Annotated in this window: 168 protein-coding genes, 23 tRNA genes, 6 rRNA genes, 1 other RNA gene, 1 riboswitch and 2 other annotated features; of the genes, 108 read left to right on the top strand and 90 right to left on the bottom strand. The window is 30.0% G+C overall.

From position 1 onward, the window contains the following. Nucleotides 1–526: 526 nt before the first annotated feature. The 5 genes from FNZ64_RS05210 to FNZ64_RS14620 all read right to left on the bottom strand — a co-directional run bounded on the left by FNZ64_RS05210 (nt 527) and on the right by FNZ64_RS14620 (nt 3,803). A complete protein-coding gene (locus tag FNZ64_RS05210; RefSeq protein WP_243129187.1) occupies nt 527–1,483 on the bottom strand; it encodes a GNAT family N-acetyltransferase in 957 nt (318 codons plus the stop codon). Nucleotides 1,484–1,502: 19 nt separating this feature from the next. Beyond that, the gene (locus FNZ64_RS05205; RefSeq protein WP_185903677.1) at nt 1,503–2,675 is read right to left on the bottom strand and encodes an MFS transporter; all 1,173 of its coding nucleotides are present in this window, start codon (nt 2,673–2,675) and stop codon (nt 1,503–1,505) included. Between the two features lie 273 nt (nt 2,676–2,948). Next, nucleotides 2,949–3,143 carry a hypothetical protein gene (locus FNZ64_RS05200; protein ID WP_142413755.1) on the bottom strand — a complete coding sequence of 65 codons (195 nt, stop codon included), beginning with the start codon at nt 3,141–3,143 and terminating at the stop codon, nt 2,949–2,951. 119 nt (nt 3,144–3,262) lie between these two features. Continuing rightward, entirely contained in the window at nt 3,263–3,445 is a 183-nt protein-coding gene (locus FNZ64_RS05195) for a hypothetical protein (RefSeq protein ID WP_142413754.1), read from the bottom strand. A gap of 184 nt (nt 3,446–3,629) precedes the next feature. Continuing rightward, the gene (locus FNZ64_RS14620; protein WP_185903676.1) at nt 3,630–3,803 is read right to left on the bottom strand and encodes a hypothetical protein; all 174 of its coding nucleotides are present in this window, start codon (nt 3,801–3,803) and stop codon (nt 3,630–3,632) included. A gap of 194 nt (nt 3,804–3,997) precedes the next feature. Here FNZ64_RS14620 and FNZ64_RS05190 point away from each other — a divergent pair, with 194 nt between their 5' ends. Then, the gene (locus FNZ64_RS05190; protein ID WP_142413753.1) at nt 3,998–5,272 is read left to right on the top strand and encodes a DUF1576 domain-containing protein; all 1,275 of its coding nucleotides are present in this window, start codon (nt 3,998–4,000) and stop codon (nt 5,270–5,272) included. 161 nt (nt 5,273–5,433) lie between these two features. Then, nucleotides 5,434–5,799 (top strand): hypothetical protein, encoded by a 366-nt coding sequence (locus FNZ64_RS05185; RefSeq protein ID WP_142413752.1) that lies wholly within the window; start codon nt 5,434–5,436, stop codon nt 5,797–5,799. A 101-nt stretch (nt 5,800–5,900) separates the two neighbouring features. Here FNZ64_RS05185 and FNZ64_RS05180 read toward each other — a convergent pair whose 3' ends face one another. The 8 genes from FNZ64_RS05180 to FNZ64_RS05150 form a co-directional block, all read right to left on the bottom strand. Next, entirely contained in the window at nt 5,901–6,398 is a 498-nt protein-coding gene (locus tag FNZ64_RS05180) for an NAD(+) diphosphatase (RefSeq protein ID WP_142413751.1), read from the bottom strand. A gap of 14 nt (nt 6,399–6,412) precedes the next feature. After that, nucleotides 6,413–7,111, bottom strand: coding sequence for a DNA/RNA nuclease SfsA (sfsA, locus tag FNZ64_RS05175; protein ID WP_142413750.1), 699 nt, complete (start codon nt 7,109–7,111; stop codon nt 6,413–6,415). Nucleotides 7,112–7,683: 572 nt separating this feature from the next. Then, a 5S ribosomal RNA gene (rrf, locus tag FNZ64_RS05170) occupies nt 7,684–7,800 on the bottom strand. A 263-nt stretch (nt 7,801–8,063) separates the two neighbouring features. Continuing rightward, nucleotides 8,064–10,970: ribosomal RNA gene (locus FNZ64_RS05165) — 23S ribosomal RNA — on the bottom strand. Between the two features lie 242 nt (nt 10,971–11,212). After that, nucleotides 11,213–12,727: ribosomal RNA gene (locus FNZ64_RS05160) — 16S ribosomal RNA — on the bottom strand. The 16S, 23S and 5S rRNA genes sit together here, the layout of an rRNA operon. Before the next feature lie 33 nt (nt 12,728–12,760). Beyond that, nucleotides 12,761–12,919 (bottom strand): hypothetical protein, encoded by a 159-nt coding sequence (locus tag FNZ64_RS14615; RefSeq protein ID WP_185903666.1) that lies wholly within the window; start codon nt 12,917–12,919, stop codon nt 12,761–12,763. Between the two features lie 574 nt (nt 12,920–13,493). Next, a complete protein-coding gene (locus tag FNZ64_RS05155; protein WP_142413749.1) occupies nt 13,494–13,748 on the bottom strand; it encodes a pro-sigmaK processing inhibitor BofA family protein in 255 nt (84 codons plus the stop codon). Nucleotides 13,749–13,903: 155 nt separating this feature from the next. Beyond that, a complete protein-coding gene (locus FNZ64_RS05150; RefSeq protein WP_142413748.1) occupies nt 13,904–14,161 on the bottom strand; it encodes a DUF2508 family protein in 258 nt (85 codons plus the stop codon). A gap of 279 nt (nt 14,162–14,440) precedes the next feature. Here FNZ64_RS05150 and FNZ64_RS05145 point away from each other — a divergent pair, with 279 nt between their 5' ends. The 3 genes from FNZ64_RS05145 (at nt 14,441) to FNZ64_RS05135 (ending at nt 17,136) form a co-directional block, all read left to right on the top strand. Further along, nucleotides 14,441–15,685: an HlyC/CorC family transporter gene (locus FNZ64_RS05145; protein ID WP_142413747.1), complete on the top strand. Its 1,245-nt coding sequence runs from the start codon at nt 14,441–14,443 to the stop codon at nt 15,683–15,685. Nucleotides 15,686–15,983: 298 nt separating this feature from the next. Then, nucleotides 15,984–16,685, top strand: coding sequence for a DUF1538 domain-containing protein (locus FNZ64_RS05140; protein WP_142413746.1), 702 nt, complete (start codon nt 15,984–15,986; stop codon nt 16,683–16,685). A 139-nt stretch (nt 16,686–16,824) separates the two neighbouring features. Continuing rightward, a complete protein-coding gene (locus FNZ64_RS05135) occupies nt 16,825–17,136 on the top strand; it encodes a P-II family nitrogen regulator (RefSeq protein WP_142413745.1) in 312 nt (103 codons plus the stop codon). A 75-nt stretch (nt 17,137–17,211) separates the two neighbouring features. Here FNZ64_RS05135 and recR read toward each other — a convergent pair whose 3' ends face one another. The 11 genes from recR to FNZ64_RS05080 all read right to left on the bottom strand — a co-directional run bounded on the left by recR (nt 17,212) and on the right by FNZ64_RS05080 (nt 27,429). After that, a complete protein-coding gene (gene recR, locus FNZ64_RS05130) occupies nt 17,212–17,808 on the bottom strand; it encodes a recombination mediator RecR (protein ID WP_142413744.1) in 597 nt (198 codons plus the stop codon). 171 nt (nt 17,809–17,979) lie between these two features. Then, nucleotides 17,980–18,321, bottom strand: coding sequence for a YbaB/EbfC family nucleoid-associated protein (locus tag FNZ64_RS05125; protein WP_142413743.1), 342 nt, complete (start codon nt 18,319–18,321; stop codon nt 17,980–17,982). Between the two features lie 24 nt (nt 18,322–18,345). Beyond that, on the bottom strand, nt 18,346–19,974 hold the full coding sequence (gene dnaX, locus FNZ64_RS05120; protein ID WP_142413742.1) for a DNA polymerase III subunit gamma/tau: 1,629 nt from the start codon (nt 19,972–19,974) through the stop codon (nt 18,346–18,348). A 227-nt stretch (nt 19,975–20,201) separates the two neighbouring features. Then, nucleotides 20,202–20,467: signal recognition particle sRNA large type (ffs, locus tag FNZ64_RS05115), an RNA gene on the bottom strand. A 3-nt stretch (nt 20,468–20,470) separates the two neighbouring features. Next, nucleotides 20,471–20,560, bottom strand: a tRNA-Ser gene (locus FNZ64_RS05110). Between the two features lie 536 nt (nt 20,561–21,096). Beyond that, nucleotides 21,097–22,791 (bottom strand): M3 family oligoendopeptidase, encoded by a 1,695-nt coding sequence (locus tag FNZ64_RS05105; RefSeq protein WP_142413741.1) that lies wholly within the window; start codon nt 22,789–22,791, stop codon nt 21,097–21,099. A 231-nt stretch (nt 22,792–23,022) separates the two neighbouring features. Beyond that, on the bottom strand, nt 23,023–25,566 hold the full coding sequence (locus FNZ64_RS05100; protein WP_142413740.1) for a DsrE/DsrF/DrsH-like family protein: 2,544 nt from the start codon (nt 25,564–25,566) through the stop codon (nt 23,023–23,025). A gap of 40 nt (nt 25,567–25,606) precedes the next feature. Beyond that, complete coding sequence (locus tag FNZ64_RS05095) at nt 25,607–25,894, bottom strand: ArsR/SmtB family transcription factor (RefSeq protein ID WP_142413739.1); 288 nt, start codon at nt 25,892–25,894, stop codon at nt 25,607–25,609. Between the two features lie 391 nt (nt 25,895–26,285). Continuing rightward, on the bottom strand, nt 26,286–26,507 hold the full coding sequence (locus tag FNZ64_RS05090) for a (2Fe-2S)-binding protein (protein ID WP_423244927.1): 222 nt from the start codon (nt 26,505–26,507) through the stop codon (nt 26,286–26,288). A gap of 4 nt (nt 26,508–26,511) precedes the next feature. Further along, a complete protein-coding gene (gene tadA / locus FNZ64_RS05085) occupies nt 26,512–26,976 on the bottom strand; it encodes a tRNA adenosine(34) deaminase TadA (protein ID WP_142413737.1) in 465 nt (154 codons plus the stop codon). A gap of 376 nt (nt 26,977–27,352) precedes the next feature. Then, a tRNA-Arg gene (locus tag FNZ64_RS05080) sits at nt 27,353–27,429 on the bottom strand. 180 nt (nt 27,430–27,609) lie between these two features. On the opposite strand from FNZ64_RS05080, the gene FNZ64_RS05075 reads away from it, so the two are divergent. Both FNZ64_RS05075 and FNZ64_RS05070 read left to right on the top strand, forming a co-directional pair. After that, entirely contained in the window at nt 27,610–29,217 is a 1,608-nt protein-coding gene (locus tag FNZ64_RS05075) for an ABC1 kinase family protein (RefSeq protein ID WP_185903685.1), read from the top strand. Between the two features lie 213 nt (nt 29,218–29,430). Further along, nucleotides 29,431–30,336: a phosphatidylserine decarboxylase gene (locus FNZ64_RS05070; protein ID WP_142413735.1), complete on the top strand. Its 906-nt coding sequence runs from the start codon at nt 29,431–29,433 to the stop codon at nt 30,334–30,336. Nucleotides 30,337–30,554: 218 nt separating this feature from the next. On the opposite strand, the gene FNZ64_RS05065 is transcribed toward FNZ64_RS05070, so the two are convergent. From FNZ64_RS05065 to FNZ64_RS05030, 8 genes are all read right to left on the bottom strand, one after another. Next, nucleotides 30,555–33,173 carry a methyl-accepting chemotaxis protein gene (locus FNZ64_RS05065; RefSeq protein ID WP_142413734.1) on the bottom strand — a complete coding sequence of 873 codons (2,619 nt, stop codon included), beginning with the start codon at nt 33,171–33,173 and terminating at the stop codon, nt 30,555–30,557. 273 nt (nt 33,174–33,446) lie between these two features. Beyond that, nucleotides 33,447–35,942, bottom strand: a complete 2,496-nt coding sequence (locus tag FNZ64_RS05060; protein ID WP_142413733.1) for a transglutaminase-like domain-containing protein — start codon at nt 35,940–35,942, stop codon at nt 33,447–33,449. Beyond that, nucleotides 35,929–36,996 (bottom strand): DUF58 domain-containing protein, encoded by a 1,068-nt coding sequence (locus tag FNZ64_RS05055; protein WP_142413732.1) that lies wholly within the window; start codon nt 36,994–36,996, stop codon nt 35,929–35,931. The genes FNZ64_RS05060 and FNZ64_RS05055 overlap by 14 nt, the downstream gene beginning before the upstream one ends. Nucleotide 36,997: 1 nt before the next feature. Continuing rightward, nucleotides 36,998–37,936, bottom strand: a complete 939-nt coding sequence (locus FNZ64_RS05050) for an AAA family ATPase (RefSeq protein WP_142413731.1) — start codon at nt 37,934–37,936, stop codon at nt 36,998–37,000. 491 nt (nt 37,937–38,427) lie between these two features. Beyond that, complete coding sequence (locus FNZ64_RS05045; RefSeq protein ID WP_142413730.1) at nt 38,428–39,039, bottom strand: hypothetical protein; 612 nt, start codon at nt 39,037–39,039, stop codon at nt 38,428–38,430. A 175-nt stretch (nt 39,040–39,214) separates the two neighbouring features. Further along, nucleotides 39,215–39,291: transfer RNA gene (locus FNZ64_RS05040), tRNA-Arg, on the bottom strand. Between the two features lie 54 nt (nt 39,292–39,345). Beyond that, nucleotides 39,346–39,876, bottom strand: coding sequence for a GNAT family N-acetyltransferase (locus FNZ64_RS05035; protein WP_142413729.1), 531 nt, complete (start codon nt 39,874–39,876; stop codon nt 39,346–39,348). 349 nt (nt 39,877–40,225) lie between these two features. Next, nucleotides 40,226–40,316, bottom strand: a tRNA-Ser gene (locus tag FNZ64_RS05030). A gap of 149 nt (nt 40,317–40,465) precedes the next feature. Here FNZ64_RS05030 and FNZ64_RS05025 point away from each other — a divergent pair. Next, nucleotides 40,466–41,293, top strand: a complete 828-nt coding sequence (locus FNZ64_RS05025; protein WP_142413728.1) for a phosphatase PAP2 family protein — start codon at nt 40,466–40,468, stop codon at nt 41,291–41,293. A 341-nt stretch (nt 41,294–41,634) separates the two neighbouring features. On the opposite strand, the gene FNZ64_RS05020 is transcribed toward FNZ64_RS05025, so the two are convergent. From FNZ64_RS05020 to dnaA, 21 genes are all read right to left on the bottom strand, one after another. Then, a tRNA-Ser gene (locus tag FNZ64_RS05020) sits at nt 41,635–41,725 on the bottom strand. Nucleotides 41,726–41,755: 30 nt separating this feature from the next. Next, nucleotides 41,756–41,846: transfer RNA gene (locus FNZ64_RS05015), tRNA-Ser, on the bottom strand. A gap of 236 nt (nt 41,847–42,082) precedes the next feature. Next, on the bottom strand, nt 42,083–43,363 hold the full coding sequence (serS, locus tag FNZ64_RS05010; RefSeq protein ID WP_142413727.1) for a serine--tRNA ligase: 1,281 nt from the start codon (nt 43,361–43,363) through the stop codon (nt 42,083–42,085). 63 nt (nt 43,364–43,426) lie between these two features. Beyond that, nucleotides 43,427–43,653 (bottom strand) — a binding site (T-box leader). Between the two features lie 214 nt (nt 43,654–43,867). Continuing rightward, nucleotides 43,868–44,194 carry a DUF1667 domain-containing protein gene (locus FNZ64_RS05005; RefSeq protein ID WP_142413726.1) on the bottom strand — a complete coding sequence of 109 codons (327 nt, stop codon included), beginning with the start codon at nt 44,192–44,194 and terminating at the stop codon, nt 43,868–43,870. A gap of 12 nt (nt 44,195–44,206) precedes the next feature. Next, nucleotides 44,207–45,595: an NAD(P)/FAD-dependent oxidoreductase gene (locus FNZ64_RS05000; RefSeq protein WP_142413725.1), complete on the bottom strand. Its 1,389-nt coding sequence runs from the start codon at nt 45,593–45,595 to the stop codon at nt 44,207–44,209. Nucleotides 45,596–45,671: 76 nt separating this feature from the next. Beyond that, nucleotides 45,672–47,216, bottom strand: a complete 1,545-nt coding sequence (locus FNZ64_RS04995; RefSeq protein WP_142413724.1) for a hybrid sensor histidine kinase/response regulator — start codon at nt 47,214–47,216, stop codon at nt 45,672–45,674. A gap of 205 nt (nt 47,217–47,421) precedes the next feature. Beyond that, nucleotides 47,422–47,943 carry a transcription repressor NadR gene (locus tag FNZ64_RS04990; RefSeq protein WP_142413723.1) on the bottom strand — a complete coding sequence of 174 codons (522 nt, stop codon included), beginning with the start codon at nt 47,941–47,943 and terminating at the stop codon, nt 47,422–47,424. Between the two features lie 61 nt (nt 47,944–48,004). After that, the gene (locus FNZ64_RS04985; protein ID WP_142413722.1) at nt 48,005–48,529 is read right to left on the bottom strand and encodes an HD domain-containing protein; all 525 of its coding nucleotides are present in this window, start codon (nt 48,527–48,529) and stop codon (nt 48,005–48,007) included. Between the two features lie 199 nt (nt 48,530–48,728). Next, a tRNA-Ala gene (locus tag FNZ64_RS04980) sits at nt 48,729–48,804 on the bottom strand. Nucleotides 48,805–48,809: 5 nt separating this feature from the next. Beyond that, nucleotides 48,810–48,886 (bottom strand) — tRNA-Ile (locus FNZ64_RS04975). Nucleotides 48,887–48,892: 6 nt separating this feature from the next. Then, nucleotides 48,893–49,009 (bottom strand): 5S ribosomal RNA (gene rrf, locus FNZ64_RS04970). Between the two features lie 107 nt (nt 49,010–49,116). Then, nucleotides 49,117–52,023 (bottom strand): 23S ribosomal RNA (locus FNZ64_RS04965). Nucleotides 52,024–52,265: 242 nt separating this feature from the next. Further along, a 16S ribosomal RNA gene (locus FNZ64_RS04960) occupies nt 52,266–53,780 on the bottom strand. Between the two features lie 33 nt (nt 53,781–53,813). After that, nucleotides 53,814–53,972 (bottom strand): hypothetical protein, encoded by a 159-nt coding sequence (locus FNZ64_RS14610; RefSeq protein WP_185903675.1) that lies wholly within the window; start codon nt 53,970–53,972, stop codon nt 53,814–53,816. Nucleotides 53,973–54,441: 469 nt separating this feature from the next. Further along, nucleotides 54,442–56,910, bottom strand: coding sequence for a DNA gyrase subunit A (gene gyrA / locus FNZ64_RS04955; protein WP_142413721.1), 2,469 nt, complete (start codon nt 56,908–56,910; stop codon nt 54,442–54,444). 37 nt (nt 56,911–56,947) lie between these two features. Continuing rightward, a complete protein-coding gene (gene gyrB / locus FNZ64_RS04950; RefSeq protein ID WP_142413720.1) occupies nt 56,948–58,855 on the bottom strand; it encodes a DNA topoisomerase (ATP-hydrolyzing) subunit B in 1,908 nt (635 codons plus the stop codon). A gap of 55 nt (nt 58,856–58,910) precedes the next feature. Then, complete coding sequence (remB, locus tag FNZ64_RS04945) at nt 58,911–59,174, bottom strand: extracellular matrix regulator RemB (protein ID WP_142413719.1); 264 nt, start codon at nt 59,172–59,174, stop codon at nt 58,911–58,913. 12 nt (nt 59,175–59,186) lie between these two features. After that, nucleotides 59,187–60,290: a DNA replication/repair protein RecF gene (gene recF, locus FNZ64_RS04940; RefSeq protein ID WP_142413718.1), complete on the bottom strand. Its 1,104-nt coding sequence runs from the start codon at nt 60,288–60,290 to the stop codon at nt 59,187–59,189. A 65-nt stretch (nt 60,291–60,355) separates the two neighbouring features. After that, the gene (yaaA, locus tag FNZ64_RS04935) at nt 60,356–60,562 is read right to left on the bottom strand and encodes a S4 domain-containing protein YaaA (protein WP_142413717.1); all 207 of its coding nucleotides are present in this window, start codon (nt 60,560–60,562) and stop codon (nt 60,356–60,358) included. 34 nt (nt 60,563–60,596) lie between these two features. After that, a complete protein-coding gene (dnaN, locus tag FNZ64_RS04930) occupies nt 60,597–61,700 on the bottom strand; it encodes a DNA polymerase III subunit beta (RefSeq protein WP_142413716.1) in 1,104 nt (367 codons plus the stop codon). 262 nt (nt 61,701–61,962) lie between these two features. Next, nucleotides 61,963–63,312 (bottom strand): chromosomal replication initiator protein DnaA, encoded by a 1,350-nt coding sequence (dnaA, locus tag FNZ64_RS04925; RefSeq protein WP_142413715.1) that lies wholly within the window; start codon nt 63,310–63,312, stop codon nt 61,963–61,965. Nucleotides 63,313–63,986: 674 nt separating this feature from the next. On the opposite strand from dnaA, the gene rpmH reads away from it, so the two are divergent. The 13 genes from rpmH (at nt 63,987) to FNZ64_RS04860 (ending at nt 74,741) form a co-directional block, all read left to right on the top strand. Continuing rightward, nucleotides 63,987–64,121 (top strand): 50S ribosomal protein L34, encoded by a 135-nt coding sequence (gene rpmH / locus FNZ64_RS04920; protein ID WP_142413714.1) that lies wholly within the window; start codon nt 63,987–63,989, stop codon nt 64,119–64,121. 66 nt (nt 64,122–64,187) lie between these two features. Continuing rightward, complete coding sequence (gene rnpA, locus FNZ64_RS04915) at nt 64,188–64,520, top strand: ribonuclease P protein component (protein WP_142413806.1); 333 nt, start codon at nt 64,188–64,190, stop codon at nt 64,518–64,520. Continuing rightward, nucleotides 64,520–64,729 (top strand): membrane protein insertion efficiency factor YidD, encoded by a 210-nt coding sequence (yidD, locus tag FNZ64_RS04910; protein WP_142413713.1) that lies wholly within the window; start codon nt 64,520–64,522, stop codon nt 64,727–64,729. The genes rnpA and yidD overlap by 1 nt, the downstream gene beginning before the upstream one ends. Nucleotides 64,730–64,749: 20 nt before the next feature. Continuing rightward, nucleotides 64,750–65,415 (top strand): membrane protein insertase YidC, encoded by a 666-nt coding sequence (gene yidC / locus FNZ64_RS04905; RefSeq protein ID WP_142413712.1) that lies wholly within the window; start codon nt 64,750–64,752, stop codon nt 65,413–65,415. A 58-nt stretch (nt 65,416–65,473) separates the two neighbouring features. After that, a complete protein-coding gene (jag, locus tag FNZ64_RS04900) occupies nt 65,474–66,103 on the top strand; it encodes an RNA-binding cell elongation regulator Jag/EloR (protein ID WP_142413711.1) in 630 nt (209 codons plus the stop codon). A gap of 187 nt (nt 66,104–66,290) precedes the next feature. Then, entirely contained in the window at nt 66,291–67,667 is a 1,377-nt protein-coding gene (gene mnmE, locus FNZ64_RS04895) for a tRNA uridine-5-carboxymethylaminomethyl(34) synthesis GTPase MnmE (RefSeq protein WP_142413710.1), read from the top strand. A gap of 8 nt (nt 67,668–67,675) precedes the next feature. Then, the gene (mnmG, locus tag FNZ64_RS04890; RefSeq protein WP_142413709.1) at nt 67,676–69,550 is read left to right on the top strand and encodes a tRNA uridine-5-carboxymethylaminomethyl(34) synthesis enzyme MnmG; all 1,875 of its coding nucleotides are present in this window, start codon (nt 67,676–67,678) and stop codon (nt 69,548–69,550) included. A 188-nt stretch (nt 69,551–69,738) separates the two neighbouring features. Next, nucleotides 69,739–70,458, top strand: coding sequence for a 16S rRNA (guanine(527)-N(7))-methyltransferase RsmG (gene rsmG, locus FNZ64_RS04885; RefSeq protein ID WP_142413708.1), 720 nt, complete (start codon nt 69,739–69,741; stop codon nt 70,456–70,458). Nucleotides 70,459–70,768: 310 nt separating this feature from the next. Beyond that, nucleotides 70,769–71,554, top strand: a complete 786-nt coding sequence (gene noc, locus FNZ64_RS04880; protein ID WP_142413707.1) for a nucleoid occlusion protein — start codon at nt 70,769–70,771, stop codon at nt 71,552–71,554. A gap of 418 nt (nt 71,555–71,972) precedes the next feature. After that, nucleotides 71,973–72,743 (top strand): ParA family protein, encoded by a 771-nt coding sequence (locus FNZ64_RS04875; protein WP_142413706.1) that lies wholly within the window; start codon nt 71,973–71,975, stop codon nt 72,741–72,743. Between the two features lie 3 nt (nt 72,744–72,746). Beyond that, nucleotides 72,747–73,646 carry a ParB/RepB/Spo0J family partition protein gene (locus FNZ64_RS04870; RefSeq protein ID WP_142413705.1) on the top strand — a complete coding sequence of 300 codons (900 nt, stop codon included), beginning with the start codon at nt 72,747–72,749 and terminating at the stop codon, nt 73,644–73,646. Between the two features lie 97 nt (nt 73,647–73,743). Further along, nucleotides 73,744–74,253, top strand: coding sequence for a DUF4446 family protein (locus tag FNZ64_RS04865; RefSeq protein WP_142413805.1), 510 nt, complete (start codon nt 73,744–73,746; stop codon nt 74,251–74,253). Between the two features lie 230 nt (nt 74,254–74,483). Continuing rightward, nucleotides 74,484–74,741 (top strand): YkuS family protein, encoded by a 258-nt coding sequence (locus FNZ64_RS04860; protein WP_142413704.1) that lies wholly within the window; start codon nt 74,484–74,486, stop codon nt 74,739–74,741. Nucleotides 74,742–74,947: 206 nt separating this feature from the next. On the opposite strand, the gene yyaC is transcribed toward FNZ64_RS04860, so the two are convergent. After that, on the bottom strand, nt 74,948–75,520 hold the full coding sequence (gene yyaC / locus FNZ64_RS04855; RefSeq protein ID WP_142413703.1) for a spore protease YyaC: 573 nt from the start codon (nt 75,518–75,520) through the stop codon (nt 74,948–74,950). Nucleotides 75,521–75,585: 65 nt separating this feature from the next. Beyond that, complete coding sequence (locus FNZ64_RS04850) at nt 75,586–76,740, bottom strand: aminotransferase class V-fold PLP-dependent enzyme (RefSeq protein WP_142413702.1); 1,155 nt, start codon at nt 76,738–76,740, stop codon at nt 75,586–75,588. A gap of 274 nt (nt 76,741–77,014) precedes the next feature. Between FNZ64_RS04850 and yedF the strand changes: the two genes are divergently transcribed. The 12 genes from yedF (at nt 77,015) to FNZ64_RS04790 (ending at nt 86,696) form a co-directional block, all read left to right on the top strand. After that, on the top strand, nt 77,015–77,596 hold the full coding sequence (gene yedF / locus FNZ64_RS04845) for a sulfurtransferase-like selenium metabolism protein YedF (protein WP_142413701.1): 582 nt from the start codon (nt 77,015–77,017) through the stop codon (nt 77,594–77,596). A gap of 15 nt (nt 77,597–77,611) precedes the next feature. After that, nucleotides 77,612–77,854 carry a putative Se/S carrier protein gene (locus FNZ64_RS04840; RefSeq protein ID WP_142413700.1) on the top strand — a complete coding sequence of 81 codons (243 nt, stop codon included), beginning with the start codon at nt 77,612–77,614 and terminating at the stop codon, nt 77,852–77,854. A gap of 166 nt (nt 77,855–78,020) precedes the next feature. Beyond that, nucleotides 78,021–78,206 carry a DUF951 domain-containing protein gene (locus FNZ64_RS04835; RefSeq protein ID WP_142413699.1) on the top strand — a complete coding sequence of 62 codons (186 nt, stop codon included), beginning with the start codon at nt 78,021–78,023 and terminating at the stop codon, nt 78,204–78,206. Nucleotides 78,207–78,311: 105 nt separating this feature from the next. Beyond that, on the top strand, nt 78,312–78,599 hold the full coding sequence (gene rpsF / locus FNZ64_RS04830; protein WP_142413698.1) for a 30S ribosomal protein S6: 288 nt from the start codon (nt 78,312–78,314) through the stop codon (nt 78,597–78,599). 33 nt (nt 78,600–78,632) lie between these two features. Further along, nucleotides 78,633–79,091 (top strand): single-stranded DNA-binding protein, encoded by a 459-nt coding sequence (locus FNZ64_RS04825; RefSeq protein ID WP_142413697.1) that lies wholly within the window; start codon nt 78,633–78,635, stop codon nt 79,089–79,091. A 25-nt stretch (nt 79,092–79,116) separates the two neighbouring features. Beyond that, nucleotides 79,117–79,356 carry a 30S ribosomal protein S18 gene (gene rpsR / locus FNZ64_RS04820; RefSeq protein WP_142413696.1) on the top strand — a complete coding sequence of 80 codons (240 nt, stop codon included), beginning with the start codon at nt 79,117–79,119 and terminating at the stop codon, nt 79,354–79,356. A 259-nt stretch (nt 79,357–79,615) separates the two neighbouring features. Continuing rightward, complete coding sequence (locus tag FNZ64_RS04815; protein ID WP_142413695.1) at nt 79,616–79,951, top strand: MazG-like family protein; 336 nt, start codon at nt 79,616–79,618, stop codon at nt 79,949–79,951. After that, nucleotides 79,944–80,939 (top strand): DUF2232 domain-containing protein, encoded by a 996-nt coding sequence (locus FNZ64_RS04810; protein ID WP_142413694.1) that lies wholly within the window; start codon nt 79,944–79,946, stop codon nt 80,937–80,939. The genes FNZ64_RS04815 and FNZ64_RS04810 overlap by 8 nt, the downstream gene beginning before the upstream one ends. A 2-nt stretch (nt 80,940–80,941) precedes the next feature. Beyond that, on the top strand, nt 80,942–82,930 hold the full coding sequence (locus tag FNZ64_RS04805; RefSeq protein WP_142413693.1) for a DHH family phosphoesterase: 1,989 nt from the start codon (nt 80,942–80,944) through the stop codon (nt 82,928–82,930). Nucleotide 82,931: 1 nt separating this feature from the next. Beyond that, nucleotides 82,932–83,375 carry a 50S ribosomal protein L9 gene (gene rplI, locus FNZ64_RS04800; protein WP_142413692.1) on the top strand — a complete coding sequence of 148 codons (444 nt, stop codon included), beginning with the start codon at nt 82,932–82,934 and terminating at the stop codon, nt 83,373–83,375. Between the two features lie 67 nt (nt 83,376–83,442). After that, nucleotides 83,443–85,338: a Lon family ATP-dependent protease gene (gene lonC, locus FNZ64_RS04795; RefSeq protein ID WP_142413691.1), complete on the top strand. Its 1,896-nt coding sequence runs from the start codon at nt 83,443–83,445 to the stop codon at nt 85,336–85,338. Nucleotides 85,339–85,367: 29 nt separating this feature from the next. After that, nucleotides 85,368–86,696, top strand: a complete 1,329-nt coding sequence (locus FNZ64_RS04790) for a replicative DNA helicase (RefSeq protein ID WP_142413690.1) — start codon at nt 85,368–85,370, stop codon at nt 86,694–86,696. 189 nt (nt 86,697–86,885) lie between these two features. On the opposite strand, the gene FNZ64_RS04785 is transcribed toward FNZ64_RS04790, so the two are convergent. Further along, on the bottom strand, nt 86,886–87,464 hold the full coding sequence (locus FNZ64_RS04785) for a class D sortase (RefSeq protein WP_142413689.1): 579 nt from the start codon (nt 87,462–87,464) through the stop codon (nt 86,886–86,888). A gap of 157 nt (nt 87,465–87,621) precedes the next feature. After that, nucleotides 87,622–88,542: a GNAT family N-acetyltransferase gene (locus FNZ64_RS04780; RefSeq protein WP_142413688.1), complete on the bottom strand. Its 921-nt coding sequence runs from the start codon at nt 88,540–88,542 to the stop codon at nt 87,622–87,624. 335 nt (nt 88,543–88,877) lie between these two features. Between FNZ64_RS04780 and FNZ64_RS04775 the strand changes: the two genes are divergently transcribed. Then, a complete protein-coding gene (locus FNZ64_RS04775) occupies nt 88,878–91,442 on the top strand; it encodes an LPXTG cell wall anchor domain-containing protein (protein WP_142413687.1) in 2,565 nt (854 codons plus the stop codon). Nucleotides 91,443–91,899: 457 nt separating this feature from the next. Further along, a complete protein-coding gene (gene ltrA, locus FNZ64_RS04770; protein WP_142413686.1) occupies nt 91,900–93,309 on the top strand; it encodes a group II intron reverse transcriptase/maturase in 1,410 nt (469 codons plus the stop codon). Nucleotides 93,310–93,423: 114 nt separating this feature from the next. Here the strand turns inward: ltrA and trpB are convergent, their stop codons facing one another. Together trpB and FNZ64_RS04760 are read right to left on the bottom strand one after the other, a co-directional pair. Then, entirely contained in the window at nt 93,424–94,596 is a 1,173-nt protein-coding gene (gene trpB / locus FNZ64_RS04765; protein WP_142413685.1) for a tryptophan synthase subunit beta, read from the bottom strand. Between the two features lie 504 nt (nt 94,597–95,100). Then, nucleotides 95,101–95,874, bottom strand: coding sequence for an ATP-binding protein (locus tag FNZ64_RS04760; protein WP_142413684.1), 774 nt, complete (start codon nt 95,872–95,874; stop codon nt 95,101–95,103). Between the two features lie 238 nt (nt 95,875–96,112). Between FNZ64_RS04760 and FNZ64_RS04755 the strand changes: the two genes are divergently transcribed. After that, a complete protein-coding gene (locus tag FNZ64_RS04755; RefSeq protein WP_142413683.1) occupies nt 96,113–96,793 on the top strand; it encodes a Crp/Fnr family transcriptional regulator in 681 nt (226 codons plus the stop codon). Between the two features lie 127 nt (nt 96,794–96,920). Here FNZ64_RS04755 and FNZ64_RS04750 read toward each other — a convergent pair whose 3' ends face one another. Both FNZ64_RS04750 and FNZ64_RS04745 read right to left on the bottom strand, forming a co-directional pair. Then, nucleotides 96,921–97,913: a hypothetical protein gene (locus FNZ64_RS04750; protein WP_142413682.1), complete on the bottom strand. Its 993-nt coding sequence runs from the start codon at nt 97,911–97,913 to the stop codon at nt 96,921–96,923. 18 nt (nt 97,914–97,931) lie between these two features. Next, nucleotides 97,932–98,144, bottom strand: coding sequence for a hypothetical protein (locus FNZ64_RS04745; RefSeq protein ID WP_142413681.1), 213 nt, complete (start codon nt 98,142–98,144; stop codon nt 97,932–97,934). Nucleotides 98,145–99,160: 1,016 nt separating this feature from the next. Between FNZ64_RS04745 and FNZ64_RS04740 the strand changes: the two genes are divergently transcribed. Next, a complete protein-coding gene (locus FNZ64_RS04740) occupies nt 99,161–100,282 on the top strand; it encodes an IS4 family transposase (protein ID WP_142412845.1) in 1,122 nt (373 codons plus the stop codon). 641 nt (nt 100,283–100,923) lie between these two features. Here FNZ64_RS04740 and thpR read toward each other — a convergent pair. The 5 genes from thpR to FNZ64_RS04715 form a co-directional block, all read right to left on the bottom strand. Continuing rightward, nucleotides 100,924–101,478 (bottom strand): RNA 2',3'-cyclic phosphodiesterase, encoded by a 555-nt coding sequence (gene thpR / locus FNZ64_RS04735; RefSeq protein ID WP_185903674.1) that lies wholly within the window; start codon nt 101,476–101,478, stop codon nt 100,924–100,926. Between the two features lie 116 nt (nt 101,479–101,594). Further along, nucleotides 101,595–102,374, bottom strand: a complete 780-nt coding sequence (locus FNZ64_RS04730) for an ABC transporter ATP-binding protein (RefSeq protein ID WP_142413679.1) — start codon at nt 102,372–102,374, stop codon at nt 101,595–101,597. A 1-nt stretch (nt 102,375) separates the two neighbouring features. Further along, nucleotides 102,376–103,488 carry an iron chelate uptake ABC transporter family permease subunit gene (locus FNZ64_RS04725; RefSeq protein WP_142413678.1) on the bottom strand — a complete coding sequence of 371 codons (1,113 nt, stop codon included), beginning with the start codon at nt 103,486–103,488 and terminating at the stop codon, nt 102,376–102,378. A 15-nt stretch (nt 103,489–103,503) separates the two neighbouring features. Next, nucleotides 103,504–104,535 carry an ABC transporter substrate-binding protein gene (locus FNZ64_RS04720; protein WP_142413677.1) on the bottom strand — a complete coding sequence of 344 codons (1,032 nt, stop codon included), beginning with the start codon at nt 104,533–104,535 and terminating at the stop codon, nt 103,504–103,506. 169 nt (nt 104,536–104,704) lie between these two features. Continuing rightward, a riboswitch (cobalamin riboswitch) is annotated at nt 104,705–104,883 on the bottom strand. 352 nt (nt 104,884–105,235) lie between these two features. Beyond that, on the bottom strand, nt 105,236–106,678 hold the full coding sequence (locus tag FNZ64_RS04715; protein ID WP_142413676.1) for a DDE-type integrase/transposase/recombinase: 1,443 nt from the start codon (nt 106,676–106,678) through the stop codon (nt 105,236–105,238). A gap of 175 nt (nt 106,679–106,853) precedes the next feature. Here FNZ64_RS04715 and FNZ64_RS04710 point away from each other — a divergent pair, with 175 nt between their 5' ends. Beyond that, on the top strand, nt 106,854–107,171 hold the full coding sequence (locus FNZ64_RS04710; protein WP_142413675.1) for a CGGC domain-containing protein: 318 nt from the start codon (nt 106,854–106,856) through the stop codon (nt 107,169–107,171). Nucleotides 107,172–107,283: 112 nt separating this feature from the next. On the opposite strand, the gene lipA is transcribed toward FNZ64_RS04710, so the two are convergent. Further along, the gene (gene lipA, locus FNZ64_RS04705) at nt 107,284–108,150 is read right to left on the bottom strand and encodes a lipoyl synthase (protein ID WP_142413674.1); all 867 of its coding nucleotides are present in this window, start codon (nt 108,148–108,150) and stop codon (nt 107,284–107,286) included. 28 nt (nt 108,151–108,178) lie between these two features. Then, nucleotides 108,179–109,159, bottom strand: coding sequence for a lipoate--protein ligase (gene lplA / locus FNZ64_RS04700; protein WP_142413673.1), 981 nt, complete (start codon nt 109,157–109,159; stop codon nt 108,179–108,181). A gap of 511 nt (nt 109,160–109,670) precedes the next feature. Here lplA and hydE point away from each other — a divergent pair. From hydE to FNZ64_RS04675, 5 genes are all read left to right on the top strand, one after another. Continuing rightward, complete coding sequence (hydE, locus tag FNZ64_RS04695) at nt 109,671–110,738, top strand: [FeFe] hydrogenase H-cluster radical SAM maturase HydE (protein ID WP_142413672.1); 1,068 nt, start codon at nt 109,671–109,673, stop codon at nt 110,736–110,738. 1 nt (nt 110,739) lies between these two features. Then, on the top strand, nt 110,740–112,116 hold the full coding sequence (gene hydG, locus FNZ64_RS04690; RefSeq protein ID WP_142413671.1) for a [FeFe] hydrogenase H-cluster radical SAM maturase HydG: 1,377 nt from the start codon (nt 110,740–110,742) through the stop codon (nt 112,114–112,116). A 15-nt stretch (nt 112,117–112,131) separates the two neighbouring features. After that, on the top strand, nt 112,132–113,331 hold the full coding sequence (hydF, locus tag FNZ64_RS04685) for a [FeFe] hydrogenase H-cluster maturation GTPase HydF (RefSeq protein ID WP_142413670.1): 1,200 nt from the start codon (nt 112,132–112,134) through the stop codon (nt 113,329–113,331). 1 nt (nt 113,332) lies between these two features. Next, the gene (locus FNZ64_RS04680) at nt 113,333–113,671 is read left to right on the top strand and encodes a hypothetical protein (RefSeq protein WP_142413669.1); all 339 of its coding nucleotides are present in this window, start codon (nt 113,333–113,335) and stop codon (nt 113,669–113,671) included. Nucleotides 113,672–113,776: 105 nt separating this feature from the next. Beyond that, nucleotides 113,777–114,109, top strand: coding sequence for a hypothetical protein (locus FNZ64_RS04675; RefSeq protein ID WP_142413668.1), 333 nt, complete (start codon nt 113,777–113,779; stop codon nt 114,107–114,109). 110 nt (nt 114,110–114,219) lie between these two features. Here FNZ64_RS04675 and hcp read toward each other — a convergent pair whose 3' ends face one another. Together hcp and FNZ64_RS15005 are read right to left on the bottom strand one after the other, a co-directional pair. Continuing rightward, nucleotides 114,220–115,866 (bottom strand): hydroxylamine reductase, encoded by a 1,647-nt coding sequence (gene hcp / locus FNZ64_RS04670; RefSeq protein WP_142413667.1) that lies wholly within the window; start codon nt 115,864–115,866, stop codon nt 114,220–114,222. A 344-nt stretch (nt 115,867–116,210) separates the two neighbouring features. Further along, nucleotides 116,211–116,333, bottom strand: coding sequence for a hypothetical protein (locus FNZ64_RS15005; RefSeq protein WP_279233257.1), 123 nt, complete (start codon nt 116,331–116,333; stop codon nt 116,211–116,213). 230 nt (nt 116,334–116,563) lie between these two features. Here FNZ64_RS15005 and FNZ64_RS04665 point away from each other — a divergent pair, with 230 nt between their 5' ends. The 3 genes from FNZ64_RS04665 to FNZ64_RS04655 all read left to right on the top strand — a co-directional run bounded on the left by FNZ64_RS04665 (nt 116,564) and on the right by FNZ64_RS04655 (nt 119,294). Then, entirely contained in the window at nt 116,564–117,874 is a 1,311-nt protein-coding gene (locus FNZ64_RS04665; protein ID WP_142413666.1) for an LCP family protein, read from the top strand. A gap of 243 nt (nt 117,875–118,117) precedes the next feature. Beyond that, nucleotides 118,118–119,071: a 3'-5' exoribonuclease YhaM family protein gene (locus tag FNZ64_RS04660; RefSeq protein WP_142413665.1), complete on the top strand. Its 954-nt coding sequence runs from the start codon at nt 118,118–118,120 to the stop codon at nt 119,069–119,071. A 16-nt stretch (nt 119,072–119,087) separates the two neighbouring features. After that, the gene (locus FNZ64_RS04655; RefSeq protein ID WP_243129186.1) at nt 119,088–119,294 is read left to right on the top strand and encodes a DUF3006 domain-containing protein; all 207 of its coding nucleotides are present in this window, start codon (nt 119,088–119,090) and stop codon (nt 119,292–119,294) included. A 12-nt stretch (nt 119,295–119,306) separates the two neighbouring features. Here the strand turns inward: FNZ64_RS04655 and pgsA are convergent, their stop codons facing one another. Beyond that, nucleotides 119,307–119,840 (bottom strand): CDP-diacylglycerol--glycerol-3-phosphate 3-phosphatidyltransferase, encoded by a 534-nt coding sequence (gene pgsA / locus FNZ64_RS04650; RefSeq protein ID WP_142413664.1) that lies wholly within the window; start codon nt 119,838–119,840, stop codon nt 119,307–119,309. 332 nt (nt 119,841–120,172) lie between these two features. On the opposite strand from pgsA, the gene FNZ64_RS04645 reads away from it, so the two are divergent. The 7 genes from FNZ64_RS04645 to FNZ64_RS04615 all read left to right on the top strand — a co-directional run bounded on the left by FNZ64_RS04645 (nt 120,173) and on the right by FNZ64_RS04615 (nt 126,105). Beyond that, entirely contained in the window at nt 120,173–121,459 is a 1,287-nt protein-coding gene (locus tag FNZ64_RS04645; RefSeq protein WP_142413663.1) for an adenylosuccinate synthase, read from the top strand. Between the two features lie 195 nt (nt 121,460–121,654). Continuing rightward, nucleotides 121,655–121,849: a DUF1858 domain-containing protein gene (locus FNZ64_RS04640; RefSeq protein ID WP_142413662.1), complete on the top strand. Its 195-nt coding sequence runs from the start codon at nt 121,655–121,657 to the stop codon at nt 121,847–121,849. Nucleotides 121,850–122,106: 257 nt separating this feature from the next. Beyond that, nucleotides 122,107–122,859 (top strand): acyl-[acyl-carrier-protein] thioesterase, encoded by a 753-nt coding sequence (locus FNZ64_RS04635; protein ID WP_142413661.1) that lies wholly within the window; start codon nt 122,107–122,109, stop codon nt 122,857–122,859. Between the two features lie 374 nt (nt 122,860–123,233). Beyond that, entirely contained in the window at nt 123,234–124,061 is an 828-nt protein-coding gene (locus tag FNZ64_RS04630) for a hypothetical protein (protein ID WP_142413660.1), read from the top strand. A 4-nt stretch (nt 124,062–124,065) separates the two neighbouring features. Continuing rightward, on the top strand, nt 124,066–124,764 hold the full coding sequence (locus FNZ64_RS04625) for a hypothetical protein (RefSeq protein ID WP_142413659.1): 699 nt from the start codon (nt 124,066–124,068) through the stop codon (nt 124,762–124,764). Continuing rightward, nucleotides 124,754–125,434: a hypothetical protein gene (locus FNZ64_RS04620; protein WP_142413658.1), complete on the top strand. Its 681-nt coding sequence runs from the start codon at nt 124,754–124,756 to the stop codon at nt 125,432–125,434. The genes FNZ64_RS04625 and FNZ64_RS04620 overlap by 11 nt, the downstream gene beginning before the upstream one ends. 41 nt (nt 125,435–125,475) lie before the next feature. Then, entirely contained in the window at nt 125,476–126,105 is a 630-nt protein-coding gene (locus tag FNZ64_RS04615; RefSeq protein WP_142413657.1) for an ABC transporter ATP-binding protein, read from the top strand. A 227-nt stretch (nt 126,106–126,332) separates the two neighbouring features. Here the strand turns inward: FNZ64_RS04615 and FNZ64_RS04610 are convergent, their stop codons facing one another. Both FNZ64_RS04610 and FNZ64_RS14875 read right to left on the bottom strand, forming a co-directional pair. Next, a complete protein-coding gene (locus FNZ64_RS04610; protein WP_142413656.1) occupies nt 126,333–127,565 on the bottom strand; it encodes a BaiN/RdsA family NAD(P)/FAD-dependent oxidoreductase in 1,233 nt (410 codons plus the stop codon). A gap of 233 nt (nt 127,566–127,798) precedes the next feature. Continuing rightward, nucleotides 127,799–129,052 (bottom strand): transposase, encoded by a 1,254-nt coding sequence (locus FNZ64_RS14875; RefSeq protein WP_142413796.1) that lies wholly within the window; start codon nt 129,050–129,052, stop codon nt 127,799–127,801. Nucleotides 129,053–129,469: 417 nt separating this feature from the next. Here FNZ64_RS14875 and FNZ64_RS04600 point away from each other — a divergent pair. The 15 genes from FNZ64_RS04600 (at nt 129,470) to FNZ64_RS04530 (ending at nt 130,800) form a co-directional block, all read left to right on the top strand. Next, nucleotides 129,470–129,544: transfer RNA gene (locus FNZ64_RS04600), tRNA-Glu, on the top strand. Between the two features lie 6 nt (nt 129,545–129,550). After that, a tRNA-Val gene (locus tag FNZ64_RS04595) sits at nt 129,551–129,626 on the top strand. A gap of 7 nt (nt 129,627–129,633) precedes the next feature. Continuing rightward, nucleotides 129,634–129,710 (top strand) — tRNA-Asp (locus FNZ64_RS04590). A gap of 84 nt (nt 129,711–129,794) precedes the next feature. Beyond that, nucleotides 129,795–129,869: transfer RNA gene (locus FNZ64_RS04585), tRNA-Glu, on the top strand. Between the two features lie 7 nt (nt 129,870–129,876). Beyond that, nucleotides 129,877–129,952 (top strand) — tRNA-Val (locus FNZ64_RS04580). A 10-nt stretch (nt 129,953–129,962) separates the two neighbouring features. After that, nucleotides 129,963–130,039 (top strand) — tRNA-Asp (locus FNZ64_RS04575). A 5-nt stretch (nt 130,040–130,044) separates the two neighbouring features. After that, nucleotides 130,045–130,120 (top strand) — tRNA-Thr (locus FNZ64_RS04570). Nucleotides 130,121–130,135: 15 nt separating this feature from the next. Further along, nucleotides 130,136–130,210 (top strand) — tRNA-Glu (locus FNZ64_RS04565). Between the two features lie 7 nt (nt 130,211–130,217). Further along, nucleotides 130,218–130,293, top strand: a tRNA-Val gene (locus tag FNZ64_RS04560). 9 nt (nt 130,294–130,302) lie between these two features. Then, nucleotides 130,303–130,379: transfer RNA gene (locus FNZ64_RS04555), tRNA-Asp, on the top strand. A 5-nt stretch (nt 130,380–130,384) separates the two neighbouring features. Further along, nucleotides 130,385–130,460, top strand: a tRNA-Ser gene (locus tag FNZ64_RS04550). Between the two features lie 15 nt (nt 130,461–130,475). Then, nucleotides 130,476–130,550, top strand: a tRNA-Glu gene (locus tag FNZ64_RS04545). 7 nt (nt 130,551–130,557) lie between these two features. Further along, nucleotides 130,558–130,633, top strand: a tRNA-Val gene (locus FNZ64_RS04540). Nucleotides 130,634–130,643: 10 nt separating this feature from the next. After that, a tRNA-Asp gene (locus FNZ64_RS04535) sits at nt 130,644–130,720 on the top strand. A gap of 4 nt (nt 130,721–130,724) precedes the next feature. Then, nucleotides 130,725–130,800, top strand: a tRNA-Thr gene (locus FNZ64_RS04530). A 266-nt stretch (nt 130,801–131,066) separates the two neighbouring features. Here FNZ64_RS04530 and FNZ64_RS04525 read toward each other — a convergent pair. Continuing rightward, complete coding sequence (locus FNZ64_RS04525; protein ID WP_142413655.1) at nt 131,067–132,050, bottom strand: ATP-binding protein; 984 nt, start codon at nt 132,048–132,050, stop codon at nt 131,067–131,069. Beyond that, entirely contained in the window at nt 132,043–133,011 is a 969-nt protein-coding gene (locus FNZ64_RS04520; protein WP_142413654.1) for a DnaD domain protein, read from the bottom strand. Before FNZ64_RS04520 ends, FNZ64_RS04525 begins: the two co-directional genes overlap by 8 nt. 268 nt (nt 133,012–133,279) lie before the next feature. Between FNZ64_RS04520 and FNZ64_RS04515 the strand changes: the two genes are divergently transcribed. From FNZ64_RS04515 to FNZ64_RS04455, 13 genes are all read left to right on the top strand, one after another. Next, nucleotides 133,280–133,549 (top strand): hypothetical protein, encoded by a 270-nt coding sequence (locus FNZ64_RS04515; protein ID WP_142413653.1) that lies wholly within the window; start codon nt 133,280–133,282, stop codon nt 133,547–133,549. A gap of 106 nt (nt 133,550–133,655) precedes the next feature. Then, the gene (locus FNZ64_RS04510) at nt 133,656–134,102 is read left to right on the top strand and encodes a MarR family winged helix-turn-helix transcriptional regulator (RefSeq protein ID WP_142413652.1); all 447 of its coding nucleotides are present in this window, start codon (nt 133,656–133,658) and stop codon (nt 134,100–134,102) included. A gap of 32 nt (nt 134,103–134,134) precedes the next feature. Beyond that, nucleotides 134,135–135,193, top strand: a complete 1,059-nt coding sequence (locus FNZ64_RS04505; protein WP_142413651.1) for a beta-ketoacyl-ACP synthase III — start codon at nt 134,135–134,137, stop codon at nt 135,191–135,193. A gap of 64 nt (nt 135,194–135,257) precedes the next feature. Continuing rightward, entirely contained in the window at nt 135,258–135,488 is a 231-nt protein-coding gene (gene acpP / locus FNZ64_RS04500) for an acyl carrier protein (protein WP_185903673.1), read from the top strand. Between the two features lie 30 nt (nt 135,489–135,518). Then, nucleotides 135,519–136,457, top strand: coding sequence for an enoyl-[acyl-carrier-protein] reductase FabK (gene fabK / locus FNZ64_RS04495; RefSeq protein WP_142413650.1), 939 nt, complete (start codon nt 135,519–135,521; stop codon nt 136,455–136,457). Nucleotide 136,458: 1 nt separating this feature from the next. Next, on the top strand, nt 136,459–137,385 hold the full coding sequence (gene fabD / locus FNZ64_RS04490; RefSeq protein ID WP_142413649.1) for an ACP S-malonyltransferase: 927 nt from the start codon (nt 136,459–136,461) through the stop codon (nt 137,383–137,385). 12 nt (nt 137,386–137,397) lie between these two features. Beyond that, entirely contained in the window at nt 137,398–138,138 is a 741-nt protein-coding gene (gene fabG, locus FNZ64_RS04485; RefSeq protein ID WP_142413648.1) for a 3-oxoacyl-[acyl-carrier-protein] reductase, read from the top strand. Between the two features lie 17 nt (nt 138,139–138,155). After that, complete coding sequence (gene fabF / locus FNZ64_RS04480) at nt 138,156–139,397, top strand: beta-ketoacyl-ACP synthase II (RefSeq protein WP_142413647.1); 1,242 nt, start codon at nt 138,156–138,158, stop codon at nt 139,395–139,397. 2 nt (nt 139,398–139,399) lie between these two features. After that, nucleotides 139,400–139,891: an acetyl-CoA carboxylase biotin carboxyl carrier protein gene (gene accB, locus FNZ64_RS04475; RefSeq protein WP_142413646.1), complete on the top strand. Its 492-nt coding sequence runs from the start codon at nt 139,400–139,402 to the stop codon at nt 139,889–139,891. Nucleotides 139,892–139,900: 9 nt separating this feature from the next. Next, the gene (fabZ, locus tag FNZ64_RS04470; RefSeq protein ID WP_142413802.1) at nt 139,901–140,326 is read left to right on the top strand and encodes a 3-hydroxyacyl-ACP dehydratase FabZ; all 426 of its coding nucleotides are present in this window, start codon (nt 139,901–139,903) and stop codon (nt 140,324–140,326) included. Nucleotides 140,327–140,328: 2 nt separating this feature from the next. Further along, nucleotides 140,329–141,672 carry an acetyl-CoA carboxylase biotin carboxylase subunit gene (locus FNZ64_RS04465; RefSeq protein WP_142413645.1) on the top strand — a complete coding sequence of 448 codons (1,344 nt, stop codon included), beginning with the start codon at nt 140,329–140,331 and terminating at the stop codon, nt 141,670–141,672. Nucleotides 141,673–141,698: 26 nt separating this feature from the next. After that, the gene (gene accD, locus FNZ64_RS04460) at nt 141,699–142,571 is read left to right on the top strand and encodes an acetyl-CoA carboxylase, carboxyltransferase subunit beta (protein WP_142413644.1); all 873 of its coding nucleotides are present in this window, start codon (nt 141,699–141,701) and stop codon (nt 142,569–142,571) included. Nucleotides 142,572–142,623: 52 nt separating this feature from the next. Further along, entirely contained in the window at nt 142,624–143,619 is a 996-nt protein-coding gene (locus FNZ64_RS04455) for an acetyl-CoA carboxylase carboxyltransferase subunit alpha (RefSeq protein WP_423244926.1), read from the top strand. Nucleotides 143,620–143,813: 194 nt separating this feature from the next. Here the strand turns inward: FNZ64_RS04455 and FNZ64_RS04450 are convergent, their stop codons facing one another. Next, entirely contained in the window at nt 143,814–145,118 is a 1,305-nt protein-coding gene (locus FNZ64_RS04450) for an MFS transporter (RefSeq protein WP_185903672.1), read from the bottom strand. A gap of 251 nt (nt 145,119–145,369) precedes the next feature. Then, nucleotides 145,370–146,272 (bottom strand): DMT family transporter, encoded by a 903-nt coding sequence (locus FNZ64_RS04445; RefSeq protein WP_142413642.1) that lies wholly within the window; start codon nt 146,270–146,272, stop codon nt 145,370–145,372. A 345-nt stretch (nt 146,273–146,617) separates the two neighbouring features. On the opposite strand from FNZ64_RS04445, the gene FNZ64_RS04440 reads away from it, so the two are divergent. From FNZ64_RS04440 to FNZ64_RS04420, 5 genes are all read left to right on the top strand, one after another. After that, nucleotides 146,618–147,439, top strand: coding sequence for a DUF6414 family protein (locus FNZ64_RS04440; RefSeq protein ID WP_142413641.1), 822 nt, complete (start codon nt 146,618–146,620; stop codon nt 147,437–147,439). Nucleotides 147,440–147,561: 122 nt separating this feature from the next. Next, complete coding sequence (locus tag FNZ64_RS04435; RefSeq protein WP_142413640.1) at nt 147,562–147,849, top strand: hypothetical protein; 288 nt, start codon at nt 147,562–147,564, stop codon at nt 147,847–147,849. Between the two features lie 88 nt (nt 147,850–147,937). Beyond that, complete coding sequence (locus FNZ64_RS04430; RefSeq protein WP_185903671.1) at nt 147,938–150,001, top strand: sensor histidine kinase; 2,064 nt, start codon at nt 147,938–147,940, stop codon at nt 149,999–150,001. A 117-nt stretch (nt 150,002–150,118) separates the two neighbouring features. Next, nucleotides 150,119–150,985, top strand: coding sequence for a type I methionyl aminopeptidase (map, locus tag FNZ64_RS04425; RefSeq protein WP_142413638.1), 867 nt, complete (start codon nt 150,119–150,121; stop codon nt 150,983–150,985). Nucleotides 150,986–151,080: 95 nt separating this feature from the next. Next, on the top strand, nt 151,081–156,444 hold the full coding sequence (locus FNZ64_RS04420; RefSeq protein ID WP_142413637.1) for a diguanylate cyclase: 5,364 nt from the start codon (nt 151,081–151,083) through the stop codon (nt 156,442–156,444). Between the two features lie 93 nt (nt 156,445–156,537). On the opposite strand, the gene pgmB is transcribed toward FNZ64_RS04420, so the two are convergent. Further along, nucleotides 156,538–157,188: a beta-phosphoglucomutase gene (pgmB, locus tag FNZ64_RS04415; RefSeq protein WP_142413636.1), complete on the bottom strand. Its 651-nt coding sequence runs from the start codon at nt 157,186–157,188 to the stop codon at nt 156,538–156,540. A gap of 159 nt (nt 157,189–157,347) precedes the next feature. Beyond that, entirely contained in the window at nt 157,348–159,675 is a 2,328-nt protein-coding gene (locus FNZ64_RS04410) for a glycoside hydrolase family 65 protein (RefSeq protein WP_142413635.1), read from the bottom strand. Nucleotides 159,676–160,163: 488 nt separating this feature from the next. Between FNZ64_RS04410 and FNZ64_RS04405 the strand changes: the two genes are divergently transcribed. Together FNZ64_RS04405 and FNZ64_RS04400 are read left to right on the top strand one after the other, a co-directional pair. Beyond that, nucleotides 160,164–163,091, top strand: a complete 2,928-nt coding sequence (locus FNZ64_RS04405; protein WP_142413634.1) for an insulinase family protein — start codon at nt 160,164–160,166, stop codon at nt 163,089–163,091. Between the two features lie 240 nt (nt 163,092–163,331). Further along, nucleotides 163,332–164,303 (top strand): ornithine cyclodeaminase family protein, encoded by a 972-nt coding sequence (locus tag FNZ64_RS04400; protein WP_142413633.1) that lies wholly within the window; start codon nt 163,332–163,334, stop codon nt 164,301–164,303. 60 nt (nt 164,304–164,363) lie between these two features. Here FNZ64_RS04400 and wecB read toward each other — a convergent pair whose 3' ends face one another. Continuing rightward, nucleotides 164,364–165,518 carry a non-hydrolyzing UDP-N-acetylglucosamine 2-epimerase gene (gene wecB, locus FNZ64_RS04395; protein ID WP_142413632.1) on the bottom strand — a complete coding sequence of 385 codons (1,155 nt, stop codon included), beginning with the start codon at nt 165,516–165,518 and terminating at the stop codon, nt 164,364–164,366. Nucleotides 165,519–165,763: 245 nt separating this feature from the next. Here wecB and FNZ64_RS04390 point away from each other — a divergent pair, with 245 nt between their 5' ends. Then, on the top strand, nt 165,764–166,996 hold the full coding sequence (locus FNZ64_RS04390) for a competence/damage-inducible protein A (RefSeq protein WP_142413631.1): 1,233 nt from the start codon (nt 165,764–165,766) through the stop codon (nt 166,994–166,996). A gap of 140 nt (nt 166,997–167,136) precedes the next feature. Here FNZ64_RS04390 and FNZ64_RS04385 read toward each other — a convergent pair whose 3' ends face one another. The 4 genes from FNZ64_RS04385 to FNZ64_RS04370 all read right to left on the bottom strand — a co-directional run bounded on the left by FNZ64_RS04385 (nt 167,137) and on the right by FNZ64_RS04370 (nt 170,980). Then, nucleotides 167,137–167,646, bottom strand: coding sequence for a ferritin (locus FNZ64_RS04385; RefSeq protein ID WP_142413630.1), 510 nt, complete (start codon nt 167,644–167,646; stop codon nt 167,137–167,139). A 308-nt stretch (nt 167,647–167,954) separates the two neighbouring features. Further along, nucleotides 167,955–169,241, bottom strand: coding sequence for a S8 family peptidase (locus FNZ64_RS04380; protein ID WP_142413629.1), 1,287 nt, complete (start codon nt 169,239–169,241; stop codon nt 167,955–167,957). Between the two features lie 189 nt (nt 169,242–169,430). Next, a complete protein-coding gene (locus tag FNZ64_RS04375) occupies nt 169,431–170,318 on the bottom strand; it encodes a selenium metabolism-associated LysR family transcriptional regulator (RefSeq protein WP_142413628.1) in 888 nt (295 codons plus the stop codon). Nucleotides 170,319–170,554: 236 nt separating this feature from the next. After that, nucleotides 170,555–170,980 carry a DMT family transporter gene (locus FNZ64_RS04370; protein ID WP_142413627.1) on the bottom strand — a complete coding sequence of 142 codons (426 nt, stop codon included), beginning with the start codon at nt 170,978–170,980 and terminating at the stop codon, nt 170,555–170,557. Between the two features lie 347 nt (nt 170,981–171,327). Here FNZ64_RS04370 and FNZ64_RS04365 point away from each other — a divergent pair, with 347 nt between their 5' ends. Further along, complete coding sequence (locus FNZ64_RS04365; RefSeq protein WP_185903670.1) at nt 171,328–173,322, top strand: methyl-accepting chemotaxis protein; 1,995 nt, start codon at nt 171,328–171,330, stop codon at nt 173,320–173,322. A gap of 62 nt (nt 173,323–173,384) precedes the next feature. Here FNZ64_RS04365 and FNZ64_RS04360 read toward each other — a convergent pair whose 3' ends face one another. The 3 genes from FNZ64_RS04360 to FNZ64_RS04350 all read right to left on the bottom strand — a co-directional run bounded on the left by FNZ64_RS04360 (nt 173,385) and on the right by FNZ64_RS04350 (nt 176,252). After that, nucleotides 173,385–173,876: a dUTP diphosphatase gene (locus FNZ64_RS04360; RefSeq protein ID WP_142413625.1), complete on the bottom strand. Its 492-nt coding sequence runs from the start codon at nt 173,874–173,876 to the stop codon at nt 173,385–173,387. A 52-nt stretch (nt 173,877–173,928) separates the two neighbouring features. Then, nucleotides 173,929–175,320 carry an asparagine--tRNA ligase gene (gene asnS, locus FNZ64_RS04355; protein WP_142413624.1) on the bottom strand — a complete coding sequence of 464 codons (1,392 nt, stop codon included), beginning with the start codon at nt 175,318–175,320 and terminating at the stop codon, nt 173,929–173,931. Nucleotides 175,321–175,398: 78 nt separating this feature from the next. Next, nucleotides 175,399–175,638 (bottom strand) — a binding site (T-box leader). Nucleotides 175,639–175,694: 56 nt separating this feature from the next. Beyond that, nucleotides 175,695–176,252: a hypothetical protein gene (locus FNZ64_RS04350; protein ID WP_142413623.1), complete on the bottom strand. Its 558-nt coding sequence runs from the start codon at nt 176,250–176,252 to the stop codon at nt 175,695–175,697. 453 nt (nt 176,253–176,705) lie between these two features. On the opposite strand from FNZ64_RS04350, the gene FNZ64_RS04345 reads away from it, so the two are divergent. The 8 genes from FNZ64_RS04345 (at nt 176,706) to FNZ64_RS04310 (ending at nt 182,792) form a co-directional block, all read left to right on the top strand. Then, nucleotides 176,706–177,962, top strand: a complete 1,257-nt coding sequence (locus tag FNZ64_RS04345; protein ID WP_142413622.1) for a UDP-N-acetylglucosamine 1-carboxyvinyltransferase — start codon at nt 176,706–176,708, stop codon at nt 177,960–177,962. 103 nt (nt 177,963–178,065) lie between these two features. Continuing rightward, nucleotides 178,066–178,851 (top strand): MBL fold metallo-hydrolase, encoded by a 786-nt coding sequence (locus tag FNZ64_RS04340; protein WP_142413621.1) that lies wholly within the window; start codon nt 178,066–178,068, stop codon nt 178,849–178,851. A gap of 15 nt (nt 178,852–178,866) precedes the next feature. Next, on the top strand, nt 178,867–179,442 hold the full coding sequence (locus FNZ64_RS04335; protein WP_142413620.1) for a GerMN domain-containing protein: 576 nt from the start codon (nt 178,867–178,869) through the stop codon (nt 179,440–179,442). A 92-nt stretch (nt 179,443–179,534) separates the two neighbouring features. Beyond that, nucleotides 179,535–180,038 carry an SEC-C metal-binding domain-containing protein gene (locus FNZ64_RS04330; RefSeq protein WP_142413800.1) on the top strand — a complete coding sequence of 168 codons (504 nt, stop codon included), beginning with the start codon at nt 179,535–179,537 and terminating at the stop codon, nt 180,036–180,038. A gap of 112 nt (nt 180,039–180,150) precedes the next feature. Continuing rightward, nucleotides 180,151–180,630, top strand: coding sequence for a hypothetical protein (locus FNZ64_RS04325; RefSeq protein WP_142413619.1), 480 nt, complete (start codon nt 180,151–180,153; stop codon nt 180,628–180,630). Between the two features lie 87 nt (nt 180,631–180,717). After that, on the top strand, nt 180,718–181,197 hold the full coding sequence (rlmH, locus tag FNZ64_RS04320) for a 23S rRNA (pseudouridine(1915)-N(3))-methyltransferase RlmH (protein WP_142413618.1): 480 nt from the start codon (nt 180,718–180,720) through the stop codon (nt 181,195–181,197). 97 nt (nt 181,198–181,294) lie between these two features. Further along, entirely contained in the window at nt 181,295–181,546 is a 252-nt protein-coding gene (locus FNZ64_RS04315; RefSeq protein ID WP_142413617.1) for an oligopeptide/dipeptide ABC transporter ATP-binding protein, read from the top strand. Between the two features lie 559 nt (nt 181,547–182,105). Next, complete coding sequence (locus FNZ64_RS04310) at nt 182,106–182,792, top strand: hypothetical protein (protein ID WP_142413616.1); 687 nt, start codon at nt 182,106–182,108, stop codon at nt 182,790–182,792. A gap of 127 nt (nt 182,793–182,919) precedes the next feature. Here FNZ64_RS04310 and FNZ64_RS04305 read toward each other — a convergent pair whose 3' ends face one another. Next, complete coding sequence (locus FNZ64_RS04305; RefSeq protein WP_142413615.1) at nt 182,920–184,317, bottom strand: DUF4317 domain-containing protein; 1,398 nt, start codon at nt 184,315–184,317, stop codon at nt 182,920–182,922. 168 nt (nt 184,318–184,485) lie between these two features. On the opposite strand from FNZ64_RS04305, the gene FNZ64_RS04300 reads away from it, so the two are divergent. The 9 genes from FNZ64_RS04300 (at nt 184,486) to FNZ64_RS04265 (ending at nt 191,365) form a co-directional block, all read left to right on the top strand. Next, nucleotides 184,486–185,907, top strand: coding sequence for a L,D-transpeptidase family protein (locus tag FNZ64_RS04300; RefSeq protein WP_142413614.1), 1,422 nt, complete (start codon nt 184,486–184,488; stop codon nt 185,905–185,907). A gap of 103 nt (nt 185,908–186,010) precedes the next feature. Further along, nucleotides 186,011–187,303: an ATP-binding protein gene (locus FNZ64_RS04295; protein ID WP_142413613.1), complete on the top strand. Its 1,293-nt coding sequence runs from the start codon at nt 186,011–186,013 to the stop codon at nt 187,301–187,303. 115 nt (nt 187,304–187,418) lie between these two features. Next, a complete protein-coding gene (locus FNZ64_RS04290) occupies nt 187,419–187,583 on the top strand; it encodes a hypothetical protein (protein WP_142413612.1) in 165 nt (54 codons plus the stop codon). 1 nt (nt 187,584) lies between these two features. Further along, entirely contained in the window at nt 187,585–188,148 is a 564-nt protein-coding gene (locus FNZ64_RS04285) for an ATPase (protein WP_142413611.1), read from the top strand. Nucleotides 188,149–188,700: 552 nt separating this feature from the next. Further along, entirely contained in the window at nt 188,701–189,048 is a 348-nt protein-coding gene (locus FNZ64_RS04280) for a PadR family transcriptional regulator (protein WP_142413610.1), read from the top strand. Nucleotides 189,049–189,191: 143 nt separating this feature from the next. Further along, complete coding sequence (locus tag FNZ64_RS04275) at nt 189,192–189,842, top strand: hypothetical protein (protein WP_142413609.1); 651 nt, start codon at nt 189,192–189,194, stop codon at nt 189,840–189,842. Between the two features lie 140 nt (nt 189,843–189,982). After that, nucleotides 189,983–190,810, top strand: coding sequence for a class I SAM-dependent methyltransferase (locus tag FNZ64_RS04270; protein WP_142413608.1), 828 nt, complete (start codon nt 189,983–189,985; stop codon nt 190,808–190,810). A 119-nt stretch (nt 190,811–190,929) separates the two neighbouring features. Continuing rightward, a complete protein-coding gene (locus tag FNZ64_RS15000) occupies nt 190,930–191,055 on the top strand; it encodes a hypothetical protein (protein ID WP_279233256.1) in 126 nt (41 codons plus the stop codon). After that, nucleotides 191,042–191,365 carry a hypothetical protein gene (locus FNZ64_RS04265; protein ID WP_142413607.1) on the top strand — a complete coding sequence of 108 codons (324 nt, stop codon included), beginning with the start codon at nt 191,042–191,044 and terminating at the stop codon, nt 191,363–191,365. The genes FNZ64_RS15000 and FNZ64_RS04265 overlap by 14 nt, the downstream gene beginning before the upstream one ends. A 162-nt stretch (nt 191,366–191,527) precedes the next feature. Here the strand turns inward: FNZ64_RS04265 and FNZ64_RS04260 are convergent, their stop codons facing one another. Then, complete coding sequence (locus FNZ64_RS04260; RefSeq protein ID WP_142413606.1) at nt 191,528–192,076, bottom strand: DUF6143 family protein; 549 nt, start codon at nt 192,074–192,076, stop codon at nt 191,528–191,530. A 713-nt stretch (nt 192,077–192,789) separates the two neighbouring features. On the opposite strand from FNZ64_RS04260, the gene FNZ64_RS04255 reads away from it, so the two are divergent. Next, nucleotides 192,790–193,458: a response regulator transcription factor gene (locus FNZ64_RS04255; RefSeq protein WP_142413605.1), complete on the top strand. Its 669-nt coding sequence runs from the start codon at nt 192,790–192,792 to the stop codon at nt 193,456–193,458. 272 nt (nt 193,459–193,730) lie between these two features. Here FNZ64_RS04255 and FNZ64_RS04250 read toward each other — a convergent pair whose 3' ends face one another. Next, a complete protein-coding gene (locus tag FNZ64_RS04250; protein WP_142412845.1) occupies nt 193,731–194,852 on the bottom strand; it encodes an IS4 family transposase in 1,122 nt (373 codons plus the stop codon). Between the last annotated feature and the right edge of the window lie 114 nt (nt 194,853–194,966).

Raw genomic sequence — 194,966 nt, 5'->3', positions numbered from 1 at the left:
TTAATTTGAGTTTATCCACTTGCTCAAGCATTTTACTGACTTGAACTTGTTTCTTTATTTCTTTTCTTTTTCTCAAAAGAATGCGAGTTCTTTTATCTTACTCTGTTTAATTTTCAAAGACCAATTTGTCATATTGTAACGACAATTGTTATTTTATCAAATAAATTGAATGTTGTCAATTACTTTTTTTATTTATTCTCCGTTTTTTTATCTTATGTTTTTTTCCGGAGAACGATTTATATCTTACCATAAACCTAAATCTCTTTTTTAATTATACCCTTATTTAAAGAAAATAAACCCTGTTTTTCTCTTTTTTTTATTTTATTTCTTTATATTTCTTATAAAGATACACTAGGTAAAGTTTCCATTGATATAATATAAAAAAACTATTTACTCTACTTTAAAAGAACATATAACGACTAAACTATATATAATTTAATAAAAAAAAAGCTTAAAGAAGTAAACTGAAAAACATAGGACTTTCAGTTACATAACTCTAAGCTCTCTCTATTTAAAATTTTTCTATTTAAACTTCTTCTCTCCAGTTACAGGTCTTATAAAATGATATATGATCTTTCCATTCTCCATTAATAAACAGATATTTTTCGTTTATACCTAATTCTTTAAACCCACAAGCTTTTAAAACCCCTTGTGATCTTTTATTATCTAATAAAGTAGATGCCTCTATTCTATGCAATTCAAGAACTTCAAACGCATATCTCATTGCAAGTTTTAATGCTTCTTTCATATATCCCTTGCCTTGTTCTAATTCATCTATAGAGTACCCTACTGTACAACTTCTCAATACTCCTAATACTATATTTGAAATTCTGATTTTACCTATTAACACATTATCTTTAAATATACCAAAACTAACCTCTCTACCATTAAGATATGATTTATAAGATTGAATTAAATTATTAACCTGACCAGCTAAAGTAAAATAGCTCTCCTCTCTAGATGGTTCATATGGCTTAAGATATTTTTTATTTCTAAGACAGTACTCTAATACAATCTTATTATCCTCTGGAGTTAATATTCTAAGTTCCACCTTGTCTCCTTTTAGACAAAACTTATTTTTTATTTCCCCTTTTCTAAACATCTCCTGAGTTAATCCAAATAAAAATTCGGATTTGTAATCCTTAATTCCCTTGTATATATTGTCCTTTAAAATTCCTTCAAGTTCAAAGCCCTTTTCTATTATAGGAGAAAAATCAAAATCCTCATTAACTATTAAGTTTATTTTAAATAATTCTCTTTTTAATAAGAATTCCTTTATTAAAACCTCTATACTCTCTAATAAGTGGTCGTAATAATCGTCTACCTTTTTATAAAACTTAAATCTTACAGTTATATTTTTATTTGTTTTATCTAATTCCAATACAAATATTCTTCCTAAACTTATACCTGAACAATCTTTTATTATAAACTCTTTTGAATTATCCTTAACACTTTCTATATTAATTAACTTACTATTCATCATCCTTCAACCGCCTCAAAAATTAAATATTACTTTTTACACTCTTTTTAATAAGTATTTGAGCACATAAAGATATAAATAAACTAAAAGGAATCATAATAAATGCATATCTAGCACCAAAAAACTGATTAAATCCTCCTAGTAAAGAATTAAACACCATATTTACTATAGAAGCTGAAGATATTATTATACCTGTTACATACGAAGAGTCTTTCTTAAATGTTTTGCTGGCACTTAAAACAATAGTAGGGAAACTTATGGCGAAAAACATACCTGACATAGCAATAAACATCAAACCTTTTTCCCCTAAAAAAACTCCTAATAAAAATAATATGAAAGCTATAAATGTAGAATAAATTATAGAACTTATCTCACCTATCTTTTCTACTACAAATCCACCTAGAAGTCTTCCCACTGTAAATAGCGCTGTAAAAATAGATAAATATTTAGTAGCCTCTGCTATAGAAAATTCAAAACTTTTTTCTATGTAATTTACAAACCAACTTAAAGTGCCCCCTTCTGCAAACACATAGAATCCTAAGGCTATTATGTAAAGATACACCAATTTATTTTTAATTAAACTCTCTCCACTATGTTCCTCTTCAACTTTAACTACACTTACTTCAGGAACCTTAATAAAGAAAAAACACACACCCACCAATATATATATAATAGCTACACCTAAATAAATAGTTTTCCAGGAAATATTTCTATTTAATAAATACCCAGCGGATCCAGTACCAATGGTAGCCCCTAGTCCATAAAAAAAGTGCGTAAGATTCATTAGCACCGCTTGAAAACTAACAGCTATAACAGGTACTAAAGTATTTATAGCTATGGCACAAAGAGCTAATGCCCCATTTAATAAAAATGTATCTAGAAACAATAGCATTTTATTATTTGTTACGGAAAATAAACCACAAGCTAAAATACCCATTAATATACCAAGCATAAACACCTTTTTTTGTCCTGCTTTTTTAGATATAAGTCCACCTAAATAAGTAAAAATTATGTACGCAAAAGATCCTACAAATAGCCACACTCCGATTATACTATCATTTATAGCAAAGCTTGTTTTAAATATAGGAATAAATATTCCTTTTATGTTTTCTGCAATAGCATCTAAAACCATAAGTGCAAACATAAATATTATAAGTATCAAATATCTATTATTACTAAGTTTATTTTTAGACAATTCTCTTCCCCCTCTCATACAAGTAATTCTAATTATATCATAAATACTGGGGGTAAATAATCATAAAGTATACATAAGCTCTAATTAATTTATTACAAATATAATTTTAAACTTTAATACCCTTTAATGAATCTTAAAAATCTTATCCGCCGTAAATAGCCACTCTTTACTCTAACTTCAGGAGAAAAAATAGTATTATAATAAGTATTCCTTGTATAAATAAAACCATGTATAAAAGTATGCTTTCTTTCCCTTTTACACATGGTTCTTGTCTTATGTTTGATCTAAAGAAGTTAAAACGCTATCATATAGGTTTTTCTCACACTTATTATTCTTAAGGAATTCGCAGTTTATACAACTTTTAGAATTCTTTTCTCCTATAGAAGATATAAAACCTTCTCCCTTGGATTTATATCCAGGGCAACTATTTGCAACATGCATCATATCTTGAAAACTTCCTGAATTCACTATTTTATCACCTCTATATTAATTATTTTTAGTAGCCACTTTACTTACTATGATCATCTTATACTTAAAATTTCAATGATATACCGACATTATAGAAGAAAAAGCATTCATAAATATGATCATCTTATACTTATGATGTCCCTTATTGCATTAAATGAGTTCTTAGTACATTGACCATTTTTATAGTTTATACATTTTGTACAAGTATTCTTAGCATTAAAGCACTGATTAGTCATGGATAAATTATCTATATATTCACTGCAACTATGACAAATTACTCTGTTTAAATCTTTTCTAAGCATTGTCTACACTCCTAGGTGATCTTTTAGTTGAACATAAAACTATTTAAATTTATTATCTCCTTATATAAGAATTTTAGTCAAAAAAATATCTTAAAATTATATAAAAATTTTAAGATATTTTAAATATATACAGATAGTTTAAATCTCCTATGATTTACATACTTTCTTTAAATATGTGATTTACTTACTTCCTCTCAATATATAAAGGTGATTCAGTTTCCCTACAGTATCTTACTATGATACATTCGCCTAAATTTCTAGGACATTTTAAACACATGCATCCCTCTTCATTTCCTTTACAAGTTTCATTTTCTAATTCAGGACATCCAACACAGTTTTTAGCTAAAATCTTCTTCATTATTATCACCTCTTTTAAACAGCTTGTATATATTTATGTATAAAACTAGATTCTTAAACATTATAAATAAAATTTTTAATTTATGCAATTTTCCCTCTTCCATAAAGAATATGTTTACTGTTATAATGTTAAGTAATTAAGAATACTATTATCTATAGTATATTAAATTCTATTTATAAATAAGGAGGTTCTTAATGGTTCCTAGCACTAAAAGTAGAATATATAAAACTTATTATGTTATGATTTGTTATTTTCTATTCTTTGCCTTTGTAGGGCTTGTTGTAGATAAACCCGAAAAAGTTTTTTTAGGTTTGAAAAATATTATCTTTAATTCTAATATACTTATAACAGATTATGTAGCCCTTGGAGGAGTAGGTGCTGCACTATTTAATGCTAGCATTTTATCTATTATGTTCCTATTTTTATTTATACGCGTAGGAATTAAACCAAATGGCTCAACTATTTCATGTCTTTGGCTAATGTTTGGCTTTGGTTTATTTGGTAAGAACATATTAAACGTGTGGCCCATAGTGTTTGGTGTATGGCTTTATTCTAAATACCAAAAAGAACCTTTTTTAAAATATATACTAATAGCTGGTTTTGGGACAACTCTAGCTCCTACATTAAATGAACTTATTTTTACTGATATATTCCCAATGTACCTCTCCATTCCTTTTGCCCTATGTGTAAATATTTTCATAGGATTTATATTAAGCCCTATTACTTCTAATTGCTTAAAATTACACCAAGGATATAATCTTTATAACACTGGATTCTCTGCTGGACTTATAGGAACAGTACTAATGTCTATCTTTAGGTCTTTTGGAATAAATTTTGAAACGAAACTCTTATGGTCAAAAGGTCATAATCTATTGTTTGGAACTCTCTTAATATCAACCTTTATTTCTTTTATAATTTTAGGATATATTTTTGATAAAGAAGCTTTTAAAAAGTTAAAAAAAATATATAAACAACCTGGAAGACTAGTTAGTGACTTTTATATAATGTTTGGAAGTGGAGCTACCTTTGTAAACATGGGTATTCTCGGAATCGTATATACCCTTTTAATTATAGTTATTAAAGGAGATCTTACAGGTCCAACCATTGGAGGAATATTTACTATTGTAGGATTTGGCGCTTTCGGTAAACACTTAAGAAATGTAATCCCAGTAACTATTGGTGCTTTTCTATCTAGCTTTTTAAATATCTGGGAAATAAATTCTCCAAGTATGTTACTTGCTATACTTTTTAGTACTACTCTAGCACCTATAAGTGGACACTTTGGTCCTATATTAGGAGGAATAGCTGGTTTTATTCATGTCTGTATGGTAATGAATATGGGTTACCTTCATGGTGGTCTAAACCTATATAACAACGGCTTTGCAGGTGGTACTGTAGCTATGATACTAGTTCCTATATTTACAGATTTAAAAAATAGAACTGTAAATTCTGTAGATAACATTAAATAAATTTTCTCAATACTACGTTATATAATTTACAACGTAGTATTATATTATGTAGATAGCATTAACTATTTTTTTATTTATAATAGTTGTTGTATTTGTAGATATATTAAAATATAATATATTTTTGTGAATAAAAATTTTAAGGGGGTGTCACCCATATTTTAATGGGAAAATTAAATATGAAACATACAAATCAAAAAAACATAAAATTAATAAGTGAATTAATGAGTTTTTGCTATTATTATGGTGCAACTAATATTAATATTGATGTGGATCATAAGGATAATAAAGTTGAAATTAATTTAAAAGCTCATATTAAAAATATGCCAGAAGAAGTTCTAATTACCGTTAAGGAAATGCTTTCTTCACCTAGGTCTCGTGAAATAGAAGAGTATTATTGGAACTTAAGTGGTGGTGATGATACTGATTGTGAATTAGTATTAGTTGGTATGATGATTGATTCTGCAAAAGTTGAGTACGATAATGAAAGTAAAATTTTAAAATTCAACCTCATTAGAAAACTAAAATAAATCAAAAGGCTTAGAGTTTAAACTTAATATCTCAAAGCCTTATTTTTTTATATCTTTATACTGTTATATCTCTTAATATATTTTTATATGTTTTTATATGTTTATTTACTACTCACTTTTTCTAATGCTTTTCTAATAACATTTTTTCCAATACAGTCTTCTTCCATATAATCTATTGCATTTTCTAACTTTCTCCAAGAGGCAGATCCTACTTCCCTAGAAGTGGTAATCTCACCGCCTTCATAAAAAGCTATAAAAGTAAGCATTAGTAATTCTTTATTTTCTATATATTGACTTCCTAAATATTCAATATCTCTTACTTTAATTCCTGTTTCCTCTTCAACCTCTCTATAAACTGTATCCTCCACAGTTTCACTTTGAGATACATATCCTGATACTAAAACCTCTGAATTTTCATATATGTAATCTTGTTTTAAAAGAAGTACTTCATCATCCTTAATTACAGCAACTACAACACAAGGTTTAGGTATATCAAAAAACAAAAGCTCATCCCTTTTACAATAAGGAACATAACCTTCATCCCAGCTATATTTTTCAACTAACTCACTTCCACAAATAGGACAAAATTTATACTTCAAAGTAATAGGCCTCCTTAACTAAATAAAATGGTTGTAACTTTATTAGATAAGGTTATAAAATCTTTGCCTAAGTCGCACTGGTAAGCAAAAATTTCAACACCATTATCCCTTGCAAATCTAAGAGCCTCACCAAATTCCTTATCCATTTCATCATTAGGGCTAAAGGATATTACATTATCCATTTGAATTAAAAATAAGACTCCAGCTCCTCTGCCACTTTTCTTAACTTCTACAAGTTCTAATAAATGTTTACGCCCTCTTTCTGTAGGTGCATCTGGAAACCTTGTAGCCCCTTTGTCTTCTAATGTTACCCCTTTAACTTCTAGGTAATATTCATATCCTTCAGAATTAGATAACTTAAAATCAAATCTACTATTTCCAAAAGTTTTTTCCCTCTTTATAGTATTAAAATTTTTAAGCTCTGGTATTCTTCCATTTTTTAATGCCTCTTCTACAACTTTGTTTGGGATTTGTGAGTCTATATTAATAAGTTTATCATCCTTATATCCAGCTATTAAATCGTATGGTGTTTTTCTATTTGGAGTTACACCTTCTCTTAAAAGAACTTTGGTGCCTGGAATTAAAATTTCTTTACATCTACCTGTGTTAGGAACATGTACCATTAATTCTTCCCCATTAAGTTTAATATATGCCTGAAATCTATTAGGTCTTTTTATAAATTCTGCTTCAACAATTTTCTCTTTAAACTTCATATAAAGTGTGTTATAGAAAACTTATAAAGATTTATTCTATATATAAATTTGTGTTTTAAAATTTATCTTATAAACTTTTATCTTTCTAGTTTTCTTCTAACTTCTCCCTTCTTTATTGATTTGATTTTTATATTTTCTACTTTAATCTATTTTAATATATCTTTAATATATCTTTAATCTATATTATTTAATAAGTACCATACTAATATTCTACTTCAAATCAAGTAAGTTATCCAGGTAAGTTATGCACAAATAATATTTAAAGTTATTAACAATGTTAATAAAAATCAGATTACACTGTTGATAACTTTAAATATAACTATACCTTTATATATAATTTTAAATTATACACAGAGTTCTTTGCCCTTTGAAGAAAAGCAGAGATTCTAAATCTTCGATTTTCTAGGAATCACTTTCACAGAGTGCGATTGGAGTATTACAGCAGATAATCCTGGAATAAAAAGTTATCAACAATAAATACACTTAATTTAAAATAAGATTAGGGTATTAGAATAGTTATTCTGTGAATAACAAAAAACCTTGTTGAATAAATTCAACAAGGTTTTTTTCTTACCTGGCGACGTCTTACTCTCCCACAGGGCTTCCCCTGCAGTACCATCAGCGCTATAAAGCTTAACTTGCCTGTTCGGTATGGGAAGGAGTGTTACCTTTACGCCATTGCCACCAGATGCTGATTTACAGAAATCTGTGATTTCGTTTTAAATCATTACTCATCAGCTTCGCTGAGGAGTTTCCTTAGAAAAAATTGTTCTTTATAAGAACTATTCTCTCAAAATTGCACAATGAATATTATTTGGTCAAGTCCTCGACTTATTAGTATGAGTCAGCTACACATGTTACCATGCTTCCACCTCTCACCTATCAACCTTGTGTTCTTCAAGGAGTCTTACTGACTNGAGATGTTCTCTCAAAATTGCACAATGAATATTATTTGGTCAAGTCCTCGACTTATTAGTATGAGTCAGCTACACATGTTACCATGCTTCCACCTCTCACCTATCAACCTTGTGTTCTTCAAGGAGTCTTACTGACTTAAAGTCATGGGAAATCTTATCTTGAGGTAGGCTTCACACTTAGATGCTTTCAGTGTTTATCCTGTCCCGACATAGCTACCCAGCTGTGCCACTGGCGTGACAACTGGTGCACCAGAGGTCAGTCCATCCCGGTCCTCTCGTACTAAGGACAGCTCCTCTCAAATTTCCTGCGCCCGCAGCGGATAGGGACCGAACTGTCTCACGACGTTCTGAACCCAGCTCGCGTGCCGCTTTAATGGGCGAACAGCCCAACCCTTGGAACCGACTTCAGCTCCAGGATGCGACGAGCCGACATCGAGGTGCCAAACCTCCCCGTCGATGTGGACTCTTGGGGGAGATCAGCCTGTTATCCCCGAGGTAGCTTTTATCCGTTAAGCGATGGCCCTCCCACGAGGTACCACCGGATCACTAAGCCCGACTTTCGTCCCTGCTCCACCTGTATGTGTTGCAGTCAGGCTCCCTTCTGCCTTTGCACTCTTCGCGCGATTTCCGACCGCGCTGAGGGAACCTTTGGGCGCCTCCGTTACACTTTCGGAGGCGACCGCCCCAGTCAAACTGCCCACCTAACAATGTCCGACGACCAGTTTCATGGCCCTTCGTTAGAACTCCAGTACTGTCAGGGTGGTATCCCAAGGACGACTCCATACCCCCTGACGAGGGTATCTCCAAGTCTCCCACCTATCCTGTACAGACAATACCGAAGTTCAATGTTAAGTTGCAGTAAAGCTCTACGGGGTCTTTCCGTCCAACTGCGGGTAGCAAGCATCTTCACTTGCACTACAATTTCACCGGATTTGTTGTTGAGACAGTGCCCAGATCATTACGCCATTCGTGCGGGTCGGAACTTACCCGACAAGGAATTTCGCTACCTTAGGCCCGTTATGGTTACGGCCGCCGTTTACTGGGGCTTAAGTTCACTGCTTCGCTTGCGCTAACAGATCCCCTTAACCTTCCAGCACCGGGCAGGCGTCAGCCCCTATACATCAGCTTACGCTTTAGCAGAGACCTGTGTTTTTGTTAAACAGTTGCCTGGGCCTATTCACTGCGGCCTAGCTTTCGCTAGGCACCCCTTCTCCCGAAGTTACGGGGTCAATTTGCCGAGTTCCTTAACAACAATTCTTCCGTCGGCCTTAGGATTCTCTCCTCACCTACCTGTGTCGGTTTGCGGTACGGGCACCAAACTTCTCCATAGAGGCTTTTCTTGGCAGCGTGGAATCAGATACTTCGCGAATAAATTCGCTCCCCATCACACCTCAGCATTAACTAGACGGATTTGCCTATCTAGTCTGCCTAAATGCTTAGACATACAATCCAATAGTATGCACATCTTATCCTTCTGCGTCACCCCATTTGTCAAACGAAGTTTGGCGGTATCGGAATATCAACCGATTGTCCATCGCCTACGCTCTTCAGCCTGGGCTTAGGTCCCGACTAACCCTGAGAGGACGAGCCTTCCTCAGGAAACCTTAGGTATTCGGCCAATAGGATTCTCACCTATTTCTCGCTACTCATGCCAACATTCTCACTTCTGCACTGTCCACCGCTCCTTACGGTACAGCTTCAACCTGTGCAGAAAGCTCCTCTACCATGTACTACGTACATCCATAGCTTCGGTGGTAAGTTTTAGCCCCGAACATTTTCGGCGCGGGATCTCTTGACTAGTGAGCTATTACGCACTCTTTAAATGAGTGGCTGCTTCTAAGCCAACATCCTAGTTGTCTTAGAAATCCCACATCCTTTACCACTTAACTTACACTTTGGGACCTTAGCTGATGGTCTGGGCTCTTTCCCTTTTGACTACGGATCTTATCATTCGCAGTCTGACTGCCAGGATAAAAGTATATGGCATTCGGAGTTTGATAGAGTTCGGTAAGCGGTGAAGCCCCCTAGCTCATTCAGTGCTCTACCTCCATTACTCAATTACCTGACGCTAGCCCTAAAGCTATTTCGAGGAGAACCAGCTATCTCCGAGTTCGATTGGAATTTCTCCGCTATCCACAGCTCATCCCATGGTTTTTCAACACCAACGTGGTTCGGACCTCCACGGAATTTTACTTCCGCTTCATCCTGGCCATGGATAGGTCACCCGGTTTCGGGTCTACGACATGCAACTAAAGCGCCCTATTCAGACTTGGTTTCCCTTCGGCTCCACACCTTAAGTGCTTAACCTTGCTACATATCGTAACTCGTTGGCCCGTTCTACAAAAAGTACGCCGTCACACATATAAAGTGCTCCGACCGATTGTAGGCACACGGTTTCAGGTTCTATTTCACTCCCCTCCCGGGGTTCTTTTCACCTTTCCCTCACGGTACTTCTTCACTATCGGTCACCAGGTAGTATTTAGCCTTGGGAGGTGGTCCTCCCTGCTTCCCACAAGGTTTCACGTGTCTCGTGGTACTCTGGATCAGATCTTTGGTCTTCTTGTTTTGTCTACAGCACTATTGCCTTCTGTGGTGAAGAGTTCCAGCTTACTTAGACTGAAACAGCCTCCACGTTATGATCTGTCCGCAACCCCAGAAACAAGTTTCTGGTTTGGGCTCTTTCCCGTTCGCTCGCCGCTACTTAGGAAATCGATTTTTCTTTCTCTTCCTCCGGGTACTTAGATGTTTCAGTTCCCCGGGTTTACCTTTCTGAACCTATGTATTCAGTTCAGAATATACACTGTTTAGTGTATGAGTTTCCTCATTCGGAAATCTGTGGATCACAGCCTATGTGCGGCTACCCACAGCTTATCGCAGCTTATCACGTCCTTCATCGGCTCCTGGTGCCAAGGCATTCGCCATGCGCCCTTTCTAACTTGACCTATCATGAGTAACTAAAGTTTACATTTTTCAGTAAAATATAGTTATTATAATTATTATTCATTGTGCAATTTTCAAAGAACAAAGTAGTTAACTTAACATCCTTAGATTATTTTAATCTTTTAGACGTTAGTCTTTTCTCCCTTTGGAGATTCTACTTATTTGAAGGAATTTTGGTCCTTCAAAATTAAACAGAGTAAGTGCTCGCTACGAAAAGATCGTAATCTTTTCGAATTCTCCTTAGAAAGGAGGTGATCCAGCCGCAGGTTCTCCTACGGCTACCTTGTTACGACTTCACCCCAATCATCGATCCCACCTTCGGCCGCTGGCTCCAAAAGGTTACCTCACGGACTTCGGGTGTTACCAACTCTCATGGTGTGACGGGCGGTGTGTACAAGGCCCGGGAACGCATTCACCGCGACATTCTGATTCGCGATTACTAGTAACTCCAGCTTCATGTAGGCGAGTTGCAGCCTACAATCCGAACTGAGATCGGCTTTGTGAGATTTGCTCCACCTCACGATCTTGCATCTCTCTGTACCGACCATTGTAGCACGTGTGTAGCCCTGGACATAAGGGGCATGATGATTTGACGTCATCCCCACCTTCCTCCTGGTTACCCAGGCAGTCTTGCTAGAGTGCTCAACTTAATGGTAGCAACTAACAATAAGGGTTGCGCTCGTTGCGGGACTTAACCCAACATCTCACGACACGAGCTGACGACAACCATGCACCACCTGTCTCCAAGTTCCCCGAAGGGCACTCCCATGTTTCCACGGGATTCTTGGGATGTCAAGCCCAGGTAAGGTTCTTCGCGTTGCTTCGAATTAAACCACATGCTCCGCTACTTGTGCGGGCCCCCGTCAATTCCTTTGAGTTTTAATCTTGCGATCGTACTCCCCAGGCGGGGTACTTAATGTGTTAACTGCGGCACCGAGGTAACGAAACCCCGACACCTAGTACCCATCGTTTACGGCGTGGACTACCAGGGTATCTAATCCTGTTTGCTACCCACGCTTTCATGCCTCAGCGTCAGTTACAGTCCAGAAAGCCGCCTTCGCCACTGGTGTTCTTCCTAATCTCTACGCATTTCACCGCTACACTAGGAATTCCGCTTTCCTCTCCTGCACTCTAGATACCCAGTTTGGAATGCAGCACCGGGGTTAAGCCCCGGGATTTCACATCCCACTTAAGTATCCGCCTACGCATGCTTTACGCCCAGTAAATCCGGACAACGCTTGCCACCTACGTATTACCGCGGCTGCTGGCACGTAGTTAGCCGTGGCTTCCTCCTTAGGTACCGTCATTATCGTCCCTAAAGACAGAGCTTTACAATCCGAAGACCTTCATCACTCACGCGGCGTTGCTGCGTCAGAGTTTCCTCCATTGCGCAATATTCCCCACTGCTGCCTCCCGTAGGAGTCTGGGCCGTGTCTCAGTCCCAATGTGGCCGATCACCCTCTCAGGTCGGCTACGCATCGTCGCCTTGGTGAGCCGTTACCTCACCAACTAGCTAATGCGCCGCGGGTCCATCTCAAAGCGGATTGCTCCTTTAATCTTTCTATCATGCAATAAAAAGATATTATGCGGTATTAATCTTCCTTTCGAAAGGCTATCCCCCACTTTGAGGCAGGTTACCCACGTGTTACTCACCCGTCCGCCGCTAATCCGTTCCCCGAAGGGAACTTCATCGCTCGACTTGCATGTGTTAAGCACGCCGCCAGCGTTCGTCCTGAGCCAGGATCAAACTCTCAATTTAAGATGATACTAGAAACTTGTTTCGTGTAGCATCTTACTCATCAGCGCTAGCTGAGGAGTTTCCTTTTAGCTTATTTACATAAACTATAAAGGTTTTAGCTATACAAACCAGTTTTCTTAATTTGAGTTTATCCACTTGCTCAAGCATTTTACTGACTTGAACTTGTTTCTTTATTTCTTTTCTTTTTCTCAAAAGAATGCGAGTTCTTTTATCTTACTCTGTTTAATTTTCAAAGACCAATTTCTTTAATTTTTGTCACTCTCTTCAAGCGACTTAATCAGTATATCAAACTGATTTTTATTTGTCAACAACTTTTTTTAAGTTGTTATTTTGTGTTACGTTTGTTCTCTGTGGAACGTTTTTAATTATATCATCATAAAAGTTATAATTACATCCCCTATATGCCATATAATTATATTAACTCTCTATAGCTTTTATTTTCTATTTATATCCTTTATATTTAACATATTGACACACTAGGGTATGTTATCCTTGAATATGCATTCTATACATGCTTTTCCTAATGTTATTTATAGATTAATTATACTTACTGTATATAAGATATAAGGATAATTATAAGTGTTTTTTCAATATTGATATTTAAAATAATATATTTATATATAATATATTACTATGTGCTTATTATGTATTGATATATGTTTATTAGGTTTTTCTACAGTAATATTAAAAGGCTCATAAGCCTTATGAAGAAATTAGGTTTTTGAGCCTTTATACTTTGTATTAATTAAATTTGTAAAAATCTACTCTAAAAAAACTTATTAACGATTATTAAAAAAATAACACCAGGAACCCCGAAAAATCCAGCTATTAAACAGCTTAAGTTATTAATAGGTATATATATTCCTAATCCCTTCCCTAAGGAGTTCATAAGAAAAAGTAGTATATATCCCAAAAATCCATTGATTAATAACTTTATTAAGACTTTAAATGGCCAAGCAAATATCTTAACTATTAAAATCAAAGCCAGGATTGAAACTATAAGATAGGCTATATATGACATACTGATCCCCCCAATAATATTATTTTTTTATATTATACTATAAACTATAGTATTTTTCATATTGGACATTCTAAAATCAATATCTAATATACTATTTATACCCTAAATAGTACATATGATTTTTCATAAAACCCCACTAAACATTTTATTTACCTTTAGCCTATCATATAAAACCAATCTATGGTTATATCCTCAGCCTTAGCCTTTGATAAGTAATACATAAATTTTGACTTTGCTGCATCTTCTTTATGTATGGCATAATCAACTAAATCAGGTTCGCTTACATACTGAAAAAACCTACTTGCTGAATGCCATTCTTCCCTAGCTTCTTCTAGAGAGTAGATTATTTCCATCTGCTCATCTGTATACCTTACATTTTTAAATAATAATTCAAGTACTTCTTTCTTGTCCATAGCTTTCCCTCCTAATTTTCTTAAGGTTTCATATATATTTTTTTATTTATAGTTCCCCTATTTATTATCTAAAGTATTGCCTTATTATTCTATTTATAAACATATTTAATTTAATTTTTGTTATAAATATCCTTTATCTGTTTTATTATATTAGTATGATATTTATTTTATATTTATGTATATAATAAATATGTGTATACTAAATATGAATATATTGTGGTAAGAGCAATTTATGATATAATCAATTTAATTTGTATATGATTTTGGAGGAAGAATACTTTGGATACAGAAATACTTTTACAATTTTTCACTTTAATAATTCTTTTAACTTTGTCTAGCTTTTTCTCATCATCTGAAACTGCATTGATGTCTTTAAGTAAAATCAGAGTTAGATATATGATGGATGAAGGAATAAAAAATGCATATTATATAAATAAACTTATAGAAAATCCAAGTAAAATGTTAAGTACCATATTAATTGGAAATAACATAGCAAATATAGGCGCTTCAGCTTTAGCTACTTCTATAGCAATTAATCTTTGGGGGAATACTGGTGTTGGAATTGCAACAGGTATAATGACCGTACTTGTAATTATTTTTGGTGAAATAACCCCAAAATCTTTAGCTGCTGAAAACTCTGAAAGGGTTGCTTTAAGAGTTGCAAAGCCTATATATGCCCTGACTCTTATTTTAAATCCCTTAATTAAAGTTTTAATGTATCTGACCAATATATTTCTAAAACTACTAGGGGTAAAAAATACTGATAATCTTCCTTCTATTACAGAAGAAGAACTTAAAAGTATGGTTAATGTAAGCCAGGAAGAAGGGGTTTTAGAAGTAGAAGAAAAAGAAATGATATATAATGTTTTTCAATTTGGAGATTCACAAATAAAAGATGTTATGGTTCCTAGAACAGACATGATTTCTGCAGATGTTACTTCAAGTTATGATGAACTTATAACTATGTTTAAAAATGAGCAATTTTCAAGAATTCCTATATATGAAGATAGTTATGATAATATTATTGGTATTTTATACGTTAAAGATCTAATGTTTGCTGATGTAAAAACAGATAATTTTAATATTAAGGATTATATGAGAGAGCCTTATTTTACATATGAATTTAAAAATACTTCAGATTTATTTGCAGAAATGCGTAAAGAGAAAATACATATTTCCATTGTCTTAGATGAGTATGGCGGCACTGCAGGCATTGTTACCATAGAGGATTTAATTGAGGAAATAGTAGGTGAGATTGAAGATGAATATGATAAGGAAGAACGTGAAATTCAAAAGATTAAAGATAATGAATATCTAGTATATGGTAAAACTAAAATTTCCGATGTAAATGAAGTCTTTGGAACAGAAATACAGTGTAGAAATTTTGATTCCATAGGTGGATTTATTATCGATACCCTTGGTAAAATCCCTGAAAAAGGTGAAGAGATAAAATATGAAAATATAACGATACTAATAGAAGAAGTAAATAAAAACCGTATAGAAAAAATAAGAGTATTTTTGTAAAATCCTTACTCATTATAGTTATTACACTCCCTTGCCCTGTGGTAAGGGTTTTTTTATTGATTATATAAGTTATAATTACTAAATTAAAATCATATGTTATTTAATTGAGAAGTTTATTTTAAGATTTTATTAATATATTGATTGCCTCATATCAATATGTTACCATAATAATATACCATAATTAAAGTAAACCTAAGGTATTCAATTATAATCTTTTATAATTGTATTTATTGAATTTATTTGAATTAACTTGAATAAATTCTCTACTTGAAAAAATCAAAAAGGAGAGTGATAGTTAGTGGGTTTTTTAAGCTTACTAAAAAACATTGCATCCTCTGCAAGGGATATTCTTCCCATAACATCATTTCTAATTATATTTCAGGTTTTTGTTTTAAAAGCTCCTATTGATAATCCTAAGTCCATAGCTTTTGGATTATTTTTAAGTACAATTGGTCTATATTTTTTTGTACAAGGTTTAAACATTGCCTTAATTCCACTTGGTAAATCCGTTGGATATAACCTTCCAAAACTAGATAATAAAATTCTAGTAGTGTTTTTTGGTTTTATAGTAGGCTATGGTGCCACTTTAGCAGAACCCGCCCTTACATCTTTAGGAACCCAAATTGAAGAAATTTCTTCTGGTGTTATGACAAATCGAATGTTTTCACATACCGTATCTCTAGGTGCTGGTTTTGGTATGTCCATTGGTATGTTAAAAATACTATACAAAGTACCTTCCACTTATGCGATAATACCTATGATAGCAATAGTAGGTATCCTTGGTTTCTTTGCTCCTGAAAGAATTACAGGAGTAGCCTTTGATGCTGCAGGCGTTACAACAGGTCCTGTAACAGTGCCTTTAAATATGGCTCTTGCCATAGGTCTTTCAACAGTAATAGGAGGTAGTGATCCCCTAATAGATGGTTTTGGACTCATAGCTCTTTCATGTTTAGGAACCATTCTAGCTGTTTTGATTCTAGGAATAGTAATACAGTTTTAATTCAAATAGTAATCTTTTAATAAGTAATAATGTTGTTTTATTTATGAATAATTTTTCTTTGTTTATAAATAACATTGTTTTATTTAAGGTATTTGCATAATACAAGCACTAGTATATCCACTGTAAGGAGGTAACAAGATTGTTGGATGTAGAAGCTATCATAATAATTGTTGATAGGGGAAAAGCTGATAAGGTAGTTAAAGTAGCTAAAAATCATGGCGCTAATGGTGCCACTATTTTCTATGGTAGGGGTACTGGAAGTTCTGAAGCTAAGCATTTCTTTAATATAGAAGTAGATTCTTGTAAGGAAATTATAATAATACTATCCCCTAAAGATAAAGTAAATCCTATAATGGATGCAATATCTAAAGCAAAAGACTTGGACAAACCTGGTAAAGGTATAATTTTCAGTTTCCCTATATCAAGACTAATTGGACTAAATAATGTATAAGATAAGATAATAAAATAAATAAACACTCAAGGGTTTATTTATATCCTTTGAGTGTTTATTTTTTATTTTTATTGTCTATATCTCTTTTCTTCCTTCAAGTGCTTTTGAAAGAGTTACTTCATCTGCATATTCAAGGTCTCCTCCAACTGGTACACCATGAGCTATTCTTGTAACTTTAGCTCCTAGAGGTTTTAATATCTTTGATATATACATAGCTGTAGCTTCTCCTTCTATGTTAGGATTAGTTGCAACTATAACTTCTTTTACTTCTCCATTTATTCTTCGGATAAGTTCCCTTAGTTTAATATCCTCAGGTCCTCTACCAGCCATAGGAGATATGGTTCCATGAAGCACGTGATATACACCATTAAATTCTTTTACTTTTTCAACGGTTATAATATCTTTTGGGTTTTCAACAACACATATTAAGCTCCTATCCCTATTTGGATTTGAGCATATTGCACAAGGATCCTTATCTGTATAGTTTCCACATATGGAACAATATTTTATGGTTCCTCTAGCCCTTATTAAGGCATTTGCAAACCCTTCCACCTCATCTTTAGGCAGATTAAGCACATGTAAGGTAAGCCTTTGAGCTGTTTTTCGACCTATATTAGGTAGCTTTGCAAACTCTTCAATTAGCTTTTCTACTGCAACGGGATAAAAATCCATAAACTCACCTCACATCTCTATTTTATTAAAAATTCTTGTTGGACATTTTGTTCATATGGTGTTACTCAATCTTCCATGAACATTTATCCTAACTAAGTCTATATTTTTTATTAAAACTTCTTGTTAGACATTTGTCCATATGAGGATTACGCAATCACCTATGAGCAAATTTTAGAACATACCTGGTAGGTTCATGCCCCCTGTTAATTTACCCATTTCTTTTGCTGTTTCTTCTTCTGCCTTTTTTAAAGCTTCATTTACAGCTGTAATAACTAGGTCTTGTAGCATTTCAACGTCATCTGGGTCAACTACATCTTCTTTAATTTTTATATCTACTATTTGTCTTTTTCCATTAGCAACAGCTATAACAGCGCCTCCTCCAACAGAAACTTCAAAGTTTTTATTTTCTAGATCACCTTGCATTTTTTCCATTTGTTGTTGAAGCTTTTGTGCCTGCTTTAATAAGTTATTCATATTTCCTCCCATACCACCTGGGAATCCACCTCTTGCCATAATAATACCTCCTAATTATTCAATTTATTCAATAATTTCTACTTTATCTACACCAAAGGTTTTGTTTAATAACTCCTCTGGAATTATTTCTTCACTTGATTTAACTATATTATACTTTAATTTTACCTTTTCTTTTAGTGCTTCTGAAAAAATATGCTCTGCTTTGCTCTTATAAGGTTCTTGTTCTAACCTTTTTTTATTGAAAGCATAATCTTCCTCATAACTAATATAAATTACTCCATTTTTAAAGTCTGTAACCCTTCCTGTAGCTAAAGATGCAAATATTATCATTTCACGTCTAGCTTTTAAAATTCCTAAAACGTCATTCCAACACATTTTAACCTTATCTAAAGTTAGATTAGATTCATGATCTTCATTATCCTCTTCTTCAGGAATTTCTTCTTTTTCAATGGCTGCTGTACTAATTTTAGAAGTTTCTATATTTTCTTTTTGGTTATTAATATCTATATTATTATCTTTATTAGATTTTATGTTTATTGTTCCTTCTTTTATAGCTTTTTCAATTTTATTTATTCTAGATAATATTATTTCCTTTGATGTATCATATTCTATTTTTATCATTTTTATCATAGCAAGTTCTAAAAAAATTCTACTTTGTCTACTCCATTTACACTGTTCTTCTGTTTCTTGAAGTATTCTAATATATCTCATTATCTCTTCAATCCTAAGTTTTGAAGCCTGGTATTTTAATGTTTCTATATTTTCTGTAGACATATCAAGAACATCTTCTGGTTTATCTGTTATTTTAACCATCATTAAATTTCTCATATGTAAAGTCATGTCTTTTACAAAATTGTATATATCTTTTCCACTTAAAACTATATCATCTAATATTTTTATAGAACTATCTATTTCTTTATCTATTATACTGTCTACAAGCTTTATAAGATTTTCATTAGTTACAAGGCCTAAGACATCTACAACACTGTCATAATCAATCTTATGATTTCCCATAGATATAACTTGGTCTAAAATACTAAGGGCATCTCTCATAGCTCCGTCGCACATTCTTGAAACTAATTTAAGACTTTTATCATCTGCAAGTATTCCAAGATCATCAACTATGGTTCTAAGTCTTCCAAATATATCTTCGCTTTTAATTCTCTTAAAGTCAAAACGTTGACATCTTGAAAGTATAGTTATTGGAAGCTTTTGCGGATCTGTAGTTGCCAATATAAATACAACATTGGCAGGGGGTTCTTCTAAAGTCTTTAAAAAAGCATTTACAGCACTAATAGACAGCATATGAACCTCATCCACAATATAAACCTTATACTTAGCTTCACTTGGTGGATACTGAACATCTTCTATAATATCTCTTATGTGCTCTACCTTATTATGCGATGCTGCATCTAATTCCACTACATCAATAGCTGAACTTGAGTTTACTTTTTTACACATATCGCACTTATTACAAGGTTCTCCCTCTTCTGGGCTAAGGCAGTTTATGGCCTTTGCAAGAATTTTTGCTGTAGATGTTTTTCCTGTACCCCTTGTTCCACAAAGCAAATAAGCATGTGCTATTCTACCATTTTTTATTTGATTTTTCAATGTTACAGTTACATGGTGTTGACCCACAACATCTTTAAAACTTCTAGGTCTCCACTCTCTATAAAGTGCAGTATAAGCCAAAAAATTCACCTCTTTTTAGCGTATGTCGTATAATCATACATATATAATTATAGTATATCCTAAAGAAAATTTCTAATTTTTATTTTTTACTCTATTATGTTCTACATAATAATTTTTAATTAATGAATTCATATTGCAAAATCTATAGTATTGTTTAATTATTCTAATCTTATTTTAACATATAAAAATAGCTCGACTATAAAGTCGAGCTGAATCTTCTTAATAAATCGTACACCCTGTTTCGACAAATGGTTTATAAGCGTTACCTATACAGTTAACTCAAACCAGGTTGTTCCACGGCACACAGAGGGATTTGCTTATCGCTGCTTCCTTCCAGACCTGACGAGGTTCACAAGTCTCTGTTGCGTGGGACCCAATTCTCAACGCCACTTATATAGGCCAGACCAAACAAACCATAGCCTAGACAGGGAATTCACTCCTGCTGTAGCGGATTGCAGGTTATAGGGCACCGCTAACTCCCCAGCTAGTACGACCTTGGCGGAGAGAGTGGGATTTGAACCCACGGTAGAGTTTCCCCTACACACGCGTTCCAGGCGTGCTCCTTAAGCCACTCGGACATCTCTCCATAAAGTATTTTTTAAGATACATTAAGTATTATACTATGGTTTATATATAAATTCAACCCCTTATTTTTATAGTTTCATGGATTTATTTAATATTTGCTACATTTTTGTATTAATATACCACATGGAACCACATTTTATTATATTTAAACAAAATAAAAGACATCAGAGGGGTACTGATGTCTTTTAGGTAAAGGGGATTGTGGAATATTTTAAAAGTCATTTACTTTTAAAATTGGAGGATAACATTATATAACTTTTTGTTAAAAATTTTTATGTTTTATTGATTAATTTAATTCTACACTATTTTCATGTATTTTTCAATGTATTTTTATTAATATTTTATTAATATTAAACTTTTTATTTAACATTCAATTAATTCCATGTTAACATTTAAAAAAGAGCTACATTTTAAAAAAAGAACTACCTTTTATAAGATAGCTCTTTTTTTCTAAAATAAAATATTATCAATAATATTTTATTTTTACCATACTTATTACTTATTATTTCTTGCTTCTATTGTATCTAAATATATTTTTTACAGTTTTGTATCATCTACTGAATCTAGATATTTTTTAACATCTTCTATTATAGATTCTAAGCAACCATCTTCAAATGGTGATTGAAGTCCTGCTCTCTTAACAAGATTTAAGAAAGACTCACTTCCACCTTCATTGCAAAGATTTATATAATCTTTCCATGCTTTTTCCCTATCTTCATTTGCTTTCTTCCAGAATTGAAGAGCACAAACTTGAGCTAGTGTATAGTCTATATAATAGAATGGCATTTCAAATATGTGTCTTTGACCAAACCACCATCCACCATTTTCTAAGAAGTCATATCCATCATAATCTTTGCTTGGTGCATACTTCATTTCTATTTCTCTCCAAGCTTTTCTTCTTTCTTCTGGAGTAGCATCTGGATTTTCATATACAAAATGTTGGAACTCATCAACTGTTACACCATAAGGGATAAATAATATAGCTGCACTTAAATGTGAGAATTTATATTTATCAGTATCTTCTTTAAAGAATAATTCCATCCATGGCCAAGTTAAAAATTCCATACTCATTGAGTGAATTTCTGAAGCTTCATAAGTTGGGAAATTATATTCTGGCACTTTATATCTTCTGCTTGAATATGCTTGGAAAGCGTGTCCAGCTTCATGAGTTAAAACATCTACATCTCCTGAAGTTCCGTTGAAATTAGAGAATATAAATGGAGCTTCATATTGCATCATGTAGTGGCAATATCCTCCGCCAGCTTTACCTTTTTTGCTAACAAGATCCATTAAGTTATTATCTAACATATAGTTAAAGAACTTGCCTGTATCTTCTGATAACTCATTATACATTTTCTTACCATTTTCTATAATCCAATCAGCATCGCCCTTTGGGGTTGCATTTCCTGATAAGAATTTAAAGCTTTCATCATAATATTTTAATGACTCTAATCCTAATCTCTTAGCTTGTCTTTTCTTTAATTCTTCAGCAAGTGGTACTATGTATTTTCTTACTTGCTCTCTATAGTTCGCCACTTGTTCTGCTGTATAATCAGTTCTATTTAATCTATAGTATCCTAATTGAACAAAGTTTTCATAGCCTAATTTCTTAGCCATTTTAGTTCTTGTTTTAACTAGTTTATCATAGTTTTCATCAAATTCTTCTTGGTGTTCTTTGTAAAAATTAAATTTAGCTTCACTAGCTTTTTTCCTCATATCTCTATCTTTAGATAATTGGAATGGAGTCATTTGAGCTAGGTTTCTTTCTTCCCCTTCAAAATCAATTTTAGCAGAAGCCACTAATTTAGTATATTCTCCAGCTAATTTATTTTGCATTTGAAGATCTTCTATTATTTCCTCGGAAAAGGTTTTCTCGGCAAGGCTAGCAATGTTGAATAATTGTTCTTTCCACTCTTTTTTTAATTCATCTTTAAATTTTGATTTTGTTATAACTCTATAATATTTAGATGATAAGCCTTCATATACTGGGAAATTTTCATCAAAGAATCCTTGCTCTTCTTCATAAAATTTATCAGTTGTGTCTATAGTATGTCTTATAGTAACTATAGCAGCTGATGTTTCAAATTGTCCTCTTAGATCATTAATTTCTTTCATAAGATTATTAGCTTCTTCAAAACTTTCAGCATTGCTAAATCTTTCTAAACATTCGTTAAATTTAGCTTTATATTCTTCCATATTTGGTCTAGTGTATGGCATTTCTTTAAAATTCATAAGTAACCCCCCTTAAATAATTAACTTATTCACTACTTTATTTTAACATATAATTCTATTCATTTATAGGCTTATATGTAATAAATATAGTTCTTATAATAGTTATAAAGTGGCAACCATCTTAAGTTGCCACTTTTATCTTTTTTATTATTTACTATATTGTATATCTTTGATCATCCTTAAGCTCTTCAGCTTCATTCTTAACATTATAGGCATATTTAAATACAACTTCTATATAAATAAATTCACATTAGATTCTTCTGCTTCTCCTAAATAATAGCCAACTCCACCTATTTTAACTCCATCTATTAATTCGTCTTTTTTAAGTCCTAAAAGATCCATGGACATTTGGCATGCTACTATTTCAATTCCGCTATCTACTGCAGCTTTTATTAAATCTTCTAGGGAAGATACATTTTTATCTTTCATAATTTTTCTAATCATACGAGGCCCCATTCCACCCATATTCATATTGGATAGTTTTAACTTCTTACTTCCTCTTGGCATCATAAACCCAAACATTTTCTCCATAAAGGATTTTTCTACAGTTATGCTTTCATTCTTTCTTAATATATTTATACCCCAGAAGGTAAAGAACATAGTGACCTTTTTACCCATGGAAGCTGCTCCATTAGCTATGATAAAAGAAGCTATGGCTTTATCTAAATCTCCGCTAAACACTACCATGGTTTTATTATCCTTAGTGTTTAATGTATTTAGTAATTTATCTCCCTCTTCTTTTTCTGTATTCTTTTTAATGTATGCAGTTATTATGCCTTTTTCTTTTGTAAGACTTAAAAGTTTATTTCCCGTAGTTTTGCTCCAAGATTTTATATCCTCATAAAAGCCTGGGTCAGAGGCATTTATTCTTAAAACTTCTCCTTCTTTTAAAATATCAACCTGTGCCTTTACAGTCATTAATGGGCCAGGGCAACAAAGTCCACAGGCATCTAAGGATTTGTCAAATTTCAACTCTCCTGTTTCTTTAATATTACTATTTAATTCTTTATTACTTAAATTATTATTTTCTATATTATGTGTATTTTCCTTATTCTCTTCATTCCCGTTTTCCTTATTATTAGATTTATTATCATTGTTGTTGGAATAATTATCCTTGCCTTCAACTTCTTTAGGTTTAAATTTACTCATCTTATATAATTTATATCCACCTATAATATTTTTAACCTTAAAGCCCATTGGACTTAATATTCTAGCTGCGATATATCCTCTTAGTCCAACTTGACAATAAACTATAATTTCTTTATTTTTATCTAATTCCTTAGCTCTCTCTCTTAGAGAATTTAGTGGTATATGAACTGCATTTTTAATATATCCATTATCCCACTCCATTTTTTCTCTTATATCTAAAATTATTTGATTTTCCTTATCTTCTTCTAAGTTTTCTGGACTTATATTTTGAACCAATCCATTTAAAGTATTTTCTACTACAAATCCAAGCATATTAGCTGGAGATTTTGCTGAATTATATGGTGGTGCATAACAAAGTTCTAAATCCACAAGATCTTCTATAGTTCCTTTAAGTTTTATAACTGTAGCTATAACATCTATGGTTTTATCTACTCCCTCATATCCAAAGCCTTGTGCACCTAAAATCTTTCCTTCTTTATTAAATAAAAGTTTTAAGGTCATTTGAGTTGCTCCTGGATAATAAGAAGCATGAGAATTTGGATAGATATATACCTTATCATAATCTAATCCTAAATTCTTAAGAGTTCTTTCATTATTACCAGTGGATGCTCCTGTAAGTCCAAAAACTTTAATTATAGCACTTCCCAAGGTTCCTTTATATGAAGACTTTATGTTGCATATATTATCTGCTGCAATCCTTCCTTGTCTATTGGCAGGTCCTGCTAGTGGAATTGCTGACTTATTTCCATTTATAAAGTCTACAATTTCTATAGCATCTCCTACAGCATAAATCCCCTCTATATTAGTTTCCATGTGTTCATTTACTATAATATGGCCTCTCTTTCCAAGCTCAATGCCAGAACCCTCTAAAAACTTAACATCAGGACTTACTCCTATGGCCAAAATTACTATATCAGAACTTAAGACCTTACCACTATTTAGAGTTACCTCAACACCTTCCTCTGACTCCTTAAAAGACTTAACTCCATCTCCTAGGATTAGTCCAACTCCATTGTCCTCTAACTCTTTTTCAGCTATAACTACCATTTCACTATCAAAAGGTGCCAATATATGTGGAGCTGCCTCAACTAAAACAGTATTAACTCCTCTTTCAATTAAATTCTCAGCAGCTTCAACCCCAATATATCCTCCACCAATAACAAGCGCTTTTTCTATTTTATTTACATCTACTTCTTTCTTTATTTTATCCATATCTGGTATATTTCTTAAAGTGTAAATCTTATCTCCATCTATGCCCTCTATATTTGGTTTTATAGGCTTTGCCCCTGGAGATAATATTAGATAATCAAAACTTTCTTCATACTGTCCTTTATCCTTAGAGTTCACTAAAACTTTTTTACTTGTAGAATCCACCTTTATAACTTCACTAAATACCCTAACATCTATATTAAATCTAGCCTTCATAGCCTCCGGAGTTTGAACTAATAAGCTATCTCTGTCCTTTATAGCTTCGCCTATATGATATGGGAGCCCACAGTTTGCAAAAGAAATAAATTCTCCTCTTTCAAACAATATGATTTCTAAATCTTCATTAAGTCTTCTAAGCCTAGCCGCCGCTGAAGCTCCACCTGCAACACCACCAACGATTATAACTTTTTTTCCCATAATAAATCTCCTCCAAGTATAATTTATCTTATTTACTTTCTTATTTTTGCTCTTCTTCTATTATCTGAATTAAATATTTTACTCTTTCATCTATGACCCTATAAACTATCTCAACACCATTTCTCTCACCTTCTATAATGCCGGCACTCTTTAATTTTTGAATATGCTGAGATATAGTAGATTGAGGCATACCTAAGCATCCTTGCATCTTAGACACATTACACCCACCATTTTTTAAAAGTCCATTTACTATACAAAGCCTAACAGGATGAGCTAATACCTTTAAAAGATCAGCTCCTTCCTCAAATCTTTTAAAATCTTTCTCCATAAAAACCTCCAAATATTATTTTTTGCTATTTTTATTTTTTTAATCTTTTATTATTTTTTCTACAGATTATTATTCTTCACTAATTTTAAACCATAATGCACCTTAAGATTTTCACCCTTAAAATTTTATTGAATATGGAGTATCAATCTATATATCTATATATTACGATATATAGATATATATTGTCAATAAAAACCCAAAGTTTACTTTAAGTTAACAAATCAAGAGTTATAAATATATTTCTAAGTTAATTCAAGCTTTTAAAATGAAAACTTCTAAAGAAAACTATCTATCAATGATGAAGTGACTTTCATATGAACATTTTCATCTAATAAATGCTAAACTAAATAAAGGACTACTTTATAATATCTATAAAATAGCCCTTAATATATTATTTCCATTCTTTTCTTTCATACTGTTCTAAAAGTTCTTGTATCTTAACACTACATCTTCTTCCACCACACCCACCAGATCCAGAGCCAACCTTATTATTTACATCTTCTACAGTTCTTGCTCCTTCTCTTATAGCCTTTTTAATAGTGGATCTTGGAATAGCCTTACATAAGCAAACCTTAGTTAATTTATCTAAAATTTCTGGACTAATATCGCTCATAATCTCACCTCTTAAATCTTCTTTCTTTAAAAAAATCGCTTAAAATTTCACTACACCTATTATCATACATCCATTTTATATTTATATGCGTGTTTAAATATTCATTTTCCATTAAGTTAAAAACACTCCCACAACATCCTGCTACATCATCAAAAGTTCCTATATATAGGTTTCTGATTCTTGATTGAATTATAGCTCCAGCACACATAGGACAAGGCTCTAAGGTTACATATAAACTGGATCCTGTAAGTCTCCAATTTTGAAGAATTTCTGCCGCCTTTTTTATGACTATAATTTCAGCATGGGCTGTGGGATCATTTAAAGTTTCTCTTAAATTGTGAGCTCTAGCTATTATTTTATTATCCTTAACAATAATAGCACCTACAGGAACCTCTCCCATAAGCCTAGCTATTTCAGCTTCCTTTAGAGCTTCTTCCATAAAATATTCATGAGTTAAATAATCTACCATAATTATAAACTCCAATTCATAGTATTATTATATCATGATAATCGTTATTATTCAATAATAATTATCATTTAATCTGTAATTCATATTTTAATCCTTTACTTTAATTCTTATTTTAATTTCCTATTTTAGTTACTTACTTTAATTTCATATTTTAATCTTTTACTTTGATCTTTTATTTAATCTTCTTAAAGGTTAGTAACTGATTCTAATATTCTAATTTTATTATCAAATACTATATACTTAATTAAGGTGTCAAGTAGAGATTTAGTTTCTATTAACTAAATAACTTCTACTTAAATATACCATAATTCTAAAAAACTAAAAAATAACCACCCAAGAATAATTCTTAGATGGTTGTGTTTTAAATATTTAAAAGTGGTGCACCCAAAGGGAGTCGAACCCCTGGCCTTCCCCTTAGGAGGGGGACGCTCTATCCTACTGAGCTATGGATGCATAACCTATTTAAACTTGTAACATTAACATTTTTATAATAGTACAAATTTGAATAACTGTCAACAGTAGATTAATTTATTTGCATATACTATATGTCATAGGTTAAAATATCCATATATAGGGCATAATTTTATATTGAATAAATATTTAAAATAAACTTCTCCAAAAGGAAGAAAGGAAATATATATGAAAAGTTCTGTTCAAAGATTTCGTGAAATAATGAAGGTTTTAGCCTCCTACGGCTTTGGATTTCTATTAGATAACACCATAAAAGGAGATAATAAGGATACTCCAGAAAATTTAAGAAAAGCCTTTGAGGAACTGGGTCCTACTTTTATAAAAATAGGTCAAATACTTAGCACTAGACCAGACATTCTTCCTGAAAACTTTACTGATGAACTTTCAAAGCTTCAAAACAATGTATCTCCTGAGAGTTTTTTTAACATAAATAAGGTTTTTGAAGAAGAATTTAATGCAAAACTTAGCGATAGTTTCGACTTTTTTGATGAAAATCCTTTAGCTTCTGCTTCTATAGCCCAAGTACATAGAGCCAAATTAAAAGATGGAAAAGAAGTTATTGTAAAAATTCAAAGACCAGATATTGAAAATCAAATGGAAATAGATCTTGAAATTTTATCTAAAATACTCTTTCTTGCTAAAGGAAAACTTTCTGGTTTCATAATTGATCCCCAAGAAGCTGTAGATGAACTAAAGGATAGTACCAAGTTAGAGTTAGACTTTACTAATGAAGTTAAGAACCTTAAAAAGTTTAAAAAAAATAACTTAAATGCCTCTAATATATATGTGCCTTATGTTGTAGAGGAATTTTGTTCTCATAAAATTATTACCATGGAAATGATTCATGGCTTTTCCATAAAAAACGCAGCTAAACTAAATGAGTTTAATTATAATAAGGAGGACTTAGGTAAAAATCTTGTACTCTCCTTTTTTAAACAAATATTTGAGGATAACTTTTTTCATGGAGATCCTCACCCTGGAAATATACTTATTAATAAGGGGAAAATATGCTTTATAGACTTTGGACTTATGGGCTCCTTATCTAAAAGCTTACAAGATGCCTTAAATGAACTTATAATATCTGTAGTATACGAAGATATAAATAAAATTATCTCTGTACTTATGAGTATAGGTATAAAAACAGGTTATGTTGATAGAAATAATCTATATGAAGATATTGATTATCTGCTGTCTTGTTATATGTCAACCTCTTTAAAAAATATAAAAATGTCTCAGATGTTACAAGAGGTTTTTCAATGTGCTAAGGATAATAATATAAAATTACCAAAAGACTTAACCATGTTAATTAGAAGCCTTGTTATAGTAGAAGGTGTTGCAGTTAAGTTATCTCCTGATATAAACATATTATCCATAGCAGAACCTTACGTTAAAAGCAAACATAAAAGTTTTTTATTTGATAAATTTAGTCTAGAAAACCTTCTTATTAGATACTCTAATTTTTTTAAAGATAGCTCCAAGCTCCCTACAAAACTTGTAGAACTTTCAGATGGTGTATTAAAAGGCAGAGCTAAGCTTCAACTTAAATTTAATGGACTTGATAATACCCTTAATGAACTAAATAAAATGATTAATAGGCTAGTGTTTGCTATTATAATATCAGCCTTAGTATTAAGTTCTTCTATTATTTTAATATACAATATAGGACCTAAAATTTTTAATATATCCATACTAGGAATTGTGGGATACTTAGTTACAGCTTTTATGGCCTTTTGGCTTTTAATCTCCATTATACGGTCTGGTAAGCTTTAATCATAAATAAACAGTTATACGTTCTGGAAAACTTTAATTATAAATAAACAGATTTCTAAGCTTTAAATAAAATCCTTACTCTCCTAAAGCTTAAAAATCCTTACTTAGGTACTACCCTCTTTTCTCTTACTTTTACGAAAATTAGGTGTAACATATAGTCATGAGTAAAGAGAGTGCTAAATCTAATCACATAAAGGATGGTGCAATCAACAATTGATAAAATATTACAATAGAAAAGAAAAAAAATATGAAATAGAAAAAGTAGCTGGGGAAAAATATTTAAACTGGCTTTATTCTTCCCCTGTAGGAAAAGGCTTGTTAGAACTTTTAGTTAAAAAGAAGGGGTTTTCTAAAGTATATGGTTTCTATTGCGACTCAAAACTAAGCACTAAAAAGATTAAATCTTTTATAGAAGACCTTGGTATAGATATGAATAAATATGAAAAAGAGGTTTCAGACTTTAATTCTTTTAACGACTTTTTTATAAGAGAATTAAAGCATGAACATATAAGCTTTAGTTCTAATTCAGAAGATTTAATCTCGCCTTGCGATGGGAGACTTTTAGTTTATGAAAATCTATATTCTAAAAAAGAGCTTGAAATTAAAGGATTTAACTATACTCTAGATGAGTTACTTCAAGATAAGCTAATAGCTTCAGAATATGAGGGTGGTACAGCCTTAGTATTTAGACTCTGTCCTACAGATTATCATAGATTTCACTTTATAGATAATGGATTTTGTACTTCTCCTAAGAAAATTAAAGGAAGTTATTATTCAGTAAATCCAATCTCTTTGGAGAGAGTAAAAAAAGTTTTTGTTCAAAATAAAAGAGAATGGTCTATACTAAAATCAGAAAACTTCAATAAGGTTATTTATATGGAAGTAGGGGCTACTTGTGTAGGTTCAATAATTCAAACTTATGATAATAATTCTAAAGTTAATCGTGGGGATGAAAAGGGATATTTTAAATTTGGGGGGTCCACAGTAATTTTAATATTTAAAAAAGATACTATAAAAATACATAAAGATATATTAGATCATAGCAAAAATAATATAGAGACTTTAATTTCAATGGGTGAAACTATTGGTGTTACTCATAACCAAAATTCTAAACTTTAGTTAAGGTTTTTATTTCCACTAAAGTTTAGAAAAATAAAACCATGCATATTAGAAAACATGAAAAAAACCCTATAGGGGAGACTTTTTTTATTGTCTACTCTATAGGGTACACTTTACATTTTCTATTTATACATGGTTTTTATAATCTCACTGTATTATTAGTACGTTATTTATGCCAAGCTATAATTTAAAATTCTCTATTTAAAATATTACTTAACCTATAACTTAAACTTTTCTACTATACTATTTAGATTATTTACACTTTCCTTATTATTTTCCGTTTTTTCATTTATAACATTTATTTTATCTGTTATATTTAATGTCTTATTTGCAATTTCTGAAACCCCTGATGCACCATCATTTATTGTAGCAGTAACATCATTTATAGCAACAGTTATAGAGCTAATTGTTGTATTTAATTCCTCTGCTGTAGCACTAAAATTCTCCATAAAACTTAAGAATTCTTCAGAATCAAAATTATATTGTTCTGCTATTTTAATAAATCCCTCATAATCCTTACTTATATTATTCTCCATATAGTCTAGCATACTACCTGCACTTGAAGTAAGATCCTTTACAGATTCACTAACCTTCTTTACCACATTTTGAATATTTGATGCAGTTTTTCCTGATTCCTCAGCCAGCTTTCTAACCTCGTCTGCAACCACCGAGAACCCTCTTCCAGCTTCCCCTGCCCTTGCAGCTTCAATTGCAGCATTTAAGGCCAACATATTAGTTTGCTTTGTAATTGAAAGTATGGAATCTGCTAATTTATGAATTTGATTTACAGCCTTAGCCCCTTCCATTGCTCTCTCCACTTCAGTTTTAACTTTATTATAAATTTCTTTTGATTGCATACTAGCTTTAATAGTTTCTTCCTTCAAACTATCTGCTCTAACAGATATGTCCTGTGACATTTTACTACCATCTACAGCCCTTTCAGCCATTTTACCAACTGAATTGCCCATTTCACCAGAGGATGCACTCATCTCTTCTGAAGTTGCCGCAGTTTCCTCAATAGATGCAGATAACCCTTGAGTTTCAATAGATGCTATTTCTGTATCTTCTTTTACATCCTTAATAAGTTCTTCAACTAATAAAGCATTTTCATTTATATCATTAGAAGCTGAACTTAGTTTCTGCACTACCTCTTTTAAAACATTCCTCATTATAATCATTGCCCTTGCAATATCACCAACTTCATCTCCTAGAAGGGCAAGCTTTTCTATGTTGTTATCATCTTCACTTAGATCTAACTCAGCTGTCTTATTTACAAGTCCTTTAACCTTTTCTATTGGTTTTATTATATCCCTTGATACTATTACCCCTAGAACTATTGCTATACCCATTATAATAAATGATACTGCTAATATAGCAAATATTATTTGATTTACAGGTTTTTGAACCTCTGTCTGATCAGTTAAAATAAGTAGCAACCAACTTACATTAGGAACAATCTCATAACAAAGTACTTTATTTACTCCATTATAACTCACATTAATTTTTCCCCTACTTACACTTTCTCCTTTTTTAAGTCTCTTCATTATGTCATCTACTTCTTTTAACTTTAGAGGAGTTCCAATCTTCTTATCATCCTTTGAATATATTATACTTCCTGTATTATCTATTAAAATTGCCTCACTAGATTTCATACCAGATAACTTAATAGATTTTACATATTCAGAAAATTCACTAGCCTTTACTACAACCCCTAAATAACCTATATCCATGTTATAATCTTTCTTATCTTTAACTGGATTTGTAATTACTAAAACTTTATCTCCGGTTTGTTTTGATTTCATTGTTTCAGTTATATTCCTAGCTCCACCAGCACTTATACTATGATAACTTTCATTTTTTACACTTCCATTTATCATTGATTTATTGCTACTAGCTACAACTTTTCCCTGTGGTTCTACTATAAATACTTCTTCCATATAAGGATAATCCTTAACTAAATCCTCTAACTCATTATTAACCTTGTCTAAAAGAGGTTTATAATTTTTATCTTCCGTTTTCTCATTTTTTATCATTCTCAATAAATCTACATTACTCTCCACCTTAGAAAAGGATTCCACTTCCACTTGTGCTTTTTCTACCATTACTTTTATAGTCTCTAAGGACCGTTCACTTATAGAATACATGCTATCTTCTATTTGACTATTTATTGTCTTTGAAGTTCTAAAATAAGTCATTAGAGCATTTATTGTGGTTGATACAAACAGGAGTACAGCAATTAAAAAAGTAACTTTTTTACCTATACCTATTTTTTTCTTTTTTAATGCAGTTATTTTAAACTCTCCATTTTTTCCTTTTATAATATCATTAATTTTCTCTTTTATGATTTTTAAATTTATGTTCTTGAAACTTATATTTTTCAAATTTATATTCTTTATTTTGCTTTTTCTTACCTTATTACTCTTAGATTTTTCATTTTGATTTTTCTCCTTAGATTCCTTCTGAATTCTCTTATCAACTTTACTTATGTTACCTTCAGATTCTTTCTTAGGATTTTCTTTATCTGCGAATATATATTTTTCCTTATTATTTTCTTCATCTACATTTTCTAGATTATCTTCTTTATCTATGTTTTCTGGATTATTTTCTTTATACAATATCCCTTCTTTATATTGTTCCGTTTCTTCATATGATTTATTTTCACCTAAAAATAATTTATTCTTTTGCTCATGATTTTTATAAGCATTTATAAGTTTTATTTTTCTGATATATTCTAAATATTCCTTAGACAAGGATATTCTAAAATTCTCTTTGGTGTATTTAAACCTATATTTTTTTATTTTACTCCTTAGTGTCTCTAAATAATCACTTATATTCATATAAATCCCCCTAGTGAATATATATTTTCCCTATAAACCTATGTTTGGTTTCTTTGAAAATAAAAAACTATATTTTATATATTATCGATTAAATCTAAATTTTCTGTACTATAAAGGATAAAATACTTTGCAAAATATTCACAAAGTATTTTATCCTTATATATTAAATTCATATTAAACTTATATTAAATCCATATTAAACCTATATTAACTCCATACTAAACTTATATCAAACTCTATATATGATAATAAAATATGTTGATATAACTATGTTTAATTCCAAAACTTAGCTTTACCTATAATATAATTTTTCATATACTTATTTATAAAGTTATATAAGTGTTTTTTATCAATATTTAAATTATATCCTCCATACTTTTCATTGTAAGCTTCTTTTACTATGATATTTAATTTTTCTCCTAAATTTTTATCTTCTATAGAATTCATAAATTCCATATCTGACATATTGCTATTATTTTTAATTCCCATTAACTTTAGAACGAACATACAGTGTTTATATAAAGGAACTATAGATTTACTCCTTAAGATAATAACTTTTTTCATATACAATATAATAATAAACAATAAAATTATACATGCTAAAGTAATTATAGTAGCTAATACTGCTTCATTTTTCACTTTAAAACCTTTGCTTGCCTTACTCTTCTCTTCTTTTTTAGTTATGTTTTCTTTCTGATTTTGTTTTTTCTTATCTTCTTCAATTTTTTCTTTTTGTTTTTGCTTTTTTTTCTCTTCTAAAACTCTATTATTAGCTTCAATTCTAGCTTGTTCATTATTATTTATATTATTTATCCCTTCCCTCGAAACTTTAGGGTCCGCTACGGTCCATAAATTTTTTTCAGGATAAACTAAAACCTCACACCAAGCATGGGCATCTTCAGAACCAACTAAATATCTTCCATCCTTATCTTTTCTATTTCCCATCTTAAATCCTTCTACATATCTTGCAGGCACACCAGCTATTCTACTCATAACAGTCATAGCTGTAGCAAAGTATGTGCAATATCCTTTTTTCTCTTTAAATAAGAAGTAATTTAAGAACTCTTCATTTTCTGGCACACTTGAAACATTTAAAGAATATTTATAGTTTTTTTCTAAATAATCTTTTATGTTATTTACCTTTTCTAAGGGTGTAGTGGCATCTTTAGTGATCTTCTCAACAAGTTCGTGGGTTTCTTTAGATATATTATCAGGTAAACTCATGTAATTTGAGAAATTTGTCTTTATAATCTCATCAAAGCCACCATAATAATAGGTATCTATCCATTTCCCTTTTTCAGGCTTAGTTCTTTTATCTATGGGATATTGCATATATGATATATATCCAGTATCTTTTTTTAATAACTCTTCTCCAAATTCTATTCCATTTATATCTTTTATATTGAAAAAACTAACATTATACTTATTTTTAATTTTCTTTGAAAGTTTTAAATTTTGTTCTTTATCGTAGTATATGTCTCCACTATCTATAGTTCTTAAATCCTTTGCTAAATTAGGTGAAAAAAAGCTATAACTTTGAAAATCATCCTTTAATTCTACTTCTAAATTTTTTTCTTCTAAATAATACTGAACTGGATCTATATTTTCTAATTCCTTAGATATCTTATATATATCTAGGTATACTAATTTCTTATAAGGCATATATTCATTCTCAATAGACTTCCATGCCTTTCCATCATACATACTTTTAACCGTACCTTTTAAGTATCTAGGCTTGTCAGTCTTAACTTTCATTAAATCCTTTTTGTTTATTTCAATGGAGCCTCCAAGCTTTTTATAATTATCAGAATATCCAACTTGTGATAGATTAAACTCATCTTCGTTTTGATCACTCTCATTATTTATAAATTTATCTATTAAATTTACATACTGCTCTTTTTTTATCTTTCCTTCCCTTTCCCTAGGTAGATAATAGGTTATTCCATTAACTACAATACTTAAAATTACTATAAAACAGACTATGCTTGTATAGTTAACTTCATATTTTATCCCCTTACTAACTATATTCTTTATATTTTTAAAATATATATTAAATATAATCATAAAAATACTAAGCTTAAAAAAAACATCCATATATTTTAATGAAAGCTCCATATTTATAAACCATAGCATAGTTAATACAATAAGGTTTATAATAACTATAAAGTTACTCCAAAATCTTTCTGTTATATAGAATATTAAAATATATACAAGTGGAAGAACTACCATAAGTAAGGGTTTAAAATTTTGAAAATAAGTTTTTTCTAAATTATATATTTGAACACTTAGTATATTGAAGTTTTCATATAATCTGCTAATAAAACTCATAAATAATTCATTTTTAAATGTAGCAAATAAATATAAGATTATAGAAAACACTAGTACTGTAGTAAGTCTATATATATTTTTCTTCATTAACTTAAAAAATAATATATACAATAAAAGTCCTGCAAAAAATAACTTAACTAAAAGTAAATATTCAACTCCTCTTATTAAGAGCCCAATCTCCGATATTTCAAAAAGATACATGGAACTTATAAAAATAATTATACATTGAAACAAAAATATAGCAGTATTTATATTTTTAACTTTATTATTTGAGTGCCCATATATATTGCTATACTTCTTCTTATTGTTATCATTGTTATTATACTTATTATTATTGTTATCGTTGTTATTATCCTTATTATTGTTATCATGTTTATCATTGTTATTACCCTTATTATTGTTGTACTCCTTATAATAGTTGGCCAACCTATATTTCTTCATAATTTTCACCTTGTAATAATTCTTTATAATTAATAATATCTATATTTTTTCCACTTCCTTTTAAATTTTCAATTGAATAGTCAACAGAATCCTCTTCACCTATACAAAAAACTATTGCCTTACTTAACCTATTAAAGTTTTCTTGTATGAACTCATTAAAATTCTGTTTAAAATAGTATTCATCTCCTAAAAAGTATTCTAGGAGTTCTCTAAAATCTTCATGGTTTCTTATATTTATAACCTTGTTATCTCTTGAACTTATAAATATTCTTATATTAAAGCCTTTGTACATTATATAATTTACTAAAGACACAAAGAAACTTACAACCTCTTCATCTATATCTCTATACTTATCCTTACTTAAATCACTTAAATATAATAGAATATTTATATCATTTCCATGTTTTTTTTCAAAGTTTTTAACTAAAAGTTCTCCATACTTTGCACTTAACTTCCAGTGTACTTTTTTAAGACTATCCCCTATTTCATACTTTCTAATATCCCTCACAAGATTATTTTCATCTAAGTTTAATAAAAAAGAAAATTTTTTCTTATCTAAAGCCTTAATCTTAGATAAAAACTCTTCTATATTACAAACTCTTGGATATACCTTTATTTTTTTCTCATTAACAATTGTTTTATTAGTATTAAAAATGTTAAATATATCTTTAATTTCAACTTTTAAATTTTCTATCTCATAAAGCCCTCTCTTATTAAGTTCAATTTTATTTTTAAATACTAACTTCTTGTACCATTGTATATAGATAACTCTACTAAAACTTTCAGAATTAATATAAACATAGGGAAATGGAAGAAATGTCTTATTCTTAACCCTTATATTCATTATAAGGGTATCTCCTACATAATAATCTTGTTCTTTACAATCTACCTTAATATTTAAAAATAACTTCCCTAAAATCATATAAATTATGGCTATAATAAGTAAAATTAAACTTATATAAAAAATACTATTAAAAAGTTCTCCGCCTATTAAAAAGAAAAATATATAAGATATTAATAATAAAAATATATATTTTATATTAACCTTAACCATGTTATATCACCCTTGGCACAGGGACATTTTTAATTATATAGTTTAAAACTTGCTCTTTAGTAAGCCTTTCCTTAATAGCTATGGATGATAAAACTATTCTATGGGATAAAACTAGGTTTATATTTTCTTTTATATCTTCAGGAATTACAAAATTGCGTCTATTAATTAAAGCCGTAGCTTGAGAAATCCTCATTAAAGCCATAGAAGCCCTAACACTTCCCCCTAAGCTTATATATTTATCTTTCCTAGTTTCATTTATTATTTTAGCTATATAGCTTAGTAATTCATCATGTATTTTTACTTCCTTAACTTTCTTTTGAGCAGATAGTATGTCCTCGCTATTAAATAAAGCTATAATATCTTCCATAGGATTATCTAACTTGTATGTTTTTAAAACCTTAATCTCATCCTCTAAGCTTGGATATCCTATACTGGTCTTTATCATAAATCTATCTAATTGTGCCTCTGGAAGGGGAAAGGTTCCTTCATATTCAATTGGATTTTGAGTTGCAAGCACAATAAATGGTTCATCTAGCTTATATGTAGTGTTTCCCTCTGAAACTTGCTTTTCCTCCATAGCTTGAAGCAGGGCTGCTTGAGTTTTAGGTGATGATCTATTTATTTCATCTGCAAGCAATATATTGGTAAATATTGGGCCACCTTTAAATTCAAAATTAAAAGTCTTCTGATTAAAAATAGAAACCCCTGTTATATCTGTTGGTAACAAGTCTGGAGTAAACTGAATTCTATTGTAAGAAAGATCTAAGGTCTTAGCTAAAGCCTTTATTAAAGTGGTTTTACCAACCCCAGGAACATCTTCAATTAATATATGTCCACCTGCTAAAATTCCTTTTACAATATTAGTAACTTCCTTTTTTCTTCCTATTAATACTTTTTCTATGTTATCTATTACATCATCTACTAAGTTAATATTATTCACTTTTCTTCCTCCATAAATAAATTTTAAATTGCATTTATACTTAAATTAATATAAATTATCTATTTTATTTAAAAATATTGCATTAACATATATAAAACCCAGCTTAGAAATCCTTATCCAATGGCTTAGCTGTTCTTTTATCCAACTTTAAAGAAAATCACAGAGTCTAAATCTTGGATTTGGTAGTAATCACTTTTACAGAGTGCCATAGTAGTATTAGAGAAAGTATTCATCGGATAAATAAAAAATGCATATATTTTAATTATACCTCTATTTAGAAAATATAACCATTAACTTATAGAAATTTTTCTTATAATTAATAATAAACCTCAATATAAAAACCATGCATAAATAAAAAAGAATAAAATCTTTCTTTATGCATGGTTTTATTTATAATAGATTAATAACAAATTATTAATTCCTGCAAACTTCAAATAACAGTCTAAGATTTTTACTTATAATAATTTAATAACTACTATTTTTATGCACTCTTATCTATTAGTATAAGTATTAAATATTTCAGATATCTTATCTTTTTTCTCGTGTTTATCAACACCTACTAGCATTACCCCATTCTTAAATAATACAGGAGTACGCTTTCCATCTATAGTTACAGCTCCACTTTTAGCTTCTTCTACAACCCTCTTTCCTTCAGTTGATAAATTCTTCATATCATATTCATAAGCTTCAACTACTTGATTATCTACCTTCATTCTATATGCCTTTTTTTCACCTAATTTACTAGGAGTTATAGTCTCTTTATTTCCAAGATTAAATCCAACCTTCTTAAATTCTTCTATTAAAGAATCAATTCCTAGAGCCTTTCCTATGTTTTCAGTTGTTTTTTCTACATTTTCTCCCACATTCTCAGTTTGCTTTTTTACCTGATCTGTTGCATTTTCTGTGCCCTTTTTTACATTTTCACCTACGTTTTCAGTTCCTTTTTTAACCTGCTCTCCTACGTTTTCAGTTTGCTTTTTAGCTTGTTCACCTACATTTTCACTTGTTTTTTCTATTTTATTAGTAGCATTTTCCGTAGTCTTACATCCAACGAAGCCAAATGCTATAACTCCTGTTAAAATTAATGATAATACTTTTTTCATTACTATTCCTCCTAATAATTACATAATTTTTAATAATTAAAAACATTATTATGGTTTCACTATTTATTATGTTATTAGGAAAGATATTTATACTTGAATATTAACATTCACTCTTTTATTAGCAATTTAAAAAATAGCAAAAACCCTAGAAGTTTTACAACTTCTAGGGTTTTTATGGTGCGTCGGAGAAGATTCGAACTCCCGACCAACTGGTTCGTAGCCAGCTACTCTATCCAACTGAGCTACCGACGCAAATTGCACTTATTATAATATCATATTTTATGCTAAAAATCAATATGTGTAACCTTATAAATTATAAAACTTATGAAAATCTTCCTTAGTAATTCCCATTATAATTAAATCCTTATATATACCTTCCGAGAAAAATCTATTCCTTAGTTTACCTTCTTCTATAAATCCACAGGCTTCATAGCACTTTATACCTCTTGAATTATCAAAAGCTACTTTAAGCTCCACTCTTTCCGCTGCGCAACTTAAAAATAAAAATTTAATTAAGGTTTTTATTGAATCTTTTCCATATCCTCTACTTCTAAAATCTTTTCCTATACTAATACCTATGTCAAATACATTTTTACACTCTTTTATCATTTCGTAACTTATGTATCCAATTAGAACACCCTTTTCATTTACTATACTTAAATGTTTTCTTGGAGAGTTCATAACTTTAGTGAAATTTTCTAATATATATTCTCGACTTGGAACTATAGTAAATCCACTATCATATTTTCGCACTTCTTCATCTGACCAAATTTCATAATAAATATTTAAATCTCTTTTTTCTACAGATCTTAAAATTACTCTATTTCCTTTTAACATTATATCACTCTTCTTTTTATGATTATATAATTATAGTAAACCTTCCCACTATATATGATTTTATTTAACCTTTTAGGTATATATTAAACTATATACCTATAAATTTCAATATACTTTATCTTTATTATTTACATATTAACAGAAATTTAAAACATAAGTTTAAAACATAAGTAAACTTTTAAGCTAAAATGGATAAAATTTTTCAGGAAATTAGAAGTGCTTATTGAAGAATTCGAAAACTACCTAATTAATTCTGAGAAAGATAAGAATAAATAAGTTAATCATTGTATAAAAAAAGATAGCTAAAAATTTAGCTATCTTTCATTATACTTTTTAAAGAATATAAAAATGGCGGAGAGAGTGGGATTTGAACCCACGGTACGCTCACACGTACGCCGGTTTTCAAGACCGGTGCCTTAAGCCAGCTCGACCATCTCTCCACATTTATATATGTTATTCTTAAACACAAGTTAAATTATATCAACCTAAATTAAAAATGTCAATATATTTTTTATATTAAATTTGAGTTATAATAGTTCGTAAATAAGTTTTTTATAAATAAAATTTGCGTAAGCATTAGGGAGGCAGTATGGAGGCTATAAAATTTATACAATTATTTTCAAATCCCTTTCTAGATTTGTTTTTCCAAGCTATTACCATGATTGGAGAAGATTCTTTTATAATTGTGGCTATAACTTTAATTTACTGGTGTGTTAATAAAAAATTGGGTTATAGGTTAAGTTTTACTTATTTATCTAGCATTATTTTAAATGGAGTTGTAAAGGAAATATTTAAGGTTGAGAGACCTTTTAATAAAGATGGTATACGTTCCTTAAGGGTTGAAACTGCAACAGGGTATTCTTTTCCTAGTGGTCATACTCAAGGTTCCACTACTTTTTTTACCTCTGTTATGTTGTATTTTAAAAAGACTTGGTTATATATTTTAGGTCCTATATTAGTATTACTTGTTATGATATCTAGATTATATCTTGGGGTTCATACCTTAACTGATGTTCTAGGTGGATTTATATTAGGCTTTCTATGGGTGTTTGCTGCTAATAAAATCATGGATTATGTGGAAGATGGAAAAGAGCATTTATTATTTATAATTATAATCCCAATTGCTATAGGGACTTTCTTTTTTAAAGCCCCAGATTATTTTAAGGCTGCAGGAATAACTTCTAGTTTTATTTTAGGATATTATATTGAAACTAGGTATATAAATTTTGAACCAAAACAAGCTATAAAGATTCAAATAATAAAATACTTAATTGGCATAACTGTAGCTATAGTTATAAAAAGTTTATTAAAAAAGATATTACCTGTTGGAAACATAGGAGACTTTATAAGATACTTTGCTCTAGGCATATGGGTTACAGTATTAGCACCAATGGTATTTAAAAGAATAAGTAATTAATTTTGGGACATGTTGTATTTAATTATTGTTAATAATTATCTAGTATAAAACCATAAGCTATATGCTTATGGTTTTATCTTTTTATTTTTTTTTATCTTTTTATTTTTTTTATCTTTTTATCTTTTGAATTTTTGATATTTATATTTATATTGATATTTACATTGATATTTAATATTTAATATTTATATTAATATTTATATTTTAAATTTATTACTTAATTCATATGTGAAATAACACCACATATAAAGTTGGATGACTTCTTGTTAAAACAAAATATTATATTCTATTTTAACTACAGTATTTTGTGAAAATAAAAAAGACATCTAAACTTTAGATGTCCATGGCGGAGAAAGCGGGATTTGAACCCGCGCGCCGGTTACCCGACCTACGCCCTTAGCAGGGGCGCCTCTTCAGCCTCTTGAGTATTTCTCCAAACTGAAGTTAACTAATATTAACTTTTATTGGCGGAGAGAGTGGGATTTGAACCCACGGTACGCTCACACGTACGCCGGTTTTCAAGACCGGTGCCTTAAGCCAGCTCGACCATCTCTCCACATGTTATATTGTTACGACATGATTTATTATATCAATGAGAGCATAATATGTCAACACTTTTACAAAAATTTTTATGAAAACTATAAATATTTAATATATAAAAGAAATGTTATAAATTTTAAGTCTATAACGCAATAATTCTAAATACAAATAAAAAGTAAAATACTTAAAAACCAAGTATACACTAGAAATAACCTCTCATCTATACTTGGTTTTAACCTTGTTTTATTAAAATTATTCTATTACTTCTCTTCCACCCATGTATTGTCTTAATGCTTCTGGTATTTCTACCTTTCCATCTTCTCTTTGATAGTTTTCAAGAACTGCAGCTACTGTTCTTCCAATTGCAACTCCTGATCCATTTAGGGTATGAACAAATTGAGGTTTTGATTTAGCATCCTCTTTATATCTTATATTTGCACGTCTTCCTTGGAAATCTTCAAAATTACTACAGCTTGAAATTTCTACATATCTATTGTAGCTTGGCATCCAAACTTCAATATCATATTTAAATGCCGCAGTAAAACCTAAATCTCCTTTACATATCTTAATTATTCTATATGGAAGACCTAAACCTTGTAAAACTGATTCAGCATCATTAACTAACTTTTCAAGCTCCTTATAAGAATCTTCTGGTTTAACGAACTTTACAAGCTCAACTTTGTTAAATTGATGTTGTCTTATAAGTCCTCTTGTATCTCTTCCTGCAGAACCTGCTTCTGATCTAAAGCATGCACTATATGCTGCATATTTTAAAGGAAGATCACTCCCCTTTAATATTTCATCTCTATGCATATTAGTAACCGGAACCTCAGCTGTAGGAATTAAAAAATAATCATCTTCTTGAATTTTAAAAGAATCCTCTTCAAATTTAGGTAATTGCCCTGTTCCTGTCATGCTTTGTCTATTTACCATGTAAGGTGGCAATACTTCTGTATAACCGTTTTTCTCTGTATGAGTATCTAGGAAATAGCTTATAATAGCTCTTTCAAGTCTAGCTCCTAATCCTTTATAGAAAGTAAATCTTGAACCTGTTACCTTACCTGCTCTCTCAAAGTCTAAAGCATTAAGATCAGTACCTAAATCCCAGTGAGCTTTTAGTTCAAAATCAAATTTTCTAGGCTCTCCCCATCTTTTTATCTCAACATTATCCTCATCAGTTTCCCCTTCTGGAACCTCTGGACTTGGAACGTTTGGAATTCTTAATAATAAATACTCTATTTTTTCATCTATCTTGTTTAGTTCTACATCAAATTCTTTTATTCTATCAGCTAAATCTTTCATTTCGTTTAAAAGGGCAGTTCCGTCTTCCCCTGCTTTTTTTAGTTTTGGAACTTCAGAAGATTTTTTATTTCTTTCGTTTTTCATCTCTTCAACTTTAATTAAAATCTCTCTTCTTTTTTCATCTAATTCTAAAACTTCATCTATTTGTGATAGATCGAAAGATTCTCCTCTATTTTCCATAAGTTTTTTAATCTCTGCAGTGTTGTTTCTTATTCTTTTTAAATCTAACATGTTTCTTCCTCCATTTCTCAATTTAAACTTTTATAAAATAAAAAAGAGCCCTTTATCCCCTAAAAAAGGGACGAAAGACTCCGCGTTGCCACCCTAATTGATTAACTTAAAATAATGCTTAATAAAACTTCTAACTTAAGTTAATCCTCTTAAATACTTTAACGGTTACTACCGTACTGCTCATCACAGTCCCTCCAAGGTGGATTCACTAAAATCTAAATATCAGTTTGCACCAACCACTGACTCTCTTAAACTTAAATTATAGTTACTAGCCTCTTCAACGGTTTATATCATTTATAAATCATTATTTATAAATTACCATGTATTCATAAATCATTATTATTTATGAATACCTATATATTAATAAAGTCAAATTTTCTTATTTTATCATTATGAATAATAATACAACTTTAAAACTTTAAAGTCAATATATTATATACATGTTTTATACTATGTATACTATATTTTCATAATATATTTCATATTAAATTTTATAATATATATTTATTTTCTTTCTAAATTTCTAGTGCATATTATATCTACTCCAGTATTTAAAACATTTTTACAAACCACATCCCCTATTTTAAGTGGAGGACCAACCCTTAATCTACTTAAAGCCTTTGAGACTTCAATCCATAAATCCTTATGAATAGGTTTATCGGTTTTTACAGATACCACATTAAAATCCTTAGAACCCTTAGCTCTAATTACTGTTGTAAATATGTCCATGGCATAATTTTTTTCATTTTCTTTATATAAATCAATAGGATCTTCTTCTATATCTTTTAAATAATCCTTAGGTATAATATTTTCTAAACTTATATCCTTCAAATTAAACCACCTCTACATACTCTCAAATTCTTTTATTCTATTTAAAAGAATGTTTGAATTTTTGGAGTCCTTAACTATATCTATTAAAGACTTATTAGTTTCTCTTGCAAGAATTGCAAGGATTTTATTTAAACATTGGGCTCCTTGGCACTTTCCAAAGGCAGCTCCTGTTCTTCTTTTGACTCCTTCTAAAGTTCTAGCACCTAGTGGCCTTCTTATTGCTTCTATAATCTCACCTTCTGTTACTTTTTCACATGAACAAATTATATTTCCATACCTAGAATCTAATTTTATAATTTCATTTATTTCATCTTTATCTAAGTTCCTAAATTTATAATACTCTCTTCTCTTATCTATAAAATTTTTTCTCTTTATGCAATTTATATTACTAACCACAGTTTCACAAACAATTTTTGATATGGCTGGAGCCATTGTAACTAATGCATAATGCTTACTTGTGACCTTTATATATCCTATATCTATAGAGCTATCATCTATGACAAAGGGTTTCGCATGGTACTTATCCTCATTAAAGGTTGTTATAAAATTCAAATCTACCTTAGGCATAAGTGAACCTACCTTATCAAAAACTGTAGAATTATCTATATTCTCTTCTGTAACTACAGCCCCAATAGTTTCACCAGTTAATGTAGGAATAGATATTATAGCTTCATTTTTTCCACTTATATTAAAAATTAAATTTGAATAATCAATATCTACTTCTTTATTTATGGTAAAATATTTTATATTTAAATTTTCCTCTTTTTCTTCTTCCTTAGTTTCACCATCAATACTAAACCCTCTATTAGGCGTTGTGTTTATGACAATTTTACATGTAAACTTATTTTTGTTGGTTATGACCTTAAATCCCTTAGGTTCTTTTTTTATATCCACTACTTCCTCTTCTAATTTAAAGTTTACATTATTATCGAAAGCAACTTCTCCATATCCTAAAGCTAAGTCATAAGGGCAAATTATACCTGTATTCTTACTGTATATAGCCTTTGTATATTTTATAGGAACATTTGGTTCTAACTCTTTTATCCTATGTTCATTTACTATTTCAATCCCCTTAACGTCTCTTTTTAATGCATCATTATATAACTTTTTAATACGCTCTTCATCCTTACAAAATGTTAAAGAGGGGTACCTTTTAAATGGAACATTAAACTTACTTGCAATTTCCTCCATCATGTTACTTCCCATAATCTCCAACTTAGAAGTTAAACTATCATTGCTTTGTAAGCCATCGAAGACCATAGATGTATTAACTAAAGATACATCATCTGCAATATCGTAGTCCTTTTCTATAAGTGCTATATTTAAATTATATTTTGAAAGCTCATATGCTATAGCACACCCTATTAATCCCCCACCTAAAACAAGTACATCATAATCCATAACTTACCTCCATAGGTTAGCTTAACTTATTTATCCCCTATTATTATATCATTTTTAAAAATAAATGCCTAAATTTTTACTCTTCTTTAACATTTGAATTTATATAATTTTCATATCCCTTTTTCATGTTTTCTAATTGTTTTAAATCTATAGGTTTTTTTAACATATAATCTATGACTTCTTTGGGCTCATCTTTTATTCCATCTAAAAAACCTGTCATTATACAAAAATATATGTTCTTATAATTATTCTTAATGTGATTACCTAAAGTAAGTCCATCTACCTTAGGCATAAGAAGATCACTAATTACTATGTTGTAATTCTTCTCCTTTAGCTTGGCGTAGACTTCATTTGGTCCACATTGGTCTACAATGCCACTAAATCCTTTCTTAACTAAAGCACTTATTATAAACCTTACCTTATAATCATCATCAACAATTAATATCCTTGTGTCCTCTTCAGCTCTATAGGTATCCTTTACTAAGGGAAGACTAATACAAAAACAACTGCCCCCACCATATGTAGACTTAATACAAATGTCGCCCTTATGTTTATTTATGATTTCTTTACAAATACTAAGACCAATACCTGTACCTTTATTCCCCTTTGTAGTAAAGAAGGGATTAAATATTTTAACCTTATGCTCATCTTTTATACCAATACCTGAATCTATTATTTCTATAAGTATGTATCCGTCTTTCGTATAAGAACTTAGTTTAAGTGTACCACCATTTGGCATAGCATCTATAGCATTATTTATAATATTTATAAATACCTCTCTCAATTCTGTACTATAGCCTAAAACCTTTGAGTTAGCCCTTAAATCTATTTTAGCTAAAATATTATATTTATGAAACTTATCCCTGGTTAATAAAAATGAATCTGTTATTATATTATCAATTTCTAACAGTTCCATATTAGGTACTTCTTTTTTATTAGATACCTTTCCTAAGTTTATAATATCTACGGCATCCTTTATGCATAATTCTATAAGTTTCATTTCTTCACTTATATCTGATTCCTCTTTAGACTTTATAAGTTCTATAGCACCTAATGCTGGCGTAAGTATATTATTTAAGTCATGACTTACCCTTAATAAATGCCCCTGTATATCATAAAACCCTTCATCTTTTTCACTGCAATTATTTTTAAAAACATAATTGGCAGATTCAAATAAAAACCTATATTTATTTACGTTTTCTATATTGTTTGAAAACCTTTTCTTGCCTAATATAAAACCTAAAAGAAGTTCTTTTAAACTTCCATTATCATATATCTTATATAAGACACATGAAGATATATCATAAGTTTTAAATAAGTTCTTTACATATTGATCCTGAATATTATCTATTGTTATGATGGATACATTTTTATTTTCAGTTTCTGTATTTATTAGTTTAACCAAATAATCACATAAATTCCTGTCTTTAAAAATAGTTTCGATATAATTTTCAGCATTATTAAATAATTTTTTAATTTTATTAAAATTTATTTCTTTATTATCTTTTGTTATTGGATATGATATAAGCATATCTAAGGAAAAAATATTACTTAGACCTTTTATTATCTCTTTTTTTAATAACATTATATCAACTGTGTTAAGTAATGATAGATGTTCCATAAACCACACTCCAATTAAGTATTAATATTAAAATTCGACATTTTTCTTCTTTTTCCTTCTTTATAAAATAAAAAGCATACATAATCTATATTATTATGTATGCTCAATTTTCCAAATTTAAAACCTATTTTTGAAAAATATACTATATTTTTTATTATATTACTCTTAATTGTCGTGATTTATCAAATACCTTTTTATTTATTTTCTAATTATCATCACTTATCAAGTAACCTTTATCTTGTAAGGTTTTAATTATCTTATCTATAGTCTCCTTATCTTTTGCTTCTATAGTATGTAGATGAATCCCTTGAGTTAATTTTGATAGTGGTTCAGCTTTATTTTTATTTAAGTTTTCTATAAAATGTTCTAATTCAGCTATATTAGTAATCTTTAGCATAGCTCTTATCTCTCCATACAGACTATGTTCTATAATAACATCTTCTACTTTTCCACCATATTTAATAATTGTATATAATTCATCTTCAATATACTGCTTTGTATGTGATACTGCTATAACTTTTCTTGTGTTTTCTCCAATATTGTTATCAAACATATATCCTTCTGGAGTTGCTATTATATTACATCCTTCGGCTCTTAAAATAGCTATATCTTTAACTATAACCTGTCTTGTAACACAAAACTTTTTAGCTAATTCTGCTCCTTTTATAGGCTCTTTATTATCCCTTAAATTTTCTACTATAGTTTCCCTTCGTTCCTTAGAGTTCATAATAATTCACCTCTCTTAAAGCTTACTTTATAAACAAAGCTCTAATATATATCATACCATATTAGTTTTCATCATCACATCTTTGTAATAGTGTGATTTCTTCTTTTAATCTCTCTAAGGATTTATCTAAGGATTTTTTATGATGGTTTTTTACTATATATAAAACCTCTTCTGAAAAAAGATTACTCTCTTTTAAGATATTATATCCTATTTCAGGATGATTTACATATATACTAAACTTTTTATACTTTAATAAAAACTTCTTATTTTTAAAAACCTTAACTAATATAACTATAAATCCTCGATTTATTATATAAAAATTGCCATCTCTTTTTCCTATATCATGTATAAGAGAAGCTTTGATTAGTTCCTTTTTATTTTCAATATTTAAATCATTATACTCTAAATATGATAAAATACTTTTAGTTACCCTAAGACAGTGACTTTTATCATATTTTTTCATAGTATTAAAAACTTCTACTTCTTTATAATCTAAATAATTATTTATAATTGCCTTATCTTCACTACTAAAAGGTTTTATAGTATCAAAAGTACCAATTATAAATTGTTTTATTCTTTTATGCATTATATAACTCCTTTTTTTAATAATACAAAAGGCCACTTAGAGAATATATTAAATTATATATCAATATTACTTTTAATTAGATATAATCATTACTCTTAATTATACATCAGTATTAATTTTTATTTACCTATTTTTTAATGATGTTTAAGTTACTTATTTTTAACAATATAAAAAGAACACTCTTTTAAAGAGTGTTCTTTGGTGGAGATAAAGGGATTTGAACCCTTGACCCCCTGCGTGCAAGGCAGGTGCTCTCCCAGCTGAGCTATACCCCCAAATATGGTGGATCATCAGGGACTCGAACCCCAGACCTACCGGTTATGAGCCGGTTGCTCTAACCAACTGAGCTAATGATCCGTATTTACCTGGCGACGTCTTACTCTCCCACAGGGCTTCCCCTGCAGTACCATCAGCGCTATAAAGCTTAACTTGCCTGTTCGGTATGGGAAGGAGTGTTACCTTTACGCCATTGCCACCAGATGCTGATTTACAGAAATCTGTGATTTCGTTTTAAATCAGTACTCATCAGCTACGCTGAGGAGTTTCCTTAGAGAGATGTTCTCTCAAAATTGCACAATGAATATTATTTGGTCAAGTCCTCGACTTATTAGTATGAGTCAGCTACACATGTTACCATGCTTCCACCTCTCACCTATCAACCTTGTGTTCTTCAAGGAGTCTTACTGACTTAAAGTCATGGGAAATCTTATCTTGAGGTAGGCTTCACACTTAGATGCTTTCAGTGTTTATCCTGTCCCGACATAGCTACCCAGCTGTGCCACTGGCGTGACAACTGGTGCACCAGAGGTCAGTCCATCCCGGTCCTCTCGTACTAAGGACAGCTCCTCTCAAATTTCCTGCGCCCGCAGCGGATAGGGACCGAACTGTCTCACGACGTTCTGAACCCAGCTCGCGTGCCGCTTTAATGGGCGAACAGCCCAACCCTTGGAACCGACTTCAGCTCCAGGATGCGACGAGCCGACATCGAGGTGCCAAACCTCCCCGTCGATGTGGACTCTTGGGGGAGATCAGCCTGTTATCCCCGAGGTAGCTTTTATCCGTTAAGCGATGGCCCTCCCACGAGGTACCACCGGATCACTAAGCCCGACTTTCGTCCCTGCTCCACCTGTATGTGTTGCAGTCAGGCTCCCTTCTGCCTTTGCACTCTTCGCGCGATTTCCGACCGCGCTGAGGGAACCTTTGGGCGCCTCCGTTACACTTTCGGAGGCGACCGCCCCAGTCAAACTGCCCACCTAACAATGTCCGACGACCAGTTTCATGGCCCTTCGTTAGAACTCCAGTACTGTCAGGGTGGTATCCCAAGGACGACTCCTTACCCCCTGACGAGGGTATCTCCAAGTCTCCCACCTATCCTGTACAGACAATACCGAAGTTCAATGTTAAGTTGCAGTAAAGCTCTACGGGGTCTTTCCGTCCAACTGCGGGTAGCAAGCATCTTCACTTGCACTACAATTTCACCGGATTTGTTGTTGAGACAGTGCCCAGATCATTACGCCATTCGTGCGGGTCGGAACTTACCCGACAAGGAATTTCGCTACCTTAGGACCGTTATAGTTACGGCCGCCGTTTACTGGGGCTTAAGTTCACTGCTTCGCTTGCGCTAACAGATCCCCTTAACCTTCCAGCACCGGGCAGGCGTCAGCCCCTATACATCAGCTTACGCTTTAGCAGAGACCTGTGTTTTTGTTAAACAGTTGCCTGGGCCTATTCACTGCGGCCTAGCTTTCGCTAGGCACCCCTTCTCCCGAAGTTACGGGGTCAATTTGCCGAGTTCCTTAACAACAATTCTTCCGTCGGCCTTAGGATTCTCTCCTCACCTACCTGTGTCGGTTTGCGGTACGGGCACCAAACTTCTCCATAGAGGCTTTTCTTGGCAGCGTGGAATCAGATACTTCGCGAATAAATTCGCTCCCCATCACACCTCAGCATTAACTAGACGGATTTGCCTATCTAGTCTGCCTAAATGCTTAGACATACAATCCAATAGTATGCACATCTTATCCTTCTGCGTCACCCCATTTGTCAAACGAAGTTTGGCGGTATCGGAATATCAACCGATTGTCCATCGCCTACGCTCTTCAGCCTGGGCTTAGGTCCCGACTAACCCTGAGAGGACGAGCCTTCCTCAGGAAACCTTAGGTATTCGGCCAATAGGATTCTCACCTATTTCTCGCTACTCATGCCAACATTCTCACTTCTGCACTGTCCACCGCTCCTTACGGTACAGCTTCAACCTGTGCAGAAAGCTCCTCTACCATGTACTACGTACATCCATAGCTTCGGTGGTAAGTTTTAGCCCCGAACATTTTCGGCGCGGGATCTCTTGACTAGTGAGCTATTACGCACTCTTTAAATGAGTGGCTGCTTCTAAGCCAACATCCTAGTTGTCTTAGAAATCCCACATCCTTTACCACTTAACTTACACTTTGGGACCTTAGCTGATGGTCTGGGCTCTTTCCCTTTTGACTACGGATCTTATCATTCGCAGTCTGACTGCCAGGATAAAAGTATATGGCATTCGGAGTTTGATAGAGTTCGGTAAGCGGTGAAGCCCCCTAGCTCATTCAGTGCTCTACCTCCATTACTCAATTACCTGACGCTAGCCCTAAAGCTATTTCGAGGAGAACCAGCTATCTCCGAGTTCGATTGGAATTTCTCCGCTATCCACAGCTCATCCCATGGTTTTTCAACACCAACGTGGTTCGGACCTCCACGGAATTTTACTTCCGCTTCATCCTGGCCATGGATAGGTCACCCGGTTTCGGGTCTACGACATGCAACTAAAGCGCCCTATTCAGACTTGGTTTCCCTTCGGCTCCACACCTTAAGTGCTTAACCTTGCTACATATCGTAACTCGTTGGCCCGTTCTACAAAAAGTACGCCGTCACACATATAAAGTGCTCCGACCGATTGTAGGCACACGGTTTCAGGTTCTATTTCACTCCCCTCCCGGGGTTCTTTTCACCTTTCCCTCACGGTACTTCTTCACTATCGGTCACCAGGTAGTATTTAGCCTTGGGAGGTGGTCCTCCCTGCTTCCCACAAGGTTTCACGTGTCTCGTGGTACTCTGGATCAGATCTGTGGTCTTCTTGTTTTGTCTACAGGACTATTACCTTCTGCGGTGAAGCTTTCCAGCTTACTTTGACTACAATAGCCTCCACGTTATGATCTGTCCGCAACCCCAGAAACAAGTTTCTGGTTTGGGCTCTTTCCCGTTCGCTCGCCGCTACTTAGGAAATCGATTTTTCTTTCTCTTCCTCCGGGTACTTAGATGTTTCAGTTCCCCGGGTTTACCTTTCTGAACCTATGTATTCAGTTCAGAATATACACTGTTTAGTGTATGAGTTTCCTCATTCGGAAATCTGTGGATCACAGCCTATGTGCGGCTACCCACAGCTTATCGCAGCTTATCACGTCCTTCATCGGCTCCTGGTGCCAAGGCATTCGCCATGCGCCCTTTCTAACTTGACCTATCATGAGTAACTAAAGTTTACATTTTTCAGTAAAATATAGTTATTATAATTATTATTCATTGTGCAATTTTCAAAGAACAAAGTAGTTAACTTAACATCCTTAGATTATTTTAATCTTTTAGACGTTAGTCTTTTCTCCCTTTGGAGATTCTACTTATTTGAAGGAATTTTGGTCCTTCAAAATTAAACAGAGTAAGTGCTCGCTACGAAAAGATCGTAATCTTTTCGAATTCTCCTTAGAAAGGAGGTGATCCAGCCGCAGGTTCTCCTACGGCTACCTTGTTACGACTTCACCCCAATCATCGATCCCACCTTCGGCCGCTGGCTCCAAAAGGTTACCTCACGGACTTCGGGTGTTACCAACTCTCATGGTGTGACGGGCGGTGTGTACAAGGCCCGGGAACGCATTCACCGCGACATTCTGATTCGCGATTACTAGTAACTCCAGCTTCATGTAGGCGAGTTGCAGCCTACAATCCGAACTGAGATCGGCTTTGTGAGATTTGCTCCACCTCACGATCTTGCATCTCTCTGTACCGACCATTGTAGCACGTGTGTAGCCCTGGACATAAGGGGCATGATGATTTGACGTCATCCCCACCTTCCTCCTGGTTACCCAGGCAGTCTTGCTAGAGTGCTCAACTTAATGGTAGCAACTAACAATAAGGGTTGCGCTCGTTGCGGGACTTAACCCAACATCTCACGACACGAGCTGACGACAACCATGCACCACCTGTCTCCAAGTTCCCCGAAGGGCACTCCCATGTTTCCACGGGATTCTTGGGATGTCAAGCCCAGGTAAGGTTCTTCGCGTTGCTTCGAATTAAACCACATGCTCCGCTACTTGTGCGGGCCCCCGTCAATTCCTTTGAGTTTTAATCTTGCGATCGTACTCCCCAGGCGGGGTACTTAATGTGTTAACTGCGGCACCGAGGTAACGAAACCCCGACACCTAGTACCCATCGTTTACGGCGTGGACTACCAGGGTATCTAATCCTGTTTGCTACCCACGCTTTCATGCCTCAGCGTCAGTTACAGTCCAGAAAGCCGCCTTCGCCACTGGTGTTCTTCCTAATCTCTACGCATTTCACCGCTACACTAGGAATTCCGCTTTCCTCTCCTGCACTCTAGATACCCAGTTTGGAATGCAGCACCGGGGTTAAGCCCCGGGATTTCACATCCCACTTAAGTATCCGCCTACGCATGCTTTACGCCCAGTAAATCCGGACAACGCTTGCCACCTACGTATTACCGCGGCTGCTGGCACGTAGTTAGCCGTGGCTTCCTCCTTAGGTACCGTCATTATCGTCCCTAAAGACAGAGCTTTACAATCCGAAGACCTTCATCACTCACGCGGCGTTGCTGCGTCAGAGTTTCCTCCATTGCGCAATATTCCCCACTGCTGCCTCCCGTAGGAGTCTGGGCCGTGTCTCAGTCCCAATGTGGCCGATCACCCTCTCAGGTCGGCTACGCATCGTCGCCTTGGTGAGCCGTTACCTCACCAACTAGCTAATGCGCCGCGGGTCCATCTCAAAGCGGATTGCTCCTTTAATCTTTCTATCATGCAATAAAAAGATATTATGCGGTATTAATCTTCCTTTCGGAAGGCTATCCCCCTCTTTGAGGCAGGTTACCCACGTGTTACTCACCCGTCCGCCGCTAATCCGTTCCCCGAAGGGAACTTCATCGCTCGACTTGCATGTGTTAAGCACGCCGCCAGCGTTCGTCCTGAGCCAGGATCAAACTCTCAATTTAAGATGATACTAGAAACTTGTTTCGTGTAGCATCTTACTCATCAGCGCTAGCTGAAGAGTTTCCTTTTAGCTTATTTACATAAACTATAAAGTTTTTAGCTATACAATTAAGTTTTCTTAATTTGAGTTTATCCACTTGCTCAAGCATTTTACTGACTTGAACTTGTTTCTTTATTTCTTTTCTTTTTCTCAAAAGAATGCGAGTTCTTTTATCTTACTCTGTTTAATTTTCAAAGACCAATTTCTTTAATTTTTGTCACTCTCTTCAAGCGACTTAATCAGTATATCAAACTGATTTTTATTTGTCAACAACTTTTTTTAAGTTGTTATTTTGTTTTGCGTTTGTTCTCTGTGGAACGTTTTTAATTATATCACCTACAAAACAATAATACTATCCTTTATCTATTATGTACTAAGATTATTTTTATTATACTTTAATTTCCTACATAATCCTAAGGTTTTAAATATATTGATACACTAGGCAAAGTTATCTTTAAAATAAACTTTGTTAGAAATTTTATTGATATGATAGTTGCATAATTACATAGAAATTCTTAATGTAGCGAACTCGAAATGAATGGACTTTCATATAATTATTTTACTCTACATAAATCCAAAAAAATAAAGGGGACAGTAATCCCCCCTTTATTTTAAACCTATATTTATTCTTCTTTATTAACATCTTCTTTGTTAATTTCTTCTTCGCCATCACTTATTATTTTAGCTATTGCAACTATAACTTCCTCTTCTTGTGTTCTCATTAATCTAACACCCATAGTATTTCTTCCAGTTGATGATATGCTTGAAACATTCAATCTTATTGCTACATTACTGTTATTTATAAGCATTAATTCATCACTTTCTTGTACTAACCTAGCTCCAACCAATTTACCTGTTTTTTTAGTAACTTTATAAGTTATAACACCTTTTCCGCCTCTATATCTTATTGGATATTCTGAAACTGATGTTTTCTTACCATATCCATTTTCAGCAACTACAAGTAACTGATCATCTTCTTTTGCAACTTCCATTCCAACAGCTATATCACCCTCTCTAAGAGTTATAGCCTTTACTCCTGTAGCAGCTCTTCCCATAGGTCTAACATCATTTTCATTAAACCTTATAGAATATCCATTTCTAGTGATATAAAGTATTTCACTGTTGCCATTGGTCATTCTAACACCTATAAGTTCATCATCTTCTTTTAGTTTTATAGCATTTACTCCATTTTTTCTTATAGATGAAAAGGCTGATAATACTGTTTTCTTTATAATACCTTTTTTGGTACCCATAATTAAGAAATTATCTTCATCAAACTCTTTTATAGCTATAGCTGCTTGAATCCATTCTTCCTGTTCTAAAGGAATAATGTTAACTATATTTGTACCCTTAGCAGTTCTTCCTGCCTCTGGGATTTCATAAACCTTTAAGGTATAAGCTCTTCCTTTGTTTGTGAAGAATAGTATATTATTATGAGTTGAAGTTATAAATACATTTTCCACAAAATCATCTTCTTTAGTGGTCATAGCTTGAATTCCCTTGCCACCTCTTTTTTGTGCACTATAAGTGTCTGCAGGTATTCTCTTAATATAACCATTATGTGTTAATGTAATTACTACTTCTTCATCATCTATAAGATCCTCAATATTTATGTCTGCATCGTCTCCAGCATAAATATCTATTTCTGTTCTTCTCTTATCACCAAACTTATTCTTAATTTCTAAAAGCTCTTCTTTGATTATGTTAAGAACTAATTGTTCATCACTTAATATAGCTTCTAATTCTGCTATTAACTTAACAAGTTCATTGTATTCTTCTTCTATTTTTTCTCTTTCTAGTCCTGTAAGTCTTTGTAGCCTCATATCTAAAATAGCTTGTGCTTGCTTATCTGAAAGGTTAAAGTTATTCATTAATCCTTCTTTAGCTTCAGCTCCTGTTTTAGATCCCCTTATTAACTTTATAATCTCTTCAATACGATCTAGGGCTATTCTTAACCCTTCTAGTATGTGAGCTCTATCTTTTGCCTTATTTAAATCAAATATTGTTCTTCTTCTTATAATTTCTTCTTGGAACTTTACATATTGCACTAAAATTTCTTTTAAGTTTAAAACTTTAGGCTCTCCATCTACAAGAGCAAGCATTATAGCTCCAAAGGTATCTTGCATTTTTGTATGCTTAAATAATCTATTTAAAACAATATTAGCATTGGCATCTCTTTTTAGATCTATAACAATTCTCATACCTTCTCTATCTGATTCATCTCTAAGGTCTGAAATTCCATCTAATTTTTTATCTTTAACAAGTTCTGCTATAGATTCTATAAGCCTTGCTTTATTAACCTGGTAAGGAAGTTCTGTTACTATTATTCTTTGTCTACCTTTGTAATCTTCTATGTTAGTCTTTGCCCTAACTTTAATTTTTCCTCTGCCTTTTTCATAGGCATTTCTTATACCTGATTTACCTAATATTATTCCTGATGTTGGGAAATCTGGTCCTTGTATTTTTTCCATTAACTCACTTATAGTTGCCTCTGGGTTATCTATAAGCATTATGATACCCTCTATAACCTCATTTAAGTTGTGAGGTGGTATATTTGTTGCCATTCCAACAGCTATACCTGAAGACCCATTAACTAAAAGATTAGGAAATCTTGATGGTAATACTATAGGCTCTTGTTCTTCACCATCAAAGTTAGGTTTATAATCAACAGTCTCTTTGTTTATATCCCTTAACATTTGAGCAGCTATTTTATCCATCTTAGCTTCTGTGTATCTCATTGCAGCTGCTGAATCTCCATCTACAGAACCAAAGTTTCCATGTCCATCTACCAATGTATATCTTATGGAGAAGTCCTGTGCCATTCTAACCAAAGCATCATAAACTGAAGTATCTCCATGTGGGTGATACTTACCAAGAACATCTCCAACAATTCTTGCACATTTTCTATATCCCTTTTCTGGTGTTAAACCAAGTTCATGCATGGAATAAAGAATTCTTCTATGAACAGGTTTTAATCCATCCCTAACATCTGGAAGGGCACGGCTTACAATTACGCTCATAGCATAATCTATATATGATTTCTTCATTTCCTGTCTTATGTCTATATGCAAAACTTTTCCGGTATTATCCATTAAATACACCTCTTTTTAACTTTACTCACTTTATATCCTAAACGTCTAAGTTCATAACTTTCTTAGCATTTTCTTGTATAAATTCTCTACGTGGCTCTACCTTATCACCCATTAGTATGGTGAATATTTCGTCTGCAGCCATGGCATCTTCTATAGTAACTTTAAGAAGTACTCTTTTTTCTGGATTCATTGTAGTATCCCATAATTGTTCAGCATCCATTTCTCCAAGACCTTTATATCTTTGTATGTCCGTATTTTTATCTTTTCCGCCTATTTCAGATAACTGAATTTCTAGCTCTTCATCGCTATAAGTATAATATTCTTTTTTGCCTTTTTTAATTCTATATAAAGGTGGCTGTGCTATGTGAATATGTCCCTCTTCTACAAGTTCCTTCATGTATCTATAGAAGAATGTAAGTAATAATGTTCTTATATGAGCTCCATCAACGTCAGCGTCTGTCATAATAATTATTCTGCTATATCTTATTTTAGATATATCAAAATCTTTTCCTATTCCAGCTCCAATTGCTGTGATTAGAGATCTTATTTCATCAGAGTTTAGCATCTTATCTAATCTCTGCTTTTCAACGTTCATTATTTTTCCTTTAAGAGGTAATATAGCTTGGAACTCTCTATTCCTGCCTTGTTTTGCTGAACCTCCCGCAGAGTCTCCCTCAACTAAGTAAATTTCACATTCATCAGGATTCTTAGAGGAACAGTCTGAAAGCTTTCCAGGAAGAGATGTACTTTCAAGTATAGATTTACGTCTTGTAAGTTCTCTTGCTTTTCTTGCAGCTTCCCTAGCTCTTGCAGCACTTAAAGCTTTGTCTACTATAATCTTTGCAACTTGAGGATTTTCTTCTAAGTAAGCTCCTAAAGCCTCACTTAATATGCTGTCCACAATACCACGCATTTCACTATTACCTAGTTTTGTTTTTGTCTGTCCTTCAAATTGAGGATCAGTTAACTTTACTGAAACAACAGCAGTTAAACCTTCTCTAATGTCTTCTCCTGATAGATTTTTATCATTTTCCTTTAAAAATCCAAACTTTTTAGCATAATCGTTTAATACACGTGTAAGTGCAGCTTTAAAGCCTGATAAGTGAGTTCCACCTTCTATGGTATCTATGTTATTTGCAAAGGAGAATATATTTTCACTATATGAATCATTGTACTGTAGGGCAAGTTCTACCATATTGTCATCCTTGCTACCCTCAATATATACAGGTTCTTTGTGAAGTACATCTTTATTTCTATTTAGGTATTCTATAAAGGATTTTAACCCACCTTCATAATGAAATTCTGTTTTCTTTTCCTCTTTTTCAAAATTAAAGTTTATTCTAATTCCCTTATTTAAAAAGGCAAGTTCTCTTAATCTTTGTGCTAAAATATCATAATCAAACTCTATTTCATCAAATATTTCAGGATCTGGTTCAAAATATATTGTAGTTCCATGTTCTTCTGTAGTTCCAGTTACTTCAAGTTCTGTTGCAACTTTTCCGTATTTATATTCTTGCCTATAAACATTGCCCTCTCTTTTAACTTCTACTACGAACATTTTTGAAAGCGCATTAACAACTGAAGCACCAACACCATGTAGCCCTCCAGATACCTTGTATCCACTTCCATCAAATTTACCACCTGCATGAAGTACAGTCATAATAACTTCTAAAGTAGGTCTTTTTAATTTTGGATGCATACCTACAGGTATACCCCTACCATCGTCTGTTACAGTAACTGTATTATCTTTACTTACTGTAACTTCTATGTTGTTACAGTGTCCTGCTAAAGCTTCGTCTATACTGTTATCAACTATTTCATAAACTAAATGATGTAGCCCTCTAGAACTAGTGCTACCTATATACATACCAGGTCTTTTTCTTACAGCTTCAAGGCCCTCTAAAACCTGTATCTGATTTTCATCATAAATTTGATTATTATCCATGTTTTCCTCCTAACTAAGTTAAAAAGATATTATAACTAGAAATATAGTTACAAAACTAAAGAACATTATAAAAGTTTTCTGTTCTCTTACAAAGGGTGGTTGATGAAATTGGAGACAAATATATTTTGCTCTTTTTATTTACTTCTGCAACAACAAAAGATTTAGGTTTATCTTCCGTTATCCTTTCAACAAATCCATCCTCCTCTGCCATCCTTAAGAACTGTATTGTATCTTGACTATACATGGTGGTTTCCATATCAAATATGCCAATTATATCCTTTATCGGAACTACTACATTTTCTCCTAAATGCAAAAACATAAATTTCCTCCTCTAAAAGTGCAAATTATCCCTTTCTTTAACACTACCTTCTGTCACATCAAATATTTTACAATTACTTGAATCTATATATTTTTCAACCTCATTTATTCCAGTACATGTAATAAATGTCTGTACATTACTAAGTGACTTTAATATATATCTTTGCCTATTCTCATCCAATTCAGACAAAACATCATCAAGTAAAAGTACAGGATATTCTCCTGTAAGTTCTTTTATGATCTCTAAGGATGCAAATTTTATAGTCAAAATAGAGGTTCGTTGCTGCCCTTGAGAACCATAAACTCTAGTGTCTACCCCATTTATCTCTATAGAAAAATCATCCCTGTGAGGACCTATGGACGTGTTTTTATACTCAATATCCTTTTGCCTATTTTTCACCAAAAGTGAGTATAGTTCTTCTTCTATATCTTTAGATTCCTTAACAGAAGTTAAATATTTAAAGCATATATTCTCTTTGTTTGATGTTATTTCACTGTGAATAACATTTCCCCTAATATTAAGTTTATCTATATATTTTAACCTATGTTTTATTATTTCAGCTCCAATTTTACTAAGCTGTATATCAAAAACATTAAGAAGTTCTAGGTCTTTTATCTTCTTCATAGTAGCATTTCTCTCATTTAGAACTTTTTTGTACTGTGAAAGATAAAAGAAATATTTTTTACTTAACTTACAAAGTTCAATATCTAAAAACCTTCTTCTAAACGAGGGGGAATCTTTTATTACTTTAAGGTCCTCTGGAGAAAATATAACGGCATTTAAAATCCCAACAAATTCAGATAATTTCCCAATCTTTACAGAGTTAATATTTACACCTTTTTTACCTTGTTTAAATATTTTAAGTTCTATTTTTTTATCTAAACGCTCTTTTTCTATGTAAATACTAATATAACTCTCTTCTCTCCCCCAACTTATCAGATCTTTATCTTTATTAGTCCTATGGGATTTTCCTACACTGCAATAATATATGGATTCAATTACATTTGTTTTTCCTTGTGCGTTATCCCCAACAAATACATTTACTCGCTTACATGGATTTATATACTGATTTTCATAATTTCTAAAATTCACTAAGTGAATATCTCTTATATACATAAAAAACACCTAATTTTTATTATATCATAAAATTATTTAAAAACTAAATTTATATTGCTATAGGTCTAAATTACTTTAAACTCCTCGCCATTAAACTTCACAACGTCTCCCCTATATAGTTTTCTTCCTCTTCTGTCTTCAACTTCTCCGTTTACAAATACATCCCCATCTAAAATATACATTTTAGCTTCTGCACCTGTAGATGCTATAGCTGCCCACTTCATAAATGCATCCAGCTTTATGAACTCAGAATTTATTTCAATCTCATTCATAGCTATTCCTCTTTTCTATTTTTTATGATCTAAGTTAATTGTTTACAAGTCTAACTGGTAGTAATAAGTATGAACATTTGTCATTGTCTTTGTTTTTTATAACACATGGGCTTATGCTACTTGAAAACTCCATTACAACTTCTTCCTCATCCATAATTTTAAATACATCAATTAAGTATTTTGAGTTAAATGCAATTTTTAAAGGCTCACCTTGCAATATTATATTAACTTCTTCTCTAGCCTTTCCTAATTGAGAATTGGACGTTATAACCATGGCTTCTTCTTGGATGTCCAATTTAACCAAGTTAGTTTTACCTTCTTTACCCATAAGAGAGGCTCTTTCTATACTATTTAGGATTTCACCTCTTTTAACCATAACTTTAAGATTATATTCCTTTGGAATTATAGACTCATATTTAATAAATTGACCCTCTAATAATCTTGATATAACCCTAGTGTTTCCAAGGTTAAAAAGAATGTGGTTAGGGGTAAAGGTTATTTCAGTAGGGTTTTCACCATCTTCTAGTATTTTTGAAATTTCATTTAAAGTTTTTCCTGGGATTACAGCATTTATACTACTTAATGAGTCTATATTTTCTTTTCTTAAGGCTACTCTATATCCATCTAATGCCACTAGATTTATTCTATTATCTTTTATTTCAAATAATATTCCAGTTAATATTGGTCTTGTTTCATCTTGAGCTATAGCAAAAATAGTACTTTTTATCATATTTTTTAATATTCCTTGAGGGATTGTGAATATCATATTTTCATTTATTTGAGGTAGATTAGGATATTCACCTGGATTCATATGAACTAAGGTTGCTATAGATTTTAAGCATTGAATGTTTATAGTATCATTTTCCATAGATTCTATATTTACTGGAGCATTAGGTAATTTTCTTATGATTTCTCCAAATAATCTAGAGTCTACTACAATTTCACCTTCTTCTTCAACTTGTGCTTCTATTTTAGTTTCAATGGTTAAATCAATATCAGAACCTATTACAGTAAGTTCATTGTTTTTAGCTTTTATAAATATACCTTGAAGAACTGGCATTGTAGTTTTTCCAGTTATGGCTTTTTGAGCATTAGAGATTGCTTCTTGTAATATTGGTTTTTCTATTGTAAATTTCATATTTTAAATCCTCCTTATCAACAGGTTAAATTTTCTTATTTAGATAGATAAGATATTATAAATATATAGTAGTAATAGTAATAGGGAGTGTTAGTATGTGGATAAGTACCTAAACCCATTAAAAACACTAAAAAAAGGCGTAAAAATTATTGTGGATAAGTCAGTAAGAAATTTTTACTGTTATCCACAACAATCCACAGTGAAAATTTTAAAAAAAAGTATCCACATGATATTATGTAAATGTTATCAACAGATGTTGATATTAATTTTGTTTTATTCTTTTTATAAGTTCATTTATTATATCTTCTAGGTTTTCGTCCTTTTTAACATTATCAGAAATTTTGTCATATGCATGAATAACTGTGGTATGATCTCTTCCTCCAAATTCTTCCCCTATTTTAGGAAGGCTCATATCTGTAAGATTTCTACAAAGATACATTGCTATTTGTCTTGGAAAGGCTATATTTCTAGTTCTTCTAGCGGATTTTAAATCTTCCATTTTAAGATTATAGTAATTACAAACAACATCTTGAATTAAGTCTATGGTTATTTGTTTTGATTGTTTATTTGAAATAATATCTTTTAGAGCTTCCGCTGCTAGATCTACATTAATTTGCTTATTAGTTAGAGAGGAATATGCAACGACTCTAATTAAAGCACCTTCTAATTCTCTTATATTAGACTTTATTTTATTTGCAATGTACACCATTACTTCATTATCAATGTTTAAATTATCAACATCAGCTTTCTTTTTTAGAATTGCTATTCTAGTTTCAAAATCTGGTGGTTGAATATCTGTAATAAGGCCCCATTCAAATCTGGATCTAAGTCTATCTTCCAAAGTTGGTATTTCTTTAGGTGTTCTATCACTAGATAATATTATTTGTTTATTTGCTTCGTGTAGAGCATTAAAGGTATGGAAAAATTCCTCCTGTGTTCGCTCTTTGCCTGCTATAAATTGAATATCGTCAATTAATAGTACGTCTACGTTTCTATATTTGTTTCTGAACTCTTCATTTTTGTCGTCTTTAATAGAATTAATAAGTTCATTTGTAAATTTTTCAGAGGTAACATAGACAACTTTGCTTTTAGAGTTATTTTGCAGTATATAGTGACCTATAGCATGCATTAAGTGAGTTTTTCCAAGTCCAACTCCCCCATAAATAAAAAGAGGGTTATAAGCCTTTGCAGGGGCTTCAGCAACAGCAAGGGATGCTGCGTGAGCAAATCTATTACTATTTCCGATTACAAAAGAATTAAAGGTGTATTTTGGATTTAATGTAGTTAAGATTTCATCAGAAATAGTTATATTTTTTTTATAAGTCTTATTCGCTGGATTTTTATCTTCTTCTGACGTAAGTTCTTCCCCTATTAAAAATTCGATATTAAATTGTTTGGAAGTAAGCATTTTCAAGGCATTGAATATTAAATCTTTATATCTAGCCTCTAGTATTTCTTTAGTAAAGTTATTTGGCACACAAAGTTTTATATTGTTACCAGATAAACTTAAAGGAGTAATACTTTTTATCCAAGTATTAAAACTTACTTCACTTAATTCGCCTTTGATTATATTCATTGTCTTTTCCCAAATTTGATTAAGTTGGACATCCATCTTGTATCCTCCGTATAAAATAATTAAAATATTAGATAAAAAAAATATATTTTTTTTAAATGCACATAGTATACACATGTTTTAAACAAAAAATAGCTTATATATAATTTTGTTGACAACATTAAGATAAAATATTCACATGTTAATAAGTTTGTGGTTAAAGTAACATTGAAAAAGTTATCAACAGTTTATAAAGAAATAAGTATTAACAGGGTTATAAGTATAAAAACATGAATAATAGTATATAAAAATATAGAAATAAAAAAAATATACACTAAATCTAACAAGTTATACACAACTTTGTCCACAGCCTGTGAATAACTTTTAGTTTTTTAAAATTATCAACAATTCATATTTAATATATCAGAAGAGCGACTTGTATTCAAGAAGTTATCCACAAAAAGTTAATATATCGAATAAAATTATTAACAATATTATACTTAAAGAGTTTGCTTGACATTATTAAAAGCTAAATATATAATTTAATAGTAAAACCCTAAAATCAGATAATATGCTTATTTATAAGCATTGTTATGAAAAACTAGTATATAATCTTAAATATTAATACATACTAGAAAGCTAGTTTTTAGATTAAAAAATATTTTTTTAGGAAGAATTATATTGTATATAGTATCTTCCAATAAAACAAAACATTTAGAAGGGGGTGGATTCACATGAAAATGACATTCCAACCAAAAAAGAGACATAGAAAAAAAGAACATGGTTTTAGAAAGAGAATGAGCAGTGCATCTGGAAGAAACGTTCTTAAGAGAAGAAGATTAAAAGGTAGAAAAAGATTGACAGCATAAGGGCCGCAGATGTGGCCTTTTTCTGCAGATGCAGAAAAATTGGTAGGGAGTAGTAATATGAACAATATTAAAAAGTATAAAATCAGAAAAAATTCTGAGTTTAGATTAGTATATAGAAGAGGAAAATCTTTTTCTAATAAGTTTCTGGTGCTTTATGTTAAAAGAAATGGGAATAATATAAATAGATTAGGAATATCAGTAAGTAAGAAAGTTGGAAAAAGTGTTATTAGAAGTAGAGTAAAGCGACTTATCAGGGAAAGTTATAGATTAAATAGTCATAAGTTTGCAAAGGGTCATGATTTTGTGATTATTGCAAGGACTTCTACTAAAGGACAGAATTATGCAACCATTGAAAGTGCTTTGATAGATTTGTTTAATAAGGCAGGTTTAATAAAGTAATGAAAAAGGTTCTTATTTTTTTTATAAAACTATATAGGAAATATATATCACCTCTAAAGCCTCCTAGTTGTAGATTTTACCCCACTTGTTCTCAGTATGCTATAGAAGCTATTGAAAAATATGGTGCTTTAAAAGGTGGTTTTATGTCAATAAAAAGAATATTAAGGTGTCACCCCTATAATAAAGGAGGCTATGACCCTGTTAAATAAGGTTAGGAGGGATTTATTCAGTGAGTTTTTTGGTAAATCAAATAGCTAAGTTTTTTGAATTTATACATAAGTATATATCAAGTGGAGTTTCTGATGTTGGACTTTCATATGGACTTACCATACTAGCAGTAACTTTTTTAATAAAATTAATTTTATTACCACTTAATATTAAATCAACAAAATCTATGATAAAAAGCTCAGAAATACAACCTGAGATGAAGAAAATACAACAGAAATATAAAAATGATCCTCAAAAAGCAAATCAAGAGGTTATGAAGTTATATAAAGAAAAAGGGGTTAACCCTATGTCTGGATGTATACCTATATTAATACAAATGCCTATATTAATAGCTCTTTATGGTGTTTTTAATGCAATTCCAGGTATACAAGGTGTTAGTTTTTTATGGATTAAGGATTTAGGTGGTCCTGATAAAACTTATATATTACCTATACTAGCTGGAGTAACTCAGTTTCTAGTAAGTAAGACTACACCAAATATGGCTACTGGTGATAGTGCACAACAAGCACAAATGAAAACTATGAATATAGTAATGCCAATAATGATTGGATTTATGACACTTTCACTTAAATCAGCTTTAGGAGTGTATTGGGTTGTAGGTAATATAATTGCGGTGCTACAAAATTTATTAATTTATTCTTTAGTTAAAAGAGAAGCTAAAGAGTAGCTTTATTTTAATGCTTTCACGGTGTATGATATAGTAGAGGAAGGCAGGTGTTTTAGTAATGAAGAGTATAGAAACTAGTGGTAAAACTGTAGAAGAAGCAGTAAAAAAGGCTGTACTACAATTAGGAACAACTGAAAATAAGGTTGAAATTGAAGTATTAGAAAAAGGAAGCAAAGGTTTTTTAAATTTAATCGGTACAAAGCTTGCCAAAGTAAAAGTAACTGTTAAAAAGGACTTTGAGGGAGAAGCTAGGCAGTTTTTAAATGAAGTTTTAAATGCTATGAATATTGAGGCTGAAATTCATATAGAAGAAACAAAAAATACCTTGAACATAAATCTACAAGGAAAAGAAATGGGATTACTCATAGGATATAGGGGTGAGACCTTAGACTCACTTCAATATTTAGTAAGCCTCGCAATAAACAAAGGTATGGATGAAGGATACAAAAGGGTTGTTTTAGATACTGAAGGATATAGGAAAAAAAGAGAAGAAACCTTAATAAAGCTTGCAGATAAGTTAGCAAGAAAAGTTAAGAATTACAGAAAGACAGTTAAGTTAGAACCTATGAATCCATATGAAAGAAGAATAATACATTCTGCACTTCAAGATAATTCTTATGTAAGGACTTATAGTGAAGGAGACGAACCTTTTAGAAGAGTAGTTATTGAAGTTAAAAATAAAGCTTAAAATTGTGGGCTGTTGACATTGCATTGGTCAACAGCTTTTATTAGTTATAAGTTTAAATAGTTATAGGTTTAAAAAAAGTTATTATGTGTAAAATATTCAATATAATAATTACCATTTATATATTATAGGTTATGTGATAAAATCATATAGATATTTTATTTTTACTGTTTAGAAAGGAAAATAAGAGATGAAAGAATTTGATACTATTGTTGCTGTAGCAACTAGCATGGGTGAAGGTGGAATATCAATAATTAGAGTATCAGGGCATAGAGCTTTAGATATTGTAGATAAAATATTTAGAGGTAAAAATAAAAAAAGCTTAAAAGATATGAAAACTTATACCATGAGGTATGGATATATAGTAGACAGCGAAGGTCATGATTTAGACGAGGTTATTATAAGCTTTATGAAAGGTCCTAGAAGCTTTACTGCAGAGGATACTATTGAGATAAATTGCCATGGTGGTGTTGTAGTAACAAACAGCATATTAAGTGAAGTTATAAAAGCTGGTGCCAGACTTGCAGAACCTGGTGAGTTTACAAAAAGAGCCTTCCTAAATGGAAGAATTGATTTAAGTCAGGCAGAAGCTGTAATTGACATTATAAGAGCTAAAACAGAATTAAGTGCAAAATCAGCTGTAATGCAATCTGAGGGTAAGATTTCCAAGGAAATAAAGGCTTTAAGAGAGGAATTATTAGCTATAATAGCACATATAGAAGCTACTGTTGACTATCCTGAAGATGACTTAGAAGAAGTAACCAATGAAAAGGCTACAGAGGAATTGACAAAAATGTTAGAAAATATAAATGAGTTATTAGAAAGTGCAGAAGAAGGAAAAATTTTAAGAGAAGGTTTAAAATTAGTTATAGTTGGCAAACCTAATGTTGGTAAATCCTCTCTTTTAAATGCACTTTTAAGAGAGCAAAGAGCCATAGTTACTGATGTACCAGGGACTACAAGAGATGTTATAGAAGAATATATAAATTTAAACGGGGTTCCCGTACAGGTGGTTGATACTGCTGGTATTAGAGAGACAGAAGATATAGTTGAAAAAATTGGAGTTCAAAAATCTAAGGAAAAAATCGAAGAAGCTGACTTAATAGTTTTTATGTTAGATGTAAGTAGAGACTTAGATGAAGAGGATAAAGAGATATTTAGCTATATTAAAGATAAAAATTATGTGATTTTATTAAATAAAACAGATTTAAATGCAAAAATAGACAAAAACACATTAGATTTTATAGATGAAAGTAAATTATACAAAGTTTCAGCTAAAACTGGAGAGGGAATAGAAATCTTAAAAAATATAATAAAAGATATGTTCTTTAAAGGAGAAATTGACTCTGAGAATGTATTTATAACCAACAATAGACATAAAGAAGCTCTAATTAGAGCTAAGGAAAATATAGAAAGTGCATTAAATACATTAAGTACAGTATTTGCAATTGATCTTGCATCTATTGACTTAAGAAATGCATGGAGTAACTTAGGAGAAATAACTGGAGATACCTTAGAAGAGGATATTATCCATAAAATCTTCTCTAAATTCTGTTTAGGAAAGTAGGTGATTTTATGTATATTGGAGGAGAATATGATGTTGTTGTAATAGGAGCTGGTCATGCAGGTTGTGAGGCTGGACTTGCAGCAGCTAGAATGGGATTTAAAACTTTAATGTGTGCTATAAACCTAGATAGTTTAGCTATGATGCCATGTAATCCTAATATAGGTGGAACTGCTAAAGGACATTTAGTTAGAGAAATAGATGCCTTAGGTGGAGAAATGGGATTAAATATAGATAGAACTTTTATTCAATCAAGAATGCTTAATACATCAAAGGGACCTGCAGTACACTCTTTAAGAGCTCAAGCAGATAAAAGAAAATACTCAGATAGTATGAAAATAGTTGTAGAAAAACAAGAGAATTTGCATTTAAGACAGCTAGAAGTTACAGAGATAGATATAAAAGAGGGAAAAATCCAAGGTGTTTTAACTAAAAATGGAGCTTACTTTAAAGCTAAAACTGTAATTTTAACTACAGGAACTTATTTAAAATCAACTATAGTTATAGGGGATGTGCGTTATGATGAAGGCCCTTGTGGATTATCTTCATCAAAGACACTTTCAGATAGCTTAATTAAGGCAGGAATATCCTTAAGAAGATTTAAAACAGGTACACCATGTAGAATAAATAAACGTTCAGTAGACTTTTCAAAGATGATAATTCAGGAAGGCGATGGAAAAATCGTACCATTTTCTTTTATGAATCAGAAATTAGATAAGGAACAAGTTCCTTGTTACTTAACTTATACTAATGATAAAACTCATGAAGTCATAAGAGAAAACATATACAGAAGTCCTCTTTATAATGGATCTATAAAAAGCACAGGACCAAGATACTGTCCTTCTATAGAAGATAAGGTAATGAGGTTCCCAGATAAACTTCAACATCAAATCTTTATAGAACCAGAGGGAGAGGATACTGCAGAAATGTACGTTCAAGGTATGTCAAGCTCATTACCGGAAGATGTACAAATTGAAATGTTAAAGACTGTTCCAGGCCTTGAAAATGTTGAGGTTATGAGAACAGGATATGCTATAGAATATGACTGCATAGATCCTACTCAATTAAAACTATCCCTAGAATTTAAAAATATAGATGGTCTTTTTTCAGCAGGGCAAATAAATGGTAGCTCAGGTTATGAAGAAGCAGCATCACAAGGGCTTATAGCTGGGATAAATGCATGTAGAAAGATAATAGATAAAGAACCTTTAATTTTAAAAAGATCTGACGCTTATATAGGAGTTCTAATTGATGATTTAGTTACAAAGGGAACTAATGAACCATATAGAATGATGACTTCCCGTTCAGAATATAGACTTATTTTAAGACAAGATAATGCAGACCTTAGATTAACTGAACTAGGTTATGAGTATGGACTTGTTACAGAAGAGAGATATAAAAAATATGTAGATAGAAAAGTAGCTATAGAAAATGAAATAGAAAGAATTAAAAATCTACAAATAACAGGAAAAAAGGAAGTTGTAGAATTCTTAGAGAGTATTGGATCAACACCTCTAAAGAAACCTATAAGTCTATATGAACTTATAAAAAGGCCAGAGTTAGATTATTTTAAGGTAAAAGACCTTGACGTAGATAGACCAAAACTTTTACCTGATATAGAAGAAGAAGTAAATATAATGGCTAAATATGAAGGCTATATAGATAAGCAATTAGAACAAGTAAATCAGTTTAAGAAATTTGAAAAAAGAAAGTTACCAGAAGAATTAAATTATGAAATAGTTAAGGGGTTAAGAATTGAAGCAATTCAAAAGCTTAATAATATAAGACCTGAAAATATAGGGCAAGCCTCTAGAATTTCAGGGGTTTCACCAGCAGATATATCCGTTCTTTTGATTTATTTAGAACAATACTATAAGAGTAAATAAGATAAAATAATTAGGATTTGCTAGAGGAAAATATCTAACAGAATCAATAATTAATATTATGTGTCACATATAGTATGTATAATTAAAAAGTGGCACATAATTTACATAGATGTTATATGGCCTTATTCATTGTGATATAATGAATAGGCTTTTATAATAAAAAAGTATATTGGAATATGGAGGATTATATGGAGTATTTAAGTATATTAGAAGAAGCTTGTAGAGATATAGGTTTAGAACTTACAAAAGAACAGTATGAGCAATTTATGAAATATAAAGACTTAATACAAGAATGGAATAAGAAAGTTAACTTAACATCTATTAAAGAAGACGAAGAAATAGTAAAAAAACATTTTATAGACTCAATTAAAATATTTAAGTTTGAAGAAGTTAAGAACGCTAAAAGAATTATAGACATAGGTACAGGTGGAGGGTTTCCAGGCATACCTATGAAAATAGTAAATCCAGATTGTGAAATGGTACTTTTAGATTCACTAAATAAGAGAATTAATTTCTTAAATATAGTTATAAATGATTTGGGATTAAAAAAAATAAGTACAATTCATGGAAGGGCAGAGGATTTTGCTGTAAAATCAGAATATAGAGAGAAATTTGACTTAGTAGTTTCAAGAGCAGTTGCAAATATGACAGTTCTTAGCGAATTTTGTTTACCATATGTAGATATAGGTAAACACTTTGTTGCCTTAAAAGGACCTTCTGTAGATGAAGAACTAAATGAAGCAAAAAGAGCTTTGAGTGTATTAGGAGGAGAAGTAGAAAAACTTATCCCTGTAAAAATAGAAGACAGTGATTTAGAACATAATTTAGTTATTATAAAGAAAATAAATAACACTCCAAAGCAGTATCCAAGAAAAGCTGGAACAGCAAATAAAAAACCATTAAAATAATAAATAAAGTTGGCATAATTTACAATTATATGATAGAATAAGTTTAATGAAAATACTTTTTTTTACTTTTATCCCATGACTATCCGCTATAATACTCCTATCTTCTTCAAAGTGGGAAAAAAGAGCTGCTACGTCTCTGGATAATGATTTATAAGATTTAGGGGGTCAAAGATTACCTCTAAATTGAAGAGCTCTGTTTATATATTACCTTGGAAATAAATTAACATCATAGTATGGTCTTTAATATAGATAAGTTATAAATATGAGAGGAGGGAATACCCTGTGAGTTTAATTCATAGGGAACTTACATATGAGTAATAATATATGTTATATCCCAGTGGAAAATATAGTCCCAAATATATATCAGCCTAGACAATATTTTAATGAAGAAGCTATTGATGAATTAGCTCAATCTATAAAGGTTTATGGCATAATACAGCCACTTACAGTACGAAAGCTGGGGGAGCAAAGTTACGAACTAGTTGCAGGAGAAAGACGTTATAGGGCGGCTAAAAGAGTAGGATTAAATGAAGTGCCTACTATAATAATAAATGTAGATGATAAGGAATCAGCTGTATTAGCACTATTAGAGAATCTTCAAAGGGAAGATTTAAATTTCTTAGAAGAGGCAGAGGCATATCAGAATTTAATAAAAGATCATTCTTATACTCAAGATCAACTAGCTGAAGTAATAGGAAAGAAACAATCCACCATAGCAAACAAACTAAGAATATTAAAATTAGATGAGGAAATAAGAAAAGCCTTAATTGAACATAATCTAACAGAGAGACATGGAAGAGCTTTATTAAAACTGCCTACTGTAGATCTTCAAAAAGAAGTTTTAAATAAAGTTATTAAAGATGGGCTTAATGTTAAAAACACAGAAGAACTAATTGATAGGGAATTACTTAAATTAACAATTAATAATGAGAATGAAGAGGATAATAAAAATAAAATAAAGAGCATTTTTAGTCCTAGGGTATATATGAATACCATAAAGCAAGTATTTGATAAGTATGGAATATCAGCAAATTATAGATCTAAAGAATTAGAAGATTCAATACAAGTAACAGTAACAATCCCAAAGAATAAATAGTAATTAAGAATTGAGAATTAAGAGTTCAAAATTCTCTTTATCTCATGACTAACTACTCTAATACCTACATATTTTTTAAGTGTAGAAAAAGTTACTATGTACAGAAGTTTATTTACAAAAGTTAGTATTCACAAAAGTAGGCTAAAATTATAGCCTACTTTTTTTAATATTCTAAAAATCATATTAGTAAATAATTTAGTCTTTTAAAATAGGTTTTATTATACACTTTCGCTCTAACACAGCCTAAAAACAAAATGTTTCACGTGAAACATTTTGTGAGACATTTAGTAAAATATTTTATATAAAAGTTATGTACAAGCTATAAAATTTTTATATTTTATAATAACACTCTTTTATTATTGTCTTTTAAACTATATAATTAAAGTAATAAAACTATTAAGGAAAGTTGGGTGATTCTGTGAAGACTATATGCATCTTTAATCAAAAAGGAGGCGTGGGCAAGACAACTACTAATATTAATCTTTGTGCTTATTTGGCTTTAGAGGGATATAAGGTTTTGACTATAGACGTAGATCCACAAGGAAATACTACTAGTGGCCTTGGAATAGATAAAGAGGAACTTAAACATTCAATGTATGATGTGTTAACTTCATATATACCAATAGAAGAAATTGTAATAAAAAGTAATTTAATAGATAATTTACATGTAGCACCATCAACTATGGAACTAGCTGGTGCTGAAATTGAATTAATAAATGTAGAAAATAGAGAAACTATATTAAAAAGAAAGATAGCAGAAGTTAAAGGTGAATATGACTTTATATTTATAGATTGTCCTCCTTCTTTAGGGATACTAACTATAAATGCACTTACAGCAGTGGATAGTGTTTTAATTCCTATACAATGTGAATATTATGCATTAGAAGGTGTTGGACAGCTCATGAATACCTATTCACTTGTAAGTAAAGGACTAAATAAAAAATTAAAGATTGAAGGCGTTATAATGACCATGTTCGATAATAGGACAAGGCTTTGTAACGAAGTAGCAAGTGAAGTTAAAAAATATTTCAAAGATAAGGTATATGACAGCAGTATTCCAAGAAATATTAGACTTGCTGAGGCACCAAGCTTCGGATTACCCATAGTTCTCTATGATAATAACTGTAAAGGTGCAACATCTTTTAAAGAGGTTACAGCAGAGTTTATAAAAAGACAAAAGGAGGTATAATCTTTGGCTAAAAAATTTGGATTAGGAAAAGGATTAGGAGCTTTAATTCCAGACAGCATAGAAGATATTGAAGAAGAAAAAAAAGCTATTATTAAAAATGATTTTGATGAAAAAAAACAAAATAATAAAATATCTTTAAACTTAATAAAACCCAATCCTAATCAACCAAGAAAAAGTTTTGATGATGAGAAGATTGCAGAGCTTTCTCTATCTATAAAAGAAAATGGCATTATTCAGCCTTTAATTTTAAAAAAGTTAGAGGATTCTACATATGTAATTATAGCAGGAGAAAGAAGATGGAGGGCAGCAAAGCTTGCTAACATTAAAGAAGTACCAGCTGTTATTTTAGAAGATATAAAAGATGAAGAAATTTTAAAAGTTTCTTTAATAGAAAATATTCAAAGGGAAGACTTAAATCCTATTGAAGAAGCTTTAGCATATGAAAGCTTAATAAAAGATCTTAAATTAACACAGGAACAATTAAGTGAAAAACTAGGTAAATCTAGAACAACTATAACAAATTGTTTAAGATTATTAAATTTAGATAAGAGAGTTCAAGAGTATTTAGTAGATGGAGTAATTACAGAAGGACATGGAAGAGCATTACTCCCTTTAGAGGATAAAAATTTTCAATATAAATTAGCACAAGAAATTATTGATAAAGGGTTATCAGTAAGAACTGTAGAAAGTATTGTTAAAAAGACTTTAAATGACAAAAAAGAAAATAAAGAAAAGCCTAATAAGAGTTCACCTTTTATTAAAGACATTGAAAATAGGCTAAGAGAACATTTTGGAACAAAAGTACTACTTACTAATACAGGTAAAGACAAAGGAAAAATTCAAATTGAGTATTATTCAAATGAAGATTTACAAAGAATAATAGAAATATTAGATATGCAATAAAGATTTAATAAATGTTTCACGTGAAACATTTATTAAAATGACAAAATATTAAACTATAGTAAGGGGAAGATTTAAGTTGGATTTTTTAAAAGATTTTATGACATCATATTCATATATAGTTATAATAGGATTAATAGCAATAGTATTGATACAATTTATTATGTTCATAAATTTATTGGTAAAGAATAGTAAACTAGAAAATAGATATAGAAAGATTATGAGAGGAGTAAATAATAAAAATCTAGAAACTCTTATAATAGATTATTTAGATAAAGTTGAAAGCTCCAAAGCTTCCATGGATGGTGTTGTAGAAAGATTTAATGAGTTAGATAATAGAATAGAAAGATGTATTCAAAAGACAGCTATTATGAGATATCAAGCCTTTGACGATGTGGGAGCAGATTTAAGTTATTCTATTGCACTTTTAGATGATCATAATGATGGGGTTATTATAACTGGAATTTACGGAAGAAATGAAAGTACATCTTACGCTAAACCTATAGATAATGGAATTTCAAGATATGATTTATCAGAAGAAGAAGAAGATGTTTTAATGAAAGCTATAAATAATTACAAGATAAAAGAGTCATCTTCTAAAACAAAATAGGATTTATTAAAAAAACTTGCAAATACTTTTGCAAGTTTTTTTATCCCATGACTATTTGCTTTAATACTCCCATATTTTTTAAAGATGGATAAAAAAGTAGGTATATCCTTGGATAATGAATTCTAAGAATATATTTTTTAACTTACTCTTAAGTATTTGCCTTATTTTAAAGATAATATTGTATAAAAGTATATAAACTTGGCGATACTCTAAAATAAGAGGTGATATATGTGAAAATTTGTGTATGGAAAGAGCTAAGTAGATTGAGGGAAGAACTATATCAAAGAGGATATGTTGTAATAGATGAAAGTGTTAATGAACCTTGTGATGCAATAATTTGTGACCTTAAAAATAGTGGGCTTATGAACATAGTAAAGTTAGATAATAACATAAAAAGTGAGGGGACTTTAATCATAGATGGAAGCAGCAAAACCATAGAAGATATAGAAAATATACTTAAAACTAGATGTTATGAAGGGTTATTTTGAAGATAAAAGTCTCGTTTAATAAACAAAGTTAGTTAACAAATAAAATTAGTTTAACAAAGAAAGTTATTTAACAAAACAAAATTAGTTAACAAAACAAAAAGTATAAAAATGTTTCACGTGAAACATTTTTATACTTTTTGTTTATAGGGGAAATTTTATATAAGATACTAAATAAAAATATTAAATAAAAACACTAAATAAAAACATTAAATTGTACTAATATAGCTATTCTTACCACCTAGGGTTTTTATAATAGAATGATAAACACCAGAAGAAATTTTTTCAGCAAGTTCTACTACGGTATAGAGCCTAGTATTTTGTAAAACCATAAATTCAAAAGCACCAGAAATATTAACTATGCCTGTAATACTTAGATCACCTATTTTAGGTAGCTCTTTGTTTAGAGCTGAACCTGGACACAATGGTTTATTTTGAACTACAATATGACCTATACTGTCTAAACTTCCAAGACAGGCATCTATAGCTATGATATATGGATTTTTAAAAGTTGAGTTAATTTCTTCTAAGGTATCTTTGATATTTTTGGCATGAACAGGTTCTTTTAAATTACCAAATATAAAAATATTTTTCCTAGATAAAAATTTAAGCTTTTCTCCTACAAGAGGACCAAGACTATCGCCAGTAGATCTATCAGTACCTATACAAACAATTACTACAGGACGATTTTCTTTTAATACAGGATTAATATAATTACATAATTCATCTCGCAACTTATAAATACAATTATTTTCCTTTGAATCAACGGTAAACTTATTCATAAACATAAATACCTCCCTTCTATTAAGTATTATTGACAAAATAGTTGGGAGGTATACATTGGAAACTAATATCTTCCAATAACTTTATGTATGCTATCTACAGTGTATTTAACATCTTTAGAATCATTAAAGTATCCGAAGCTAAATCTTATGGTTCCCTTAGGATATGAACCTATAGTTTCATGGGCAAGTGGTGCACAATGGAGTCCAGTTCTAGTGCTTATACCAAATTCATTGTCTAGATAAAAACCAAGTTCAGAATTATCAATTTTTGATGAGTTTATGGAAATTGTAGAAGTTCTTAAATTAGAAGTCTTAGTACCATACACTTCTACGGAATCCATGTTAAACATGGCATCCATAAATTCCTTTGTAAGTTCTTCTTCATGAGTTTTTATAGTATCTAAACCTTCCTTATTTATAAAGTTTATACCAGCTAAAAGTCCAGCTATTCCTGGAGTGTTTAAGGTTCCACTTTCAAATTTATCAGGAAGAAAATCTGGTTGAATAACACTTGAAGATAGGCTTCCAGTTCCCCCTTCAATTATCGTGGAAATTTCTAAATTAAGCTTATCATCAATTAAAAATCCTCCAATGCCTTGAGGGCCTAATAAACTTTTATGGCCTGTAAAGGCTAAAGCATTGCAGTTTAACTTATTAAAGTCTAAGTGAAGTACTCCAGCAGTCTGAGCAGAATCAATTATAAAAAATATCCCTTTTTCCTTACATATAGCACCTATTTCTTCTAGGGGTTGAATTGTTCCTACAATATTAGAAGCATGAGATAAAACAACTAGCTTAGTATTTTCTTTTAGTGAATTTCTAAAGTCCTCAACATCTAATAAGCCTTCTTTTGAACATTTAATCACTGTAAGGTCTATGGTACCATTATCTTTTAGGGCATGAAGAGGACGAAGAGTAGCATTATGATCCATAGATGAGGTTATTACGTGATAACCCTTTTTAACAAAGCCTTTAATCAAGATATTTAACGAAGATGTTATATTTTGAGTAAAAATTACGTTTTCTTGTTTGTGGAAATTAAAGAATTTCATCAATTCTTCCCTACACTGAAAAACTAACTGTCCACCTTTAAATGAGGACATTGAACTGCCACGTCCTGGGTTAGCTCCTAAAAAAGTCATAAAGTTTGAAACGGCACTTATAACTTCAGGAGGCTTTGGGAAGGTAGTAGCAGCATTATCAAGGTATAATTTCATGTAATCACATCCTTATAAAATAATAAATAAGTATACATATAATTAATAGGTTTATATGAATCTATAGAAAAAACAAATAAGTGTGATGAATAGTAACTTTCTTTGTAAAATTACTATATGAGATATATATGTTTTGTTATAATAACTATATATGATTTACATATTTCCATAGATTATTATAACTTAAATATAAAGATAAAACTAGATTACTATATAAACCATAAGAAAGGGGTGAATTCCGTTTTCATAAGTTTTTAGTGAAAACGGTGCTATTATGAAAAAAGAAATAGATTGTAGGGGTTTAAATTGTCCATTACCAGTAGTTAATACTAAAAAATATTTTGATTCTATAGAAGAAGGGGAAGCTACAATTATAGTTGATAATGAAGTTGCAAAAAACAACTTATTAAAATATGCTTCTTCTAATAATTTTCAAGGAAGTGCTGAAGAAAAAGAAGGGTTATTTTATGTCGAAATAGGTAAAACTGAAGGGTGTTCTTGTAACTTTGAAGAAGAAAATAAGAAATTCACTATAGCAATAGGTCAAGATAAATTAGGCAATGGTGATGAAAAGTTAGGTACAATTTTAATTAAGAGTTACATTTTTGCATTATCTGAGGCATCTGTAATACCAACTGATATGTTATTCTTTAACTCTGGAGTTAAATTAACCGTTGAAGGGTCAGAAGTTTTAGATAGCTTAAACAAACTAAAAGAAAGAGGAGTTAATATTCAAGTTTGTGGAACTTGCCTTGACTTCTATGAAATAAAAGAAAAGTTACAAATAGGTGAAATAAGCAATATGTATTCAATTGTAGAGACAATGAATACATCAGATAAAATAGTAAATCTTTAATAGGTGGTTTATACAATGTCAAAAAAATATGTAGTTACATTTAAGAATACTCATACGGCTATAAAAGCAGAGTCAGCAACTAAATCTAAGGGCTTAAAGGTGATTGTAATACCTACTCCAACTTTTATAACAAAGAGTTGTGGCATTAGTTTAAAGTTTGAAGAACAGTATTTAGAAGCTTTTAAGGGCTTAGAGGGTGAAATAGAATTTGATTCTATCTATGAGGAAAATGGATCTGAATATATAAAGATCAATTAATATAATTAGAGAAGGTAAAAGTTAAATGAATAAAATTGAAACTGCTATCTATGTAAATTAATACTTGATAGCAGTTTTCTCTTATAATGAAAAGAAAAATGTAGTATAATTTAAATTACTATATTAAGTTATATAGATTATGACTATATTATATGAGGTGAATAGTATGAAGGATGTTAATGTTGGTGATAAAATTCAAACTAAGAAAAAACACCCTTGCGGTACTGACATTTGGGAAGTTATAAGAGTTGGTGCAGATATGAAGATTAAATGCACAGAATGTAAGAGAATAATTATGTTATCTAGAAGTGATTTTGAAAAAAGGGTAAAAAAGGTTATAGAGGATAAATAAAAAGCTTGATTTTTCAATTATTCAGTGATAAACTTAATAAGTGGATTTCCCTGCTGTATTAATTTTTTAATACAGCCGTTAGTCCGAAGGGAGGAGGTGAAAGTAATGAGAGCATATGAAGTAATGTTCATATTAAAGCCATCATTAGACGAAGAAGCTGTTAAAGCTGCTGTAGAAAAGTTCAAGGGTATAATTGAAACTAATGGTGGAGAAATCGAGAATGTTGACTTATGGGGTAAGAGAAAATTAGCTTATCCAATAGAAAAGGTAACTGAAGGACATTATGTATTAATTAATTTTAAATCAAATCCTGAATTACCAAAAGAGTTAACAAGAAACTTAAAGATTTCTGATGCTGTTATAAGAGATATGATAGTTAAAAAAGAAGACTAAGAGTAGTAGAAATATATTTAGGTGGTGTTTTATTTGAATAAAGTAACATTGGTCGGAAGACTCACAAAAGATCCTGAGTTAAAGTTTACACCAGGAACTGGAACGGCCGTTACCACCTTTACTATAGCGGTAAATAGAAGGTTTAAAAAAGAAGGTCAACCTGATGCGGATTTTATTCCTGTAGTAGTGTGGGGTAGAATGGCTGAGGTAACTGCTAATTACATGAGTAAAGGTAGACAAATCGGTATTAGCGGAAGAATAGAAACAAGAAGCTACGAAGCGAAAGACGGAACAAGAAGATATGTTACCGAGGTAATTGCTGAAGAAGTTGAGTTTTTAGGAAATAAACAGTCAGCTGAAAGTGATAGATCTTATGATTTTGAAAACAACAATAATTATGGAAACTCCAATAATTCAAGTTTTGGAAATCATGAAGAACCAGATTACGGAAATGATGTTACCCCTATAGATGATGAAGACATACCATTTTAATATGGTTAAGTAAGGAGGGAAGAAAATGGTTGGGCAAAGAAGACAAGGCGGAAGAAGAAAAAGAAAAAAAGTTTGTGCTTTTTGTATAGATAAAGCTCAGTATATAGATTATAAAGACATAAACGTACTTAAGAAGTACATAACAGAAAGAGGAAAGATTCTTCCAAGAAGAATTTCTGGAAACTGTGCAAAACACCAAAGAATGTTAACTTTAGCAATAAAGAAATCAAGAAATATTGCTTTATTACCATTCACAATGGAATAAGACCATAATATACGGCAGCACCTTAAGGTGCTGCTTTATTTATATACTAAAATAATATAAAGATAGTTGCAGATTCACAGACTAGACTTAAGATGTTACTTTAGTTATTGGCATAAAATAACATAATTAATAATAAATTTGGAATAATATTCAAAGTTGTCTTGCATATCTAAGTAAAACCCAATAAAATATAGTTATAAAGTTAATTTCGGCTTATAATTAAATAAGGGATTATTAATATTAAAAAGGGGATGAAAAGGTGAAGAGGGAAGATTTTAATATAATGGCTAATATTAATATTATAGAAAAGTTAAAGGCTGAATTAATCTGTATTATAGGCGATTTGTTTAAGGTTTTGTGTAAGGGCAGCAATGTAGCACAAGATGCTATATTGAACTGTATATCTGGTGCCATAATAATACTTTATATATTAGCTAGTAGATTAGGTTATTCACATTTAGCTTTAGATGAATGCATGAAAAAGAAATTAAAAACGGGTATAATAGAAGGAGATGAAGTAGAAAAAGATAATAAGGACTTAAGTAAACTCTATACTCATTTAAAAGAAAGAGAATACGGAGGAAAAAATGGTTAAAAATTTATGGAAAAACACTGGGAATATAGAAACTTTTTTAATATTGTTTTTAGCGATTTTAGTTATGATTATATCAGGAAATGGAGCAGATGCTAACTTAACAGGTATACTTGTATTACCAATCCCAATTACCTTATTTTATCTTAAATTTGAATTTAAAAATTCTTTATGGTTTTTATTTTTTACGAGTATTATAAATTATATTTTATTTGGACCATTTAATATGATGTCATCTATACTTCTAACTGCTACGGTAGGAATAATTTTTGGGTACTGTATTAAGAAAGAAAAGAATAGTATAAATACAGTTAATATGGTTACTTTGATTGCCGTAATTTGTGTAATACTAAATATATTAATTTATTTAAAACTTAAAAATGTAGATATAGTTAAAAATTTAGAAAATGTGGTTAATATATTAAAAGGAAGAGTGGATCAAGGGATTTTAACCTATAAAAATTTAGGTATGAGTGAAACAAATATAGAAATGTTAAAAATGCTTAAAGAGTTAATCAGTGTAAAATTAATTTTAGGAATAATTCCTGCGATGATGACTTTTTATATCTTAGGATTTATAACTATAAATTATTTTATAATTCAAATACTTCTTAAAAATGCTAAGGTAAAAGGTCCTAAGCAAGTTGGGTTTAGTAGGTTTTATGTTACAAATCTAGTAGGTGCTTTTTTGATTGCACTTACATGTATAGGTGTTATATTAGATTCAAAAGGATTTGGATTTGGAGGTTATTTGGAGATATCTTTTATTAGTATATTACAAGTAATTTTAATTATAAATGGTATGGCTACATTGACTTATGTTTTAAGAGAAAAAGGTAAAAAATCAAGAAAGCTTGTATTCTTCTTCTTTATAATTATATTTTTATTAAGATTACAGGAAGGTCTATTTTATATAGGTTTTATAGAAATGATATTTAATTTCAGAGGTTTAGACCCTTATAGTATTAGAAAAAAGAAAATGGGGGCTTAAAAATGGATAAAAAACAAAAAGCTTTTATGTCCGTAAATAAGCTATATATAATACTTATGGCTATATTCATAGCAGTTCTTTTTTACTATGGACACAAGGAAGAAGCCATAGTCTTTATAATATGTTACTTATTTCTTGTAATATATAGTTATAAAGGCTTTAAACAAAGGGAGAATCATTGGAATATATTTGTAGAAAATTTTTCAAAGAAAATGGATGTAGCAAATAGTAGTACATTTGTTAACTTGCCTTTTCCTCTAGCTATGGTAAACTATGAAGGTGCCATAATGTGGTATAACAAAAATTTATCAGATATAATAGAAGAAAAAAATATCCTGGGAAATAATATAAAAAATTTAAATAAAGAATTAAATGCAAGATTCGTAATGGAGGGTAGAAAAATTAATTTTCCTGATATTAAAATAGGAAATAAATATTTTGATGTTTTCTCTACAGTTGTATACGCAGATAGCGATAAAAAATATGAAGATTCTATTACCTTATTTTATTTTTATGATGTTACAGAAAAACACAATTTATATGAAGCCATAGAAGAAAATAAATACAGTATTATGTTAATAGAAGTGGATAATTTAAACGATGTTTTAAAATCCGCACCTGGAGATAAATCTCCACTCCTAGCTGCAGATATAGAGAGAACATTGAACAGTTACGCTCAGGATTTAAATGCTATGATAAAAAAATATACTGTAAGCAAGTATATTTTGGCAGTACAAGATAAACTCATAGAAAAAGAAATGAGCAAAAGATTTGATATATTAGATACCATAAGGGAAATAAATTATGAGAATAAACTTGCAGTTACTTTAAGTGTAGGTGTAGGTAGGGGTGGCACTACCCCACAACAAAACTATAAATATGCAGAATCTGCTAAAGAGTTAGCTCTAGGTAGAGGGGGAGATCAAGTAGTTGTTAAAACTAAGGATAATCTAGACTTTTATGGTGGAAGATCAAAAGAAATAGAAAAAAGAACAAAAGTTAAAGCAAGAGTCATAGCACAAGCTCTAGTAGATTTAATAAATGAAAGCAGTACAGTATTCATAATGGGACATAAAAAAGCAGATATAGATTGTTTAGGAGCTGCAGTTGGATTATATAGCACTATAAAAAAAATAGGTAAAGAATCCTATATAGTAATGGAAAATGTTAATCCAAGTATAAAGGATATTATGGAGGAGCTTTCAAAGGATGAGAAATATAAAAATGGTATTATAAGTAGTGAAGCTTGTTTAAATAAGGTAACTAATAAAAGTCTTTTAATTATAGTAGATGTTCATAATGAAGGACACGTAGAGAGTTTAGAAGTTGTAAATAAGATAGATAGAGTAGTAATAATAGACCATCATAGAAAAGCTCCTGATTATATAAAAAATACCCTTCTAAGTTATATAGAGACATATGCTTCATCCACATCAGAAATGGTCACTGAAATGTTACCATATTTAGTTGATAAGCCAGAACTTAATAAGTTAGAAGCAATGACCATGCTTTCAGGAATATATGTAGATACTAAGAATTTTTATTTTAAAACTGGGGCTAGAACCTTTGAAGCAGCTGCAGTTTTAAGAAGATTAGGTGCTGATACTTTATCAGTTAAAAAAATGTTTAAGGAAGATTTAGAAGATTTTATTAAAAAAGCTGATATAATAAAGTCAGCAGAGGTTTTTAATAGCATAGCTATTGCCGTATGTCCAGAAGACTTGGAAGACAATGTTATAGCAGCCCAAGTTGCAGATGAACTTCTAAATATTACAGGTGTTCACGCATCCTTTGTTTTTGTTAAAATAGAAGAGAGTATTTATATAAGTGGGCGTTCCCTTGAAGATATAAATGTTCAAGTTATTTTAGAATCCTTGGGCGGCGGTGGACATATGACCATGGCTGGTGCAAAACTTGCTAAAACCACAATGAATGATGCTGTAAACATGCTTAAAGAAGCAGTAGACAAATATTTAAGGGAAGGTGAATAATATGAAAGTTATATTATTAAAAGATGTTAAAGGGCAAGGAAAGAAAGGGCAAGTTGTAAATGTATCAGATGGTTATGCGAGAAACTATCTGTTCCCAAGAAATCTTGCAGAAGAAGCTACCAACACAAATATAAATATACTAAACAAGAAACACGAAATAGAGAGAAAGAAGAAGTTAGCTGAAATTGAAGAAGCACAAAAACAAGCAGAAAGTTTAAAGAATAAAGAGGTAGTAATTAAGGCTAATTCAGGAGAGAATGGAAAACTATTTGGAGCTATAACAAATAAAGATATAGCAGAACATTTAAAGAAGAAATTTAATTTAGATATAGATAAGAAAAAAATAGTAATGGAAACTATTAAATTAGCAGGAACTTACGAAATTGAAGTAAAACTTTATGCAGAAGTTTCAACTAAAATGAAAGTTATAGTTCTGAGCGAGTAATTTAATTACCGAAGGGAGGAATCATTAAAGCAAATTAGTTATATCTAGTTTGCTTTAATGTAGTGCTTTGAACAAAAAAAATATAAAAAATTTAGCTGAAAGTTTAGAAGAAGAAGTTATATCTGTAGAGGTTCAAGTAGAACTTCTATACCATATTGCAAGAAAAGTTTTAACTGAAGGTGTAATGGAAACACGTATAGTTAAATTTAATCTTAGAAAGCACGTAGAAAGTGAAGATGTCTATAAAAGAATATTTGCACTAAGTAAGATCATCAGTAATGGAAAAGGAATGAACTCCATACCTACAGAAAAAAACATATATGATGTTTTAGACAGACTAAATGATCAACTAGTTGACGAAGTTGCTAAAAGATATGTTCAAGATAAAATAGAGCTTGAAGTTGAACAAGCCCTAATGGAAAAACAAGATAAGTATATGGAAGAAGTTAGGCTTGGGATAATTAGAAAGAAAAAAGGTCCAGAAAATGCAAAAACCTTAAAAAAGTATGCTGAACTAGAAAAGTTAGATACTAAAAAAATAATAAAAAACATTCAAGGAAAACTAAGACCATCAAGCTTTGATGAAATAGTAGGACAAGAAAGAGCTATTAAAGCATTATTATCTAAGATAGCATCACCATATCCACAACATGTAATATTATATGGTCCTCCAGGAGTTGGAAAAACAACTGCAGCTAGAATAGCTTTAGAAGAAGCTAAAAAGTTAAGTTATACTCCTTATGACGAAGATTCAAAGTTTGTAGAGGTTGATGGTACAACCCTAAGATGGGATCCAAGAGAGATTACAAACCCACTTCTAGGTTCAGTACATGATCCTATATATCAAGGTTCTAAAAGAGATCTTGCTGAAATCGGAGTTCCAGAACCTAAACCTGGACTAGTTACTGAAGCACATGGAGGAATACTATTTATAGATGAGATAGGAGAGCTTGATCCAATTCTGCAAAATAAACTATTAAAAGTTTTAGAAGATAAAAGAGTAGAGTTTTCATCTTCTTATTACGATCCAGATGATGAGAATATTCCTAAATATATAAAGTATTTATTTGAACATGGAGCTCCAGCTGACTTTGTCTTAATAGGTGCCACAACAAGAGAGCCTCATGAGATAAATGCAGCTTTAAGGTCTAGATGTACAGAGGTATATTTCGAACCACTAACTAATAAGGATATAGAAAAAATAGTGTTAAATGCCTCAGAAAAAATAAATGCAAAACTAGAGAGTGATGTTGCAAAGGCTATTAGCAACTATACTATAGAAGGAAGAAAAGCTGTAAATATTTTATCTGATGTTTATGGATATGTACTTTATAATAAGGATTTAAATCCTAAAGAAACTATAGAAATAAGTATGAAAGATTTGGAAGATGTTGTATCCATAAGTAGACTTAATTCCTTAGATAGACTATCTAGTAAAGAAGAAAAAGAAGTCGGACATATATTTGGATTAGGGGTATCTGGCTACCTAGGGTCTACCATAGAAATTGAAGCCTTAGCTTTTCCAGCTAGTGATAAGGGTAAAGGAATAGTTAGATTTAACGATACTGCAGGTTCCATGGCAAAAGATTCAGTATTTAATGCCGCTACAGTAATAAGAAAGGTTACAGATAAGGATATAAGAGATTATGATATCCATGTAAATGTAGTTGGGGGCGGAAATATTGATGGACCTTCAGCAGGTGCTGCCATAACGATTTGTATAATTAGTGCACTTTTAGGCAAACCTATTAGACAGGATATAGCAATAACAGGAGAGATATCCTTAAGAGGAAAAGTTAAGCCTGTTGGTGGCATATTTGAAAAAGTATACGGTGCTAGAAGAAAGGGAATTAACCTTGTTATAGTTCCAAAAGAAAATGAAAAAGAAGTTCCAATTGGACTTAAGGACATAGATATTAAACCTATAGATACCATAGAAGAGATAATGAACACGGTATTTTAGTTTTAATTTTAGGATGGAGGAGCTAAAGCATGGAGAATACTCTAAAAACTCTTCCTTATAATATAGAAGCAGAACAGTCTGTCTTAGGATCCATGTTAAAGGATAGGACTGCAATAGCTGGAGCTGTAGAAATGTTAAAGGGAGAAGATTTTTACAAAGATAGTCATAAGGTTATATTTAACACCATACTTTCTTTGTATCAAAAAGATATTCCAGTAGATATGATAACATTATTAGAAGAACTTAAATCTACGTCTAAAATTGAAGAGTCAGGAGGAATAACCTATGTTACAGAAGTAAACAACTCAGTTATTTCTACTGCAAACGTAAATTCTTATATAAATATAGTTAAGGATAAATCTACTTTAAGGAAGCTTATAAAATCTTCAACTGAAATCATAGAAGAATGTTATGAAAATCAAAATGACGTAGAATCAGTTATTGATAGTGCTGAGAGTAAAATATTTAATATAGCAGAAAATAAAAGCTCTAGTGACTTTGAACATATGAGTACAGTGCTAGAGAGAGGTTTTTTAAACATTGAAAGAATATATAATAATAAAGGGCAATTAAATGGTGTACCTTCTGGGTTTAATGAATTAGACTCTAAAACATCAGGTTTCCAAAAGGGAGACATGATACTTATAGCAGCAAGACCATCTATGGGTAAAACTACCTTTGCACTTAATATTGCAGAGTATGCTGCTTTAAGAGAAGGAAAACAAGTTGCGGTTTTTTCTCTTGAAATGTCTAAGGAACAATTAGCTTATAAACTTTTATGTTCTCAAGCTAATGTAGATATGTTAAAGCTTAGAACAGGAGATCTAGATGATAAGGACTGGGAGAATATAGCTAAAGCTTCAGGTCCACTATCTACAGCCAAGATATTTATAGATGATACAGCAGGTACAACCATAATGGAGATGAGATCTAAATGTAGAAAGCTAAAAATAGAACATGGTATAGATCTTATAGTTATAGATTATCTTCAATTAATGGCAGGTACAGGCCGTAGTGAAAGTAGACAACAGGAAGTATCAGAAATATCAAGGTCCATAAAAGCCTTAGCAAAGGAAATGGAATGTCCTATAATAGCACTGTCACAGTTATCACGTGCACCAGAACAGAGAGCAGACCATAGACCAATGCTATCTGACCTTAGAGAATCAGGGTCTATAGAACAGGATGCAGACCTTGTTATGTTCTTATATAGAGATGAATATTATAATAAAGAAACAGAAGATAAGAACATAGCAGAATGTATCATAGCAAAACAAAGAAATGGTCCTGTAGGTACAGTAAAACTTGCATGGCTTGGACAGTACAGTAAATTTGGAAATTTGGATATAACCCATTAGGTTATATATAATTAAACTATATAAACAGAGTGCGATGGTAGTATTAGAGCTGGGAGTCATCGGATAAACAATAAATTAAAAGTGGACTATTTATATAGGCCCACTTTTAATTTATATTAAAGAAATATAGTTTACTATTTAATTTATATTCTTATATATTTTTATAGAGGTTGTTTTTAGAAATATAAATTATTTTATTAGCTCACCTTGTACAATTAGTCTATGTGTTGGATTATACATAGGCTCACATGTAATAAGAGTTATTTCAGGTTTATTTTTTTTACTATCTAAAACCAAAACTTCATGAGGTTTTACCAGAAATTTTTTATTAACTTTATATTTAAATTCATCTCCTGAGTATATAACTTCAATAATATCATCTTTTTCAATTTCATTAAGTCTATTAAAATTTCTTCCATGTTTATAACTTCTATGACCAGAGATAGAATAATTACCTTTATCACCGGGCTTAACCTTAGGATTTACAGAAGTTACGGAAATAGCCATATTTTCTTTAGTTGCACCATCTAAAATAGGTTGCTTTAAATTAATTTTATCTATTTTTAAAATAGGAGTGGTATTTTGGGCTTTTTTATTTAAAACTTCCTCATAATCTTTTTCATCATAAGAATCCTTTTCTATTATCTCTATATTTTTTAGTATTTCCTTTTGTTTATAATCATTATATGTTTCATCTAATTTTGGATAAGCTATTATAAGCAAACCAAAAATAATTAAGATAATAGATAGTAATTTTTTATACTTCATATAGTTTATCTCCTTTAACAACATACCTTACTACTGATTTCATTATAAGTTAAAATAAATAAATTACAAGAAATAAAATGAATAAATATAGAAACATTCTTTTTTATTAATTTAAATGAATTTTAAAGCAATTATAGTTTGGATAAGGATTACTAATCTAATTATTTATATTACTTTTTTTTATCATATATGCAGTTTCTCCTAGACCTATAAACCCCATTTTCTTATAGAAGAGTTCTGCATCATTATTTGTATTTACACATAGTCTTACAGCTTCATATTTATTATTAATTAAATCTAATAGACTCATAGTCATTTTCTTAGCTAGTCCCTTTCTTTGAAAATTAGGATGTACTACTAAGTCCATTATATATGGAAGTCCATTAACAAGACCAACTGTACATGCAGCAATCATTTTATTAGTAGGTTTATGATAAATTATTGAGGACCATTCCATAGGAATATTCATAGCTTTAATATGATTAAAGAATATATCTACACTATTCATTTGAAATTCATAGCTTTGAGATGCTATAAGTGGTACATTGCTTTTACTATAAGTATCATAATATAATTTAGCCATTTCTTCTTTATGTTTAGTTTCTGGTATAATGCAGCTGAATTCCTCACCAAAATCTACATCATATCTTTCAGTAGGACATACCATTAATTTTTCTGTTCTTTCTTTTAAAAATCCATAACTTTCATAAAGATCAACTAAGGATAAGTCTACATTAGGGGCTATGATATCCTTATTTATATCTGATAGTTTTTCAACATAGGATATTAAAACTCTATTTAACTCTTTTTTATTTTCAAAGGGCTCTATGGTAAAAATACATTTAAGCATATTAGGTTTTATAAGTGCTCCACCTATTTTCTTATTATCCTTAATTACCCAGTATGCAAAATTTGATTTAAGATATCTGTCTATTTCACCCCTAAAACTTAGCGGCATCCATTCATTTAACTGACTTAATCTATATATGGCATGATAAGTTGACCATTGATTTATATCTGCTTTTATTATTTCTAGTTCATATTTAATTTTATTTTCTGATGTGGTGTAAAAAATCATTTTAGTTAACCTCTTTTCATTATATAATATCAATTTTATTTTACTATGGTGAAGAGGAAATTTCAATGTAGTATGTAAGTATTTACATTAATTACCCTTAATTAGAGTACACATAGATTATGTGTATTTTATAAAATATAAATATATTTTAATATTTTATTTAAGAAAATATGAAATATAGTTAAAATCGATATATTTTACATATTTTTAACAATTATATTAATAAAAAGTATAAAAACATTATTAATTAAGTTGTAGAATATAGTATAATGATATATATAATAATTATTATAAAATAATTATTATATATAAGTATTTATAAAAGGGCAATTAAAATGAAAAAATTTAACAAATTAGTATCTTTGCTTATTGGGTTAATTTTTATGACCATTAATTTTACAGTAATTCGGCCTGATATCAAAGTATATGGACAAACTAGTCCTTTAAAATTAACAATTAAAGCATCAGAAACCGATGTCATGACAGGAAATTTTGTCACATTTAATTTAAGATATGACATATTAGAAATGGGTAAGATACAAGAAGGGGACAAAATGGAATTTGAGTTAACAGATAATTTAACAAATATACTGCCTATGTATAGTAAACAACATTTCAAAGATGTAAAAGTAGAAGGCAATAAAGTAACTCTTACCTTTGGACCTAATGCTAATACAGCATTGCAAGGTTTTATAAGCTTAGGGGTTATTACAAACAATGATACAAATGACACTGTGGATGGAATTGTTAAGGCCAAGTTTAAAGATGAAGAGGTACATTCTAAAATTTCTATATTACCACAAGCAACAGGTGTACCAGGGGAAGAGACAAGAACAATAGTAAAGTTTACTGAAAGAAGTAATGCAGATCGAACTTATCAACAAATATCAGGGGATACTGGATTAATCATGTCAGGATGTGAAGAAATAGAATTTATGATAGAAGTAAACCCTAAAAAGGGAAATCTTAAAGATGTGGTTGTAGCTGATTTTCTACCTTATGAAACAGAGCTTATACAGGATTCAATAAATTTTGAAATTTATAAAAATGGTTTTTATGATCCTATTTCTAAGGATAACTTTACCATATTTAAAGATGCAAGACATTTTGAAATTAGATTTGGTGATATAAATGATGGTTATAGAATTCGTTATAAGGCTAGGGTAAAGGATACTTCTCACAGATTTATAAATTCAGCAAAGGTAAAATATAATGAAGATGACAAGGATAAAACAGAAATAAGTGAATTTTATCTAAAACCTTTTACAGATGCAGGGGGAATAAATGTATCTAAATATGTAGATAAAGATGTAATTAGTAATGGTTTAAACGATCAATTAGTTACTTATACTATAGCTTTCCAAAGTGACAATGTTTTCGATAAGGGATCCATAGATTTAGATGATAAATTAGATCCTAGAATTAAGTTTGTAGATGCCATATCAAGTCCAGAATTTGAAGTTAACTACGATAGCAAGACACACACAGTGAAAATTCAAAACTCAAATGGAGAAATTCCAGCATATCAAAGAAGAGAAGTTAAGATTATCACAGATTTTTCACAGGTTAAACCAGGTGAAGAGATTATTAATACTATTGGTACTAATACAACAGTAACAAAGAAAAAATATGCATTTGAATTTAAAAAAATAGATTCTTTAACAAAAAAGCCTTTAGAAAGCGCTATTTTTAAGGTTGTTAATGAGGCTAGTGAAGATGTTATAACTAATATAACCACTGATAAAGATGGTATTGGAAGATTTGATATAAATACAGAAGGAAACTACAAGCTTATAGAAACTAAGGCACCAGATAATTATATTAAGTCAGATGTGGAAACACCTTTTACAGTAAATAAAGATAGTATTGGGAAAGTTATTGAATTAGGATCCTTAGAAAACCATCCTGATATAAGCAAAATATTAGGAAATGTAGAATTATCAAAAGTAGATCAAGATGGTAAACTATTAAGTGGAGTAGAATTTGAACTATATAAAATAGGACAAGATAAGGAAGAGAAAATTGGAGATCAATATACAACAGATTCAAATGGAAAAATAGTAGTTAAAGAATTAGAACTAGGAAATTATAAATTTGTAGAAACAAAACCTTTAGAAGGATATGAAAAATTAAAAGAACCAGTTACTTTTACTATTAAGGGTTCAGAACTAATTAGCTTAGAGGTTAAGAATACTAAAATAAAACCAGAAGAACCAACTAAACCAGAAGAACCAACCAAAACATTAGGAAATATTCAATTAATAAAAACAAACGAAGATGGTAAACTATTAAGTGGAGTAGAATTTGAATTATATAAAATAGTACAAGGTAAAGAGGAAAAAATTGGAGATCAATATACAACAGATTCAAATGGAAAAATAGTAGTTAAAGAATTAGAACTAGGAAATTATAAATTTGTAGAAGTAAAAGCTTTAGAAGGATATGAAAAATTAAAAGAACCAGTTACTTTTACTATTAAGGGTTCAGAACTAATTAGCTTAGAGGTTAAGAATACTAAAATAAAACCGGAAGAGCCGACTAAACCAGAGGAACCAACTAAACCGGAAGAACCAACTAAGCCAGAAGAACCAAACAAACCTGAAGAAAATAATCCAACTAAACCAGTGGAGGATAATAAACCTAACAAGCCTGAAAACAATAATAGGCCAAGTAAACCAGCAGAGAACAATAAGCCTGAAAAACCTCAAAATGGTAATAGACCAAACAAACCAGTAGAAAATCATAAACCTAACAATGTAACAAAGGAACCATCAAAAAATAAACCTGAAAAAGTAAGTGATGAAAAATTACCTAAGACAGGAGAAAGTGATCATTTACTAAACTATATACTAGGTATTATGTTAATGGGTGCAGGGCTTTTTATAAGAAAGAGAAAATAGACTAAAAGGATTGTCCATATATTTTGGACAATCCTTTTTATTAGTGTGTGCCCAGCATGGGCACAATCTAATGGGTGAAAGTCCCTAACATGCCCTAGTAGTGGGAAATGTATAGCCGAAGGCAAGGGTGTTCACTGCGAGGTGAAATCTGAAGGAAGCCATAGGCAAATCTCTGGTCTGACGAACAGAAATCACATTAGGCATTAATTAAGGATAAGGTTGCGCAACAAATTGAAGTCCTATAACTACTCGGAATTAATTAATGTATATGTGGCAGATGTATGGAGAGAAAGATTGTGTTCTTACCTGGGGAGGTCTCATGGACATGGTAATAAAGGATATAACATTCCTTACTATGGTTGAAATAAGATTTATCATGAGAAGTCAGCAGAAGTCATAGTACCCATGTTAATCGCGTAAGCGTGGGGAAGGACGGAACTTTAGGAGGTGAAAGTCAATGAATGTTACCAATACTGATAATGATAGCAGAAAACTTAATAAAGACTATTCGCAAATGGTATCTTCGGAAAAGAAAGAGTATGCGAAAGTGCTTAGTCAGCAAAGGATAACTGAAAACAACATCACCATTGTGAATTCTGAAGAAAATCAATTGCTTGAGAAGATACTTCACAGGGATAATATGAATAATGCATATTTCAAGGTGAAATCTAATAAAGGAGCCGGAGGCGTGGATAAGATGCAGGTGGATGAACTTCTACCCTACTTAAGAAACAACAAAGAGGAATTACTTAAGCAATTGAGGGAAGGTAAATATAAACCTAATCCAGTTAGACGGGTAGAAATACCTAAAGAGGATAAAGGTAAAATGAGAAAGCTTGGAATACCTACGGTAGTAGATAGAGTGATACAACAAGCTATAGCACAAATATTAACACCAATATATGAGGAGCAATTTTCAGAGTATAGTTACGGATTTAGACCAGCCATAGGTGCACACGATGCGCTAAAGCAATGTCAACTAAACGTTAATGATGGCTATGCTTATGTAGTGGATATGGACTTGGAAAAGTTCTTTGATACAGTAAGCCAAAGTAAACTTATAGAAATACTATCAAGGACAATTAAAGATGGCAGAGTTATCTCACTAATACATAAATATATGAATGCTGGAGTGATACAAAATGGGATGTTCGAAAGAACCCAAGTGGGTGTACCACAAGGAGGACCATTAAGTCCATTACTAAGTAACATAATGTTAAATGAATTAGATAAGGAATTAACTCGAAGAGGTCATAGATTTGTAAGATACGCAGATGATTGTATGATATTCTGTAAAAGTAAAAGAAGTTCGGTAAGAACTCTAAATAACATAATACCATTTATTGAAGAGAAACTCTTCTTAAAAGTTAATAAAGAGAAGACACAAATAAACCATATTAGTAAGGTGAAATATTTAGGTTACACTTTTTATAGACATAAAGGTAAATGTAGATTTCGAGTACATCCTAAATCAGTTAGTAAAATGAAAAGCAGACTTAAACAAATAACATCAAGAAATGACGCTACTAGCAATGAAATTAGGAAACAACGACTAGCAAGGTTTATTAAAGGGTGGCTTCAATATTTTAAATTAGCTGATATGCGAAGCTTGCTAACGCAAATAGATGAATGGTTGAGAAGAAGAATAAGAGCGATATATTGGAAACAATGGAAGAGAGTTAAAACAAGATACAAAGCTATGAGAAAGTTTCAGATTCCAGAATGGCAAGTGCACAACTTTGCTAATTGTAGGAAGGGAACGTGGAGAGCAAGTATGATGTTAAACTCAGTGCTAACGAAGAAAGAATTAATCAGTCAAGGGTACATGAACATGACTGATTATTATTTAAGAATTCATGAAAACTAAAGAACCGCCGTGTACGGAACCGTACGCACGGTGGTGTGAGAGGTCGGAAAAGTTATTTAACTTTTCCTCCTACTCGATTTACAGAAGTTTTTTAAACATCCCATATATATGAATTTAATACTTTATATATTCTGATACTGTATTTACGTCTTTATCTCCTCTTCCGGAGAGATTTACAATTATTATATCATCCTTATTCATTTTAGGTGCAACTTTCATGGTGTAAGCAATAGCATGAGAACTTTCAAGAGCAGGGATGATACCTTCAATCTTACATAAAAGCTTAAAGGCATCTAAAGCTTCTTTATCAGTAACACTTGCATATTGAGCTCTTTTTGTATCTTTTAAGTAAGCATGTTCTGGCCCTACACCAGGGTAGTCTAATCCAGAAGAGATTGAATAGGAAGGTAGCAGTTCACCTTCATCATTTAGTAAAAAGTAAGATTTCATTCCATGCATAACTGCTATAGAATCTTGAGCAAAGGCTGTGCTATGTTTACCGGTTTCTATGCCTAAACCAGCAGCTTCAACTCCTACCATATTAACATTTTCATCTTTTAAGAATTCACCAAATAGTCCTATGGCATTGCTTCCACCACCTACACATGCTATTAAAAGATCTGGAAGTCTTCCTTCAGCTTTTAATATCTGCTCTTTAGCTTCTTCCCCTATAATCTTTTGGAACTCTTTTACTATTAGTGGATAAGGATGTGGACCTACAGCAGAGCCTAGTACATAAAAAGTATCATCAGAAGCCTCTACATATGCATTTAAAGCTTCATCTACAGCATCTTTTAATGTTGCAGTTCCTGAAGTAACAGGTTTAACTTCAGCCCCAAGAAGTTTCATTCTAAATACATTTAAGGATTGTTTCCTCATATCTTCAGCACCCATATACACAGTGCATTTCATACCAAACAAAGCAGCACCTGTAGCCGTCGCAACACCATGTTGACCAGCTCCAGTTTCAGCAATTAAATTTGTTTTACCCATTCTTTTTGCAAGCAAGATTTGTCCTATAACATTATTTATTTTATGAGCCCCAGTATGGTTTAAATCTTCTCTCTTTAGATATATCTTAGCTCCCCCTAATTCTTTTGTTAACCTCTCTGCATAGTATAGAGGAGAAGGTCTACCAACATATTGATTTAAGTAATATGTGTATTCATCTTTAAACTCTTTATCATCTTTAAATTTTAAAAATGCCTCCTCCAATTCTTTTAAAGCTTCAGCCGTTTTTTCAGGAACATATTGTCCTCCAAATTTTCCAAAGTTACCATTTAACATAGTATTATCCCCCTTATAATAAAAATATAATTTTAAATATAATAAAAAAGCTACTTCATCCTATATTGGGACGAAGTAGCCGTGGTGCCACCCAAATTAATATATTTAAGGTTTTAGCAAGATTTTTATTAATAAAAAAAGTATTTTACTCCTATAGGAATAAAATACTTAAATGCCACCCATAAATATATTTTCTCTCTAAGATACGATACATATCTCTCCTCTATAACATGAGGTCACGTCTTTAGCTACTTTCAAAGAAAAGATTTCACTAAGAGTCTCATGGAGCCATTCCTTTAAAATTTTGTTATGGAACCTTTCACCATATGTCCACTCGCTAAAACAAAACATATTAAAGTACTATTTCCAATCATAGACTTATTTAATATATTATTAAAATTATTATATTTAATTAAAGTACTAAAGTCAATAAAAATCATATATATTTTTTAAAAATTTGAAATATTGTATTAAATAAATAGTATATTGATCTTATATTAACTATTATGTGTTAGATATTATTGAACCATCTGTATCAATTACTACTTCACTATAAGGAACTATAGTAGAAGACAGGAGCATTGCACCTTTAACTGCTGCAACTATACCACCACAACAAGGCACAGACATTCTTAAAACTTTTATACTTTTAATTTTATTATTAGTTAAAATTTCAGCTAACTTTTCTTTGTAATATTCATTATCATCAAGTTTAGGACAACCTATTAAGGTTATTCTATCTTTAATAAAGTCCTTATGAATATTTGCATAGGCATAAGCAGTACAATCAGCAGCTATTAATAGATCTGCATTTTCAAGGTATGCAGCCCTTGTATTTATAAGCTTAATTTGCACTGGCCATTGTCTTAATTCTGAAGGCATTGTAAAATCTTCTTCAGGTTTTTTACCCAAGGTATTTTTATTTATTAATAGAGACTTAGGTTTTCTTTCAATAGATTTTGCCATGGTTCCAGGACATCCACAAGGAAGCTTAGGTTTTTCCAAAGAAGCCTCATTATCCTTAGTTTTTAAGTTTTCTCTTTCTTCTATTTTTGCTTGAACTAACTCCTCATTATATTCTTTAGCTTCTCTTTCAACTATCTCAATAGCACCTGTAGGACATTCAGGAAGGCAATCCCCTAAACCATCACAATATTCATCACTAATTAATTTAGCTTTTCCATCTATAAGTTCAATAGCACCCTCATGACAAGCGCTAACACAAAGTCCACAACCATTACACTTTTCCTCGGAAATATTAACTATTTTTCTTAACATTTAAATCACATCCTTTTTAAAATTTATGATAAAAATAAGCTCTATATTAAACAATTATAATTAGTATGTTCTTATTTTAATATTCAATGTTTATAGTGTAATTATATTATAAAAATATTTAAGGTTTAAGTATGTAACATATGTTACAATTATAAAATAAATAGAATTTTAAGTTATAGGATGAAATTAAGTTACCTAAAGCTTAGAAGTCTTATCTTATTTAAGTGAGGAGATGGAGATGTTAAGATTAGTATCTTTATTATCAAAGAGCATTTTATTTAAAGATTTTAAGGAAGAATTAATAGAAGAATTATTAAAAGACATTAACTATAGAATAAGCAAATTTTCTAAGGGAGAAGTAATAGCCTTAGAGGGGGATCATATTTCAGGTATTGGTATTATTCTAGATGGATCTGTTGAGGTGCAAAAGGGATTTCCATCAGGGAAGGTTGTTTCTATAAGTAAAATAAAGCAGGGCGGAATATTTGGAGAAGTTATTATATTTTCTGATTTAAATTCTTATCCTTCCAATATAATTTCTAGTAATAAATCAGAGATATTATTTATTTCAAAGGAAGATATTTTAAAACTCTGCAGTTTAAATGAGGGATTTTTAAAAAAGTTCATGACACTACTTTCCAATAAAATTCTCATGTTAAATAAGAAGTTAAAAGAAATATCTTATGGAACCATAAGAGAAAAATTAGCAGATTATATTTTAGAAGAATATAAAAAGCAAAAAGATTTAGTTATTAAGCTTAGCAAAAATAGAAGTGAGATGGCTGAGCATTTTGGGGTTACAAGACCTTCTCTTTCAAGAGAGCTTATAAGAATGAAGGAAGATGGATTAATAGATTTTGAGAGAAATATTATAAATATAATAAACTTACAAGGCATAGAGGAAATATTATATTTATAAATAGAAAATCTAAGCTTTAGTGGGAGTAAAAACTCGTACCAAAGCTTAGAAGGCTCTTGTGTATTTATTTTTGCATAAACATTGCTTTTATTTTACCCTCTGTTAGATGTTTTTATCTAATAGAGCATTATTTTAATATAGCATATTTGGTTATAGTTTTATCAAGTCCATCTGGTGAGAATTCTTTCCAAAAAATAAGTTTGTTGTACAAACCTCTTACTTGCATATGCTTATCTTTATCTAATATATAAATTTTATTACTTTTAGTGTCAATCACTTGTGAACTTGTTGTTTTATTATCCCACCATATCATGTAATATTTACTAAACAAAGGTCCAGCCATAGTACTGTTTTGAGTATTTTGGTATATTGGAAGGGAGGAGTTTACGCAATTTTTCCAATCCTCATTCTTTTTGTTTAAATCATATAAAACAATATTAGTAATATCGTTAACTGTAAAATCGGCAGCTATTAGGTTATTATTTATTATAGGGTCATATACAGGCACATTTTTAGAAAGTATAGTCTTATTTTTGTCTTTCAAGTTGTACAAAGTTATATTACTAAACTTTTTATGTTCAGCAGGATCTGTGGTCAGCTTTGTAACACTCCACACAATATTGTCATTATAAATAGATGGGTCTGAATAAAAATACTTATCTATATCCTTTATTTCATCTAATTCATGTATAGTTTTATTTTTAAGGTTAGCTAATTTTATTACTGATTTTATACTTTTATCACTATCTCTCTTAAAGTTTGAGTATACAATGTTATCACCAGATATGGTAACTTGGTTAGGAGAACATCTAAAACCAGATTGAAGGTTATTAATATCCTTATCAATATCCTTGTCTATTTGTGTAACTTCACCTGTTTTTATATTTTCAGCATATAAAGCCCAACCTACACCTGTGGTTGCATCAGTTGTTTCCTTATCACTACCCTCCACCCAAACTATCCACTTATCTGAAAAATCAGCAGTTTGTATATACATGTTCTTTCCCATAGCCTTTTTAAATACTTTTGTCTTTTTTGTGTCCACATTGTAAGTACATAATTCTCCGCTTATTTCATAACCATAGAAGTTTTTCTCATCTTTTACACCTAAGACTTCCATAGGTGCGTTAATAATTTCTTATTTTAAAACAATTTCATTTGGATTCCCTTCTTCTATTTTGAGGTTATCAAAAGAAGGGATTTTTTCAACATTATCATTAGTATTAACTATTTTACTATCTGGGGGTTTAACTTCTTTTAAAGCTTTACCATGGTTAAAATACTTAAAAATACCAAAGCCTAAAATTATAATACAAGAACATGATATCATTAATAAAAGTTTTTTTTTCATATAGATGCTCCTTATAATTTAAATATTTTACGATACTTCAAAGAAATACTAGAGCTTTTTATTTATAAATTTTCTTAGAATTAACTATTACAACAAGTTATATTAATATTTTTAGTAAATAACTTTAGTTAGGCAATTTTAAATTGTAAATTACCTATTGTAGATAAAATATGATTGTCAGTATATTCTATCCAAAATGAATACTAACACTTACCTAATTTAAATTTATGCATTTTTAAAAAAATCTTAAGCGATTTTTAGTTCTGATAAAATATCTTCTAGTTTAGCATTTTGTTTTAATTTTTCGTATATAAATCACACAAGTGCTTTTGCCGTAAGGCTGTTTAGATACTTCTGGGTTTCACCGATAGTATTAAAATCTTTATATTTGTAAATAACTCTAAATAATTACAGATTAAGAATACTATAATAAAATATCGTTCTACAGATAAAATGCTACGCATTCTATAATTGAAGATACTAGTACTAGTGATAAAATAGTGTTTTTGAATTTTTTTGTAAAAATCTCCCTAAAAATTTATTTAATATAATATTAATAACTCAATGAAATTTGTTTAATATTATTGGTAAAAAAATTAAATATGAATTAATAACTGCAACTATTAAATATAAATAGTACCTTTTTTTATCTTTTGGTGAACATTTGAATAAATTATTAATACTCCAAATAAATAAAAATGGAGTAATAAAACAAAAAAATTCTCCTAATTCAGCAATAAACATTACTACATTACCCAATATGAACTACTCCTCTCCAAATGTATTATAATTGTTATTTATAATAATTATTACTAATTAAATTATGCTATATTTTTAATTATCAACTTTTTATATATTTTTTCACTAGTGTTTAATTAATGGATTGAAAATCCTATTGACAATAATAACTTGTAATAAATTTCTATGTGTACCAGCAATATATAAATGAAAATAGTCAGCACCTTTGCTTTAATATAATTACCACAATCATATCGCAAAGGAGTTGCTGACTATCTATGAATAATTATATCACTATTTTTGAAAAATTATTAGATATTGTTAACTGGAACACTTTGAAAAAATCTACGTATAAGTTAGATGTTGACTATAATATAGCATCAAATCATTTGAAAACTCACCTTTACTTTCATTTAGCGAAGCTAGATAGCTTAAGGGATGTTGATGATTTTATGCAATCTGATTCTAAGCTAAAGGAGTCAATAAAAAGCGTTAGCTTGGGAACGTTGTCTAATTATAATAACTATATGGATTATAATGTTTACATTCCAATATTAAACGAACTAATTGATACTGCTTTAAAACAATTACCTGTAAATGAGAAACTTAAAAAGTTTGGAACCATAAAACTAATAGATTCTTCAACTATAAGTATGGCCAAGACTTATTTTCAGTGGGCAGAATTTCGCTCTACAAAAGCAGGAATAAAGCTTCATACAAAATTCAACTTAAGCAAAGGAGTTCCTGAGCTTATAATTGTGTCTAATGCTAAACCACATGATAGAACTAAGATGAAAGAACTTATTACAGAAAACAACTGTATATATGTCTTTGACAAAGGCTATGTTGACTATAAAAAGTTTGATGAGTTTAGCAATAAAGGAATACGCTTTATTACCCGATTAAAAGATAATGCTGCTATAACTGAAGTAAGTAAGCTTGAAATAACTTACTCTGACGTTACTCTACTAGATGATTCTATAAATATCATTGAAGATATTATTTGCTATCTTGGTACAGAAGATATTAATATGACAAAAAATCAGTATAGGGTTATCACTGTAGTTGATTCTGAAGGTCAAATACTAACCTTTGTAACTAACATATTACAATATACTAGTGAAGATATAGCATGGTTATATAAAAAACGTTGGGATATCGAGCTATTCTTCAAATGGATTAAGCAAAATTTAAAAATTAAAAGATTCATAGGACATAGCCTTAATGCAGTTATGATGCAAATTGTTTCGGCAATAATAACATTCATTATAATAAAACTAATACAAGACGTAGCCAAAACAGCCTACGGCTTATTAAAAATAAAGAGATTAATAAAACATTCAATTACAAAATTAATAGATAATATCTTGTTTTCTTGGGAGAAGTGGTTAGGTGGCTAACTGCAACTATAAAACCATATACTTCCATACAAGCTATCACTATGCGGGCAAGTCTGCCCTTTGTTATAGGAATATTATTCTATATTAGCTTAATTTAAGAATTTTACTATAAAGAATGATTATAATACAAATGTCAATGAAAATATTTTCTAAAAATTAAACACTAGTGATATTTTTTGAAACAAATATTGTTATAATACAACTTATACATCTTAAAACACAATCAAAAGGTATTATCTCAACTTAAATAAAATATATTAATCTTAGTCATGATGATTATATGATTTATAAGGTCATATAATATGCTTTATATTCTATTAGGTTATTCAGTGTTAATAATTTAAATAGCCTAAAATAGGTATTTAGACCTTATTTTATTCATCTTATATTAATATTTTTAGTAAATAACTCAAATTAATTATATCAGAGAATTATTGTATTATTTTGTCATATTTTGCTTTGTAGATGAATTAATATATGCAAAGAATTTATTGTAAATGGAAACAAACGCTTTCTAAAAATATTTTAAAAAGAAGGGTGTATTAAGCAGAGAGCTATGGGATAAAGCCTAAGAAGAGTTGTAATAATAAAATAAAAACTTTTCTAAGAAACTTATTAATAAAATTTCTTAGAAAAGTTTTTTAATAACGCCAAGTTAATTCTCTTACATGAATAGGTCTATATATAAGTTTTCCATCTACCCTAGTGCTCTCCATTAAAGAAACTTTAGTAACTTCTATAGGATGAGGTTCTAATTTAATATTTTTTATCTCTTCAAAATAATCCTTATCTATAATGGCTTCTCTACATAAGGTTATATGAGGACTATATTTTCTAGTTTCTTTTTCAAAGCCATTTTCAGAAAGAATAGATTGTAATGAATCATAAAGAAGATTTAAAATATTGTCCTCCTTTTGTATTCCAGCCCAAAGGATATGTTTATTGCTTTTGTTAAAGCTTCCTAGATTATTTAGCTTTAAAGTAAAGGGAGAATTGCATAGGGCTACCTTATCTAGTACAGATTTTAGGGTATCTAGGGTATTAAGGTCAACTTCTCCTATAAATCTTAGGGTTAGATGTAGGTTTTCTTTTCTTGAAAAGTTACCCTTAGTACAGTATTTTTTTAGGTCCGACTGAATTGAATCTAGGTAATTTTTAATTTCGTCTTTAAATTCAATAGCAAAGAAAACTCTCAAAATAATCACCTCTATATGTCTTTATATCTTAATTAGATATTAAAATTAAACTACTATAATGAAAATTTATATTATAGTAGTCATCTAATACGGAAAATATTATATTATTATCTTTACTAATAAGGCTTATTATTATTCGAAAAGTACATAAGATTTAATTGTTTTGTTTTAGGATGTTCAAATATTTCAACGTCTACTTCAAAGACTTCTTTTATTAATTCCTTAGTGAGCACTTCTTTTGGTTTCCCTTCTGCAACTATTGAACCATCTTTTATTACATAAATCCTATTACAGTACATAGCTGCTAGATTTAAATCATGAAGGGCTGCAAAAACTTGTAGATTTAAGGATTTTACTAGGTCTAATATTTCAATTTGATATTTTATATCTAAGTGATTTGTAGGTTCATCTAAAATAAGTATTTTAGGCTCTTGAGCCAAGGCTCTAGCAAGCATTATTCTTTGTCTTTCTCCACCGGATAGGGTAGAAAAACTGCGTTTTGCATAATGTTCCATATGAACTTTTTTAAGTGTATTATAAACTATTTCATAATCTTCTACGGTATCTAAATCTAAGGCTTTTTTATGTGGAGCTCTTCCCATCATAACAATTTCTTCTACTGTAAAGTCAAAGTTAAAGTTATTAAACTGGCTTACTACACCCATGGTTTTAGCACTTTCTTTTAAACTAATCTTATCTAAGTTTTTATCATTTAAAGTAATAAGCCCACTAGATGGCTTTAAAATTCTATATATGGTTTTTAAAAAAGTTGATTTTCCACTACCATTAGGACCTATTAGTCCGACAAATTCATTTACTTCTAGTTTAGAGGTAATTCCTTTTAATATTTCATTTCCGCCTAAGGTTACTTTTATATCTTTTGCACTTAAATTCATATTAATTACCTCCAAATGCATTGGTCTTTTTAATCATTATCCATATAAAGAATGGTGCACCTAGTATAGAAGTTATAACTCCAATTGGTATCTCCATGTCAGAGAGTAAGGTTCTTGCAAGTACATCAGTCCATATTAAGAAAATTGCACCTACCAAAGCACATATAGGAACTAGTTTTCTATGATCTGAACCTACAATCATTCTTACAATATGAGGGATAACAAGGCCTACAAAGCCTATCATACCAGCTGAATAAACTATTAATCCAGTCATTAAGGAAGTTATAAGCATATATATTTTTCTATATTTATTTAAATCCGTTCCTAGAGTTATAGCGTTATGATCTCCTAAAAGCATTATATTTAGATTTCTAAATTGAAATACAAAAAAGAGGGTACCTAGAATAATAAATATACCTGGCAATTTTATACTATCCCAACTAGCACTAGCTAAGCTTCCCATTAACCAAAAGGTTATGGTTCTTATTTGCTGATCATTCCTACATGTAAATATAAGGAAACTTGAAAAAGCAGAAGCAATAGAACTTATGACCATACCAGATAAGACTAACTTTACAGGGGTTGCTCTACCACCTGTATTAGATAAAACATATACTAAGAGAGAACTACCTAAAGCACCCATAAAAGCAAACATGCTAACACCATTAGCTCCAAAGATAGAACCAATTCCTATAAATATTCCAAAGGTAGCACCTAAAGAAGCACCTGATGAAATACCTAGAATATAAGGATCAGCTAAGGGGTTTTGTACCATGGATTGCATTGTAAGTCCTACTACTGAAAGTCCCATGCCAACTATAGCACCAAGGAGTATTCGTGGAAAACGAATACTCCATATGATTTCATAGTTAACTCCAGAACTTAAAGCAGAAGTATCACCTATAGAGATATTAAAAGCATTGTGCAATATTATTTTTAGTACTTCTAGTGGTTTTATATCTACAGGACCAAAGACTATGGCAAAAACCATAGATAAAAATAGAACTCCAAGTAATATAAGTATAGTTATCATTAGAGTTGTTCTATTTTTTATAATACCTTCTTTAAAATTCTTATTATCTACTTTTAAATTATTTTTATTTGTATTTTGCATTAATAACACCTAATTCTATTTAAATAATTCTGGATAGAAACCTTTAGCAAGTCTTTCAATACCATTAGCCACTCTAACTCCACCAACATAAGTTTCAGCAAGAGGAGTATCTACTACTTTTTTATTTTTTATGGCATTTACATTTTGTAAGCTTTTATTATTTAGTAGAGCAGAGATCTCTTTATTATCAGACTTTTGCATCTCAAAGCTTATTAGAGCTATAACATCAGGATTTTTTTCTAAGATTGTCTCTAAGCTAATCTCGCCGCCCTTATCTGTTATATTAGTTCCACCAGCTTTTTCTACCATATCAGTAACTAAAGAGTTTTTTCCATATGCATAATATTTATTATCCCCAGAACCTTCTATAACTAAAACCTTTACTGGAGATTTTGCTGTTTTAGTTTTTTTCTGAATATCTTCTATTTTAGCTTTCATATCACCTATAAGTTTATCAGATTTCTCTGTAACATTAAATACCTTACCTATTTCTTCTATATCCTTAAATTCATTTTCTACAGTACGTTCTTTTAATACACTATTTCTTTGAATAAAAGTGTTAACCTCTTTTTTATTCCAATCTGTAACGTTTCCTAAGGATTTATCAAAGAATGCACTGCTCCAACCAAATAACATGTCAGGTTTTTTAGAAAGTACAACTTCTTTAGATGGATATCTTTCTGATAAAATAGGTACTTTTTTATATGCTTCTTCTAGTTCAGGAAGAATAGGATTATCTCTATAGCATGTGCCAACTAGAGAGTCTTCTAGTCCTAAAGCTAACATAACTTCAGTAGCAGGTTGATTTGTAGTGATTACTTTAGTTGGTTTTTGTTTAAATGTAACTTCAAATTCATTTTTTTGTGCATCAAAGTTTTTAATTTTTACAGGATAGTTACCTTTAGATTCGTCTTTCTTTGAACTTTCTTCAACCTTTGTTGTTTCTTTAGCATTTTTATTTTCCTTTTCATTAGAGTTACCACATCCAGCTAAAAAGCTTGTAGTAAGACCTAAAGCTAAAATAATACTAAGAATTTTCTTTTTCATTTTATTTTCCCCCCAAATTATGTAGAAATGTTTTATAAAATAAGTTAATAAAAAATAAAAAAACCATCCAAAAAGTTGGATAGTTTTACAGACGTTATAGATAGTCATTTTCAATTAAATAATAAGAACAATTGAAAAGTTTATAAAACTTCAACTTCCCTCCGAAGCTTAGTAATAAAACTAATAGGCAGGTCTCCTGACTTACACATAAAACCCTATAAATTGCCTTCCCAATTTCTCAGTGGCATAGTAATTTATAAGTAGTGTTTACAGTAGCGGGGGCTGTGTTGGACTTACACCAAACTTCCCTATGAATCCATAAAAGGAACCTAATAGCACATTATATTAAATTTTCTCTGTTATTATATTTTAAAAAAGCATCTATGTCAATGTTATAAGAAAAATTTAGATTTTAGGGAAATGAATTTTAAAAGTGTATTTGAAGATTATAATAACTTCTTGTATTATAAAAAGATAAAGGAGATAGTGTAAAGTGAAATATGAAAAAGTTAAGTTTAAAAATGTTTTGCCCGAAGGGCGTAGAATACTAAAATACTTTGTGATTTAAAGATGGATTAACGAATTTTGAGCATGACAAAAAATCCTTTTCAGAGAAGGAAAATTTTTGATATTGCTAATCACCACATTAATTTATCCACGTAGTGGCTCAGAAATATCGTATATTTACTTTATAACTAAATTAAGCAGAGTTTTCAGCTTGCATCTTTAATATTGTTTGTTGACCAAGATAAATAAGTATTTGCCACTTAGCAGGCATATTGCCCGCATTAGTTAAAATATCTATCTCATTTAGTGGCTTCCAGTAGTTATAAGGATGAGGACGTAGAAAGTTATAATAGGCAACCCAAAGGGAAACGCCATAAAGTGCACCATTCTCGCTTCCATAACCGCAGGTAACGCGATAAGAAGATTTGAAGGTGCGGTTAAGTCGTTCTACTACTTGCTTTACCCAACGAAATTCGGTGGATACAGCATCATCATTGGTGAGTCCGATAACTTGAGTAACATCAAAGTCCCATCCATTAACGATTTTGCACTGCTGACTTGCAAGAGGATAGGCACTATAGCCGTCTGCAATGAATTTTAAGGCTTTATTAGGGAATTTTTTAAACTTCTCAAAAGCCATACGCATAGTGAGGATACATGGACCTACAGCACGAGTATCAGATACTTGATAGCCTAAGATAGACTTCTTACAGGCATCCATGATAATCCAAACGTAATGTTTTATACCTTTTACCTTGATATAGGTTTCATCAGCTGAAAGAATATTAGATGGTTTGTAGTCAAATGTGTCAACAAAAGGCTTTATAACTGCGGCAGCAGTCATAGCATAATTAGCAACCATTGTATGTGAAATCTTTATGCCGTGTATTTCTTCCAAGGCATGTGCTGTCTGTCTAGTAGATAGCTTAAGATTAACGTGATAAGTAAGGCAAAGCCCCATAATGTGGGCATTAAACTTCTTATACTTAAAGTTAATTGCTCTAGAAGGAAGTTCATGTAAGTCCATTTTAAAGAAATCTATGGTGAACTCACGATAGATGTAGTGGAGCTTGTACTTGTGTTTATCAGCGTCACTTAAGTCTTTAGGCAGCTTGTCTAAGTTATTGCGGTAGTAAGAACACTTAGGATTAACACATTTATGTATTCTAAAATGCTTACGATCTTTCTTAGGTGTTAAAATATGTCCACAATAAGGGCAACGTAAAGCTAAAGGTCTATTATAGATATTTATTTCGTTAAATAACTCTCCACATACTTTACACTGATATTGACCTTTAGAACCATTATTTTTGTAAATGTATTTGTGCGGAGCACCACAACGAGGGCACACGGTAGATTCACCAACTTTTGCACTTTCAGACCTACGATTTACTGGCTTAACAGTTTTTCCGTACCTGTTCTTGTAATAAGCTAAAAGCAATTGATAATCAACAGGTTCTGAATTGAAGATTTTAGGAAGTTTATCCACCTTAAACTTCTGATATTCAGGACTATGTGAATCCTCAAAAACCAATTGTTTAAGAGGAATATATTTAGATATAAATAAAAAAAGTTCTAAAATAATTTTGTTTTGGTATTGAATATATAAAAGTAAATAAGTTATAATTGAATCCATAGCAATGACATCCTTTCATGTTATTTTGGGTTTTGGCGATTCAATTATAGCATAAAAAAGGGGGTCATTGTTTTTTTTGTTTAAAAAATTCTGTAACCCTTGATATATAAAGATAAAGTAAAAAATATAGTGTGAAAAACTTTACACTAACATAAAGGAAGAGGGGGTTAAAAATATGAATATAGCAATTTTAGTATGTAATAAGATGACTTATGAATGTGCAGCAGTGGGATGTTTTGAAGCTTTTAATAATAAAAGTAAAGCCTTTGAAATATATAAGGGCAAGGAAGTTATATTAAAATCTCTTTTTCATTGTAATGGATGTGGCAAGGATTTAGAGAAGGAAATGGAATATAAAATAAAACAATTAAAAAATTTAAATGTAGAAACAATACATATGGCTCGTTGCATAGAAGTTGAATGTAATCGTTATGATAAAATTAAAAATTTCTTTGAAGAAAAAGGGTTTAAGGTAGTTAAGGGGAGTCATTAAAGTAACAAGAAAAAACTGCTTTATGACTGAATGTTAAATTTAGAAGATATAAAAACCATGAATAAACGGCAAACTTAAAATGTGCCCTCTATACATGGTTTTTCATAAATATTTACTTTAACATACCTTCTTGTTCTAAAACTTTAGATGCATTGTAAGAACTTCTAACTAGTGGAGAAGAGGCTATATACTTAAAGCCCATTTCCATTCCTATATCTCTATATTTATTAAAGGTATCAGGATGAACATATTCCTTAACTTCAAGATGTTCTTTAGAAGGTCTTAGGTATTGACCTATAGTTACAACATCGCAATCTATGGCACGTAAGTCTTTTAGAAGGTCTATAATTTCTTCTTCTGTTTCTCCAAGGCCTAACATAAATCCAGATTTTGTTAAGATAGAGTTGTCCATTTCTTTAGCCTTTTCTAAAAGCTCTAGGGAACGTTTATATATAGCTTGTGGACGAACTGTTTTGTACAGGTTTGGAGTTGTTTCTACATTATGATTTAATATTTCTGGTTTAGCATCTACTATGATTTTTAGGGCATCCCAGTTTCCTTTTAGGTCAGGAATTAACACTTCTACTGTAGTATTTGGGTTTAATCTTCTAATTTCCTCTATAACCTTAGCAAAGTGGCTAGCACCACCATCAGGAAGGTCATCACGAGTTACAGAGGTTACAACAGCATGTTTTAATCCAAGTTCCTTTACAGCTTCAGCTAAGTGTCTTGGTTCCTCTGGATCTACACATTGAGGTTTTCCAGGCGTTACATTACAAAATCTACAATTTCTAGTACAGACACTACCTAGAATCATAAAGGTAGCTGTTCTTTTATTGTAACATTCCATTCTATTTGGACAGTTTGCCTCTTGACATACTGTATTTAAACTTAAACTTTGGGTAAGTGCTTTTACTTGTTTTAAATTTGCACCTAAATCAATTTTTACTTTTAACCAGTCAGGTTTTTTCTTATACATTTCTCCCCATCTCCTTATTATTATTAAATTAAAACATAAGCTCTAAAATGTCAGAAGGTTCAACAGCTTTTATATATTCCTCAATATTGTTATTATTTAAAAATTCTTTAATAGCATTTTCTTCATGCGGAAGCTGTATAAATTTTTCTTCAAGTTCTTTAATATCTTTAGTAAAGAAAAAATCCCCATAAAATTTTAGTTTAGTTATGTAACCTTGTCGTACATCAAAACTTATCTCTAAAGTACCACCTTTAAACCTTTTTTGTTTACTATAAGTATATTTCGGTGAATGACCAAAATTCCAATCCCAATTGGAAAATCTCTCTTCAACTATTTTAGCTATAACCTTTAAATCTTCATTATTAAATTCATAGAGGTTTTTTTCACCATAGATTTTCATAACAAAATCTATAACATAATTTTTAAATTCTAATACAGTCATAGGCTCTCTTAAATGCTCGCTTATATTTGTAACTCTAGATGAAACGGATTTAACTCCCTTATCCTTAAGTTTTAAAGGGTTTACCTTTAATGCCTTAGACAAATCCGTCATAGAACTAGAAAATAATAGAGTTCCATGATGTAATACTTTATCCTTATGATAGTATTGAGCGTTACCAGAAAACTTTTTTCCCTCTATTACAAGATCATTTCTTCCTGAAAACTCTGCATTCACGCCTAAGGCTTGTAGAGCTTTTAATAGAGGATTAGTAAATTTTCTAAAATTAGAGGATACATCTTCTGTATTTTTTGCTATAAAGGTAAAATTAATATTACCAAGGTCATTGAATACAGCGCCACCTCCAGTAAGTCTTCTTACTACAGTTATATTTTTTTCTTTAATATAATCCATGTTTATTTCTGCTAAAGCATTTTGATTTTTACCTATGAGTATGCAAGGTTCATTTCTCCACAACATAAAACATTCATCATTAAAGTTTTCTAAAACATATTGTTCAGCTGCGTGGTTAAAGTAAGAATTTGTATTGAAATGGTTTATAAATAGCATAGTGTCCTCCTAAAGTAATTAATTCTATAGATTAAATAAGCAGAATTCTTGGCTTTAGGGGGAGTATTACTCCACTAAAGTTTAGAACTCTATTCTATTAATATTTAAGCTACTAAAAATTTAGAAATACCTATATAATTTATGGTTAGCAATGTATGGCTCATAAGTTTATGGTCAACCTATGGATATATGATAAATTTTTCCTTATATATTATAATTATATCATGAAAAGTATTTAAATAATAATAAATATTACTTACAATAAATTAATTACTATAGTTTTACTATACAAAATTATAAATAGATAAGATTAAGATATAATATGATAGAATTAGTATTTTAAAATTAATTTATTCATACCATTTGAAGTATAAGATGAGTAAATTTTAATATAGATTAAATATGATATAATAAAATGAATAAATGCATTATTGATTATTTCATATTATAATAATTTAATTTAAATAATATATTGGCACGTTTATATTTTCTTGAGAGGTAAAAAGAATTTATGGATAAAGAATTTAAAAAAGTTTCAGAATTAATTGAAAAGCTATATAATACAAATAATTTAAATAGAGAAGAACTTTTATATGTACTAAATAATCTAAATAATGATCATATAAAGTTATTAAAGGAAAGAGCACATGAGACTAGAGTAAAGTTTTATGGTCATAAAGTTTTTATGAGAGGGCTTTTAGAGTTTACAAATTATTGCAAACGAACTTGTTCTTATTGTGGTATTAGTTCTTTAAATCCTAAGGCGGATAGATATCGCCTTAGTTTAGAAGAAATTATGGAATGTGCGGATTTAGGATATAAATTAGGGTATAGAACTTTTGTACTTCAAGGAGGCGAAGACCCTTATTATACTGCAGATAAAATTGAAAAAATTATAATCTCACTTAAAGAAAAGTATAGTGAAGTAGCTATAACATTATCTATAGGAGAGAAGTCTTACGAAGAGTATGAAAGATTTTATAAGGCTGGTGCAGATAGATATCTTCTAAGGCATGAAACAGCTTCAGAAAAGTTATATAACCAGTTACATGGAGATTGTAGTTTTCGTAATAGAAGAAGATGTCTTTACGATTTAAAGAAAATAGGGTATCAAGTAGGGGCAGGATTTATGGTGGGACTTCCAAACCAAACCAATGAAGATTTAGTAGAAGATTTTATGTTTTTAAAGGAATTGGAACCTCATATGGTTGGCATTGGACCCTTTATACCACATAAAGATACAAAACTATCAAAAGAAAAAGGTGGTACTGTTGAAGACACAATTATTATGCTAGCTTTGACTAGGCTATTTTTGCCACAGGCTTTACTTCCTGCAACTACTGCATTAGGTACTTTAGATCCTGAGGGACGTGAAAAAGGACTTCAAGCAGGTGCTAATGTGGTTATGCCAAATTTATCACCCACATCTGTTAGGGAGAAATACTCCTTATATAATGGCAAAATATGTACAGGAGATGAGGCGGCAGAATGTAGAAAATGTATAGAGAATAGAATCAAATCTGCTGGATTTACTGTAGATATGTCTAGAGGAGATAACATAAATTGGGGGCGCATATAAAATGTTTATTAATGAAGAGTATATCAATAATTTATTAGAAAATGCCAAAGGAGCTACAAAAGAAGATATTCAAAAAGTTCTAGACAAGGCTAAAAAAGTTAGAGGATTAAGTCACGAAGATATAGCTATGCTTCTTCAAATAGAAGATGAAGCTCAAATTAAAGAGATGTTTAAAATAGCTGGTGATATTAAAAAATCCATTTATGGAAATAGGGTTGTTTTATTTGCACCACTTTATATTAGCAACTATTGTGTAAATAACTGTAGATATTGTGGTTATAAAAGATGTAATGAAATAGTTAGAAGAAAATTAACCATGGATGAAATAAGAGAAGAAGTAAGGCTTTTAGAAAAAATGGGTCATAAAAGATTAGCATTAGAAGTAGGTGAAGACCCTGTAAACTGTGATATAGATTATGTTTTAGATTCTATAGATGCAATTTATGAAACTCACAAGGATAATGGAAGTATAAGAAGAATTAATGTAAATATAGCAGCAACTACAGAAGAAAACTTTAAAAAATTAAAAGAGAAAAATATAGGTACTTATATTCTATTTCAAGAAACTTATCACAAGCCTACCTATGAATATATGCACCCTAAGTCTATAAAAGGCGATTATAATTATCATACTACAGCCTTTGATAGAGCAATGAAAGCTGGAATTGAAGATGTTGGTGGTGGAGTTTTATTCGGACTTTATGATTATAAATTTGAAGTTATGGGTCTTATGCTTCATAATGAACACTTAGAAAAAGAATATGGCGTAGGTTTCCATACAATATCAGCACCAAGAATAAAAAAAGCAGAGGGTATGGACCTTAGTATGTTCCCTCATATAGTAACAGATGAAGAGTTTAAAAAGATAATAGCTATTATTCGTATAGCAGTGCCATTTACAGGAATAATATTATCTACAAGAGAAAGTAGTTCTATGAGAAAAGAAGCTTTAAGATATGGAGTATCTCAAGTAAGTGCAGGTTCTTGTACTGGAGTTGGTGGGTATAAGGAAAGTGAAGAGGGAAATTCTGTAGATCAATTTAGTATAGAAGATAGAAGAAGTCCTATACAGGTTATAAAAGACTTAATTAATGATGGATATATTCCAAGCTATTGTACAGCTTGTTATAGACAAGGAAGAACAGGGGATAGATTTATGAGTCTTGCAAAGTCAGGAGAAATACAAAATGTCTGTGCTCCAAATGCATTAATGACTTTAATGGAGTATGTCCTAGATTATGGAGATGAAGAATTATATAAAATGGCAGAAGAACTTGTAAATAAAGAAATTAATAATTTAGCAAGTGAAGAGATGAAAAAGAATGTAAGATCAAATATAGAAAAGCTTAAAAAAGGTGATAGAGACATTTATTTTTAAAAAGAGGGGATATTTATGAATAGTACTCCAAGTGCCAATAGATTACATATAGGATTATTTGGAAAAACTAATAGCGGTAAGTCTTCCATATTAAATAAAATTACAGGGCAAGAAATATCTATTGTATCAGAAATAGAAGGAACAACTACAGATCCTGTAAATAAAGCAATGGAGCTTATTCAGGCAGGACCTGTAATATTTATAGATACACCAGGAATACAGGATAAAACTAAGCTTGGAAAACTGAGAGAAGAAAAGACTTTAAGTAGTTTAAATAAAGTAGATATAGTTTTATATATAATTAATAGTGTAGATTATAACATGGAAGAGGAAAATAAATTTTTAGATATATTAAGGGAAAGAAAAATTCCCTATATAAAGGTATTTAATAAGATTGATTTATTAGATGAAAAGAATATAGAAGATTTAAAGAAAGAAAATAAAGACGCTATATTTATAAGTACATTTAATGAAGAAGAAATAGAAATTTTAAAAGATAAATTAGTAGAAAGATTAAAAACAATAGAAAAAGAAGAAACTCTAATTGGAGATATATTACCCTATGGTAGCACTGTAATTATGGTAGTTCCAATTGATAGTGAAGCGCCAAAGGGAAGACTTATATTACCACAAGTTCAACTTATACGAGATGCTTTAGATCATGGTATAAAGTCTTACGTTGTTCGAGATACTGAGTTAAAAGAGGCTTTAGATGACTTAAAAAAAGTTGATTTAGTAGTTACAGATTCTCAAGCATTTAGAAAAGTTTCACAGATAGTTCCAAGTGAAATTAAGTTAACTAGCTTCTCTATTTTAATGGCAAGGCAAAAGGGTGATTTAAAACAGTTTTTAGAGGGTGTATATGCAGTTAAGAATTTAAATGAAAACTCAAAAGTACTTATTATGGAGAGTTGTTCCCATAATACTTCTCACGAAGATATAGGAAAAGTTAAAATTCCAAGACTATTAAATAAACATTTAGGATTTAACTTAAACTATGACTTCTCTATTGGAGAAGGTTTTAAAGAAGAAAACATAAAAGAATATGACCTTATAATCCATTGTGGTTCTTGTATGCTTACTAAAAACATAATGAAAAGAAGATTAGAAATTTGTAATAAAAATAGCATTCCAATTACTAATTATGGTATAATTTTAGCATATTTAACAGGAATATTAGAAAGGTCCATAGAAGTTTTTAGAAAGGAGATATAACATGGAGTATGAAAATCATAATTTAAAAATAATAAGTGATTTTCCTATAAAAGTTATACGAGAAGACAAAAATGAAGTAGACCTAATAATAAATTTAGACTATAGATGTTTAAATTTAAATTTACCAGAGAAGAACATTATAAATTCTAGGATTCAATTTACCTTAGTTAAGAGTATTATGATTAGGTTTTGCAAAGGTAATAGCAATAATATAGCAACTATACATTTTATGAAAGATTCAGGACTTCATTCTACCATGGCTAACTTTGAAGTAAATTATCTAGATAAAAAAATAATTATAAAACAAGAAGATAACTCCGTAGAAATGTTCATGGAATAAGATCATAAAAGGGGAGGTGAACTGTTGCCATAAACTTATATAAAAATTATAAAAAGTTATAAAAAATAATATATATTTTATATATTATTGGCAACGGAATATATTATGAAGGTAAGTAGTGTAAGTGTAAAAGAAGTTAGTAAAAACAAAGTAAAAGGTGAAACTAATATACACTTAGATGTTCATAACGGTTTTAATAGAGTAAATTTATCTATAAGTGGACAAGATATTTCTATTAAAGAATTACAAAATTATATGGATTACTTAGATAAGATAAATGTTAAAGGGGTATTTTATGCAAGAAATTGTTGTAAAAATTCACCTATAGTAATTTTAGATAGTAATAATAAAGAGGACATAAAAGAAATAGACGAACTTATTAAAGATATATTAGTCTTAGTAGGTGAGGATATAAAATTTGAATTAGAAAAAATTTAAATTTACATTATTTTAGAAACTTTAAAGATGCTATTTCTTTTTAATTTAGAAATAGCATCTTTGTTTTTTTCTTTTATAATTACATTTAAAAATAACTATCCTTTAAACAATTAACCTAAGAATATTTTCATATCATCTTCTACATTTGTAATTCCACCAATTCCAAAGTTATCAATAAGCACTTTTGCTACATTTGGAGATAGGAAAGCAGGTAGTGTTGGTCCTAAATGAATATTTTTAACGCCTAGATATAATAGTGCAAGTAAAACTATTACAGCCTTTTGTTCATACCAAGCTATGTTATAAGAGATTGGAAGTTCGTTTATATCATTTAATTCAAATATCTCTTTAAGTTTTAATGCTATTACAGCTAAGGAATAAGAGTCGTTACATTGTCCAGCATCGAGAACTCTTGGAATTCCATTTATATCTCCTAGTTCTATTTTATTATATCTATATTTAGCACATCCAGCTGTTAATATAACAGTATCCTTTGGAAGAGCCTTAGCAAAGTCAGTATAATAATCTCTGCTCTTCATCCTTCCATCACATCCTGCCATAACAAAGAATCTCTTTATAGCACCAGATTTAACAGCTTCAACAACTTTATCTGCTAATTGAAAAACTTGATTATGAGCAAATCCACCAATTATTTCTCCTCTTTCTATTTCCTTTGGAGAAGCAGATTTTTTAGCATGTTCTATAATTTCAGAAAAATCTTTAGGTTGTCCATTTTTTCTATCTTCTATATGCTTTAAACCTTCAAATCCAACTACACCAGTGGTGTAAATTCTATCTTTATAAGAAGCTTTAGGTGGTATAATACAGTTTGTTGTCATTAATATTGGACCATTAAAACTTTCAAATTCCTCTCCTTGTTTCCACCAAGCATTTCCGTAGTTACCTACAAAGTGTTCATATTTCTTGAACGAAGGATAGTAGTGAGCGGGCAACATTTCACCATGAGTATATACGTCTATACCTGTTCCTTCTGTTTGTTTTAATAATTCTTCTAAATCTTTTAAGTCATGTCCACTTACTAAGATAGCGGGGTTATTTTTAACACCTATATTTACCTTAGTGATTTCAGGGCTTCCATAAGTTGAAGTATTAGCCTTATCTAATAGTGCCATGGTATCAACACCGTATTTACCACATTCCATAACTAAAGATACTAATTCATCAGCACTTAAATTATTGTTTGTAGTTTGTACTAGAGCTTTTTTCATAAAGGTGAATATATTATTATCAATGTAATCTAGAGTATATGCATGCTCAGCATAAGCAGCCATACCTTTTATTCCATAGGTTAATAATTCCCTTAAAGATCGCACATCTTCATTTTCAGTAGATAATATTCCTACTGTAGATGCTTTTTTGTGGAATTCTTCAGTGTTATTCGAAGTCCAAGTTGTAGCAGGATGATTTATATCTTCTACTTTTATTCCAGCTTTAACTAGGTTTTCTTTAAGTTCTTCTCTTATATTTAAAGCTTCTATTATTTTATCTTCAAAGTATTTAACATCAAAATTAGCATTTGTAATAGTTGCAAATAAACCTTCCATTATAAATTTATTTTCTTTATCAACATTTAAATTATTTTCCTCAGCCCTTAAGCTATACATGGAAATTCCCTTTAAAACATATATTAATAAGTCTTGTAGATTAGCAGTTTCAGGGGTTTTACCACAGACGCCTTTAATAGTACAACCCTTGCACCCTGCAGTTTCTTGACATTGATAACAAAACATACTCATAATTTTAACCCTCCATTATTATATAATTCTATTTATATCTTTTATAAATTAATAATCATGTTGTTTATATATTAAAATATTTAAAACTACGAATACTTAAATAACAATGATTATTTGTTTTTCTTGAATAGAGTATATAATAATTTCAGGTGTGTATTCTGTAACTTATGTTACAGAAATATAAAATTTACTATAGAAATAATAAAATTCTAAAAACTTGCTTATATGTGAGTACACAACCATAATATTAATAAAAATATCTAACAAAGCCAAAGATTTTAATAAAAATGAGCCCTTAAAAAGGCTCATTAAAGATTAAAATTTTTCCGGCAATATTAAGAATGTTATTCTTTAGTTTTTATATTTTTTTTAGTATCGTGTCTAGATTTACCTACTGTTGTACCTTCTAATACATCAGTATTTTTATCTTTATTACTTTTTCTAGCTTTGCTTTTATCCATAGACATGAGCATAACCTCCAAGATAATATTTTATCAATAATAGTATCTTTAATTAAGAAAAAATTATTCATATAAGTGCTCATTACCTTAAATTTTAAAATTTTATTTAAATAATTTAAAATTAATAGATTTGTAACTTAATAACTTCTCGTATTTAAGATATAATATATAAATAGATTATATTTTTATAAAGAATTTTGTTGTAGGGACAATGTTCTAGAAGGAAGGGATACGAGTTGTCTAAGAAAAAGAAGGTTTTATTAGTAAGTTTAGTTGCAATCTTAGGAATAGTAATTACCTCTGTTTTATATGTATATAAGACCTATGAAAAAATATATGTAAATGAGGGAAGCAAAAAAGAAGATAGAAAAGATGCTGAAAAGTATAAAGAGGTAAAGGGGATTTCCAATATATTATTAGTTGGTGTAGATGAAAGAGTTGATGGGGAACCTACAAGGTCAGATGCCCTAACTATACTAACAATAGATGACAATCATAAAAAGATAAAGTTAACATCTATATTGAGGGATGCTTATGTAAAAATTCCAGGACATAATGAAGAGAAGATTACCCATGCTTATTCTTATGGAGAAATGAGCCTTCTCAGAGAAACTATAGAAGAAAACTTCGATGTAAGATTGGACAACTATGCTATTATAGATTTCAATGGTTTTAAAGCTATGATAGATGCAGTTGGAGGGGTTGAAGTAGAGGTTAAAAATGAAGCAGAAGTTAAGGAATTAAATAGATGTATTGATATAGAAATTGATGATAATCCTAAACTATCTAAAAGTGATGCAGTATACTTAAAAGAACCTGGAAAACAGCTATTAAGCGGTAGTCAAGCTTTAGCTTTTTCTAGAATGAGAAAAGTAGGAAATGGTACATATGATAGAGCAAGAAGACAAAGGGAAGTCTTAGAAGTTTTAATTAGTAAGTTTAAAGATGTTTCTCCAATGAAGTATCCATCTATAGCAAATGAAATTTTACCATATATTAAAACCAATGTTGGGCTTGGAGATGCACTAAACCTAGCATATACTATTCAAAAAATAGGTAATTTTAATATGGAGAAACTTCAAATTCCAACAGATAAGCTAAGTGATGGTGTAATTATAAGCAAGGCAAAAGGTTGGGTTCATGTAATGGATTTAGAGGGAAATAAAAAAGTAATGCACGACTTTATTTTTGAAGATAAACTTTATGATGAGAAGATGTATACTCAGTTTAAATATGCTGGTAATGTTGAGAGGACAACTAAAAACTCAGAAGATCATGAGTATGATCAACCTAAACCTAAGAAAACATATACTGATGATAATAATAGCAGTGGTAGTAGTAAATCGCAAAATAATAATATTTCAAATAAAGTAACAAAACCAAAACCTGAACCAAAGCCAGAGCCAAAGCCCGAGGTGAAACCAGAGCCAAAGCCGGAACCAAAACCAGAGCCAAAGCCAGAACCAAAACCTGAGCCTAAACCGGAGGTAAAACCAGAACAACCAAAACAACCAGAACAACCAAAACAGCCAGAAGTAAAAAAGTAAATAATAAAAAGAAATTACAATTACAAATAACCTAAGAGTTTACATATAAAAAGTCGTATTAATAAAAATGCGGCTTTTTATTAGTTTAATATATATTTCCTAAGAAATAGTTAAAGGTATTCTTAAGTTTAAACTTATATTTTAATGTAGGAAAATTGAAGTTTATTTTATTTGTATAATATAATAATTAAGGTTAAAATAAGGATATAGAGATATACATTTTTTTCATAAGGAGCGATTTTCATGGATGGAAAAACTATAAGTGAATTTCAAAAAGATGATAGAATACAAGGTATTTTTTTTGTAAAAGATATTGCATGTAGACTTACTAATGGAACTAATAATAAATTTTTAGATATAGAGCTTATGGATAAGACAGGGGAAATTAACGCAAAGTTATGGGATTGTAAAGCTGATCAAGAAAGTCTTATAAAGCCCAATATGTTAGCCAAGGTAAAGGGAAATGTAATTGATTGGAGAGGCAAACTTCAATTTAAGCTAGATTTAATTATTCCTGTTAATGAAGAGGATAATGTAAAAATAGAGGATTTTGTTCCTGTAGCTCCTAGAGATCCTAAACTTATGTTTGAAGAAGTATTACAGTACAAAGAAAGAATAAAAAATAAGGATATAAGAAACATAGTTGAATATATATTAGAAGAAGCAGGTCACTGTATAATGTATTATCCAGCAGCAAAATCTAACCATCATTCCGTAAGATCTGGACTTTTGTATCATATAACCTCTATGCTTAAAGCGGGTGAAAAATTATGTGATATATATGATTTTGTAAATAAGGATTTATTATATGCAGGTATAATACTTCACGATATAGCTAAGATAGAAGAGATGAATTCAAATAATCTTGGAATAGTGGATGAATATAGTATAGAAGGTCAACTTTTAGGTCACATTGTAATTGGTGTTAGAAAAATAGAGTTAGCTGCAGAGAAAGTTGGGGCAGATAAAGAAGTTTCTATGTTGCTTCAGCACATGATATTATCACATCACTATGAAGCAGAATATGGTAGTCCTAAAAAGCCTATGATTCCAGAGGCAGAACTTTTACACCACTTAGATGTTATGGATGCTAGAATGTATGACATGAAGAAGGCTATAGATGATACAGAAGAAGGAAGATTTTCTGAAAGAGTATGGTCTTTAAATAATTTAAGTGTATATAAAAGTAAAATTTAAAAGGGGTAGTGATTATATGATGAAATATATAATAGATAGGTTTGAAGAGGATTATGCTGTTATAGAAACAGAAGAGGGGAAAACCTTTGATCTACCTAAGGATATGATTCCAAAAGATGCAAGAGAAGGCGATGTATTAGACATAGAAGTTAAAGTAAACAAAGAAGACACAAGGAAAAGGGAAAAAGAAATAAAAGATTTAATGGATGAGTTGTGGAATTAAACCCAGATTTTTTTATCTGGGTCTTATTTTTTTCTTTCTAGAGTTTTTTATTTTTATATAATTAAAAAAATATGTAAAAAATGCTATAAGGGTTGCTAATACAGAGCCATATAAAAAGTATACACCTAGATTATTGTTAAAATATAAAATAAACACTGATACATAAAATAATGAAGTAGCTATTTTCCCAAAGATATTAGCAGGGATAACAGTATAATCTTTATTGTAAAGTAATACACCACCAGTAATCATAATCAATTCTTTTATAATTACAACTAGGGGAAGCCAATAAGGAACAAAATCTTTATAACTTAAGCATAGAAGCACTGTAATAAGCATTAATTTATCTGCAATGGGGTCTAGGACAATTCCTGCTTTTGTAACTTTATTATACTTTCTAGCTATGTAACCATCAGCCACGTCAGTTATTCCAGCTATTATAAATATTATAATTGGATATAACAGTGATTCATTTGTAAAAAACACCAATACGAATATTGGAATTAAAAATAATCTTATTAAGGTTAAAATATTAGGTATATTCACGGATTGCCTCCTTATAAGGTATTAATATATATTAAAAGATTTATGACAAAAGAAATTCATACATGAGAATTATAACATTAAATAGGATATAAAAAATACAAATAATAAAAATTAGAAAAAAGTTAATATTAATTTTTAAAGTTAAAGTATATTTTTAAGATTAAATAACGAATAATTAACACAAAATAAACAATATTATTCGTATATTTTATTGAAATTTAAATTTGCATTTGATAATATAAAATTGTGTTATTAAATAACTTAGTATTGAACATAATTAAATATATAAATAAGATTACTATAATTTTTAGTACGAAAGAGAGGAATGCATAATGGCAGCTTTTATAGTACTTGGAGCCCAATGGGGTGACGAAGGAAAAGGGAAAATGACTGACTATTTAGCAGAAGAAGCAGAGGTAGTTGTAAGATTTCAAGGTGGAAATAATGCAGGACACACTGTAGTTGTTGGAGAGGAAGAATATAAGTTACACTTAATACCATCAGGTATATTATATGAAAACAAGCTTAATATATTAGGGAATGGTGTAGTTATTGACCCTGAAGCCTTATTTACGGAAATAAATTATTTAAAAGATTTAGGTATAGAAGTAACTCCAGATAGACTTGCTATTAGTGATAGGGCACAGGTTATTATGCCTTACCATAAAATTTTAGATGGATTAAAGGAAAAATGGAGAGGTAAAAATGACATAGGTACCACAGGAAAAGGAATAGGACCATGTTATACAGATAAGGCTGAAAGAAGTGGAATTAGAATTTGTGATTTACTTCATAAAGAAGTTTTAAGAGAAAAGTTAGAAAGTAACTTAGAACTTAAAAATAAAATTATAAAAGACGTATTAAATGGTGAAGAAATAAATCTTGAAGAAGTTTATAATAATTATTTAGAGTTTGCTGAGAGAATAAGACCATATGTTAGAGATACATCAGTTACTATATATGATGCTATAAAATCAAATAAAAGAGTATTATTTGAAGGAGCTCAAGGAATGCTTCTTGATATAGATTATGGTACATATCCATATGTAACTTCATCTAATACCATAGCAGGTGGAGTATGCACAGGAACTGGAATAGGGCCTACAATGATAACTAATGCCATAGGTATAGGTAAAGCATATACAACAAGAGTAGGTAAAGGGCCATTCCCAACAGAACTAAATGATGAAATGGGAGAACATATAAGAACTGTAGGACATGAATATGGAGTTACTACAGGAAGAGCTAGAAGATGTGGTTGGTTAGACCTTGTAATTTTAAAGACCACTGCAAGAGTTTGTGGACTTACAAGTTTTGCTATAACAAAGATGGATACCCTAGCAGGTATAGATAAGATAAAAGTATGTGTAGGGTACGAATTAGAGGGAAAAGTAATAGATTATTTCCCAGCTAGCTTAGAAGATTTAGCTAAATGTAAGCCCGTATATGAAGAGTTTAATGGATGGGATGAGAGCATAGCTAATGCAAGAAGTTATGAGGATTTACCTGAAAACGCTAAAGTTTACTTAAAGAAAATTGAAGAATTTACTGATACAAAGGTTTCAATAGTTTCTGTAGGACCTAAGAGAGACCAAACTATAAGAGTTTCAGAGATTTAATAGTCTTAAAAATAAATGAGTTTATTATGATATACCTATAGGAAAAATGAGTTCACCATGATATATCTATAGGAGATTGATTTTAAATATTTAAAATTCTTTTAAATTTCCTAAATATGTACTAAAAATTACTAAAAAGAGTTATAATAGAGAAGAATTCTGTTGATATAACTTTTATAAAAAGGAGCGGTTCATATGAAGATAAACAAAGATATGACTATAGGGGAAGTAGTAAGACAATACCCAGAAGTAGTTGAGGTTTTAATGAGCTTTGGTATGGGATGTGTTGGATGTCCTTCAGCTCAAGCTGAAACTTTAGAAGAGGCAGCTATGGTTCATGGAATGAACATAGATGAGTTAATGGAAGCCTTAAATAATAAAGTTCAATAATATTAGATAATATAACAATTACAACAATAAATTAAAATTAGAAGTTATCTTAAATAAGAATGGCACTAAAGTTTATTTTAAAATTTAGTGCTATTTTTTTAAAAGTTATCTGAGGGCTATCCAATCTAATGCTTCAATCGCACTCTGTGAAAATCATTCCTATCAAATCGAAGATTTGGACTCTTTGCTTTTCTTCAAAGAGGGAAAAAAGAGTGGCTATGCCCCTAGATAACAACTTTATTAAGGGGTGGGGAAATATGAAACCAATAGTAACAGAAAAAAGTTTTGAAATCAATTATCATGAAATAGATTATAAGAAAAGAGCTTTATTTACTACTATAATGCAATATTTTGAAGATGGTTCTATGGATCAATCTGAGAAGTTAGGTGTAGGATTTGAATATTTAAAGGAAAACAATATAGCATGGATTCTCTATAAGTGGGATGTACAGATAAAGAGGTACCCACTATTTGGCGAAAAGGTTATAGTAAGAACCATGCCTTATGGATGTAGAAAGTTTTATGCATATAGAAGATTTGAAGTTGTAGATTCCAATGGAGAGGTAATTGCTATTGGAAATAGTATATGGTTTTTAATAGACTTAAACAAAAAGAGACTTAAAAAAGTAAGTGATGATATAAAAAAGCCATATGGCTTAGAAGGTGTAGAAGAAGAGCCTTTTAAAATAGAGAAACTTAAGTTACCGGATAAAGAATTTACCTACAAAAAACATTTTACAGTAAGGTATAGCGATATAGATACCAATTTGCACGTAAATAACGTAAAGTACATTTCCTGGGTTATAGAAACTATTCCTCTAGAAGTTATATTAGAGTATACAATGTCAAGGCTTATTATAAGCTATGAAAAGGAAGTAAACTATGGAAATGACATAAATGTATATGGAGAAATTATAGAAGAGGAAGAAGGTAAATTGGTTTTTCTGCATAAGGTTGAAGATATGGAAGGGAATAAAACTACTTTAGCTAAAACTTATTGGTATAAATAGTAGGGCCAAGCTAATATAAAATGTTAAAGTTATGGTACTACAAAAATACGTAGATAATTAAATATACAAAATAATTTTAGCCTATATTTTAATTTACTAAGTAATTTAAGATATAGGCTTTGTTTTATAAGTTTTTTAGTTACTATATATTTTAAAGTTTATGAACCCTTTTCTCCTATAAATTCACGTTAATACATATATAAGTTAAAGAAAGTTAAAAATTGCTTTTAAAAGCAAATTAAATTATTAAAATATTGAGATAAAAGGATATATTTAAAAGTTAAATCATTATATGTTATCATTTTGTTGAATAAAGAAGGAAAGTATTATAAAATTAGGTTAGAGTTAGGGGATTAAAAGAGGGGGAATTTAGGTTGAAAATTTTAAATAAAAAAAATATAATCCTATATACGAGCATAATCTTATTACTATTAATTACATTAATAATATCTTCATATCAAGGGGTATGGAGGCATGTTTTTTCAAAAGCTCAAGACATATCAAAGGATATGCTTATCTTATCTAAACAATATTATAGCAGTAAGTATCATATTTGGTATGGGAGTTTTACTAATTTCCATCTAATACTGTTTTTGATAATACCAGTTGTTACGTCTACCATATATGCAAAATCTTATTATAATCAAACAGATATTTATTATATTTATAGACAAGGATTTAAGGGATATTACATAAAAAATTTTTTAAAGGTGACTGCATTATTAGCAGTTATTTTAGCCAGTCCTATAATTATTTATTGGCTTTTATTAAATGTTTTTCCAACAACTAATAAAGTGTTTATAGAGGGAGTGGGTAAGGAGATTGCACCGGTAGTACCGTCTATAACTATTATTAACAATTCTATTAAAAGTCTAGCAGTTCAGAATCCTAATGGGTATGTTTATTATACAATGGCTGTGTTTATTATATCGGGAGTAAATTATGGGATATATGCATATGCATTAGGAAATTTCATGAAATCAAGAATATTTAGATATCTATCACCAATTATATCACTTACAATTATTGATTTTATCATTGGGGCGGTAATTCCAAATTTCAATGACTCAATATTATTTGATACCTTTAATACAGCAGCATTGCTTGATAATAAGTATATCCTAGTTTTTAATTTATGTTTATTTTTATTTTCCTTACTATTACTAGCTATACACTATGCAAAACGAAGCAGAGAAGGTTAATTAAATGGATAAATTATATATAGAAAAAAAACATATGTTAATTAAAAAAACCTGGATTTGGATTTTTATAATTTTATTAATGTTAATATCTATGATAATTATGAATACTAATGATGGAAAAATTATAAATTTTATTGAAGTATTGAATAATACCTTAGAGAAGGACTTATTATTTATACCTCTTGGTTTATTTATAATTTGTAATTCCTTTGACTACAGAGATGTTTACATAATTAGATTTCAGAATAATTCTAATTGGTTAAAAAAAGAAGTTTCATTCCTTATAGTTGTTCTATTTTGCTATGCTATTTTTTATAATTTACTTGCAGTAATAACTAACATTATTACTATTATTTCCTTAAAGGAATCTATTGAAATAAACGTTATACTTATAGGAGTATTAGGTTTATTACTTATAAAAAGGTTTTTATTTTTATTACTAGAGGCATCTATTATTTTGCTGCTTAATTTAATTTTTAAGAAGAATGTTTATTTAATTGGTTTTTTTGTGTATATTATGTTGGAAATAGTTCAAATTCTCGAGATGGTAGTTTTTTCTTCAATACCAATCATAAGACCTATAGCAGATATTAACATTTCTTTATTAGGAAATCTTATATATATGCTGCCTTTAGTATGTCTAACAGTTTTTATATGGATATTTATTTTTTATATTATGACTGGAGATAAACATGAAATTTAAAAGATTCTATGGAGTAATAATTAAAAATTTTAAATACACAATGCAGAAGTTGCTGTTAGCTCAAGGAATAATTTTATTATTTATGTTTTTGATTGCATATAGCAACAACATGGGGAGAATGGAGTTCTTAGAATATTTGTTTATGATGAAATATAAGGGAACGGTCTTCATTGCATTATATACAGGTTTTATAAGTTTAATAATACTTATATTTTTTAGTTATGTTGAAGTAATAGATATTACAAACTTAAAAGAATTTGCTTTAAGGATAAATGACAATAGGAAAACAAAAAGAGTATTAACCTTGAGCATTATAGTATCAATTACTGTTTTTATGCTTTTTATTTTCTTATTAAGTATTAGTTTAAGTATGTTACTTAAATATGAAGAGTTATGGTACACAAAGTTATTCATGACTCAGTTACTTTATATATCATTTTTCCTTTTTATTGTATTTTTTTATTACTTCACTCATGTATATGATTTAAACAAGAATATTGCATATATTTTATTTTTATTTCTTCATTTAAATAATATTTTTCCCTTAATACCTTGGATTTCTATTACTAAATTAACCTTAGATTTTAAGTTTTCTTCCTGTATTATAGCCATAGTTGTATACTTGCTTAGTTTTAATTTATTATATATATTTTCTTTAAAAGAACAATAAAATTTTAAATAAGATAATATAGAGTAAAAAGGAGAAATAAGATGATTGAGATTAAAAATTTAAAAAAGGCTTTTAGTAAAAAGGTCCTTTTTGAAAATGTGAATATAAATTTAGAAGATGGTAAAATTTATGGATTTGTTGGGCCTAATGGAGTAGGAAAATCTATTTTCTTTAAAACAATTAGTGGATTAATGAAATATACAGAGGGACAAGTTGTTTGTAATAATAAAATTTTACACAAGGATATAGATTATTTAGAAAACCTAGGATATATGGATAACAATGCACACTTTATCAAGGACTTAACAGGATTTGAGAACTTAAAATTATTAGCTTCAATAAAATCAGAAATATCTTCTGAACATATTAAGGAATATATGATAAGGTTAGGGTTAGATCCTGATTCTAATACTAAAGTTAAGGATTATTCTCTTGGCATGTATCAAAAATTAGCAATAATACAGGCTGTTATGGAAAATCCTAATATTATTATATTTGATGAGCCATTCAATGGATTAGACAAGAAGTCCTGCGTTATTGTAAAAGAGATGATTTTAAGTTTAAAAGCTGAAAATAAAATTATTTTAATTACAAGTCATATTTTAAATGATATAGAAGAAGTAGCTGATGAGGTATATGAATTTGTTGATCAAAAGATAGTAAAAGTTTAAATGCATTTTAAAGATTGTAAATTGTTATGAGCCGTACACATAAATTTCTTTGTGTACGGCTACGTATTTCTAAGTATATAATTTTAACTAATAAGTCTCTATTTAAATTTGAGTAAATAGATGGAACTTATTAGTCTTAATAATATAAAAAATGAAAGCAGGCTATGAAAGTATATATCATAGCCTGCTATTAATTTATATATATGGAGTAAATATATTTTATAAAGTTAAATTTTATTAAATGCATTTTTAGCTGCTATAGTTCCAGAACTCCATGCCCATTGAAGATTGAAACCACCACAATCTCCATCAACATCTAGTATTTCACCTGCAAAGAAAAGTCCTGGAACTATTTTCGATTCTAAGGTTATAGGATTAATCTCTTTTGTATCTATTCCACCTGCAGTAACTTGGGCTTCTCTAAAGGTATTGGTACCTGAAACTTCAAAAGACCAAGATTTTAATTTATCTAAGATGTTTTCTTTTTCCATCCAGTCTAATTCATAGGCTTCTTTATGAATATCTTCTATGCCAGAACTTTTTAATATAATAGGAATTAATTTTTTATTTATAATTCCTATTAGTGAGTCATTCACACTTCTATATCCAAAGGTTCCAAAGTGATTTTCTAAGAATTCTTTTAGAGTTTCTTTTGACATATGAGGAAACATATCTACTTTAAGGATTACATCTCTTTTTTCTTTTGTATAAAGAGAAGCAATTCTGCTTAGTTGTAATATAGGAGGGCCAGATATTCCATAGTCTGTGAATAGAATTTCTCCATACTCTTTTCTAAGAGGAGTGCCATCTACATATATTTCTGCAGAGCCTTCAAATTTAATTCCTGATAAGGCTTTTAATTTATTATGATTTAATTTTATCTGAACTATGGAAGGTATAGGTTCAATCATAGAATGACCTAGATTTTTAGCTAAGTTATAGCCACTTCCATCTGAACCAGTTCCCACATAAGATTTTCCACCAGTACATAGTATAACTTTCTTACTTTTAAAGGTTTCATCTTCTGTTTGAATATAGAATATATTATTTTTAATTTCTATATTTTTAACTTTACAATTAGTATGTATAGGAATTTGTCTTTCATCTATAGCAAGTCTTAGTATATCTAAAACAGAAGAGGCTTGAAGGGAAAGAGGATACATTTTACCATCTTCTAAAGTGCACAGGTTTAATCCTATAGACTTAAAAAAGTTAATTGTATCTTCAGTGCTAAAGTTTTCTATGATTTCCTTGCCAAAATCTTTGTTATTGCTGTGATATCTATCTATGTTTACATATTTATTAGTAATATTACATCTTCCATTACCTGTAGTTAAAATTTTTCTTCCAACTCTATCGGTGCCTTCTAAAATATCTACATCTATGCCCAAATCCTTGGCTATAATAGAAGCTATAAGACCAGAAGCTCCTCCACCTATAATAAGCAAATCCTTCACCATTTTTTCCTCCTAATTTCCTAAAGCATATATTATATATTTTACACAATGTATATATATTTTACACAGAGATTTAGCACCTAAATTCCAGTGAAATTTTTATTTTTACTGGAATTATATTTTTTTACAATTACTTAAAGGGCTGGTAAGCCCGCAGACCGATAGGTCGCAAAAATAGATATACTTACCCCTACCCCACGAAATCTTAATAAATAATTTCCAATTTTATTTTAAATTTAAGTTTTTACAAATAGTGGATTGATCCAGTCATCTTCTATAGTAAATCTCTCATCTCTTATATCCTCAACAATATCTATTTGAAGCATTCGTTTTTTTCTGAAGGATCTTATACACCTAAAAAAGTACAATTGCATCAAATTAAATGCTAGTATTAAAAACATTACCACTGTTTCTACGCCCGTAGGGCTATGAAGAAAACAATGATCTAAATGCCACTCAGTTTTTAACTGATGAAAAACATTGTTTTCAATGTCCCATCTTTTATGCATTATTTTCCATAGAGTTTCTACTGACGTAAATTTGTCTGTTGTTATAATCCATGCCTCTTTAAATTGTACCTTATCTCCAGTATGAACTTCTTCTATAAATTTTATAAATCTTACTTTTACTTCTGAATCAGCCATTTCAAAATTACCTTCATCCCAAGCTTTTATCTGTACATACTTTTTGCTTCCCTTATGAACTATCCATTCTTTATTTGCCTCACGGCATTTAAATAAAGCTAATGCATCTTTTACAATGTGCAGTCGGTCATCTTTAACTCGTACTACTGCATTCATTCCTAATGAAAGTACTTCTTTTATCCAAGTAGATTTACAATATAAAGCATCAGCTACTATAATATCTGCAAAATGATGATACTCTTTATAAAGCCTTCTAATTAGTCTTTTACCTCCTGTGATTTCACCTTCATCTTTATCCGATCCGTCTTGTTTTGGTTCAAGCATTTCTTGACCTAAAATAAGATGATGGTCAGAACCTACAGTTGCACAAATCACTGATCTGTGGAAATAATGAGTTAAGCCATTTTTATCAACTCTTGTAAGACATTTATCACAGCATTTTTTAGTACTTTCAAATAGTTCTACACCGTCTATAGCAACTACTTTTAAGCTATCTATTGTACCATTTCTAAATACCTTATTTTTTACAGTAGTTTTTATTATATGTTTAAGGATTTCTTTTAATCCATCTAAATCAAAATCACTTAAACAACGCCTAACGGCATCAATACGTGGCATTTTAGTTTTTTTAGGTAGTACTTTTTTAAATTTATCTTTTTTAAGCCAATGTTCTAATCTGTTGAAACTCCTTATCTGAAGCATAAATCCAAATAATACCACAAAGGTAATTGTTGAAACTTTTACTGGAGATTTTACTTTTTTATCTTTTAGGGTATTGATTTTTTCTCCAAGATGGTATACCTTAGAGAAGTAAGTGAGCATTTGTTTTAAATAACTTTTGTTCATTTTATCAGCATCCTTTTTATCTGTTGTTTTCGCAAAACTTATTATAAAAGGGATGCTTTTATTATGCAAATTTTTTCTATATAATTTCCAGTAAAAATCGGAATTAACACATTTATTAATACTCACTCATAAAACATTATAAATCAACGGACTATCGTCCTAAAAATTTTTTAAGTGCTAAACTTCTGTATTTTACACCATAATATAAACTTAGAGAACAATGTAGTAAAGTTAGGGGGATTATAGCTGATAGAATCGGGTAAATTAGGAGAAAATAAAAAAATAATAAAAAACTTAAAAAACATGTTGACATATTAGTAGTTTTTCGGTATGATATACCTTGTCGGATCGGTTCATAAATTGATTTGACTACATTAATTTATTAGATACATTTAAACCAAGAGAAACTGGAAATAAGGCTCCTTGGTCAAGCGGTTAAGACACCACCCTTTCACGGTGGTAACAGGGGTTCGATTCCCCTAGGAGTCACCATAATATGGGCGCATAGCTCAGCTGGGAGAGCATCTGCCTTACAAGCAGAGGGTCACAGGTTCGATCCCTGTTGTGCCCACCATTAAAATGGCCCAGTGGCTCAGTTGGTTAGAGTGCCGGCCTGTCACGCCGGAGGTCGAGGGTTCGAGTCCCTTCTGGGTCGCCATCTATTTTATCTAATAAGTTAAAAAAAGTTATTGAAAACTTTAAAATTTTATGTTAAAATGTTAAAGTATTTAAAATAAAATAAGGCTCCTTGGTCAAGCGGTTAAGACACCACCCTTTCACGGTGGTAACAGGGGTTCGATTCCCCTAGGAGTCACCATTAATATGGGCGCATAGCTCAGCTGGGAGAGCATCTGCCTTACAAGCAGAGGGTCACAGGTTCGATCCCTGTTGTGCCCACCATATTAAAATTGGCCCAGTGGCTCAGTTGGTTAGAGTGCCGGCCTGTCACGCCGGAGGTCGAGGGTTCGAGTCCCTTCTGGGTCGCCATTTATGCTGGCATGGCTCAATTGGCAGAGCAGCTGACTTGTAATCAGCAGGTTGTAGGTTCGATTCCTATTGCCAGCTCCATTTAAAATAAAATAAGGCTCCTTGGTCAAGCGGTTAAGACACCACCCTTTCACGGTGGTAACAGGGGTTCGATTCCCCTAGGAGTCACCATTAATATGGGCGCATAGCTCAGCTGGGAGAGCATCTGCCTTACAAGCAGAGGGTCACAGGTTCGATCCCTGTTGTGCCCACCATATTAAAATGGCCCAGTGGCTCAGTTGGTTAGAGTGCCGGCCTGTCACGCCGGAGGTCGAGGGTTCGAGTCCCTTCTGGGTCGCCATTTATGCTGGCATGGCTCAATTGGCAGAGCAGCTGACTTGAAATCAGCAGGTTGTAGGTTCGATTCCTATTGCCAGCTCCATTTAAAATAAAATAAGGCTCCTTGGTCAAGCGGTTAAGACACCACCCTTTCACGGTGGTAACAGGGGTTCGATTCCCCTAGGAGTCACCATTAATATGGGCGCATAGCTCAGCTGGGAGAGCATCTGCCTTACAAGCAGAGGGTCACAGGTTCGATCCCTGTTGTGCCCACCATATTAAAATTGGCCCAGTGGCTCAGTTGGTTAGAGTGCCGGCCTGTCACGCCGGAGGTCGAGGGTTCGAGTCCCTTCTGGGTCGCCATTATGCTGGCATGGCTCAATTGGCAGAGCAGCTGACTTGTAATCAGCAGGTTGTAGGTTCGATTCCTATTGCCAGCTCCAAAACTTCTAGAATAATTTCTAGAAGTTTTTTTATTTCTTAAAAATACTTATGTATTAAAATGCTTTATAAAAACATTTAGGGGCTAAAATATTTATATACAAAAATATACTTATGCATTGAAACAATTATATATTGTAAAAAATTCTATTAAAAAATTGTATTAAAAAACCTCACTTTGATAAAGAGGGTTCTAAGCTTCAGAGAAATCTTTACTTCAACTAAAGCTTAGATATCATTTCTTAAATCAAAGGAGGTATTTTATTAGTTATTTTACAATCTTGTTTAAATTTTTATTTATTCTAATATCTTCCCCATAAAATTTACATAGGGTAAAGTTACCTAAAAGTCTTGAAGTTATTCTTTCTGAATAGTTTTCCATAATATATTCTAGTTGATAGTTAGAAGAGATTAGCATGCTTTTCTTCTTTAATAATTTTTTATTTATTAGATTAAATAATTCAGATCTATTTATATCAGTTTTGTATTCAGTTCCAAGGTCATCTATTATTAAAAGGTCACAATCTAAAATAGAATCTTCTAAGTGCTTATTTCCAGAAAAACGAATTTCATTTAAATCTTTCATTAAACCATCTGCAGTTTTGTATATTACAAGGTATCCTTTATCTAATAATTCTTTTGCTATGCAATAGGATAGATAGGTCTTGCCAGTACCTGAACCACCATAAAAAAGCATGTTTTCTCCAGTTTTATAAAAATTGTTTAAGAAGTTTTTACTTCTTTGCAATATTTTAATCATGTTCTCTCTTGGTGATTCTGGCTCTCTAGGGGATCTTATATTGCTAAATAAGTCTAAATTAAAATTATCAAAGTTATTTTTTATAAGTATATCTTTTAACTCTGAATTCTTATAATATATATTAGCTAAATGAGCCTTGTAACAATCACATCTTCTGTTATTTACAAAACCTGTGTCATTACACTTACAGCAATTATATTTTAAGGTTAAATAGTCCATAGGGTAACCGTGAGATACAAGTAACTCTGATTTTCTCATTTTAAGGTCTGTAATGTTTTCTTTTAACCTTTTTAAATGCTGCTCTCTATTATCTAGTTGTTTTAAAGTGTTCATGGAAACTTCAATACATAAATTCGCAATCTTTTTTTCAATTTCTAGTACTTCTGGTAGTTTAGCTTCTATTTCTTTTTTCCTATTTTTAAGCTCAGTTTCAGCGTTTTTTCTAAGGGCATCATATACATTTAAAATTTGCTCCTCATATTTCCTAATCATTTTTATCCCATCCTAGCAATTTTTTTTCTAACTCATTAAAGTCATATTTTCTTTGCTCATAGTTGCCAAAACTTCCTTTTGAGACAGTATTTCCTTTATGGTAGTTTGGAGATTTTTTTCTATTCTTTTCAATATCCTCAAGAGATTTTATGCCATCTTTGAACCAACTATTTAAGATTCCATCTATATATTTAAAATCAGCTTTATTTATTCTTTGAAAGCATATGTCACAAGCCCTATAGATGATTTCAAGTGGGAATTTATATGTGTTTATCCACTTTGTAATAAGATCTTCCTGAGGTTTCATAACATCGTTATTCTGTATTCCTAAGTAGGTAAGAACCTTTTTTATCTTTATCCATTTATCTTCATGTTGTTTTATAAAGCCTTGAGCATCTTCTATATTTCTGATATTTTTATCATGCCATGCTATTGCAATTTTTTCTATATATCTATAATCAGTTTTCCCCTTTGATACGCAGTACTGTATAAGTAATAATATTAGTTCTGGAGAGAAATTAAAATCTTTTTGCCAACTCAAATACATAGTCATTTCTTTAGAGGATAGGGTACGACCTAAAAATTTTTCTATATCCTGAAGCATTTCTTTTATAGAAGTATTACCTAACTCCTCTAATAAGTTTATCTCATTATTTTCTTCAGAAACAGTTAAGTCTAAAAACTCTATGGTATAATTACCACTGTTGTCCATGGGGATTAGCTTTACTACACCTACTTCATGCCAATAGTTCCAAGCATTTAAAATGTCAGATTCTAATAGATTTAAATTACTTGCTATTATAGAAGAGGAAGCTCCAAATTCCCCGCTAGTCATATATTTTAAGCCTAGTAGATATATCTTCACATATTCCCCTCTTGCTTTTGCCATATACTTATCAATAAATACATTGCTAACAAAGGTGAATTTATTATTTTTATTACTAAATACAAAGGTATTCATTCAACCTCAACCCTTCTAAATTGTTTTATTATATTGTATAATTATTTATTAGTCTATAAGTATATATTATATCTTATATAGAGATACTTTTCAAATTATTGGAAATAATATGCAAGTGTAAATTAAAGTTTTATACAGTATAATAACATATACTTAATTATCTATTATAATAAGAATATATAGTATAAAAGTTATTCAAGTATCAATTTAATAATGATATATACGATAATTAAATTAAGGAATAGAAAAGTGTAAGGAGAAATGGTATATGGTTATGGAAATTTTGTCTAATGTTCTATATAATGTGAGTTTTTTTGGTACAATAATAGCTATAATTTTCTCTATAGTAGTAATTTCAAAGGATAAAAAGACTTTTTTTGGACTAGGTAAGTTTTTTTGCATTTTCCTTGTCTTTACTTGGGTTTCATACATAGGAATGTCTGTTTTTAGTATTACAACTATTAAAAATACAACGGATAAAGCGGATGCTAAAAAACAAGGGGCATATTATATGGTAAAGGACAAACAGCTAGCATAGGCTGTTTTCTTTTTGTTTACAATTAGTTTATTGACAATATTAAAATAATTTATTATACTTTGACTATCAAAGTATTTGAATATCAAAGTTAGTGTGGTGATGATTTTTGAGTAAGTCCATTAATATATTAAATGAATTATTAGTAGAAAACTTTAACCAAATATTATTAATAGAACAAAATGCTATAAAAGAAGGCGAGTTAAAGGATTTATCTATAACAGAAATACACACTATAGATGCCATTAACATGTACGGTAGCAAGACCATGAGTGAAATTGCAACGGAACTTAAAATAACCATGGGAACCTTAACTATTGCTATAAATAATCTTGTAAAAAAAGGTTATGTTGAAAGAATGAGAAGTGACATGGATAGAAGAGTTGTTTTAATAAAACTTACAAGAAAGGGTAAATTAGCATATAGAGTTCATCAAAAGTTTCATTCAGATATGATAAAGGCTACCATTGAGGGGTTAACTGAAGAGGAAGAAGAAATACTTATAAGATCCTTAGAAAAATTAAATAACTTCTTTAAAAAAAATTACAATCTATAGTTGTTTAGATAGATAGGAAAGAAGGAGAGTTTATGAAAAAGGCAAAAATTTTAGGCACAGGAATGTATGTACCTAAAAAAATACTTACTAATGAAGAGTTATCAAATATGGTGGATACAAGCAATGAATGGATAGTTTCAAGGACTGGAATTAGAGAAAGACGTATTAGTGAGGGCGAGGATATAGTAGAACTTGCCTATAGGGCAGGAAAAAATGCTCTAGAAAATGCAAATTTATCACCATTAGATTTAGACTTAATATTAGTAAGCACTTCTTCATGTAAATCCTTTTTCCCATCTGCTGCTTGTGAAGTTCAAAATTTACTTGGAGCTAAAAATGCAGCAGCTTTTGATATTTTAGCGGCCTGTTCTGGATTTGTTTATGCATTATCTTCTGCTAAGGCCTACATTAATAGTGGCATGTACAAAAATATATTATTAATAGGTTCAGAGGTTCTATCAAAAGTTATAGATTGGGAGGATAGGAATACTTGTGTTTTATTTGGAGATGGTGCAGCTGCCATGGTATTGTCACAAGGGGAGGAAGAATCAATTTTAGATGTGCTTTTAGGGGCAGATGGCAGTAAGTCGAAGGTATTAACTTGTGGTGCCATGGATTTTTATACTCCATTTATCAAGGATGAGCTTAAGATAAGTGATACATCAGATAAAGAAGAAACTGAAGCAAATAGTAAATTATATAAAGGGAATAATAAGTTACATAAGGATAAAGCTGAAATAAATAGTAAGATTATGATGAATGGAAAAGAAGTTTTTAAGTTTGCAGTAACAAAGGTAGAAGAATGTATAAGAGACTTATTATCTAGGAATAATGAAACCTTCGATGAAATAGATTATATAGTTTGCCATCAAGCAAATTATAGAATAATTGAAACTGTGGCTAAAAGATTATCTGTTCCTATGAATAAGTTTTATATAAATTTAGATAGATATGGCAATACTTCTAGTGCAAGTATAGGCATAGCCCTCCATGAGATGTATGAAAAGAATCTAATAAAGCATAATAATAAAATAATTCTTGTGGGATTTGGAGCAGGCTTAACTTGGGGAGCTGCCTTATTAAAAATATAAATTTTTTTAAAAAATACTTTGAAAGTCAAAGTAAAATATAAAAAAGTAGAAGGAGAGGAATAATATGATATTAGAAAAAGTTAAAAAGGTTATAGTTGATCAATTAGGTGTTGAGGAAGATGAAATAAAAATGGAGTCAAAATTAGTTGAGGATTTAGGTGTAGATTCACTTGAAATTTTTGAAATTGTAATGTCCTTAGAGGAAGAGTTTGAAATTCAAATTCCAAATGAGGATATTGAAGATATAAAGACTGTAGGGGAAGTTGTAGCTTATATTGAAAAAAAACAAAAATAAAACTTATGTCCTAAGACATGGAGGTTTAGTATGTGTAGGTACAATCTATGTGAGGTTTTAGATATTAAATATCCCATAATACAAGGGGGAATGGCTTGGGTTGCAGATAGTTCTCTTGCTGCTGCTGTTTCAAATGCAGGAGGGCTTGGAATTATTGCAGCTGGTAATGCTCCTGTTGAATATGTAAGGGAAGAAATACGAAAAGCAAAAGAAATAACAGATAAACCTTTTGGTGTTAACATAATGCTTTTAAGCCCCTTTGCAGAGGAGATTGCAGAACTTGTTTGCGAAGAAGGGGTAAAAGTAGTTACTACAGGAGCAGGGAATCCAGGTAAGTATATAGAAAAGTGGAAAGCTCATGGAATAAAAGTTATTCCAGTGGTTGCTTCTGTTGCCTTAGCTAAGAGGATGGAGAGAACAGGGGCTGATGCCATAGTAGTTGAAGGCTGTGAGGCTGGAGGTCATATAGGGGAACTTACAACTATGGTACTTGTGCCTCAAGTTATGGATGCTGTTAATATTCCTGTTATTGCAGCTGGCGGTATAGGTGATGGCAGAGGAGTAGCAGCTGCCTTCATGCTTGGAGCTAGTGGAGTACAATTAGGCACTAGATTTTTAGTGGCAAAGGAATGTACTGTTCATGAAAACTATAAAAAGAAAGTAATAGAATCTAAGGATATAGATACTGTGGTTACTGGTAGATTTACAGGGCATCCTGTTAGGGTATTAAGAAATAAACTATCTAGAAAGTTTATGGTTTTGGAGAAGGAAGGCATATCAGAAGAGGAGTTTAACAAATTAGGAGCAGGTGCTTTGAGAAAAGCTGTAAAAGAAGGAGATATAGATGGTGGATCCATTATGGCAGGACAAATAGCAGGTTTAATAAAAAAAGAAGAGAGTTGTAAAGAAATAATAGAGGGTATATTTAAGGAAGCTAGGGAAGTTATAAATGGGTTTAAGGAGGATTAATATGAGGAAAATAGCTTTTATATTTCCTGGGCAAGGTTCTCAATATGTAGGCATGGGCAAGGAATTATATGATCATATAAGTGAATCTAAAGCTATTTTTGATTTTGCTGATGAGGTTTTAGATTTTAAGGTAAGTGAGCTTTGTTTTAATGGACCTAAAGAGGAACTTGATAAAACAAAAAATACACAACCAGCCATACTTACTGTAAGCATTGCCATATTAAGAGCTCTTGAAGGAAAGGGTATAAAACCTTATATTACAGCAGGATTAAGTCTTGGAGAATATTCAGCCTTAGTTGCATCTGGTTCTTTAAGCTTTGAAGAGGCTCTTTTGTTAGTTAGAAAAAGAGGAAAACTTATGGAGGAGGCAGTACCTAAGGGAATTGGCTCTATGGCTGCAATCATAGGCTTAAGTTATGAAAGAGTAGATGAAATAGTTAAAGGTGCAAGTTCAAAAGGATTTATAGCTATATCAAATATAAATTGCCCAAAGCAAATTGTTTTAGGTGGAGAAGTAGCTGCAATAAAGGAAGCTTGCAATATTGCTAAGGATATGGGAGCCATGAGAGCAGTAGAACTTTCAGTTAGTGGTCCTTTTCATACAGCTATGTTAAAAGAAGCAGCAAATAATTTGGAATTAGAGCTTAATAAGGTAAAGTTTAATAAACCTAATATACCTATTATAACTAATGTTACTGGGGAAGTTATGGAAGAAGAAAATTTTGTAGAAACTCTAAAAAAACAAGTTATGAGTCCTGTTTTATGGGAGAAATCTATAGAGACTATGATTAATAAGGGTGTAGATACCTTTATTGAAATAGGACCATCAAAGGTTTTAAGTGGATTTATAAAAAAAATAAATAGGAAAGTAGAAATATTTAATATAGAGGATTTAGATACCTTAGAAAAAACTATAAGTTCTCTTTAAGGAGGAGCTGTTATGCTAAAGGGAAAGGTTGCGATTATTACAGGTGGAAGCAGAGGTATAGGCAGGGCTATAGCATTAAAGCTTGCTAGTCTAGGGGCAAATATAGTAATAAACTATAGAAAATATAATGAATCAGTAGAAGAAACATTGAAAGAAATAAAAGCTAAAGATGTAGAAGCTTTAGGTTTTGAGGTGGATTCATCAGATTTTAATTCCGTAGAAAAATTGGTGAAGGACACTTTAAATCATTTTGGAAGAATAGATATTTTAGTTAATAATGCTGGAATCACAAAGGATACTCTTCTAATGAGAATGAGTGAAGAGGATTTTGATAAGGTTATAGATGTTAATTTAAAGGGAACTTTTAATTTTGTAAAGCATATAACGCCTATAATGTTAAAACAAAGGGAAGGCAGAATTATAAATATATCTTCTGTTGTTGGTATTGTAGGTAATGCTGGACAATTAAACTATGCATCCTCTAAAGCAGGGGTAATAGGTTTAACTAAATCCCTTGCAAAGGAAGTTGGTAGTCGAGGAATAACTGTAAATGCCATAGCACCAGGTTTTATAAAAACTGATATGACAGAAGTTCTTTCAGATAAGGTAAAAGAACATATAAATAGTCAGATACCATTAAAGAGAATGGGAGAACCTGAAGATGTAGCTAATATGGTGGCTTTTCTAGCATCACAGCAGTCATCTTATATAACAGGGCAAGTGATAAATGTAGATGGTGGTATGGTAGTTTAAAGAAAGGTGGTATTTAAATGCTTAATAGAGTTGTGGTAACTGGGATGGGAGCTTTAACTCCTATAGGAAATAACTTAAAGGATTTTTGGAGTTCAGCAAAGAATGGTAAATGTGGAATAGATAAAATAACTAGATTTTCATTAGAAAATCATAAAGTTACTTTAGCAGCTGAAATAAAAAATTTAAATATAGAAGATTATATAGAAAAAAGAGAAGCTAAGAGAATAGACAGATACTGCCAGCTTGCCTTAATAGCTGCAGAAGAAGCTATTAAGGATTCTAATTTAGACTTAGAGAGCATAGATAGAGATAGATTTGGAGTAATTGTAAGCTCAGGCATTGGTGGAATTGAAACCATAGAAAAAGAAGATGAAAAGCTTTTAAATAAAGGGCCTAATAGAGTATCTCCAATGACTATACCAATGATTATATCTAATATGGCAGCAGGCAATATAGCTATTAAGTATGGGGCTAAGGGTATTTGTACTAGTATTGTTACAGCCTGTGCTACAGGAACAAATTCCATAGGAGAAGCTTTTAGGGCAATAAAACATGGCAACTCAGATATTATGATATGTGGTGGTGCAGAAGCATCTATAACTCCACTTTCCATAGCTGGTTTTGCTAATATGACAGCTTTAAATACCACTGAAGAGAAAGAGAGAGCATCAATACCTTTTGATAAAGAGAGAAATGGATTTGTAATGGGAGAAGGTGCAGGGGTATTAATACTAGAATCACTAGAGCATGCTATAAAAAGAGGTGCTAAAATCTACGGAGAAATCATAGGATATGGATCTAACTGTGATGCTTATCATATAACTTCACCAAGTCCAGAGGGAGAAGGTGCTGCAAAGTGTATGGAGCTTGCTATAAAAGAGGGAAATATAGATAAAGAAGAAATATCTTATATCAATGCTCATGGAACTAGTACTCCGTATAATGATAAGTTTGAAACGAGAGCTATAAAAAAGCTTTTTGGTGATTTTGCATATAAAATACCAGTAAGTTCAACTAAGTCTATGACAGGGCATTTGTTAGGAGCAGCAGGAGCAATAGAGGCTATAGTTTGCATTAAATCCTTAGAAGAAGGGTTTATTCATCCAACCATAGGTCTTAAAGTGAAAGATGAAGAGTGCGATTTAGATTATGTTCCTTTAAAGGGAAGGGATATGGAGCTTAAATATGCTTTATCTAATTCTCTAGGTTTTGGAGGGCATAATGCTACTTTATTATTTAAAAGGTGGGAAGGTAAGTAAATATGGATTATAAAGAGATAGAAAATCTTATTAAAGTTTTAAGTGATTCAAAATTAACTTACTTAGAAATAGAAAAAGAAGGTCTTTTTATTAAAATGGGAAAAGAATCAAAAACTATTATAGCTAAAAATCTCCCAGTAGAAAGAGAAGAATTTATTAAAGAAGACCTAATAGAAAAACAAGAAATATTAAATAATGAGGAAAAGTCTCAAGTATTAGAAAAAGAGCAGATAAAAGAAAAAATAGATGAAGAGGATTTTCACATTATTACTTCACCAATAGTTGGAACCTTTTATTCTTCAGGAACACCAGGAGGAGAGAGGTTTGTAAAGATTGGAGATAGGGTGAAAAAAGGAGATACACTTTGCATAATAGAAGCTATGAAACTTATGAATGAGATAAATAGTGATGTAGATGGCATAATAGAAGAGATTTTAGTAAGCAATGAAGATATGGTCCAATATGGAGAGAGTTTATTTAAGATAAGAAAATAAGGAGTGAGGATTTTGGATATAAAGGAAATTCAAAAGATTATTCCACATAGATATCCTTTTATACTTGTTGACAGAATAGAGGAGATAGAGCCTGGGAAAAGTGCTAAAGGATATAAAAATGTAAGCATAAACGATTATTTTTTTCAAGGACATTTTCCGGAAGAACCTGTAATGCCAGGAGTTTTAATTATAGAAGCCCTAGCACAGGTTGGTGCTGTAGCTCTTTTAAGTATGGAAGAATTTAAGGGCAAGATAGCTTATTTTGGAGGAATAAATAAGGCAAGATTTAAGAAAAAAGTTATACCAGGAGATAGATTAGACTTAGAGATAGAAATAATAAAAAGAAAGGGTCCTTTAGGTATAGGAGCTGCTAAGGCTACTGTAGATGGTGAAGTGGTGGCTATTGCAGAACTTACTTTTGCAGTGGGGGAATAGTTATGTTTAAAAAGATTTTAATTGCAAATAGAGGAGAAATTGCTGTTAGGGTCATAAGGGCTTGTAGAGAGTTAGGCATAAGAACAGTAGCAGTTTATTCGAAAGCTGATGAAGAAGCTATTCATACTCAGCTTGCAGATGAAGCTGTCTGCATAGGACCTGCTAAAGCAAGTGAGAGTTATTTAAATATAAAAAACATACTTAGTGCTGCGGTGCTTACAGGTGCAGAAGCTATTCACCCTGGTTTCGGGTTTTTGTCTGAAAATAGTAAGTTTGCTCAGATGTGCAAAGAATGTAATATAGTATTTATAGGGCCTGATGCTGAAACCATAGAACTTATGGGAAATAAGTCAAAGGCAAAGAGTACCATGGAGAAACATGGAGTACCTGTAATTAAGGGCTCTAAAGGAGCTGTAAAACACAGGGAAGAAGGTTTAAAAGTAGCAAAAGAAATAGGTTTTCCTGTAATGATAAAAGCCTCTGCTGGTGGTGGTGGAAGAGGCATAAGGATAGTAAGGGAAGAAAAAGAGTTTTTAAAGGCCTTTGATACAGCTAGTACAGAATCAAAAGCAGCCTTTGATGACGATAGCATGTATATAGAAAAGTTTATAGAAAATCCTCGTCATGTTGAAATACAACTTTTAGGTGATAACTACGGGAATATAATATACTTAGGAGAAAGGGATTGTTCAATACAAAGAAGAAACCAAAAAATATTAGAAGAAGCACCTTGTCCTATAATGACGGAAGAGCTTAGGACTAGAATGGGAGAAGCAGCGATTATTGGAGCTAAAGCTGTTAGTTATAAAAATGCAGGAACTATTGAATTTTTATTAGATAACAAGGGTGACTTTTATTTTATGGAGATGAATACAAGAATTCAAGTAGAACATCCAATAACAGAGATGGTAACAGGAATAGACTTAGTTAAAGAGCAAATTAAAATAGCTAGTGGAGAAAAGTTAGACATAAAACAAGAGGACATAAAAATAAAAGGACACTCTATAGAATGTCGTATAAACGCAGAGGATCCTGAACGTAACTTTATGCCTTCCCCAGGAACTATTAATATAGTTCACTTTCCTGGTGGAATTGGTATAAGACTAGACAGTGCTATTTATCAAGGGTATAAAATACCCCCTTATTATGATTCTATGATAGGAAAACTTATAGTCCATGGAAACACTAGGGATGAAGCTATAAGCAAGATGGAGAGAGCCTTAGGGGAATTGATAATTGATGGATTAAAAACAAACATTGATTTTCATTATACCATACTAAGAAATGAGAATTTTAGGTTAGGAAACTTTGATACAAGTTTTATAAATAAAGAGTTTGGCATTTAGTTAAAATCTTTTTATGTGGTGATAAAATGGGAATTAAAAATATTTTTAAGAAAAATAGATATGCAACTATAATTATAGAAAATGGAGAGAAAAAGCCTAACAATGAAGAGTGTAAACCTAATATACCCAATGGTATGTGGGTTAAGTGCGAAAGTTGTGGAAGAATACTTTATAAAAAAGATATAAAAGATGCTTTTATGACTTGTGAAGAATGTGGAACTCACTTTAGAATAAATAGCAGTGAGAGAATCCATTATACCTTAGATAAAGGGACATTTAAAGAATTAGATTGTAATATGACAACTAAAAATCCTCTTAATTTCCCAGGATATAGTGAGAAAATAGAAGGACTAATGGAAACTACAAAGATAAAGGAAGCCGTAGTAACAGGCATTGGAGATATAGAAGGAAGTACTGTAGGACTTGGGGTTATGGACTCCAATTTTATGATGGGAAGTATGGGCTCTGTAGTAGGTGAAAAAATAACTAGACTATTTGAAGTTTGCACTGATAAAAAGTTACCTGTAGTTTTATTTACAGCATCTGGAGGAGCTAGAATGCAAGAGGGAATATATTCTTTAATGCAGATGGCAAAGGTTAGCGCTGCGGTTAAGAAGCACTCTAAAGAAGGACTATTATATATAACTGTACTTACAGATCCTACTACAGGTGGGGTTACAGCAAGCTTTGCCATGCTAGGAGATATAATTTTAGCAGAACCTAATGCCTTAATTGGCTTTGCAGGAAAAAGGGTAATAGAACAGACAATAAAACAAGAACTGCCTAAAGAATTTCAAAGTGCGGAGTTTTTATTAAAAAAAGGATTTATAGATAAAATAGTTCATAGAAAAGATATGAAAGAAACGCTATCTTCTATATTAAAACTTCATTGCTGTTAAACATATCTAATACGGTGAGAGATATTTTAGTATTTATGCCTAATAAATTTCTATGATTCTTACAAATATGTCTCTTAAAAGAGAGGATGTGCTATTTGTGTCAGACCTAGATTTTGAAAAAAATATTTACAACTTAAAAGAGAAGATTAAAGACTTGAAAAGTATTTCCTTAGAACAGAATATAGATTTGGTAAGTGAAATAAGTTTATTAGAAAAAAAGTTAGAAAAGATGGAAAGAGAAGTTTATGAGAATTTAGAACCTTGGGATAAAGTGAAAATAGCAAGATTAGTGGAAAGACCTACAGCTCTTGATTATATAAATAAGATATTTACAAACTTTATAGAATTTCATGGCGATAGATTATACGGAGAGGATTTATCCATAGTTGGTGGAATAGCAACAATTAATGGCATACCTGTAACTATTATAGGGCAACAAAAAGGGCGAAATTTAGAAGAAAATATAGAAAGAAACTTTGGAATGCCCCATCCAGAAGGATATAGAAAAGCCTTAAGGCTTATGAAGCAAGCTGAAAAGTTTAAAAGACCCATAATATGTTTTGTAGATACCCCAGGAGCATTTTGTGGAATTGGAGCGGAAGAGAGAGGGCAAGGGGAAGCTATTGCAAGAAACCTTTTAGAAATGTCTGATTTAGAAACCATAATAATCTCTATTGTTATAGGAGAAGGTGGAAGTGGAGGAGCTTTAGCTTTAGCAGTAGGAGATGAAGTTTGGATGCTACAAAATTCAATATACTCCATACTGTCACCAGAAGGCTTTGCAAGCATTTTGTTTAAAGATGCTAAAAGGGCAAGAGAAGCTTCAGAAACAATGAAAATAACCGCAGAAGATTTAAGTGAGTTTGGAATTATAGATAGAATAATAAAAGAACCTCTTGGTGGTGCCCATAAGGATTTAGACAATATGGCATCTGTTTTAAAAAAACATTTAGAAGAAAGTTTACCTAGGCTTTTAAAAGAGCCCATAGAGGGGTTACTTAAAAAGCGATATTATAAATTTAGGAAAATAGGAGCGTTTACGGAGTAAAAACAGAGATCTGCAAATTAATATTTACTAAGTTATAACAGTATTAATTTATTAATAAAACCATGTATAAAATAAGGGTTATAATATATACTCTACGGTACATTTTATTATTCCTTATTTACACATGGTCTTCTTATTTTTTTACGGCCAGGATGTATTACTTAAAAGCTTTTCTTATATATTATGCTTTAGTTCTAATTTCTCTTCTTTTCTTTTTGAGTTGCAAAGAATAAAATACATATAATTAATGCAGCAAAACAAAAGATAAAGGAGTTTTTAAAGCCTGTAAGTGCAATTACACCATTACTAGTGTTTTTAGCTATAATAGCACCCATGATTTGTTGGAACAAGGCACCACATAAAAATACGAAGGTATTTAAAAGACCGATACCTGTAGCTGCCATATCTAAACTTAGATTTTCTTTTAAATTAGCATATACTACAACAAAGAATCCTCCAAACAGTCCATAGAAGAATAATAAGATTCTTAAGAAGTTTATGCTCATGCTATCTATCATAAATAAAAGAGGTATCCAAGTTAATGTATAAAGAATACATCCAAGTAATACAACTTTTTTCTTTGATTTTATAACCTTATCTGATACAAAGCCAGATAGAGGACAACCTATTATCATACCTATAGGAATTATACTCAATAAGTTTCCAGCTTCAACTTTGCTCATATGGTAGATTGTAGTTAAGTAAGAGCTAGCCCAAAGTCCTTGGAATCCCATAATAGTACCATACATAAATGATAGCATAACAACTGTAGTCCAAAAGTTATAGTTTTTAACTATTACTTTAATATTTTCTAAAGTACTTGCTTTTTTATTTGTATTTTTAACTTCCTCTCTTCCTTCTATAGCAGCTATAGAAGCACCGCCTATGTCTTCAGGTTTATTTCTAACAATTACATAGGTTAGAATACCAATTAAAATAGAAATAGCTCCAACAGAGTACATAGAGTTTCTCCAACCAATAGTACCCATTAAAAATACTAAAGGAGCAGCAGAAGCTAAGGAACCAGCATTTCCAATAGCAAGTAATAACCCTGAATATGTAGCAAATTCATCTTTTTTAAACCAATCCGCTAGTATTCTCATAATTGGTACATAGATAAAAGCAACACCAAAACCAACTAAGGCCCTACCAAATAGAGCAACATTAAAACTTGTAGCCATACCAAATAATAAGGCACCAATACCAGCCACTATTACAAATAGTGAAACAGTTTTACGGGCACCCCATTTGTCAGCCAAGATTCCAGCTGGAAGTTGTGCCACTGCATAAGGATAGAAATACATTGAACTTAAAAGTCCTAAAGTAGCTGGTGCAATTTTAAAACTTTTAATTAAGTCTTCAGACATTACCGCAGTAGAAGTTCTGTGAAAATACACGAAAAAATACCCTAGGGCTAATATAATGTAAATAAAATACCTATAGTGCATGGTCTTATTTACCATGTCATCCGTTATTGTTTTTCCCTGTTTTTTAATCATATAAAATACTCCCCCTGTAAAATTAAATAAAATCCCTTTAATTTTACCCATACACTTACATTAAGTCTAATATGGAATATTTATAGAATACATGCATGCTATAAACAATACGAATATTGTTTAATAATATTAAATAATATTAAAAATATACTAATTTAATAATACTAAATATTACTTTTAACAACATTCAATATATATTTTGTATTAATTTAGAGTAAATTGTAGAATGAATTATAGTTTTTAAAACTAAGTTAAGATACTTTTCTATCCATATATAAATTAAATAGCATTCCTAAAGTTATGAAAAACCCACCTAAGAGTTTCCAAGGGGAGAATGTTTTATCCATAAAAAATTCAATTATTATACCGGTGTATAGTTGACCTATAAAAATAAGTAGGGTTGAATATATAGCTGGAATCTTTGGTATTACTACATTAGATAGAGCAACTACAAGAACACCTAATATACCACCTAAATAAGCCCATATAGGTACTGAATTTAATAAAGTAATATTATTTATATTTGATTTATAGCTTAATAAAAATACAAGAAGTAATATAGAAAAACCTACAAAATAGTTCATAAAAGTACTATGCATTACTCCTATTTTACTTCCAAGCCTTGAATTTATAACCATTGATATTATAACAAAAGCTCCAGAAATAAGTGAAATAGCAATAATAAATATAATAAAAAATATACTGCCTTTATTTAATGTAGAATTTTCTCCTCTAAATATAAAGAAACTACTTATTCCTAATATAGTAACAAAAAATCCAGGAAGTTTTTTTACGTTAAAAGAAACTTTCTTCATTCCAAAGAGCCCAAAGTTATCAATAATAGTAGAAGCAATAGATTGACCTAGCAGAGTTAAAGCTGTACTTAAGGAAATTCCTAAGGCATTGAAAGATAAACTATTGGATGCAACTACTACCGCACTTAAAATTCCACCAGAAAATAAATATAAGGGTATATTTTTAAAGGAAGTTTTCTTTTCCTTTTTTATTTTTAGAAGAATATAAGAAGATATTAATCCAACAAAGTTTATGATTAAGAGCGATAGGATTAAATTTGTTTTACCAAAAAGTACACCATTGAATGTTACCATGAAAGATAAAATAATACCTATAATTAAAGCACCTAAATTATACATGTGATTTCCTCATTTCCTTAATATTTTTTCCTTAGTTCTTATATATTCTATAACAAAATATCTCATAAAACAAAGAAAATAAAAAAAGGACATACAGAGAGGGATCATTTTCACTGTATGTCAAAATTAGTTTGCCTTAATATCCATGTTAAAAAATTATGTAATAGTATGTATAAAAAACTAATAACAAGTTATCCATAACTTAACCACAACTTATCAACATGTTATCAACAGCTCTTTATTACTTATTCTATAAATATAACAAAAATCCTTTTTTATTTATAATTTTTTTAAAAAAATATAATATTAATAGTAATTAAGAAGAAGTTTTCTTGGAGGGTGATTATGAACAATAAAGCGTTTATTCCATTATATTTAAATTCTAAAATTATTGAAAATTTATTTACTATAGTTATAGAAGAGTTTTCACAGTCTGAAACTAAAACTGTAAAGGAGCAGGTGGTTTTAAATATTGATACACCTCTTAGTGAAGTAATTCAAGGCAGGTATATCCAAGGTGATTTAAGCCTTAAGGTTGCCAATGAGTTTTCAACAGCAGCTACAGAGGAGAGAAGGGTTAAGATAATAAGTATATTTATCAATCTTATGAATATATTAAAAAAGAATAATTTACTAAAAGAAGTACACTCAAAAAATATAGTTGATAGTATAGTACCAGGAGATTTTATAATATTTTCTTGTGAACTTATAGAGGATCCTATAATTTCTTGTTTTAAGGATATGGAGTACTCTAATAAATTTTCAAAATATGATTCTATGAGAGGAGAGGTTCAGGAAGAGAATTCTATGGGAGTGGCAAAGGAATTTTTAAAATCTTATGAAGAAAATAGCTATAGAAAGCTTCTAATTAAAAATTGTATAAGTGAAGATATAAACTTTATTTTAGGAGTTGAGAAGCAGTTTATGGAAGTAGGTTCAGACTATCTTTTTTTAGGGCCTGTAACAGTAATGGGTAAGGTTATAAATATTATGGATAGAGATGAGATTTATAATAGTGATTTATGTAGCAGTAGGTTTTATAAATATGTTATGAAAAAAAGGGAGAATATGAATTTAAAAATGGGCTTTAATTATGAAGATAATTTTATAATAAATAATTCTATAGAGAAGTTTATAGAGGTTGTTCCTATATCAATTTATTTTTAAAAAGAATTTTGTTGACACAAGAACATTTGTTCGATACAATAGATATATAAAATATTTAAGATAGTTTCATAATTATTCTTATTATAATAGATAGGGATAAAATAGAATCTTGGAGGGGTAAAATGGATAATAACCTATATATATGCATTAATTATAAGGTAAAGGGAGAAGCACAAGGTGAAAAGTATAATTTTAGAATAAAAAATGAAAATAATAATAATGGTAGTAAATATTTAATTTGTGGTGGAGTATACAATAAAAATGGTGGTAAATTAGTATATAAAGCTAGAGATGTTAAGGAAGCTATGGAACTTGCACAAAGTAATGTGTTTAAAAATCATAAAGAAGATAGATTTGAAGAGGTAAAACGTGATGTAGTAATACTTCCTCCTATGTCAAAAAAGTTTTAACAAGCATTTACAAAAAAATAATAAATATAGAAAAATATCATCATAAATGGTAATATATTTATTGAGAATATATTTTGGGGGAAAAGACATGAAAAAGAAACGTCTTATTATATTTTTACCATTTGTATTATTATTTTTATTTAACAGTTATTCGGAAGTTTTTCCTCTAAACAATAATAAGCCCAAAAAGATTTTATATATTAACTCATATTATAAGGATCATCCAATAGAAAGCGAAATAACAAAGGGAATAACTGAGTCATTTAAAAAAGATAACAAATGCATAATATATACGGAGTATATGGACAATAGGATTTTCACAGATAATGGTTCTTATTTTAAAACATATATAAAGGAAAAGTATAAAGATGAAGATATAGACCTTATTATTACAGCAAAAGATGAAGCATTAAGATTTATAGATCTAAATTCTAAGGAAATTTTTAAAAAGAGTATCCCTGTGGTTTTTTGTGCTATAAATAACTACAATAATAGTGTGGAGCCTTACTCTAAAAATTATAGTGGGATTACAGAGAAGGTTCAAATAGAAAGCACATTTAGATTAGCTCGGCAGTTAAACGAAAATTTAGAAAATGCCATATTTATTGCTAATAATAAAAGTGATATAGAGTACCAAGAAGATTATAAAAGAATAAAGAATACTTATAAAGATAAGGTTAAATTTTTCATAATAGATGATAAAAATCTATTTTCAATTATAGAGAGAATAAAGCCTATAAAACAAAATAGTGCTATATTTTTTCAAGGTGAATATTTTGATAAAAATGGTCAGTATTTAAGTTCTTCTACTTCCATAAAAATTTTAAATGAAAACTTAAGCATACCTATATATAGTTATTGGTTTGCTTATAAGAATTTCGACATAGTAGGGGGAGATATGAAAAGTTCTTACAGGCAAGGGGTAATGGCTGGGAACTTAGCAAAAGATATTTTATATAAAAATACAAAAGAGAAAAAAATAATAAACGAAACTATAAAGGATTACATATCAGAAAACTACAATAATTTCATGCTTGGTCATAATTATGTAACAGAAAAAGAAAAAGGCGATTATAATAAAGAATATATTTACACAATTAACAGTAAAATTTTACATAAAAACAATTTTAATGTACATAACTTAAAAGTAGATTATATGCTTTTAGGTGAGAGCAAGACACATAAATATAAGAGAGAACAGTTGTTAAAGATTATATATATTATAGCTACATTTTTTTTCATTGTTATTATTATGTTTTTAGTTAATATATTTTTAAAGAAAAAGGATAAAAATAAATTTTTAAAAGTTATTGAAAAAAAGGAACAAGTACTAGAAGAAGTTCTAACTCAAGAAAGACAAAGAAACGAACTTTTTGCTAACATTTCTCATGAATTCAGAACCCCACTCAATGTACTTTACAACACTATTCAATTAATTGAATATGAATTAAGTTCTATAGATTCATTAGAGGAAAAAGTAATAGTTAAAAATAGATTGCCTATAATAAAGCACAATTGCTATAGATTATTAAGGTTAGGGAACAACTTTATAAAAGTTACTGAAATTGAAAATAATTTAATGAAGTTAAATTTAGAAAAGGTAAACATAGTTTATGTAATTGAAGATCTAGTACAAGAAGTTGTAATATATTCAAAAGAAAAGAATATAGATAGAAAAATAATTTTTGATACATATATAGAAGAGAAATTAATTTATGTAGATAAGGAGAAGATAGAAAAAGTTCTTCTGAATTTAATATCCAATTGTGTAAAATTTTCTGTAGATGGTGATACTATAGAAGTCATATTAAAAGAAGAGGAAGATTCAATTAAAATAATTTTAAAGGACAATGGCATAGGTATCTCTGAAGAAGATATAGAAGATATATTTAATAAGTTTTCTAAAGTGGATAAGTCTTTAAATAGAACTAAAGAAGGAAGTGGTGTAGGACTATTTATAGTAAAAAATCTTTTAGAGTTTATAGAGGCGAAGTTTAATATATATAGCAAAAAAGGGGAAGGTACTATTTTTAATATAGAAATACCTATAAAAAATATAGATGATAACGAGGTTTCTAATATAGGAATTATAGTTGAAGATATAACTATTGCAGATAAGGTAAGAATAGAGTTTTCGGATATATATATTTAAATTTAGTCTGTTTATACAAGGTTAAATGGTATATAATAATTATTAGAGCATAAGACAGTAAATTTAGAGCATAAGAGGAGGTGAATATATAGTTTGGATTTTTCAAACTATTAAAATATGAAAGATATTAAGAGAAATGATTTTTGTTGGTGCGGAAGCGGAATAAAGTATAAAAAGTGCCATATGGAACAAGATGAAATGTTAAAGAAATTAGGAAGAGAACTTGGATATAAAATTCCAAGAGATATTATAAAAACTAAAGAGCAGATAGAGGGCATAAGAAAAAGTGGTGTTATAACTCATGGTATTTTAGATATGGTTGGGGAAAGGATAAAACCAGGGGTTAGTACAGAAGAAGTTAACACTTGGGTTCATGATTATACAATAGAACATAATGCTATTCCAGCTACACTGGGGTATTATGGTTTCCCTAAAAGTTCATGTACTTCTATCAATGAAGTAGTTTGTCATGGAATACCTAGTGAAGATAGGATACTTCAAGAGGGAGATATAATAAATGTGGATATAACTACTATATTAGACGGATATTATTCAGATTCAAGTAGGATGTATATAGTAGGCAAAGCTACAAAAGAAGCTAAAGAATTAGTAGAATCTACAAAAGAAGCACTATACAAAGGTATAGAGCAGGTTAAACCTTATAATACTGTTGGTCATATTGGAGAAGCAATATATAACTTTGCTACTAGTAAGGGATATTCTGTAGTATATGAATACGGTGGTCATGGTATAGGTATTAAGTTTCATGAAGAACCTTTTGTATCTCATGTAGGAAAAGCCGGTGAAGGAATGATACTGTTACCAGGCATGGTTTTTACAATAGAACCTATGCTAAATATAGGAAGAGCAGAAACTAAGATTTTAGAGGATGATTGGACTGCTATTACTATAGATGGATCGCTATCAGCACAATGGGAGCATACTGTAGTGGTTACAGATACAGGTTATGAAATATTAACATAAACATAAGGCACGGTATCTACTGTGTCTTATCTTTTAATTAATAAACTATTTTGCTATTCATAAATTATGGCCTATTAAAATAGGAGTGTTTAATTATGGAAATAATTAATAATAAATTTAGAATTATGAAGCTATTACAGGATAATTGGGTTTTAAGTTCTTACTTAGTAATAGACATAACAAATGATAAGCAATTTGTTTTAAATATGATTAAGGATGAATTTGATACCCAAAAGTTTTCAGGCTATTTTATGAAAAACAGTAGACTAATGAAAAAGATAGATACAGAAAACATAATAAAGGTTAATGAAATAAGTATAGTAGATACCATAGATAATGAGAAATTAGAGTGTAAGTATTATTTTTTCTTATGTGAGTACGTAGAGAGTGAGGAGTTACTTTATAATTTAAATATTTTAAAAGATAAAGAAATAATTCCTATGTTTATGGAACTATGTAAGTCTATTAATTACCTACATTTAAAAGGTATTGCATATAAAAATATATCTTATGAAAATATGGGGCTTACATATGTTAACTCAGAACCTAGGATTATGCTTAAGGATTTAATGTTGAGTAACTTAAAAGAAGAAATGAAATTAAGTCTCAATAGAGAAAATAAAACTTATTACAGTGAACTTTTAAAGAATACAGATGATATTGGATATGATATATATTGTTTAGGATTAGTACTTTTATCTCTAATAACAAAAGAAACCGATAGACATAAGCTAATTAAAATAATAAAAAGAAATAGTGATGTATCCATTGTAGAAAAGGGATATAATTGCTTATTTTTAAAGTTAAAAAATATAATTATTAAAATGTTAAGGTTGTCAGATAACGCCTATAAATCCTTAAGTGATGTTGTAAAAGATATAAATTTAGCTTTGAATACTAGCTATGATTGTTTTAGAATGGAAGAGTTAGGCAAACTAAGTTTTAACGATATAGATTTAGTTGGAAGAGTTAAGTATATAGATGAAATTACAAATTTATGCAGTGAATTTAAGGATGGAAAAAGCAATCAAAACATTTGCTTGATATCAGGAGAAGATGGTATAGGAAAAAGCTCCTTTTTAACATATTTAAGCAAATATTTAAGTATAAAAGGTGAAAATGTATATGATATAATACACAAATTAAATTTTAAGCAAAATTACGTAAATAATAATTTTTCTATTATTTTAAGTAAGATTATATCAGATACACCCAAGGAAATTTTAGATAAATATGAAGAAGACCTTTCACAGCTATTGCCTAAAATAAGCAGTAAAAAAGATTTAGAAGTAAGGGTATTTCAGGAAATAGATATTAAGAAAATAAAACTCGCCAATAGAGTTGGAAATTTTATTGTAGAATTTTCTAAAAGAGCTCCAATTATTATAATTATAGATGATATAGATCAGATTAGTGAATTTCAAATTAATATATTAAACTATATATTAGATATAGATCGAAGCAATATATTTTTTATATTATCTTATTGTGACCAGCATTCTACTAGTAATCAGTTCTTTATTAAGTGTATAGAGAAAATAAAAAGGTTACATAACCCTTATAATTTAAGGTTAAACGGATTAACTGTAAGGGAAGTTGGCAGTTTAGTTAGCGAGATTTTATTTATACAAAATGAACCCTTAAAATTAGCTGGTAAGATTCATGGAAAGTCTGGAGGAAATCCTCTATTTGTAGAAGAAATATTAAGGGATTTATATTTGAGAAGGGTTATTTTTGTTGATGATAATGGAAATTGGACACAAGAGTGTGCAGCAGAGGATATGATAATACCATCTAACATGAGACAAGTGCTTTTTAATCAGTTAACAAAAGTAAGTAGGGAAGAAAGAAAATTCTTAGAATTTATTTGTCTATTTCAAGATGGTGTAAGAGAAAAAGTGTTATACGACTTATTTCCAAGTAGAGATATAAATATAGGTTATATAATAGAATCTCTAGTAGATAAGGGTGTTATTTATACAAATAACTTAGAAAAAGAACTAGTCATAGATTTTTATAATAAACTACTTAAGATAATTGTATATGAAAGCATTTCTCCTGAGGACAAGATAAATGAACATAGACGTATATCTGAGTATTTAAGGTATAAATATGAGGGTAAAGAGTGTGATTTAATTCCTGAGATAATATACCAGTTAGAGAAATGCAAAAGACGAAGTGATGTAGCAAAATACTCTATAATAAATATACGTAATAATTCAAGTATAAAGGATAGGGTTGAATCTGTATATTATCTTAATAGGGCTTTAAACTTATATGAAAATACAGAAACAGATGAAGATAAGATAAATTTATATATTGCTTTAGGGAACTTGTATTTTGATTACGAAGATATAGAAGAAGCGGAGAAATACTTTAAGTTTGCACTGCAAGACTGTATTAAAGTAAAAGAATCTTCTAAGTACATCGAGGTTTTTAACAGTCTAAATGGTATATATGTAATAAAAGATGACACAATCAATCTAAAAAAGGCATTAGACACAATTGAAGCCCATGTAGATATGCATGGAGACAGAAAGGACAAATTACAGTTTTATTATAAAAAGGCCATTTATTATTCTTATACATCACAGGGTGAAAAAGCTATAGACTTATGCAATAAGGTTTTAGAGCAGTGTGATAATAGAGATTACGATCTGATGTGTCATATATACAACTTTTTAGGATATGTACATTTAGAACTTTCAGATATATCTACAAGTATTAAGCATCTTATGAAATGTATAAAATTATGCAAGAAAGTTGATAATTTAAAAGTGTTATTGAAATCATATATAAATTTAGGAGTAGCTTACGGGGATTTTCTCCAAGATTTTAAAAATTCAATTATTTATTATAGAAAGTCAGAAGTTATTTCAATTAGAAAAGGGTTAAGCTTATCTAAAATAAGAATAAAAAACAACTGTGCATCCAGTTACCTTTTAATGGAGGACTATAAAAAAACAAGAAAAGAACTTGATGAGATAATTAATATAGTATATCAAAAAGGATATATAAATGAGATATCATATTGGCACCAAATAAATATGATATTGAATTTAAAATTAAATAAATTTGATGAAGCATATAAGAGTTATTTTGAAGTAGAAAATGTTTTAAATAAGAATAGAAAAGAACTTAGTGATAGGTCTATGGCAGAAAGGTATTTATATTTATCACAGTTTAATATATGCCTAGGGAATATGGAAGATGCAAAGATATATATGGATGAGGCTTTAAAGTTAACTAAAAATGAAAACTCTATAATAAGTTTGTTAGTTTATTTAAATAGCCAATATATAAAAATACTACAAAAAGAAGATATTAAAGATTCCATAGACAATATATTAAATGTTATTAAAAAATTAAAAAATAAAGAAATGAAAATTAATACTATTTGTAACACAGCACAAATTTTATTAATAAGTGAACATGAAGAATTAGAAAGGTTTTTGGAAGAAAACTATTCTCTTTTAGGGGATAGTAATAATATAGATATAGTTTTAAAAACTAAGGTGTTATTTATAAAGTCCTTATTCAACTATCCCTTAGATAAGAAGATTATAAAATTAGAGGGAGTCTTAGAACTTAGTAAAAACAATGGTTTAAATGAGATATATTATAAAACGGCGATTATGTTAGGCGAATTGTATCTAAATAGTGGTGATTATGTAAACTCTATAGTGTATTATTTTTTAGCTTGTGAAACTTTTAGGGATTTGTTAATAGACCTACCTGAGAAGTATAGAGAAACTTATATAAAGCTTCATAAATTAGAAGAGGTTTATGGGGTGTTCATAGAGTTAAAAGGTATGTACTTGTTTAATACTGAAGAGAGTAACTATGCTATAAGAGAAATATTTAAGGAAGATGGTTTTATTCATCATATGGACATACTAGAGAATAAAGATTTAATGAAAGCAATCAAAAAAGCATATTCACCTTTTTATAGCAAAAAAGTAGAGAACATTAACGACACTCTTTCTTTGCTACAAGGAGATGACTATGAAAACATACGAATGTTAAATAAATATATTTTATATGAAGCTTTAGCTAAAAAAAGTTATATTATAATGAATAAACATAAGGATTATGAAATATTGGCAGCTACAGATGATATTACTAAGGTCAGTGACAAGATGAGAGGAATTTTGGATAAGGTTAAGGTAAGCAGGAAGGAAGAAGTTATATATAATAAATCATATATTACAATATGTAAGCCTATACTTATATCCAAATATAGCGAAGTAAATAGTTTAATTGAAGATAGAAGAAAGTCTGAAAGGGATAGAAAGGTTTTACTAGGATATATTTATATTGAAACTGATAAGGTTGTGAACTATTTTACTAAGGAAAACATTAAGAACTCTGAATATATAAGTAAAATAATGGGTATTATTATTGAAAAGATAAACCTTAAGGAAAATGCCTTTTATGATAAATTAACCGGTGCACTAACAAGAAAATACTTAGATATTTGTTTAAATGAGATAATTGATATTTCTGCTACCTACAAAGAGAACTTTTCAATAATAATGATTGACTTTGATCATTTTAAAGCTATAAATGATAATTTTGGCCATCAAGTTGGTGACAAGGTTCTAACCAATGCTTCTCAAATAATAAGGGAAAATATAAGAAGTAAAGACATATTGGGAAGGTATGGTGGAGAAGAGCTCATGGTTATACTTCCTAATAGTAACAAAAATCAAGCTTATAAGATAGCTGAAAAACTTAGAAAAAGTATAGGAGAAAGCAGTATTATAAGTTCTAAGAGCAAAGTTACTGTAAGTATAGGGATAGCTAGTTATCCTTATGATGGTAAAACTACAGATGAACTTATTGAAAAAGCTGATAAGGCGCTTTATTTAGCTAAAAAGAGAGGGCGAAATGTTACTATAGTTTGGGATGAAAACCTTAGAAATCAAGTCACTAAAAATAACACATTATCAGGTATAGTTTTAAAGAGTTTTGTAAAAGAAGAAAAGCATCTTTTCACCATAGTAGAACTTTTGGAACTTGTAAGAAAGGACGGAAATTCAAGAAATAAAATACTAACTTTCTTAGAAAAAATATTAGATGCATCACTAGCTGAAAGGGCAATACTGTTTACCGTTAAAGAAAATAAAGTAGAAAAAATCTTAGAAAGTAAGTATTTGAATAATGTATCTATGGAAAATATTAAATACAATAAAAATTTAATAGATAAAGCTATTAAAGAAGGTGAAGGGGTATACTGTATTGATTGGGATTATGTCTACGAGTATGACGAAGTTACTGGTAATCCTGATTGGAAATCTGTTATAGTTGTTCCAATAATATTATGTGGAGAAGTCATTGGAGTATTAAATCTTATTGTGTCTAGTAAGGTTAAGGAGTTTAATTTTGAGGAGTATAATTTGTGTTCCTTATTAAGTGGTATTATATCCCCAATTATTACTAGATGTGAATTAGATTAGTATAATAAAATATAAATAATATAAAAACCATGCATAAATGGGATACCAAACATCCTTTTATGCATGGTTTTTGTTATACAGCTGCTGTTTATGTTAAATATTAACAATCTCATCTATAGAAATCGTAGTTAAGTCTTCTCTACAAATAGTAGCTTTTGAACAGCACTTTGAAGCAAATCCCACAGCAAGTACCTTCATACCACCTTCAACTCCAGCTTCAACTCCAGCTTCAGCATCTTCTACCACAAGACATTCGCTAGGTTTTAAGTTTAGCATTTCTGCTGCTTTTAAAAACACTTCAGGGTCTGGTTTGCTATTTTTAATCTGGTTTCCATCTACTGTAGCATGAAAAGCTTTATCTAAACCTATATATTGCAATATAGCAGAGGAGTTTTTACTAGAAGAACCTATAGCAACTTTTATGTTTTTTTCTTTTAAACCCTTTAGTATATTTTTGACCCCTGGTAAAATATCATCTTTAGTAAGGTTTTTTATAAGTTCCTTATAGTAGTTATTTTTTCTCTCTGCCATTTCTTTCTTTTGCTCAAGAGAATACTCTTTATTAGCTTTTTCTAAAATTATATTGAGGCTTTCCATACGGCTTACCCCTCTTAGTCTTTCATTTATTTCTCTATCAAAGTATATGCCTTCTTCATCGGCTAATTTTTTCCAGGCATCATAATGAAAGTTATCTGTGGTTACTATAACTCCATCTAAATCAAATATAACTCCTTTAATACTCAAAATATCATCCCCTAGTATTATTTATTTAAAGACTGTATTATCTAATAGGTCTAACTTATTTAAAGTGTCAAAAGATTGAATATGTGCATAAATAGTTAGCCCTAAGCTTTAGTTTGAGTAAAAGTCCCTAAAGCTTAGAACTATATTTATTTTCTAGAACTATTTTTCTATAGTTCTTAATTTACCATTTATGTTTACATCTATTTTATCTACTATATCATTTAAAATTTCTACTTTAACATTATCTTTACTTATAGTTACTTTTAGTAGAACACCTTTATAGTAGATCTTAAACGCAAGCTTATTCCATTTTTCAGGTAACCATGGATTAAAACTTAAAATCTCATTTTCATCTACATGCATACCTGCAAATCCGAACATAACTGATTGCCAAGTGCCACCAGCAGAAGCTGCATGGATTCCTTCTCTTGTGTTTCCTTGATGATCATTTAGGTCAACTAAAGCAGATCTTCTTAAATATTTATATGCCATTGAGCTATCTCCAACCCTTAAGCCCATAATAGAGAAGATGCTTGGACTTAAAGATGACCTATGGGAAGTTCTTTTTTCATAGTAGTCATAGTTTATTTTTTGAATTTCTTTAGAGAACTCATTTTCTAGTAAGAACATAAGCATAACTACATCTGCTTGTTTATTAATACAACTATTTTGAATTCCTACTTCTTTAGCCCCTTTAGGAATAATAGGCATATCATTTTCATCATATTCCTTAATCACAAAGTCATGTAATTTAAAATATCCTTCAAATTGCTCCATTAATTTATCTTCTTCATTAAATGGAATATAGATTTTATCATGAACTTCTTTCCAATGCTTTAATTCCTCGTTTAATAGACAAATTCTATTGGTTATATCCTCGTATACCTCATAGTGATTTTCTTTTAAAAATTCTAAAATCTCAAAGCCCTTTTCAATGTTCCATCTTGCAAGATAATTTGTGTAGCAGTTGTTATCGACAGGTTCATGCCATTCATCAGGACCTGTTACTTGAAGGATTTCATATCTATCCATATCCTTATTGTAATTACATCTAGATACCCAGAATCTTGCGGTTTCAAGTAAGATTTCGGCACCATATTTAAGCATAAAGTCTATGTCTTTAGTTAATTTATAATAGTTATAAACACCAAAGGCAATATCGGCTGTAACATGATGTTCATAGACAGCGACATAACATCTATAGCAAGTCCCATCTGGTTCAATAGTCCAATCAGGACACTGTTCATCTCCAGTATCAGCTGATTCCCAAGGATATTTAGCTCCTTTATAACCACTTAAAACAGCATTTTCTCTTGCTTTATTTAATAAGTGATATCTATATTTTAATAGGGTTTTTGCAGTATCAGGTGAGGTGAAAATAAAAAATGGGAGCATAAAAATTTCTGTATCCCAGTAAGCATGTCCACCATATTCTTCACCATGAAGAAGTTTAGCCCCAAGGCTTATGGTGTGATCATGTTTATTTGCAGTACTCATTAGATGGAAAATGTTAAATCTTAAGCCCTTGTCAATTTCAGTGTCTCCATCAATATTAATATCAGCAATATCCCACATATCTTTATAAATCTTTATATGCTCTTCTAATTCTGTGTATATACCCTTTATTATAAAATCACCAATTTCTTTTTCTATAGAGGATTTTATTAAATCTTTTTCTACATCTCTTTCTGTGTAGATAGAAGCAAACTTATCTATCTGTATAGTTTCGCCTTCTTTAATATCAAAATCTAGAAATTCTAAGGAAATCTCTCCAAAGGATGAGTATCTTCTATTTTTTATAATATTATCTTTACTAGAATTTTTATAAGCTCTTATTACGGAACATGTTCCTATATGTAGACCAAAATCTCTAGTTTTGGTTTCTACATAACAGCCTTTGCCATTAAGATTTGATACTTCTAAAGTTTCTAAGTGCTTTACTCTAAATCTTGGGAAGTCCTTAAAATTAAGCACTGTGCCATCTATTATATTTTCCATTTCCATTATGCCAGAATAGTTAAGAGGAGTTATAAATAGTTTTATAGCTGCACGATGCTGACTTTTACGACTTAAAAACCTATAACCTTCTATTAGAGTTTCACGACCTTCTGAATCTCTTAATTTAAGTCTTTTAAATAAAATAGATTTTTTCATATCTAAAACACGGTAAAACTCTAATAATTCACAGTCTTCTATGCCAAGTAAATTTCTTTCTACGTATAACTTTAAACCTAACCAGTCAGGAGTATTAGCAAGTTCTCTCATAAAGGCTTCTGATTTATCAAATACACCTGCTATATATGTACAAGGCAAACTTATTTTAGTCTGTTCTTCATAAGAACCTCTAGTACACATATATCCATTTGTTAAAGCAAAATTAGTTTCATATTTTAAATTGTCCTTAGGATTGTATTCATCTTGAAGTATTAACCACTTATCATCACTGACAAGATGCTTAAGGTTTGCTGAAAAAATTTCTTTTATCATTAGAAAGCCTCCTTTATTAAAATCTTGTATTCGTTGAAAAATAAGAAATGGTAACGATTTCTATAGGAATATAAATTGTTTCCATGCTACCTTAAGTTCTTCTTAATTAAATTAAGAAGAAAGAGAGTATAGGTAATTTAATTAAGATTTTAAGCTTCATAAACAACTTAAAAAGCAGCTGAAATTTAAAAGTATAGTTATACTAATTTAATATAAATGGTTTCCCTAAAACTTAGGATTTTACTTATATGCCCATATAGAATTAGTTTAAAAAGAAGAATTAAATACATTATACTATATTATTAGTATGGTTTTGAAGGGCTTTTAAGAAATATAAATATTTAGGTGTAAAATATGTACTATAAGTGAATAATAAAAAAGATTAAGAAATATAGCTTTCATAAAAAGCATATGTAGTATAAAATAGAATAAATAGATAAAATTATTGGAAAAATAAAGAAATTTCTTATATAGAAGGGAGATAAAATATGGCTTTTAAGGTTGATAAGACTTACCATGGATTTAAGTTAGTAGAAGAAAAAAAGGTTGATGAATTAAATGGGGTTGGAAGATTATTTGTTCATGAGAAGAGTGGTGCAAGGTTATTTTCCATATTAAATGATGATGATAACAAAGTATTTGCCATATCTTTTAGAACTCCACCACATGATGATACAGGGCTTCCTCATATTTTAGAGCACTCTGTTTTGTGCGGCTCAAGAAAGTTCCCAACAAAAGAACCTTTTGTTGAGCTTATTAAAGGATCTTTAAATACATTTTTAAATGCTATGACTTTTTCGGATAAAACTATGTATCCCCTTGCAAGTAGAAATGAAAAAGATTTTATGAATCTTATGGATGTATACTTAGATGCTGTTTTTTATCCTAAATTATACACTACGCCAGAAATTTTAATGCAAGAAGGATGGCATTATGAAATAGAAAATAAAGAAGCTCCTATAACCTATAAGGGAGTTGTATACAATGAAATGAAAGGGGCCTTCTCTTCACCAGAAGGTGTCTTAATGAGAAAGGTTGAAGAATCTTTATTCAAAGATACAATATATAGAAATGAGTCCGGTGGAGATCCAGAAGCGATTCCAAATTTAACTCAAGATGCTTTTGTTGCCTTTCACAAAAGATACTATCATCCATCAAACAGCTATATAATTTTATATGGAGATATGGACTTAGATAAACAATTAAGCTTTATAGATGGAGAATATCTAAAAGACTTTGATATGGAGACAGTACAATCAGATATAGCTATGCAAGAGCCTTATAAAGAAAGAGTTGAGTTAGAAGTACCATATTCTATTTCAGAAGATGAAAATGAAATGGATAAGACTTTCCTAAGCTTAAACTTTGTTACAGGAACAGCCTTAGATAAGGTAGATCATATTGGTATGGATATCCTTGAATATCTATTACTTGAGAATCCTGCATCTCCACTAAAGAATGCTTTAGTAGCTGCGAAATTAGGAAAAGATGTTTTTGGTTCTTATTACAGCAGTATATTACAGCCTACTTTTAGTGTAATTATTAAAAATTCAAACTTAGATAAAAAAGAAGAGTTTAATAAAATTACTCTAGAGACTTTAGAGAACTTAGTTAAAAATGGTATAGATGAAAAGCTAGTAGAGGCATGTATCAATATAACTGAATTTAGATTGAGAGAAGCCGATTTAGGAAGTTATCCAAAGGGATTATTCTACGGTATGATGATAATGGAAAGCTGGTTATATGGAGGAGATCCTTTTGTATATATTCAGTATGATGATATATTTAAGGAAATAAGAAAAAAATCTAAGGAAAGATATTTTGAAAACTTAATAGATAAATATCTTCTAAAAAATACTCATAGTTCTCTTTTAACTTTAAAACCTGAAAAAGGATTGAGTTTAAAGAAAGAAAAAGAGTTAGAAAAGAAATTAGCTGATTTTAAGGCATCTTTAAATGAAGAAGAATTAAATGAATTAATTCAAAACACTAAGAATTTAATAAAAAGACAAAACACTCCTGATAGTGAAGAAGTATTAGAGAGTATACCAATGCTATGTAGAGATGATATAAAGAAAGAAGCTGAAAAGATACCTTTTATAGTTAAGGATGACAAAGGAGCTAGATTACTTCATACTAATGTATTTACAAATAAAATTGCATATTTAAATGTATTATTTGATTCTTCAGCAGTAGAAGAAGAGTTGGTTCCTTATGTAAGTCTTTTATCTTATGTATTAGGAAAAGTTAATACAGAAAACTATAATTATTCACAGCTTTCCAATGAAATAAATATAAATACTGGTGGAATTAATTTTACCACTGAAGTTTATGGAGATATTAAGGATATTGAAAAATATTATAAGAAGTTTACCTTTAAAGGAAAAGCTTTAAGAGAAAGAATACCACAGTTAATAAATCTAGGTACAGAAATAATATCTTCCTCTAAGTTTGATGATTTTTCAAGATTACATGAAATTATAGCAGAAGTTAAATCAAGAACAGAAATGCAAATACTTCAAAGAGGCCATGTAATAGCTTCTAATAGAGTTGCTTCATATTTTTCATCAGCTAGTGATTATATAGATAAAACAAGTTCCATAGGTTTCTATAAATTTATAGCAGATTTAGATAAAAATTTTGAAAATAAAAAAGAAGAGATTGCAAGAAATCTAGAGAAAGTTAGTGCTATATTATTTAATAAGAACAATATAGTAATAAGTATAACAGGGGAAGAAAAAGAATTTAATGAGGTAAAGAAAAACTTAGATACACTTATGAATAGTTTAAGTGCTCAAGTTTTAAAGGAAGAAAAATATATATTCAAAGAAACTAAGAAAAATGAAGGATTGCTTACTCCAGCCAATGTTCAATATGTAGCTAAGGGCTATAATATAAGAAAATTAGGCTATGATTATACTGGAAAATTATTAGTGCTTAAAACTATAACTAGCTTAGATTATTTATGGAATAAGGTAAGAGTTCAAGGTGGGGCATATGGATGTTTTGCTATTATAACAAGAAATGGTAATGCTATCTTTACATCATATAGAGATCCTAATATTAGTGGAACCTTAAATGTATACAATAATGCTCACGAATATTTAAAAGACTTCTCACCATCAGAAAGAGAAATGACAAAGTATATCATAGGAACTATAAGTGAGCTAGATGCTCCACTAAGCCCTTCTATGAAAGGTGAGAGAAATATAACTAATTACTTTAGAGGAATTAGTGAGGAAGATATACAAAAAGAAAGAGAAGATGTTCTTAATTCATCTAAAGAAGATATAAGAGAACTTTCTAAAATATTTAATGATGTTATGAAACAAGACTTTTATGCTGTAATAGGAAATGAAAATAAGATAAAGTCTGAAAAAGATATATTTGGAGAGCTTATAAATTTATTTGAATAAAATATCTTATTTAAATAAAGGATTGTTGTATAGATAAAAGAATACCCAAGTAAATTTAAAAATTATATTTACTTGGGTATTTGTTTAATAAGACTGTTGCATTAAATAAATACTACAATAATTATGCTAATTTTAAGTTTGCAAATCAATATATTGTACTTAAATTTGTTAGTTCAACAGCCTATATTGAAAACATTAATGTATAATTTAATTATAAAGAAATTTAGGGGGATATGAGATATGTTATATTTAAATTCTAAAGATATTTTAAGTGCAATAACCTTTGAAGAAGTTATGGAAGCTATTGAGGAAGCATATAAATTATATGAGAAAAATCAGTATGATGCTCCATCTAGAATTCATATCGATCATGGAGATAAAAAGACTCTTTTATTCATGCCTTGTTTCACTGAAAACGTTTTTGGTACAAAAATATTAACGTATTTCCCGGAAAATCCTAAGAAAGGGAAGCCAGTATTAGATGGCTTAATGCTTTTAAATGATATTGAAACAGGAGAACCAATATGCATAATAGATGGGAAGGCATTGACTAAGGTTAGAACTGGTGCTGTAGGCGGTGTTGGAATTAAAAATACAACACCAGAAAACATTAAAACACTAGGCCTTGTAGGCACAGGAGTTCAAGGTTTTTACCAAGTGTTATATGCATGTACGGTTAGAAAGTTTGAAAAGGTATATGTCTTTCATATGCTTAAAGATAAAGCTGAAGAATTTAAAGAAAGATTAGAGAAGGAGTTGCCAGAGGTAGAAATTATAGTATCAGATACAGTGGAAGAAATGGTTAAAAGTTCAGAGGTTATAATAACAGCAACTACTTCTAATAAGCCAGTTTTACCAGATGACCCTGAGCTTTTAAAAGGAAAACATTTTATAGGCATAGGTTCATATAAGCCATTTATGAGGGAATTCCCTGATGCTCTATCTAAAGTGGTAGATACAGTACTTATAGATACAGAGTTTGCAAAAGAGGAATCAGGTGATCTTTGCATACCAATGGAAAGTGGATTATTAAAAGAAGATAAGGTATTAAGTTTTGGAGAGTTTTTATTAAATTGTGAGCATAAAGAGAAGGTTGTAAGTGGGACAACTTTATATAAATCTGTAGGTATGGCACTATTTGATATTACAGCATCTAGACTAATTTATGAAAGAGCAAAGGCAAAGGGCATAGGACAAAATATAGAACTCTAGCATAGAATTTTAAAGGCTCTGTTAGATAAAAGTATCTAACAGAGTCAAATAAAAATACTTTTAAATAGTTTGAAAATCTGTAGGACGGTTTTCAATATATCCAAAGTTAAATAAGATATTATCTACAATTCTTTGAGAGGCACGCCCATCTCCGTAAGGATTTACCGAGTTGGACATTTTATCATATTCTTCCCTATTCGTAATAAGCTCATTTGAAAGTTTTAAAATAATATCCATATGGGTGCCGACTATTTTTACTGTACCAGCCTTTACAGCTTCTGGTCTTTCAGTGGTATCTCTAAGCACTAAAACAGGTTTTCCAAGGTGTGGAGCTTCTTCTTGTATTCCTCCTGAGTCTGTCATAATTAAATAAGATTTGTTCATAAGATTATGAGTTTCTTTTAAATCTAGAGGAGGTAGAAGATGTACATTAGGAATATTTTGAAGTATTTCTTTTGCTGTATTTTGTACTACAGGATTTAAATGTACAAGGTAAACTATTTCCACATCCTTATGTTCAAGTGCTAAACTCTTTAAACTATTACAGATGTTTTCTAGAGGTTTTCCCCAATTTTCTCTTCTATGGGCAGTCACCATAATAACTTTTTTATTTTTAAAATCAATTTTATTTAATTCTTTATTTTCAAATACATAGTCCTCTTCAACAGTACTAGCCATAGCATCTATAACTGTATTACCTGTTATAAAGATAGAATTTTCATCAATAGCTTCTTTAAGAAGATTTTCTTTAGAGGTTTTAGTCGGTGCAAAATGTAAGTCTGCAATATGACCTGTTAAAACTCTATTAGCTTCTTCAGGGAAAGGGGAATATTTATTATAAGTTCTAAGACCAGCTTCTACATGTCCTATTTTTATTTTATTGTAAAAGGCAGAGAGACTAGCTGCAAAGGTAGTAGTAGTATCTCCATGAACTAATACTAAATTTGGTTTTTCCACTGCAAAAATTTTATCTAATCCATTTAAGACACTTGTAGTTATAGTGCTTAATGTTTGTTTGTTTTTCATTATATTTAAATCGTAATCAGGAGTTAAATTAAATATGTCTAATACTTGGTCAAGCATCTCTCTATGTTGGGCAGTAACACAAACCTTACAATCTATCTCTTTTTTTCTTTTTAATTCATTAACAAGAGGACACATTTTAATAGCTTCTGGTCTAGTACCAAAAATGGTCATTACCTTAATTTTATTCAAAAAAAACCCCTCCTATATACATTAGTTTATACAAATATTGTATCTTAATTAATATTAAGCTATGTATGATTAATAATCAAGTTGTAAATTCATCACATTGTAACTTCTTGTTTTAACTATTGTATTTTTGCTTAAACTTACTTATTTCATAAGTATCTATTTAAATAGAAATACTTCATTAGGGAAAAACTATGTTAAAATAAAATTAAGATGTAAAATCAAATTTATTTTAAGGAAGGGTTAATATGGAAGCAGAAATTTTATGTGTAGGTACAGAAATTTTACTTGGGGATATATTAAATACTAATGCACAATACTTATCTAGAAGACTTGCAGAGCTTGGCATAAATGTGTTTTACCAAACTGTAGTAGGAGATAATCCTAAGAGACTTAAAGAAGCTTATAAACTAGCTTTTAATAGAGCAGATATTGTAATTTGTACTGGAGGGCTTGGACCTACAAAGGATGATCTTACAAAAGAGATTGGAAGCAGTTTTTTTAATAAGGACTTAGTTCTTCATGAGGAATCAATGAAAAAATTAGAAGAATATTTTCTAAAAACTAAAAGAAAAATGAGTGAAAATAATAGAAAACAAGCTTATATGCCAGAAGGATGCATAGTTTTAGAGAATAATAATGGTACAGCACCTGGATGTATTGTAGAAGATGATAAAAAGGCATTGATTTTAATGCCTGGACCACCAAGAGAAATGAAGGCTATGTTTGAAGAGAGTGTTGTTCCTTATCTTAAGACTTTATCTAAGGATATGTTATACTCTAAAGTTCTTAGGGTATTAGGGGTTGGAGAAAGTAGTGCAGAAGCCTTAATATCAGATATTATAGAAAATCAAACTAACCCAACTATAGCTCCTTATGCAAAAGAAGGAGAAATGATATTTAGAATAACAGCTAAAGCTAAGACAGAAGAAGAGGCAAAAGAGCTTATAAAGCCTATGGAAAATAAGGTAAGAGATATTCTAGGGGATAATATATATACAGAAGGGGAAAGAACCGTAGAAGAAGTTCTAGCAGAGTTATTAATAAATAAGAATTTAACTCTTTCAGTAGCTGAATCTTGTACTGGGGGAATGGTAGCAGCTAGACTTATAAATTATCCTGGTATTTCTAAGGTGTTTAAGGAAGGCTTAGTTACTTATACAGAAGAGGCTAAAGAGAAGAGATTAGGTGTTAAAAGAGAGACCATAGATAACTATGGAGTTGTAAGTGCCGAAGTTGCAAAAGAAATGGCAGAGGGAGTAGCAAAAACTTCAGGTACAGATATAGGAATTTCTACTACAGGAATTGCAGGACCAGAGGGCGGAAGTGAAGATAAACCAGTAGGCCTTGTATATTTAGGGTTATACTACAAAGGAAAGGCTATAAGTAAGGAATTAAACCTAAATGGAAAAAGAAATACCATAAGAAATAGAGCTACCATAGCTTTATTAGATTTTTTAAGAAGAGAAATTCAAAAATAGTTTATCCTATGACTAGCTTCTTTAACGCTCCCATCTTTTTAAAAGTGAGAGAAAAGAGTAGCTAGGTCCGTGGAACTCTGTTTATATAAATAAAAAATTCCAAGCTAAGCTGAAGCTTGGAATTTTTTATTTGTAATTTTTTATGCACTTACAGGTGGAGTAAAGGTTCTTTGACCTAAATTTTCATCAAGCATATATAGGGCAGCTGGGTTATCAATAGATCTTTCTATTTGTTTTACGATACCCTTAAATGTAGATTCTTCTTCTACTTGCTCATCTATAAACCATTTTAAGAAACTTATTGTAGCGTGTTCTCTTTCTTCTGTTGCTATATCTGTAAGATTATATATTCTTTCTGTAACCATTCTTTCATGATGAAGTGCAGTTTTAAAAGCATGTAAAACTGAGTCATAGTTGCTTTCAGGCTTTTCAATAGATTCTAATATTACTCTTCCACCCATTTCAATTACATAATCATACATTTTTGTAGCATGGAAAAGCTCTTCTTGAGCTTGAACTCTAAAGAAGTTAGCAAAACCTACTAAATCCTCATCTTCACAATATGAAGACATTGCTAAATACACATATGAAGAGTAAAATTCAAAATTAATTTGATCATTTAAAGCACTAAAAAGTTTTTCACTTATCATCTAATATACCTCCATTTTTATTCTTATGTTTATCCCTTTTATATAACCGCTAATATTAGATAATTTTATCTAAGGATATTAGAGTATATTTTTATTTAGGATAATGACTTCTTAAGATAATATTTTAGAAAATATTCTTAAACCTAGAAATCTTTTTATTATTTATATAGAAAATTATATATAATTTATTTAATAATTATTATACCATATAATAATTACTATCATAAAATAATGAATTTTAATAGAATTTTATTCTATTATGAATATTGTACCAATTATTTTACTATAACACAAGACAAAATGTGACATTATTCTTTAGTTGTAACCTTTGGCAAAACTAAATTTTCTAGTGATATTGTTCCATAACCTATGTGAGTTTTTGGAAGCACTAGAGAATTTGAGGATAATTTTAAAATAGAATGTATATCCTTATAGGTTAGATCCTCTTTATGTTCATATAAAAGGGCACATAAGCCACAAGCATAGGCACCAGCTAAAGCTACAGAAGATACTTGTGCATAAGCATATTTCATTGGTGGTGCATATAATTTCATGCCATTTCTTTCTGGTATATAATTTTTATTGAAATTTAAAGTTGAAAGTTTATAGCATTTAAATACAAAATCTGGCTTCTTTTTTTTAGGGTATGGTCCACAAGAGGAATACTTATATAAACTAGGAGGATTTACTGAATTTAAGCCACCTATGCAGATACAATTGTCTAGAGACGCAATACCTCTAATGCTATGAGGATCGTTTATACTACTTCCTGTAGGAATAATTATGGTTATTCCCATATTAGAAATATAATCAAAGGTTTTTTGGAATAGACTTAGTATAAATTTATTGTATTCAAAGGTTTCAAAGGGTAAGAAAAAGACTTTTATCTTGTATTCAAGGGCATCATTAGCTAAGGAATACATAGATTGTAGTATTGTAGAGGCAAAAGCTCTACCCCGTATATCAAAAACTTTTACTGAATAAAAGTTACATCTAGGTGCTACACCCTTTACTAATCCCTTTGAAGAGTAACCATTTCCACCTATGATTCCAGCTATAAAGGTTCCTAGGCCTACATTATCATAGGGGTATGAATAGTTTTCTGTAAAATCTATGGATTTAACTATTCTATTATTGGGTTTTATTAAGTCATTGTTTGGATATATACCAGTACTTATAATACCTATACATACATCTTTGCCATTTAATGCAGAATTATTCTTATCATTCATTAAACTTAAGGATTTACTAGACATTTTATCGGTTACATCATTAGTAGAAGAGTCAAATGGAATAGAAAATACTAAGGAATCAAAATCTATATAGTGAACTTCAGGATATTCTGTAAGTCGTTCTATTCCTCTTTTATTTAAAGATGCACAAATACAGTTTAAGTTTTCAAAAGTATATATAATTTCTCCTTTATAAGAAAGAACTTTCTTTTTAACCTTTTCTAATAGAGTATTGCAACTAATTATTACCCTATAGTTTTTATATATGTTATCTTTTAAGGTATCTTTCAAATTAGGACTAAGTTTATTTTTAATTGTAAACATATCATCCCTCCATGTTTCTAATATAAAAGCATATGCCATAGGAAAACCTATAGTCTTTGTTATAATTTATTTTATTGTATGTATATAGAAAAGGTTAAAGAAATTAAAAAAATCCTTCAGTCATCTCTAAGTTTTTAGATTGATTGAAGGATTTTTTAAAACTCTGCTTATAAGTTTTATCTTATTTTATGTTATATATATAAGGAATACGTTCATGTTATGTAAATTTTACAAATTAAAGTCTTCTTTGCACATATAAAAGAAAGCTCTAGCTGTAGGCGTTAAAGTTCTTTTAGAATTCATTATTAAGTATATATTGCGTTTTAAGTTTAAATCTTTAATTTTACTTTCAGTAAGCTTATTATCAGAAGATGAATTTTCGTATATTTTTGAAGAAACAATAGATATTCCCATACCTGTTTTCACAAATTGAACCAAGGTATCTAGATTATTTACTTCACATAATACGTTTAATTTATTAGTGTCAAATTGTTCTGATACTAAATCTTCAAAGGTTTTTCTAGTTGCAGAGTTTTTTTCTCTAAATATAAATTTATATTTTAATAAATCCTTTATTTCTAGTTCCCTAGGTAAATTTAGAGATGGGTGAGAAATTACAACCAGCTCGTCCTCAAGCAACTTATAACTCTTTATCTTATCATGGTTTATAGAAGTTCCTACAATTCCAAGCTCACTTTCTAAGTTTATTATATCTTTTATAATTTTCCCTGAATTTTGTTCATTAATATTAAAGGTTACTTCAGGATATAAGGAGCCAAATTTTTTAGTCAGTATAGGAACTATAGAATTACATGGTGTTGTACTAGCAGATAGATTTAATTTACCAGAAATATTGCTGTTAAAGTCAGAAAGTGCTACAATAGCATGATTTCTAGTGTTAATTATATCTACAGCATAGTCTAAAAAGGATTCTCCAGCTGGTGTTAAGTTAACTTCTTTAGAAGTCCTATCAAAGAGCTGAATGTTAAGTTCTCTTTCTAAACTTGATATATGAGAACTTATAGTTGGTTGTGATAAGAATATTGTATTTGCTGCCTTAGAAAAACTTTTCAGCTTGGCAACACTAATAAAAGCTTCAATTTGTTTAAAGTCCATAATTATCCCCCTAAAATTAATATCCAAATACTATTATGTATATTATTATTGAAAATATCAATAGGATTTAGCGAAAAAAACTATAGTAAAATCAAATAGTTACCCTTGACAAACAAAAAAACAGAGGATAAAACATTATACGTCACAAATATATAGTATATACTAAAATCGACAATATGTTAACCACTTACATTTAAATAATGTAATTAATCCATATTTTTCAAATACGAGTATGATTACTTGTATTTAAAGAAGATAATTCCTAGTATCATCATACCAATTCCAATATATTTGTTTATTCCAAACCTTATTTGTTCTGCACCAAAAAGACCAAAGGCATCTATAATAGCAGCAGCTAATAGTTGAGCTACTAATATAATTGCAATAGAACAAGTAGGACCTAATTTATCTATGCCAAGCACCACTGTAACTGTAATTAAAGCTCCTATAATACCACCAGTTAAATATAATTTGTTTACAGAACTAAGAGCTCCAAAATTCCCTTTTCTCATAAAGAAAAATAAGATTAAAGTTGAAACAAGTGCCACACCTTGAACTATAAGATTGGTTTCCCATAGTCCAATTTTTTTATTTACATTTGTATTAAATACACCTTGAATGCTCATAAGTATTCCGGCGATTATTGAAAATAATATACCCATTTTTATTTTCCTTTCATTAGATAAAATATTGATGTTACCAGTCTAAATTAATATTGATAAATATTAAATTTTATAATTCTAAATTAAGATTTTTATAAATAAAATATTATAAGTTAATGTAAATACAGAATATAAATACTTAATATTAATATTCCCAATAGAATAAAAATTATTAGTAAATTAGCTAATATACATAATGAATATTTTTTCATAACATATATGGGGATTTATTTATTTTATAAGTGCAAAACATTTAAATTGCACTAAAAACATATAGTTTTTATACAGGACGTATAAATATTTTGAATATTTATACGATAATATGAATAATGGATAGGAGGGATAAAATGAATAAAAAGTTTTCTTTAAAATTAAAATTAGGAATAATATTTACACTACTTATTAGTGTTCCTCTTGTAGTTTCATCGATTAGTTCATATATAAAGGCAAAAAATGTGCTAAAGACAAGTTTAGGGGAATCCACTACTATGCTTGTGAGTGAGGTAGAGAACAGTCTTAATTTTTATACTAAACCATATGAAGAAGCTTTAAATCAGCTTAGTTTAGAGGAAAATATACAAAGCAGTCAGTTGTCACAGAAAAACTTAGAGTATAGTATGAAAACCCTAAAAAGCTTTGTAGAAAGTCATAAGGATATAACTACAATTTATATGGGAACTAAGGATGATAAACTATTTACTGAACCACGTAGAACTGTATCTGATGATTATCGCGTAACTAAAAGAGATTGGTACAAGGAGGCAATAAAGAAAAATGGATTAGTGTGGTCAAGTCCATATATAGATGCCTTTACAGGAAAACTAGTAGTAACTGTATCTATGCCTTTTTATGAAAAAGATAAAACCACTTTAATAGGAGCCCTTGCCATAGATATAACTTTAGATGCCTTGTCAGAGAATATAAATAAAATTAAAATTGGAGATCAGGGTAATGCCATGATTTTAGATTCTAATGGGACAGTTATAGCTCATAAGGAGAAAAGTTTGTTATCAAAAACTCTTCCTATACCGGAATTGGTTAAGTCTATGAAGGAAAATAATAAGGGAGACTTATCATACAAAGATAATAATAAGGAAGAAAAATTTACAGTATTTAAGAAGATGGATAAATTAGGATGGGTAATTGCTGGTACTATGTATATGAATGAAATAAATAAACATACTGGAAGCATATTAGTTAATAATGTATTAATTGTATGTATATCTTTAGTTTTAGGACTGGTATTTGCTTTATTATTCTCAAGGAAGTTAATTGGAAACATAAATTCACTTTTAAGCACTATGAATAAGGCAAAGAATGGAGATTTAACAGTAAGAAGCAATATAAAAACTAGGGATGAATTAGAAGAATTAAGTGAAGGATTTAATTCCATGACAACTTCAATTCAACAGCTTCTAGTAGATGTTAAGTCTGCAGCTAGTGATGTGAATTTAGCCTCAGAGTCTCTTGCTGCAAATACAGAAGAAACCAGTGCTTCTTCTGAACAAATTAACACAGCTATAGTTGAAATAGCAAGAGGAGCTAATGAACAAGCTGATGATGCAGAAGAAGGGGTTAATTTAACTGATGATATTTCAGAGAAGATTAATAATATATACACAGGAAGCAAGGAAGTTGCAGAAAACACAAGAGAAGTTAGAGAAATAAATGATCAATCCATAAAAACTATAGAAGAGCTAGATGAAAACACTAAATTAAGTGAAGAAAATTTAAAAAGGGTTGGAGAATCTATATTAAAATTAAATGAAAATGTTAAAGATATAAATAATATATTAGATACTATTAATGCTATATCTGATCAGACCAACCTTTTAGCCTTAAATGCATCTATAGAAGCAGCAAGAGCGGGAGAAGCTGGAAGAGGATTTTCTGTAGTAGCTGATGAAATAAGAAAGCTTGCAGAAGGTTCTAAAAATGCTACAGGAAATATAAAGGGCATAGTTGAGAAAGTTCAATATGATAGTAATAAAACTGTTATGGTTATGAATGAGGTTAAGGAATCTGCCACAGCACAACATAATTCTGTAGAAGAGGTTAATAAATCCTTTAAAAAGATTACAACTTCTGTTGAAGGCATAACATCAAAGATAGAAGCAATGGCATCTTATATAGAAGAATTAGATGGTGCAAAATCAGGGCTTTTAGAATCTATGCAAAGTATTTCAGCAGTGTCCGAGGAAACTGCTGCAGCTTCAGAAGAAATTACTGCATCTATAGAACAACAATCTTCAGCTATAAGTGAAGTTGCAAACTCAGCAGATATGTTAAGAGGACTTGCAACAAAGTTAGAAGATGAAATAAGTAAGTTTAAAATAGAGTAGTAAAAATGACTCCAGAGTTTATTAACTTTGGAGTCATTTTTTATATTTAAGATAGATATATATTAATATCCTTCATCCTGTCTTTTGTGATTAACCTTATTTTTTTCTATATAAGCATCTTCTATATCTTTTTCTGAAAAGCCTAAGCTAGCACCTAAGTTTAGAAAACTTTGAAACAAATCTAAATACATTTCACTAGATGCTTTATTATTAAATTTAGAAATCTTATCATAAAGATCTAAAAATTGAACATATAAAGGAGATTCTAAGGCTTTCATAGATTCTAAGTTTAAGTTCTTACTGTAGTTTAATTTTAAGCCAAGACTTAAAATAAAGTGAAGACCATCTACATACTCTTCTAAAATTACTTTTTTAGGAGAGGGACCTTTATTACTCCAAAATTTAAAACAACGAGTTTCATTTGCAAGCTCTCCTAGTTCTACTAAAAGAGCTAAGGTTTTTTTAGGCACAAGATTTTCAGATAAAAGATTATGATCTTTTTCTATTCTATAATCTAAATCCTCTTGCATAGAGAATAAATTTTGTAAATCCAATACTATACCCCCAGTTATCTTAAATTAGAATTCAGAATTCAGCTATTTAAAATTAGAATTCAGCGTTGTTAGGAGTTCTTGGGAATGGTATTACGTCTCTTATATTGCCTACACCAGTTAGGTACATAATAGCTCTTTCAAAACCTAGACCAAATCCAGAGTGTTTAGTTTCTCCATATTTTCTAAGTTCTAAATACCACCAATAATCTTCTTTGTGAAGTCCTAATTCTTCTATTCTATTTTCTAGGTTTGAAAGTCTTTCTTCCCTTTGGCTTCCACCTATAAGTTCTCCTATGCCGGGAACTAAAAGGTCCATTGCAGCAACGGTTTTATTGTCTTCGTTGATTCTCATATAAAAGGCTTTAATATCCTTTGGATAGTTAGTAACAAATACAGGCTTATTAAATATCTTCTCAGTTAAATATCTCTCATGTTCTGTTTGAAGATCTATACCCCAAGATACTGGATAGTCGAATTTTTGTCCTGATTTTTGAAGAAGTTCTACAGCCTCTGTATAAGGTACCCTTGCAAAGTCAGAGTTTAAAACAAGGTTTAATCTTTCTAATAAGCCTTTATCTACAAAGCTATTAAAGAATTCCATTTCTTCAGGAGCATGTTCTAATACGAATTTAATTAGATATTTAACCATGTCTTCAGCAAGATCCATGTTGTCTTCAAGGTCCGCAAAAGCCATTTCAGGTTCAATCATCCAAAACTCACTAGCATGTCTTGTGGTGTTAGAATTTTCAGCTCTAAAAGTAGGTCCAAAAGTATAGATATTTCTATGAGATAGAGCAAAAATTTCTCCCTCTAACTGACCACTTACTGTAAGATTTGTTTCTTTTCCAAAGAAGTCTTCAGAATAATCTATTTTCCCATCCTCTGTTTTTGGAACATTGTGAAGATCAAGAGTTGTTACCTTGAACATTTCACCAGCACCTTCACAGTCACTACCTGTGATTAATGGAGTGTGAACATATACAAATCCTCTTTCAAAGAAGAAATTGTGAATTGCGTAAGCTGCAAGAGAACGAACTCTAAATACTGCAGAGAAAAGGTTACTTCTTGGTCTTAAGTGAGCTATACTTCTTAAATACTCTGGAGTATGTCTCTTCTTTTGAAGAGGATAGTCAGAATGTGAAAGACCTTCTATTATTAATTCTTCAGCCTTTATTTCAAAAGCTTGTTTTGAAGAAGGTGTTTCAACCACTGTACCTATTATTGATACAGAAGAGCTTATTGGAAGCTTTACAGCTTCTTTAAAGTTTGAAAGTTCTTGATCTAAAACTACTTGAACGTTTTTAAAAAAACTACCATCGTTTATTTCCATAAATGCAAAAGACTTAGAATCCCTTATAGTTTTAACCCATCCAGAAATTTTTACTTTTTTGTTTACATAAGAATTTGTATCTCTAAAAATACTTTTTACTAAGGTTATTTCCATTGTTTCCGTCCTCCTTAAAATATATTTATATAAAATAATTTTACAAATAAAAAAACCTTTCATCCCTATAATTAAATATATTGGGACGAAAGGTAAAATTCCGTGGTACCACCCAAGTTGAGATAAAATCTCCACTCAATCACTGCACTATACAGTGTCCATAAGCTAACGGTATGGCTCCGACTAAGTCTACTTTGCATAAGCATTTCGGTTAGTAACTCAGAGATGTTCTTCAATATGGGGTTCGTGCTAGGCTTACACCGTTCCTAACTCGCTAAAACTACATTCCATATCTACTCTTCTCATCATAGTCTATATAATTATAACTATTATATATATAATAACCACTTTTTAAAATAAAAACAACACTTAAATTAAAAATTTTTAAGTTCAAAGCTTTTAACTATGCTTTCACGTTTGGTTCCATTAAATTTCCATATCTCAATTCTATCAACCTTTGCAAAATTCAAATAATCTTCCAGAGTAAGTTCCCTTTTTACAGGAATTAGAGATTGATTGCAAACCTTTTTGATGTTATAATTAGCACTTGCCAAAGGGATTTGAAGATTTATATTTAAATTTTGGAAAGAGGTACTACTTAGTTTAAAGCCATGTAGTTGTAATGTATCAAAGACATTTCGCCATATTCTAAACATGTAACCTTTTTCATCAATCACGAGGTTAACTTGTTTAGTATCAGTATTTACATAAATTCCATTATTAATTCTAACCTTAAACTTTTTATAAGGAGATAAAATCTTTACAATAAGAGGATCTAATTTTTCAAGATCAGGATTTATAATGGTACTTAGAGGTATGTATATAGAAGGGTTACTTTTATATAGTTTAAATCTTCTACAAACTTGTCTTTGTATGGCCTCAACCTTACTGTGCGACTCATCATCAAATATAGCTACTAATTGGTATTTCATTGTGACCTCCAAATATGAATACATTTTATATACTCACTTATTAACTAATATAAATTTTTTTTAGAATAATTTCAATAAGAAAATTAAAATAATTTCACTAGTATATAAATTTTCATAACAAATAAATATATATTTTTACATAAATTCTAATTTAATAATACCATAAAATTATATTAGCTGTTGAAAAATTTTTATATAAATCTTAAATCAAGAGTTGCAGTGGCCATAATTATATTGAATTATTAATAATATTTAAAAATTTCAAGATATTAATAGATTAATTTAATTAAATTTTTGTGAAAAAACCTTGAAAAACCTTGTTAAAAATCTGTAATTCTATGATATAATAAAATTTATGGTAGGACATTAATAATTTAAAATTACATTATACATATATATTGAAAATTAGGAAAATAAATATAAATATATTAATTAGATAAGGATGGTTATGACATGGAGAAACTTGTTATAAATGGAGGTAAAAAAATTTACGGGGAAATTGAAATTAGTGGTGCAAAGAATGCAGCAGTCGCTATTCTACCTTCATCTGTAATTGCCAGTAAAGGGATTTGTGTAATTGATAACGTGCCAGATATTGAAGATGTAGTTTGTAGTTTAAAGATATTAGAAGGTTTAGGTTGTAAAGTAATAAAGCAAAAGAATACAGTAACTATAGATAGTACACAGATTAACACAGTAAGAGCTAACACTGAAGAAGTTAGAAAAATGAGAGCTTCTTATTATATCCTTGGGGCACTACTAACTAGATTTAAGGAAGCTAGTGCAGATTTACCAGGGGGATGCTCCATAGGAGTTAGACCAATAGATCAGCATATAAAAGGTTTTGAAGCCCTTGGAGCAAAAGTGGACATATCTCATGGATCTGTTACAGTAAAAGCAGATAGACTTATAGGGACTAATATTTATTTTGACGTGGTAAGTGTTGGGGCAACTATAAATGTTATGATGGCTGCAGTTCTAGCAGAAGGAGTTACTACCTTAGAAAATGCAGCAAAAGAACCGCATGTAGTTGATGTGGCTAACTATTTAAATACTATGGGCGCGAATATTAAAGGTGCTGGTACTGATGTTATAAGAGTTACAGGAGTTAAGGAACTTAAAGGCTGTAACTATAGCGTAATACCAGATCAAATAGAAGCAGGAACTTATATGATAGCTTCAGCTGCCTGTGGGGGAGAAGTTAGAATTAAAAATGTAATTCCAAAACACTTAGAAGCTATATCAGCAAAATTAGCTGAAATGGGAGCAGAAATCATAGAAGAAGATGATTCTGTAGTAGTAAAATCAGAAGGAAGATTAAAGGCTGTTAATATAAAAACTTTACCATACCCAGGTTTCCCAACAGATGTGCAGCAACCAATGAGCACACTGCTTTCTGTTGCTAATGGAAGAAGCATCATAAATGAAAGTATTTGGGAATCAAGATTTAAACATTTAGATGAAATTAAGAAGATGGGTGGACACGCAGAGGTAGAAGGAAGAACAGCAATTATAGAAGGAGCACCATATTTAACAGGGGCTTCAGTTAAAGCCACTGACCTTAGAGCAGGTGCAGCTATGGTTATTGCTGGATTAATTGCTAGAGGTGTTACTGAAGTTACAGGAATAGAACATATAGATAGAGGATATCCACATATAGAAGAAAAGTTTGAATCTTTAGGTGCAGACATTAAGAGAGTAAATTATTAAATTAAATGCACATTAAAGAGGTTAAAATTTAATTAGGATATTTTAATATATCTTTTGTATAGTATTAATACTTGAAGTTAGTATATAAGTAAAGGAGTTAGCTATGGTATTTTGCCCTTTATATAGTGGAAGCAGTGGAAATAGTATTTTTGTTGGCTCGGAGAAGACTAAGATACTAATAGATGTTGGACTTTCAGGGAAAAATATAGATAAAGCATTGTGCGAAATAGGGGAGAACCCAGGAGAAATTAAAGCCATATTTATAACACATGAACATTCAGACCATGTAAAAGGGGCAGGAGTATTGTCTAGGAAATATAATATACCTGTTTATGCCAATGAAAAAACCTGGCAGAGTATATATGGCAAAATGGGAAAAGTTAAAGAAGAAAATATAAAAGTTTTAAATACTAAGTTTGTAGAAGTGGGGGATTTATGTATAGAAAATTATAGTATTCCCCACGATGCAATAGATCCAGTAGGTTATGCCGTTCATTATAAAAATAAAAAGGCATGTATTGCAACGGATTTAGGATATTTTACAGAAGAAGTTGAGAAGGCTATTAAAGATTCAGATGTATTACTTATAGAGAGTAATCATGATGTAGAAATGTTAAAGTTTGGACCTTATCCTTATACCCTAAAAAGAAGAGTACTTAGCGATGTAGGCCATTTATCAAATGATGCTTGTGGAGAAGCTATAGTTAAAATAACTAATAGTAGTCCAAAAGAAATTTATTTAGGACATTTAAGTAAGACAAATAACTACCCAGATTTAGCATATAAAACAGTTGAAAACACTTTAGTGGACAATGGAATAGAAATTGGAAGAGATGTATTTTTAACTATGGCAAATAGAGATAAGCCAAGTAAATATGTTACATTCTAAGGAGAGGTTTAATCTATGAAAAAAATTATAACAATGTCTACCTGTGTTATTTTAGTGGTATCTAGCTTGTTATTTTCAGGATGTAAAAAGGAAGATAAACTTAGCTTAAAAGGAAAAGAAAAAGAAGAAAATATTAAGTTGAAAAAAGAACAAGATAATAAGGATAATTATATAAATATAGGACTGTATTTTGATTCATCAAAAGATGGTAAAAAATCAGAAATAACAAAGGAAGAAAGACTTTTAAATAAGGATGAAGTATTAGGAGAAGTAATAATTCAGCAATTAATAAAAGGACCAGCAGTAAGAAGTGAGCTAAAGCCTATACTTCCCAAAGGAACTAGGTTAATAAGTTTTTCTATAGCAGATAAGATAGCAACTATTAATTTTAGTAGTGAAATAGTAGTTCCTATGAGTGCTGAAAAAGAAGAAACTTGTCTTAAAGCTATTGTAAGTTCTTTAAGTGAGATTCCTTCCGTAGAAAAAGTTAGAATACAGGTAGAAAATAAAAATATAGATACCATAGGTGGTAACTATTCTATAACAGAACCTTTTAGTAAATCAGAAGTTAACTTTAAAAAGAAAGATTAACTTAGATAAAACTTGAAAAAATATTAGGATTTTATTATAATTCTGTAATATAAAGAGTTATTACAAAAACTATAAAAAAGGGGTACATAATGATGAATTTATATAAACAATGGACTGATTCAGTAGTTGAATTTGTAAAAACACAAGGAGAAGCTCAATTTTGGAAAGAATATGGAGAAATAGAAACTAAATTCTATTCAAAATTATTAGGAGAGCGTACTTCAAAATTAGAAGGTACATTTGAAGAATTAGCAAAAGAATATGGAGTTTCAATTATTCATTTTATGGGAATATTAGATGGATTAAACGAAAGTTTTAAGGAACAAGTGGACCTTGAAAGCATAGAAGAAACTTCACAAATTAATTTAGAAATAGACTTTGAAAAACTTTATTTTAATATGTTGGATGCTAAAGCTGACTATTTATATGGACTTCCACAATGGGAAGGAATTTTCTCAAAAGAAAAGAGAAGAGAAATTCAAAAACAATACAGAGATTCTAAAACTATAGTTAAAGAAGTAAGAATAGGCAGAAACGACCCATGTCCATGCGGAAGTGGGAAAAAGTATAAAAAATGTTGTGGAGTATCAAAATAATTTCAATGAACTATGGGTAATATAATAAAATGTAATATAGTATAACTTAAAATTACTTCCTAAAGCCTTAGGAAGTTTTTTTGATAAATCAATCTAGCGGAGGGTAAAAATATTGAGTTACAATATCATAGATATAATTGATAAGGTAATAAAGATAAACCAAGACAGAATAAAAATATATAAAGAATATCTAGAAGAAATAAACATATCAGAAATATATCATAAAACTAGGTATTTGATAATTATTAGGGCAATACTGAAATCAATTGAAAAGGAAAATGAATATTATAGAGGCTTAAAAAACAAAGATTTAAACTTAGAAAATCAAGATATAAATATATTAGTATACGATAAAATTTCATTTTTAATGGAAGAATTTAAAAATAGTATGAATGGATGCACATGTTGCGAATTAAAAGATTTAATCCCCTGCTTTATTGATATGGAAAAAAGAATGTTAGCATTACTAATAAACATTCAAGGAAGACTTGTAATTGAAACAAAAGACACTGAAAGCTTAGCCTATGTAATTTTAGGAGAAATGATTCAAGAAAGAAGAAAGGCCATAGAAAAACTTTATAGATTAGGATAATATTTAAGTTAAAATAAAGTATTTTTAGTTCAGGTGGATAAAAAGGCCACTTGAACTAATAATATTTCTATAGAGAAGGGACAAACTATGAATATAACATTAATTACAGTAGGTAAAATAAAAGAAAAATTTCTAAGAGATGCCATATCAGAATACACCAAAAGACTAAGCAAATATTGCAAAACAAATATAATAGAGATTTCAGATGAGAAGACACCAGATAATGCCTCAGAAAAAGAAGAAATTGCAATTAAAAACAAAGAGGGAGAACAAATTATAAAACATATAAAAGACAACATGTACGTTATAGCCCTAGACCTTAAAGGAGCTAACTTATCCTCAGAAGAGTTCTCAAACTACATAAAAGACTTAGGAATAAAAGGTGAAAGCAGCATAGCCTTTATCATAGGTGGTTCTTTAGGAATTTCAGATAAAGTCCTAGAAAGATCAAACTATAGACTTTGCTTTTCAAAAATGACATTCCCACACCAACTTTTTAGAGTCATGCTTTTAGAACAGATATATAGAGGGTTTAGGATAATGAAGGGGGAACCGTATCATAAGTGATGCTCCAAATCTTGTATTTGGTTAGCTCATTAGAACGAATGAGAGAAGGAGTTTCCTATTTTAGATAGTAAGACATTTTTGTGATAATATTTGTGTTATGTATTTAGGAAAAATAGTTGAAAAATCAAGTGCAAAGGAGCTATACAATAATCCTCTTCATCCATATTCAAAGGCACTAATTTCTTCTATACCTAAAAAGCATCCTTCTGAGAAACGTGAAAGAATAATATTAAAAGGCAATATTCCCAGTGCATCTAATATTCCTAAAGGATGTAGACTTCGTACTAGATGCCCATATGCAGATGACTATTGCAAGGTTTTAGAGCCTGAACTTAGGGAAATCCAATAAGGAAACTTTGTAGCTTGTCATTATATATTTCTGCATTAGATTTACAATGTGCAAACCTTAAAGTTATTGATGTTGCAATGAAGTACGAATATAATTATTAAATATTTTATTAGGTAGAAAATCGCTTTAGTTTACTAAGGCGATTTTTAATTATTGTGTGATAAAATCATTTTTATTGGTTATTCATAGTGAACTATGTGTATTTCTTAATCTGAAATATTCATTAACGATAAATATGGAATAGATAATGAAAAAGTATCTCCACCTAAAGAGTATAAGTTTAAACTTCAAACTATTTGTAAGTAGTAATATAAAATTAACACCTTAATGTAAGATGTATAAAAATTTTAAAGTAAGGTGCTTTGTTTTATCAAAAATTGTCAATAAATATTTTATATTTTATAATGATAATTGAATAAATGGTATATATTATGATATAATTGTATAGGAAAACTTCTTAAAATAGTAATTATTTAGGTTTACTGAATAGTTGCACAAATAAATAGATTCTAAATATTTTAGTATATGTTAAAAAATTATATTAAAAAGGGGTATTAAAATGAAGAAAAAGATTTTAGCTTTATTAATGACATTAGCCTGCATTACTTCGGTAGTGGGATGCGAAAATAAGAAAGAAGATGTATCAAATAAAAACAATTCAGAAGCAGTTACTAATGTAAATAAAGTAGAAAATAAGGAACCTGAAAAGAAAGAGGAAGAAAAGAAACCTGAAGTCAGTAGCTCAAGTGTAGCTAATAAATCAGATATTAAAAATCCACTTAAAAAAGGAACTACTGGAAACGCATCTATATACTTTGCAAGTTCAAAAAAATATATGGATGTTCCTATAAAATTAATTGATATAACAAGGGGAGAAAAGGCAAAAACTACTGTGGACAAATATAATAAAGATGCTGTAGTACAACTTGACTTATCTGATAAGCCAACTTTAGAATATGCAGTAGCAAGTTTTGAGATAACTATTCCAAAAGATTATCCAGTTCCTAAGCATGGTATGTATCCAAATCCAACTGTAGAAATTAAAGGACTTGATGGTAATAGTGTTAAACATGATGGTGTAATCTATATATTAAGTACTGTAAATACATCTCCTCGCTCTAAGAGTATACAAGCAGGAGAATCAATGATTATTGATATAGCTTATGGAGTTCCAAAAGGATGTAGTGACTATGTTTTAAAGATAGGCAATTTGAATCAAACATTAGTATACTTTAAAGGTGAATAGTTATATTAAATGAGGTTTTTACTAGAATTGGAGCATTATATAAGTACAACTTAATAAATAATAGAAAGTAAAGAAAATAGCGCTTTTCAGAAATAAAGCTGCTATTTTCTTTTTAAATTCATATAACTTAAATCAAATCCTCTAAGCCATTAACTGTAGTTTGTTCATCTTCATTAATAGGGATAACTATGCATTTTTGACCATCAATTATTTGAGATTTTATTTGAGGTATTTTTTCAGGCTTTACTTGAAGTATAACGTCATATTTAGGGGTAACCTTATTATCCTCTGAAATTGCATCCTGAGATTCCTCTAAACTAGTTTCTAAGTTTTCTTCTAAATTGGTTTCTGAAATTTCTTCTAAGTTAGCTTCTGCAGTTTTCTCTAAACCTTCATTATCATCAGTAGATTCTGTAGACAGCTTAGTTTTATCGTTTGCAGCAGTCTCTTGTTTAATTTGCTCAAGTTTAGTTTGAAGTATTTCTACTTGTTTTTGAAGGCGTTCTTCCTTTTTCCTTTGTTCATTTGCTTTAAGTGCCTTTGTGTCAATTAAACTTTCTGCTAAAGGAAGGTCATCACCAAAATTTTCTACATAGGATTTTTCAATATCAGTAGTAATTTCTTCTGGAACTCCACTTTCTATTAAAAGGTTTTGTATATCATTCTTTGTTAAGCTTATAGGTTCACAATCTGTATCATCATACATAGCATTATGCTCATCTATCATATTATTTAGGTTTTCTTGTATTTCCATAAAGGTTTTATCAGCTTTATTTTCATCAGTGCTAAAGGAATCTTTAATAATTGCTTGGAAGGTTTCCTTTTGTATAGTAGCAGTTTGTTTTGAATAACAACCTAAAGCATTTTCCATTAATTCAGGATGAGTATCCTTTGCATTTTTGGTGTAATACATAACAGAGTTAACATCTGAACTACGATCAATAAAAGCAGGAAACACAAATCCGTTAGTTGGGACCTCAACAACCCAGTCTCTAATACGTGCCTTTATTTTATTTTCTTCTTCAAAGTATCTAAGACCAGGATCTGAAAGTGAAACAGGGCATATTGCACATAACACATATTCATATACTTCTTCAGATTCATCTATCTTTGAATTATCCTTGGTTTTAGTAATAACATCATAAGCGTCATGAAAAATAAGTATTAAAAAATTACCAGTATAATCATAACTATTTATAATTAACTCATAAAAGTCATCAAGAAGAGTGTCATCTTTTAAGTGACTATTTTTAAGCTGCATAAGAAAAGTTTGTCTTTCATTTATAAAGTCTTCGTTAATTGGAAAGTTAAGTTCTAAAATATTATTCCCAATAGTTCCAGACAGTACTTTTTTAGCAATCTCTAAGTATTTAAAGTATTCATCCTCATCTAAATTTAAAAAGGTTTCTTTAAACTTTAAAATAGTATGCTTTTCGCTATTAACATAGCACCCACATATTTTAGTGAAGGTGCAATTACCTTTTTTAAAACGTTTTTTTAACTCCAGTATATCCTTCTTTCTCATATATAGACCCCTCAATTTAGTATTTTTATTTAATATATTATCATTATTAAGTATAGTATAGCAAAATGAAAGAACATAATCGCTCTTTTTTTTAGTTTTAAAATGGGAAATACAAACATATTATAGATTAGCTAATATGCTTATTTTTGATGAAAGGTATAGGGTAGTATGAAGAATATAAATATAAAAAGGCTTTTTAAAGCTGAAAGTATAGGAAACACTATGATTTTAATATCTTCAATTATACTTATATATTTACTTGTTTCAATATATTTTACTAGACATTACTTTTTTAATACTATGGTTAATGGTGTCAATGTTTCATTAAAAGCACATAATGATATAGAGGATAAAATTAAAAATCATGTTAAGGATTATAAATTACAGTTAATAGAAAGAGATGGGGAAGTAGAAGAAATAATAGGACAAGATATTCAGATAAGATTTAATGAAAAAAATAGCATTTCTAAAATCTATGAAACTCAAAATTCATTTAAATGGATAACTTCCTTATTTAAGAAACAAGAATATTATATAGATGACTTATTTGATTATAATAAGGAGAATCTAGAAAAGAAAATTAAGGAACTAAATTGCTTAAATAAAGAGATTATAGAACCAAGGAATGTAAGGTTTAAGTATTCAAATGGTTCATATGAAATGATTAAAGAAGTATATGGAAATAAGGTGAAGAAAAATAAATTAAAACTTTCTATAGAGGAAAATATCTTAAGAGGGGAAAGAGAGCTAGACTTAAATGAAAATCTTTGTTATGAAAATCCGCAATATGCCTTAGAATCTCATAAGGCTCTTGAAACTAAAAATTTATTAAACAAATATATAAAAACAAAAATAATCTATATATTTGGAGATGAAAATGAAGTGCTAGATGAAAGTACCATAAATAAGTGGCTTAGTGTAGATGAAGATTTAGAGGTAGTAATCAATGAAAAGGCAGTTTTAAAATATGTAGAAGAACTAAGTAAAAAATATAACACAGCTGGTGTAGTAAGAGAATTTAAAACCTCTTTAGGAAAGGTATTAGAAGTTGAAGGTGGATTTTATGGTTGGAAAATTAATATTAAGGATGAAAAAGAATTATTGTTAAAAAATATAAAAAAGGGAGAGTCACTTGAAAGAGAGCCTATATATTCTCAAAAAGCTGTAAGGCGAGGAAGTGATGATATAGGAGATACCTATGTAGAAATTAATATAACAAGGCAACATTTATGGTTCTATAAAAACGGGAAAATTATAGCTCAAGGAGCTGTGGTAACAGGTAATCCCAATAGGGGGAATTCTACAAATCTTGGAGTTTATATGCTTAATTATAAACAAAAAGGTGCAACTTTAAGGGGAGCAAATTATGAATCTGAAGTAACTTATTGGATGCCTTTTAATGGAAATATAGGTATACATGATGCAAGTTGGAGATACTCTTTCGGAGGGGAAATATATAAGAGTAATGGAACTCATGGTTGCGTAAATGTTCCTTTATATTTAGCTAAAACAATTTTTGAAAACATAGAAGAGGGAACCCCTGTTATTTGTTATGAGGAAGAGGTTATGGTGAAAGAATATTTTTATTAATAATAATTAAAGGATATAAAAGTGGATATAATATTACCAGGTTGATAAAAGTGTAGGAAAGATGTAAAATTATATTATAAAAAATGTAGTGAGGTAACATTAAATGAAACGAAAAATTATTAAATGGTTAATAGATTGGAAAAATAGTTCTAGCAGAAAGCCATTAATTTTACAAGGTGCTAGACAAGTTGGTAAGACATATTCTGCTTTATCCTTTGGAAAAGAATATTATGATTCAGTAGTATATTTTAATTTTGAGAATAATGGCGAACTTATGAAAATATTCGAAAGAGATTTAGAACCAGAGAGAATAATAAGAGAACTTTCTATAAACAGTGGGAAAAGTATATTTAAAGAGAAAACATTAATTTTATTTGATGAGATACAGGCCTGTGAAAGAGCCTTAACATCATTAAAGTATTTTAATGAAAATGCAAATGAGTACCACATAATTGCAGCAGGGAGTCTTCTTGGAGTGCCTGTAAATAGGGAGCAATACTCATTTCCAGTTGGAAAAGTTGATTTAAAGACTTTGTATCCACTTGATTTTGAAGAATTTTTAATGGCTGTTAATGAAGAGAAGTTAATAGGACTTATAAAAGAATCCTTTGAGAAGGATATAGAGTTATCAATGCATAATAAAGCTATGGATTTATATAAGACTTACTTAGTAGTTGGCGGAATGCCAGCTGTAGTTAAAGAGTATATAGATAAAAAAGACTTCGATTTTGTTCTTGCAACACAAAAAAGTATAAATGATTCTTATGTTGCAGATATGGCAAAGTATGCAACACCTCATGAAACTACTAGAATAATGGCCACATTTAATAGTATTCCTGCCCAATTAGCTAAAGAAAATAAAAAGTTTCAATATAAAGTAATAAAATCAGGGGCTAGAGCTCATGAATATGAAACACCTGTAGAATGGTTAAGATCCTCAGGAGTTATTTTAAAATGTACAAAGTGTAATGAAGGGAAATTACCTTTAGTAGCATATAGCGATTTTAATTCCTTTAAGGTATATATGACTGATACAGGTCTTTTATGCTCTAAATTTGGAATTCCAGCTAATACAGTTTTATCGGATAGCATAGTATTTAATGATTTTAAAGGGGCATTAACAGAGAATTATGTTTGCTTTTCTTTAAATGCTAATGGATATACACCATATTATTGGGAGTCAAAAGGAAGTGCAGAAGTTGAATTTTTAATTCAAGATAAGGATGGATATATAATACCAATAGAAGTAAAAGCAGCAGAACATGTTAGAGCTAAGAGTTTACAGCAATATATAAAAAAATATGAACCTAAATATGCTATAAGAGTATCAGGGAAAAACTTTGGTTTTGAAAATGGAATTAAATCAATTCCATTTTATGCAACATTTTTAATTTAGAATAACTAATAGAGAAGCGTATCTATGGAGAACCAAAATTATTAGATCTTAGGTTTATTATTTTAATTCTTTGGTATATAATTAATTTATAAATTAAGTTCTAAAGGAGGATTATATGGATAATAAGTGTATCAATTTATATGATATTTTTTTAAAGCATTCCTATACTGATATTATGGAATTGCTTTTAAACTCAAAAACAAAAGAAGAACAAGATTTTTATGCAAATTTATCTAATATCCTATTACAAAGAGAGCAAATGAAAGTTATAGGTAATTAATATGAAAAATTACACTATATTTGCAGGAGTTAATGGTGCAGGAAAAACTTCTATATATAAATCTATTTATTATAATGAAAATATAGATGAAAAGAGAATAAATACTGATGAAATGGTTTCAAGGATAGGACATTGGCAAGATAATAATCTTCAAATTAAATGTGCTAGAGAAGCTATAAAACTAATAAAAAAATATATAGTTGAAGGAATATCATTTAATCAAGAAACTACTTTATCAGGAAAAAGTATTATTAGTAATATAAAATTGGCAAAAGAAAAAGGATTTTATGTTACTATGAATTATATAGGGGTAAAAAGTGTTGATATTGCGAAAGAAAGAGTTGCAATACGAGTAAGAAAAGGTGGTCATGGAATACCAGATGAGGCTATAGAAAGAAGATACTTCGATTCTTTAGCAAATTTGAGTAAAGTCATTAATATATGTGACAAAATTAATATATACGATAATTCAGAAATGTTTAAATTAGTTATGGTTATTAAAGATGGTGAAATTGTTTGGAAAGATAAGAAAACACCAAATTGGTTAAATATTAATTTGAAATAAGTAGTAGAATCTAGGTGGTTTTGCTACTTATTTTTTTATAAAAATATAGTTAAAACTTGAATTTGAAATTATATTAATTATATTGTATATGGGGAAGTCTAAACTTTTTTACTTACGGTGCGGTGAACCGTACCATAAGTGATGCTCCAAATCTTAGATTTGGTTAGCAGAACTTACTCATTCGAACGAATGTGAGAAGGAGTTTCCTTAAAAGATGCTCCAAATTTTTGATTTGGCTAGCGGAATTTATTTATTCCTATTACAATAAATGTAAGAAATGTGTTCCTAAAATTTTAGGTTATAAAATAGTAGATTCCAATTGCGAGTTGGGGCTACTATTTTTTTAGGTTTTTTTTTATAAGTAACATTAAAAGTAACAGTGAAAATCTTTGATTTTGCCACTGGAACTTTCACAGAGTGCAAATGTTAGTAGTGCTATTAAGAATATAAAAATACAGCATATAAACATTTGACGTATATATCATTTATTGATATATTATATTTAATGATATATCAATAAATGATATATTGTTAAATAGAAAGGAGAATTATATGGCAAGGAAAGATTCGATTGATATTGGAGAACTAACAGATTCTGCTTTTTATATTTTATCTAGTGTTATTCAGGAGAAACATGGCTATCTAATTATGAAAACTGTTGAAAAATTTACCCAAAATGAAGTTGTTATTGGACCTGCATCACTTTATACAACGTTGAAAAAACTTCTAGCAGCAGATTTAGTGGAGTTAAATTCTGAAGCAGATGAAAATAAAAAAGTATATAAAATAACTAACAAAGGGAGAGAGATGCTCATGAAAGAAATTGAGCGCAAGAAACAGATGATTAAATTTGCTGAAAACTTTTTGAATTTAGAAAAGGGGGATATCTATGAAAAGTAAATCAGCATTTTTTATGATTTTTGGTGCTTCTAATGTTTTTTAGGTTTATCTTATTATAAAAAGCATAGAAAGTCATTATGATATTAGTGTAAAATATAAATGTTAAATACAAGTAAAATAAAAATAAGGTAGGGGGAAATAGTATGCAATCAAACTGGTTAGAAGAACAAGAGCGCGTAATTGATCAATTTCGCGAGAAAAAAAGAAAACAATTTCCTATGATAGTAGGAATGATTTGTTTTATGCTTATTTTATTTGGTGGGATGGCTTTTATAAATGGAGGAACACTATCAGAAGAAAATAAGTCTGCTATGATTACAACAATGGGTATTATTATAGCTGTAGTTGGACTAGCACTCTTCATAGGGAAACGTAAAAATAACAAAGAAGGGTGCCCAGAGCTTCGTAAAAGTTTAGAAGAAATACTTATTACACAGGATGAAGTTAACCAATTCGATAGTGAGATGATGTCAGAGCCTTTACATAAAGTTCAATTAAAAGATGGGCATGGAGAATATTATTTTACAGAACATTATTTAGTATACAAATTCGGCAGAGCTCCATTAACATCTTATAAGATTTTTAAACTTTCAGATGTGTATTCCACTAAAACCATATCTCTAAAAGATCATTCAAGTGTTACTGGATTAGGAAGGGAATATTATACTAATCTTTGTGATAAAGACTGCAATATATTAGGTGGATTTACAATTAAAAAGAAAAAACAATATGAGGACTTTATTGAAGCTTTACAACGTTTTGTGCCAGATGTAAGATTGGGAGAGGGAAGATAACATAGAAGTCTTATTAAAGTATTTATAGTGATTGAACCATAAGTAAAGGCAATTTTTATAAAGACTTAAACAAATACTTAAAAAGGTTGTAGCTCAAAAAATCAGGTTTTAATGTTGAATAATAAGAATGGAGTGATTATATGTCTAGAGCAAATGATAGGGATATAGTTAGATTTCAGTACAATTCAGATAAGAATTTAAATGCTAGACAGGCCCTGCATTATGGTTTTAGCACAAATAATTATGGTTGGTATAAGTGGATATTTGATCAATATATGTTTAAGCCTAATGATAAAGTTATTGAATTTGGTTGTGGAAACGGAAATCTGTGGTCAGATAACAAGTATAGGATACCAAAAGACATTAAAATAACTCTCACAGATTTATCTGAAGGGATGTTAAAAGCAACAAGGGATAATCTTTCAGGCATTGAACAAGTAGTTGATTATTCTGTTAGGGATATACAAAATACTGAATATGAGGATAGTTCATTTGATTGTGTTATTGCAAACCATATGCTTTACCATGTGCAAAATAGAGATTTAGCAATAAGGGAGATTGCTCGCATACTTAAGTCAGATGGAGTTTTTTATGCCACTACTAATAGCATTAATAGTATGAAGGGCTTTAAAGATTTAGTTATGAGTTTTGATTCTAGACTTGATTATACATCCTTTTCTACTGCAAAGGAATTTGGATTAGAAAATGGAATTGAGCAGTTATCTAAGCATTTTGATTCTGTTGAAAAATTAGTATATGAAGATTCTTTTCATATAACAGAAGCAAAGCCTTTAGTAGATTATGTTCTATCTTTGGAAGGGCACGTAAATATACAGGATATAATGACTGAAAGTAGAATAAAAGACTTTTACAGATATTTAGAAGATATAATTTTAAGAGATGGAAGTATTGATATACCTAAAACTAGCGGAATGCTTATAGCAAGGAAACCTAAGAAATTATTATAAGAGGGAAAATTAAATAATGATTAGGAGCATAATAATATGAAAGGTGAGATAATCTATAAGATTCAAGAGCAAGTAAGTAAAAGAACTGAAGCAAAAGTACTTCACATCTTAAAGGAGCTATGGCAATAAAGATTAAAATTGAGACTTTAAAAAATTTAAAATGTAAAAATTCAATTGTAACTGGTATGGAGAAATATATTACAAAGCTAAATACTAATGGAGGTAATTTTTATGGAATGTGTTGAAATTACTCAGGAGAAAAAAGAAAAATATCTTGAAATGATAAAAGAATGTAGAGAAATGATAAAAACAGAGAAAAATAGACATTGTACATGCCCTAAAATAAAGTGTGAGTGGCATGGAAAATGTTTTGAATGCGTACTGTTACATAGAGTTAATCAAGACCATGTTCCTTGTTGCTTACAACCGATGCTTCACAACAAAATCAAAGAACTTGCAAAAGTAGCAGAAATGCTTACTGAACCAAAACCATTAACCCCAGGAGAATATTGGGATTATGTAAATGAGGTATGCCCTAATAAGGATGATAAATAATTAGGAAAGATGAAATAGACATTTTAAATATATGTATTTACAATGTTCTTAAAAGACTAATTAAGGGAAGTCAAAATGGCTTCCCTTCAAAATTTATATATTTTCAACACTATTCTAAAACATAAAATTATTTTTAAATTACCCATGAAAATCTACTATATTCTAACAAGAATGATTATGGCAGTTAAGGTCTTCTTCCTCCCACCATCCAAAAGCAAATCTTACATTATCAAAGGCAACAGGTAAAAAACCACCAATATAAACAATAATAGATTCTTCAGGTCCAAGGATAATTTGACCACCATCAACTACTAATGTTGAGTTTGAAGAAACTATTCTACTAAATATAGAAACACCATCATTTGGAGGTTCAGTAGCCTTAGTTAAATATTTAATTTTGCCTTTATGAACTGGTTCAGGAGAAATAGTTGTATTAGTACAGCTAACTAATTTGCTAGTAACTCCATTACTAAAGTTTGATCGTAGATAAAATTCAGCAAATAAATTAATAGCTGAAATGTTTGTTATAGTTATAGCATTTAGATATATATTTCTATTTGATTTACTTGGATTTATTAATGCAGCTAAAGCATGTTTAGTTTCCCCAGTTAAAATTGGTGTTTGACCAATGAAGTAATTACCTTTTTTAGATTGATATAAAGGATAATCAATAGATACTTCTGTTGTAATTTTTTTATTACAATATGACATTACAATCACCTACATATAAAAAATTTAAGGAAATATTATTTCTTACAATTCATTATATTCAGTATACATACAGTTTGATTATTTATATTGTATATTGAGACAAATATGTTTAAATGGTATAATTAGAAAAAAATATTCGTATGGGGTGATAAAATTTTATTCCAATAATACCATATGCAAAAGAGTATTGTATTTCTTGTCCAAAGTGTAACAGTTACATAAGACTTACAAATGAGGAATTTGAGGAAATAAAACTTTCTATAACTTCCCAATCAAATGATATTAAACAAGATTCTGTTAATGATAGTCTCAGATATAATGGGAAGACAGAAACTCAAATTAATTTTTTAAAACAGATGGATGAGTATAAAAATGAAGAGAACTAGAAAATCATAGAAATAGTTTTCTAGTTCTCATAATTTTAGTGGATAGCTATGTTAACATGGTTTATTCTACTTTAATAATTTTGGGTGTTTCTCCAAAATATCTTCTAACAGGTGAACTTTAATGGTATCCTGGATGTTCACTTGCATCAATTCTTAAATTCACAGTAAATTATTCACCCTATACTGATTTAATTTGTTGACTAGATATAATATAATCTATCTCAGGTAAGTTACATAGATGTATTTTTGGATATTATTTGATATAATATATGCATAATTATAACTGTTATTTGTAAGAAGACCAATAAAATTTAAAAGAGGATAGATATGGGGAAAAGAATTTTACTTATAGAGGATGATATTAATTTAATAAAATATATAGAAGAATACTTAAATGCTTATGACTATGTAGTTGAAACAATTAATGATTTCAATGATATTGAGAAGAAAATATTTAATGGAGAAAGCGATTTAATACTTTTGGATATAAATCTTCCAAAGTTTGATGGATTTTATTTTTTGAAGCTAATTAGAAAAAAGTTAAATACACCTGTTATTATAGTTTCTTCGAGAGGTGAAGAAGGAGAACAAATTAGAGGTATAGATTTAGGTGCAGATGATTATATAACAAAGCCTTTCAGTATTGGAATACTTTTAGCAAAAATAAATGCAGTATTAAGAAGAACAAATAGCACCAATGGAAATATTATTGAGGTTAATAAAATAAAGCTTTGCTGTGATAGCATGGAGATAAGAACTGGTAATGGAAGTATGTCATTATCGAAGAATGAGTACAAGCTTCTTAAAATATTCTTTATTAACTATAAAAAGGTGGTTACTAGGGAAGAATTGTTGGAAGAGTTATGGGATGAAGATGAGTTTGTAGATGATAATACTCTAACAGTTAATATTACTAGGTTAAAGAAAAGGCTCAAAGAAAAAAATATACAATTGAATATAGAAACTAAAAGAGGTGTTGGTTATGTCCTTAAGTAAGTTAGCTGGATATGTTTTAAAAAAAGAAAAGGTTTCAATTTTTATGTATTTATTTAATTGCTTTTTTATAATTTTATTTTATTACTTATTATATAATGAAAACCACTAGTGTTTAATTTTTAGAAAATATTTTCATTGACATTTGTATTATAATCATTCTTTATAGTAAAATTCTTAAATTAAGCTAATATAGAATAATATTCCTATAACAAAGGGCAGACTTGCCCGCATAGTGATAGCTTGTATGGAAGTATATGGTTTTATAGTTGCAGTTAGCCACCTAACCACTTCTCCCAAGAAAACAAGATATTATCTATTAATTTTGTAATTGAATGTTTTATTAATCTCTTTATTTTTAATAAGCCGTAGGCTGTTTTGGCTACGTCTTGTATTAGTTTTATTATAATGAATGTTATTATTGCCGAAACAATTTGCATCATAACTGCATTAAGGCTATGTCCTATGAATCTTTTAATTTTTAAATTTTGCTTAATCCATTTGAAGAATAGCTCGATATCCCAACGTTTTTTATATAACCATGCTATATCTTCACTAGTATATTGTAATATGTTAGTTACAAAGGTTAGTATTTGACCTTCAGAATCAACTACAGTGATAACCCTATACTGATTTTTTGTCATATTAATATCTTCTGTACCAAGATAGCAAATAATATCTTCAATGATATTTATAGAATCATCTAGTAGAGTAACGTCAGAGTAAGTTATTTCAAGCTTACTTACTTCAGTTATAGCAGCATTATCTTTTAATCGGGTAATAAAGCGTATTCCTTTATTGCTAAACTCATCAAACTTTTTATAGTCAACATAGCCTTTGTCAAAGACATATATACAGTTGTTTTCTGTAATAAGTTCTTTCATCTTAGTTCTATCATGTGGTTTAGCATTAGACACAATTATAAGCTCAGGAACTCCTTTGCTTAAGTTGAATTTTGTATGAAGCTTTATTCCTGCTTTTGTAGAGCGAAATTCTGCCCACTGAAAATAAGTCTTGGCCATACTTATAGTTGAAGAATCTATTAGTTTTATGGTTCCAAACTTTTTAAGTTTCTCATTTACAGGTAATTGTTTTAAAGCAGTATCAATTAGTTCGTTTAATATTGGAATGTAAACATTATAATCCATATAGTTATTATAATTAGACAACGTTCCCAAGCTAACGCTTTTTATTGACTCCTTTAGCTTAGAATCAGATTGCATAAAATCATCAACATCCCTTAAGCTATCTAGCTTCGCTAAATGAAAGTAAAGGTGAGTTTTCAAATGATTTGATGCTATATTATAGTCAACATCTAACTTATACGTAGATTTTTTCAAAGTGTTCCAGTTAACAATATCTAATAATTTTTCAAAAATAGTGATATAATTATTCATAGATAGTCAGCAACTCCTTTGCGATATGATTGTGGTAATTATATTAAAGCAAAGGTGCTGACTATTTTCATTTATATATTGCTGGTACACATAGAAATTTATTACAAGTTATTA

The organism is Hathewaya massiliensis, from assembly GCF_902143515.1.
Lineage (GTDB): Bacteria > Bacillota > Clostridia > Clostridiales > Clostridiaceae > Hathewaya > Hathewaya massiliensis.
Note: the sequence above shows the minus strand (reverse complement) of the source record. Positions and strands in the feature narration are given on the sequence as shown.

Excerpts from the sequence above, each read along its gene's own strand:
- acpP (WP_185903673.1), top strand. The coding sequence starts at position 135,258 with ATGATATTAGAAAAAGTTAAAAAGGTTATAGTTGATCAATTAGGTGTT.
- jag (WP_142413711.1), top strand. The coding sequence starts at position 65,474 with ATGAAGAGTATAGAAACTAGTGGTAAAACTGTAGAAGAAGCAGTAAAA.
- hydF (WP_142413670.1), top strand. The coding sequence starts at position 112,132 with ATGAATAGTACTCCAAGTGCCAATAGATTACATATAGGATTATTTGGA.
- FNZ64_RS04840 (WP_142413700.1), top strand. The coding sequence starts at position 77,612 with ATGTCAAAAAAATATGTAGTTACATTTAAGAATACTCATACGGCTATA.
- FNZ64_RS05025 (WP_142413728.1), top strand. The coding sequence starts at position 40,466 with ATGGAGGCTATAAAATTTATACAATTATTTTCAAATCCCTTTCTAGAT.
- FNZ64_RS04720 (WP_142413677.1), bottom strand. The coding sequence starts at position 104,535 with ATGAAAAAGAAAATTCTTAGTATTATTTTAGCTTTAGGTCTTACTACA.
- FNZ64_RS04710 (WP_142413675.1), top strand. The coding sequence starts at position 106,854 with ATGAATATAGCAATTTTAGTATGTAATAAGATGACTTATGAATGTGCA.
- FNZ64_RS04390 (WP_142413631.1), top strand. The coding sequence starts at position 165,764 with ATGGAAGCAGAAATTTTATGTGTAGGTACAGAAATTTTACTTGGGGAT.
- FNZ64_RS04775 (WP_142413687.1), top strand. The coding sequence starts at position 88,878 with ATGAAAAAATTTAACAAATTAGTATCTTTGCTTATTGGGTTAATTTTT.
- mnmE (WP_142413710.1), top strand. The coding sequence starts at position 66,291 with ATGAAAGAATTTGATACTATTGTTGCTGTAGCAACTAGCATGGGTGAA.
- FNZ64_RS04610 (WP_142413656.1), bottom strand. The coding sequence starts at position 127,565 with ATGGTGAAGGATTTGCTTATTATAGGTGGAGGAGCTTCTGGTCTTATA.
- FNZ64_RS04515 (WP_142413653.1), top strand. The coding sequence starts at position 133,280 with ATGGTTATGGAAATTTTGTCTAATGTTCTATATAATGTGAGTTTTTTT.
- hydG (WP_142413671.1), top strand. The coding sequence starts at position 110,740 with ATGTTTATTAATGAAGAGTATATCAATAATTTATTAGAAAATGCCAAA.
- FNZ64_RS04330 (WP_142413800.1), top strand. The coding sequence starts at position 179,535 with ATGAATTTATATAAACAATGGACTGATTCAGTAGTTGAATTTGTAAAA.
- gyrA (WP_142413721.1), bottom strand. The coding sequence starts at position 56,910 with ATGGATAATACCGGAAAAGTTTTGCATATAGACATAAGACAGGAAATG.
- dnaN (WP_142413716.1), bottom strand. The coding sequence starts at position 61,700 with ATGAAATTTACAATAGAAAAACCAATATTACAAGAAGCAATCTCTAAT.
- ltrA (WP_142413686.1), top strand. The coding sequence starts at position 91,900 with ATGAATGTTACCAATACTGATAATGATAGCAGAAAACTTAATAAAGAC.
- accD (WP_142413644.1), top strand. The coding sequence starts at position 141,699 with ATGGGAATTAAAAATATTTTTAAGAAAAATAGATATGCAACTATAATT.
- rplI (WP_142413692.1), top strand. The coding sequence starts at position 82,932 with ATGAAAGTTATATTATTAAAAGATGTTAAAGGGCAAGGAAAGAAAGGG.
- FNZ64_RS05095 (WP_142413739.1), bottom strand. The coding sequence starts at position 25,894 with ATGGAGAAAGATTTTAAAAGATTTGAGGAAGGAGCTGATCTTTTAAAG.
- FNZ64_RS04300 (WP_142413614.1), top strand. The coding sequence starts at position 184,486 with ATGAAGAATATAAATATAAAAAGGCTTTTTAAAGCTGAAAGTATAGGA.
- FNZ64_RS04290 (WP_142413612.1), top strand. The coding sequence starts at position 187,419 with ATGGATAATAAGTGTATCAATTTATATGATATTTTTTTAAAGCATTCC.
- FNZ64_RS04265 (WP_142413607.1), top strand. The coding sequence starts at position 191,042 with ATGGAATGTGTTGAAATTACTCAGGAGAAAAAAGAAAAATATCTTGAA.
- FNZ64_RS05045 (WP_142413730.1), bottom strand. The coding sequence starts at position 39,039 with ATGAAAAAAGTATTATCATTAATTTTAACAGGAGTTATAGCATTTGGC.
- FNZ64_RS14620 (WP_185903676.1), bottom strand. The coding sequence starts at position 3,803 with ATGAAGAAGATTTTAGCTAAAAACTGTGTTGGATGTCCTGAATTAGAA.
- hydE (WP_142413672.1), top strand. The coding sequence starts at position 109,671 with ATGGATAAAGAATTTAAAAAAGTTTCAGAATTAATTGAAAAGCTATAT.
- rlmH (WP_142413618.1), top strand. The coding sequence starts at position 180,718 with ATGAATATAACATTAATTACAGTAGGTAAAATAAAAGAAAAATTTCTA.
- FNZ64_RS04725 (WP_142413678.1), bottom strand. The coding sequence starts at position 103,488 with ATGCAAAATACAAATAAAAATAATTTAAAAGTAGATAATAAGAATTTT.
- fabD (WP_142413649.1), top strand. The coding sequence starts at position 136,459 with ATGAGGAAAATAGCTTTTATATTTCCTGGGCAAGGTTCTCAATATGTA.
- lplA (WP_142413673.1), bottom strand. The coding sequence starts at position 109,159 with ATGCTATTTATAAACCATTTCAATACAAATTCTTACTTTAACCACGCA.
- FNZ64_RS05125 (WP_142413743.1), bottom strand. The coding sequence starts at position 18,321 with ATGGCAAGAGGTGGATTCCCAGGTGGTATGGGAGGAAATATGAATAAC.
- FNZ64_RS05065 (WP_142413734.1), bottom strand. The coding sequence starts at position 33,173 with ATGAATATAAGTGATTATTTAGAGACACTAAGGAGTAAAATAAAAAAA.
- yaaA (WP_142413717.1), bottom strand. The coding sequence starts at position 60,562 with ATGAATGAGATTGAAATAAATTCTGAGTTCATAAAGCTGGATGCATTT.
- FNZ64_RS04750 (WP_142413682.1), bottom strand. The coding sequence starts at position 97,913 with ATGGAAGTCTTAGGTGTAAAAGATGAGAAAAACTTCTATGGTTATGAA.
- FNZ64_RS04275 (WP_142413609.1), top strand. The coding sequence starts at position 189,192 with ATGCAATCAAACTGGTTAGAAGAACAAGAGCGCGTAATTGATCAATTT.
- remB (WP_142413719.1), bottom strand. The coding sequence starts at position 59,174 with ATGTTTTTGCATTTAGGAGAAAATGTAGTAGTTCCGATAAAGGATATA.
- hcp (WP_142413667.1), bottom strand. The coding sequence starts at position 115,866 with ATGAGTATGTTTTGTTATCAATGTCAAGAAACTGCAGGGTGCAAGGGT.
- FNZ64_RS05185 (WP_142413752.1), top strand. The coding sequence starts at position 5,434 with ATGGGAAAATTAAATATGAAACATACAAATCAAAAAAACATAAAATTA.
- rpmH (WP_142413714.1), top strand. The coding sequence starts at position 63,987 with ATGAAAATGACATTCCAACCAAAAAAGAGACATAGAAAAAAAGAACAT.
- FNZ64_RS04785 (WP_142413689.1), bottom strand. The coding sequence starts at position 87,464 with ATGAAGTATAAAAAATTACTATCTATTATCTTAATTATTTTTGGTTTG.
- fabG (WP_142413648.1), top strand. The coding sequence starts at position 137,398 with ATGCTAAAGGGAAAGGTTGCGATTATTACAGGTGGAAGCAGAGGTATA.
- FNZ64_RS04655 (WP_243129186.1), top strand. The coding sequence starts at position 119,088 with ATGATGAAATATATAATAGATAGGTTTGAAGAGGATTATGCTGTTATA.
- trpB (WP_142413685.1), bottom strand. The coding sequence starts at position 94,596 with ATGTTAAATGGTAACTTTGGAAAATTTGGAGGACAATATGTTCCTGAA.
- FNZ64_RS04385 (WP_142413630.1), bottom strand. The coding sequence starts at position 167,646 with ATGATAAGTGAAAAACTTTTTAGTGCTTTAAATGATCAAATTAATTTT.
- FNZ64_RS04455 (WP_423244926.1), top strand. The coding sequence starts at position 142,624 with ATGATTCTTACAAATATGTCTCTTAAAAGAGAGGATGTGCTATTTGTG.
- FNZ64_RS04270 (WP_142413608.1), top strand. The coding sequence starts at position 189,983 with ATGTCTAGAGCAAATGATAGGGATATAGTTAGATTTCAGTACAATTCA.
- FNZ64_RS04260 (WP_142413606.1), bottom strand. The coding sequence starts at position 192,076 with ATGTCATATTGTAATAAAAAAATTACAACAGAAGTATCTATTGATTAT.
- FNZ64_RS04755 (WP_142413683.1), top strand. The coding sequence starts at position 96,113 with ATGTTAAGATTAGTATCTTTATTATCAAAGAGCATTTTATTTAAAGAT.
- FNZ64_RS05195 (WP_142413754.1), bottom strand. The coding sequence starts at position 3,445 with ATGCTTAGAAAAGATTTAAACAGAGTAATTTGTCATAGTTGCAGTGAA.
- dnaA (WP_142413715.1), bottom strand. The coding sequence starts at position 63,312 with ATGGATGTCCAACTTAATCAAATTTGGGAAAAGACAATGAATATAATC.
- FNZ64_RS04255 (WP_142413605.1), top strand. The coding sequence starts at position 192,790 with ATGGGGAAAAGAATTTTACTTATAGAGGATGATATTAATTTAATAAAA.
- recF (WP_142413718.1), bottom strand. The coding sequence starts at position 60,290 with ATGTATATAAGAGATATTCACTTAGTGAATTTTAGAAATTATGAAAAT.
- FNZ64_RS04615 (WP_142413657.1), top strand. The coding sequence starts at position 125,476 with ATGATTGAGATTAAAAATTTAAAAAAGGCTTTTAGTAAAAAGGTCCTT.
- FNZ64_RS04435 (WP_142413640.1), top strand. The coding sequence starts at position 147,562 with ATGGATAATAACCTATATATATGCATTAATTATAAGGTAAAGGGAGAA.
- sfsA (WP_142413750.1), bottom strand. The coding sequence starts at position 7,111 with ATGAAGTTTAAAGAGAAAATTGTTGAAGCAGAATTTATAAAAAGACCT.
- yedF (WP_142413701.1), top strand. The coding sequence starts at position 77,015 with ATGAAAAAAGAAATAGATTGTAGGGGTTTAAATTGTCCATTACCAGTA.
- FNZ64_RS04715 (WP_142413676.1), bottom strand. The coding sequence starts at position 106,678 with ATGGATTCAATTATAACTTATTTACTTTTATATATTCAATACCAAAAC.
- FNZ64_RS04745 (WP_142413681.1), bottom strand. The coding sequence starts at position 98,144 with ATGAAAAAAAAACTTTTATTAATGATATCATGTTCTTGTATTATAATT.
- FNZ64_RS04440 (WP_142413641.1), top strand. The coding sequence starts at position 146,618 with ATGAACAATAAAGCGTTTATTCCATTATATTTAAATTCTAAAATTATT.
- FNZ64_RS04310 (WP_142413616.1), top strand. The coding sequence starts at position 182,106 with ATGAAGAAAAAGATTTTAGCTTTATTAATGACATTAGCCTGCATTACT.
- FNZ64_RS05100 (WP_142413740.1), bottom strand. The coding sequence starts at position 25,566 with ATGGGAAAAAAAGTTATAATCGTTGGTGGTGTTGCAGGTGGAGCTTCA.
- FNZ64_RS04380 (WP_142413629.1), bottom strand. The coding sequence starts at position 169,241 with ATGGCATATGCTTTTATATTAGAAACATGGAGGGATGATATGTTTACA.
- FNZ64_RS05000 (WP_142413725.1), bottom strand. The coding sequence starts at position 45,595 with ATGGATTATGATGTACTTGTTTTAGGTGGGGGATTAATAGGGTGTGCT.
- FNZ64_RS05190 (WP_142413753.1), top strand. The coding sequence starts at position 3,998 with ATGGTTCCTAGCACTAAAAGTAGAATATATAAAACTTATTATGTTATG.
- FNZ64_RS04730 (WP_142413679.1), bottom strand. The coding sequence starts at position 102,374 with ATGAATTTAAGTGCAAAAGATATAAAAGTAACCTTAGGCGGAAATGAA.
- FNZ64_RS04680 (WP_142413669.1), top strand. The coding sequence starts at position 113,333 with ATGGAGTATGAAAATCATAATTTAAAAATAATAAGTGATTTTCCTATA.
- FNZ64_RS15000 (WP_279233256.1), top strand. The coding sequence starts at position 190,930 with ATGGCAATAAAGATTAAAATTGAGACTTTAAAAAATTTAAAATGTAAA.
- tadA (WP_142413737.1), bottom strand. The coding sequence starts at position 26,976 with ATGGTAGATTATTTAACTCATGAATATTTTATGGAAGAAGCTCTAAAG.
- FNZ64_RS04990 (WP_142413723.1), bottom strand. The coding sequence starts at position 47,943 with ATGAACTCTAAGGAACGAAGGGAAACTATAGTAGAAAATTTAAGGGAT.
- FNZ64_RS04675 (WP_142413668.1), top strand. The coding sequence starts at position 113,777 with ATGAAGGTAAGTAGTGTAAGTGTAAAAGAAGTTAGTAAAAACAAAGTA.
- FNZ64_RS04280 (WP_142413610.1), top strand. The coding sequence starts at position 188,701 with ATGGCAAGGAAAGATTCGATTGATATTGGAGAACTAACAGATTCTGCT.
- mnmG (WP_142413709.1), top strand. The coding sequence starts at position 67,676 with ATGTATATTGGAGGAGAATATGATGTTGTTGTAATAGGAGCTGGTCAT.
- yyaC (WP_142413703.1), bottom strand. The coding sequence starts at position 75,520 with ATGAATAAGTTTACCGTTGATTCAAAGGAAAATAATTGTATTTATAAG.
- FNZ64_RS04450 (WP_185903672.1), bottom strand. The coding sequence starts at position 145,118 with ATGATTAAAAAACAGGGAAAAACAATAACGGATGACATGGTAAATAAG.
- FNZ64_RS14875 (WP_142413796.1), bottom strand. The coding sequence starts at position 129,052 with ATGAACAAAAGTTATTTAAAACAAATGCTCACTTACTTCTCTAAGGTA.
- FNZ64_RS04520 (WP_142413654.1), bottom strand. The coding sequence starts at position 133,011 with ATGAATACCTTTGTATTTAGTAATAAAAATAATAAATTCACCTTTGTT.
- FNZ64_RS04810 (WP_142413694.1), top strand. The coding sequence starts at position 79,944 with ATGGTTAAAAATTTATGGAAAAACACTGGGAATATAGAAACTTTTTTA.
- asnS (WP_142413624.1), bottom strand. The coding sequence starts at position 175,320 with ATGGAAATAACCTTAGTAAAAAGTATTTTTAGAGATACAAATTCTTAT.
- FNZ64_RS04285 (WP_142413611.1), top strand. The coding sequence starts at position 187,585 with ATGAAAAATTACACTATATTTGCAGGAGTTAATGGTGCAGGAAAAACT.
- FNZ64_RS05090 (WP_423244927.1), bottom strand. The coding sequence starts at position 26,507 with ATGAGCGATATTAGTCCAGAAATTTTAGATAAATTAACTAAGGTTTGC.
- FNZ64_RS04340 (WP_142413621.1), top strand. The coding sequence starts at position 178,066 with ATGGTATTTTGCCCTTTATATAGTGGAAGCAGTGGAAATAGTATTTTT.
- FNZ64_RS05105 (WP_142413741.1), bottom strand. The coding sequence starts at position 22,791 with ATGAATTTTAAAGAAATGCCATACACTAGACCAAATATGGAAGAATAT.
- FNZ64_RS04780 (WP_142413688.1), bottom strand. The coding sequence starts at position 88,542 with ATGATTTTTTACACCACATCAGAAAATAAAATTAAATATGAACTAGAA.
- accB (WP_142413646.1), top strand. The coding sequence starts at position 139,400 with ATGGATTATAAAGAGATAGAAAATCTTATTAAAGTTTTAAGTGATTCA.
- FNZ64_RS04350 (WP_142413623.1), bottom strand. The coding sequence starts at position 176,252 with ATGAAATACCAATTAGTAGCTATATTTGATGATGAGTCGCACAGTAAG.
- FNZ64_RS04790 (WP_142413690.1), top strand. The coding sequence starts at position 85,368 with ATGGAGAATACTCTAAAAACTCTTCCTTATAATATAGAAGCAGAACAG.
- serS (WP_142413727.1), bottom strand. The coding sequence starts at position 43,363 with ATGTTAGATTTAAAAAGAATAAGAAACAACACTGCAGAGATTAAAAAA.
- FNZ64_RS04375 (WP_142413628.1), bottom strand. The coding sequence starts at position 170,318 with ATGGACTTTAAACAAATTGAAGCTTTTATTAGTGTTGCCAAGCTGAAA.
- gyrB (WP_142413720.1), bottom strand. The coding sequence starts at position 58,855 with ATGGATAATAATCAAATTTATGATGAAAATCAGATACAGGTTTTAGAG.
- FNZ64_RS05150 (WP_142413748.1), bottom strand. The coding sequence starts at position 14,161 with ATGGACAAGAAAGAAGTACTTGAATTATTATTTAAAAATGTAAGGTAT.
- FNZ64_RS04505 (WP_142413651.1), top strand. The coding sequence starts at position 134,135 with ATGAAAAAGGCAAAAATTTTAGGCACAGGAATGTATGTACCTAAAAAA.
- FNZ64_RS04250 (WP_142412845.1), bottom strand. The coding sequence starts at position 194,852 with ATGAATAATTATATCACTATTTTTGAAAAATTATTAGATATTGTTAAC.
- FNZ64_RS04410 (WP_142413635.1), bottom strand. The coding sequence starts at position 159,675 with ATGATAAAAGAAATTTTTTCAGCAAACCTTAAGCATCTTGTCAGTGAT.
- FNZ64_RS15005 (WP_279233257.1), bottom strand. The coding sequence starts at position 116,333 with ATGTCTATGGATAAAAGCAAAGCTAGAAAAAGTAATAAAGATAAAAAT.
- yidD (WP_142413713.1), top strand. The coding sequence starts at position 64,520 with ATGAAAAAGGTTCTTATTTTTTTTATAAAACTATATAGGAAATATATA.
- FNZ64_RS04760 (WP_142413684.1), bottom strand. The coding sequence starts at position 95,874 with ATGTTAAGAAAAATAGTTAATATTTCCGAGGAAAAGTGTAATGGTTGT.
- FNZ64_RS04640 (WP_142413662.1), top strand. The coding sequence starts at position 121,655 with ATGAAGATAAACAAAGATATGACTATAGGGGAAGTAGTAAGACAATAC.
- rsmG (WP_142413708.1), top strand. The coding sequence starts at position 69,739 with ATGGAGTATTTAAGTATATTAGAAGAAGCTTGTAGAGATATAGGTTTA.
- FNZ64_RS04405 (WP_142413634.1), top strand. The coding sequence starts at position 160,164 with ATGGCTTTTAAGGTTGATAAGACTTACCATGGATTTAAGTTAGTAGAA.
- rpsR (WP_142413696.1), top strand. The coding sequence starts at position 79,117 with ATGGTTGGGCAAAGAAGACAAGGCGGAAGAAGAAAAAGAAAAAAAGTT.
- FNZ64_RS04345 (WP_142413622.1), top strand. The coding sequence starts at position 176,706 with ATGGAGAAACTTGTTATAAATGGAGGTAAAAAAATTTACGGGGAAATT.
- FNZ64_RS04740 (WP_142412845.1), top strand. The coding sequence starts at position 99,161 with ATGAATAATTATATCACTATTTTTGAAAAATTATTAGATATTGTTAAC.
- lipA (WP_142413674.1), bottom strand. The coding sequence starts at position 108,150 with ATGTATAAGAAAAAACCTGACTGGTTAAAAGTAAAAATTGATTTAGGT.
- FNZ64_RS04295 (WP_142413613.1), top strand. The coding sequence starts at position 186,011 with ATGAAACGAAAAATTATTAAATGGTTAATAGATTGGAAAAATAGTTCT.
- FNZ64_RS05035 (WP_142413729.1), bottom strand. The coding sequence starts at position 39,876 with ATGTTAAAAGGAAATAGAGTAATTTTAAGATCTGTAGAAAAAAGAGAT.
- FNZ64_RS05055 (WP_142413732.1), bottom strand. The coding sequence starts at position 36,996 with ATGGTTAAGGTTAATATAAAATATATATTTTTATTATTAATATCTTAT.
- FNZ64_RS04430 (WP_185903671.1), top strand. The coding sequence starts at position 147,938 with ATGAAAAAGAAACGTCTTATTATATTTTTACCATTTGTATTATTATTT.
- FNZ64_RS04995 (WP_142413724.1), bottom strand. The coding sequence starts at position 47,216 with ATGGAACATCTATCATTACTTAACACAGTTGATATAATGTTATTAAAA.
- FNZ64_RS04850 (WP_142413702.1), bottom strand. The coding sequence starts at position 76,740 with ATGAAATTATACCTTGATAATGCTGCTACTACCTTCCCAAAGCCTCCT.
- FNZ64_RS04525 (WP_142413655.1), bottom strand. The coding sequence starts at position 132,050 with ATGATTAGGAAATATGAGGAGCAAATTTTAAATGTATATGATGCCCTT.
- FNZ64_RS04420 (WP_142413637.1), top strand. The coding sequence starts at position 151,081 with ATGGAAATAATTAATAATAAATTTAGAATTATGAAGCTATTACAGGAT.
- rpsF (WP_142413698.1), top strand. The coding sequence starts at position 78,312 with ATGAGAGCATATGAAGTAATGTTCATATTAAAGCCATCATTAGACGAA.
- FNZ64_RS05210 (WP_243129187.1), bottom strand. The coding sequence starts at position 1,483 with ATGATGAATAGTAAGTTAATTAATATAGAAAGTGTTAAGGATAATTCA.
- fabK (WP_142413650.1), top strand. The coding sequence starts at position 135,519 with ATGTGTAGGTACAATCTATGTGAGGTTTTAGATATTAAATATCCCATA.
- FNZ64_RS04645 (WP_142413663.1), top strand. The coding sequence starts at position 120,173 with ATGGCAGCTTTTATAGTACTTGGAGCCCAATGGGGTGACGAAGGAAAA.
- FNZ64_RS04865 (WP_142413805.1), top strand. The coding sequence starts at position 73,744 with ATGACATCATATTCATATATAGTTATAATAGGATTAATAGCAATAGTA.
- FNZ64_RS05060 (WP_142413733.1), bottom strand. The coding sequence starts at position 35,942 with ATGAAGAAATATAGGTTGGCCAACTATTATAAGGAGTACAACAATAAT.
- fabF (WP_142413647.1), top strand. The coding sequence starts at position 138,156 with ATGCTTAATAGAGTTGTGGTAACTGGGATGGGAGCTTTAACTCCTATA.
- FNZ64_RS04365 (WP_185903670.1), top strand. The coding sequence starts at position 171,328 with ATGAATAAAAAGTTTTCTTTAAAATTAAAATTAGGAATAATATTTACA.
- FNZ64_RS04620 (WP_142413658.1), top strand. The coding sequence starts at position 124,754 with ATGAAATTTAAAAGATTCTATGGAGTAATAATTAAAAATTTTAAATAC.
- FNZ64_RS04805 (WP_142413693.1), top strand. The coding sequence starts at position 80,942 with ATGGATAAAAAACAAAAAGCTTTTATGTCCGTAAATAAGCTATATATA.
- FNZ64_RS04400 (WP_142413633.1), top strand. The coding sequence starts at position 163,332 with ATGTTATATTTAAATTCTAAAGATATTTTAAGTGCAATAACCTTTGAA.
- FNZ64_RS04305 (WP_142413615.1), bottom strand. The coding sequence starts at position 184,317 with ATGAGAAAGAAGGATATACTGGAGTTAAAAAAACGTTTTAAAAAAGGT.
- FNZ64_RS04465 (WP_142413645.1), top strand. The coding sequence starts at position 140,329 with ATGTTTAAAAAGATTTTAATTGCAAATAGAGGAGAAATTGCTGTTAGG.
- FNZ64_RS04315 (WP_142413617.1), top strand. The coding sequence starts at position 181,295 with ATGTATTTAGGAAAAATAGTTGAAAAATCAAGTGCAAAGGAGCTATAC.
- FNZ64_RS04370 (WP_142413627.1), bottom strand. The coding sequence starts at position 170,980 with ATGGGTATATTATTTTCAATAATCGCCGGAATACTTATGAGCATTCAA.
- FNZ64_RS04985 (WP_142413722.1), bottom strand. The coding sequence starts at position 48,529 with ATGCATAAAAGAATAAAACAATTTATAATTGGTACTTTTGATACTATA.
- FNZ64_RS04445 (WP_142413642.1), bottom strand. The coding sequence starts at position 146,272 with ATGTATAATTTAGGTGCTTTAATTATAGGTATTATTTTATCTTTCATG.
- FNZ64_RS04625 (WP_142413659.1), top strand. The coding sequence starts at position 124,066 with ATGGATAAATTATATATAGAAAAAAAACATATGTTAATTAAAAAAACC.
- FNZ64_RS04635 (WP_142413661.1), top strand. The coding sequence starts at position 122,107 with ATGAAACCAATAGTAACAGAAAAAAGTTTTGAAATCAATTATCATGAA.
- FNZ64_RS04835 (WP_142413699.1), top strand. The coding sequence starts at position 78,021 with ATGAAGGATGTTAATGTTGGTGATAAAATTCAAACTAAGAAAAAACAC.
- FNZ64_RS05155 (WP_142413749.1), bottom strand. The coding sequence starts at position 13,748 with ATGTCATATATAGCCTATCTTATAGTTTCAATCCTGGCTTTGATTTTA.
- FNZ64_RS04660 (WP_142413665.1), top strand. The coding sequence starts at position 118,118 with ATGGATGGAAAAACTATAAGTGAATTTCAAAAAGATGATAGAATACAA.
- recR (WP_142413744.1), bottom strand. The coding sequence starts at position 17,808 with ATGGATTTTTATCCCGTTGCAGTAGAAAAGCTAATTGAAGAGTTTGCA.
- map (WP_142413638.1), top strand. The coding sequence starts at position 150,119 with ATGAAAGATATTAAGAGAAATGATTTTTGTTGGTGCGGAAGCGGAATA.
- FNZ64_RS04335 (WP_142413620.1), top strand. The coding sequence starts at position 178,867 with ATGAAAAAAATTATAACAATGTCTACCTGTGTTATTTTAGTGGTATCT.
- noc (WP_142413707.1), top strand. The coding sequence starts at position 70,769 with ATGAGTAATAATATATGTTATATCCCAGTGGAAAATATAGTCCCAAAT.